The 227,886-nt window shown below is 60.6% G+C and carries 212 protein-coding genes and 3 tRNA genes (2 of these 215 running past the window's edge); 94 read left to right on the forward strand and 121 right to left on the reverse strand.

The annotated features are described in order from the left end of the window. The 5 genes from PSJ8397_RS02690 to PSJ8397_RS02710 form a co-directional block, all read right to left on the reverse strand. Positions 1-322: the 5' end (the start) of a hypothetical protein gene (locus PSJ8397_RS02690; protein ID WP_085863005.1), read on the reverse strand. It extends 419 nt beyond the left edge of the window; 322 of the gene's 741 nt are visible here — the first part of the coding sequence; its start codon is at positions 320-322; its stop codon lies beyond the left edge, outside the window. Further along, positions 319-1,323 (reverse strand): tRNA dihydrouridine(20/20a) synthase DusA, encoded by a 1,005-nt coding sequence (dusA, locus tag PSJ8397_RS02695; RefSeq protein ID WP_085863464.1) that lies wholly within the window; start codon positions 1,321-1,323, stop codon positions 319-321. Before dusA ends, PSJ8397_RS02690 begins: the two co-directional genes overlap by 4 nt. A 126-nt stretch (positions 1,324-1,449) precedes the next feature. Further along, complete coding sequence (locus PSJ8397_RS02700; protein WP_143515325.1) at positions 1,450-1,722, reverse strand: hypothetical protein; 273 nt, start codon at positions 1,720-1,722, stop codon at positions 1,450-1,452. Between the two features lie 656 nt (positions 1,723-2,378). Beyond that, positions 2,379-3,485, reverse strand: a complete 1,107-nt coding sequence (locus PSJ8397_RS02705; protein ID WP_085863007.1) for a Gfo/Idh/MocA family protein — start codon at positions 3,483-3,485, stop codon at positions 2,379-2,381. A 3-nt stretch (positions 3,486-3,488) separates the two neighbouring features. Continuing rightward, entirely contained in the window at positions 3,489-4,199 is a 711-nt protein-coding gene (locus tag PSJ8397_RS02710; RefSeq protein WP_085863008.1) for a GntR family transcriptional regulator, read from the reverse strand. Positions 4,200-4,301: 102 nt separating this feature from the next. Here PSJ8397_RS02710 and PSJ8397_RS02715 point away from each other — a divergent pair, with 102 nt between their 5' ends. The 7 genes from PSJ8397_RS02715 to PSJ8397_RS02745 all read left to right on the forward strand — a co-directional run bounded on the left by PSJ8397_RS02715 (position 4,302) and on the right by PSJ8397_RS02745 (position 11,717). Further along, positions 4,302-5,456, forward strand: coding sequence for an LLM class flavin-dependent oxidoreductase (locus PSJ8397_RS02715; protein ID WP_085863009.1), 1,155 nt, complete (start codon positions 4,302-4,304; stop codon positions 5,454-5,456). 23 nt (positions 5,457-5,479) lie between these two features. Beyond that, the gene (locus tag PSJ8397_RS02720) at positions 5,480-6,364 is read left to right on the forward strand and encodes an aldo/keto reductase (RefSeq protein ID WP_085863010.1); all 885 of its coding nucleotides are present in this window, start codon (positions 5,480-5,482) and stop codon (positions 6,362-6,364) included. 1 nt (position 6,365) lies between these two features. After that, a complete protein-coding gene (locus PSJ8397_RS02725) occupies positions 6,366-6,851 on the forward strand; it encodes a flavin reductase family protein (RefSeq protein WP_085863011.1) in 486 nt (161 codons plus the stop codon). A 44-nt stretch (positions 6,852-6,895) separates the two neighbouring features. Then, complete coding sequence (locus tag PSJ8397_RS02730) at positions 6,896-7,651, forward strand: TRAP transporter small permease (RefSeq protein WP_085863012.1); 756 nt, start codon at positions 6,896-6,898, stop codon at positions 7,649-7,651. Beyond that, entirely contained in the window at positions 7,651-9,198 is a 1,548-nt protein-coding gene (locus PSJ8397_RS02735; protein ID WP_085863013.1) for a TRAP transporter large permease, read from the forward strand. The genes PSJ8397_RS02730 and PSJ8397_RS02735 overlap by 1 nt, the downstream gene beginning before the upstream one ends. Positions 9,199-9,250: 52 nt before the next feature. After that, complete coding sequence (locus PSJ8397_RS02740; RefSeq protein ID WP_235000581.1) at positions 9,251-10,285, forward strand: TRAP transporter substrate-binding protein; 1,035 nt, start codon at positions 9,251-9,253, stop codon at positions 10,283-10,285. A gap of 127 nt (positions 10,286-10,412) precedes the next feature. Next, entirely contained in the window at positions 10,413-11,717 is a 1,305-nt protein-coding gene (locus tag PSJ8397_RS02745) for a cation:proton antiporter (RefSeq protein WP_159453080.1), read from the forward strand. Here the strand turns inward: PSJ8397_RS02745 and PSJ8397_RS02750 are convergent. Continuing rightward, positions 11,714-12,193, reverse strand: coding sequence for a tetratricopeptide repeat protein (locus tag PSJ8397_RS02750; RefSeq protein WP_085863016.1), 480 nt, complete (start codon positions 12,191-12,193; stop codon positions 11,714-11,716). The two genes, PSJ8397_RS02745 and PSJ8397_RS02750, sit on opposite strands and share 4 nt — an antisense overlap. A gap of 54 nt (positions 12,194-12,247) precedes the next feature. Here PSJ8397_RS02750 and PSJ8397_RS02755 point away from each other — a divergent pair, with 54 nt between their 5' ends. After that, positions 12,248-13,504: a cytochrome-c peroxidase gene (locus tag PSJ8397_RS02755; RefSeq protein ID WP_235000546.1), complete on the forward strand. Its 1,257-nt coding sequence runs from the start codon at positions 12,248-12,250 to the stop codon at positions 13,502-13,504. Here PSJ8397_RS02755 and PSJ8397_RS02760 read toward each other — a convergent pair. From PSJ8397_RS02760 to PSJ8397_RS02775, 4 genes are read right to left on the reverse strand one after another with little or no spacing between them, the layout of a single operon-like run. After that, positions 13,501-14,469, reverse strand: coding sequence for a hypothetical protein (locus PSJ8397_RS02760; protein WP_085863018.1), 969 nt, complete (start codon positions 14,467-14,469; stop codon positions 13,501-13,503). The genes PSJ8397_RS02755 and PSJ8397_RS02760 overlap by 4 nt on opposite strands. Next, positions 14,466-15,716 carry a hypothetical protein gene (locus PSJ8397_RS02765; RefSeq protein WP_235000547.1) on the reverse strand — a complete coding sequence of 417 codons (1,251 nt, stop codon included), beginning with the start codon at positions 15,714-15,716 and terminating at the stop codon, positions 14,466-14,468. Before PSJ8397_RS02765 ends, PSJ8397_RS02760 begins: the two co-directional genes overlap by 4 nt. Beyond that, the gene (locus PSJ8397_RS02770) at positions 15,656-16,522 is read right to left on the reverse strand and encodes a HesA/MoeB/ThiF family protein (protein ID WP_200811276.1); all 867 of its coding nucleotides are present in this window, start codon (positions 16,520-16,522) and stop codon (positions 15,656-15,658) included. The genes PSJ8397_RS02765 and PSJ8397_RS02770 overlap by 61 nt, the downstream gene beginning before the upstream one ends. Continuing rightward, the gene (locus tag PSJ8397_RS02775) at positions 16,515-17,471 is read right to left on the reverse strand and encodes a hypothetical protein (RefSeq protein ID WP_085863020.1); all 957 of its coding nucleotides are present in this window, start codon (positions 17,469-17,471) and stop codon (positions 16,515-16,517) included. The genes PSJ8397_RS02770 and PSJ8397_RS02775 overlap by 8 nt, the downstream gene beginning before the upstream one ends. A 168-nt stretch (positions 17,472-17,639) precedes the next feature. On the opposite strand from PSJ8397_RS02775, the gene PSJ8397_RS02780 reads away from it, so the two are divergent. From PSJ8397_RS02780 to PSJ8397_RS02790, 3 genes are all read left to right on the forward strand, one after another. Further along, positions 17,640-18,332, forward strand: coding sequence for an ImuA family protein (locus tag PSJ8397_RS02780; RefSeq protein ID WP_085863021.1), 693 nt, complete (start codon positions 17,640-17,642; stop codon positions 18,330-18,332). Between the two features lie 66 nt (positions 18,333-18,398). Beyond that, on the forward strand, positions 18,399-20,303 hold the full coding sequence (locus PSJ8397_RS02785) for a Y-family DNA polymerase (RefSeq protein ID WP_306372132.1): 1,905 nt from the start codon (positions 18,399-18,401) through the stop codon (positions 20,301-20,303). A 162-nt stretch (positions 20,304-20,465) separates the two neighbouring features. Then, positions 20,466-23,828 carry an error-prone DNA polymerase gene (locus PSJ8397_RS02790; RefSeq protein WP_085863022.1) on the forward strand — a complete coding sequence of 1,121 codons (3,363 nt, stop codon included), beginning with the start codon at positions 20,466-20,468 and terminating at the stop codon, positions 23,826-23,828. A 109-nt stretch (positions 23,829-23,937) separates the two neighbouring features. Here the strand turns inward: PSJ8397_RS02790 and PSJ8397_RS02795 are convergent, their stop codons facing one another. The 6 genes from PSJ8397_RS02795 to PSJ8397_RS02820 all read right to left on the reverse strand — a co-directional run bounded on the left by PSJ8397_RS02795 (position 23,938) and on the right by PSJ8397_RS02820 (position 30,912). Continuing rightward, complete coding sequence (locus tag PSJ8397_RS02795; protein WP_085863023.1) at positions 23,938-24,147, reverse strand: formate dehydrogenase subunit delta; 210 nt, start codon at positions 24,145-24,147, stop codon at positions 23,938-23,940. After that, a complete protein-coding gene (gene fdhD, locus PSJ8397_RS02800) occupies positions 24,137-24,943 on the reverse strand; it encodes a formate dehydrogenase accessory sulfurtransferase FdhD (RefSeq protein ID WP_085863024.1) in 807 nt (268 codons plus the stop codon). Before fdhD ends, PSJ8397_RS02795 begins: the two co-directional genes overlap by 11 nt. Next, positions 24,940-27,852 (reverse strand): formate dehydrogenase subunit alpha, encoded by a 2,913-nt coding sequence (fdhF, locus tag PSJ8397_RS02805; RefSeq protein WP_085863025.1) that lies wholly within the window; start codon positions 27,850-27,852, stop codon positions 24,940-24,942. Before fdhF ends, fdhD begins: the two co-directional genes overlap by 4 nt. A gap of 94 nt (positions 27,853-27,946) precedes the next feature. After that, positions 27,947-29,464 (reverse strand): formate dehydrogenase beta subunit, encoded by a 1,518-nt coding sequence (locus PSJ8397_RS02810; RefSeq protein ID WP_085863026.1) that lies wholly within the window; start codon positions 29,462-29,464, stop codon positions 27,947-27,949. After that, on the reverse strand, positions 29,461-29,928 hold the full coding sequence (locus PSJ8397_RS02815) for a formate dehydrogenase subunit gamma (RefSeq protein ID WP_085863027.1): 468 nt from the start codon (positions 29,926-29,928) through the stop codon (positions 29,461-29,463). The genes PSJ8397_RS02810 and PSJ8397_RS02815 overlap by 4 nt, the downstream gene beginning before the upstream one ends. A 93-nt stretch (positions 29,929-30,021) precedes the next feature. Then, positions 30,022-30,912 carry a LysR family transcriptional regulator gene (locus PSJ8397_RS02820; protein ID WP_085863028.1) on the reverse strand — a complete coding sequence of 297 codons (891 nt, stop codon included), beginning with the start codon at positions 30,910-30,912 and terminating at the stop codon, positions 30,022-30,024. Positions 30,913-31,010: 98 nt separating this feature from the next. On the opposite strand from PSJ8397_RS02820, the gene PSJ8397_RS02825 reads away from it, so the two are divergent. The 8 genes from PSJ8397_RS02825 to PSJ8397_RS02860 all read left to right on the forward strand — a co-directional run bounded on the left by PSJ8397_RS02825 (position 31,011) and on the right by PSJ8397_RS02860 (position 39,657). Next, positions 31,011-31,634 carry a paraquat-inducible protein A gene (locus PSJ8397_RS02825; protein ID WP_085863029.1) on the forward strand — a complete coding sequence of 208 codons (624 nt, stop codon included), beginning with the start codon at positions 31,011-31,013 and terminating at the stop codon, positions 31,632-31,634. Then, positions 31,595-32,311: a paraquat-inducible protein A gene (locus PSJ8397_RS02830; RefSeq protein WP_235000548.1), complete on the forward strand. Its 717-nt coding sequence runs from the start codon at positions 31,595-31,597 to the stop codon at positions 32,309-32,311. The genes PSJ8397_RS02825 and PSJ8397_RS02830 overlap by 40 nt, the downstream gene beginning before the upstream one ends. Continuing rightward, positions 32,308-34,671, forward strand: a complete 2,364-nt coding sequence (locus PSJ8397_RS02835; RefSeq protein ID WP_085863031.1) for an MlaD family protein — start codon at positions 32,308-32,310, stop codon at positions 34,669-34,671. Before PSJ8397_RS02830 ends, PSJ8397_RS02835 begins: the two co-directional genes overlap by 4 nt. Positions 34,672-34,673: 2 nt before the next feature. After that, a complete protein-coding gene (locus PSJ8397_RS02840; RefSeq protein WP_085863032.1) occupies positions 34,674-35,228 on the forward strand; it encodes a PqiC family protein in 555 nt (184 codons plus the stop codon). Between the two features lie 145 nt (positions 35,229-35,373). Beyond that, positions 35,374-36,399 carry a TRAP transporter substrate-binding protein gene (locus tag PSJ8397_RS02845; RefSeq protein WP_085863033.1) on the forward strand — a complete coding sequence of 342 codons (1,026 nt, stop codon included), beginning with the start codon at positions 35,374-35,376 and terminating at the stop codon, positions 36,397-36,399. Positions 36,400-36,408: 9 nt separating this feature from the next. Next, the gene (locus PSJ8397_RS02850; protein WP_085863034.1) at positions 36,409-36,909 is read left to right on the forward strand and encodes a TRAP transporter small permease subunit; all 501 of its coding nucleotides are present in this window, start codon (positions 36,409-36,411) and stop codon (positions 36,907-36,909) included. Beyond that, positions 36,899-38,284: a TRAP transporter large permease gene (locus PSJ8397_RS02855; RefSeq protein ID WP_085863035.1), complete on the forward strand. Its 1,386-nt coding sequence runs from the start codon at positions 36,899-36,901 to the stop codon at positions 38,282-38,284. Before PSJ8397_RS02850 ends, PSJ8397_RS02855 begins: the two co-directional genes overlap by 11 nt. A gap of 41 nt (positions 38,285-38,325) precedes the next feature. After that, positions 38,326-39,657 carry a CoA transferase gene (locus PSJ8397_RS02860; RefSeq protein WP_085863036.1) on the forward strand — a complete coding sequence of 444 codons (1,332 nt, stop codon included), beginning with the start codon at positions 38,326-38,328 and terminating at the stop codon, positions 39,655-39,657. 72 nt (positions 39,658-39,729) lie between these two features. On the opposite strand, the gene PSJ8397_RS02865 is transcribed toward PSJ8397_RS02860, so the two are convergent. Continuing rightward, a complete protein-coding gene (locus tag PSJ8397_RS02865; RefSeq protein ID WP_085863037.1) occupies positions 39,730-40,971 on the reverse strand; it encodes an OmpA family protein in 1,242 nt (413 codons plus the stop codon). 587 nt (positions 40,972-41,558) lie between these two features. On the opposite strand from PSJ8397_RS02865, the gene PSJ8397_RS02870 reads away from it, so the two are divergent. The 3 genes from PSJ8397_RS02870 to PSJ8397_RS02880 are packed head-to-tail and all read left to right on the forward strand — an operon-like array spanning position 41,559 to position 42,839. Continuing rightward, a complete protein-coding gene (locus PSJ8397_RS02870; RefSeq protein ID WP_085863038.1) occupies positions 41,559-41,882 on the forward strand; it encodes a TfoX/Sxy family DNA transformation protein in 324 nt (107 codons plus the stop codon). Positions 41,883-41,922: 40 nt separating this feature from the next. Further along, positions 41,923-42,318 (forward strand): DUF4112 domain-containing protein, encoded by a 396-nt coding sequence (locus PSJ8397_RS02875; RefSeq protein ID WP_085863039.1) that lies wholly within the window; start codon positions 41,923-41,925, stop codon positions 42,316-42,318. Between the two features lie 35 nt (positions 42,319-42,353). Continuing rightward, complete coding sequence (locus PSJ8397_RS02880; RefSeq protein WP_085863040.1) at positions 42,354-42,839, forward strand: transglycosylase SLT domain-containing protein; 486 nt, start codon at positions 42,354-42,356, stop codon at positions 42,837-42,839. Between the two features lie 53 nt (positions 42,840-42,892). On the opposite strand, the gene PSJ8397_RS02885 is transcribed toward PSJ8397_RS02880, so the two are convergent. From PSJ8397_RS02885 to PSJ8397_RS02925, 9 genes are all read right to left on the reverse strand, one after another. Then, a complete protein-coding gene (locus PSJ8397_RS02885; protein ID WP_085863041.1) occupies positions 42,893-43,717 on the reverse strand; it encodes a DMT family transporter in 825 nt (274 codons plus the stop codon). A 72-nt stretch (positions 43,718-43,789) separates the two neighbouring features. After that, positions 43,790-44,212, reverse strand: coding sequence for a nucleoside-diphosphate kinase (ndk, locus tag PSJ8397_RS02890; RefSeq protein ID WP_085863042.1), 423 nt, complete (start codon positions 44,210-44,212; stop codon positions 43,790-43,792). A 148-nt stretch (positions 44,213-44,360) separates the two neighbouring features. Continuing rightward, on the reverse strand, positions 44,361-45,869 hold the full coding sequence (locus PSJ8397_RS02895; protein ID WP_235000549.1) for a mannitol dehydrogenase family protein: 1,509 nt from the start codon (positions 45,867-45,869) through the stop codon (positions 44,361-44,363). After that, the gene (locus PSJ8397_RS02900) at positions 45,869-46,648 is read right to left on the reverse strand and encodes an L-iditol 2-dehydrogenase (RefSeq protein WP_085863044.1); all 780 of its coding nucleotides are present in this window, start codon (positions 46,646-46,648) and stop codon (positions 45,869-45,871) included. Before PSJ8397_RS02900 ends, PSJ8397_RS02895 begins: the two co-directional genes overlap by 1 nt. Next, positions 46,645-47,655 (reverse strand): ABC transporter ATP-binding protein, encoded by a 1,011-nt coding sequence (locus PSJ8397_RS02905; RefSeq protein WP_085863045.1) that lies wholly within the window; start codon positions 47,653-47,655, stop codon positions 46,645-46,647. Before PSJ8397_RS02905 ends, PSJ8397_RS02900 begins: the two co-directional genes overlap by 4 nt. Before the next feature lie 19 nt (positions 47,656-47,674). Then, positions 47,675-48,508: a carbohydrate ABC transporter permease gene (locus PSJ8397_RS02910; protein ID WP_085863046.1), complete on the reverse strand. Its 834-nt coding sequence runs from the start codon at positions 48,506-48,508 to the stop codon at positions 47,675-47,677. 271 nt (positions 48,509-48,779) lie between these two features. Beyond that, the gene (locus tag PSJ8397_RS02915) at positions 48,780-49,718 is read right to left on the reverse strand and encodes a carbohydrate ABC transporter permease (RefSeq protein ID WP_085863047.1); all 939 of its coding nucleotides are present in this window, start codon (positions 49,716-49,718) and stop codon (positions 48,780-48,782) included. A 146-nt stretch (positions 49,719-49,864) separates the two neighbouring features. Then, the gene (locus PSJ8397_RS02920; RefSeq protein WP_085863048.1) at positions 49,865-51,154 is read right to left on the reverse strand and encodes an ABC transporter substrate-binding protein; all 1,290 of its coding nucleotides are present in this window, start codon (positions 51,152-51,154) and stop codon (positions 49,865-49,867) included. Positions 51,155-51,267: 113 nt separating this feature from the next. Then, the gene (locus tag PSJ8397_RS02925) at positions 51,268-52,299 is read right to left on the reverse strand and encodes a LacI family DNA-binding transcriptional regulator (RefSeq protein WP_085863049.1); all 1,032 of its coding nucleotides are present in this window, start codon (positions 52,297-52,299) and stop codon (positions 51,268-51,270) included. A 259-nt stretch (positions 52,300-52,558) separates the two neighbouring features. Here PSJ8397_RS02925 and PSJ8397_RS02930 point away from each other — a divergent pair, with 259 nt between their 5' ends. After that, the gene (locus PSJ8397_RS02930) at positions 52,559-54,421 is read left to right on the forward strand and encodes an ABC-F family ATP-binding cassette domain-containing protein (RefSeq protein WP_085863050.1); all 1,863 of its coding nucleotides are present in this window, start codon (positions 52,559-52,561) and stop codon (positions 54,419-54,421) included. A gap of 88 nt (positions 54,422-54,509) precedes the next feature. After that, positions 54,510-55,136, forward strand: a complete 627-nt coding sequence (locus PSJ8397_RS02935; protein WP_085863051.1) for a MarC family protein — start codon at positions 54,510-54,512, stop codon at positions 55,134-55,136. Between the two features lie 12 nt (positions 55,137-55,148). Here PSJ8397_RS02935 and PSJ8397_RS02940 read toward each other — a convergent pair whose 3' ends face one another. After that, positions 55,149-55,607: a DNA polymerase III subunit chi gene (locus PSJ8397_RS02940; RefSeq protein ID WP_085863052.1), complete on the reverse strand. Its 459-nt coding sequence runs from the start codon at positions 55,605-55,607 to the stop codon at positions 55,149-55,151. A gap of 43 nt (positions 55,608-55,650) precedes the next feature. Continuing rightward, a complete protein-coding gene (locus PSJ8397_RS02945) occupies positions 55,651-57,129 on the reverse strand; it encodes a leucyl aminopeptidase (protein ID WP_085863053.1) in 1,479 nt (492 codons plus the stop codon). A gap of 160 nt (positions 57,130-57,289) precedes the next feature. Between PSJ8397_RS02945 and lptF the strand changes: the two genes are divergently transcribed. The 6 genes from lptF to rsmA are packed head-to-tail and all read left to right on the forward strand — an operon-like array spanning position 57,290 to position 64,742. After that, on the forward strand, positions 57,290-58,420 hold the full coding sequence (lptF, locus tag PSJ8397_RS02950; RefSeq protein WP_085863054.1) for an LPS export ABC transporter permease LptF: 1,131 nt from the start codon (positions 57,290-57,292) through the stop codon (positions 58,418-58,420). Then, positions 58,417-59,511: an LPS export ABC transporter permease LptG gene (gene lptG, locus PSJ8397_RS02955; protein ID WP_085863055.1), complete on the forward strand. Its 1,095-nt coding sequence runs from the start codon at positions 58,417-58,419 to the stop codon at positions 59,509-59,511. Before lptF ends, lptG begins: the two co-directional genes overlap by 4 nt. Next, positions 59,511-61,640 carry an LPS-assembly protein LptD gene (locus PSJ8397_RS02960; RefSeq protein ID WP_143515326.1) on the forward strand — a complete coding sequence of 710 codons (2,130 nt, stop codon included), beginning with the start codon at positions 59,511-59,513 and terminating at the stop codon, positions 61,638-61,640. The genes lptG and PSJ8397_RS02960 overlap by 1 nt, the downstream gene beginning before the upstream one ends. 14 nt (positions 61,641-61,654) lie before the next feature. Then, a complete protein-coding gene (locus PSJ8397_RS02965; protein WP_235000550.1) occupies positions 61,655-62,896 on the forward strand; it encodes a peptidylprolyl isomerase in 1,242 nt (413 codons plus the stop codon). Next, on the forward strand, positions 62,896-63,903 hold the full coding sequence (gene pdxA / locus PSJ8397_RS02970; RefSeq protein WP_085863056.1) for a 4-hydroxythreonine-4-phosphate dehydrogenase PdxA: 1,008 nt from the start codon (positions 62,896-62,898) through the stop codon (positions 63,901-63,903). Before PSJ8397_RS02965 ends, pdxA begins: the two co-directional genes overlap by 1 nt. Beyond that, positions 63,900-64,742, forward strand: a complete 843-nt coding sequence (gene rsmA, locus PSJ8397_RS02975; RefSeq protein WP_085863057.1) for a 16S rRNA (adenine(1518)-N(6)/adenine(1519)-N(6))-dimethyltransferase RsmA — start codon at positions 63,900-63,902, stop codon at positions 64,740-64,742. The genes pdxA and rsmA overlap by 4 nt, the downstream gene beginning before the upstream one ends. A 253-nt stretch (positions 64,743-64,995) precedes the next feature. On the opposite strand, the gene PSJ8397_RS02980 is transcribed toward rsmA, so the two are convergent. From PSJ8397_RS02980 to PSJ8397_RS03010, 7 genes are all read right to left on the reverse strand, one after another. Next, the gene (locus PSJ8397_RS02980; RefSeq protein WP_085863058.1) at positions 64,996-65,508 is read right to left on the reverse strand and encodes a DUF4167 domain-containing protein; all 513 of its coding nucleotides are present in this window, start codon (positions 65,506-65,508) and stop codon (positions 64,996-64,998) included. A gap of 185 nt (positions 65,509-65,693) precedes the next feature. Beyond that, positions 65,694-66,470 carry a peptide chain release factor N(5)-glutamine methyltransferase gene (prmC, locus tag PSJ8397_RS02985; RefSeq protein ID WP_085863059.1) on the reverse strand — a complete coding sequence of 259 codons (777 nt, stop codon included), beginning with the start codon at positions 66,468-66,470 and terminating at the stop codon, positions 65,694-65,696. Continuing rightward, positions 66,467-67,522: a peptide chain release factor 1 gene (gene prfA / locus PSJ8397_RS02990; protein ID WP_085863060.1), complete on the reverse strand. Its 1,056-nt coding sequence runs from the start codon at positions 67,520-67,522 to the stop codon at positions 66,467-66,469. Before prfA ends, prmC begins: the two co-directional genes overlap by 4 nt. After that, on the reverse strand, positions 67,519-67,995 hold the full coding sequence (locus tag PSJ8397_RS02995; protein WP_235000551.1) for a DUF1499 domain-containing protein: 477 nt from the start codon (positions 67,993-67,995) through the stop codon (positions 67,519-67,521). Before PSJ8397_RS02995 ends, prfA begins: the two co-directional genes overlap by 4 nt. A 94-nt stretch (positions 67,996-68,089) precedes the next feature. Then, complete coding sequence (gene speB / locus PSJ8397_RS03000; RefSeq protein WP_085863061.1) at positions 68,090-69,037, reverse strand: agmatinase; 948 nt, start codon at positions 69,035-69,037, stop codon at positions 68,090-68,092. Further along, on the reverse strand, positions 69,034-69,996 hold the full coding sequence (gene speB / locus PSJ8397_RS03005) for an agmatinase (RefSeq protein ID WP_085863062.1): 963 nt from the start codon (positions 69,994-69,996) through the stop codon (positions 69,034-69,036). The genes speB (PSJ8397_RS03000) and speB (PSJ8397_RS03005) overlap by 4 nt, the downstream gene beginning before the upstream one ends. Next, entirely contained in the window at positions 69,996-71,165 is a 1,170-nt protein-coding gene (locus tag PSJ8397_RS03010) for a M20 aminoacylase family protein (protein WP_085863063.1), read from the reverse strand. Before PSJ8397_RS03010 ends, speB (PSJ8397_RS03005) begins: the two co-directional genes overlap by 1 nt. A 63-nt stretch (positions 71,166-71,228) precedes the next feature. Between PSJ8397_RS03010 and mazG the strand changes: the two genes are divergently transcribed. After that, the gene (mazG, locus tag PSJ8397_RS03015; RefSeq protein ID WP_085863064.1) at positions 71,229-72,056 is read left to right on the forward strand and encodes a nucleoside triphosphate pyrophosphohydrolase; all 828 of its coding nucleotides are present in this window, start codon (positions 71,229-71,231) and stop codon (positions 72,054-72,056) included. A gap of 21 nt (positions 72,057-72,077) precedes the next feature. On the opposite strand, the gene PSJ8397_RS03020 is transcribed toward mazG, so the two are convergent. From PSJ8397_RS03020 to PSJ8397_RS03035, 4 genes are all read right to left on the reverse strand, one after another. Further along, the gene (locus PSJ8397_RS03020) at positions 72,078-72,473 is read right to left on the reverse strand and encodes a hypothetical protein (RefSeq protein ID WP_085863065.1); all 396 of its coding nucleotides are present in this window, start codon (positions 72,471-72,473) and stop codon (positions 72,078-72,080) included. 124 nt (positions 72,474-72,597) lie between these two features. Then, the gene (locus tag PSJ8397_RS03025; RefSeq protein WP_085863066.1) at positions 72,598-74,403 is read right to left on the reverse strand and encodes an ABC-F family ATP-binding cassette domain-containing protein; all 1,806 of its coding nucleotides are present in this window, start codon (positions 74,401-74,403) and stop codon (positions 72,598-72,600) included. A gap of 132 nt (positions 74,404-74,535) precedes the next feature. Further along, a complete protein-coding gene (locus tag PSJ8397_RS03030) occupies positions 74,536-75,345 on the reverse strand; it encodes a GNAT family N-acetyltransferase (RefSeq protein WP_085863067.1) in 810 nt (269 codons plus the stop codon). A 9-nt stretch (positions 75,346-75,354) separates the two neighbouring features. Then, positions 75,355-75,882: an outer membrane protein assembly factor BamE gene (locus tag PSJ8397_RS03035; protein ID WP_085863068.1), complete on the reverse strand. Its 528-nt coding sequence runs from the start codon at positions 75,880-75,882 to the stop codon at positions 75,355-75,357. 130 nt (positions 75,883-76,012) lie between these two features. Here PSJ8397_RS03035 and PSJ8397_RS03040 point away from each other — a divergent pair, with 130 nt between their 5' ends. The 8 genes from PSJ8397_RS03040 (at position 76,013) to PSJ8397_RS03075 (ending at position 81,676) form a co-directional block, all read left to right on the forward strand. Beyond that, a complete protein-coding gene (locus PSJ8397_RS03040) occupies positions 76,013-76,567 on the forward strand; it encodes a YceD family protein (RefSeq protein WP_085863069.1) in 555 nt (184 codons plus the stop codon). A gap of 223 nt (positions 76,568-76,790) precedes the next feature. After that, a complete protein-coding gene (rpmF, locus tag PSJ8397_RS03045) occupies positions 76,791-76,997 on the forward strand; it encodes a 50S ribosomal protein L32 (protein WP_085863070.1) in 207 nt (68 codons plus the stop codon). Between the two features lie 30 nt (positions 76,998-77,027). Further along, on the forward strand, positions 77,028-78,128 hold the full coding sequence (gene plsX, locus PSJ8397_RS03050) for a phosphate acyltransferase PlsX (protein WP_085863071.1): 1,101 nt from the start codon (positions 77,028-77,030) through the stop codon (positions 78,126-78,128). Between the two features lie 6 nt (positions 78,129-78,134). After that, positions 78,135-79,106, forward strand: a complete 972-nt coding sequence (locus PSJ8397_RS03055) for a beta-ketoacyl-ACP synthase III (RefSeq protein WP_085863072.1) — start codon at positions 78,135-78,137, stop codon at positions 79,104-79,106. An 84-nt stretch (positions 79,107-79,190) separates the two neighbouring features. Beyond that, a complete protein-coding gene (gene ihfA, locus PSJ8397_RS03060) occupies positions 79,191-79,493 on the forward strand; it encodes an integration host factor subunit alpha (RefSeq protein ID WP_085863073.1) in 303 nt (100 codons plus the stop codon). Between the two features lie 31 nt (positions 79,494-79,524). Next, positions 79,525-80,373 carry a MerR family transcriptional regulator gene (locus PSJ8397_RS03065; protein WP_085863074.1) on the forward strand — a complete coding sequence of 283 codons (849 nt, stop codon included), beginning with the start codon at positions 79,525-79,527 and terminating at the stop codon, positions 80,371-80,373. 67 nt (positions 80,374-80,440) lie between these two features. Beyond that, positions 80,441-80,517: transfer RNA gene (locus PSJ8397_RS03070), tRNA-Pro, on the forward strand. A gap of 76 nt (positions 80,518-80,593) precedes the next feature. Continuing rightward, complete coding sequence (locus tag PSJ8397_RS03075) at positions 80,594-81,676, forward strand: 2'-deoxycytidine 5'-triphosphate deaminase (RefSeq protein WP_085863075.1); 1,083 nt, start codon at positions 80,594-80,596, stop codon at positions 81,674-81,676. Here the strand turns inward: PSJ8397_RS03075 and PSJ8397_RS03080 are convergent. From PSJ8397_RS03080 to argS, 6 genes are all read right to left on the reverse strand, one after another. Next, entirely contained in the window at positions 81,673-83,181 is a 1,509-nt protein-coding gene (locus PSJ8397_RS03080; protein WP_085863076.1) for a GGDEF domain-containing protein, read from the reverse strand. The two genes, PSJ8397_RS03075 and PSJ8397_RS03080, sit on opposite strands and share 4 nt — an antisense overlap. Before the next feature lie 360 nt (positions 83,182-83,541). Next, positions 83,542-84,216, reverse strand: a complete 675-nt coding sequence (gene scpB / locus PSJ8397_RS03085) for an SMC-Scp complex subunit ScpB (protein WP_085863077.1) — start codon at positions 84,214-84,216, stop codon at positions 83,542-83,544. Next, on the reverse strand, positions 84,206-84,994 hold the full coding sequence (locus tag PSJ8397_RS03090) for a segregation and condensation protein A (protein ID WP_085863078.1): 789 nt from the start codon (positions 84,992-84,994) through the stop codon (positions 84,206-84,208). The genes scpB and PSJ8397_RS03090 overlap by 11 nt, the downstream gene beginning before the upstream one ends. A 37-nt stretch (positions 84,995-85,031) precedes the next feature. Next, a complete protein-coding gene (locus tag PSJ8397_RS03095) occupies positions 85,032-86,021 on the reverse strand; it encodes a glycoside hydrolase family 3 N-terminal domain-containing protein (RefSeq protein WP_085863079.1) in 990 nt (329 codons plus the stop codon). Further along, entirely contained in the window at positions 86,021-87,037 is a 1,017-nt protein-coding gene (locus tag PSJ8397_RS03100) for an SPOR domain-containing protein (RefSeq protein WP_085863080.1), read from the reverse strand. The genes PSJ8397_RS03095 and PSJ8397_RS03100 overlap by 1 nt, the downstream gene beginning before the upstream one ends. A 70-nt stretch (positions 87,038-87,107) precedes the next feature. Beyond that, complete coding sequence (gene argS, locus PSJ8397_RS03105; RefSeq protein ID WP_085863081.1) at positions 87,108-88,841, reverse strand: arginine--tRNA ligase; 1,734 nt, start codon at positions 88,839-88,841, stop codon at positions 87,108-87,110. A 64-nt stretch (positions 88,842-88,905) separates the two neighbouring features. Here argS and PSJ8397_RS03110 point away from each other — a divergent pair, with 64 nt between their 5' ends. Then, positions 88,906-90,009 carry a hypothetical protein gene (locus PSJ8397_RS03110; protein WP_085863082.1) on the forward strand — a complete coding sequence of 368 codons (1,104 nt, stop codon included), beginning with the start codon at positions 88,906-88,908 and terminating at the stop codon, positions 90,007-90,009. 14 nt (positions 90,010-90,023) lie between these two features. On the opposite strand, the gene PSJ8397_RS03115 is transcribed toward PSJ8397_RS03110, so the two are convergent. Next, on the reverse strand, positions 90,024-91,172 hold the full coding sequence (locus PSJ8397_RS03115; RefSeq protein ID WP_085863083.1) for a deoxyguanosinetriphosphate triphosphohydrolase: 1,149 nt from the start codon (positions 91,170-91,172) through the stop codon (positions 90,024-90,026). A gap of 136 nt (positions 91,173-91,308) precedes the next feature. On the opposite strand from PSJ8397_RS03115, the gene PSJ8397_RS03120 reads away from it, so the two are divergent. Together PSJ8397_RS03120 and xth are read left to right on the forward strand one after the other, a co-directional pair. Further along, complete coding sequence (locus tag PSJ8397_RS03120; RefSeq protein WP_085863084.1) at positions 91,309-91,635, forward strand: HesB/IscA family protein; 327 nt, start codon at positions 91,309-91,311, stop codon at positions 91,633-91,635. A 104-nt stretch (positions 91,636-91,739) separates the two neighbouring features. After that, positions 91,740-92,540, forward strand: a complete 801-nt coding sequence (xth, locus tag PSJ8397_RS03125) for an exodeoxyribonuclease III (RefSeq protein WP_085863085.1) — start codon at positions 91,740-91,742, stop codon at positions 92,538-92,540. Positions 92,541-92,591: 51 nt separating this feature from the next. Here xth and PSJ8397_RS03130 read toward each other — a convergent pair whose 3' ends face one another. Together PSJ8397_RS03130 and dksA are read right to left on the reverse strand one after the other, a co-directional pair. Continuing rightward, complete coding sequence (locus PSJ8397_RS03130) at positions 92,592-93,773, reverse strand: FAD-dependent monooxygenase (RefSeq protein WP_235000552.1); 1,182 nt, start codon at positions 93,771-93,773, stop codon at positions 92,592-92,594. 89 nt (positions 93,774-93,862) lie between these two features. Then, on the reverse strand, positions 93,863-94,285 hold the full coding sequence (gene dksA, locus PSJ8397_RS03135) for an RNA polymerase-binding protein DksA (RefSeq protein ID WP_085863086.1): 423 nt from the start codon (positions 94,283-94,285) through the stop codon (positions 93,863-93,865). Between the two features lie 191 nt (positions 94,286-94,476). Here dksA and PSJ8397_RS03140 point away from each other — a divergent pair, with 191 nt between their 5' ends. The 7 genes from PSJ8397_RS03140 (at position 94,477) to PSJ8397_RS03165 (ending at position 99,825) form a co-directional block, all read left to right on the forward strand. Beyond that, complete coding sequence (locus PSJ8397_RS03140) at positions 94,477-95,316, forward strand: AAA family ATPase (RefSeq protein WP_085863087.1); 840 nt, start codon at positions 94,477-94,479, stop codon at positions 95,314-95,316. A gap of 23 nt (positions 95,317-95,339) precedes the next feature. Next, positions 95,340-95,513: a DUF4260 family protein gene (locus PSJ8397_RS17330; protein WP_268794660.1), complete on the forward strand. Its 174-nt coding sequence runs from the start codon at positions 95,340-95,342 to the stop codon at positions 95,511-95,513. A 26-nt stretch (positions 95,514-95,539) separates the two neighbouring features. Next, positions 95,540-95,686: a DUF4260 family protein gene (locus tag PSJ8397_RS17420; RefSeq protein ID WP_085863089.1), complete on the forward strand. Its 147-nt coding sequence runs from the start codon at positions 95,540-95,542 to the stop codon at positions 95,684-95,686. A 433-nt stretch (positions 95,687-96,119) separates the two neighbouring features. Beyond that, positions 96,120-97,502, forward strand: a complete 1,383-nt coding sequence (locus PSJ8397_RS03155) for a DUF2927 domain-containing protein (RefSeq protein ID WP_085863090.1) — start codon at positions 96,120-96,122, stop codon at positions 97,500-97,502. A 3-nt stretch (positions 97,503-97,505) separates the two neighbouring features. Continuing rightward, a complete protein-coding gene (locus PSJ8397_RS17095; protein WP_200811277.1) occupies positions 97,506-97,676 on the forward strand; it encodes a hypothetical protein in 171 nt (56 codons plus the stop codon). A gap of 11 nt (positions 97,677-97,687) precedes the next feature. Beyond that, on the forward strand, positions 97,688-98,872 hold the full coding sequence (locus PSJ8397_RS03160) for a vWA domain-containing protein (protein WP_085863091.1): 1,185 nt from the start codon (positions 97,688-97,690) through the stop codon (positions 98,870-98,872). 266 nt (positions 98,873-99,138) lie between these two features. Continuing rightward, positions 99,139-99,825, forward strand: coding sequence for a M48 family metallopeptidase (locus tag PSJ8397_RS03165; RefSeq protein WP_085863092.1), 687 nt, complete (start codon positions 99,139-99,141; stop codon positions 99,823-99,825). A gap of 128 nt (positions 99,826-99,953) precedes the next feature. On the opposite strand, the gene PSJ8397_RS03170 is transcribed toward PSJ8397_RS03165, so the two are convergent. The 3 genes from PSJ8397_RS03170 to PSJ8397_RS03180 are packed head-to-tail and all read right to left on the reverse strand — an operon-like array spanning position 99,954 to position 102,371. Beyond that, the gene (locus PSJ8397_RS03170; protein ID WP_085863093.1) at positions 99,954-100,493 is read right to left on the reverse strand and encodes an RSP_2648 family PIN domain-containing protein; all 540 of its coding nucleotides are present in this window, start codon (positions 100,491-100,493) and stop codon (positions 99,954-99,956) included. Between the two features lie 9 nt (positions 100,494-100,502). Continuing rightward, positions 100,503-101,699 (reverse strand): RSP_2647 family RNA methyltransferase, encoded by a 1,197-nt coding sequence (locus tag PSJ8397_RS03175; RefSeq protein WP_085863094.1) that lies wholly within the window; start codon positions 101,697-101,699, stop codon positions 100,503-100,505. A gap of 42 nt (positions 101,700-101,741) precedes the next feature. Then, positions 101,742-102,371, reverse strand: a complete 630-nt coding sequence (locus PSJ8397_RS03180; protein ID WP_235000553.1) for a DUF6778 family protein — start codon at positions 102,369-102,371, stop codon at positions 101,742-101,744. 245 nt (positions 102,372-102,616) lie between these two features. Here PSJ8397_RS03180 and edd point away from each other — a divergent pair, with 245 nt between their 5' ends. Together edd and eda are read left to right on the forward strand one after the other, a co-directional pair. Then, positions 102,617-104,419: a phosphogluconate dehydratase gene (gene edd / locus PSJ8397_RS03185; RefSeq protein ID WP_085863095.1), complete on the forward strand. Its 1,803-nt coding sequence runs from the start codon at positions 102,617-102,619 to the stop codon at positions 104,417-104,419. A 70-nt stretch (positions 104,420-104,489) separates the two neighbouring features. Then, complete coding sequence (eda, locus tag PSJ8397_RS03190) at positions 104,490-105,131, forward strand: bifunctional 4-hydroxy-2-oxoglutarate aldolase/2-dehydro-3-deoxy-phosphogluconate aldolase (RefSeq protein WP_085863096.1); 642 nt, start codon at positions 104,490-104,492, stop codon at positions 105,129-105,131. Positions 105,132-105,233: 102 nt separating this feature from the next. Here eda and PSJ8397_RS03195 read toward each other — a convergent pair whose 3' ends face one another. Further along, positions 105,234-105,500 (reverse strand): hypothetical protein, encoded by a 267-nt coding sequence (locus tag PSJ8397_RS03195; protein WP_085863097.1) that lies wholly within the window; start codon positions 105,498-105,500, stop codon positions 105,234-105,236. 3 nt (positions 105,501-105,503) lie between these two features. Further along, positions 105,504-108,257 carry a [protein-PII] uridylyltransferase family protein gene (locus tag PSJ8397_RS03200; protein WP_085863098.1) on the reverse strand — a complete coding sequence of 918 codons (2,754 nt, stop codon included), beginning with the start codon at positions 108,255-108,257 and terminating at the stop codon, positions 105,504-105,506. Positions 108,258-108,479: 222 nt separating this feature from the next. On the opposite strand from PSJ8397_RS03200, the gene PSJ8397_RS03205 reads away from it, so the two are divergent. From PSJ8397_RS03205 to PSJ8397_RS03215, 3 genes are all read left to right on the forward strand, one after another. Beyond that, positions 108,480-108,941 carry a DUF2852 domain-containing protein gene (locus tag PSJ8397_RS03205; RefSeq protein WP_085863099.1) on the forward strand — a complete coding sequence of 154 codons (462 nt, stop codon included), beginning with the start codon at positions 108,480-108,482 and terminating at the stop codon, positions 108,939-108,941. Positions 108,942-109,009: 68 nt separating this feature from the next. Next, positions 109,010-109,468, forward strand: a complete 459-nt coding sequence (locus tag PSJ8397_RS03210; protein WP_085863100.1) for an RDD family protein — start codon at positions 109,010-109,012, stop codon at positions 109,466-109,468. A 91-nt stretch (positions 109,469-109,559) separates the two neighbouring features. After that, a complete protein-coding gene (locus PSJ8397_RS03215; RefSeq protein ID WP_085863101.1) occupies positions 109,560-110,393 on the forward strand; it encodes an arginyltransferase in 834 nt (277 codons plus the stop codon). A gap of 27 nt (positions 110,394-110,420) precedes the next feature. Here PSJ8397_RS03215 and PSJ8397_RS03220 read toward each other — a convergent pair whose 3' ends face one another. The 6 genes from PSJ8397_RS03220 to PSJ8397_RS03245 all read right to left on the reverse strand — a co-directional run bounded on the left by PSJ8397_RS03220 (position 110,421) and on the right by PSJ8397_RS03245 (position 119,935). Next, on the reverse strand, positions 110,421-111,590 hold the full coding sequence (locus tag PSJ8397_RS03220) for an HlyD family efflux transporter periplasmic adaptor subunit (RefSeq protein WP_085863102.1): 1,170 nt from the start codon (positions 111,588-111,590) through the stop codon (positions 110,421-110,423). Next, positions 111,590-113,797 carry an ATP-binding cassette domain-containing protein gene (locus tag PSJ8397_RS03225; protein ID WP_085863103.1) on the reverse strand — a complete coding sequence of 736 codons (2,208 nt, stop codon included), beginning with the start codon at positions 113,795-113,797 and terminating at the stop codon, positions 111,590-111,592. Before PSJ8397_RS03225 ends, PSJ8397_RS03220 begins: the two co-directional genes overlap by 1 nt. Positions 113,798-113,820: 23 nt before the next feature. Beyond that, positions 113,821-115,137 carry a TolC family protein gene (locus PSJ8397_RS03230; protein ID WP_159453082.1) on the reverse strand — a complete coding sequence of 439 codons (1,317 nt, stop codon included), beginning with the start codon at positions 115,135-115,137 and terminating at the stop codon, positions 113,821-113,823. A gap of 167 nt (positions 115,138-115,304) precedes the next feature. Beyond that, entirely contained in the window at positions 115,305-118,451 is a 3,147-nt protein-coding gene (locus tag PSJ8397_RS03235; RefSeq protein ID WP_085863105.1) for an Ig-like domain-containing protein, read from the reverse strand. 140 nt (positions 118,452-118,591) lie between these two features. Further along, positions 118,592-119,416, reverse strand: coding sequence for a YihY/virulence factor BrkB family protein (locus PSJ8397_RS03240; protein WP_085863106.1), 825 nt, complete (start codon positions 119,414-119,416; stop codon positions 118,592-118,594). Between the two features lie 15 nt (positions 119,417-119,431). Further along, complete coding sequence (locus PSJ8397_RS03245; protein WP_235000554.1) at positions 119,432-119,935, reverse strand: hypothetical protein; 504 nt, start codon at positions 119,933-119,935, stop codon at positions 119,432-119,434. A 155-nt stretch (positions 119,936-120,090) separates the two neighbouring features. Between PSJ8397_RS03245 and moaA the strand changes: the two genes are divergently transcribed. Beyond that, complete coding sequence (moaA, locus tag PSJ8397_RS03250; protein WP_085863473.1) at positions 120,091-121,095, forward strand: GTP 3',8-cyclase MoaA; 1,005 nt, start codon at positions 120,091-120,093, stop codon at positions 121,093-121,095. 53 nt (positions 121,096-121,148) lie between these two features. On the opposite strand, the gene PSJ8397_RS03255 is transcribed toward moaA, so the two are convergent. The 3 genes from PSJ8397_RS03255 to argE all read right to left on the reverse strand — a co-directional run bounded on the left by PSJ8397_RS03255 (position 121,149) and on the right by argE (position 124,321). After that, complete coding sequence (locus PSJ8397_RS03255) at positions 121,149-121,832, reverse strand: YrbL family protein (RefSeq protein ID WP_085863107.1); 684 nt, start codon at positions 121,830-121,832, stop codon at positions 121,149-121,151. A gap of 2 nt (positions 121,833-121,834) precedes the next feature. Then, positions 121,835-122,998: a M20 aminoacylase family protein gene (locus PSJ8397_RS03260; protein ID WP_085863108.1), complete on the reverse strand. Its 1,164-nt coding sequence runs from the start codon at positions 122,996-122,998 to the stop codon at positions 121,835-121,837. Between the two features lie 156 nt (positions 122,999-123,154). Continuing rightward, the gene (argE, locus tag PSJ8397_RS03265) at positions 123,155-124,321 is read right to left on the reverse strand and encodes an acetylornithine deacetylase (RefSeq protein WP_085863109.1); all 1,167 of its coding nucleotides are present in this window, start codon (positions 124,319-124,321) and stop codon (positions 123,155-123,157) included. 219 nt (positions 124,322-124,540) lie between these two features. Between argE and PSJ8397_RS03270 the strand changes: the two genes are divergently transcribed. From PSJ8397_RS03270 to PSJ8397_RS03305, 8 genes are all read left to right on the forward strand, one after another. Continuing rightward, positions 124,541-125,545 (forward strand): ABC transporter ATP-binding protein, encoded by a 1,005-nt coding sequence (locus tag PSJ8397_RS03270; RefSeq protein ID WP_085863110.1) that lies wholly within the window; start codon positions 124,541-124,543, stop codon positions 125,543-125,545. Next, positions 125,538-126,575: an ABC transporter ATP-binding protein gene (locus tag PSJ8397_RS03275; RefSeq protein WP_085863111.1), complete on the forward strand. Its 1,038-nt coding sequence runs from the start codon at positions 125,538-125,540 to the stop codon at positions 126,573-126,575. The genes PSJ8397_RS03270 and PSJ8397_RS03275 overlap by 8 nt, the downstream gene beginning before the upstream one ends. A 50-nt stretch (positions 126,576-126,625) precedes the next feature. Further along, positions 126,626-128,347: a peptide ABC transporter substrate-binding protein gene (locus PSJ8397_RS03280; RefSeq protein ID WP_085863112.1), complete on the forward strand. Its 1,722-nt coding sequence runs from the start codon at positions 126,626-126,628 to the stop codon at positions 128,345-128,347. Positions 128,348-128,425: 78 nt separating this feature from the next. Next, positions 128,426-128,827, forward strand: coding sequence for a hypothetical protein (locus tag PSJ8397_RS03285; protein WP_085863113.1), 402 nt, complete (start codon positions 128,426-128,428; stop codon positions 128,825-128,827). Next, positions 128,827-129,198 (forward strand): hypothetical protein, encoded by a 372-nt coding sequence (locus tag PSJ8397_RS03290; protein ID WP_085863114.1) that lies wholly within the window; start codon positions 128,827-128,829, stop codon positions 129,196-129,198. Before PSJ8397_RS03285 ends, PSJ8397_RS03290 begins: the two co-directional genes overlap by 1 nt. 55 nt (positions 129,199-129,253) lie before the next feature. Further along, positions 129,254-130,276 (forward strand): ABC transporter permease, encoded by a 1,023-nt coding sequence (locus tag PSJ8397_RS03295; RefSeq protein ID WP_085863115.1) that lies wholly within the window; start codon positions 129,254-129,256, stop codon positions 130,274-130,276. Beyond that, on the forward strand, positions 130,269-131,231 hold the full coding sequence (locus PSJ8397_RS03300; RefSeq protein WP_085863116.1) for an ABC transporter permease: 963 nt from the start codon (positions 130,269-130,271) through the stop codon (positions 131,229-131,231). The genes PSJ8397_RS03295 and PSJ8397_RS03300 overlap by 8 nt, the downstream gene beginning before the upstream one ends. Before the next feature lie 36 nt (positions 131,232-131,267). Beyond that, entirely contained in the window at positions 131,268-132,644 is a 1,377-nt protein-coding gene (locus PSJ8397_RS03305; protein ID WP_235000555.1) for an MATE family efflux transporter, read from the forward strand. Here the strand turns inward: PSJ8397_RS03305 and PSJ8397_RS03310 are convergent. Continuing rightward, a complete protein-coding gene (locus PSJ8397_RS03310) occupies positions 132,641-133,921 on the reverse strand; it encodes a DUF3422 family protein (RefSeq protein ID WP_085863117.1) in 1,281 nt (426 codons plus the stop codon). The genes PSJ8397_RS03305 and PSJ8397_RS03310 overlap by 4 nt on opposite strands. 320 nt (positions 133,922-134,241) lie before the next feature. Between PSJ8397_RS03310 and PSJ8397_RS03315 the strand changes: the two genes are divergently transcribed. Next, positions 134,242-134,781 (forward strand): pseudouridine synthase, encoded by a 540-nt coding sequence (locus PSJ8397_RS03315; RefSeq protein WP_085863118.1) that lies wholly within the window; start codon positions 134,242-134,244, stop codon positions 134,779-134,781. A gap of 1 nt (position 134,782) precedes the next feature. On the opposite strand, the gene PSJ8397_RS03320 is transcribed toward PSJ8397_RS03315, so the two are convergent. The 4 genes from PSJ8397_RS03320 to PSJ8397_RS03335 all read right to left on the reverse strand — a co-directional run bounded on the left by PSJ8397_RS03320 (position 134,783) and on the right by PSJ8397_RS03335 (position 139,092). Further along, positions 134,783-135,301, reverse strand: a complete 519-nt coding sequence (locus tag PSJ8397_RS03320) for an aggregation factor core protein MAFp3, isoform C (RefSeq protein WP_235000556.1) — start codon at positions 135,299-135,301, stop codon at positions 134,783-134,785. Between the two features lie 117 nt (positions 135,302-135,418). Next, entirely contained in the window at positions 135,419-136,936 is a 1,518-nt protein-coding gene (locus PSJ8397_RS03325; protein WP_085863119.1) for an NAD(P)(+) transhydrogenase (Re/Si-specific) subunit beta, read from the reverse strand. A 13-nt stretch (positions 136,937-136,949) separates the two neighbouring features. Further along, the gene (locus PSJ8397_RS03330; protein ID WP_085863120.1) at positions 136,950-138,527 is read right to left on the reverse strand and encodes a Re/Si-specific NAD(P)(+) transhydrogenase subunit alpha; all 1,578 of its coding nucleotides are present in this window, start codon (positions 138,525-138,527) and stop codon (positions 136,950-136,952) included. A 115-nt stretch (positions 138,528-138,642) separates the two neighbouring features. Further along, a complete protein-coding gene (locus PSJ8397_RS03335; RefSeq protein WP_085863121.1) occupies positions 138,643-139,092 on the reverse strand; it encodes a methyltransferase family protein in 450 nt (149 codons plus the stop codon). Positions 139,093-139,409: 317 nt separating this feature from the next. On the opposite strand from PSJ8397_RS03335, the gene PSJ8397_RS03340 reads away from it, so the two are divergent. Both PSJ8397_RS03340 and PSJ8397_RS03345 read left to right on the forward strand, forming a co-directional pair. Beyond that, positions 139,410-145,487 (forward strand): Hint domain-containing protein, encoded by a 6,078-nt coding sequence (locus tag PSJ8397_RS03340; protein ID WP_085863122.1) that lies wholly within the window; start codon positions 139,410-139,412, stop codon positions 145,485-145,487. 68 nt (positions 145,488-145,555) lie between these two features. Next, positions 145,556-145,879 (forward strand): hypothetical protein, encoded by a 324-nt coding sequence (locus PSJ8397_RS03345; protein ID WP_143515329.1) that lies wholly within the window; start codon positions 145,556-145,558, stop codon positions 145,877-145,879. A 5-nt stretch (positions 145,880-145,884) separates the two neighbouring features. On the opposite strand, the gene PSJ8397_RS03350 is transcribed toward PSJ8397_RS03345, so the two are convergent. The 5 genes from PSJ8397_RS03350 to PSJ8397_RS03370 all read right to left on the reverse strand — a co-directional run bounded on the left by PSJ8397_RS03350 (position 145,885) and on the right by PSJ8397_RS03370 (position 151,180). Beyond that, on the reverse strand, positions 145,885-146,658 hold the full coding sequence (locus PSJ8397_RS03350) for a gamma-glutamyl-gamma-aminobutyrate hydrolase family protein (protein ID WP_085863124.1): 774 nt from the start codon (positions 146,656-146,658) through the stop codon (positions 145,885-145,887). An 88-nt stretch (positions 146,659-146,746) separates the two neighbouring features. Continuing rightward, the gene (locus PSJ8397_RS03355) at positions 146,747-147,175 is read right to left on the reverse strand and encodes a GlcG/HbpS family heme-binding protein (RefSeq protein WP_085863125.1); all 429 of its coding nucleotides are present in this window, start codon (positions 147,173-147,175) and stop codon (positions 146,747-146,749) included. 95 nt (positions 147,176-147,270) lie between these two features. Next, positions 147,271-149,403, reverse strand: coding sequence for a malate synthase G (locus tag PSJ8397_RS03360; RefSeq protein WP_085863126.1), 2,133 nt, complete (start codon positions 149,401-149,403; stop codon positions 147,271-147,273). A 111-nt stretch (positions 149,404-149,514) separates the two neighbouring features. Further along, positions 149,515-149,676, reverse strand: coding sequence for a DUF2256 domain-containing protein (locus tag PSJ8397_RS03365; RefSeq protein ID WP_085863127.1), 162 nt, complete (start codon positions 149,674-149,676; stop codon positions 149,515-149,517). Between the two features lies 1 nt (position 149,677). Beyond that, entirely contained in the window at positions 149,678-151,180 is a 1,503-nt protein-coding gene (locus PSJ8397_RS03370) for an FAD-binding domain-containing protein (protein WP_085863128.1), read from the reverse strand. Positions 151,181-151,261: 81 nt separating this feature from the next. On the opposite strand from PSJ8397_RS03370, the gene pepN reads away from it, so the two are divergent. Then, complete coding sequence (pepN, locus tag PSJ8397_RS03375; protein ID WP_085863129.1) at positions 151,262-153,820, forward strand: aminopeptidase N; 2,559 nt, start codon at positions 151,262-151,264, stop codon at positions 153,818-153,820. 6 nt (positions 153,821-153,826) lie between these two features. Continuing rightward, the gene (locus PSJ8397_RS03380; protein WP_085863130.1) at positions 153,827-154,255 is read left to right on the forward strand and encodes a hypothetical protein; all 429 of its coding nucleotides are present in this window, start codon (positions 153,827-153,829) and stop codon (positions 154,253-154,255) included. 12 nt (positions 154,256-154,267) lie between these two features. Here PSJ8397_RS03380 and PSJ8397_RS03385 read toward each other — a convergent pair whose 3' ends face one another. Continuing rightward, positions 154,268-155,056: a transglycosylase SLT domain-containing protein gene (locus tag PSJ8397_RS03385; RefSeq protein WP_085863131.1), complete on the reverse strand. Its 789-nt coding sequence runs from the start codon at positions 155,054-155,056 to the stop codon at positions 154,268-154,270. Between the two features lie 233 nt (positions 155,057-155,289). Here PSJ8397_RS03385 and gatB point away from each other — a divergent pair, with 233 nt between their 5' ends. Continuing rightward, positions 155,290-156,801, forward strand: coding sequence for an Asp-tRNA(Asn)/Glu-tRNA(Gln) amidotransferase subunit GatB (gene gatB / locus PSJ8397_RS03390; RefSeq protein ID WP_085863132.1), 1,512 nt, complete (start codon positions 155,290-155,292; stop codon positions 156,799-156,801). Between the two features lie 180 nt (positions 156,802-156,981). After that, a complete protein-coding gene (locus PSJ8397_RS17100; RefSeq protein WP_200811278.1) occupies positions 156,982-157,494 on the forward strand; it encodes a DUF4177 domain-containing protein in 513 nt (170 codons plus the stop codon). 11 nt (positions 157,495-157,505) lie between these two features. On the opposite strand, the gene PSJ8397_RS03400 is transcribed toward PSJ8397_RS17100, so the two are convergent. Continuing rightward, positions 157,506-157,760 (reverse strand): BolA family protein, encoded by a 255-nt coding sequence (locus PSJ8397_RS03400; protein ID WP_085863133.1) that lies wholly within the window; start codon positions 157,758-157,760, stop codon positions 157,506-157,508. Between the two features lie 74 nt (positions 157,761-157,834). Here PSJ8397_RS03400 and PSJ8397_RS03405 point away from each other — a divergent pair, with 74 nt between their 5' ends. Continuing rightward, positions 157,835-158,470, forward strand: coding sequence for a J domain-containing protein (locus PSJ8397_RS03405; protein WP_085863134.1), 636 nt, complete (start codon positions 157,835-157,837; stop codon positions 158,468-158,470). Here the strand turns inward: PSJ8397_RS03405 and PSJ8397_RS03410 are convergent, their stop codons facing one another. The 5 genes from PSJ8397_RS03410 to PSJ8397_RS03430 form a co-directional block, all read right to left on the reverse strand. Beyond that, positions 158,471-159,004: a hypothetical protein gene (locus PSJ8397_RS03410; protein WP_143515330.1), complete on the reverse strand. Its 534-nt coding sequence runs from the start codon at positions 159,002-159,004 to the stop codon at positions 158,471-158,473. It lies immediately after the preceding gene. A 196-nt stretch (positions 159,005-159,200) separates the two neighbouring features. Then, positions 159,201-159,668 carry a peptide-methionine (R)-S-oxide reductase MsrB gene (gene msrB, locus PSJ8397_RS03415; protein WP_085863136.1) on the reverse strand — a complete coding sequence of 156 codons (468 nt, stop codon included), beginning with the start codon at positions 159,666-159,668 and terminating at the stop codon, positions 159,201-159,203. Between the two features lie 140 nt (positions 159,669-159,808). Continuing rightward, positions 159,809-160,369, reverse strand: coding sequence for a fasciclin domain-containing protein (locus tag PSJ8397_RS03420; RefSeq protein ID WP_085863137.1), 561 nt, complete (start codon positions 160,367-160,369; stop codon positions 159,809-159,811). Between the two features lie 105 nt (positions 160,370-160,474). Then, complete coding sequence (locus PSJ8397_RS03425; protein WP_159453083.1) at positions 160,475-161,173, reverse strand: anti-sigma factor; 699 nt, start codon at positions 161,171-161,173, stop codon at positions 160,475-160,477. Further along, complete coding sequence (locus tag PSJ8397_RS03430; protein ID WP_085863139.1) at positions 161,170-161,712, reverse strand: sigma-70 family RNA polymerase sigma factor; 543 nt, start codon at positions 161,710-161,712, stop codon at positions 161,170-161,172. The genes PSJ8397_RS03425 and PSJ8397_RS03430 overlap by 4 nt, the downstream gene beginning before the upstream one ends. 156 nt (positions 161,713-161,868) lie before the next feature. On the opposite strand from PSJ8397_RS03430, the gene cobS reads away from it, so the two are divergent. The 4 genes from cobS to PSJ8397_RS03450 all read left to right on the forward strand — a co-directional run bounded on the left by cobS (position 161,869) and on the right by PSJ8397_RS03450 (position 167,050). Next, entirely contained in the window at positions 161,869-162,855 is a 987-nt protein-coding gene (gene cobS / locus PSJ8397_RS03435; protein ID WP_085863140.1) for a cobaltochelatase subunit CobS, read from the forward strand. A gap of 6 nt (positions 162,856-162,861) precedes the next feature. Continuing rightward, on the forward strand, positions 162,862-164,736 hold the full coding sequence (cobT, locus tag PSJ8397_RS03440; RefSeq protein ID WP_085863141.1) for a cobaltochelatase subunit CobT: 1,875 nt from the start codon (positions 162,862-162,864) through the stop codon (positions 164,734-164,736). Between the two features lie 108 nt (positions 164,737-164,844). After that, positions 164,845-166,632, forward strand: a complete 1,788-nt coding sequence (locus PSJ8397_RS03445; protein ID WP_085863142.1) for an aminopeptidase P family protein — start codon at positions 164,845-164,847, stop codon at positions 166,630-166,632. A gap of 76 nt (positions 166,633-166,708) precedes the next feature. Further along, entirely contained in the window at positions 166,709-167,050 is a 342-nt protein-coding gene (locus tag PSJ8397_RS03450; protein ID WP_085863143.1) for a DUF427 domain-containing protein, read from the forward strand. On the opposite strand, the gene PSJ8397_RS03455 is transcribed toward PSJ8397_RS03450, so the two are convergent. Then, positions 167,047-168,735 (reverse strand): chloride channel protein, encoded by a 1,689-nt coding sequence (locus PSJ8397_RS03455; RefSeq protein WP_085863476.1) that lies wholly within the window; start codon positions 168,733-168,735, stop codon positions 167,047-167,049. The genes PSJ8397_RS03450 and PSJ8397_RS03455 overlap by 4 nt on opposite strands. 49 nt (positions 168,736-168,784) lie before the next feature. Between PSJ8397_RS03455 and PSJ8397_RS03460 the strand changes: the two genes are divergently transcribed. Further along, on the forward strand, positions 168,785-170,161 hold the full coding sequence (locus PSJ8397_RS03460) for an FAD-binding oxidoreductase (RefSeq protein WP_085863144.1): 1,377 nt from the start codon (positions 168,785-168,787) through the stop codon (positions 170,159-170,161). Between the two features lie 78 nt (positions 170,162-170,239). Here the strand turns inward: PSJ8397_RS03460 and recN are convergent, their stop codons facing one another. The 15 genes from recN to ftsW all read right to left on the reverse strand — a co-directional run bounded on the left by recN (position 170,240) and on the right by ftsW (position 184,903). Beyond that, on the reverse strand, positions 170,240-171,889 hold the full coding sequence (recN, locus tag PSJ8397_RS03465; RefSeq protein WP_085863145.1) for a DNA repair protein RecN: 1,650 nt from the start codon (positions 171,887-171,889) through the stop codon (positions 170,240-170,242). 33 nt (positions 171,890-171,922) lie between these two features. Next, complete coding sequence (locus tag PSJ8397_RS03470; protein WP_085863477.1) at positions 171,923-172,774, reverse strand: outer membrane protein assembly factor BamD; 852 nt, start codon at positions 172,772-172,774, stop codon at positions 171,923-171,925. Positions 172,775-172,876: 102 nt separating this feature from the next. Next, on the reverse strand, positions 172,877-173,794 hold the full coding sequence (gene lpxC / locus PSJ8397_RS03475; protein WP_085863478.1) for a UDP-3-O-acyl-N-acetylglucosamine deacetylase: 918 nt from the start codon (positions 173,792-173,794) through the stop codon (positions 172,877-172,879). A 209-nt stretch (positions 173,795-174,003) separates the two neighbouring features. Then, entirely contained in the window at positions 174,004-175,605 is a 1,602-nt protein-coding gene (gene ftsZ / locus PSJ8397_RS03480) for a cell division protein FtsZ (RefSeq protein WP_085863146.1), read from the reverse strand. A gap of 201 nt (positions 175,606-175,806) precedes the next feature. Beyond that, positions 175,807-177,141 (reverse strand): cell division protein FtsA, encoded by a 1,335-nt coding sequence (gene ftsA, locus PSJ8397_RS03485; protein ID WP_085863147.1) that lies wholly within the window; start codon positions 177,139-177,141, stop codon positions 175,807-175,809. A 23-nt stretch (positions 177,142-177,164) separates the two neighbouring features. Then, on the reverse strand, positions 177,165-178,046 hold the full coding sequence (locus PSJ8397_RS03490) for a cell division protein FtsQ/DivIB (protein ID WP_085863148.1): 882 nt from the start codon (positions 178,044-178,046) through the stop codon (positions 177,165-177,167). After that, complete coding sequence (locus PSJ8397_RS03495) at positions 178,034-178,948, reverse strand: D-alanine--D-alanine ligase (RefSeq protein WP_085863149.1); 915 nt, start codon at positions 178,946-178,948, stop codon at positions 178,034-178,036. The genes PSJ8397_RS03490 and PSJ8397_RS03495 overlap by 13 nt, the downstream gene beginning before the upstream one ends. A gap of 89 nt (positions 178,949-179,037) precedes the next feature. Then, positions 179,038-179,985 carry a UDP-N-acetylmuramate dehydrogenase gene (murB, locus tag PSJ8397_RS03500; protein WP_085863150.1) on the reverse strand — a complete coding sequence of 316 codons (948 nt, stop codon included), beginning with the start codon at positions 179,983-179,985 and terminating at the stop codon, positions 179,038-179,040. 37 nt (positions 179,986-180,022) lie between these two features. Next, on the reverse strand, positions 180,023-180,271 hold the full coding sequence (locus PSJ8397_RS03505) for a hypothetical protein (protein ID WP_085863151.1): 249 nt from the start codon (positions 180,269-180,271) through the stop codon (positions 180,023-180,025). Then, the gene (locus PSJ8397_RS03510) at positions 180,268-180,546 is read right to left on the reverse strand and encodes a DUF2484 family protein (protein WP_085863152.1); all 279 of its coding nucleotides are present in this window, start codon (positions 180,544-180,546) and stop codon (positions 180,268-180,270) included. Before PSJ8397_RS03510 ends, PSJ8397_RS03505 begins: the two co-directional genes overlap by 4 nt. Further along, entirely contained in the window at positions 180,543-180,797 is a 255-nt protein-coding gene (locus PSJ8397_RS03515; protein WP_085863153.1) for a DUF2484 family protein, read from the reverse strand. The genes PSJ8397_RS03510 and PSJ8397_RS03515 overlap by 4 nt, the downstream gene beginning before the upstream one ends. A 145-nt stretch (positions 180,798-180,942) precedes the next feature. Continuing rightward, positions 180,943-181,170 carry a hypothetical protein gene (locus PSJ8397_RS03520; protein WP_085863154.1) on the reverse strand — a complete coding sequence of 76 codons (228 nt, stop codon included), beginning with the start codon at positions 181,168-181,170 and terminating at the stop codon, positions 180,943-180,945. Between the two features lie 38 nt (positions 181,171-181,208). After that, positions 181,209-182,624: a UDP-N-acetylmuramate--L-alanine ligase gene (gene murC, locus PSJ8397_RS03525; protein WP_085863155.1), complete on the reverse strand. Its 1,416-nt coding sequence runs from the start codon at positions 182,622-182,624 to the stop codon at positions 181,209-181,211. Positions 182,625-182,639: 15 nt separating this feature from the next. Continuing rightward, positions 182,640-183,734: an undecaprenyldiphospho-muramoylpentapeptide beta-N-acetylglucosaminyltransferase gene (murG, locus tag PSJ8397_RS03530; RefSeq protein ID WP_085863156.1), complete on the reverse strand. Its 1,095-nt coding sequence runs from the start codon at positions 183,732-183,734 to the stop codon at positions 182,640-182,642. After that, positions 183,734-184,903 (reverse strand): putative lipid II flippase FtsW, encoded by a 1,170-nt coding sequence (ftsW, locus tag PSJ8397_RS03535; RefSeq protein ID WP_085863157.1) that lies wholly within the window; start codon positions 184,901-184,903, stop codon positions 183,734-183,736. The genes murG and ftsW overlap by 1 nt, the downstream gene beginning before the upstream one ends. A 180-nt stretch (positions 184,904-185,083) precedes the next feature. Between ftsW and PSJ8397_RS03540 the strand changes: the two genes are divergently transcribed. Beyond that, positions 185,084-186,271 (forward strand): BaiN/RdsA family NAD(P)/FAD-dependent oxidoreductase, encoded by a 1,188-nt coding sequence (locus PSJ8397_RS03540; protein WP_085863158.1) that lies wholly within the window; start codon positions 185,084-185,086, stop codon positions 186,269-186,271. Between the two features lie 56 nt (positions 186,272-186,327). Here PSJ8397_RS03540 and murD read toward each other — a convergent pair whose 3' ends face one another. The 10 genes from murD to PSJ8397_RS03590 all read right to left on the reverse strand — a co-directional run bounded on the left by murD (position 186,328) and on the right by PSJ8397_RS03590 (position 197,703). Then, the gene (murD, locus tag PSJ8397_RS03545; protein ID WP_085863159.1) at positions 186,328-187,719 is read right to left on the reverse strand and encodes a UDP-N-acetylmuramoyl-L-alanine--D-glutamate ligase; all 1,392 of its coding nucleotides are present in this window, start codon (positions 187,717-187,719) and stop codon (positions 186,328-186,330) included. A gap of 9 nt (positions 187,720-187,728) precedes the next feature. Continuing rightward, on the reverse strand, positions 187,729-188,811 hold the full coding sequence (gene mraY, locus PSJ8397_RS03550; RefSeq protein WP_085863160.1) for a phospho-N-acetylmuramoyl-pentapeptide-transferase: 1,083 nt from the start codon (positions 188,809-188,811) through the stop codon (positions 187,729-187,731). Between the two features lie 57 nt (positions 188,812-188,868). After that, the gene (locus PSJ8397_RS03555) at positions 188,869-190,299 is read right to left on the reverse strand and encodes a UDP-N-acetylmuramoyl-tripeptide--D-alanyl-D-alanine ligase (RefSeq protein ID WP_085863161.1); all 1,431 of its coding nucleotides are present in this window, start codon (positions 190,297-190,299) and stop codon (positions 188,869-188,871) included. Continuing rightward, on the reverse strand, positions 190,296-191,789 hold the full coding sequence (locus PSJ8397_RS03560) for a UDP-N-acetylmuramoyl-L-alanyl-D-glutamate--2,6-diaminopimelate ligase (RefSeq protein WP_085863479.1): 1,494 nt from the start codon (positions 191,787-191,789) through the stop codon (positions 190,296-190,298). Before PSJ8397_RS03560 ends, PSJ8397_RS03555 begins: the two co-directional genes overlap by 4 nt. A 39-nt stretch (positions 191,790-191,828) precedes the next feature. Beyond that, positions 191,829-193,622, reverse strand: a complete 1,794-nt coding sequence (locus PSJ8397_RS03565; RefSeq protein WP_085863162.1) for a peptidoglycan D,D-transpeptidase FtsI family protein — start codon at positions 193,620-193,622, stop codon at positions 191,829-191,831. Beyond that, entirely contained in the window at positions 193,619-193,972 is a 354-nt protein-coding gene (gene ftsL, locus PSJ8397_RS03570; protein WP_085863163.1) for a cell division protein FtsL, read from the reverse strand. The genes PSJ8397_RS03565 and ftsL overlap by 4 nt, the downstream gene beginning before the upstream one ends. Continuing rightward, positions 193,972-194,952: a 16S rRNA (cytosine(1402)-N(4))-methyltransferase RsmH gene (rsmH, locus tag PSJ8397_RS03575; protein WP_085863164.1), complete on the reverse strand. Its 981-nt coding sequence runs from the start codon at positions 194,950-194,952 to the stop codon at positions 193,972-193,974. Before rsmH ends, ftsL begins: the two co-directional genes overlap by 1 nt. Before the next feature lie 3 nt (positions 194,953-194,955). Continuing rightward, complete coding sequence (locus tag PSJ8397_RS03580; RefSeq protein ID WP_268794657.1) at positions 194,956-195,471, reverse strand: division/cell wall cluster transcriptional repressor MraZ; 516 nt, start codon at positions 195,469-195,471, stop codon at positions 194,956-194,958. A gap of 640 nt (positions 195,472-196,111) precedes the next feature. Then, a complete protein-coding gene (locus PSJ8397_RS03585) occupies positions 196,112-196,606 on the reverse strand; it encodes a GNAT family N-acetyltransferase (protein WP_306372133.1) in 495 nt (164 codons plus the stop codon). Then, a complete protein-coding gene (locus PSJ8397_RS03590; protein ID WP_085863166.1) occupies positions 196,603-197,703 on the reverse strand; it encodes an Mrp/NBP35 family ATP-binding protein in 1,101 nt (366 codons plus the stop codon). The genes PSJ8397_RS03585 and PSJ8397_RS03590 overlap by 4 nt, the downstream gene beginning before the upstream one ends. Before the next feature lie 301 nt (positions 197,704-198,004). On the opposite strand from PSJ8397_RS03590, the gene PSJ8397_RS03595 reads away from it, so the two are divergent. The 3 genes from PSJ8397_RS03595 to PSJ8397_RS03605 all read left to right on the forward strand — a co-directional run bounded on the left by PSJ8397_RS03595 (position 198,005) and on the right by PSJ8397_RS03605 (position 200,464). Then, entirely contained in the window at positions 198,005-198,217 is a 213-nt protein-coding gene (locus PSJ8397_RS03595) for a DUF1127 domain-containing protein (protein WP_085863167.1), read from the forward strand. 265 nt (positions 198,218-198,482) lie between these two features. Next, positions 198,483-199,715: an MFS transporter gene (locus PSJ8397_RS03600; RefSeq protein WP_085863168.1), complete on the forward strand. Its 1,233-nt coding sequence runs from the start codon at positions 198,483-198,485 to the stop codon at positions 199,713-199,715. 140 nt (positions 199,716-199,855) lie between these two features. Next, a complete protein-coding gene (locus PSJ8397_RS03605) occupies positions 199,856-200,464 on the forward strand; it encodes a LysE family translocator (protein WP_085863481.1) in 609 nt (202 codons plus the stop codon). Between the two features lie 68 nt (positions 200,465-200,532). On the opposite strand, the gene PSJ8397_RS03610 is transcribed toward PSJ8397_RS03605, so the two are convergent. Continuing rightward, positions 200,533-202,914, reverse strand: coding sequence for an ATP-dependent helicase (locus PSJ8397_RS03610; RefSeq protein ID WP_085863169.1), 2,382 nt, complete (start codon positions 202,912-202,914; stop codon positions 200,533-200,535). Positions 202,915-203,053: 139 nt separating this feature from the next. Further along, entirely contained in the window at positions 203,054-203,803 is a 750-nt protein-coding gene (locus tag PSJ8397_RS03615; RefSeq protein WP_085863170.1) for an SDR family oxidoreductase, read from the reverse strand. A gap of 197 nt (positions 203,804-204,000) precedes the next feature. Here PSJ8397_RS03615 and PSJ8397_RS03620 point away from each other — a divergent pair, with 197 nt between their 5' ends. The 5 genes from PSJ8397_RS03620 to PSJ8397_RS03640 all read left to right on the forward strand — a co-directional run bounded on the left by PSJ8397_RS03620 (position 204,001) and on the right by PSJ8397_RS03640 (position 209,603). Continuing rightward, a complete protein-coding gene (locus PSJ8397_RS03620; protein ID WP_085863171.1) occupies positions 204,001-207,444 on the forward strand; it encodes a pyruvate carboxylase in 3,444 nt (1,147 codons plus the stop codon). A 124-nt stretch (positions 207,445-207,568) separates the two neighbouring features. Then, entirely contained in the window at positions 207,569-207,949 is a 381-nt protein-coding gene (locus PSJ8397_RS03625; protein WP_085863172.1) for a VOC family protein, read from the forward strand. 195 nt (positions 207,950-208,144) lie between these two features. Then, entirely contained in the window at positions 208,145-208,963 is an 819-nt protein-coding gene (locus PSJ8397_RS03630; RefSeq protein ID WP_085863173.1) for a DUF481 domain-containing protein, read from the forward strand. Positions 208,964-209,036: 73 nt separating this feature from the next. After that, on the forward strand, positions 209,037-209,417 hold the full coding sequence (locus PSJ8397_RS03635; protein WP_085863482.1) for an MAPEG family protein: 381 nt from the start codon (positions 209,037-209,039) through the stop codon (positions 209,415-209,417). A gap of 111 nt (positions 209,418-209,528) precedes the next feature. Further along, a tRNA-Gly gene (locus PSJ8397_RS03640) sits at positions 209,529-209,603 on the forward strand. Positions 209,604-209,688: 85 nt separating this feature from the next. On the opposite strand, the gene PSJ8397_RS03645 is transcribed toward PSJ8397_RS03640, so the two are convergent. Continuing rightward, positions 209,689-210,276 carry a GNAT family N-acetyltransferase gene (locus PSJ8397_RS03645; RefSeq protein ID WP_085863174.1) on the reverse strand — a complete coding sequence of 196 codons (588 nt, stop codon included), beginning with the start codon at positions 210,274-210,276 and terminating at the stop codon, positions 209,689-209,691. A gap of 118 nt (positions 210,277-210,394) precedes the next feature. Here PSJ8397_RS03645 and PSJ8397_RS03650 point away from each other — a divergent pair, with 118 nt between their 5' ends. From PSJ8397_RS03650 to hisH, 3 genes are all read left to right on the forward strand, one after another. Further along, positions 210,395-211,090, forward strand: coding sequence for a hypothetical protein (locus tag PSJ8397_RS03650; RefSeq protein ID WP_085863175.1), 696 nt, complete (start codon positions 210,395-210,397; stop codon positions 211,088-211,090). Between the two features lie 116 nt (positions 211,091-211,206). After that, positions 211,207-211,794, forward strand: a complete 588-nt coding sequence (gene hisB, locus PSJ8397_RS03655; protein ID WP_085863176.1) for an imidazoleglycerol-phosphate dehydratase HisB — start codon at positions 211,207-211,209, stop codon at positions 211,792-211,794. Next, a complete protein-coding gene (hisH, locus tag PSJ8397_RS03660; protein WP_085863177.1) occupies positions 211,791-212,429 on the forward strand; it encodes an imidazole glycerol phosphate synthase subunit HisH in 639 nt (212 codons plus the stop codon). The genes hisB and hisH overlap by 4 nt, the downstream gene beginning before the upstream one ends. Positions 212,430-212,492: 63 nt before the next feature. Here the strand turns inward: hisH and PSJ8397_RS03665 are convergent, their stop codons facing one another. Continuing rightward, the gene (locus PSJ8397_RS03665; protein WP_085863178.1) at positions 212,493-212,879 is read right to left on the reverse strand and encodes a DUF2147 domain-containing protein; all 387 of its coding nucleotides are present in this window, start codon (positions 212,877-212,879) and stop codon (positions 212,493-212,495) included. A 134-nt stretch (positions 212,880-213,013) separates the two neighbouring features. On the opposite strand from PSJ8397_RS03665, the gene hisA reads away from it, so the two are divergent. Then, positions 213,014-213,733, forward strand: a complete 720-nt coding sequence (gene hisA, locus PSJ8397_RS03670; RefSeq protein ID WP_085863179.1) for a 1-(5-phosphoribosyl)-5-[(5-phosphoribosylamino)methylideneamino]imidazole-4-carboxamide isomerase — start codon at positions 213,014-213,016, stop codon at positions 213,731-213,733. 26 nt (positions 213,734-213,759) lie between these two features. On the opposite strand, the gene PSJ8397_RS03675 is transcribed toward hisA, so the two are convergent. Then, entirely contained in the window at positions 213,760-214,062 is a 303-nt protein-coding gene (locus tag PSJ8397_RS03675; protein ID WP_085863180.1) for a hypothetical protein, read from the reverse strand. A gap of 232 nt (positions 214,063-214,294) precedes the next feature. Between PSJ8397_RS03675 and hisF the strand changes: the two genes are divergently transcribed. From hisF to PSJ8397_RS03690, 3 genes are read left to right on the forward strand one after another with little or no spacing between them, the layout of a single operon-like run. Further along, on the forward strand, positions 214,295-215,053 hold the full coding sequence (hisF, locus tag PSJ8397_RS03680; RefSeq protein WP_085863181.1) for an imidazole glycerol phosphate synthase subunit HisF: 759 nt from the start codon (positions 214,295-214,297) through the stop codon (positions 215,051-215,053). A 1-nt stretch (position 215,054) separates the two neighbouring features. Next, on the forward strand, positions 215,055-215,357 hold the full coding sequence (locus PSJ8397_RS03685; RefSeq protein WP_085863182.1) for a phosphoribosyl-ATP diphosphatase: 303 nt from the start codon (positions 215,055-215,057) through the stop codon (positions 215,355-215,357). Beyond that, complete coding sequence (locus PSJ8397_RS03690; protein WP_085863183.1) at positions 215,354-215,647, forward strand: Dabb family protein; 294 nt, start codon at positions 215,354-215,356, stop codon at positions 215,645-215,647. The genes PSJ8397_RS03685 and PSJ8397_RS03690 overlap by 4 nt, the downstream gene beginning before the upstream one ends. 349 nt (positions 215,648-215,996) lie before the next feature. Here PSJ8397_RS03690 and PSJ8397_RS03695 read toward each other — a convergent pair whose 3' ends face one another. The 5 genes from PSJ8397_RS03695 to rlmB form a co-directional block, all read right to left on the reverse strand. Continuing rightward, positions 215,997-216,461 (reverse strand): CoA-binding protein, encoded by a 465-nt coding sequence (locus PSJ8397_RS03695; protein WP_085863184.1) that lies wholly within the window; start codon positions 216,459-216,461, stop codon positions 215,997-215,999. A 183-nt stretch (positions 216,462-216,644) separates the two neighbouring features. Then, positions 216,645-217,112: a YHS domain-containing (seleno)protein gene (locus tag PSJ8397_RS03700; protein ID WP_085863185.1), complete on the reverse strand. Its 468-nt coding sequence runs from the start codon at positions 217,110-217,112 to the stop codon at positions 216,645-216,647. Between the two features lie 71 nt (positions 217,113-217,183). Beyond that, positions 217,184-217,639, reverse strand: a complete 456-nt coding sequence (locus PSJ8397_RS03705) for a YHS domain-containing (seleno)protein (RefSeq protein ID WP_085863186.1) — start codon at positions 217,637-217,639, stop codon at positions 217,184-217,186. 117 nt (positions 217,640-217,756) lie between these two features. Then, complete coding sequence (locus tag PSJ8397_RS03710; RefSeq protein WP_085863187.1) at positions 217,757-218,080, reverse strand: hypothetical protein; 324 nt, start codon at positions 218,078-218,080, stop codon at positions 217,757-217,759. 16 nt (positions 218,081-218,096) lie between these two features. Next, complete coding sequence (rlmB, locus tag PSJ8397_RS03715; RefSeq protein ID WP_085863188.1) at positions 218,097-218,870, reverse strand: 23S rRNA (guanosine(2251)-2'-O)-methyltransferase RlmB; 774 nt, start codon at positions 218,868-218,870, stop codon at positions 218,097-218,099. 112 nt (positions 218,871-218,982) lie between these two features. Here rlmB and PSJ8397_RS16985 point away from each other — a divergent pair. After that, positions 218,983-219,066, forward strand: a tRNA-Tyr gene (locus PSJ8397_RS16985). 369 nt (positions 219,067-219,435) lie between these two features. On the opposite strand, the gene PSJ8397_RS03720 is transcribed toward PSJ8397_RS16985, so the two are convergent. The 3 genes from PSJ8397_RS03720 to PSJ8397_RS03730 form a co-directional block, all read right to left on the reverse strand. After that, on the reverse strand, positions 219,436-220,230 hold the full coding sequence (locus PSJ8397_RS03720) for an ATP-binding cassette domain-containing protein (RefSeq protein WP_235000558.1): 795 nt from the start codon (positions 220,228-220,230) through the stop codon (positions 219,436-219,438). Next, positions 220,227-221,312 (reverse strand): ABC transporter permease, encoded by a 1,086-nt coding sequence (locus tag PSJ8397_RS03725; protein ID WP_085863189.1) that lies wholly within the window; start codon positions 221,310-221,312, stop codon positions 220,227-220,229. The genes PSJ8397_RS03720 and PSJ8397_RS03725 overlap by 4 nt, the downstream gene beginning before the upstream one ends. A 120-nt stretch (positions 221,313-221,432) precedes the next feature. Then, positions 221,433-222,452, reverse strand: a complete 1,020-nt coding sequence (locus PSJ8397_RS03730; RefSeq protein WP_085863190.1) for a sugar ABC transporter substrate-binding protein — start codon at positions 222,450-222,452, stop codon at positions 221,433-221,435. 172 nt (positions 222,453-222,624) lie between these two features. Here PSJ8397_RS03730 and PSJ8397_RS03735 point away from each other — a divergent pair, with 172 nt between their 5' ends. Then, positions 222,625-223,821 (forward strand): ROK family transcriptional regulator, encoded by a 1,197-nt coding sequence (locus PSJ8397_RS03735; protein WP_085863484.1) that lies wholly within the window; start codon positions 222,625-222,627, stop codon positions 223,819-223,821. Between the two features lie 62 nt (positions 223,822-223,883). On the opposite strand, the gene PSJ8397_RS03740 is transcribed toward PSJ8397_RS03735, so the two are convergent. The 3 genes from PSJ8397_RS03740 to PSJ8397_RS03750 all read right to left on the reverse strand — a co-directional run. After that, on the reverse strand, positions 223,884-225,095 hold the full coding sequence (locus PSJ8397_RS03740; RefSeq protein WP_159453084.1) for a DUF1501 domain-containing protein: 1,212 nt from the start codon (positions 225,093-225,095) through the stop codon (positions 223,884-223,886). A gap of 18 nt (positions 225,096-225,113) precedes the next feature. Beyond that, complete coding sequence (locus tag PSJ8397_RS03745; RefSeq protein ID WP_159453085.1) at positions 225,114-227,219, reverse strand: DUF1800 domain-containing protein; 2,106 nt, start codon at positions 227,217-227,219, stop codon at positions 225,114-225,116. Between the two features lie 107 nt (positions 227,220-227,326). Continuing rightward, positions 227,327-227,886 carry the 3' end of a sensor histidine kinase gene (locus PSJ8397_RS03750; RefSeq protein ID WP_159453086.1) on the reverse strand. Its footprint extends 832 nt past the window's final position, so the window shows 560 of its 1,392 coding nt (coding positions 833-1,392); its start codon lies beyond the right edge, outside the window; it ends in the stop codon at positions 227,327-227,329.

Raw genomic sequence — 227,886 nt, forward strand, 5'->3', positions numbered from 1 at the left:
GCCACCGGTGCGCGGCGTCACTGTCGCCCGGCCCCTGACGCGGATAGCCCGCATAGGTGACCGAAAGCTGCGCGGGGTGCCAGACTGCCGGAACCGGCACATCGTCCAACCAAGGGCCTGCCAATGGCACACCATCGATTGACCCATCCTCGCCCGTCGGCAAGGCGTCAACGCCGACAAACCAAGTGCCATCATGGCGCAGCCACTTGGCCCGCAAATCGGCATCTTGCGCCACATCTCGCCCAATCCGGTGCGCCGTTTCAGCCCAGTGGAGTACGCCATCCTCATGCGGATAAACCCGAAACCCGGCAGGTCCGATCATGCGGCGGCCTGCTCCATCGCCGCCAGGGCGTCCTCCACCACCGACCACCCCGCACCCGGCTTATGCGCCTGTTCCGACAACAGCCTGCGCCACTGGCGCGCGCCCGGACGGCCCGCAAAAAGCCCCAACATATGTTTGGTCACATGGGCAAGCTTTCCCCCGCCACGGCTGTCATCGGCCAAATGCGCCTCGATATAGGGGCGCATGGCCAGAACCACGTCGACCGGATCGGGGCCAGCCCCCCCGCCGTAGATCACGTCGTCCGCGCGCTGCAAAATATCCGTGGGGTTGTGATAAGCGGCCCGCCCGATCATCACACCGTCCATGCCAGCGTCGAGCAATTCACGGGCCTGATCCAACGACGCAACACCCCCATTGATCGAGATATGCAGGTTCGGGAACAGCTGTTTCATCTCAAAGACCAGATCATAATCCAATGGCGGGATATCGCGGTTTTCCTTGGGGCTCAGCCCCTGCAACCACGCCTTGCGCGCGTGAATCGTGACGCGATTGACGCCTGCGGCCACAATTTGGCTGAGGAACTCCGGCAACACTTCGGAAGGATCCTGATCATCCACTCCGATGCGACATTTCACCGTGACTTCAGCGGGTTGCGCGGCGATCATTGCGCGGCAACACAAGGCGACCAAGGCCGCATCTTCCATCAGCACAGCCCCAAACGACCCAGATTGCACACGGTCTGACGGGCAGCCGCAATTCAGATTAATCTCAGGATAGCCTTCCTCGGCCCCCATCGCTGCAGCCTCGGCCAACTCAATCGGATCAGACCCGCCCAGCTGCAACGCCACGGGCTGTTCGGCGGGATCAAACCGCAACAAATGCCGCGCCTGCCCCCGCACCAAGGCGGGCGCTGTCACCATCTCAGTATACAACAACGTGTGTTTGGACAGCAGACGGTGCAGATACCGGCAATGACGATCCGTCCAATCCATCATTGGGGCAACAGACAGGCGGGCGGCTTTGTGCAAAACGAGGGACATGGCGGGCATATACTGCGCAACTTGGGCCGTGTCATCACCCTCTCCCGCCCTGTTTGACCCAAACCGCGGGCGGAACACGAACACCCGATCTGTCCCGTCTACGAACGTCGGCCTTTGGGCGCAGGTTTAACCGTCAAAGGTCCAGCCGAAATAGTCGATTTCTTGGGCCCGCAAATCCGCCACATGCGCTTGCGTCGGCGCATCAAAATACGCGCGGTAGTCCACTTTCTTCCCGCGGTGTTCGTTCTTGGTGAAGGGAAGCTCGGGCATGACAGCCCCGATCCGGTCACAAAGGGCCTGAAAATCCTGCGCCAGATGTTCATACCGAATGTGGACATCCGCGACGGACCGGCCGTCCACAAAATAGTTCGGTTGGCCCCATTTTCCGTTGTCTTGCATCGCCCATTCCCGAAACATCGGAATAAACGTCTCAGGCCCGAGGGTCTTTGCGGCAGGGTTTCTGAAGTGAAAGTAAGAGACAAAGATCTCCCACGGATTTCGAATATTGCAGACTTTCAAATAGTCGTCCCAAGTCTCTTTAGAGACCTTCTCTTTGATCTGCCGAGCAGGCTGGTGATTGTACCATTCCGCTTCGTGTGCGCCGGGTCCGCGCGCTCCAACCACCCCAAATTCAGAGACGCGAGCGGGCGTATTTTATGTAATCGGCGAACCGGCCGGAACGCAAAATTTCTGCAATGCCAGTTCAGTCGACGTACCCGCAGTTTTCTCCGTTTTGATGAAAATAAACTTGTGTGCATGAGATATCAGCATTCGGGTCTCAATATGGATTTCTGTCGTAGTCTAAATCTTCGGGGGCCATCCATCCAGCAGCCTGGTGTTCTGCAGACGCTCTGGACGGGACATCACCCCCATATGAACCTGATCGATACAGTCACAAGGACATGAAAGCCAACCCTCAATCAAACCCCGACAGGTGGGCACTCACGAAAGCTCAAGATTTTTATCAGGCCTTCGGGGAAGGTATTTTTGACCCAAAGAAGCCGGGCGTTCGTCTCAGATCTCGACTGTTGCATTTGTTGGGGCCCCGCGCATTCTCAAAGAGTAACCACTTGACCTGTTGCCGCGCTTTGCTGTGCAGCCAGTCCCATCTGCACCGCTTTGGCCCCGTCCGACAGCGTGACCTCCACCCCACCTTGGCCGCGCACCACGGCGTTGAACCGTTGGTGTTGATAAAAGGTGGATCCATTGTGATCGCCCGCATCCAGCAACGTCGGATCGACTGGGATGTCCATCTCAATGGGGCCTTTGGGCGCGCGTGGGCTCAGGATCAGTTTGGGGACCGGCGCGGGGCCCAGCTTGGCGGGCCAGAACCGGCCCGGCCCCGGCACCAGACATTCGATCTTGCCCTTGGGGCCCACCGCGCTGATCTCTTCTTGATACTGGCTGCCTTCCGCGAACATGCACAGCTCCAACATGGCCCGCCTATTGCCGTCAAATTCGACGATGACATAGCCATTGTCCCAAATATCCGGCACCCGCCCGTCGTAGCGTTCCTCCACGTGGTTAAAATTCTGCCCTGCGCTGGCCATAATGCGTTGGGGCTCCGCCTTCAGGATGACCCGCATCAAATCAAAGAAGTGACAGCATTTTTCCACCAAAGTGCCGCCCGTGTTCTCGTTAAAGCGGTTCCAGTCGCCAATCTTGGGCAGAAACGGAAAGCGGTGTTCGCGGATCGTCAGCATGGAAATGCCGCCCGTGGCCTGTTCGGCCTGCTCAATCAGGGCGGCGACGGGGGGCATGTAGCGGTATTCCATCGCCACCCAGACCGGATGGGCGTAGCCCTTGAACAGCGTGTCCAACTCCGCCTTGTCCGCAGGCGCGGTATACAATGGTTTTTCGCACAAGATCGGCAGGGGCCGCGTCTGCACGATCTGGCGCAGCTGCTGGACGTGGATGTTGTTGGGGCTGACAATCACCACCGCGTCCAGATCCTTGAACGCCAACAGATCCTCCAACGTGTCGGCCACCATCGCCGGGGCCGACACCCCGCCCTCACCGGCCAGCACGGCGGCACTTTCGGCCAGATCGCGCACCGGATCGTAGACCACGCTGACGCGGCCCTGAGGCAGCAGATTGATATTCTGGATGTGCTCTCGCCCCATCATACCACAGCCAATAAGGCCGTAATTCACCATATCCATGGGTTAGCTCTTTCCTAGTCTTGAGACATAGTTGATTTGGCTCGGATCGAACCAAGTTCTTGAAAATTCTACAATATCGCCTGCCTGTGACCGGCCCGTCCTCTCGATATATCCCGCCAGTTCGCCCGCGCGCAGCCCAAATCGCCCATCGACCCACAGGGGCACCGCTGCAACATTCACGCGGTCCTCGGCCGAGGTGATCGTCAGGCCAAGGCTCTCGGAATAATAGAGGTAAAGCGAATCCGACACCGCCCCCTCATCCACCGCATCCGTCACCGCCCCGTCCAGCCAGATTTCTTCCATCGCGGCGGGTACATCATCCATGAACCGCAAGCGCCGAAACCGGAACCCGTTGGGGCTGGAAAACCGCGCATCATGCGGCGCGGCCATGTGATCAATCGACAGCACTTCGGCTGTGGGCAACCCGCCGCCCTGCACCCGCTCAATGCGCAAAAACGAATAAACCGACGACACATCGGCCCGCGCACGGATGTAATTGCCCGACCCCTGAACGCGCTCCAACAGATCCTTGTCCACCAGAATTTCAAGGGCATGGCGCAATGTGCCGACGGAAATTCCAAGGGCCTCTGCCATCTCCCGCTCGGGCGGCAACCGCGCCCCGTCCGCCAACCGCCCCGCCGCAATATCCCGGATCAGCCCTTCGGCAATCTGCACATATTTGGGCAGTGCCGAGGCGCGTGCGCTGTTGGTCATCCCGCCCTCCTCCCCAAAGTGCGAAAAAATTGATACAGGATTGATGCACCAGTTTTTGGATGCTACGCAAGAGGCAATACACCGATCAGGGAGGGGAGAATCATGACCATCGTTCCAGTCACATCACACGACCTTGATGCGTCTGAGGTCAGCTGGTTTTCGGCCCTGTGCTCGGATGACTACCAGTTCCTTGGCGTGCCGGACGGCGCGCTGCGCTCGTCGTGGGAACATTGCCGCGACATCGTGCTTGAGGCTGAAAAACAGGGCTTTCGCAACGTCTTGGCCCCTTCATCCTATCAGGTCGGGCAAGACACGTTGTCCTTTGTGGCGGGCATGGCGCCCCTGACCGAACGCATCAACATGCTGGCCGCGATCCGCTGCGGTGAAATGCAGCCCATCATGCTGGCCCGCACGGTCGCCACACTCGATCACATGATGAAGGGGCGTCTGACGCTGAACGTCATTTCCTCCGATTTTCCGGGCGAAGTCGCAGACAGCGCCTTCCGCTACCAACGCTCCCGCGAGGTCGTTGAGATCCTCAAACAAGCGTGGAGCCGCGACGAAATCAATTACGACGGGGACGTCTACCAGTTCTCCGGCGTGCCCACGGACCCCGCCCGCCCCTACCAAACCGGCGGCCCGCTGCTGTACTTCGGCGGCTACTCCCCCGCAGCACTTGAGCTGTGCGGCCAACACTGCGACGTCTACCTCATGTGGCCCGAGCCTGAAGAAAACCTCGCAGGGCGCATGCGCGACGTGAACGCCGTGGCCGAAAAATACGACCGCACGCTGGATTACGGCCTGCGCGTGCACATGATCGTCCGCGACACGGAGGCCGAGGCCCGCGAATACGCCGATTACATCGTCTCCAAGCTCGACGATGAGTATGGCAAACTGATCCGTGACCGCGCCCACGATTCCATCTCTTTGGGCGTCGCCCATCAGGCCAAAGCACGCGAATTGGCCGACAAATTCGGCTACGTCGAACCCAACCTGTGGACAGGGGTTGGCCGTGCGCGCTCCGGCTGCGGTGCGGCACTTGTGGGCTCTGCCGATCAGGTCCTCAGCAAGATTGAAACCTACCGCAAAATGGGCATCCGCGCCTTCATCTTCTCCGGCTATCCGCACATCGACGAGGCACAGCACTTCGGCAAACTGGTCATGCCAGAGCTAAAGACCTGTTCATTGCCCCACGCCTATGGTCGAGTACCAGACAGCACCCCGAATACACCGCTGGGCAACGGCCCTCGCGTCTAACTTCCGCTCATAAAGGCCCCAATATGGACCGCGTTCACCTTACATCCGATCTTTCCCTCAGCCGTATCGTCTATGGCATGTGGCGTCTGGCCGAGGCCGACGACACCTCCCCCGCCCACGTCCAAGCCAAGATCGAGGCCTGCCTGGAACAAGGCATCACCACCATGGACCAGGCCGACATTTACGGCGGTTACATGGCCGAAGAGGTGATGGGCGCCGCCCTCACCCAATCCATCAAAGACCAAATCGAAGTCGTCACCAAATGCGACATCATGGTACCCGCCGGCCGCTATTCGGACGCCTCGGGCAAGTATTACGACACAAGTCGTGACCATATCGTTAAATCCGTAGATCATTCTTTGCGCCTCATGGGCCTCGACAAGATCGACGTGCTGCTGATCCACCGCCCCGACCCGCTGATGGACCACCATGAAACCGGTGCGGCCCTGGATGAAGTCGTGGCCTCCGGCAAGGTGCGCACCGTCGGCGTGTCCAACTTCAAACTGCACGATTGGACGTTGCTGCAATCGGCCATGAAGAACCATCTGGTCACCAATCAGATCGAAATGTCGCTGGGCCACGTCGCCCCCTTCACCAACGGCGATCTGGCCTATCTGCAGGAACGTGGCATCCCGCCCATGGCGTGGTCCCCCCTTGGGGGTGGCGCGCTGATGACTGAAAACAGCGCGGCCTCCGCAGCGTTGGATGAGGTCGCGGCAAACTTCGGCGTTGACCGCGCCGCCGTCGCCGTGGCGTTCCTGCTGGCGCATCCCGCGAATATCATGCCCGTCATGGGCACGAATAACCTCAACCGGATCAAGGGTTTCTCGGATTCTCTTAAAGTGAAACTCGACCGCCCCACATGGTTCAAACTCTACGAGGCCGCCCTCGGCCATGAGGTGCCATAACGTGAACGCGTTTGACCCCATAGACGACCCGCGCCGCTTCCGCGACGCACTCGGCGCCTACGCCACGGGCGTTACCATCGTGACGGTCCCCACAGACGACGGCCCCGTTGGCATCACCGCCAACAGCTTTGCCTCCGTTTCGCTGGACCCGCCGCTTGTGCTCTGGTCGCCTGCGAAATCATCCAAGCGTTTCAATTACTTCTCAGGCGCGCCTCATTTTGCGATCCACATTCTGGATGCCCACCAGCAGGAAATCTGCAACGGGTTCACGAAGAACAAACATGCCTTCGACGGTCTTGATTGGGTGACAGGCGCACATGACGTGCCCCACATCCGCGGCTGTCTGGCGCGGTTTGAATGCAGCCTCGCGGCGGAACACGACGCCGGCGATCACACCATTATCGTCGGTCGCGTCACCGGCGCATCCGTGCGCGACGGTCTGCCATTGATGTTTCAAGGGGGGCGTTTCGTATCGCTCAAAGGATGAAGAACAGGGCGTAAGTGCCTGATAGATAAGGGAGGGCAAGGCCGTTGGGAGGACGACTTGCAACCATCACCGTCAGCATCGCCTATGTGGCGCTTTTGTTGATCGGTGCATTCGAAGACCGGCGGGAGGCTTTGGCCGACCTGATCGGCATGAACGACATGACGTTCATCGCGGCCCTCGCCGGTCTTCTTTGGCTCACCTGTCTGGTCTTGCCGAAATCCGGCGCCAAGGCCCACTCCGACATCAACGACGTGCTGCACCCCATCGGCAAATGGGTCTCCGTCACCGCGCTGATCCTCATGGTCTGTTTCATCCTGCTGCAGGTCGTCATGCGCTATGTCTTCAACGACGCCCCCAACTGGACAGAGGAAGGCGCGCGCTTTGGCATGCTATGGCTCGTGGGCCTGATGGCCCCCATCGCCTACCGTCACGGCGGGTTTGTCGCGATTGATATGCTCGAACGCGCGCTGAGCGAACGGCTCGCCGCGATCCTCTCCCTCCTCTTGTTCGCCATGTCTTTCGCCGTGCTATTGGTTATGTGGGACAAAGGGTTGAACAACCATGTCGACAGCCTGTCGGGGCGCGGGTGTTCGTCGACCTTGCGTTGGCCGCTGGGGTTTGAGATCGGCAAATGCGGTAACAAATTCAGCAATTATTACCAGTATCTGGCCCTCTGGGTCGGAGTGAACCTGCTTGTTCTTGTGTGCGTGGAATTGATCCTGCGGCAGGTGTTGAAATTGACAGGCCGCAATGCGGGTCTGCCTGCCTTGGGTGATGAAGATGTGGGGGGTGCGTCCTGATGTTGATTTGGTTCCTGCCCCTCTTCCTCGCGATCCTGATGATCGGCACACCGGTCGTCTTCGCGCTGCTGTTTGCGCCCGGCTTCATGACCTGGGTCACCGGCAACGAACGTGACCTCGCGATCCTCTACCGCAACGTCTACACCGGCATCGACAGCTTCCCGCTGATGGCGCTGCCGTTCTTCATGCTCGCCGGTGAAATCATGAACCGCGGCGGGATCACCACGCGTCTGGTCGAATTTTCGCAGGCCTTCATGGGGCATCTGCGCGGGGGCCTCGCACAGGTCAACATCCTCAGCTCGATCCTGTTCGCGGGCCTCTCAGGCTCCGCCGTGGCCGACACATCCGCCCTCGGGTCCACCCTGATCCCCGCGATGGAGAAAAACGGCTACACCCGCAAATTCGCCGCCGCCATCACCGCCGCCTCCTCCGTCATCGGCCCGATCATCCCGCCCTCGGGCATCATGATCATCTACGCCTATGTCATGGGCGAAAGCGTGGCGGCCCTGTTTCTGGCGGGCATCGTGCCGGGTGTGCTGGTGGGCGTGGGTTTGATGGTCATGGTCCGCCTCATGGCCGACCGCTACGACCTGCCGAAAGCCGAACGCATCGTCACCAAAAACCAATCCATCAGCACCGTCGAATCCGTCCTCAGCTTCATCCTGCTGCGCATCAACCTCATGGGTGTGTTCTGGGCCGTGTTCCGGCTCGGCTCCTCCGTCGCGGGTGTTGCGCGGCCTGAGGGCACGATGCTCTGGGGCACACTGGCCATCTTGCTTGTGCTGGCCCATTTTTTCCTGATCTGGATGCGCGGTCAGGTCTCCTCGGATTTCCGCATCGTGTGCAAAAAGGCTGTGGCCCCGCTGCAAACCCCCATCATCATTCTGGGCGGCATCCTCATCGGCGTCATGACCCCGACAGAGGCGTCCACCATCGCCGTGGCCTATGCCCTGCTGATCTCGGTCTTTGTGCTCAAATCCCTGACCTGGGCGGATTTCTTTGACGTGCTGCAACGCTCGGCGCTGGCCTCTGCGGCTGTGCTGCTGCTGGTGGGCGCCGCCGTGGCCTTCAAAACCATCGTCGCCACGTCTGGTGCCGCCACCACCATGGCCGACATCATCCTTGGCCTGTCGGAAAACCCGCTGATCCTGCTGTTCCTGATCAACATCCTGCTGTTCATCGTCGGCATGTTTCTGGACGCAGGCCCCGCGATCATCATCCTCGGCCCCATCCTTGGCCCCATCTTCACCGACCTTGGTGTGCATCCCGTGCATTTCGCCATCATCATGTCCGTGAACCTGACCGTGGGGCTGGCAACGCCCCCCATGGGCCTTGTCCTCTTCGTGGCCTCCACCGTGGCGCGCGAAAAGGTTGAAACCATCGCCCGTGCCATCCTGCCGTTTCTGGCTGTGGAAATCCTCGTGATCTTCCTGATCACCTATTTCCCCCAGATCTCCATGACGGTCCCCTATCTCGCGGATTTCTTGGGATGTCCGCCTGACACTGGCTACATGGCTTGCATTAGCCCTGCGCCACCCGCAAACTGACTTCATATAAAGGGAGGAAACCAAAATGATGAAGTATCTCGCAACCGCCGGCATGATCGCCGCCTACACGATGACAAGCACGCCGGTCTTTGCCGACGGCCACGTCATGACACTGCGCGCCACCGCAAACTCCAACGAGAACGACGAAGACTATGACGGTCTGGTCGTCTTCAAAAACTACGTCGAAGCGGCGTCCAACGGCGCGATCGAGGTGGAATTGTTCATCGGCACGCAGCTGTGCTCCACCGGTGCGGAATGCCTTGAGGGCGTCTCTGAAGGCTCCATCGACATCTACATCTCCACCTCGGGTGGTGCTGCTGGCATCTTCCCATACGTTCAGGTTCTCGACCTGCCGTATCTGATGGCCGATGACCGCGTGGCCGAATCCGTGCTGCAGGGCGATTTCGTCCGCACCATGCGCGACATGGCGCTGGAAACCTCCGACGACACCATCCGTTTGATGACCATCGGCAACACCGGCGGCTGGCGCAACTTTGCGAACACGCAGCGTACGGTTCAGACCCCTGCCGACATGGAAGGCCTGAAAATCCGTACGGTTGTGGCCGACCTCCCGCAGGAACTGGTCCGCGCCCTTGGCGCCTCCCCCACGCCGATCCCATGGCCTGAGCTGTTCACATCCTTCCAGACCGGCGTCGTGGATGGATCCAAGAACGGCATCACCGACATCATGGGCATGAAATTCCCAGATGCGGGCCTGCAGTACGTCACACTCGACGGCCACGCCTACATGGGTGCCCTGTGGTGGATGAACAACGAAACCTTCCTCGGGATGGACGAAGCCAACCGCCGCGTGATCGTGGATGGGTTCTACGCCCTGCAGCAGGCAACCTTCGCCAGCCCCAAGCGTAAATCCATCCAGGCCTACGAAGACTTCGTCGCTGGGGGTGGTGAACTTTACGTCCCAACCCCCGAAGAAAAAGCCATGTTCGCCGAAGCCGCCGCGCCCGTCCAAGACTGGTTCCGCGCCAACGTGGACGGCGGCGACCAGATCCTTGATGCGCTGATCGAAGCCGTGGATGAGGTCGAGGCCGACATGGAGGCAGCTTACGCCGCTGACCTGAACTAAGCCTCACTGGCGTATCAACCCTCGGGGCCGTCCTGTCATGCAGGGCGGCCCTTCTCTTTGTGGCGCACGCCGATGGAACCTCGGGCGGTATCGCGGTGTTAATCCCGCTAAAGGGGACACATCGCAAATGTTCGAAACCATTGATGCGCGCGACATCGTCTACACAGTTGTGGGCCTCGCGCTCTTTGGTCTGACGCTGCAACCTGCCCTGGCGCGGTATCGCATCTTCAATCTGCCCCTGATTTACGTCCTCTTCGGCATCGGCCTGGCCGCCACCGGCTTTGCGGGGGTGGACCCCACGCAGGGCGGTTGGCGATCCATGGTGGTCGAACATGCGGCAGAACTGATCGTCATCATCTCGCTGGCGGGCGCGGGCCTTGCGATTGACACACGCGGGTCGTGGTCGAACTGGAAACCCACGTGGATGCTGCTGCTGGTCGCCATGCCCCTGACCATCGCCAGCGTCGCGGCCTTTGGATACGGCCTGCTGGGCCTGTCGATTCCCGGCGCGCTATTGCTGGCCGCAGCGCTTGCGCCCACCGATCCCGTCCTCGCCCGGTCCGTCCAAGTCTCCCCCCCCGGTCAAGACGAACGCCCGATGGAGGTCGCCCTGACGGCTGAGGCGGGCCTGAACGACGGCCTCGCATTTCCGTTTGTGTACCTCGCAATTTACGCGGCCTCCCTCGGGGTGGGGTCCATGTTCAGCGGTGAGGCTTGGATCTGGGACTGGTTGACCTTCGATTTTGCCTACCGCGTCGGCGCGGGCATCATTGTCGGCTACGTGGTGGGCCTTGGCATTTCAAAGGTGGTGTTCAGCCCCATCGGGGACGGGCAACAGGGCGCGTGGAATGCCATTTTGGTGATTCTCTCGGCCACATTGCTCAGCTACGGGATCACCGAAGCGGTCGACGGATACGGCTTTCTGGCGGTGTTTGTCGCCACCCGTGCAGGCCGGTCCAACACCCGCGGCACCGAACACGAAGGATATGAAAAATTCGTCCACCACGGCGCCGAACAGCTTGAGGCGATCCTGCTTGCCGTTTTGCTGCTCTGGCTGGGCGTGTTCATCGGCGCAGGCGCGCTGTCCGGCCTCACATGGGCCGAGGTCGCCTTTGCCCTCGCCCTCATCTTCGTCATCCGGCCCTTGGGCGGCTTGTTGTCCCTCATCACCCTCAACTGTGGTGAGATGAGCCGCCGCTCCGTCGCGTTTTTTGGCATTCGCGGCATGGGGTCGGTGTTTTACATCGCCTACGCCCAGAACCACGCCGATTTTGCCGACATCGACGCCGTCTGGCGCATCGCCGCCGTGACGATCCTGCTGTCGATCATCATTCACGGCTATGCAGCCAATTTCTTTTTGGGCAAAGACAGTGACATTGGCGATCTGCACCCCCACAAAGCCAGCGAGGGTCAGGACAGCGCACAGGGCTAACGAAACGGATACATCCAAGGACGATAATCGTCGATAAGCACCTGCGCGCGCGCTCTCTCCTCCGCCGTCATGCGCGGCGTCAACTCCTCCAGACTGTCGGGCGCATCCACGTCCCCGCCAATGGCCGACAGCGCGTACCACAAATAGGCGCGCACCAGATCCGGCTCCGGCAGGCCACGGCCCAATTCATAATACCACCCCAACCCCGATTGCGCGCCGGGGTGCCCCTTTAGGGACGAGCGCAGATACCATTCAAACGCCCGTTCATCGTCCTGCTCCACGCCCAGACCCAACGCATACATCACGCCAATCAGCTCTTCGGCATCGGCATTGCCTGACCGCGCCAGAACCTCGAACATCTCACGGGCTGCGACAAATTCGCCCGCCTCCATCAAATCGCGCGCCTCTTCCAGATCGGCGGCGAAAACAGGACTTGTCAGCGTCAGCCCAACTGCCAAAGTGAGGCCATGAGCCATACGCCAGCCATACGCTTGCCATACGCAAACCATACTGCGATTTTCCTCTGTTTCATGGGGGTCAGCGCGGCGGTGGCCGACCCGATCACCCTCGATGATTTCGTGGATGCCGACCCTGCGCAAGCGCGAATCGGCCAGCTGCTGTTCTATGACAAAATCTTGTCCGGCAACCGTAACATTTCCTGTGGCACCTGCCACCATCACGACCACGCAGGCGGCGACGGTCTGTCGCTCGGCATTGGCGAAGGCGGCATTGGTCTCGGCCCCGATCGCCAGATCGGAGACATCCGCAAACGCGTGCCCCGAAATGCGCCAGCCCTTTGGAATCTGGGGCATATTTCCGTTGACGTGATGTTCCACGATGGCCGGTTGGAGGTCTCGGATCAGTTCGGAAACGGTTTCGATTCCCCCGCGGAAGAATGGCTGCCTGAGGGGCTTGATAACATCGTCGCGGCCCAGGCCCTGTTCCCGCTGACCGCCCAGTTTGAGATGGCCGGAAACCCCGGCGAGAACGACATCGCAGGCGCCACCCATGACCGCATTGATGCCGCCTGGCCCATCCTCGCCGCCCGTGTCCGCGCCAATGAAACTTACGCGAATATGTTCGTAGAAGCCTTTGAAAACGTTGACGAACCCTTGGAAATTTCCATCGTCGAAATTGGCAATGCGCTGGGGGCTTTCATCACCACCGAATGGCAAAGCTATGACAGCCCCTATGATGCTTGGTTGACTGGAACGCCTCTGCCTGACGACGCCGAACGGGGCCGTGCGTTGTTTTTTGGCGAAGCCCGCTGCGCCTCTTGCCACTCTGGCCCCTTGTTTACCGACCAAGACTTTCACGCATTGGGCCTGCCCGCCTTTGGTCCGGGCCGCACACGCACCTTTGACAAGATGCCGCGAGACGTGGGCCGGATGGGTGAAACCGACCTGTTATCAGACGCTTACCGCTTCCGCACCCCGTCACTGCGCAACGTGGCACTGACCGCCCCGTATGGCCATAACGGCGCCTACCCAACCCTGCGCCACATGATCCGACATCATTCCGATCCGGTCACCGCGCGCGCCGCCTGGACGCCAGAACTGGCGGCCTTGCCCCATGCGCCACGTTTCGGCGGGGTTGATTTCGCCATCCAGCAGGACCGGTTCGAAATGGCCCGTCAATCGGCGGTCCTCGACATCAATCCCGTGATGCTGACCGAGGCGGAAATCACTGATATCGAAGCATTTTTACACGCCCTCACCGGTGCCACTGCCCACACCCGCCCCATGGGTCGCCCTGATGCGGTGCCCAGCGGGCTGCCGGTCGATTAACGCACAACCTCTGCCAAGGGACGCCGTGCCCGTGGGGGGGCGTCGCCCGTGGGGACACCAAACCGGATTGCTTGGATAAACCGGCGATCGGAGCCGATCCCAAACGCCTCACACAGCCGCGCGTTTGTTGTCATGTTGTCTGACAAAGCCGCCATGGGCCAGCCCGCAAACCCCAGCGATGCAGCCTCCAGGCACAGCCGCAGATAGGCGCGGCCACTGACCACTGGATTTTCTGAAATATCACGGTGAAACAATGCGATGACGGGCGCTGTTAACGTCATCTCGGCCTCAGCCGTCAGCCCCTTCGTCAGCCCAAAACGGTTCAACATTGGCCACAAATGTCGCAAGACCAGCGGTGCCATCCGCGCGTCAAATTTGCTCATCCGCATGACCGCACGGTCCATCCCGTCACGGCCCGCGCGCGGGTGCCGATCCGACAGGCGCATCCAGCCCACCAATTCATCCCGAAAGGCCGCATCTTGCATGATCTGCAGGCTGGCCCAATCGTTTTGTCCCGCAATCCACGCACGGTCTTTCCGGGGCAAGATGAGACGCGTGTCGGCGCGGGTCCATCCGAACAGGTTCGCCGTCTCCTGCTTGAATGAACCACGCCATGTAAACCGTTGTTCAAGCTGGGTGTTTAACCCATCCACCGGCGCCTCTCGGCAGGTCAGATGGGCCACTGCGACAAGGCCCTCGCCGGGGGATGTCTCGGCGTTTGTGTACGCCACATCTGCTCCGATCCCAAAGACCGACAGCGCCAGCACCATCCCCTCCAACACTGCGCCGCAAGACAGCGCCGCATCGAAGCCCGAAGGGTCGCCAATGGCCAGGCCGACGTTCGTATCGCAAAACAGAGACAGCACATCCCCCTCACGCGTCCAGCGGGCGGGCTGGGTGTTATGAACGGTGGGCGCAAGGCCCGCGCGGCCAACACACATATGGAAAATATCGTCTGTGATCATGGGCTTGCCGACATCATTCGGGCCATGCGCTGCACAGCGGCCAGTTCCAGTTCCAGCCGCGGAGACGAGGCCAGCGCAGGCATTGACAGCGCCACCAAGGTCAGCGGTGCATCGTCTGCCAGCAACACGTGGCTTGCATCGAACAGATCAAACAGATGGGTGATGTGATCCCCCTCCGCCCCGTCGCTGAAGGGCGGATCGGCGCGGCGCAACACAGGACGGACCTTGAAAATATGACGCAACACAGCCTCATCAAAATCTTGCAGCTGCGCCACGTCGATCAAGGCTGCCCCTTCAACCAAAGGATGCGCCTGCAGTCCGCGCAAAAACCCCAGCGCATCGCCGGACCGGTCATCGGCCAGATGGCGCAACAGGGTCTGGGATCTTTCCTCCGCCCGCAGGGTTTGCGCCTCGATGAACAGCACAGCGACCAACACGGCGGCCAGGATCACTGCCAGCGTCAGAATGGTTGCGTCCTTGTCCATCTGGGCCAGGGTCGCCACCACAAGGCCCGACGCGCCCGCGCCAAACACCACCGCCAGAAACGACACCAAAGGCGCGCTGTGCTGCGCCTGCGTGCGCCCCAAAGACACCGCCAACCAGCACAAAAACAACACCCCCAAGGGTGAGATTTGCGCCGGAAGCCCCAGAAATATCATCAAAAAATCGGCGGCGGCCAGCGGAATGAGTAGCACGAGCGACAGCGCCAACCGTTCAACCGTTTGGTTTTCCGCCACGCTGAGGCTGCTGCGGTCGCGGGTCAGGACAAGCCAGCCCGCAATGGCAAATCCGCTCAGTTGAAACACCAAAAGACCGGCAAGGCGCGCAGGATCAATCGTATCGCGCCACCACAGGGACAGGATCACGAACACCACAGTGCCCGCTGCGACCCAGAGTTTCGCCCAAGCCGGCGCATGGCGGCGCAGCAACCCTTCTGCCAAAAGCAGCACGCACAACGGCACAAGAGAGGCGGCTAACACTATGAAAAATCTGAAAAATTGCACATCCGTCAAGACGAACAGCGCCCGTCCTGCAAAAAGCACCATGATCACGCGCAACCCGAACAAAAACCGCCGGTTCAGCGGCTCCTGCGCGCCACGCGATGCGATCACATAGGACAGGATCATAACACCGGCGAGGGCCGCGACAGACAGAAACAGATTGCCAATATCACCGGGCGACATGTTCACGTCATCAAACCCTTGAGGAACCGGCGCACCAGGGGCGCCATCAAGGCCGCCAGCCATGCCGGTTTGGGGCGTTCGACGCGGGCCGCATAGGGGTTGAAGAAATAGCCGCGATTGTCAGTGCCATGGGGGCGGCCAAGGGCTGCGTTGATCGCCTCGTAGCACATCAACTGGCCCGTGCTGATGACCATCGGCGCAAAGGACATGCGTGACCGTTTGCCCGCAACGACGTCGCCTACAATCTCAAGATCAATGTATTTTCGGGATGAGGAATGGATCACAACCCATTCAGATTCCTTGAGAAACGCAGCTGACCGCTGATCATTCGTGATCGCATCCCACGCGGTGTCCTGCGTCGGGTATCCCAACCGTGCCTCATGGGGCTGCGCCTTTGGGCCTGTCACATAAACCGATGGCAAGGGGGAGGCATAGGCGTCAATCACCGCCTTCCCCAACGCCCGCGCGCGGCGGTAGAGCAGCAGCGACGCCCCCAGATCATCGGTGCCATTCACCACGACCACAGACCGGCCCACCAGATCGTCCACATGGGTGGTCCAATCGCCGCGATGCACCTCCACCTCAATCTCAGGGTTGATGGTGCGCAGGATCCTAGCCGTGGCCGCCGCCTTGTGTTGGCCGACGGTGTGATCGAAACAAAAGACCTGCCGGTTCAGGTTGCTCACCTCAAACTCATCCAGATCCGCGATGATCAGCTTGCCCACTCCCGCCCGCGCCAGCCCAAGGATCGCCGCCCCGCCCATGCCGCCGGTGCCGCAGACAAACACGCACGCCTTGCGCAATGTGTCCTGCTCCTGGGGCGTGACAAACCCGATGTTGCGGGTGGTGAATTCGGCATAATCAAACATCACCCGTGTCCTTTGCGGTGCGCAGAATGGAAAAGGGCCGCGTGGTGTCTGACCAATAGAGAACCGGCAGGATCAACCGCCGTAGCGCCACAAACCCTGCCGCCATCAGCACGCCGAAAATGGCAGTGCGCGGCACCTCTCGTGTCAGGTAGCGGCGGATCGCGGGCAGATCCATGCGCCCCAGCTGGATCACGTCATCGCCGCGATCGTAATCCAGCGCCTCACGGCAAAAGTCGTTGTAGAGGGCGTCGCGGTGTTTGGGGGCGGCCTCCCACGTCTTTTTCAGGTCATCGGACCCGCCGGTGTAGGCGTTGGTGATGACAAAACGGTCCTCATCAAAGTCGGCGTCCTCGCCCACGCCAAACACATGGCGGTGCTGATCCATGATGCGCCGCGCCAGCATCACATGGGTCAGCGTGCGCCGGTCAGGTTCCGGCTGGGGCCAGACATCGGAAAACATCTGCGACACCATGCCGACAACGGCGGGCACCTGCGTGACGTTGGACATCCAGATGGGGCGAAACTGGTTGCGGGTGAAAAACAAAAAACACGTCAGACCATAAAGGACCCAAGACAATCCGGCAGAGCGCGCGTCCGGGTCCACCATGACCAACCCAAGATGCAGCACATCCACAGGCATGGGCTGCGTCTCAACGGTCATCACCGCCAGTGCATTGAAGGCCACAGGGGTGCCATCGCGGGTTGTCACCAGTGTGACAATCGTTTCGGACATGCGGCTGCGATCATCGGCAAACACACCGTAGGTCAGGCTGCCCGCATCCAGTGTCGTGGCCGCAACAGCCCGCAGATCAGCACCCAGACGCGCCAGCTGCGCATCCGTCATCCACAAACCGGGCCGTTCCAGAATGCGCACCACATGCCCCCGCCCGTGGCGCAACGTCACATCCATATGGGGGCTACGCAGGGAAGTAAGGATGGATCTGATCATTCGTGCCTCAGTTGTTAACCTTATCCTATGTGGGCCAATACAGGCGAACAAGCGGGGAAACCCTGACCTTTGTTGGGCACGCCCCCTGCCCTAAACGCTTGACCGTGCAGGGTGCACGCACTAGAACAAAAGAAGAACAAATATCAGCCCCCAAACCAAGAGGACCCGATGCGCAGCGCCTTGCCCCCGCCCAAATCCGCCACCGACCTGTTGATGGAACGGGCGGACACCGCTGGCCGCAAGGGCGAGGCCGACAGCCAACCCACCTTGCGCGAAATCTTTGCCACCAAGGCCACCGATGCCGCAGCCCTGGGGTTCATGCTGGCCCAAATCGATATCTCCCGCGGGCCGGTGCTGTGGATCTCGGACAGGGTGTCGCGAAAAGAGGCGGGCGTGATCTGCATGGCGGGCCTGCCCCACGGCATCGACATTCTGCGTGTCGATGTGTCCAAACCCGTCGATGTGCTCTGGGCAATGGAACAGGGTCTGGGCTGCCCCACCCTCGGCGCTGTCGTGGCTGAGGTTTGGGGCGATCCGCCTGCGCTGGATTTCACCGCCTCCAAACGGCTCGCCCTGCGGGCTGAGGCGCATGCGGTGCCCGCCTGGCTCATCCGCCGCGCAGCCCACCCCAACCTCAGTGCAGCGCGCGCCCGCTGGCACGTGTCGTCGATGGCGTCCCTGCCCAACCCGGACGATCTGCACGCGCTGGGGCAACCGCTGTGGCACGCCAACCTGTTCCGCTCGCGCTGGGGCACACCGGGCGATTGGGTGGCACGGTCTGAGAACGGCCGCCTGCGTCTCGATCACCGGGTGGAAGGCCAACAAACCCACCTCTCAGACCAGGCGGCCCACCATGCGTGATGCACCACGCCCCCCCTTCATCTGGCCAAAAAAACTCAAAATCCCACACCTCAGGCACGCGCTGCGATGAGGGGGGAGGACAAGCTGCCCGTCCTGCCCTTTCCCCCCCAGCCCGCGACGCGCGACACACAGCCCAAACAGGCGGCCCCCACCGGTCCCGCCGCTGATCCCCAAACGAAGGATCCCCGTCCCCAGCAGACCGCCGATCTGCTGACCCATGCCATCGCGGCCCTGCAGCACGCCATGGCCCCACCTGCGGTGGATCTGTCTGTAACGGATCTGCCCGCCCCCGATGCCGTCCCAGAAGAGGCATTTACCCCCGTGGGGGAGCCGCGCTGGCGCATGGGGTCCGCCAAAATTCCATCAAACACACATTCCCCATCGGGGTCCGCATCGACAGATGCGGGGTCCGATGCGCCCGCACCAAACCCCAAAGACCCGCTGGCCCGCCGCATCACGGCCCTGCACTTCCCGCGCTTTTCCATGAACCGCTGGCAATGGCACATGGACCGCATGGGCCACGCCCCCCCGCCCGAGGTGCCGGTTGCGCTGGCGGTCGAGGGCCCCCACGGCCCCGTCATCCACGCCACCAACCGCGCCGCCGATCAGATGGGCATCCAGATCGGCGCGCGGGTTGTGGACATGCGCGCGCTGGTGCCCGATCTGCGGGTGGAATTTGCCGACACGGGCGGCGATCGGGCGGCCTTGCACCGTCTGATGCTTTGGGTGCGGCGCTGGTGCCCGTGGTCGGCCACGGACGGGCCTGCAGGGCTGGTCATGGACACCACCGGATCGGACCATCTGTGGGGCGGCGAGGCCGCGATGCTGCGTGAAATCGAAGGCAAGCTGTCGACCTTGGGTCTGGAAACCGACCTGGCCTGCGCCCCAACCCATGGGGCGGCCTGGGCGTTGTCGCGGTTTGGCGGCGTGCGAGAGGTCTGCACCCCGGATGAGCTGTGCGCGAAGACGGCCCCCCTGCCCGTGCGCGCCCTGCGCCTGCACGGGGATGCAGCACTCTTGCTGAAACGTCTTGGCCTCAAAACCATCGGTGCGCTGGCCGATGTGCCGCGCTTGTCGCTGGCGCGCCGGTTCCAGAAAGCCGAACTGACGCACAATCCCCTGTTGCGGCTGGATCAGCTGATGGGGCGGCTGGCCGAACCTCTGCAAAGCCCCGATGACCCGCCGGAATTCAGCGTCCAATCCAGCCTGGCGGAACCTGTGATGGATCCTGAACCGCACCTGCCTGACATGGCGCAGGAACTGTGCGCCGGTCTGCACGCCGCAGGGCTTGGCGCACGGCGGGTGACGTTGACGGTCTACCGCACCGATGGGGAGGTGGACCGCATCGGCGTCGCCACATCCCAAGCCAGCCGCGACGCGGCGCATATCCTGCGGCTTTTTGAGGGCAAGCTGGAGCGTTTGAACCCCGGATTTGGTTTCGATCTGATCACGCTTGAGGCCAGTGTGGTGGAACACGTCGAGGTCATCCAGACCCGCATCGAAGGCGGCAGCGACGAGGGCACGGAGCTGGCCCGCCTGATCGACCGGCTGTCCGCCAAATTTGGGGCTGACAGCATCCGGCGCCCCGCCCCCCGCGACAGCCACATCCCCGAACGCCGCGAGGGCTGGCAGGTGGCCATGGCGCAGGGCACGGACACTCTGCCCACCCACGCCCAGCCCCGCCCCCTGCGCCTGTTGCAGCCCCCCGAAGACATCCGCGTGCTTTACGCCGTCCCCGAAGGCCCGCCCGCGCAATTCATGTGGCGCAGGCAAACCCACAAGGTTGTGCGGTTCGAAGGGCCCGAACGCATCGCGCCGGAATGGTGGGCCGACCGCCCCGGCACGCGGCTGCGCGATTATTACCGGATCGAGGATCAGCATGGACAACGGTACTGGCTGTTCCGTGAAGGTGTGGTGGGGGACGGGCGTGGCGGCGCGCCGCGCTGGTGCATGCAGGGGCTGTTTGCGTGATTTGGTGTGATGTCGGGGCTGTTGCACATGCGCCTTTGGCGCGGGTCCTGCGGACGGCGGGGGGGCGCCGCTGCGCGGCGCCGGTCAAGAGAAAAGGTATTTTTGACCCAAAGAAGCGAGGCCTGCGCGCCGTAAGGGCCGGGAAGTTTAGGGGGCCTGAGGATGCCTGAAAATGATCATGCCCATCCCCGCAGAACCTTGCCTGAAGATGGAGCCTTTACCCCCAATCCGCGTGCTTCTTACGTGGAACTTGGCGTTTTTAGCTGTTTTTCCTTTCTGCGCGGGGCGTCCGATGCGGTAGATCTGGCGGCGGAGGCGTGGGCGCTAGGTTATGACGTCTTGGCGGTGGCGGATTTGAACACCCTGGCCGGTGTCGTGCGGATCTGGGCGGAGGCGCGCAAAGCCCAGCTGCGCCCACTGATTGGCGCGCGGGTCGCATTGATCAGCGGCGAGGTATTTTTGGCCTACCCCAAAGACCGCACCGCCTATGGCCGCCTGTCACGCCTGATTTCAAAAGGTCGGATGCAGGACGTGGACGGACAGTGGCAAGTCAAAGGCGTCTGTGATCTGACGTTGAATGATCTGGCGGCCCACGCTGAAGGCCTGATCCTGATTGCCGTACCGGATGAAGATGTAATGGCCTATGGGCGACGCTTGGGGCGGCTGTGCAAACGTCTGCCACAGCTGCGCTATCTGGCGGCGTCCTACCTTTACCGCGGCGATGATGCGTTGCGCATCAACCGTCTGGACGCCATGGCGCGCCATCATGGGCTGCGTCTTCTGGCGACCAATGATGTCCTGTATCATGCGCCCGACCGGCGCCCCCTGCAGGACGTGATGACCTGCATCCGCGAACACTGCAGCCTAACCGACGCCGGCAGCCGCTTGGAACCCAACGCCGAACGCCACCTCAAATCCCCCGCAGAGATGGAACGCCTGTTCCGCCAGTGGCCCCATGCCATCAAGGCCACCCGGGCTGTGGCCGATGCCATCACCTTCGATCTGGGGGAGCTCGCCTACGAATACCCCCGCGAAGTCATCCCCGCCGACATGTCCCCCCAGGCCTATCTGGAAAAGCTGACCTGGGAGGGCGCCGCCTGGCGCTATCCAGAAGGGGTGAGCAAGGCCACAAAGGCGGTGCTGGCCAAGGAACTGGCCATGATCCAAAAGCTTGATATTGCGCGTTATTTTCTGACCATCCACGACATCATCCACTTTGCCCGCCATGAGGCCCAGCCCGAAATTCTGTGCCAGGGGCGCGGGTCTGCCGCCAATTCCGCCGTGTGCTATGTGCTGGGCATTACGGCGGTGGATCCTGCCCAACACCAGCTGTTGTTTGAACGTTTCATCAGTGAGGAACGCAAGGAACCGCCCGACATTGACGTCGATTTCGAACACGAACGACGTGAGGAGGTCATCCAGCACATCTACACCAAATATGGCCGTGACCGTGCGGGGCTGTGCGCAACTGTGATCCACTACCGCCCGCGCTCTGCCATTCGTGAGGTGGGCAAGGTCATGGGGCTGTCTGAGGATGTGACCGGTGCGCTGGCCAAAACCATCTGGGGGTCCTGGGGCAAGGATGTGGACGGCGAACATGCGCGTGAGGCGGGGCTGGATATGTCCGACCCGCTGCTGCGACGCACCATTGTGCTCGCGGGTCAACTGATCGGGATGCCGCGCCACCTCAGCCAGCATGTGGGGGGATTCATCCTGACCGAACGGCCGCTGACGGAAACGGTGCCGATTGGAAATGGCGCCATGGCAGACCGGACGTTCATCGAATGGGACAAAGACGACATCGACGCGCTTGGCATCCTCAAGGTCGACATTCTGGCATTGGGCATGCTGACCTGCATCCGCAAATGTTTTGACATGATATCAAAGCAATACGGGCGCGACCTGACCCTGGCCACCACCCCGGCTGAGGATCCTCGCGTCTACGATATGCTGTGCAAAGGCGACAGCATCGGCGTTTTTCAAGTGGAAAGCCGCGCCCAGATCAACATGCTGCCCCGCATGCGCCCGCGCCGGTTCTATGATCTGGTGATTGAGGTCGCCATCGTGCGCCCCGGCCCCATCCAAGGCGACATGGTCCACCCCTATCTGCGACGGCGAAACGGCGAGGAACAGGTGATCTATCCCGCCCCCGGTGCCCCGCATGACCCGTCCGAGCTGAAAAACATCCTGGGGCGCACCTTGGGCGTGCCGATCTTTCAGGAACAAGCTATGAAGATCGCGATTGAGGCGGCCGAGTTCTCCCCCGCAGAGGCGAATGAGCTGCGCAAGGCCATGGCCACCTTCCGCTCCCGCGGCACGATTGAGCTGTTGCAGGACAAAATGGTGGGCCGGATGGTCAAACGCGGCTACGAGGAAGACTTCGCGCGGCGCTGTTTTGACCAGATCAAGGGTTTCGGTGAATACGGCTTTCCCGAAAGCCACGCGGCCAGCTTTGCGCTGCTGGTCTATGTGTCCAGCTGGCTGAAATGCCACTACCCGGATGCCTTTTGCGCGGCCCTGCTGAACTCCCAACCCATGGGGTTCTACGCGCCCGCCCAACTTGTCCGCGATGCGCGCGAACACGGGGTCGAGGTCCGCCCGCCGGATGTGAATTATTCCCACTGGGACAGCACGCTGGAACCGTTGACAGGGTATCACCGTCCCCCCCCTTCATCTGACCAGAAAAACTCAAACCCCACAGCCCGCGACAAACGCTACGCCATCCGGTTGGGCCTCCGCCAGATCACGGGCTTTCGCGAAGACGCTGCCGCGCGTCTGATCGCCGCCCGCGATATGCCCTACCGTGATCTGAAAGACCTGCAGACACGCGCAGGGCTCAGTGCCGCCCACGTGCGCCGTCTGGCTGAGGCGGACGCGCTGCGGTCGTTGTTTCTGGATCGCCGTCAGGCCCTGTGGGACGCCAAAGCCCTGCGCGACGCGCCCGATTTGCCGCTGTTCCAAGACACCCGCGACGAAGGAACAGAGGCGCCCGTGGCCCTGCCCGAAATGCCGGTCAGTGAACAGGTGGTGGCCGATTACCAGACCCTGCGGTTGAGCCTGAAAAAACACCCCATGGCGTTCTTGCGCGGGTCGTTGCGGCAACAAGGTTACAGCGATTGCGCCCAGCTAAAAGACATGCGCGGCTGGCAAAAGGTGTCTCTGGCGGGGCTGGTGCTGATCCGCCAGCGGCCCGGATCGGCCAAGGGCGTGTGTTTCATCACGATTGAGGATGAATGCGGCGTGGCCAATCTGGTGATCTGGCCCAAGGTGATGGAGGCCTATCGCAAGATTATCATGCAATCGCGGCTCATTGTCATTCACGGCTATGTGCAGCGCGACGTGGATGTCATCCATGTGGTGGCGGAGAGGTTGGAGGACCGCTCCGACGCGTTGTTGCGTCTATCCCCTGATGCGATGCCCACGGCCATGGCCCACGCGGATGAGGTGAACCGCCCGCTGCCTGCGCCATCCTCACGTCATCCCCGCGATGTGCGGATCATTCCCAAGAGCCGCGACTTTCATTGATGTGACTGGGAGAGAGCGCTGCCCTTTTGAGGGTTGAATGGGGGCGCTGCCCCCGGCCCAAAGGGCCTCCCCCGGCATATTTTTGAAACAGCGAAGACGCGCGCGCGGGTCAGGCCGTGGCGCGGATGGCCCCGTCTTTGGCCAAAGGGCTGAGACCATCGCCGCCTGCATTCAGATGTTCGGCCAATTGGCTGAGCATGCGGGGCTCCCAGAATTCGGTCAGATGCGCGGCCACACGGCCTGCCTTGTCATCATCGGGCTGGGTTTCGAAAAAGGTGGCGATCTGGTTGGCCATGCGGGTCATTTTTTCAGGCGACATCAGGGGCGTCCTTGGCTGGGGTCGTTAGGGTCTCTATCCGGCTTGGATGGGTGAAAAGTTCAAACGTGTGGTCGCGGGCCAGGGCCGCGAGGGTGATATTGGCTGCCTCGGCAGTCTTGACAGCAAGCGTTGTGGGCGCGGACACGGCCAGGATCACAGGGATGTCGGCCATGGCGCATTTCTGGACCATCTCCACCGACACCCGTGAGGTCAGGACAGCAGCACCCGCATCCGCCACCCCCACAGCACCGATCATCTTGTCGAGAGCGTTGTGCCGCCCCACATCTTCGCGCACGGTCCCAAGGCCCACGCCGGGCTGGTAGAACCCTGCCCCATGAACGGCCCGGGTCCGGTCATGCAAATGCTGACCTGCACGCAAAGCGGTCATGGCCTCGGCCACCTGGGCCGCTGTCAGGACAACATCACGCGTCACGCGTGGCAGATCCCTCTCCGCCTGCTCAAGGCTGTCGATCCCGCACAGCCCGCACCCCACAGGCCCGGCCATCGCCCGTCTGCGCGCGGCCAGGGCTTCGGCGCGATCATCCGGCAGCCACATTTGCACTTCGATCCCTTTGGGGTGGGTGACAACCTCAAGACTGTCCACTTCGCCCAGCCCTTCGGTGCGGGTGAAGCCGCGCCCAAAGTCTTCGAGATCACAGGGGGTGGCCATCATCACCGCCTGCGTCGTGCCGTTGTAGACCAGCGCCACGGGCACCTCTTCGGGCAAGGCGCGGCTGGCCTCGCGCGCGCGCCCGTTGCTCACCACATGAGCCGGGGTTGCGCGCGCGCCGTTCATTCGGCCGCCGGGAGGATACGGCGCGATTGCTCGGCCTGCTCGGCGTAGTCTTCCTGCCACTCGGACGGGCCGTTGGACAGCGCCACCTGCACCGCCGTCACCTTATATTCGGGGCAGTTTGTGGCCCAGTCGGAGAAGTCGGTGGTGATGACGTTGGCCTGCGTGTCGGGATGGTGGAAGGTTGTGTAGACCACACCGGGCGACACACGATCGGTGATCGTCGCACGCAGCGATGTTTCACCCGCGCGGGACGCCAGGCGCACATATTGGCCATCACTGATCCCGCGCACTTCGGCGTCGTGGGGGTGAATCTCCAGCAGGTCTTCTTCATGCCAGACAGTATTCTCCGTCCGCCGCGTCTGCGCGCCCACGTTGTACTGGGACAGGATGCGCCCCGTGGTCAGCAGCAGAGGGAAACGCGGGCCGGTTTTCTCATCCGTCGCAACGTATTCCGTGATGATGAACTGGCCTTTGCCACGGGCAAACCCGTCAATGTGCATGATGGGCGAGCCATCGGGCTTGTCGTCGTTGCAGGGCCACTGGACGGACCCGCGGACCTCCAACATCTCGTAGTTCACATTGGCGAAGCCTGGCGTAGTGGCCGCGATCTCGTCCATGATTTGGCTGGGGTGCGTGTAGGTCCAACCGCTGTCCATGGCATTGGCGAGCATCATGGTGATTTCCCAATCCGCATAGCCGTTCTTGGGCGCCATGACCTTGCGCACGCGGTTGATGCGGCGTTCGGCGTTGGTGAACGTGCCGTCCTTCTCAAGGAAGGTGGAGCCCGGCAGGAACACATGGGCGTAGTTGGCAGTTTCATTCAAGAACAGGTCATGGACGATGACGCACTCCATCGCCTCAAGACCCGCCTTGACGTGTTTGGTGTCGGGGTCAGATTGCAGGATGTCCTCGCCCTGAATGTAGATGCCTTTGAAGGTCCCATCGACGGCGGCATCAAGCATGTTGGGGATGCGCAGGCCCGGTTCCGGATCAACCTTGGTGCCCCAGATCGCCTCAAACACCTCACGCGTGGCATCGTCGGAGACATGGCGGTAGCCGGGCAGCTCATGGGGGAAGGACCCCATATCGCAGGCCCCTTGCACGTTGTTTTGCCCACGCAGCGGGTTCACGCCCACGCCGTTGCGGCCCAGATTGCCGGTCATCATCGCAAGGTTCGCGATGGCCATCACAGTGGTGGACCCTTGGGAATGTTCGGTGACGCCAAGACCGTAGTAGATCGACCCATTTCCGCCCGTAGCAAACAGCCGTGCAGCCGCCCGCAACTCGCCAGCGTCCACCCCGGTGAGCATCGCGGTCGCCTCCGGGGAATGCCGTGGATCGGAGATGAATTCGGCATAATGCGCAAACTCGTCCCAATCGCAACGCTCACGAATAAACGCCTCATCCATCAGGCCTTCTGTCACGATCACATGGGCGATTGAGGACAAAACAGCCACGTTGGTGCCCGGCAACAGCGGCAGATGGTGCTGCGCCTCGATATGCGCCGAGCGCACGATATCCGTGCGGCGCGGATCAATGACGATCAGCTTCGCGCCCTGACGCAGACGTTTTTTCAGACGGGATGCGAACACCGGATGACCATCGGTGGGGTTCGCGCCAATGATGATGACAACATCGGTTTCCTCAACGGAATCAAAGTTTTGCGTCCCAGCTGAGGTTCCGAACGTCGTCTTCAGCCCGTAACCCGTAGGCGAATGACAGACCCGCGCGCAGGTGTCGGTATTGTTGTTGCCAAAGGTGGAGCGGATCATCTTTTGCACCAGATAGGTTTCTTCGTTGGTGCAGCGGCTCGATGTGATGCCGCCGATGGATTTCACGCCATGTTTGGCCTGCAAATCGCGCAGCTTTTTGGCGGTGTAGCTGATCGCCTCCTCCCAGCTGACTTCCTGCCACGGGTCCGTCACCTTCTCGCGGATCATCGGGTTCAGGATGCGGTCGGAATGGTTGGCATAGCCCCATGCAAAGCGGCCCTTGACGCAGGAGTGGCCGCGGTTCGCCTCGCCGTGCTTATAGGGCACCATGCGCACCAATTCGTCGCCATTCAGCTCCGCCTTGAACGAACAGCCCACCCCGCAATAGGCGCAGGTGGTCACGACAGACCGTTCCGGCGTGCCCATCTCAATCACGGATTTTTCCTGCAAGGTTGCTGTCGGGCAGGCCTGCACGCAGGCGCCGCAAGACACGCAATCGGACGACAGAAAATCATCACCTACCGCACCGGCAGACACGCGGCTGTTGAACCCGCTGCCCTCGATGGTCAGCGCAAAGGTCCCCTGCACTTCCTCGCACGCCCGAACGCAGCGCGAACACACGATGCACTTAGCCGGATCGTAGGTGAAATATGGGTTGCTGTCGTCTTTGGGGATGAACTGCGCATTGGGCGCACCCGCGTCGCTACGGGCCTCAAAGTGGTTGGCCAAACCGCCCGCCTTGGGCGCCTCATACCGCACATCGCGCAGGCCAACCATGCCGGCCATATCCTGCAACTCACAATCGCCATTGGCCGCACAGGTCAGACAATCCAACGGGTGATCAGAGATATACAGCTCCATCACACCCTTGCGGATTTTCTTCACCTTGGCGCTTTGCGTCGTCACAACCATGCCGTCCGCCACAGGTGTGGTGCAGGACGCGGGCGTGCCGCGGCGGCCCTCAATCTCCACCACACACAAGCGGCACGACCCAAAGGCCTCCAGATTGTCGGATGCACACAGCTTGGGCACTTGAATGCCCGCCTCAGCGGACGCCCGCATCACGCTCGTCCCTTCGGGCACGGTCACATCAAAACCATCAATCGTCAGCGTCACCATCACATCGGATTTTGACGCAGGCGTCCCCATATCAATGTCACCATTGGGCCGCCGTGTTGGCAGAATAAAATCTTTCATTGAAACGCTCCATTCTTCGCTGTTTCAAAAATATGCTGGGGTCTGGGGTGAAACCCCAGCGGATCGGAGGGGCGCAGCCCATTCGATACGAACATCATTCCGCGGCCTCCTTGATCGCCGCAAAGTCTTCTGGAAACGCCTGCAACGCCGACAAGACCGGATAGGGTGTAAATCCGCCCAGCGCACATAGGCTGCCGTCCTTCATGGTTTCACACAGATCCTCCAACAGCGGGATGGCAGAGGCATCCCCCTCCCCGATCCGGTCGATCGTTTCAACCCCGCGCACAGCGCCAATCCGACATGGCGTGCACTTGCCGCAGCTTTCGACCGCGCAGAATTCCATCGCAAAGCGTGCCATAGCCCGCATGTCGGCGCTTTCGTCAAAAACCACCAGACCGGCATGACCAATCAGCCCGCCTTGCCCGTCAAACTCTTCATACCCGAACGGCGTGTCGAACTTTCCACGCGGCATGTAGGCGCCCAAGGGACCACCCACCTGCACAGCCTTCACCGGCCGCCCAGAGAGCGTGCCACCCGCGATCTCATCCACAAGCTGGCCCAGCGGCATGCCGAATGCCGTCTCGAACAAGCCACCGTATTTGACGTTGCCCGCAATCTGTATGGGGATCGTGCCTTTCGACCGACCAAGGCCGAAATCCGCATAATACTGCGCGCCCTTTTCAAGGATGACAGGCACCGTAGCCAATGAGATCACGTTGTTCACAACCGTGGGTTTGCCCAGAAACCCTTCCAACGCAGGCAGCGGCGGCTTGGCGCGCACCACGCCGCGCTTGCCTTCAAGCGAATTCAAAAGCGACGTTTCTTCGCCACAAACATAGGCGCCCGCACCCACGCGAATTTCCATGTCGAACGCGCGACCAGACCCCAGAACATCCGCGCCCAACACACCAGCGGCCCGCGCGATGCGCACCGCCTCTTCCATCACCGCAATCGCATCAGGGTATTCGGACCGCAGGTAGACATAGCCACGCGTGGCCTCGACCGCCAAACCGGCAATCGCCATGCCCTCGATCAGGGTGAAGGGATCGCCCTCCATGATCATGCGGTCCGCAAAGGTGCCGCTGTCACCTTCATCGGCGTTGCAGACGATATATTTCTGGTCCGCTTGCGCGCCAAGAACCGTGTTCCACTTGATGCCCGTCGGGAACCCAGCGCCACCACGGCCACGCAGGCCGGACGTGGTGACCTCTTCCACCACCTCGGCCGGTGTCATCGCAATCGCACGGCGCAAACCGGCCAGACCACCATGGGCCTCAAAATCCTGCAACGACAGCGGGTCGATCACGCCGCAGCGCTGAAACGTCAGGCGCGTCTGGGCCTTCATCCAGTCCAGCTCGTCCACCAACCCCAGAGAGGCCAGCTTCCCATCAAGCAATGCGCCCGCGTCGGCCGCGTCCACCGCGCCGTAGCCCAGGCGCCCCTGATCCGTTTCAATCTCCACCAGCGGCTCAAGCCATATCATGCCGCGCGTGCCGTTGCGGATGATCTCAACATCAAGGCCACGGGTCGCAGCCTCGGTGCGGATCGTGGCCGCCACGTCATCCGAGCCCAACGCCTTTGCAGCACTGTCCATTGGAACATAAATCTTCATGCCCCCGCCTCCGCCAGCAGTTTGTCCAGTTTGTCCGCATCCACACGACCCACGACGGTGTCATCCACCATCGCGGCAGGCGCGCAGGCGCACAGGCCGAGGCAATAGACAGGCTCTAACGTCACGGCCCCATTGGCCGTGGTGCCGTGCCAGCCCACGCCAAGCTTTTCAAACGCGCGTTCGGAAATCGCAGCCCCACCCACGGCCTGACAGGCCTCAGCGCGGCAAATCTTGACGATATGTTTGCCCGCGGGCGCGTCGCGAAAATCGTGATAAAACGTAATGACACCATGCACTTCGGCACGGGTGATGTTCAGATCATCGGCAATGATCTGCACCACATCGCCCGGAATGAACCCAAACTCGGCCTGCACCGAATGCAGGATCGGCAAAAGCGGCCCCTCTTGCCCTTTGTGACGCGCAAGAATGGTGCGCATCGTCTCGTGTGTCTGGGTGTCGGCCATCGGCGCGCGCTCCTTGATATATCTCCGACCTCATTCGCCCGTTTTACACGTCATTTCAATATCGATTTTTCGTCTATTGATAGGCAACTCCTATCAAGCGATCCCGATCTCAGACAGGCCCCGCGCCCGTGCCAAAAGGGCCGCTAAGACAGGCGTGAACGGCTCTCGGTGGGGGGCGACAAGCCCCACGGTATGGCTCGCATCCGGTTTGATCAGCGGCACGGACCCCAATTCAGACCCCGCCAGAAAAATCTCAGCCGCGCGAACAGGCAGGATCGTGGCCCAGTTGGACCGCAACACATGGGACACCAGCACAACCACGGAGGTTGATTCAATCTGCGGGTCTACATCAACCCCCGCTTCGGCCAGGTGCTGGTTGATGATCCTCCGGTTCTGCATATCCGGCGTCAGCAAGCACAGCGGCACATCGCCCAGATCGCCCCAGCGCACCGGCCCCGACAGCAACGGATGATCCGCCCGCGCCACCAACACATAGCGTTCATCGTAAATGGGCACCGTCGTCACGCGGCCCAGCGGCTCATTGTCCAGATAGGTCAGACCAGCGTCAATCTCGAGGTTTTCCAGCATGTCCAAAATCTCAGCGGAGGTTTTGGACTGGACCGAGAATCGCACATTGGGGTGCTTTTCGGTGAACCCTGCGGTCAGATCAGACACCACAGTCAGCGCCGTGGGGATCACCGCCAACCGGATATCGCCCGACAGGCCTTCGCGGGCGGCGCGCATTTCCTGACGCAGCGACCGTGTATCGCCCACGATGCGGCGCGCCCAATCCAGCGCGCGCTGGCCTTCTGGTGTGAGCCCGCGATAGCGCGACCCGCGCCAGACGAGCATGACACCCAACTGATCCTCAAGCTGTTTGATCGCCGCCGACAAGGTGGGCTGCGTCACCCCTTGAGCGGCAGCCGCGCGGCCAAAGTGTTCTTCGCGCGCCAACGCAATGAACATTTCAAGTTTGTCGATCATATCTGCGCCCCTACATAGACAGCGTCTATCAAACCCTGCTGCGGCTGCCGTCGCAACCCGCACCTGTTCCCCCCTCACGCAATGCGCTATCAACCCTTATGACTGATGTCTCAACAGACCACCTGATCGGCTGTCCGCAATGCGATGCGGTCTATTCGGTGACGCAAACGCAGGCTGGCCAGCAGGCCAATTGCACCCGCTGTGGCCACCGCCTGATTGCGCCGCGCAGCAAGGCGGGGATGCAGATCATCATGCTCAATATCACCATCGCGGTGCTGGTTGTGGCCGCCGCGGTCTTTCCGTTTCTGACGATTTCCGCCGCCGGTCTCTCCAATTCGGTGTCGATCCTGCAGGCCGCCCTTGCGTTCTCAGACGGCATCCTGGTGTTGCTGGCCCTGGCCACCGCTGCCCTGATCATCTTTATTCCGCTGCTGCGTGTGCTGCTGTCTCTCTATGTGCTGATCCCCGTGGTCTTTGATCGCCCGCCTGCACGGGGCGCCGCCCGCGCCTTCCGCCTGTCAGAGGCCTTGCGCCCGTGGTCCATGGCGGAAATCTTTGCCATCGGCTGTGCGGTGGCGCTGGTGAAAGTCACCGATCTGGCCGATGTGCAATTCGGCCCCGCGTTCTGGATGTTCACCGTTCTCGTCTTTCTCGTTGTCCTTCAGGACACATTCCTATGTAGATGGTCCGTATGGAACTCTCTGGACAAATCGAAGGCATAAAATCCGCCCGCCAGATGGGTCTGGTGACCTGTCAGCGGTGCAGCCGCGTCTGGCCGGCCGAGGCACAGGCCTGCGGGCGCTGTGGCCACAGCCTGCAATCGCGTGATCTGACCAGCCTGCAACGGGTCTGGGCGCTGTGGATCGTGGGGTTCATGTGCTACATCCCTGCCAACCTGTTTCCCATGCTCAGCACCCGCACCCTTCTGACGGTGCAGGAAGACACGATCATCGGCGGCGCGGTTGAGCTGTTTCACTACGGCTCGCCGGGCATTGCCGCCATCATCCTGTTTGCCAGCGTCGTCATTCCGGTGGCCAAGTTCATGGCCATCGCCTTTCTGGCCTTGTCCGTCCAACGCCCCAGCCGCGTGTCGCCCCATCAGCGCACCGTGCTGTATGAGGTCGTAGAATACATCGGGCGCTGGTCCATGATCGATATCTTTGTGGTCGCAATCATGTCATCGCTGGTGCAGCTCAACACCTTGGCCGCCGTGAACCCCGGTATCGCCAGCCTGTTCTTCGCCCTGTCCGTGATTTTCACCATGCTGTCCGCCCAGGCCTTTGACAGCCGTCTGATCTGGGATGTACAGGCCGCGGAGACATCTGACGATGCAGAGCCTCACGCCCAAACGATCCCCGAAACGATCCCCGAAACGATCATTGAGACCCCCGCACGATGAATGACACCCCGCCCCCTCTGCAGGTCACCGAGGCCCGCCGCTCGTGGTATCAACGGGTTTCCGTGATCTGGATCATTCCCCTGATTGCGATTGTGATTTCGCTGGGGGTCGCATGGCAAACCTACGCCAACCGCGGCCCGCTGATCACGATCACCTTCGAAGACGGCGCAGGCATTGCCAAACGCGAAACCGAACTGCGTTACCGCGATGTGACCGTTGGCGTGGTCGAAGATGTCAAATTCACGCCCGACCTGAGCGCGGTGGAGGCCATGGTGCGTGTTGACACAACCGTGGCGCCGTACCTGGACAGCTCCGCCAGCTTCTGGATCGTGCAGCCGGAACTGACTGCCCAAGGGGTCACCGGCCTCGATACGGTCCTGTCAGGCGTCTACATCGAAGGGACGTGGGACAATGAACCGGGCTTGCCGGTGTACCGCTTTTCCGGTCTGCCCACAGCACCGCTGTTCCGGTCTGACGAAGGCGGCCTTGAGATCGTGTTGCGCACGCCACCCGGCGGCTCCATGACCGACAACAGCCCGATCACCTTTCGCGGCATCGAAGTGGGCCGCATCGGTCAGGCGCGTATCTCCGCCGATGGCAATTTCGCCCTGGCCGAGGCCCTGATCTACGAACCCCACGACCGCCTCATCTCATCCGCCACACGGTTCTGGGACATCAGCGGCTTCAGCTTTTCGGTGGGTCCCAGCGGGGCCGAGATTGATTTCTCCTCCGTGGCGACCCTTTTGGGCGGTGGCGTCACCTTTGACACCTTCGTCTCTGGCGGCGATCCGATCAACGACGGTCAAGTGTTTGAGGTCCACCCCGGCGAAAACGAAGCCCGCAACAGCCTGTTTACCGAAGCAGAGGTCGAAACCTTGCAGGTGCGGGTGATCTTTGAACAAAACGTCTCTGGTTTGACCGTTGACGCCCCCGTGGAAATCAACGGGCTGAACATCGGTAAGGTCCAGTCGGTGTTGGGCACCATCAACCGCGAAGAATTTGGCGACGACCGTGTGCGCCTTAACGTGCTTTTGGCCATTCAACCCGCGCGCCTCGGCCTGCCCGATGAAGTCACGCCCGAGGCCGCGAAAAACTTTCTGGAACGTCGCATTCAGAACGGATTGCGCGCGCAGCTGGCCAATGCCTCTTTGCTGACGGGCGGGCTGAAAATCGTTCTGGTGCAGGTGGATGACGCGGATCCCGCCGAAATGGAGATGTCCATCGGTGGTCTGCCTATCCTGCCCACCATCGAAAGCGATGTATCGGATGCCGCGGCCTCCATCGAAGGGGTGCTGAACCGCGTCAATGAGTTGCCGATCGAAGAACTGCTGACCAGTGCCATCGATTTTCTTAACAGCGCCGAGGCCCTTGTCGGCAACGAAGACTTGCAACAAACACCCGCCGACATCCGCGCGCTGGTGGGCAACATCAATGGTGTCGTCGGCTCGGATGAGGCGCAGACGCTGCTCGTCACACTGAATTCCGCCGTCACACAATTCGAACAGCTGCTGGTGGATGTGGAAACCGCAGAACTGGCCGCGCGACTGGCGGACGCATTGGACGCCACCAGCACCGCCGCCACCACGCTCACCACCCAGACAAACGGGCTGCCGGACCTGATTGATCAGATCACGGCCCTTGCCACCAAGGCCGAGGCCCTCCCGCTTGAGGCGTTGACCGCCGAGATTACGGATGTCGCGACAGCCACCGCCACCCTGCTTGAGGGGGACGGCGCGCAGGAACTGCCCGGCATCCTTGGCGGCGCCTTGGGTGAGGTTGAGGCAGCGCTGCGCGATCTGCGCGCCGGCGGCACCGTCGAGAACCTCAATGCAGCCCTCGTATCCACGCAAGAGGCCGCCGCGACCGTCACGGCCTCCGCCGAAGGGCTGCCCGCACTTGTCGAACAGCTTGAGGCCGTGGCAACCAAGGCGCGGAACCTCCCGCTTGAGGACCTGACCCTGGAACTGACCGAATTGGCCGAGGCGACAACCGCGCTGGTGGACAGCGACGCTGCCCGCGCCCTGCCCGCCGACCTCTCCGCCGCTTTGGCTGAGGTCAACGCCACACTGCAGGAGCTGCGCCAAGGCGGGGCCGTCGCCAACCTGAACGCAACCCTGGGGTCCGCGCGCGATGCCGCCGGTGCCGTGGAACAGGCCACCGCCGATCTGCCTGCTCTGGCGGCGCGGATGCGCGCTGTCCTTGATCAGGCCGGTCGGACCATCGCGGGCTACGATCAGGGCCAGACCCTCAGCCGCGATGTCGAGTCAACGTTGCGCGACATCCAAAATGCCGCCAACGCCTTGGAATCGCTGGCCCGTACGATAGAACGAAACCCAAGCGCACTCATTCGGGGACGATAATCATGCTGCGATCTGCTCTCTTGTCTTTGGCCGTGCTGGCGGGCTGTGGTGGCACACCTGACCTCTATTCGGTGCCCACGGCGGCTGTCACGGACCGCATCAACATCGCCTACGCCACGGTTGAGGTGCGCGATGTCTCCCTGCCCAGCTACGCTGCCGATGATGTCATCGCTGTTGAGGCCCCAAACGGTGTGCTGCTGACCGATGCCGATATCCGCTGGGCGGACAGCCCCGAACGTGCCGTGGGTCTGGAACTGACCCGCCACCTGTCACAGCTATCCCGCGCCCGTGTCGCGTCTGAACCCTGGCCCTTCGAAGGCTTTGCCGAAGCCATCCTTGAGGTCCGGTTCGAAAGCTTTCTGGCCCGCGCCAACGGTACATTTACGGCCCAAGGCCAGTATTTCGTCAGCACCGAACGTGAGGTCCGCGACCGATCAGGCCTGTTTGATCTGGCCGTACCCTACGATCCGGCCGGTGGCCCCGCAGCCATCGCCGCGGCCCGTGGCCAGTTGGTGCTGGATCTGGCCGAACTGATCGCCAAAGACGGTCTGCGATAAACCTGCGCGGGTCGCCCGGCGACAGCGGGCGGGTCGCGCAGCGTCGTGACTGATCCGATCCGTCAGATGTCGTTTTTGCCCTTTTGGATCGCGCCGCCAGCAGCTACCAACATGTCAACGTGTTACTGCAAAGGCCACCGTTTTCATGTTCAAACCAATTCTTGCTGGTGCCCTCAGCACCCTCGCCCTCACCTCTGCCGCCCACGCGCAGGAGTTCACCTTCTCGATCCACCACTTCCTCAGCCCGCAATCGCTGACCCATACGGATATGATCGAACCCTGGGCGGCCGCCATCGAAGAGGCCTCGGACGGGCGCATTGCCTTTGAAATCTTCCCCGCCATGTCGCTTGGCGGCGCCCCGCCAGAACTGTACAGCCAGGTCCGCGATGGGGTGGCTGATGTGATCTGGACAGTGCCGGGCTACACCCCCGGCACCTTCCCGCGCACCGAAGTCTTTGAACTGCCCTCCGTCCATCAGGGCGATGCGCGGGCCACAAACCTGGCCATCCAGGATGTGATGGACACGCTGGCCCCCGATTTTGAGGACATCCACCCGCTGCTGGTTCACGTCCACACAGGCAACGCCGTGCACCTGAATGGCGCCGATATCACCAGCGTTGATGATTTCGCGGGCCTCAAACTCCGCTCCCCCTCGCGCACCGGCGCTTGGATGGTTGAGGCGTTGGGCGCAGAGCCCGTGGGCATGCCCGTGCCCGCTCTCCCGCAGGCCCTGTCCCGTGGCACAGTTGATGCAGGCCTCGTGCCTTTTGAAATCGCCATCCCCCTGGGATTGGCCGACCTGACAACGGCTTCGGTGGAACTGCACGATGGCGCGCGTTTCGGCACGGCCACCTTCCTCTTTGCGATGAACCAAAACAGCTACGACAGCCTGCCTGCCGATCTGCAAAAGATCGTCGATGACGCCTCAGATGAAGCCTTTGCCATCGCCATGGGTGAGGCTTGGAATGCCATCGAACCTGTGGGCATCCAGCGTGCGATTGATGCAGGCAACAGCGTGACCCAACTGTCCACAGAGGCCACGGCCGCCTTCGCCGCCCCCTTTGCCGAAGTCGAAGCGCGCTGGACCGCCGAGGCGACAGAAGCCGGTATCGATGCCGAGGCCCTTTTGGCCGAAGCCCGCGCCGCCATTGCCGCCAACGCGGGCGAATAGCACAGCGCAATGACGGTCAGGGCCGCCCTCACCACAGCCATCACCGGCTGGGCCTTGATGGGCGGCGTGCTGCTGGCCCTGATCGTGGCGGCCACCGCACTGAACGCTGCCGGTTTTACCGCCAACGCCGTGGCGCGCAGTTGGGACGGTACGGTGTCTGGCGTGCCGGGCTATGAGGACGCGGTGACCATGTTTGTGGGCGTGGCAGGGCTGGCCATGTTTCCTTACGCCCAGCTGAACCATGCCCATGCGGCCATTGATGTGGTCATGCAATATGCCCCGCCTTGGGCCAGCCGCGCGGTGGCTGTGCTGTCCGCGCTGCTGATCGCGGCCATAGCGCTTGCCATGGCCTACATGCTGACCCTCGGGACGTTCGAAGTCCGCGCAGACCGCGTTGAAACAACCGTTCTGGGGTGGCCTGTCTGGGTGTTCATTCCGTTTGCCGTGGTGTCTTGCGTGCTTTGGGCGCTGGCCGCGCTGGTGTCCTTGGGGCGCAGCGATGGAACGTGAGCTGATCGGCGTCTGGGGTCTGGCCGCCCTGTTTGTGCTGATCATGCTGCGCATCCCCGTGGCGTTGGCGATGCTGCTGACGGGCGTTGTGGGCACCTTTGCCCTTAGCCTTGCGTCGCCCTTCATCAAATTCGGCCCCTACCTGCTGCAATTCAAAACCGCCCTGTGGAATTCGGTGGCCAATTATGACCTGTCTGTCATTCCACTGTTTATTCTGATGGGATTTTTGGCCGCTGAAACCGGCCTCAGCCGGGATCTGTTCCAAGGCATCAGCGCGCTGACACGGCGCATTCGTGGCGGGGTCGCCATGGCCACGATCCTGGCCTGTGGTGGCTTCGGCGCCGTAAGTGGCAGCTCTATCGCCACGGCCTCCACTATGTCACGCGTCGCCCTGCCCGAGTTGCGGCGGCTGAACTACAACGAAGGCCTCAGCACCGGCGTGCTGGCCGCAGGCGGCACCTTGGGCATCCTGATCCCGCCCTCCGTCGCTCTGGTGATCTATGCCATCGTGGTTGAGGCGCCCATCATCGACATGTTTCAGGCCGCCGTGATCCCCGGCATCCTTGCCGTGGCCCTGTTCCTGATTGTCATCCGCATCCGCGTGTCCCGCGCCCCGGCGCTGGCCCCCGCAGCCCCCCCAATGACCCGCGCAGAGGTCCGCACGGCCACCCGCCGTCTGATCCCTGTGGGCCTGATCTTTGGCAGCATCATCGCGGGTCTCGGCCTTGGCCTGTTCACCCCCACCCCTGCCGCCGCCATCGGTGTCTTTCTGATCGCGGTCTATGGCGTTGTTCTGCGCCTGATCGGGGCCGATGGCGCGCTGACGTGGCCACGCCTGAAACGCGCTGTGCTTGCCACGGCAAACACGGCCTCGATGATCTACTTCATCCTGTTTTCCGCTGACATCCTCAAAGGGTTCTTTGCGCGCACGGGCCTGCCCGCGGCCCTGTCCGATTGGGCCGCAGCCTCGACCCTCGATCCGTTCCTGATCTTGATGGCGATGCTGGTGATCCTGATCATCCTGGGCTGTTTTCTGGAAAGCCTGTCGATGATCCTTGTGGTCGTGCCGTTCTTCTGGCCAGTTCTTGTGGCCCTGAACGGCGGCGAATTTGTCCCCGCCGACAGCGCGGCCTTCGGGATGAGCACCGATGATCTTCGGATCTGGTTCGGCATATTGGCCCTTGTGGTGGTGGAACTTGGGCTGATCACACCGCCCGTGGGCCTCAATGTCTTTGTCATCAAATCCTTCTCACCGCACACCCCGCTGGGCGTGATCTTCAAAGGCGTCGCACCCTTCTTCGCGATTGAGCTGGCGCGCGTGGCCCTTATCCTCGCCCTGCCCATCCTGTGCCTCGCCCTTCCGCGCCTGCTCTAGCCATCCTTTACGCCACGTCGCAGCACCGCTAGCCTGCCCCGATGACCTTTGCAGAGCAGATCAACGCCGCCCTTTTCGCAGACCCCGCGTTGCCCGAAACACCGCCCGTCGCTGTAACGGGCACGGGCGAATTGCCCTCCTGCTTTGCCACGTCCGATTTTGCAGTGGCCACGGTCAGCGCAGCGGCTGGCGAACTTGCTGCCCTCAGGGGCGATGACGCAGCATCCGTCAACCGCCGCCACGCGCTGATGTGGTTTGATATGACGCTCCGCCCGCAAGGCTGGACGCTTCCCAACCTGTGGGATCCGATCGCGGGCGATTATGCCACCGCAGACGGCTGGATCCGCCTGCACACCAACGCCCCCCACCACTGCGCCGCCGCGCTGTCCGTGCTGGGCTGCGACCTTGACCGTGCAGCGGTGGCGAAAATCGTCGCAAACTGGACGGCAGAGGACCTTGAAACCGCAGTGGTGGCGGCCAAAGGCTGTGCTGCGGCCATGCGTCCCGCCGAAGACTGGGCGCACCATCCCCAAGGCAAGGCCGTCGCAGCAGAGCCCTTGATGGATTGGACCGTCACTGCCACCGACGCAGCCCCGGTCGCGCTTCATGGCGTCAAGATCCTCGATCTGACCCGTGTGCTGGCGGGCCCCGTTGCGACGCGCCTTCTGGCGGGGTTCGGCGCGGATGTGCTGCGGATTGATCCGCCCAGCTGGGACGAACCAGGCGTCGTGCCTGAGGTAACATTGGGCAAACGCTGTGCTGGTCTTGACCTGACACAGCCTGACGACCGCGCCACATTTGAGGCGCTGGTACGTGGCGCTGACGTCATGGTCCACGGCTACCGCCGCGACGCGCTGGCAGGCATGGGCTACAACCGCGACGCCCTGCGCCGCCTCAACCCACATTTGATAGACGTGAGCCTGAATGCCTACGGCAACACCGGCCCTTGGGCCAACCGGCGCGGGTTCGACAGCCTGGTGCAGATGAGCAGCGGGATCGCCCACACCGGCATGATCACCGCCGGCGCGAACACCCCCCGCCCCCTGCCCGTGCAGGCCTTGGATCACGGCACGGGGTATCTGATCGCGGCGTGCGTGCTGCGGGCCCTGAGGTTGCGGGGCGCCACTGGCACCTGCACCTCTGCGCGGCTGTCCTTGGCGCGGGTGGCGCATCTGCTGGCCTCAGGCGGCACGCGACCTTACGCAGGTGAGGCGCTGGAAGAGACCGCACAGGACCTTTCGCCCACGATCGAAACCACCGTTTGGGGCACGGCGCAACGCATTCACTTTCCCATCGTGACAGGTGTCACGCAGGCCCATTGGCCGCATCCCGCAGGCCCGCTGCGCCGACATCGCGCCACTTGGGCCCCCTGACACCGGCCCTCCCCCCAAAACGCAAAACGCCCGGGCCAAAGGCCCAGGCGTTCCGCAAGTCGTTGTGCCAGATCAAATGTCTTCGAGGATCACATCGAAATCAACGCGGCTGTTGCTTTTGCCTGCGACGGGGCGCGGCTCGGACGGGGCGCCGATGATCAGCTGATCCGCCGGGAAGCCCTCATTGACCAGACGGGTCATCAGCACGACAGCCCGCAGACGGCCGACCGATGTGTCTTCAGCCGCGCGTGGGTCGTCGTTGAACAGACCCACGATGCGCAAACGCGCCTCGGGGCAGTTGGATGCGATGGACGCCAGACGGGTGGCCAAGGCCAGATCGCCATTGCCGATTGTCAACGCGCGCGGTGCATATTCAATCGACGTGCCCTGCACAGCGGCCTGCAGTTGCGACACGCAGGCGGCCACACGGAAATTGGTGCCCGGCGTGGTGAAGGACGGCGTGGTAAAGCTGGCCTGCTGCACGGTCTCGATCACCGAGAATTCCACGCGGCGATCATAATAGGACCGCGGCTGCGGCCCGCTGACCAACGACGGCGTCCCGTCCCCACGACCCACAGCGGTGAACAGCGCCGGATCAATGCCCGCGCTGGCGATGCGGGCGACAACAACCTCGGCCCGTTCCAGGCTCAGACGTTGGTTGACCGCGGGATTGCCCGACGGATCGGAGTGGCCCTCGACCTGGATGGTCACGCCAGGGCACTGCTGGGCCAAAACCCCCAGCAAACGGGCCTGTTCGATGCCGCCTGCCTCTGCCGTGATCCCACCGGAGGGGAAATAGACGCGCATTTGCGAAGAGAGCGATTTCAAATCATCAATGCACTGCCTGTCGCGGGCCAGATTGGCCTGTGCTGAATTGAAGAAATCCGCGCCCAGTGGCTGGGCCTGAGGCTGGGCTTGGGGTGCCGCAGCGGGGGCCGCAACCTCTGGCACCGCCTGCGTTTCCTGCCCTGTGTTCACCGCAAAGCCAATGTTGCGCGACACAGACACCTCTTCGGTTCCCTCCAGCCCTGCATTGCTTTGATCCAAAAGCGCGGCCAGCTGTTGGGCCACGTTTTCCGGCGCAGTTACAGGTTGGGCCAAGGGCTGCGCGGCAGGTTGGACCGCCGGTGTCGTTTCAACAGCGGCCAAAGCGGCAGCAGCCGAGTTTTCAGTCGGTGCGACAGGCGCCACTTGCGCGGCTGTGTCCTGATCCCCGTCAAATGAAATGTTGATCCGGTCCAGAAAACCGGACCCGACGGCAAGAATCGCCACGGTCGGTGCGACCCATGGCAAATGCTTCATAAAAGTGCTCATTTTTCCCCCAAAGTTCTGTCTCGGGCCGCTTACGCGGCTTTTCGGCCACGGTGCAGCTTATGCGGCCTATATCTGGACTTTGGCATGATATCTTGTGTTCAGGCTAGTCTGAACATCAAGATTTTCGAAGTTATCCACAGATTTGTCCCATATTTACACACATGGTCCTGCACGGCGGATCGGCAGATTGTTGCAAAACCGCAGCGACTTTGGCCCCGCCATATTTGCGCCACATTTGCGCCCGCTTTTGACCACACAGCGCTGTTTGCCTGTCCATAAGGCCCAAAAAACAGGGCCAAGGCAGTGTACTGGCAGCAACAAAGGAGCGGTGAAATGCCGACCCAACCGACCCCATCCACGCCCGCAAAACCAGCCCCCCCCAAAGGTGGCACCAAGCGCGCGCCAACCACGCCCAAACCGGTGGTCTTCAAAGATTTCGCCAGCATTTAGGCGCCACCCCCGTTAACGCCCCCGCCGCCTTCCCCTCCCCCTCAAGGCGGCGGGACCTACCGCTGGGGGACGCGGCGTCGCGCACCCTGCTCGCCCGTCCTCTGGCGCTTTTTTCGAGATCTTAGTACCCTTGGGGCATGAGTGAGATTTCGACCATCCGCAACCTCGGCCCTGCCATGCAGGAGGCGTTCAATGCCGTGGGCATCATGACCGCCGAACACCTGGCTGAAATGGGCGCGGACGCCGCCTATGCCCGCCTTCTGGAAAATGGCCACCGTCCCCATTTCATAGGCTATTATGTGATCCACATGGGGTTGCAGGGACGTCCGTGGAATGACTGCAAGGGGGAGGAAAAGAAGGCCCTGCGCCGCAGTTTTGATGCCCTGAAAGCCCGCCACTTCAACACCGAAAAATCCGAACTTGATGCGTTCATGGATGAAATCGGGCTGGTTCAGAAATGACATCGCACGGAACCCGCTGGCGCGCCGCAGGTTGGGCCATATGACCGAAAACGACATCGACATTGAACAACTGGAACGGTTGGCCACCCGCATGGACGCGCTGTTTCGCGTGCCGGGCACCACCATCGATGTGGGGCTTGATGCGGTCCTTGGTCTGGTGCCGGTGGTGGGCGATGCGCTGGCGCTGGCCCCGTCGATCTATATCTACCAACAAGGCCACCGCGCCGGCGTGCCCAGCACCACCAAGGGGCGGATGTTGGCCAATATCGGCATCGACTGGCTGATCGGGTCCATCCCTCTGGTCGGTGACATCTTCGACATCGGCTATAAAAGCAAACTGCGCAATGTGGCCTTGATCCGTCAGCATCTTGAAGCGACAGGCAGGCTTCCGCCCAACGCGGCCCCCGCCCTTCCGAAAGACCCAAGCCCCCGTTAGACGTATCGGCGCCCCCCTGTCGTCTCGGATCGCCCATGCGCCTCGCCCAGCCCCTTATCCTGCCCCTCATCCTGACACTCGCCGCCTGTGCCACAGCGCCTCAGGCCCCGCCCGCGCCTGCGCCGGTCGCCCTTTATCCCGGCGAGACACCGCAAATGCGCGCGCTGATCGTGAAATACGCCGCCATCCACGACATCCCCGAAGACCTGCTGCATGCGGTCATCCAACGCGAAAGCGACTACCGCGCGGACGCGCGCAACGGCCCCTATTGGGGGGTGATGCAGATCCTGCCCGAAACCGCGCGCGGCATGGGTTTTACAGGTCAGCCTGCGGACCTTTTGGATGCCGAAACCAGCCTGATCTACGCGGGCCGCTATTTGCGGGGCGCGTGGCTGCTGTCAGATGGCGACATCCAGACGGCTGTCATGTGGTACGCCCGCGGCTATTATTATGAGGCCCGCGACCGCTGCATGTTGATTGAGACCGGCCTGCGCACCCGCGAAGTCCGCCGCGACTGCTAGCGAGCAGTGCGACTGCTAGCGGGCACTGCAACTGCCAGCATGGTGTTCGGTGCCTAGCGTTTCAGCACCGCAACCGCGATCCCGCCCAGCACCACGGCCCCCGCGATGACAATCTGCACTGTGATAACCTCCCCCAGAACCAAGGCACCTGCGACCAAGGCGATGACCGGCACGCTTAACTGTGCGACGGCGCCGGTGGTGGCCGCGATCTGTGGCAGCACACGGTACCACAGCGCATAGCCCAGCCCACTGGTCACCGCGCCGCAGACCACCGCAACCCCCACGCCCCACAGGGACCATCCGGCCCCCAAGACCATCAACAGGGCCGCGACGGGGGCCAATAAAACAAAGCTCCACGCCATATCGCCAAGGGGGTCCCGCGATCCGCGTCCGCGCAGGGAAAACACGCCCCAGCCTATGCCCGACAGCACCATGAACGCGCAGCCGACAGGGTCCAGCGCCAGCGCCTCGGACGGCCACAACACCCACGCCAGCCCTGCCATTGCCAGCGCCATGCCAACCAGCTGACGCGGCGTCGGGGCCACCCCAGACAAGGCCGATCCCGCAAACATCGTCACCTGCACGACCCCAAACAAAATGAGAGCTCCCACCCCCGACGGCAATGTCAGATACGCCACCGAGAACGGCACCAGATAGACCAACAGCGCCCCCGCTGACGTCATCCGCGCGCGGTCCAGCACCGGCCAGACAGCCCCGCGCAGGCTGACCAAAAGCGCCAGCATCGCCGCACCGCTGGCCAACCGCAGCCCCGAAAACAACACCGGATCCATGCCAAAGACGTCAATGCCCGCACGGCTCAGCACCGAATTGGCCGCGAAATTGACCATCACCAACGTAATCAGCAAAAACAGGGTCATCGGGGTGGCCTTTCAAAACAAAGGCCCCGCCGGATCTCTCCGACGGGGCCCTGACTTCAAACGCTAATGCGCTTAGCCGACCAGCTCAAGACCGGAGAAGAAGAACGCGATTTCTTCCGCAGCCGTCTCAGGCGCGTCGGACCCGTGAACGGAGTTTTCGCCGATGGACAGAGCGAATTCTTTGCGGATCGTGCCGTCAGCGGCGTCGGCTGGGTTCGTGGCCCCCATCACTTCACGGTTCTTTGCGATGGCGTCTTCGCCTTCCAGAACCTGCACGACGATCGGCTCGGAGATCATGAACTCACACAGCTCATCAAAGAACGGGCGCTCAGAGTGCACACCGTAGAACTGCTGCGCCTGTGCCAGCGTCAGCTGGATGCGCTTGGAGGCGACGATGCGCAGACCGGCCTCTTCGAACTTGGCCACGATCTGGCCAGTCAGGTTGCGCTTGGTGGCGTCGGGTTTGATGATGGAGAACGTACGCTGAATAGCCATGATAAGACCTCATTGGTTGAATTTGGCGCCTGCTAACATGGGGTGCCGCCGTTGAAAAGCGGCGTTTTGGGACAAGACGGGGCCGCGGCCACCATTGTGGGGCCAGCCCCCCTTTTCTGTCGTCACCACAACAGGCGCAATTGGCTTATTAATGCAACGCTTGGCCATGTCCTTGCGCGAATGTCTCCAACGTCTGAAGGACGCCAACCTCATTGAGAGAGGCAACGGCCTGTGCAAACGCCCGCGCGAACCGGTCGTCATCCGCAATCGAACCATAAAACTGGCGCTGTTCCAGCCACAGCTGCGGGTCGGATTGGGCCTGAATGGCGGTCGCATGCAGATCGTCCCACACCGGATCATTGGCCGCAATGTCGCTGCCATCCTCGCGCGTACCGGCGCACATTTTCGCCCACAGCGCCTGACTGAGGGCCAGCCCCTCCAGATCTGCGCCCGCAGCAATGGCGTCGCGAATAACGGGGATCACAGCGCCGGTGTGGCGCGAAGACCCGTCAAACGCCACACGGCGCACCGTGTCATGGATCGCGCGGTTGCGGAACCGATCCGCGACCAGATCAATATAGGTCTCAGCCGGCACGCCTGGCACAACATCCACATGGGGCGCAATTTCGGTCAGCGACACGACGCGCAAGAACTGGGCGATGGCGGGCGTCGCCATGGCCTCTGCGATGGTGTCCAGCCCCAAAAGATCTGCGGGCGCCGCGATGATCTGATGTCCGCCATTCAACAGACGCAGTTTCATCGCCTCATAGGCATGCACCTGATCCGTCAGCGTCACATCGACCTGTTCCCAAGGGGGACGGCCCGCGCAAAAACGATCCTCCATCACCCATTGGCGAAAGTTCTCATGGGTGACGGGGGCGCGGTCATTCACGCCCAGATCCGTTACCAAAGCGCGTTCTTTTGGCCCCGTGGCGGGCACGATGCAATCGACCATGGAATTGGGGAACATCACTTCCTGTGCGACCCAATCGCCCAGATCAGGGTCGGCCAGTGTGGCCAGACCGATCACAACATCCGCCAAAATCGCGCCATTGCCCGGCAGGTTGTCGCAGCTTTGACACGTGAACGGCACATCCCCCGCCGCGCGGCGCGCCTTGAGGGCGGCGACCATGGCCCCGAACACAGTGCGCGGGCTGTTCAGGTTCGCGGCGTCATGCTGCATGTCCGCGTGGGACGGGTCGAATTTCTTCGTGGCGGGATCAAGAAAATACCCCCCTTCGGTCACGGTCAGGGACACGATCCGAATGGCCGGATCGGTCATTTGCCCGATCAATGGCCCGTGGCCGTCCTCAATCGGCAGATAGTCAATCATTGATCCCACGACCTCAGCCGAGGTGCCGGACGGATCAAGTTCAATCAACGTCGTCAGGCAGTCCTGCGCCAGCAGGCGGTCGCGCTGATCTGCGTCCTCAACGCGGACACTCGCACCGATGATCGCCCAATCATGGGCCAGCCCCTGTTCCATCAGACGGTGCAGATACCACGCCTGATGGGCGCGGTGAAAATTGCCCAAACCCACATGAACAATACCGGGCGTCAGCGCGGCACGGTCATAGGTGGGGCGTTTGATCTGCGCGGGCAGTTGGTCAAGCGTTGCATTGCCCAAAGGGGTTGGCAGCGTTTTCGGTTTTGTCATCAGCTCATCCATTGGCCACCATCCACGTTGTAGGTTTGCGCGACGATATAATCGGCCTCATCGCTGGCCAGGAAAACGGCCATGCCCGTCAAATCTTCGGCCAGCCCCATCCTCCCAAATGGGACGGCCGCGCCCACTTCGGCCTTTTTCTGGCCGGGGGACTTGTTCTCATATTTGGCAAAGAAGGCATCAACGCCGTCCCAATGTTCGCCATCAACCACCCCGGGCGAAATGGCATTCACGTTGATGCCGTGTTCGATCAGGTTCAGCCCCGCCGATTGCGTCAGACTGATGACGGCCGCCTTGGTGGCGCAATAAACCGCCACCAAAGGCTCGCCCCGGCGTCCGGCCTGGCTGGCCATGTTGATGATCTTGCCGCGTGTGCCGTTTGCAATCATGTGCCCCGCGGCAGCCTGCATCGTGAACAAGGTGCCTTTGACGTTGATGTCAAAAGTCCGGGCATAGTCTGCCTCGGCGATTTCAGTGATCGGGGCGGCGGTGAACACGGCAGCGTTGTTGATCACAATGTCGATGGGGCCAAAGCCACCAAGCGTCGCAGCCTCGATCGCGGCCTCGATGCTTTGGATGTCCGCCACATCCATTTTGACGGCCAGACAGGCATCTGTGTCGATGTCAGCTGCGGTTTGCGCCGCACGGTCCACATCAAGGTCGGCAATGACCACCCGCGCGCCTTCCGCCACATAGCGGGCAGCAAAGGCGCGCCCGATGCCGCGGGCGGCACCGGTGATCAGGGCTGTCTTGCCGGCCAAACGTGTCATGACATCCGCAGCCCCTCTGCATCAAAGCGGTGCATTTCGGCCTCACGCGGCCGCAGATGGATGGCGTCCCCATGGCGCAACGCCACATTGCCAACGGCCCGAACCGTCATCGTCTCCGCCAGACCGGTTTCATGGATGTGGAAGAACGTGTCAGAGCCCAGATGCTCGGCCACGCCGACGGTCCCGCTCCAGATGCCCTCACCCGGCCCTTCGACCACATCGATGTGCTCGGGACGGATGCCGACGGTCGTGGCCCCCCGCTGATCGGCCTCTGGACCTTCGATAAAGTTCATCTTGGGGGAGCCGATGAAGCCCGCCACAAACAGGTTGCGCGGCGTGTGATACAGATCCAGCGGAGAGCCGACCTGTTCGATCACACCCGCCTGCAGCACGACAATTTTGTCGGCCATGGTCATCGCCTCAACCTGATCGTGGGTCACGTAGATCATGGTCGTTTTCATCCGCGCATGCATCTCTGTGATCTCGATCCGCATGCCCACCCGCAGGGCGGCGTCGAGGTTGGACAGCGGCTCATCGAACAGAAACGCCGACGGGTCGCGGACAATCGCACGGCCAATGGCCACACGCTGACGTTGCCCCCCTGACAGTTGTCCGGGCTTGCGGTCCAGATAATCCGTCAGGTTCAGGCTTTCGGCGGCGGCCATGATCCGCTTTTCCTGCTCCGCCTCGCTCATCCCTGCCATCCGCATGGGGAAGGCGATGTTCTTGCGCACGGTCATGTGGGGGTACAGCGCGTAGGTTTGAAAGACCATCGACAGGCCCCGTTTTGACGGCGACACCTCGGTCATGTCTGCGCCGTCGATCAGGACGCGGCCCGATGTGGTGTCCTCCAGCCCTGCGATCAATCGCAGAAGGGTGGATTTACCGCAGCCCGACGGGCCGACAAAGACCGCAAATTCGCCGTCTTCGATGGTGAGGTCCAGAGGGGGGATCACTTGCGTTTCCCCAAAGCTCTTGGTGACTTGTTCGAGAACAATGCTTCCCATTCTTCTATTCCTTTGAGGTCTATTTGACGGCGCCGAAGGTCAAGCCTTGGACGAGTTGTTTCTGGCAGAACCAACCGAGAACCACGATGGGCCCCACGGCGGCGGTTGAGACGGCCGATAATCGGCCAAAGAAAAGCCCTTCCGGTGCGCGGTTGCCTTCGATCAACTTCGATAAGGTCGCAGCATCGGTGGTTGTCAGTCGCACGGTCCAGTAGGCTTCGTTCCAGCAAAAGATGAAACACAGCAGCGCGGTTGAGACGATCCCGCCCCAGGCCAGCGGAATAAGGATCTCACGGACCTCACCCCAGGTGTTCACACCGTCCATCTGCCCCGCTTCGATGATCTCTTTGGGGATCTCTTTGAAGTAGGTGAACAGCATCCAGATCACGATGGGCAGGTTGATCAGCATCAAAACCACGATGATCAGGAACTTGGTGTCAAACAGCCCAAGGCTCTTGGTCAAAAACGTCATCGGATAGAGCACCGCAGCGGCGGGCAACATCTTGGTGGACAGCATCCACATCAAAATATCCTTGGTGCCGCGCGCGGGGTTGAACGCCATGGCGTAGGCGCAGGGGATCCCCACGGCGAGGGCGAAGATCGTGGCGAAAACAGCCGTGATGATGGAGTTCTGGGCAAAGCGCCAGTAGTCATAATTCTCCGTCATATTGAGGTAGTTTTCCAACGTCGGGGTGAAGAAAAACAGATGTTCCGGCTTCACCGCGTCCGCGTCCGTCTTAAAGCTGGTCAGAACCATCCAGAAGATTGGGAAGAAGAACAGCAGCCCGACGATCCAGGCGAAGGTCGCCCGTGAAATTCGGCCCCGGCGGGTAGATTGTGCAACGATAGCCATTAGGAGTGTCCCCCATGATTCAGACAGCACCAGCGCGTGTCGAAAAGCGTTTCTGACGAGGAGTTCGAGGCGCCGCGTTCTGGTTGATCGCAAGGCGCGAAGGACGACGGCAGAGACGCTTTTCGCCGCGCCCCGTAGGGGTTTCGCAAGTCTTCGCAGATCCCGCGTCTTTGCCGTTTGAAAGGGGGCCACCCTGTCTGCACGTCAAATCCTTGGCTCTGCGAAGATTTGACTGAAACTGGTGTTGTCTGGATCATGGGGGACACTCCTCCTACTCCATCAATGTCTTGCCGACCATCCGCAAAAGGAAGATGGCGACGATGTTGGCGAGGATGACGGCGAAGATACCTGTGGCCGAAGCCGCGCCAATGTTGTTGTTTGCGAATTCACCGATCAGATAGGGCAAGTTCTTGTTGCCATTGCCGCGGCTGACGATCTCGATTTCAGCATAAAGCGACAGATGAAAGATCGCCTGGATCATCACCACAATCGCAATCGGTCGGCCCAGATGCGGCAACGTCAGAAAGCGGAACATGGACCAGGTGCTTGCGCCATCCAGAATGGCCGCTTCTTTCTGCTGCTGGTCCTCGGACTGCAGCGACGTCATGAAAATCAGCACCGCGAAGGGCGTCCACTGCCATGTCACCATAATGATAACCGCAATGGCAGACGTCTGGGTGGCACGGAACGAAATCGGCTCAATCTGGGGCCAAAGGTTGAAAAAGCCCCCCACCACGGGCGCTGTGCGCAGCCCGTCAATCACGTCGTTGATGCTTTCCACCGCGATGCCCTGAAGGCCCAGCACCGGATCAAGGATCATGTTGATCCACAGCACCGCATTCACAGCGGGCATCACAAAGAAGGGCGAGATCAACAGCACACGGACGATCCCGCGGCCCGGAAAGGCCTTGTTGATCAGCACGGCAATCAGAATACCAAAGATCACCGTCAAAAACAGGATCGAACAGACAATCACCAGGCTGTTCTGGATGGCCAGAAGGAAGTCTTTGTTATTGAGAACAAAGTTGTAATTCCCGAAACCGCGCCAGTTGCTCAGGGACGGTGATGTCCATTCCGGACGGCTCAGAGAGTTCAGCACATAGCGGATGAACGAGAAATACAGCGTCATGCTGAGCGGGACGAGCATCCAGATCAAAAGCAAGATCACTGCCGGGGTCTGAAGCAAACGTGGAAGGCGTCGATTTGACATAGCTTTATCCCTCATGGCGAAACGGTTTTGCCGTTATGCCCTGTGTCGCGTGACGTGAATATTGTAAAATTTCGGACCCGTTTAAGCGCAGGGGGGGCGCAGGATGGACACGCCCGGTGATGTCACCGGGCGTGTCCGAGAGGGGCTTAGTAGCCAGCCTCGGTCATGATTGCTTCAGCAGCAGCCTGTGCGTCGGCCAGTGCGTCTTCAACAGACTTGGCACCGGACAGGGCAGCAGCCATTTCCTGTGCAACTGCGGAACCCACTTCTGGGAACTCAGGGATAGCAGCGAACTGAACGCCAACGTATGGCTTCAGATCTGTTGCTTCTGGTGCAGCGGATTCGATGGCGGCCAGCTCGGCGTCAGCGAATGCAGCAGCTTCCTGGAACTCAGGGATCGCGTAGGTGGATGTACGTGTGCCTGTTGGAACGGAGCCCCAACCGAACTCAGGGTGGTTGCCCACAGCCTGGATGTACTCTTTGGATGTTGCCCACTCGATGAAGTCAGCAGCAGCTTCGGCATTTGGGGAACCGGCAGGAATTGCCATGGCCCATGCCCACAGCCAGTTCGCGCCCACTGGGTTACCAGCGTTTGGCGACTGTGCGTAAGCAACACCGTCTACTTCCAGGAAGGACGCAGCGATTGTCGCGTCGATCCACATGCCGCACTTGCCTTCGTTGTACAGCGCCAGGATCTCGTTGAAGGAGTTGCCTTCGGATCCGGGAGGGCCATATGTGCCCAGCAGGTCAACGTAGAAGTTGATCGCAGCATTCCACTCGTCGCTGTCCAGCGTCGGCTTCAGGTCTGCGTCAAACCATGCGCCACCAAAGGAGTTCACAACAGTTGTGATGAACGCCATGTTGTCGCCCCAGCCTGGCTTGCCGCGCAGGCAAACACCATAGACGCCGTTGTCGGGGTCATGGATGGCTTCAGCGGCAGCGCGGATGTTGTCCCAGCTGTCGTTGTCAGCAATGGTGACACCAGCGGCGTCTGTCAGGTCCTTGCGGTACATGACCATCGAAGATTCGCCGTAGAACGGTGCAGCATAAAGCGTGCCGTCAGCGGACAGACCGTTGCGGATCGCTGGCAGCATGTCGTCGACGTCATAGTCAGCACCGAATTCCAGTGCTTCGATCCAGCCTGCCTGACCCCAGATTGGGGCTTCCTGCATGCCGATGTTGATGATGTCGTACTGACCGCCACCGGTGGCTGTGTCGGACGTGACCTGCTCACGCAGAACGCCTTCTTCCAGTGCAACCCAGTTCAGGGCAACGCCGGTTTCTTCGGTGTAGGCTTCGGCCACGGTCTGCATGTTGATCATGTGACCGTTGTTCACGATAGCAATGGTGAGTTCTGTGTGACCGTCGGCCTGTGCGCCAAGGGTCGAGGCGAGCGTCAGCGCTGTTGCGCCAACAAGTGCTTTCTTAAGCGACATCCTGTTCCTCCCTAGATTGGATGATGTCTAACGGTAGTGGCAGTTTGTACGCGGCGTCAACAAAAAGTTTTCACGCGTAAAGTTTTTATTAAAAACTATATAGAATCAGATTCTTAGGCAGATCCGCGCATCACCAAACGCCCCTCAAACAGGGCATTTTCTGGCGGCAGGTTGTCATCAGGCGCATCCGCCATCGCAAGAATCGCGGCCACGCTGCGCGCACCAATCGATGTGTAGTCCTGCGAAATCGTCGTCAGGCTCGGGCAGGTGTATTTCGCAAAGGGATGATCATCATGCCCCGCAATCCGCAACGGGCTATCCGCGCCCAGACCCACCTTAATGTCCGCTTCAAACGCCGCAGACAACAAACCAATGGCCAATCGATCATTGGAACACAGGATCGTATTGGTCTGCCGCGTCTTGGACGCCAGCATCTTCGCCCCCTCACGAGACCCGATCTCCTCGAAATCCCATCCCTCCCCCGGAACGCGGACAAACGCAGGCTCAAACCCCAGCCGCTCCATCGACGTCTGATAGGCATGTCTGCGGCGCAGCGCGTTCGGGTTGATCGGTGTTTCCATTTCGAAAAACACCGGCGGCTCCCCGGTTCGGCACAGGTAATCCACAATCAAGCCGATACTTTGGGTGTTGTCTGACCCGAAGAACGCCGCCTCCACCCCCTCAAGGTTTGCGTCAAACAGAACCGTCGGGATTTCCTCCGCAAAGGCCGCGACCGCATCCGCATTGGACGCGCGCCCCAAGGGCGCCAGCAAAACGCCCGCCGGTTTGATCGACCGCAAACTGTCCAGATTGGAAATCTCCTGCTCCGGCCCGCCATGCGAACTCAGCAACAGCGGATTGTAGCCCGCCTCAAGGATCAGCCCCTCAATCGTGCGCGCAATGGCCGCAAAAAACGGGTCTGTCAGGTTTGGCACAACCAGACCGATATTGCGCGTGCGCCGCCGGTTTTGGTTGATGGCATAGATGTTGGGCCGGTAATCGTGCTGCTCCAGCGCCGCCTCGATCTTGCTGCGCGTAGAGGGCCGAACACTCTCAGCGTCATTGAAATACTTCGACAAGGTCGGACGAGAGATGCCACTGACCGCCGCAAAGTCGACCATGTTTTTGATTTTTGAGGTCGTCATAGTCCATCTTTCCACGCGTCGGCGTAACGAAAATAAGCAAAGCCGCCACCGCTTACTTTACGCGCGAAAAGAATTTGAGCAAGAATGTAAATGATGAACCTGCGTGCGCCCAACGCGCGCCCAAAGGATACCAACGCCCCGCAGTGCTGATTTTCATAGGGACGACCCCGCTCTACCACGCATCGACCCCGCCCTACCCCGCATCGACCCCGCCCCACCACACATTGACCCCGCCCCCGCCCCGTGGCACTGCCCCCTCATGTTACGCATCTCAGACATCACCTATTCCGTCGAAGGCCGCACGCTGCTGGAAAACACCTCGGTCGTCATCCCGACAGGTCACAAAGTGGGCCTCGTGGGCCGCAACGGCACCGGCAAAACCACGCTCTTTCGCATCATCCGCGGTGAAATGGTGCTCGATACCGGCGACATTTCCCTGCCCAAGGGTTGGAAAATCGGTGGCGTCAGCCAAGAGGTGCCGGGCAACGAAGTCTCCCTGATCGACACGGTTCTGGCCGCCGACACCGAACGCGTGGCCCTTCTGGCCGAGGCAGAAACCGCCACCGATCCGGGCCGCATCGCCGACATCCAGACCCGCCTTGCCGATATCGACGCTTGGTCGGCTGAGGCCCGCGCCTCCGCCATCCTCAAGGGGCTCGGATTTACCGCCGACGAACAGCTACAGCCCTGCTCTGCGTTCTCAGGCGGCTGGCGGATGCGCGTGGCATTGGCCGCGGTCCTGTTTTCTGAGCCTGACCTGCTGCTGCTGGACGAGCCGACAAACTACCTCGACCTCGAAGGCGCCCTCTGGCTTGAGGCGTATCTCGTCAAATATCCACACACCGTGCTGATCGTCAGCCACGACCGCGAACTGCTCAACCGCTCGGTGGGCGGCATTCTGCATCTCGAAGACAAAACGTTGACCTATTACACCGGCAACTACGATTTCTTCGTCAAACAGCGGGCCGAAAAACGCGCTCTGCTGACCGCCGCCGCCAAAAAGCAAGAGGCCAAACGCGCCCACCTTGAGGCCTTCGTCACCCGCTTTAAGGCCAAGGCCTCAAAGGCCAAACAGGCACAATCGCGTGTGAAAATGCTCGAGAAAATGGAAACCATTCGCGCGCCAGAAGACGCCGCGCGGACCGTCTTCACCTTTCCCAAACCCGAAGAACTCAGCCCGCCGATCATCGCCACCGAAGGCGTCGCGGTGGGCTATGATGACACGATTGTTCTCGATAAACTCGATCTGCGCATTGATCAGGACGACCGCATCGCCCTGCTGGGGCGCAACGGCGAAGGCAAATCAACACTCTCCAAGCTGCTGTCGGGCCGTCTGGACAAAAAGGGCGGAAAATTCGCCGCGTCGTCCAAACTGCGCATCGGGTTTTTCGCCCAGCATCAGGTGGATGAGCTGCGCGTGGACGAAACCCCACTTGACCATCTCTTCCGCGAACGCGCCCATGAGGGCGGCCCTAAACTGCGCGCGCGACTGGCGGGCTTCGGCCTCGGCGTCGATCAGGCCGAAACCCCTGTGGGCCGTCTCTCCGGCGGCCAAAAAGCGCGCCTGTCTCTGCTACTGGCCACCCTCGACGCGCCGCACCTTTTGATCCTCGATGAACCGACAAACCACCTCGACATCGAATCCCGTGAGGCCCTGGTCGAGGCATTGACCCGCTATTCCGGCGCCGTGATCCTCGTCTCCCACGACATGCACCTCCTGAGCCTCGTGGCCGACAGGCTCTGGCTTGTGAAAGACGGCCGCGTCAAACCCTACGATGACGACTTGCAGGCCTACCGCCGCATGCTCCTGACGCCCGACACCCGCAAACAGGACAAAACCAAGGCCGCAAAACCCAAACCCGAAAAACCCAAAATCACCCGCGACCAACGCCTCGCGCTGAAGGCCGAGGTCCGCAAATGCGAAGACCGCGTCAATAAAATCAACGACATGGCCGACAAGCTTAGCAAAAAGCTGGCCGACCCCGCGCTCTATGAAGACAACCGCGTGGGAGAGCTCGAAACCTGGAACCGCAAATACGCCGAAGTCCGCGAGGCGATGGAAAAAGCCGAAAGCCTCTGGATGGCCGCCCTCGAAAAACTCGAAAAAGCGGACTCGCCCTGACAGCCAGCCGAGGAGGGCGCAGTCCTGCCCCCCGTTTCGCTGTTTCAAAAATATGCACATCCACGTCTGACCTCAAGAAGCCCCCTCCATGGATCCAAACTTCCTCATCACCGCCTTCGTCGCCCTGTTTGTGGTCATCGACCCCATCGGCCTTGCGCCCTTGTTCGTGGCGCTGACCGCAGGCATGTCACCGGAAAAACGTCGCCGGATCGCAGTCCGCGCGACAGCCGTGGCCGTGGGCGTGTTGCTGGTGTTTTCGATCTTCGGCGAAGGCATCCTCAACTTCATTGGCATCTCCATGCCCGCGTTCCGTATTGCGGGCGGCATCCTGCTGTTCCTGACCGCCCTCGATATGCTCTTCGAACGCCGCCAAAAACGGCGCGAGGATCAGGCCACGGATGACGATGACGAGCCCGACGATGACCCGTCCGTCTTCCCCCTCGCCATCCCCCTGATTGCAGGGCCCGGTGCCATTGCGACGGTCATTCTGCTGATCGGCCAAACCGAAGATGCCGCAGGCTATGCTTCGGTCATGGCTGTCCTCGCGGCCGTTCTGGCCCTGGTGTTCTTGATGTTTCTGATCGCCAGCCAGTTGGAACGTCTGCTGGGCAAAACAGGCATCACCGTGGTCACACGACTGCTGGGCATGCTTTTGGCAGCCCTGTCGGTGCAATTCGTCCTGGATGGTTTGCGCGGTTTCGGGATCGGCGGCTAAAATTATATAATTTTAGCGTTCCGCCTTCATCTCCCAGCGTCCACTTTCCTGGCTCCAGTATTGGGCCTTGCAGCCCGCATCGGTCAGCGCCTTCCACTGCACCCGCGCGCGCGCCACAGCATCCCCGTCGTGCCCGTCAAAAATCACACAGGCCCGTTCAGACGCCCGAACTTCATCCGGCGTCACATCGGCCCCATCCACAGACATCACACAGGTCGGCGCATTGGCCGCCCCCTGCCCCGTCGTCAATAAAATCGGCTGATCCGCGTCGTGATCACCGCCCGCCAGACCGTGGGGCAAAAACCCCTCCGGCGGGCCTGCCCACAACGCCTGATCCAACCGCGCCATTGCGGCCGGATCCGTCCCACGCACCTCAATCACCCAGCCCGCCTGGCGCGATTTGTCCAGCAACATGGCCAAGGTCTGCGCGACGCTGGCTTGGGTCAGGTGATAAAAGTAAACCGCCCCCATCTGCTAGCCTTTCGCGCAGACGGCCGGCAAGACTGGATAAGCGTCACGTTTCATAATCATCCGCAATCAATCGGTTCAGCGCCATAACACCCCAGCCCGTGGCCCCCGCAGGCGCCAGCGCTGTCTCCGCCTTGACGGACGCGACACCGGCAATATCCAGATGGATCCACGGCGTGCCCTCTTTGATGAACCGTTGCAGGAACTGCGCCGCCGTGATGGATCCCGCATCGCGCCCGCCCACGTTCTTCATATCCGCAATCCGCGACTTCAGCTTGGCATCATAAGCCGCGCCCATGGGCATGCGCCACGCGCCTTCATGTTCGGACGCCGCCGCCTTCAGGAACCGGTTGCACAGCGCGTCATCATTGGAAAACACGCCTGCGTTCTCATGGCCCAAGCCAATGATGATGGCCCCCGTCAGGGTCGCCAGGTTGATCACGCCCGTGGGCTTGAACCGCTCTTGCGCGTACCACAGCACATCGGCCAGCACCAAACGTCCCTCGGCGTCGGTGTTGATCACCTCAATCGTGTCCCCTTTCATGGAGGTCACCACATCGCCGGGCCGCGTGGCGCGGTCGCTGGGCATGTTTTCCACCAACCCCACAAGCCCCACGACGTTGGCGCGGGCCTTGCGCAACGCCAGCGTTTTCATCACGCCAGACACCACGCCCGCGCCACCCATATCCATGGTCATATCTTCCATGCCGCCCGCAGGTTTCAGCGAAATGCCGCCCGTGTCAAAGACAACGCCCTTGCCGACCAAGGCAAACGGGGCCTCATCGCCGCCGCCATTCCACTGCATCACCACCACCTTGGACGGGGACGCAGACCCAAGGCCCACACACAACAGCGACCCCATGCCAAGCTCTTCCAGCTTGTCTTCCTCCAGCACCTCAACCGTCAGGCCAATCGCCTCCATCTCCTTGAGACGATTGGCGAATTCCGTGGTGGTCAGGTGGTTGGCGGGCTCATTGGTCAGATCGCGGGTGAAGACCACGCCTTCCGCCACGGCCATCATCACATCGGCCGCCGCGCGCACCTCATCGGGCTGATTGGCCATCACGTCAATCGCCCCCACAGGGTCTGCATCTGCCGTCTTGTGCGCGGTAAACGTATAGCCGCGCAACGCACAGCCATAGGCCACGTCTGCCATCCGCCCGATGCTGCCGCCCAGGATCAACACATCATCGGTGCCGCGCGACTTGGCAATGGCGGCACCGGCTTTGCGGGCCACCTCAACCGATGGGCGGCGACCCATCTTGATCAGAATGACCTTGGAGGCCGCAATGCCCACCGGATAGGCCATGGTCAGGGCCTCACCCTCTTTGGCCTTCTCGAACGCCTCGCTTTCGACAACCCGCACAAGGGACTTTTTCGTCAGCGTGCTGACCTTGCGCGTCCCCTGATCCAGCTTGCCGTCCGGCGTGGCGAACACCACGATGGCACCGGTCCGGTCGGCCAGCACAGCAAGGTCGGTTTCGTGGATCGTGACAGTCGGCAAAGGGCTGGACAATTCGGTCATAAGACACCTGTGTTTTCATGTGAATTTCATCTGCTTGAGCAATAGCTAGCCTGCCTCCCGCCCCTTGACCAGACAGCACTTGGGTTGGGACGGCAAATGGGATAACATTGACGTCAATGAGCGCCCGACTTTACGGGCCACAACGCGAGGGGTAGGATCAGTGGCACGTTTTGACCGCTATATGCTGTCGCAATTGCTGATCCTGTTTGGCTTTTTCTCTCTGATCCTTGTGCTGATCTATTGGATCAACCGCGCTGTGCGCTTGTTTGACCAACTGATCGCGGACGGCCAATCGGCATGGGTGTTTTTGGAACTGACGTCGCTGTCGCTGCCCTCCATCATCCGCATCGTTCTGCCGCTCTCGGCCTTTGTGGCGGCCGTTTACGTCACCAACCGCATGAGCCAGGAATCAGAGCTGACGGTCGTGCAGGCCACCGGCTATTCGCCCGCGCGCCTCGCCCGCCCGGTGATCTACTTCGGCGCCATCGTTGCCCTTTTGCTGTCCGCGCTGGTGCATGTCCTTGTGCCCCTGTCCACGACCCAACTCAGCGAACGACAAGAGGAGATCTCCCAAAACCTCACGGCGCGATTGCTGACGCCGGGGCAGTTCCTGACGCCCTCAGACGGGGTGACCTTCTACATCCGCGACATCAGCTCGAACGGCGAGATGCTGGATATCTTCATCTCCGAGGCCACAGATCCCGCCCGCCGTGTCACCTACACCGCGTCGCGCGCTTATCTGATCCGCACCGACAACGGCCCACAGCTGGTGATGGTGGACGGGTTGAGCCAAACCTATGACGTGGCCACCAACCGTCTCGCCACCACAGGGTTTGAGGATTTCGCCTATGACGTCAGCACCCTGATGTCCGAAGACAACGCCCGAGCCCGGTCAGCCAGCGGCCTGTGGACGTGGGAGCTGTTGAACCCCACCCCCGCCATTCTGGAAGAAACCGGCGCAGAGGCCGACGCCTTGCGTCTGCGCGGCCATGACCGTTTTGCGCAGACCGCCTTGGGGTTTGTCGCAGGCCTTGTGGGCTTTTCGGCCCTGGTCGCCGGTGGGTTCAGCCGCTTTGGCCTCTGGCGGTCGATCATGTTTGCCGTCGGCCTTGTGGTGGTGCTGAAAATCCTTGAAAGCACAGGCGCCAGCATTGCGCGGGGCAATCCGCAAACCTTGTGGCCGTTCGTGTATCTGGCCGGCGTCGGCGGCATCGCCATCTCGGGACTGTTGCTGCACATCGCCGCCCGCCCCTATTTCTTCAAACGCAAACCGCGCGGGATCACCCCATGATCCTGCACCGTTACTTCGCCCGCCGGTTCGCCATCACCTTTGCCGCAACCTTCGGCGGGTTCTTTCTGCTGATGTTGCTGATTGATCTGGTCGAACAGCTGCGGCGCTTTGGCGGCGATGCCTCCTTCGCAGAGGTCTTGCAGCTCAGCCTGCTGAACCTGCCCGACGGGCTGTATGGCATTATGCCCCTGATCATGGTGCTGGCAACGATTGCCATGTTTCTGGGCCTCGCGCGGTCCTCTGAAATGGTCGTGACGCGGGCGGCGGGGCGCTCTGCGCTCAAGGCGCTGATCGCGCCCATCATCGTGACCTTGTTGATCGGGGCTGTGGCCGTGGCCGTGTTCAACCCACTGGTCGCCGCCACATCCAAAGAATTCGAAGCGCGCGAAGCGGCGCTGAAATCCGGCGGCCCGTCGGTGCTGTCCATTTCGTCTGGCGGGCTGTGGCTGCGTCAGGGCAGCGACACCAGCCAAACGGTCATTCGCGCCGCGCGCACAAATCTGGACGGCACCGAACTGCAGGACGTCACCTTCCTGACATTCACCCCCACCGGCGGCCCCACCCGCCGGATCGAGGCCGCAACCGCCACCCTGACCCCCGGCGCATGGACACTGATCGACGCCAAAGTCTGGCCGCTGGACCGCGCCCGCGTGGCCGAACAATGGGCCACCACCCACGCCGAATTGCGCATCCCCTCAACCCTGACAGCGGATGAGATCCGCGACAGCTTCGGCGCGCCCTCCTCTATCCCGATCTGGGAACTGCCCGCCTTTATCGATCGGCTGGAGGTCGCGGGGTTTTCCGCCACCCGCCACGCCGTCTGGATGCACATGGAACTGGCGCTGCCCCTGTTTTTGCTGGCGATGGTGCTGATCGGGTCGGCCTTTACCATGCGCCACCAACGGGGCGGACGCACGGGCGTCATGGTCCTTACAGCCGTGCTCATTTGTTTTGCCCTGTTCTTTTTGCGCAACTTCGCGCAAATCTTAGGAGAGAACGGGCAAATCCCCCCCATTCTGGCGGCCTGGGCCCCGCCCATCGCCGCCATCGGGGCAGCCTTGGGCCTGCTGTTGCACACGGAGGACGGCTGATGCATCTGCGTCTGCTGCTGGCACTTTTGCTGGGCCTTTTCGCCCTGAAGGCCCCCACCGGGGTGGCCGCCCAGTCCGCCGCTACGCTTGTGGCCGACAGTGTGTTCATTCCCGCAGGGGGCCAGACCCTCGTGGCCGATGGCAATGTTGAGGTGTTCTTTGACGGCACGCGGCTCAGCGCGCGGCGGATCACCTTTGATCAAACCGCCGACCGGCTGACCATCGACGGGCCCATTTTTATCGTCACACCCGATGGAACGATCCTGAACGCCGATCAGGCGTCGCTTGATCCACGGCTGGAAAACGGCATCCTGCAAGGCGCGCGGCTGGTGCTGAACCAACAGCTGCAACTGGCGGCCAACCAGATCGACCGTGTGGGCGGGCGGTACACGCAACTTTACCAAGTGGCCGCCACGTCGTGCCACATCTGCGCCACCGGTGAAACGCCGCTGTGGGAAATCCGCGCCCGCCGCGTCGTCCATGACCAAGAGGAACGTCAGCTTTATTTTGATGACGCCACCTTTCGTGTGGCAGGTGTGCCGATTTTCTACATTCCGCAAATGCGCCTGCCCGATCCCACGTTGACCCGCGCCACGGGCCTTTTGATCCCGCGCCTGCGCACCACGGATAACCTTGGGACGGGGATCAAACTGCCGTATTTCATCCGGCTGGGCGACCACCGTGACCTGACGCTGACGCCCTATCTGTCGACCTCGACCACCACGCTTGAAGCCGCCTACAGACAGGCGTTTTTGCGCGGTAATCTGGCGATCGAAGGGGCCGTCACACGCGATGACCTGACCGACAACACCCGCGCCTATCTGTTTGCGGACGGCATTTTTGATCTGGGCCGCGATGTGATCCTGCGGTTTGACGTCGAATATACCTCAGACGATGATTACCTGCTGGAATACGACTATTCCGACAAGGACCGACTCGACAGTGAAATCTCTGTCGAACGGGTCCGCGACCGCGACATGTTCCGCGGCTCCCTCACCTATTTTTCGTCCCTGCGCGACGGGGAACCCTCCGAGACGTTGCCGCCCCTGCTGGCCGACGCCCAATGGGAACGGCGCGTGACACCCCGTTGGGGCGGCACCTTTACCTTCACCTCGGACTTTCAAGCGCACTACCGCGAAACAACGGCGCAGGCGACCGCCACCGATCTGGGCGGGCGTGATGTGGCGCGGCTGGGCTTTGGCACCGCCTACCGGCGCGATCTGGTCACAGACTTCGGCCTCGTCGCGGATGCGAGCCTCGGCTTCGACATCGATTTTTACAACGTGGCCGACGACACCGTGACCGGCGATACCCTGCGCAGCACCGGCTTTGCCCAAACCACGCTGCGCTATCCGTTGGTGCGGCGCACAAGCGGCGCGGTGCATGTTCTTGAACCGACGGTGCAGCTGGCCTGGTCTGCCGTCAATGGCGATGCTGTTGTCAATGAAGACAGCACCGCCACCGAATTTGATCAGGCCAACCTGTTTGCGCTGTCGCGCTTTGCAGGGGAGGATGCGGTTGAAACAGGGCTGCGCGGGGCTGCGGGCCTGACATGGACACGCAGAGGCAACGGCGGATGGGACAGCACCATGACCATGGGCCGCGTGTTCCGCGACACCGGGGCGGCCAATTTCTCGCGCAGTTCCGGGCTGGCGCAAGCCACATCTGATTGGCTCGTGGCAGGCCAGTTGCGCGTTCCGATGGGGCTGGCCCTGGACGCGCGCCTGATCCTTGATGACGCATTCGAAGTCACCAAATCCGAAGTGCGCGGCAGCTGGTCAGGTGGCAAACTGGACCTTGAGGCCAGCTATATCTTCCTGCCCGCCGACACCTTCGAAAGCCGATCCGACAAAGTGTCCGAATGGACCATCGACGCCGATTACCGGTTCGATTCCACATGGTCTGCGGGCCTCAACGCACGCTACGATGTCATCTCAAACAGCCCCAGCCGCACAGGGCTTGAGGTCGGCTGGCAAAACGAATGCGTGACGGTGGATTTTTCGGTGTCGCGCCGCTTTACAACTTCGACTACACTTTCGCCAAGCACGGACTTCGGTTTGTCCATCGGGCTGAACGGCTTTAGCGCCGGACGCAGCGCGGACGTACCGGCACACCAGTGCACGCAATAAGGAATACCTCTTCGATGACCGCACATTTTCGCCCCCTCCTGCGCGCCCTGACAGTGGCAACAGCCGTGGCCACAGCCGCCCTCGCGCCCAGCCTTGCCCCGACGATGGCAACCGCCCAATTCGGCCCCGCGATCACCGTCAATGGTGACGTGATCAGCCAATACGAACTGTCCCAGCGCGAAGCCATGCTGCAGGTCTTCCGCACGCCGGGCAATCTGGCAGATGTGGCCCGCGAACAGCTGATCGAAGACCGCCTGAAACTGTCTGAATTGCGCCGCGCAGGCCTCAGCATCACCGACGAAGGTCTGCGCACCGCCATGGCGGAATTTGCAGGCCGCGCCAATCTTGAGTTGGACCAATTTATCACGCTGCTCGGCCAGCAAGGCGTGTCCGAGGAAACCTTCCGCGACTTCGTGCTGATCAACGTCAGCTGGCGCGACTACATCCGCAGCCGCTACGGCGACCGGGCCCAAGTCTCCGAGGCCGAGATCGATCAGGCGTTGGGGCAAGCCGACGCCTCCTCGGGCATCGAAGTGCTGTTGTCGGAAATCATCATCCCAGCCCCCCCGCCGCAGGCCGCCCAGGCCCGCGCCACCGCAGACCGCATCAGCCGCCTGACCTCCACAGCCGCGTTTGAGGCCGAGGCCCGCCGCGTCTCGGCCCTGCCCTCGCGCACCCGCGGTGGGCGTCTTGACTGGCTGCCTATCACCAATTATCCGCCCGCATTGCGCGGCCTTTTGCTCGATCTTGCCCCCGGTGAGGTCACGGCCCCCATCCCGATCACCAACGGCGTGGCCCTGTTCCAGATGCGCGGCGTCCGCGAAGTGCCCCGCGCGGCACAAGAACCCGCCGCCATTGAATACGCCGCCTTCTACATTCCCGGCGGTCTCAGCGATCGCGGCCTGCGCGAAGCGGCCCGCGTCGACGCCAATGTGGACACGTGCGATGACCTGTATGGCATCGCCCGCAATCTGCCCCCCGAACAGCTGGAACGGGATGTGTTGCCGCCCTCTGACATCCCGCAAGACGTGGCGATTGAACTGGCCAAGCTGGACCCGGGCGAGACCTCTTATGTGCTGACCCGCGCCAACGGTGAAACGCTGGTGTTTTTGATGATGTGTGGCCGCACGCCCGCCTTGGGCGAAGGACAAGACCGCGACGCGATCCGCAATCAGCTGCGCTCGCAGCGGTTGGGCACCTTCGCGGATGCCCTGCTTGCCGATCTGCGCGCCGCGTCGACGATCACCTTCAACTGATGCAACCCATCGCAATTTCCTGCGGGGAACCGGCGGGCATCGGGCCCGAAATCGCCGTGGCGGCCTGGACGGCCTGCCGGGGTGAGGTTCCGATGGTCTGGCTGGGCGATCCCAGCCACCTGCCCGCAGGGACCGAATGGCAGGCCGTAGCAACGCCCGCTGAAGCGGCCACCGCCACGGCCTTCCCCGTCCTTCCCCGCGATTTCGGGGCACCACGGGTGCCGGGCCACCCCACCCCCGCCCACGCCCAAGGCGTCATCGATGCGATCGCAGACGGCGTGTCGCTGGTGCAGACGGGACAATGTTCCGCCCTGTGCACCGCCCCCATCCACAAAGAGGCCTTGATCGACGGCGCAGACTTCGCCTACCCCGGCCACACCGAATTTCTGGCAGCCCTCGCAGGGCGCGACAGCGTGGTGATGATGCTGGCCTGCGACATGCTGCGTGTGGTCCCTGCGACCATCCATATCCCATTGACTGAGGTGCCCAGCCAGCTTTCAGCGGCCAGTCTGACCGATACCATCCTGATCACCCATGCGGCTCTGATCCGCGACTTCGGCATCCCCAAACCCCGTTTGGCGGTGGCCGGCCTGAACCCGCATGCAGGCGAGGGTGGCAAAATGGGGATGGAGGAGATTGACCTGATCGCCCCAACCCTCGACGCCCTGCGCGCCGAAGGTCTGGACATCACCGGCCCCCTGTCCGCCGATACGATGTTCCACCCCGCCGCCCGCGCGACCTATGATGCGGCGATCTGCATGTATCACGATCAGGCCCTGATCCCGATCAAAACGCTGGATTTTTCGTCCGGCGTCAACGTGACCCTTGGCCTGCCCTTCGTTCGCACGTCGCCCGACCACGGCACCGCATTTGATATCGCGGGCACCGGCACTGCCGACGCGACCTCCATGATTGCTGCCCTGCGCATGGCCGCCCAGATGGCATCGGCGCGCCAGACGGAAAGCGGCCCTCCGGGGGGAGTTTTGTTGGGTCAGATGAAGACATGAGCATCGACACCCTCCCGCCCCTCAGACAGGTTATCGACACCCATGGGCTGGCCGCGAAGAAATCCCTTGGGCAGAACTTTCTGCTGGATCTGAACCTGACAGCCAAAATCGCGCGGCTGTCGGGCGACAACACAGGCCATGATGTGCTGGAGATCGGCCCCGGCCCGGGCGGGCTGACACGCGGCCTGTTGGCCGAAGGCGCGCGGTGCGTGCTTGCCATTGAAAAAGACGAGCGCTGCCTGCCTGCCTTGGCTGAGATCGCCGCGGCCTATCCCGAAAGGCTTGAGGTGATGTGCGGGGACGCCCTTGACGTCAATCCCCTCGACCATTTGACACCGCCGATCCGTGTGGCGGCCAACCTGCCCTATAATGTGGGGACGGAACTTCTTGTACGTTGGCTTACCCCGCCTGCCTGGCCGCCCTTTTGGGAAACATTAACCTTAATGTTTCAACGGGAGGTCGCCCAAAGGATCACGGCCGAACCTGGGTCCAAAGCCTACGGACGTCTTGCCATCCTCGCCCAATGGCGGGCCGACGCGCGCATCGTACTAAACCTTCCGCCTGAGGCTTTCTCGCCGCCGCCCAAAGTCTCGAGTGCTGTCGTCCACCTCACCGCCCTGCCCGCGCCGCGCTATCCTGCGGACGCAAAGATGTTGCAGCACGTCACCGCCACCGCCTTCAACCAACGTCGCAAAATGCTGCGCGCTTCTCTCAAAGGCCTCTCCCCCGCAATCGAAGACCATCTGGGGGCCGCCGATATCAAACCGACAGACCGCGCCGAACAGATCGATCTGGAACGTTTTTGCGCGCTGGCCCGCTCCCTCAAATCTGAAAATTAAGCACGCAGATCTCGGATCATTCTGCACCTGGCTGGCCACACTGGGACGGCTCTGAGACGGATGTGGGGCGGCTTTGCTTCTTTGGGTCAAAAATACCTCCGCCGGAGGCATCCAACAGCCCAACACACGCCCCCCCAAGACGGGACGCGTCGCCTCGTCACACCAAAAAATAATGACGCGCGGCAGCGCACATTTTGGTTGGTCCAACGAAAAAGCCCCCGACCTATGTGGGGGCTTTTCGCAATCTGCTGACTTACTCGGCGGCCTCTGGCGCATCGGGCGCCTCGCTGGCCTCCGCGTTGGCGTCAGCCGGTGGTTGCTCCGCCTTTGGTTTCGGCTTACGGCTGCGCCGCTTTTTGGGCTGCTCTTCGGGAGTTTCGACCAAGCCGGCCTCCCCCTCATTCTCACCGCCCGCAGACGCCTCTTCCTGCGCCTTGAGGCGTTCCGCACGTTCGCGGTCACGCTCCGCCTGACGTTCGCGGTTTTGCTTTTCCTGCTCTTCGCGCTTGGCGTCGATCTCTTTTTGCGCCTCGGCCAGCATCCGCAAATAGTGCTCTGCGTGCTGGGCGAAGTTTTCAGCATTCACACGGTCGCCAGCCAGGACCGCATCGCGGTGCAGCTGGTTGTATTTCTCGATGATCTGCTGCGGCGTGCCGCGCACCTTTCCTTCGGGGCCAGAGCTGTCAAACACACGGTTGACGATATTCCCACCAGAGGGGCGGTTGTTGCGGTTCTTGTTCCGCGAACGGGACCGAGAAGATTTCATAAGAGGGTTCCAGTTAACTTTTCTGTCGCGGCCCGGCCTCACCTCATGTGAAACCCAAATCCATGTGCCTGCGATGTTCTGGCTATGTCAGTCTGAGGCGATGCCTGCCAACCGACATGGATGAATATGCCTCCAAAACCGTTAATCGCAAGCGGTTTTTACACTTTGGGTGTAAATTTCATCCCCTAAAGCGGCTTTTGGCCCATCACAACGCGGTGTCGCCCGTCCAGATCAGGGCGAATCTCCACGGACACCAGCCCTGCCGCCGACATCATCGCAGCCACGGCCTCCCCTTGGGTGGGGCCAATCTCAACCATCAGCCAGCCACCAGCGACCAGCCGCGACGGCGCGCCTGCGCAAATGATGCGGTAACACGACAGCCCGTCGTCCTCATCGGTCAGCGCCATGCGCGGCTCATGGGAGACCTCAGGCGCCAGATCCGGCATCTCATCCAACGCAATATAGGGCGGGTTGGACACGATCAGGTCATACTGCCCGCCCACATCGTCATACCAATCGGACAGCGGCAAGATCAGCCGATCCACCACGCCAATCGCCGCCGCATTGGCACCGGCAACAAGGATCCCGCGTTCGGATATATCCGTGCCGACGCCGCGTGCCTCTGATCGCTCTGCCAACAAAGATATGATAATCGCGCCAGATCCCGTTCCCAAATCCAGCACTTTGCGAAAGGGAACTTCCAACGCGGCCTCAACCAGAGTTTCCGTTTCGGGGCGGGGGTCCAACACATCTGAGGTCACCGTGAACCGATGCTTCCAAAAATCGCGGTATCCCAGTACATGCGACATCGGCACACGTGCCGCACGCCGGGTCACTGCGGCCTCAAACCTGTCATCCTCGCCCACATTGCGCCACAGCAGGCGCGCCTCCCGCACCGGGTCCGCGAGACCACCAGCTTGCAGCGTGTCCACAGCCCAGGCCAGACGTTGGGCCTCGCTCACCCCTCCATCTCCGCCAAGGCCGCCGCCTGGGCGTCTTGGATCAGGGCATCCATCACCTCATCCAGATCTCCGGCAATAACTTGATCCAATTTGTATAAGGTCAGGTTAATGCGATGATCCGTCATCCGGCCTTGGGGGAAATTATACGTCCGGATGCGTTCCGACCGGTCGCCCGATCCCACCTGCGACGCGCGATCGGCGGATCGTTCGTCATGCAGCTTTTGACGTTCCATATCGAACAGACGCGTTTTCAACACCTGCATCGCGATCTCACGGTTGCGGTGCTGGGATTTCTCTGAACTTGTCACAACAATCCCCGACGGAATATGCGTGATCCGCACCGCGGAATCGGTGGTGTTCACGTGCTGTCCACCTGACCCGGACGCCCGCATGGTATCGATGCGGATGTCATTGGCGTTGATCTGGATATCGACGTCTTCGGCCTCTGGCAGCACCGCGACCGTCGCCGCCGACGTGTGAATCCGCCCGCCGCTTTCGGTTTCGGGCACGCGCTGAACACGGTGCACGCCTGATTCGTATTTCATCCGCGCAAACACATCCGTGCCAGCGACCCGCGCGGTGACCTCTTTGATCCCGCCCAGTTCTGATTCCGACATCTCAAGGATTTCAAATTTCCAACCGCGCGCCTCAGAATAGCGTTGATACATCCGCAACAAATCGCCCGCGAATAGCGCGGCCTCATCGCCCCCTGTGCCGGGGCGGATTTCCACCAGGGCGGGCTTGCTGTCAGCGGCATCGCGCGGGATCAACGCCAGTTTGACCGCCTGTTCCGCCTCGGGCAGACGGGCGCGCAGATCGGGCAATTCCATCTCCGCCAGCTCTTTCATCTCGGGATCAGCCAGCATCGCCTCCGCGCCCTCAATCTCCGCTGTCAGCGCCTGATAGCTGCGCACAACCTCGACCACGGGGCGCAGTTCCGCATATTCGCGGCTGACGGCGACAAATTCTTCGCCACCCAGTCCCTCGCCCATCCGCGCTTCAAGAAACTCAAAGCGTTCGGTGATCTGCTGCATGCGTTCTGTTGGTATCATGGCGTCGGTGTAGCGGCTCCACCCATGGCGTCAAGCTGCGCCATCCAGCCGTCAATCCGTTTGCGGTTCACCCCAAGATCCGATTGGCCGAACCGCAGACGTCCATAGACCTGCAACATGCAATCGTCGCTGTCGGGCACCGTCATCAGCCGCACGGTGGTGAAATCGGGAAATCCGCAGATCTTCGTGCGGGTCATGTAAGTAGTCTTATTGTCCTCAACCGTTCCTGCCACAACACTGGTGCGCGCCGTGGCGCAAATGATCTGGTCCAGCTGGGCCATCATCTGCACCCCATCACCCTGCACCACACGTTGGATCAGATGCCCGCCCGCGCTGGGATAGGCCCCCGGCGCCATCAATGGCACCTCAACCTCATGCCAGTGTGATGGTTTGGTGGGGGCAACACGGACATAGATGAGGGCGACCAAAATGGCCCCCAACAGCCCAATCAACGCATAAGCAATATAGATCAATGTCTTACCTCTAATAAGGGATCAAACTGGCACCCCTGCCATACGCAAGCCATACGCGAACCATACGCAAACCATATCCAGTTTTTGCGAAAGTTCAGCGATAGGCAACACCGGGCAGAATACTCAACATCTCAAACATGATATTCGCCCCGACCAGCGCGGTGTTACCGGTCGTATCATAGGGGGGCGAAACCTCTACCAGATCGCAGCCGACCACATTTAACCCTTTGAGATTGCGGATCAATTCCATCGCCTGCATCGTCGTCAGCCCCCCAATTTCCGGCGTGCCCGTCCCCGGCGCAAAGCTGGGATCAAGGCTGTCGATGTCATAGGTGATATAGCACGGCTGATCGCCGATGCTCTCAACAATCTCTTTTCCAAGCGAAATCAGTGATTTATGCCACAACTCAGGGGCCAACCGCTGATTAAATCCCCAGCCTGCGGCCTCTGTGAAATCTTCCGCCGTGTACCCAGTGCCCCGCAAGCCAATTTGCCATACTTTTGAGGGGGTTATAAGGCCTTCTTCATAGGCCCGCCGGAACACCGTGCCATGGGTTTCCCGCTCCCCGAACATCTCATCGTTTACATCGGCATGGGCGTCCACATGCACCAGTGCAACGGGCCCGTGTTTCTTTGCCATGGCCCGCAGGATCGGCAAGGTCAAGGAATGGTCCCCCCCTAGCCCCATGGGGATCACCGGATGGGTTAAGATATCCTCGTAAGTCTTTTGAATAATTGACAAACTATCCGCCAATGAAAACGTGTTAATCGCGATATCGCCCAGATCCGCACATTGCAAACTGTCAAACGGTGCCGCCCCTGTCTGGATATTATAGGGCCGGATCATCGCGCTTTCCTGCCGCAGCTGTTTGGGTCCAAACCGCGTGCCTGACCGCCAACTTGTGCCGATGTCCATCGGGATGCCAATAAACCCAACATCAAGGCCCGCTGCGGTGTCCATGCTGGGCAGGCGCATAAACGTCTGCAGCCCGGAAAACCGCGCCAAATCATTGCCAGAGACAGGTTGATTGAAATCCATCATTTTCTTTTATTCCAAAGGCTTAAACAACACAATTCATACGCCACATGGGCCCCTGCGATGGCTGTGGCGCCTGTGGTATCATAGGGCGGCGACACTTCGACAACATCGCCGCCGACCATATTGATGCCCGCCAAATCGCGCAGCATGGCCGCCGCTTGCCAGCTGGCCAGCCCTCCCCAGACGGGCGTGCCGGTGCCTGGGGCAAAGGCCGGGTCCAAGGCGTCGATGTCAAAGGTCACATAGGTGGGGCCGCTGCCCACAATCTCACGCGTGCGGGATACGACCCAATCGGCGCCTTTTTCGTGGCACGTTCGTGCGTCAAGATATTGAATTCCCAAATAATCCCCACACTCGGTGCGGATACCGATCTGGACGGATCGTGCCGGATCCACCAACCCCAATTTCACCGCCTTATACATGAACGTGCCGTGATCGACGCGGTCCATATCATCGTCGGCCCACAGGTCAGAATGCGCATCAAACTGGATCACGCCAAGGGGGCCATACTTGGCGGCATAGGCACGCAAGATCGGCAGTGTGATAAAGTGATCACCCCCCAGTGTGACGGTGCCGGGGCCCTGTTCCAAAATACCCGCAATATGTCCCGTAATCGCCGCGGGCGTTGCCGGAACATTCGCATAATCAAACGCCAGATCGCCGTAATCCGCGATGGCGAACTCTTCCAGCGGATCAAAGCCCCAACCGTACGGCGGATCGTACGGTTGCAGGCTGCTTGCCTCACGGATGGCGCGGGGGCCGAAACGGGTGCCCGGCCGGTTCGTCACCGCCTGATCGAACGGCACGCCAGTGACCACCAGATCCACCCCGCGCAAATCCTTGGTGTATTTGCGCCGCAAAAACGACGTGGCCCCGCCGAACGTGTTTTCAAACGCGGCCCCCTTCAGATCGGCCCGCGTGAAGGCCAGATCAATCTGTCCTTTTGCATCCTCAAGTGCCATTAACCATCCCCCAACGGCAGCGCCCGTTCGGCCACGCGCGCAAAGAACGACGCCCCGTAAGGCGCTGTATTGTCATCGAAATCATAGTTCGGCTGATGCAGGCCCGCCGTATCGCCATTGCCGACGAACAAATAACATCCGGGCCGTTCATTCAGAAAATAGGCGAAATCCTCTGCCCCCATTTCGGGTGCGACGTCGGGGGTGACAGTGCCCTGTGCCGCCACCTCTCGGGCGACCTCGACGGCGAAAGACGTCTCTTGGGGGGTGTTGATGGTGGGCGGAAACCCCTCCTCATAGCGCAACGTGGCCTCCACGTTGAACGCGCGCGCGTGGCCCTCGACAATCTCTGCCATGCGGCGTTTGACCATGGCTTGAACGTCTTTGTCGAAGGTCCGCACCGTGCCGCCCAGGTAGGCATCCTCGGGGATGATATTGTCCGCCGTGCCCGCATGAAACATCGTCACCGACACCACCAATTCGTCCAGCGCACGGTGGTTGCGGCTGACGATGGTGCCCATGGCCTGCGCGATGGACAGGGCCGGCGGGATCGGGTCGCGGGTCTCTTGCGGATAGGCTCCGTGGCCGCCCTCGCCTTTGATGTCGACGTGAAAGGTATCAACGGCGGCCATGATCGGCCCGGGCGTGGTGTAAAACTCACCCACGGGCGTGCCCGGCGCGTTGTGTAAGGCATAGACGTCACGAATGCCGAACCGATCCAATACGCCTTCCTCAACCATCAGTTCCGCCCCGCCGCCGGTTTCCTCTGCCGGTTGGAAAATCAGCACCACGCGACCTGCGAAATTGCGCGTCTCTGCCAGATACTTGGCCGCCCCCAGCAACATCGTCGTATGCCCGTCATGCCCGCAAGCGTGCATTTTTCCTGGGTTTTTCGAGGCCCAGTCGGCCCCCGTCGTCTCGGCAATGGGCAGCGCATCCATATCAGCGCGCAGACCGATGGTCGGCCCCTCGCCTTGCCCCTCAATCACGGCGATGACACCGGACACGGCCACGTTTTGATGGATCTCCGTGATCCCGAAGTCGCGCAGACGCTCCACCACATAGGCAGCTGTCTGGTGGCAGTCCTGCCCCAATTCAGGGTGCTGGTGCAAATGTCGCCGCCATTCGGTCATGTCATCGGCAAAACCCGCAATGCGGTTGATAATGGGCATGTCTGGACCTTCCTTCACTGCCGGATTACCGTCACTGTGACACCAACAGGGGCCTGCCACAATATGTCCGAGACCCAAATCCACGCCACCGAAGACGCCGAGCAGATGGACCGCCTTTTGGCCATCATGTCAGCCCTGCGGGACCCCCAAACAGGCTGCCCGTGGGACGTGGAACAAACGTTCAAAACCATCGCCCCCTACACGATTGAGGAAGCCTATGAGGTCGCCGATGCCATCGACCGCGGCGACATGGACGACCTGAAGGGGGAGCTGGGCGATCTGCTGTTCCAATCCGTCTTTCATGCGCAAATGGCGCAAGAAGCCGGCGCCTTCACCTTCGCAGACGTGGCGCGCACAATGTCCGACAAGATGGTCGCACGCCACCCCCATGTCTTTGGCGACGAAAGCAACGCCAAAACGCCCGATCAGCAATCTGCCGACTGGGAGGCGATCAAGGCCGAAGAGCGCGCAAGCCGCGATGAGGCCCGCACCCTCGACGGTGTCGCCATCGGCCTGCCCGCCTTGCTGCGCGCGTTGAAATTGCAAAAACGCGCCGCCCGCGTGGGCTTTGACTGGCCCGACGTGGGCCATGTGATCGACAAAATCGCCGAAGAAGCCGCCGAAGTGGTCGAGGCCCGTGATACCCTTTCCCACGACGCCGTCACTGACGAAATGGGCGATCTGCTGTTCGTCATGGCCAATCTCGCCCGACATCTCAATGTCGACCCAGAGGACGCCCTGCGCCGCGCAAACGCCAAATTCCAACGCCGGTTCGAAGGCGTCGAAGACGCGCTGGCCGCACGCGGAAAAACGCCCGCCGACAGTGATCTGGCAGAAATGGACGCCCTGTGGGATGCGGTCAAACGGGCGGAAAAATCATCCACCCGCTGACCGCGCTAAAGCGCGCGGCCGTCAGTCCAAAAAGCTGCACATATATCCATCGTGCGCCCAGCCGGAGACAGGCAAAGGTTTGAAATCCTGAACGGCCCCGTCCTTGGTGTGGGTGCGGTGCGCATCCACAACACGCACCCAATTGCCGCGCCGCTGTGTGGTGTCGACCTCAAGGATGGCAAGGCGGTTGAACGCCCGTTCTTGGGCAAAATCCGTGCCCGGCCCAGATCGCACTGTCAAAAACCCATCCGGCCCGTTCACGTTGCACACCATGACATAGGACAATCCGGCCGCGTTGTAAGGCCATGAGGTGTCACGCGACAAACCGGTCAGATCAACGCGCCCATAGGTGCGGGTTTCGGCCAAAACAGGAGCGGCCATTGTCATCGCCAAAAGGGCGAAAATCACAGATTTCATCAAAATATCCAATCAATTCAGCAGGTCTTCGGACACAATCTGCCCTCATCCCAACCTATCCGGCCAAGAGATCACGCGTCCACCTCTGATCGGCAAAGGTCAGGAAAAGCTGACCTGTCGCGGCCTAGCCTGCCTTGTCTTCCAATGTCAGCCATTCTTCCTCGGCGGCGGCCAATTTGTCTTGCCGCTCCACCAAAGCCTCCGTGGCTTTCTGGAACTTAACCGGCTCACGCGTGAACAGGTCCGGGTCCGCCATCAACATCTCAAGCTTGCCGATCTCCGCTTCAAGCCGCGCAATAATGTCGGGCAAGGCCTCAAGCCGGTGCTTTTCCGTAAAGCTCAAGCCCGATTTCTGCGCCTGAGATTTCGTCGCCTCCGTCTTGACCGTCTTAGGCTTTGCCTTTTCCTCGATCGGGGCATCCGCGGCGCGCTGGCTTTGATAATCCGACCAACCGCCCGCGTAGGTCACGGCACGGCCCTGCCCCTCCATCGCGATGGTCGTCGTGGCAACTCGGTCGATGAAATCACGGTCGTGGCTGACCAGCATGACGGTTCCGGGGTAGTCGCCCAACAGGTCCTGCAACAAGTCCAACGTCTCGATGTCCAGATCATTTGTTGGCTCATCCAGAATCAGCACGTTCGATTCCCGCGCCATCAGCCGCGCCAACAAAAGCCGCGCCTTTTCGCCCCCTGACAGCGACCGCACCGGCGCGCGGGCCTGCCGTTCGTCGAACAGAAATTCCTTCAGATATCCGACAACGTGTTTGGGTTGCCCGCGCACCATGATCTGATCGGCTTTGCCGCTGACGGCCATGCTGGGGTCCGTCGTCAGGTTGTCCCACAGCGTTGCGTCGGGGTTCAGCTGCGCGCGCGCCTGATCGAAGACCGCAATCTCAAGGTTGGTGCCCAATTTGACCGATCCTGCATCGGGCTCAACCTCCCCCAGCAACATCTTGATCAACGTGGTCTTGCCCACGCCATTTGGCCCGACAAAGGCCACACGGTCCCCGCGCTGCACCTCCAGATCAAAGCCGCGTACGATGGTTTTATCGCCAAAGGCCTTTTTCAACCCCACCGCCTCAATCACCCGTTTGCCGGTGGATTTACCTGCCTCAAACGCCATCGCAGCGGTGCCCTGACGTTTGATCTGGCCCGCCCGCTCTGCCCGCAAATCCTGCAAGGCCCGCACGCGGCCCATATTGCGTTTGCGACGTGCCGAAATCCCTTCGACGGCCCAACGAGCCTCCGCCTTGATTTTGCGGTTTAGCTTGTGGCGCTGCATGTCCTCGTCGGCCCAGGTCTTGTCGCGCCAGGCCTCAAAGGCGGCAAAACCCTCTTCCTGACGGCGCACCTCCCCGCGATCAATCCAAAAGGTCGCCCGTGTCAAAGCGTTCAAAAAGGCGCGGTCGTGGGAAATCAGGACAAAACCCGCTTTGGTCTGGCCCAATTCACGCTCCAGCCAGCGGATGGCTTCAATATCCAGATGGTTCGTCGGCTCATCCAGCAACATCAACCCCGGCGCTTCGGCCATCAGCTTGGCCAAAGCCGCCCTCCTGCGCTCCCCGCCTGAGGCCACGGTGACATCGCGCGCGGGATCGAATTTCAACCCTTCGGCCACGGCCTCAACCCGCCACGCCTCGGACACATCCAACCCGCTGGCGGCATAATCGCCCAATGTCGCACAGCCCTCCATGGTCGGGTCCTGCTCCATATAGCCAACGCTCAGGCCGGGGGCTGCCACGACAGCACCGTGGTCCGGCTCTACCAAACCTGCCATCACCTTAAGCAAGGTCGATTTGCCCGACCCGTTGCGCCCCACCAGCGCCACGCGGTCGCCGGGCTGAACCACAAGGGACAGATCATCAAAAACGGGCTCCCCGCCAAAGGTCAGGGAAATCTCGGTTGCTTGTAACAAAGGTGCGCGTGCCATGGGCGTCAGCTAGCCCCGTGATCTGATCACTTCAACCGCAAAAGGCGCACCCTCTCCTTCATCTGACCCAAAAACTCCCGCCGGAGGCCCAACAAAATTCCGGAATTTTGTTGCCCGCCCGCCGCAGGCGCATCAGGCATCAGTGGCCACCGACCGCAGTGCCGCGGCCCGTGCAGGCGGAATATCCGCAATGGAAACACCGGTGAAAACATGCAAGGTCCGCATCGCACGGTCCACGACCGCATGATCACTGACCCAGCCCCCCATGCTCAGATAGGTCCGCAACAAAGGTGGCACCATCGACAAAGCCGCCCGTCTGTCCTGCACAGTATCCGGCAGTGGGCCCGCTGCTTCGGCAAAACGCACGACCTCTGCCGCGCCCACCCCAACGTCACACCGCACATGACGGGCCGCCAGAAGGTTAAAACAGGGCCGATACGCCAGCGCATCCGTGCCCGCAAAAGACGAACAGCCAAACAAAAATGTCACCATATGGGCATCGACGATCCGCGCCAGCATCCCCCACGCCAACCGCATGACATCCGGATCAAACACGTTGGGCGCGATGCAAAACCGGCCAAGCTCAAGAAACGGGCCAAGGACGCCTTCCAACCCGGTCAAATCATATGACGCGCCTGTGTATCCCGCCTGCGCCGCTGCGGCATCTGCATGAACCTGCACGCGGCATGCGGCCACCAATCGGCCTTGGGCGTCCTCCACCAAAACGTGGTCGCACAGCGGATCAAAGGCATCGCGGTCCAGCCCACCGTGCTCCACGGGCAACCCTGCGGCCTCAAAGAAACACAAATGACGCAACCGCTGGGCCGCCTCGACATCCGCCACACCCGTGGCCAATCGCGCGACGTAGCCTCCGCGCGCCAAAGGTGCGACAGGCTGTGCCCCATTCAATTGCCCCGAAACTGCGGTCGCGCGCGCAGCCAAAGTGCAAGCCTACCCGTCGCCGAGGAAATCAGCGGGGTTAAACCGCCCGATCGACCCAAACAGCTGCCGCAAGAACGTGGTGTCGCGCACATTGTCCTGCGTCACGCGGCGCGACAGCGGCACCACATTGCCGTTCTCCAGCCCGAACCGCTCCACATTGCTGACAACACCGTCCGCGTCGAACCGGATCGCGACGACCTGACGGTCAATTTCCTTGGGCTCAAGCGGGCCATACAGACGGAACCGGCTTTCCACGTAGAAAAAATCACCACCATCAGTCACACCGGACGCCGTAGGGGGGCCAACCACATCGGCCACCGTGTCGCGCGTGTCGACGCCCACCAGCACCTCGGCCAACTGATCATCGCTGGGCGCGTAGCCGTGATTGCGGAACATCGTTGTGCAGCCCACGGCCATAAACAGCGCTGTGCCCACCAAGGTGGCGCGTGCGGCGCGCCCGATCCATGACACACGGGTCGAACCCTTTGCTGATCCGGCCCCGAATGCGACCTGTGTCGTGCTGTTGTCGTGGCTCATGCTCACTCACCCCTGTTGCGCCGCCTGTTGTGCCTGCATGCTGCACCGGACGTGGCGCTTTTGCATTGGCTTTTCGCGGCGTTTGACGCATTTACAGCCATCAGGCGACGTTATTCAAGGGTGCCCGCACATGACCGCAATTCCAAGCCATATCCTCCGTCTGGCTGACCTGCCCAACCGCAAACGCAGTGCGTTCACTATCGAACCCGATGCCGCAGGGCGTGCGGCCTTGGCCGAGACCCTCGATGTGCTGACGATCCGCAAACTGCGGCTGACGGGTGCTATGATCCCCATGGGCAAATCTGACTGGCGGCTTGAGGCCAGCTTGGGTGCCACGGTGCAACAGGCCTGCGTCATTACACTTGAACCCGTGACCACGCGGATCGATGAAGACATCATGCGGACCTATACGGCACATTTTGACGTCCCCGACGCGGCTGAAGTCGAAATGCCCGAGGACGACACCACCGAACCGCTGCCCGAAACCCTTGATCTGGTGGCCGTAATGGCCGAAGCCCTCGCACTGTCCCTGCCCCCCTTCCCCCGCAAAGACGGCGCCGAAATCGGGCAGGCTGTGTTCACCGAACCGGGCAAAGCGGCCATGACGGACGAAGACGCGCGCCCCTTTGCAGGTCTTGCAGCCCTGCGGGCGGGCCTTGAAAACAAAGACGACGGCGACGCATAGCGCCCGCCTTTTGCCCTCCCACAACGGGGCGCAAATCCCACTTGCCAAATAAAGGAATCGCAGTATGTTCGCGGCTTCTTTCAGATCACGTCTCGACAGGCTGGCGGATATGTCCTAAAGCCCCCCGAACGGATCACGCCACGGCCTTTGGCCACTGGTTTGAAACACGATATTCACACGGGCCCCCAACGAATATGGGCCGCCCCTAACCCGAGGTTGAGACATGGCTGTCCCACAGAATAAAATCTCCAAATCCCGTCGGAACAACCGCCGGTCCCACCACGCTCTGGACGGTGCAAACCCAAACGAATGCCCCTCCTGCGGTGAGCTGAAGCGCCCCCACCACATCTGCCCGTCCTGCGGTCACTATGCAGACCGTGAAGTGATTGCTCAGGCCGACGAGATCGATCTGGACGACGACGCAGCCTAAGCTTTAGGGTCAGTCAGACAGGGGAACCCAATGACTGATCATGCTGCCAGCACACTTGTATTATCGGTCGACGCCATGGGCGGCGACCAAGGGCCTGCACCTGTGGTTGCGGGCCTTGCGCTGTTTTTGGACCGCGCGGACAGCGATGTGCACATTTTGCTGCACGGTGACCAGGATCAGCTTACCCCCCTTTTGGCAAAACGGAAAATTGCATCCCGCGTGACTGTCGTGCATGCGAGTGATGTAGTCTCCATGACCGACAAACCCAGTCATGTGATGCGCCACGGCAAAGCCACATCCATGTGGTCCGCGGTTGAAGCGGTGCGCAGCAAAGACGCCGCCGTTTGCGTGTCGTGCGGCAATACGGGTGCCCTGATGGCCGTGTCCATGATCCGCCTGCGCAAAGCGGAAGGTGTGAACCGGCCCGCAATCGCCTGCCTTTGGCCGTCTCGCAATAAAACAGGCTTCAATGTGATGCTTGATGCGGGGGCAGACATCCGCGCCGACGAAGAAGACCTGTTGACCTATGCCTTGATGGGCACGTCCTACGCCCGCAATGGGCTGGGGCTTGCACGCCCACGGGTCGGACTGTTGAACGTCGGCACGGAAGAACATAAAGGCCGCGCCGAACTCAAGGTCGCGGGCGAAATGATCGCCAAGGCCGCCCCGCACGGCGATTTCGACTATATCGGATTCGTGGAAGGCGGCGATCTCCCCTCCGACCGGGTTGATGTGGTGGTCACCGACGGGTTCACAGGCAATGTGGCGCTCAAAACCGGCGAAGGCACGGCGAATTTCATCTCCGACAGCCTGCGTGCCGCGTTCAAAGCCACGCCGTTCAGCATGATCGCAGCCTTGCTGGCCGCAACCTCCCTGCGGCGGTTGCGCCGCAAAATCGACCCGCGCCGTGTCAACGGTGGCGTGTTTTTGGGCCTGAACGGAACGGTCATCAAATCACATGGCTCTGCCGATGCCACCGGCGTCGCGGCTGCCCTCGATCTGGCCGCCCAGCTTGGCCGGTCCTCCTTTGCCGATAAGCTGGCCGCACGGGTTGCATCCGCCGCCGTCCATGCGCAAGATGACGCAACGGAAGAGGCCGCCAAAACCAGCGGCGCGAGCAAGGACACCTAAACAGACATGACCATTCGCGCCACTGTCACCGGCGTCGGCCACCACCTGCCCGACCGCGTGGTCCCCAATTCCGAGTTTGAGTCCACGCTCGATACCTCAGACGAATGGATCCGCACACGGTCCGGTATCGAGCGCAGGCATTTTGCCGCCGATGATGAATACACCTCCGATCTCGGCACCAAAGCCGCGCAAAACGCGCTCTCCATGGCCGGGCTTGTGCCCGATGACATCGACGCGGTCATTGTCGCGACGTCGACCCCCGATCTGACATTTCCGTCCGCGGCTACGATGATCCAACAAAAACTAGGGATGACCCGCGGCTTTGCCTTTGATGTGCAGGCCGTTTGCGCCGGATTCGTTTTTGCGCTGGCCAATGCCAATGGCATGATCCTGTCAGGCCAAGCCCGCCGTGTTCTGGTGATCGGCGCCGAAACCTTCAGCCGCATCCTCGACATGACCGACCGCGCCACCTGCGTTTTGTTCGGCGACGGCGCAGGCGCGCTGGTGCTTGAGGCGTCGGAAGGCACAGGCACCGCCGCCGATCGCGGCATCCTTGGAACCGACCTCAATTCTGATGGGCGACACCGCGACATGCTCTATGTCGACGGCGGCATGGTCAGCCAACAAACCGGTTTCATCAAAATGCAAGGCAACGCACTTTTCCGCCAAGCCGTTGAAAAGCTTGCCTCAACTGCCAATACTGCCCTTGAAAAGGCGGGGCTGGGCCATGACGATGTTGATTGGATCGTGCCCCATCAGGCCAACATCCGCATCATTCAGGGCACGGCCAAAAAGCTGGGCGTGCCCATGGATAAGGTCGTCGTGACTGTGGCGGATCATGGCAACACCTCCGCCGCGTCGATCCCGTTGGCCCTGTCTGTCGGGGTGGCCCGCGGGCAGATCAAACAGGGCGACCTGCTGGTGACCGAGGCCATCGGTGGGGGCCTTGCATGGGGTTCTGTGGTTTTGCGGTGGTAGGTGTCAACAAAGGCTGACAAGTCGTTGTTATTGACTCTCTTTTTCGGGTCTGCCTAAGGTTGTTCAATTCACTAGGGGGCCAAAATGACCGACAAGACATTGACTCGCATGGACCTTGCCGACGCCGTTCATCAAGAAGTCGGGCTGTCGCGCAACGAAAGCGCGGACCTCGTTGAAAGCGTTTTGACCCATATGTCCGATGCTTTGACCAACGGCGAAAGCGTGAAGATCTCCTCTTTCGGGACATTTTCCATCCGCGACAAGGCCGCCCGCGTCGGCCGTAACCCCAAGACCGGCGAAGAAGTGCCCATCACGCCGCGCCGTGTCCTCAGCTTTCGGCCCAGTCATCTGATGAAAGACCGCGTGGCCGACGGCAACAAACGTTAACGCCTGCACGACTACGCTTGGGGGCCAGAGCATGTCCAAATCCCGCGACGCCTTTCGAACCATCTCAGAAGTCAGCGACGCGCTGGATACCCCCGCCCATGTGCTGCGCTTTTGGGAAAGCAAATTCAGTCAGGTCAAGCCTGTGAAACGCGCAGGCGGACGCCGCTATTACCGTCCCGCTGACGTGGATTTGTTGTCCGGAATCAAGAGGTTGCTGCACGAAGACGGCATGACCATCAAAGGCGCACAAAAGTTGTTGCGCGAACAGGGGGTCAAACACATAGCCTCCATGGGTGCCGACGCCTTGGCAGCCCCTGATCCCGCGCCCTCAGCCCCTGCTGCAATCCCCGTGGCAGACGTCGGGATCACAAATGTGGTCGCCATGCCGCATCCCGCAAAAGGCCCGGCGTTGTCCCTAAACCTGTCGGCCTCCAATGCCGAGGCGTCCCCCACCGCGCCCGAAAATCAAGATGTTGCTGAAGACACAAAACCGGATGAGCCCCCGATGAAAGACGCGTTGGATGATCGTACCCTCGATATGTTTGCTGACGATCCGACCGAAGACGCGGTGATTGAAGACGCGGCCGAAACGACACCCCCGACGGAAGCTGCGTCAGACGTGGAGGACGCGGTAGAAACCTCAGCGGATGAGGATGCACCTGCGCCTGAAATTGCGGCGTCCACAGAAGCGGCTGAGCCAGCGCCTACGCCCACGTTTACCTTTCCGGACGATCCGTCGGACAACGACAGCAAAGCGCCCGCCCGTCTGTTCCATCTTCTGCAGAAAACCGATCCTGAAGCGCTTGGCGCACATGCGGCCCAGATCGCCCCCCTTTTGGCGCGCATCGAGGATGTGCGCAGCCGGATTCAAACCCGTTAGGTTCTGACCAAAACATGCGTTTTACGCCTTGCCCCAGCGGATCAATCGGGTATGAAGCCCCAGAAGTCGGGCTATGGCGCAGCCTGGTAGCGCGTCCGTCTGGGGGACGGAAGGTCGCAGGTTCGAGTCCTGCTAGCCCGACCATTCAAAACCGCCCGTCCCGTTCCTGCGGTGACGGGCGTTTTTGCATGTGTAACTTGCCCACCATTTGGGGACTGCGATGAAAAACGGCGTTCTGTCAGACACCCAAATCACCGAACTGGTCAATGCTGGCGGCATCACCGCCCCTGCACCTTTACAGGATGGCCAAGTGCAACCCGCCTCGCTGGATTTGCGTTTGGGTGACCGCGCGTTTCGGGTTCGTGCATCCTTTCTTGCGGGCAAAGACATGCGCGTGGCGGACCGGCTGGCCCAGTTCACCATGCATGAAATCGACCTGACCGGCGGGGCTGTTCTGGAAAAAGGGTGCGTTTACGTCGTGCCTTTGATGGAAGCTTTGTCCCTGCCGGCCGGGATGGCAGGGGCGGCCAGCGCCAAATCCTCAACAGGTCGATTGGATCTGTTGACGCGGATCATCACGGACAATGGGACCGAATTTGACCGCGTGCCTGACGGCTATCGCGGACCGCTTTATGTTGAGATTTGTCCAAGATCCTTCTCGGTCCTGGTTCAGCCTGGTCTGATGTTGAATCAGATCATTTTTCGGCAAGGTCACACCTTACTGGACGATGCGGCGCTGCGCACATTGCATGGAACCAGCCCGATTGTGGATGGCGAGGCCGAAATTTCCGACGGGCTGGGCTTCTCCGTGGATCTGCGTCCAGCGTCGGGGGATTTGGTCGGCTACCGTGCCAAACCCCACACCGGTGTGATTGATCTGACCAAGATCGACCACTACGCGGTTGAAGAGTTCTGGGAAGAAATCCGGACCACTGAAGGGCGCATCATTTTGGACCCAGGCGCGTTCTACATTCTTGTCAGCCGCGAGGCGATCGCGATCCCGCCAGATTACGCGGCCGAAATGGCCCCCTATATCGCCATGGTCGGCGAATTTCGCGTCCACTACGCGGGCTTCTTCGACCCTGGGTTCGGATGGGACAGCGCAGGCGGCCAAGGATCGCGCGGCGTCTTGGAAGTTCGATGTCATGAAGCCCCCTTTGTGCTGGAACATGGCCAAAGCGTGGGGCGGCTTGTCTACGAATATATGTCGCAAACGCCGAAGGCGCTTTATGGCCGAGACATTAAATCCAACTACCAGGGACAGGGCCTTAAGCTGTCCAAGCATTTTAAAACAACCGGCTAGGCCGCCCTTCGGCCTGCGACCTTTTTCGGCATCTCAATGTCGTCGTCAGAGGCCTCTACGCTGTCAGCGGCAGCATCGGCGTCAAACGCCGCGACCGTGTCACCTGCGAAGATGAACATATCCTCTTGTTCGACTGACAAGACCGGTACGGTAGAAGCCTCATCCGCTTTTGCCGTATGAAGGTTGACGTCGGCCCGCACGATTGCATCGGTGGGCGCGTCATCCTTGTCGGTCATTGCGCTGATCCCCAAAGGGACCTCCATCGTCGCGGGCATCATTGCAAAGCCCTCACACAATGGGTTCTCGGGGTTCGCGAGGGCCGCCCGCAAGCGTGTCGCAACAATTTCCAAATGACGAACATCACCAACGGGCAAAACCAGCAGAAACTCGTTGCTGCCCCAACGCCCGAAGGCGTCACTGTCCCGCAGATGGATATCCAGGGTCTGCGCAACACGCGCAAGCACCCCTTCCCCTTCGCCCGCACCAAAGGTGGCGTCCAACCTGCGGAAATAGTCCAAATCCATCATGATGACGCCGAACTGCGCAGCGGTGGTGCGAAAATCAAGCCAAGCGGCCTCAACCCGTTCAGTCACACCAAAACGGTTCAGGGCACCGGTAGCCGCGTCAATGCGGCTCATCATGGCAAGTTCAAGTTCGGCGCGGCGTTTGGCGGTCGTTGCATTTTCATGATACGCGATTGTGCACATCAAAACTGCCGCCATGATCAAAGTCACACTTGCAATGACCGTTGCCATGACAACGCCATCCGCAACGGACCCCGACACCAACAAAACGATGCCGGCCGCCCAGGGCACAAAAACAATTGTCGTCAACATGATCCGCGTTTGGGCCCCTGCCCCCCCCTTGGCGAAGGCGATCCGAACGAAGGGCCTGTTCAAGTAAACTGACACCATTGCCACGGATACCGCGGCCAGCCCCAAAAAGGTGAATGAACCAACATCACCGCCAAAAAACACCACACCATAGCTGAGCTGGAGGATTGTGCTATGGACAATCACCACCCCTAAAACCATGAAAAGCGCCCCGAGGCGGGCGCTGGTCTGACGCAAAAGCATCGCCATGGCAAAGCCGCCGATCGCACCCGCCGCTTCGACACTGAAACGTCCCGAAAACCCGTCCACCGCTCCCAGAATGCCGATTGAGGTTGTGCCCGTCGATCCAGTGAGGACCGCATCCATCAGCCGTGCGGCACAAATCGCCACAATCGTTCCCAACACGGCAACCTGCCAAAACGGAGCAGCCCCATACCGCTGTGCCTTGAGAATGCACACCCCCAGTGCGATCAGACACACCGCGGTCAACGGATGGGTCGCCGCACCACCTTCTAGCGGCTGTAGGGCGATATTGATGCCAAGAAAACTCGCCCAGAGGCCAACCCCAGCACATCCAATCATCGCCGCAGCAGCGATGAAGCGCGCGCGAATTGCCAAACGGATATAGTTTAGCGGCTGACGGGGCGCATTGTTCAGGATGGAAAACGTCATGGGGCACAAACCTTTACGCAAGAGGATTGCGCGACTTATGCCCCGTGCCGTCCTAAAATTTCGCTAAGTCGAAATTCAGAACCTGTTAATGCGTTTTATGACACGGGAGGCCTGGCGCAAATTCTTCGAATTCTGGCGCCCTCTGCGTTCCAATTCGCGATCCTGCTCGGTGTCCTCACCGGTTTTTCCACGGCGCGCCATGGCCTTGATCCCGCTGTCGACACCCTTGTTCACAAGGCGCCGCATAATCATTCTCAAAATTCTGTCCATCTGACGTCTCCGCTCTGCGACAATCGTTATTTAAGCATTCGTTCCTGTTTCGCCACCCTAGTGGGAAACTTTGGCAAAACTAAGGGAGCTTCAGGCCTCGTCAAACATCTCGGCCTGGTCGTCGTCGTCGTCCTCATCGTCATCGGGTTCACCGGTGGCGGGCGCGGGCCTGCTTTCCAGCAAACCAGCGGAGCGCAATTCTTTCAACCCGGGCAGATCACGCGCGGATTCCAGACCGAAATGATCCAAAAACGTCTGCGTCACGACAAACGTGACAGGCCGCCCGGGGGTCATGCGGCGCCGGCCAAACCGAATCCATTCCAACTCAATCAACTGATCGATCGTGCCGCGGCTCACACTCACGCCGCGGATCTCTTCGATTTCGGCGCGGGTGACAGGCTGGTGATACGATACGATCGCCAGAGTCTCGACCGCTGCACGGCTCAATTTTCGGGTCTCAACCGTCTCTTTTTGCATCAAAAATCCAAGATCCGGGGCCGTGCGAAAAGCATAAGCGTCGCCCACCTTCATCAAGGCCACGCCACGCCCTTCATAGCGTTTGCGCAGATGGACCAAAGCCTCAGCAGGGTCGCATCCGTGGGGCATCCGGCCCGACAATTCCTTGACGGTCACGGGCTCCGCCGTGGCGAACAAAATCGCCTCCACCATGCGTTCCTGTTCCCCCATCGGCGGGGCCTCGAACAGGCTTTCTTCCTGCTCGGGGCTTGGGTCGCGCGGGATGGGATCCGTCACATCATCCGTCATCGGATTTCCTTCTGATCTGAATGGGCGCGAACGTGTCGCTTTGGCGGATTTCGACACGGCCTTCCTTGGCCAATTCTAACGATGCAGCAAAGGTCGACGCCGTGGCAGACCGCCGCTTCGCGGGGTCCATTTCCCAGCCGTCGGGCAGATAAGACAGGATGTCGGTCCACTCGCCCGCAAAACCGATCAAACCGCGCATCCGGCCCAAGGCCTCTTCCATGGTAAAGACGCTCTCGCGGTCCATCACGAAGGGGCGGAATTCGTCTTTGGTGCGGATGCGGGCATAGCCCTGCATCAGGTCCAGCAACGTGGCGGTATATGTCACCCGACGGGTCCGCGTCACGTCTTCGGTGATGCCTCGTGCGAAAAAATCACGCCCCAATTGATCACGTGCCATCAATTTCGCCGCCGCATCGCGCATGGCGGCCAACCGTTCCAATTGAAACGCCAGATGCGCGGCAAGTTCTTCCCCCGATGGCCCCTCTTCGGTGGGGTCAGGGGGCAGCAACAAACGGGATTTCAGAAAGGCGAGCCATGCGGCCATCACCAGATAATCCGCCGCCAGTTCCAGCCGCAAATCCCGCGCCTTTTCAATAAAGCTGAGGTATTGTTCAGCCAGGGCCAGCACCGAAATCTGCCGCAAATCCACCTTTTGCGTCCGGCTGAGCGACAGCAGAAGATCCAAAGGCCCCTCAAACCCATCCACGTCCACAATCAGCGCCTCGGCGGCAAGCCGATCGCTGACGTCGATCACTGGATCGGTATTGGTGTCTGACATCCCTGCCCTCTCAAGCGCGCGCACGCGCCCCGCCGCCCTAATTCATCAGGTCGTCAAGTTCCTCTGCGAGGGCCGCAATGTCAACGCTGGTGGGCGTTTTGCGCGCACAGAGTGCCGCCTGACCACGGGCCTGCGCCGCTGGTGTCATCGGGCCTGCGGCCTCGGCCACGGCGCGCAATTCGTCCGCTTTGCCGTTGCAATGCAGCACCACATCACAGCCCGCCGCAATCGACGCCCGCGCGCGGGCCGCCACGTCGCCTGTCAGCGCCTCCATAGAGATATCGTCAGTCATCAAGAGCCCGCCAAACCCGATATCGTTGCGGATCAGGTCCATCATGGCACGGGACGTGGTGGAGGGCGATTGGTCGTCGATGTCCTCAAACACGATATGCGCAGTCATGCCCAGCGGCATATCCGCCAGCGCACGGAACGGGGCAAAATCCTGATCCTCAAGATAGGCGCGGCTGGCGGTGACACGGGGCAAATCCTTGTGACTGTCGACCGACGCCAGCCCGTGACCGGGAATGTGTTTGACCACTGGCAAAACCCCGCCGTGCAGATGTGCATCCGCCACCGCGCGGGCGGCATCCATGACCGTCGCCACATCATCGCCATAACAGCGGTTGCGCAAAAACGGATGGGTCACGCGGCCGGCGATATCGGCGCAGGGCGCGCAGTTGCCGTCGATCCCCACGGCCCGCAGCTCCTCCGCGATCAGCCGGTACCGCACCCACATGGACCGCACAGGGTCCGCCGCACGCGCCATCTGATCCATGGGCGGCAACCATTCGCGCCAATGGGGACTGCGCAGCCGCTGCACGCGCCCGCCCTCTTGATCGACAAAAATCGGCGCATCATGGCCTGCAGCGGCCCGCAGATCGGCGCACAGGCGCCTCACCTGATCGGGCGCGTCCACATTGCGGGCAAACAGAATGAAGCCAAAGGGCCGAACATCACGAAAAAATGCGGCCTCCCAGTCGGTTATCTCCAATCCTGCGGGCGCAAGGATCGTCGCGTTCAGCGTCATCAGCGGACGACAACGGGAATGCAGGGCGCCCCTTCGGCGGACATCGCCGCACAGAACCGGCGCGCATCGCTGAGGTCTGCAAAATTCATCGCGCGCAGCCGGAAGAACGTGCGCCCGCCGGATGTGGCCTGCTGAATGACTTGATCTTTGCCGTTGAAGAAATCCGGATAGGTGCCTGTCAGACGCAGCCATTCCGACGCTGCAATTTCAGGGCTGTCGAAGGCACCCAGCTGCACCAGTTTGGTCCCTACGGGCAGCGCCTCTGACGTGACCGAGGCATCGATTGGGGTGCTGGCGGCGGTGGTTGTCTGCGCGGGGGCTGCAGAGGCCGCGACCGGCACAACGGCACTGGCAGGGCGCACTGTGGGGCGCAACGAGCGCCGCACGCCGGGCACGGCATCAGGGATCACGTTGGGATCGACGGTGACGCCGTTGACAGCCACTTCAATCGGCGCAGTCTCGCCGTCTTGCAAATCTGTCAGTCGATCCGCGCCTGCAGCGATCTGATCGGCCAAGGCCAGAACATCCTCCGCCGTCAGCGGCCCATCTGTAGCAACAGGTGTGGTTGCCGCCATAGGCTCAGGCGCGGCCTCGACCTCATCCGTCAGAGTGGCCTGCACGGCGGCGGCAATCTCGGGCGCGGGGGTCACGACAGGCTCGGCGGCCTCAGCCGTGGGGGTCACCTCAAGGTCTTCGGCCTCAAGCCCGACCCCACTTGGGGCCAGCACCAACCGGTCCTGAGGTTCTGCCGCCCCCCCATCAGCGGGCACGGAATTGACCGACAGCCCGATGTTGGATGCAATCTCACCGCCCGGATTCTCCGGTGCCACCCGCATGTCACCTTCCATGGCGCGCACCACGGGGATGCCCGTCACATCGCGCATCAACAGCTTATAGCCCCAAACGCCGACCCCGCCGATCAGCGCCACGGACACCGCCGCTGCTGCAATATTCACGTATTTGCCTGCCGGAATCGCGGAGCCTGACCCCTGCGGGCCTGCGGTAAAATCTGCCATAACTGCCTCATATCGGGGAACGTGTGCGCCCCCCTGCTGCCTTGCCTACGTCAAACCGGCGGCGTGCGCTTTAGCGCATCTCTTCAGCCGGTGTGACGCCAAGAATACCCAATCCGTGTGCAATTACAACGGAAACGGCACGGATCAGGGCGATTTTCGCCTGTGACGCGGCCACGTCATCCTGAATAAACCGCAAGGACAGATCGTCATTGCCGCGGTTCCACAGCCCGTGAAGCTCAGAGGCGAGGTCATAAAGGTAGAGGGCCACGCGGTGCGGCTCATTCGTGCGCGCGGCAATTTCCACCACGCGGGGCCACTCGGCGGCTTTGGCGGCCAGCGCCAATTCGGCCTCATGGGCGGCCAGCGTCAGGTCGGCGGCGGCCAGATCAGACGTGTTGATGCCCGCATCGGCAGCCTTGCGCAGCACGGAGTGCACGCGCGCATGGGCGTATTGCACGTAGAACACAGGGTTGTCCTTGGACTGTTCCACCGCCTTGTCGAAATCAAAATCAAACGGCGTGTCGTTCTTGCGCGTCAGCATGATGAACCGCGCGACATCCTTGCCCACCTCGTCCACCAGATCGCTGACGGTGATGAAGGTGCCCGCCCGTTTGGACATCTTGAACTCTTGGCCGTTTTTGAACAGCCGCACGATCTGCGCCAGCTTGATATCCAGCGGCACCGCATCATCCGACAACGCCGCCACAGCCGCCTTCATCCGTTTGACGTAGCCCGTGTGATCGGCGCCAAACACATCAACAAGGGCGTCGAAGCCCCTGGAAACCTTATCATAATGATACGCAATGTCGGGGGCGAAATAGGTCCAGGCCCCATCGCCTTTCTGCACGGCGCGGTCTTCGTCGTCGCCAAAATCGGTGGATTTGAACAACCACTGCTCTCGGGCTTCCCAGTTGTCGGGCATCTTGCCCTTAGGCGGCTTCAGCGCCCCCCAATAGATCAGATCCTTCGCCTTGAGGCTCTCGATCGCCTCTTCGATCCGGCCGGTGCCGTACAAAGATTTCTCCGAGAAAAACACATCCATTTCGATGCCCAAAGACGCCAGATCCGCCCGAATGAGATCCATCATCGCCTCAGTCGCAAACTCCCGCACGGGGGCGAGCCATACGTCTTCGCTGTTTCCCAAATATGCATCACCGACCTTCGCCTTCAGCGCTTCGCCCGCGTCAATCAGGTAATCGCCCGGATAGGTGCCATCCTCAAACGTCACCTCTTGGCCGTGAGCCTCCAAGTAGCGCAGGTAAACTGACCGCGCGAGGACATCGACCTGCCCGCCGCCGTCATTAATATAGTATTCCCGCGTGACGTCGAAACCCGCGTAATCCAGCAAGGACGCCAGCGCGTCGCCAAAAATGGCGCCCCGCGTGTGGCCCACATGCAACGGCCCCGTGGGGTTGGCCGAGACATATTCGACGTTGATCCGCTTGCCTTGCCCCATGGTAGAGCGGCCAAAATCAGCGTTCGTCAGCACCGCCCGCACCACGTCTGCCCAGACGCTCGGCGCCAGCCGCAGGTTCAAAAACCCCGGTCCCGCCACATCGGCGCTGACAATCCGGTCGTCGCCCGCCAGTTTGGCAGCAAGCGCTTCGGCAATATCGCGCGGTTTGGATTTCGCGGGTTTGGCCAACACCATCGCCGCATTCGTCGCCATGTCGCCGTGCGCTGCATCGCGCGGCGGCTCAACCGTGACGTTGTCGAACGACAGCCCCTCCGGCAACGCGCCCTCGCGCACCATCGCCTCAAGACACTCAACAACATGGGCGCGGATATCGGCAAACAGGTTCATGGCACTTCCTTTCGATCAAAGGTCCGTTTAGCACTGTCACACCAGACGTCAACGAGCCTCTCTTATGACCCGCACCCTGTTCTTTCTGACGGCCCTTTCGGCGATGCTTTTTGCACTGACCGCTGTCCTCATCCGGATTGAGCTTTTTGCACCCGGTGTCTCGCCCCTGTTTCAAGCCGCTGATGCGATACCGGACAGCGCGAAATTCAACCGTGTGACGCAGTTTCATGCGCTGATGGGCTATCTGACCACGCTTTTGCTTGGCACCACTTTGGCTGCAGCGGGCCGCGAAAAGGGGGGGCTGTTTGCTGTGCCTGTGATGGGTCTTGGGATGATGTTGAGTGCGCTGGCCTTCGTCGCGACGGTTCTCATCACCTGGCCCGTGCCGGACGGAGGCGGCGGTCTGGCGGGATGGTCTCTCTATCCCTCAGATGCGCAACGCCCCACGTCACTTTTTGAGGCTGTCACACTGATGGTCAACATTGATCCGTTCTTCACAGATGTGCCGATGGTGGCTTTGATCCAGACGCTGACCCTGCCAGCCTCGGGCCTTCTGACCCTGAGCTTCTACGTCCTGCTGTCGACCCAACCCAAGCTGCGTTGGGTCGCCGTGCCCGGGGTGGTCCTGACCCTTGTGATGGTCTTTGTGTCTACCACTTGGGTCCTTTATGCCGATCCGGTGAACACCAATGCCTTGCTTTTGTTGCCGCTGTTCCCGTTTCTGGCCGCCGCCTGCGTGCGTATGACAGACGACCCGCCCGCGTGGCTGGTGACGCTGACACTGGGCGTTTTGTGCGTGATCGTGCTTGGGGTGGGCTTGTTTGCCTGGGCGGACACATTGCCGGTTGAGGGCACACAGGTCGGCGTTGCGGCACTTTATCTTTATCCTCTCGGGCTGGGATGGTTTGCCCTGCCTGCGTTGATCCAGGTCCGCTGGGGCACGCGATTGCCTGCGCCTCTGATCTGGACGCTGCCTGCGGCCATCTTGACCTTGCTGCTTTTGTGGACAGCGCCGCTGTTCCGCACGGGCCTGAACGGGCAGCCGCGGGGCTACATCGACTATCCGGACGGGTTGGCAGCCGACAATATGGGCGCAACGCTGGCCACTGGTGTGTTCGTTGTGGGGTATCTGGCGATCATCACACTGGTCCGCCGATCGCGGACCTAGCCTGAGATACGCCCCTACCCCATAAGTCGTGCATGCGTGTCCAACGCAAAACGGTCGGTCATCCCCGAAATGTAATCTGACACAATCCGCGCCAGCCCGACCTCATCCGCGGCGGCCGCCACGTCGTCGCGCCAGGCCTGCGGCAAGTGTTCCGGTTGGGCCATGAACAACGGAAACAAATCCTCGACCACTTGGGTCACCTCTGCCCGCATCTTCACCACTGACGGCGCGCGGTACATCTGGGTGAACAAAAACCGCCGCACGACCTTTAGATCCGCCCATAAGGCGGGTGAAAACTGCACCATCATGCGTCCGGCCCCGCGCACATCCGAACACGTCTGCGCGTCTATTTCGCGTAGGTTCGCCCGGCTCACCGCGATGACATCCTCAACCAACACTCCGAAAAAGCGCCGCAACGCCTCATGTCTGCGGCGGTCCTCATCCAAGTTGGGATAGGTCGCATCCACTTCGGCAAAACAAGGGCCAACAATCGGCAGGCCCATCAGGTCCTGAGTTGTAAACAGGCCCGCCCGCAATCCATCGTGTATGTCATGATGGTTGTAGGCAATATCATCAGACAGCGCCGCCACTTGCGCCTCAGCCGAAGCATGGGTGTGCAATTCCAGATCGTGCCGCGCGTTATAATCCTCCAACGCATAAGGCACCGGTTCGCCACCGTCCGTCACCACAGGACCGTTGTGCTTGGCGATCCCCTCCAAGGTTTCCCACGTCAGGTTCAGCCCATCCCACTGGGCATAATGCCTTTCAAGAGAGGTCACGATGCGGATCGCCTGCGCATTGTGATCGAACCCGCCATAGGGTGCCATCAGCGCGGCCAGCGCGTCCTCTCCGGTATGGCCGAAGGGCGTGTGACCCAGATCATGGGCCAGCGCCACAGCCTCCGTCAGCTCACCATTCAATCCCAAAGCGCCCGCAATGGTTCGCGCCACCTGCGCCACCTCAATGGAATGGGTCAGCCGCGTGCGGAAATAGTCGCCTTCATGTTCCACAAACACTTGGGTCTTGTGTTTCAGCCGCCGAAACGCGCTGGAATGAATGATCCTGTCCCGATCCCGCTGAAATGGGGACCGAAATTCGCTCTCGTCCTCCGAATACAGGCGCCCACGGGCCGCCATCGGGTTGCACGCATAAGGTGCCGCCATCGCCTTTTGTCCCTTATTATCTGGCAACAAAACCGGCCATCCCTGTCCTTATGGCCCCGTCTTGTCGCCTCTGCCTCAGCCTCCTATATTGTGTCATGGCCCCAGCGGCCAGTCTGACCATGAAAAGGTGGCCAAAATGTTGACCCTGCCCCCCAAAGTGACCCCTCGCGCCTTCGAACGCCTGTCCGAGATCGGTGCCAATGCCTCGGGCAAGGCCCTTCGCATTGCTGTCGAAGGGGGCGGCTGTTCCGGCTTCCAGTACGAAATTGATCTGGATGAGGCCAAGGAGGATGATCTTGTCCTCGAAGGTTCCGGCGAACGGGTGGTCATCGACAGCATCTCGCTGCCGTTTCTGGCCGACGCGACCATCGATTTCACGGAAGAGCTGATCGGCGCGCGCTTCGTGATCGAAAACCCCAACGCCTCCAGCTCCTGCGGATGTGGCGTCAGCTTTTCGATGTAGTACATGTGCATTCGCTGAACACGCGCGGTCTGCACAGCATGTGTGCGGGTTGTGCCCCCCGCATTTGACGGGCAAAACAAGGCCGAACAGCCGAGGGCTCAGACATGAAAATTGCAACGTTCAACATCAACGGTATCAAGGCCCGCATCGGTGCGCTAACGGACTGGTTGGAGGCCTCAAAACCAGACGTTGCCATTTTGCAGGAAATCAAATCCGTCGACGAAGGGTTCCCCCGTCAACACTTTGAAGACATGGGATTTATTGTCGAAACCCATGGACAAAAGGGGTTCAACGGCGTGGCCATTCTGTCCAAACTGCCGCTTGAAGATGTCACACGTGGCCTGCCGGGCGGGACTGGCACCGGCCGCGACGGTGAAGACGATATTGAGGCGCGCTATATCGAAGCTACAGTGATGGGTGAAAAACCTATTAAAATCTGTGGCTTATATCTGCCCAATGGCAACCCTGCCCCAGGGCCAAAGTACGATTACAAACTGCGCTGGATGGATCGGCTGCGCCAACGGGCGGAGGCCCTATTGACCACAGAAGAGCCGTTTTTGATGGCGGGCGATTACAACATCATCCCCCAACCTGAGGACGCCAAACGCCCCGAGGCCTGGACCGACGATGCCCTGTTTCGTCCCGACAGTCGCGCGGCGTTTCGGCGGCTGCTGAACCTTGGCCTGACAGAAGCCTTCCGTGCCCGCCATCAAGGCGCAGGCCACTATTCATTCTGGGACTATCAAGCCGGTGCATGGGACCGTAATGACGGCATTCGGATTGACCATTTTTTGCTGTCTTCTCAATGCGCTGACCTCATGCGCGACTGCTGGATCGAGGCCGACGTCAGAGGCCGGGAAAAGCCATCCGACCACGTCCCCGTCTGGGTCGATCTCGACGCATAGCACCGGCCAATCTGGGACGGAGGGCGGGGCGCATTTGGGCGCATATGCGCCTCAAACAGCGTCGTTCTGCGTCACGTCATAGCCATAGAGCCAGTCCAGGCGGTTCAGAAACGCCTGGGGTGCAACAGCCCCCAACGTCTTCAACCCCAGATGCGCAACCCGCCGCTGGATGCCAGACAAATGGTAATTGCGCGCATTGGCGTTGGCCGCCGCAATCGCCCGTGTCACGCGCGGTTTCCGCAAAGCCTCATAACGCGCCAAGCCCGCCTGCACATCCGTGCTGACATCACAACACCGCGCCATTACAAAAGCGTCCTCAATCGCCAGATTCGCCCCCTGCGCCAGAAACGGCAACGTTGGATGCGCCGCGTCGCCCAGGATGGCCACGCTTTTGGTGTGCCACACATCTGCCACAGGATGCCGGAACAGCCCCCAGATCAAGGGCGCCTCAACCTTTGACAACACGTCCTGCAAGCCAGACGCGCAATCGGCGAAGGCTGCTTGCAAATGGGCAGGATCATCAGCGTGGTGCCACCCCTCTGCCGCCCAAGTCTTTCGTTCCTGCACGGCCACGATGTTCAGCAGACCCTCCATCAGCGGATACATCACGACATGGCGCCTTGGTGCCATCCAAACCTGCGCGCCCACCATCGGCTTGCGCAGTGGCACAACCGCGCGCCACGCCACCTGTCCTGTAAATGTGGGCTCGGCCGCACCATTCGTCAGCACGCGAGAAATGGAATGAATACCGTCCGCCCCCACGATCAGATCCGCCTTGATCGGCCCCTCAGACGTCGACGCACCACCGTCCGGCCCGAAACTGACCGCGCGGACACCCAGATAGATCTTTGCCCCAGCATCCTGTGCCGCCCGCGCCAAAAGGCCAATCAGGCTGGCGCGGTGAAAAAACCGATAGGGCGGCATCTGATCTTGCAGGTTGAACAGCGTCACTTTGCGCCCCGTCAGCGCATCCACCGGCATCACGTGGGCGGCCTTCAGGCTCGCCGCCTCCATTGCAGGGCCACAGCCCAGCGCGATCAGGGTCCGCGCGCCGTTGGGGGAAATTTGGATGCCCGCGCCAACCTCTTTGATCTCGGCGGCCTGTTCAAACACCTCGACCACAGCACCCGCCCTGGCAAAGGCAAGGGCCGCCGTCAGCCCGCCGATCCCTGCCCCGATAACAGCCACACGTTTGCCGCGCATCTGCCTGCCCGTGAACTCAAACTCTGTCATGTGGTGTTGCATCCTGCCCCTCAAACAAAAACGGCGACCCGCTTTGGATCGCCGCCCGTTGTCTCTTGTCCGTCCTCACCCCTACAGGATCAATCGTCGCGGTGGACTTTTTCACGGCGCTCATGGCGCTCCTGCGCCTCAAGGCTCATCGTGGCGATAGGGCGTGCATCCAGACGTTTGAGGGAAATCGGCTCCCCCGTGACATCACAATAGCCGTATTCACCCTCATCGATCCGGCGCAGGGCGGCGTCGATTTTGGCAACCAGTTTGCGTTCGCGGTCACGGGTGCGCAATTCCAACGCACGATCGGTTTCCTCTGACGCGCGATCTGCGATATCGGGGATGTTGCGGGTCGCGCCCTTCATAGCCTCAATCGTGTCGCGGCTGTCTTCAAGGATGTCAGAGCGCCAGGCGAGCAATTTGCGCCGGAAATATTCCAGCTGATTGTCATTCATAAACGGTTCGTCTTCGGCCGGTCTGTAGTCATCCGGCAGGAATGTCTCGGCTTTCATGGTCGCTCCCTCGACAATGGGTGGCTGGGCGTGTCGGCTGTCGCGACGGCGCCTCCCCAGTTCGCTGCGTGTGCATTACTATCATCATCCGCCCGTGTCACCCCCCCATTGAGGTCAATTTTTCATGGCTTGATGGTCATGTTTGAGGTGATACGGTCCGTCCGATACCGCAGACCAAAGGGGACGATCACATGCGCTTTACCGGAACAGACGATTATGTCGCAACAGACGACCTGACCGTTGCAGTGAACGCCGCCGTAACCCTTGAACGTCCGCTGCTGGTCAAGGGGGAGCCCGGCACCGGCAAAACCGAATTGGCCCGACAGGTCAGCGCCGCGCTGGGTCTGCCGATGTATGAATGGAACATCAAATCGACCACCAAGGCCCAGCAGGGCCTCTATGAATATGACGCCGTCAGCCGTCTGCGCGACAGCCAGCTGGGCGACGAAAAGGTGCATGACGTCGGCAATTACATCAAGAAAGGCAAGCTGTGGCAGGCGTTTGAGGCCGAGGGCCGCGTGGTGCTGTTGATCGACGAGATTGACAAGGCGGACATCGAATTTCCCAACGATCTTTTGCAAGAACTCGACCGGATGGAATTTCACGTCTATGAGACCGGCGAGACGATCAAGGCCCGCCAGCGCCCTATCGTGATCATCACGTCCAACAACGAAAAGGAACTGCCCGACGCCTTTCTACGGCGGTGCTTTTTCCACTACATCCGGTTTCCTGACATGGACACGATGCGCAAGATTGTTGAGGTTCACCACCCGCGAATCAAGGACAACCTTCTGGCCACCGCGCTGACCCAATTCTATGAGGTCCGTGAACAGCAAGGCCTGAAGAAAAAGCCATCCACCTCCGAGGTTCTGGATTGGCTAAAGCTGCTTTTGGCGGAAGATCTGGACGCAGAGGATCTCAAACGCGACGGCGCATCCGCCCTGCCAAAGTTGCATGGCGCATTGCTGAAGAACGAACAGGATGTGCATCTGTTTGAACGGCTGGCGTTCATGGCGCGCAGCGGTCGCTGATACAGATCCACGCCCAAGACATCCTGTGGCAACGGTCTGAGGGGGCGATCCTCTTGGCGATGGCTTTGGCCGCCCTCTTCACCTTTGGCACCCCCAGCCCATGGTGGGTGTTGGTCTTGCTGTTCTTTGCCCCTGATCTGAGCTTTATTGCCTATGGGATCGGCCTACGCGTAGGCGCATGGGCCTATAATATATAGTGCACGTCTAGGGGTTCGGCGTAGCTATGGCGGCCTTGGGCATGGCCATGCAATCCGAACGTGCGGTGTCATGCGGCCTTTTGTGGTTTGGATACTCAGGTTTTAATTGGATGTTGGGCTATGGCTTAAAACGTCCCAAAGGGTTCGAATCCACCCATTTGGGCGACCTTTAAGCCGCACCCAGGAGAACAATCGCAAATGTTGTGGTCCGCTGCCCTTGTTCCACAAGCCGGCTGAGTCTTTTGAATCACACCCCTTTTCCAAATGCGACGTTCCCTCAATTTGTGCGTGATTGCGCAGGGTTCGTATCGCTTAATCCTCCTTGTCCAAAGGAAGGGCCGCGGAATTGCCCAATTCTGCCCCCACTTGGGCCTCAGTCGACTGGCAGGTTTCCGACTGAGACATAAGGAGAGCAGAGTTGACCAAGGCAAAAATGCCGGTCGCCATGCACCACAAGGCCCGTGCAACACCAGCGCGGGTGGGACAGGTGTGGACCGAAGAACTGACCTTTCACAAGGCCAGCGCGGACTGCGTTGACCCGTCTGGTATGGACCCCTACGCGCCCTCAGGTCGCCGTCCTGCGCATTCATGCGGAGGACACGTCACATGAGCCGTACGTTCCGCCGCCTTCTTGCCCTGTCGATCATGTTCATGACCGCCTGTACGCCTGTGCCGCAGGCGAATATGGCCCCGACATTGCCCACACGGACGATGGGGTTGCAGGACGCCCTGCCCCCGATGAACCGCTTTGCGGGCAGCCATGTGGCAACGCCCACGCGGTCCAATCGCGAAATCGGCAAAGACTTTATGGATCTCGCGTTTCGGATGGAAAGCGGCCGCGTTGTCTCGCGTCTTACCCGGTTCGAGGCCCCCATTTCCGTCCGCGTCACAGGTGATATCCCCGCCAGCCTGACACCTGACCTGCGGGCCCTTTTGGCGCGTTTGCGCAGTGAGGCGGGCATCGACATTTTTATGACCGGTTCTGAAACCGCTTCGATCACGGTTGAGGCGATCCCGCGCAGCGTGTTGAACGCCGCGGTGCCCCGTGCGGCGTGTTTTGTGGTGCCGCGCGTGTCGTCATGGGACGAATTCAAGACCGCACGGCGCACGCCCACCGTCGACTGGACAACCCTGGAACGCCGCGACCGCGCCGCTGTCTTTGTGCCCTCTGACGTGGCCCCACAAGAAATCCGCGATTGCCTGCATGAAGAACTGGCGCAGGCCCTTGGCCCCCTGAATGACCTGTACCGTTTGTCAGATTCTGTGTTCAACGATGACAACATCCATGCGGTGCTGACCTCATTCGATATGCTGATTTTGCGGGCCTATTATGATCCAGCCTTGCAAAACGGCATGACCCGCGGCCAGGTCGCAGCCCGTCTTGGCCCGGTTCTGGCCCGCCACAACCCCGCAGGCGAAGGCCGCGCGGCCCGCCCGCAAAACGACACCACCCGTGACTGGATCGACAATATCGAAATCGCACTGACCGCCGGGTCTTCGGCAACACGGCGCCGCAATGCCGCCCTGCAAGCGGTCAGCATGGCCGGTGCGCTGAATTGGGCCGGACCGCGCGACGGCTTTGCCCACTATGCCTTTGGCCGTCTGAATGTTGGCCATGACAGCGACATCGCGCTGGCCTCGTTCAATCAGGCGCTCACCATTTACAATCGGTCCCCCGAAACACGTCTGCATGCGGCCCATGTGGCCGTGCAACTGGCGGCCTTTGCCCTGTCCTCGGGGGACGGCGCACGGGTGCTTGATCTGGTGAATGGCGCCATGCCCGTCGCCGCAGCCCACGAAAACGCGGCCCTCTTGGCGACGCTGATGATGTTCAAGGCCGAGGCCTTGGAAATGACCGGACAAACGGCCGCAGCCACAGCCGTACGGATGGACTCTTTGGGATGGGCGCGCTACGGCTTCGGCGCAGACAGAAACGTACGGGCTCGCCTGCGGGAAATCGCATCGCTCAACCCACTCAAAGGGACCTGACCCATGATCTACCCCCTCGGCGGCCTTGTGATCGGAGCACTGCTGGGGGCGTTCCGCGCCAAGCAGCGCGGGGGCAAAGCGGCTGATATGGCCCAGTGGGCCGCGGTCTTTGCGATGATTTTTGGCGTGATCGGCATGTTCATCGCCGTCATCATCACCCGACAGTACGTCTAGGGCGCGGGGCGGTGTTTCTGCCCTTTTTCGACCAACTGCGGCGCGGCGGTGTGCCGGTGTCATTGCGCGAGTACCTGTCATTTCTGGACGCAATGCAGGCCGGATTGGCCACCTATGACATAGATGCCTTCTACTTTCTGGCCCGCACCTGCATGGTCAAAGATGAACGCAACCTTGATAAATTCGACCGCGCCTTTGCCGCCACATTTGAAGGGCTGGAGGCGATCAGCCCTGAGGATGTGCTCAACGCTGTCGACATTCCGCAAGACTGGCTTGAGAAAATGGCCGAAAAGCATCTGACGCCCGAAGAAAAGGCGGAAATCGACGCCTTGGGCGGCTTCGATGCGCTGATGAAGACACTGAAGGAGCGGCTGAAAGATCAAAAAGGCCGCCATCAGGGGGGCAACAAATGGATCGGCACCGCCGGCACCTCCCCCTTTGGCGCCTATGGATATAACCCTGAAGGCGTGCGCATCGGTCAAGACGAAAGCCGGCATCAGCGCGCTGTCAAAGTCTGGGACAAACGCGAATTTCGAAACCTGGATGACACGGTTGAGATCGGAACCCGCAACATCAAAGTGGCCCTGAAACGTTTGCGCCGCTGGGCCCGCGATGGGGCCACCGATGAACTGGACCTAGACGGCACAATCCGCGCCACCGCTGAGAATGGCTATCTGGATGTGCAGACACGGCCCGAACGGCGCAACGCGGTCAAAGTTTTGTTGTTTCTCGATGTGGGCGGCTCCATGGATCCGCACATCAAGCTGGTGGAGGAGCTGTTTTCAGCCGCCAAATCCGAATTCAAACACCTTGAGCATTACTACTTTCACAATTGCCTTTATGAAGGGGTCTGGCGCGACAACCGCCGCCGATGGAACGCCCAAGTCCCAACGTGGGAGGTGCTGCGCACCTATGGTCCGGACTACAAATGTATTTTCGTGGGCGACGCCTCTATGTCGCCCTATGAGGTCGCATACCCGGGCGGCGCAAACGAACACTGGAACGCCGAAAGTGGGGACGTCTGGCTGCGCCGCGCCCGCGATCAATGGCCCTCACACCTTTGGATCAATCCTCTCGACGAAAGATACTGGCGCTACACGCAATCCGTGCAGATGATCCAATCCATCTTCGGAGAAGACCGCATGGTGCCCATGACCCTCAGCGGGATTGAGCGTGGGATGAAAGTGCTGACCTAATTCTACCGCCCGACGTTTCCGCCTCGCGATCAAGCAGGCCTTCGTCGGCCCCGCTGAAGGCGCAGCAACGCACGTTCAAATCCTCGATTGTCTGGCAAATCCCGATACACCACCCGCCATGGTGCTTCAGCATCCAAGATATCGCGTCTCCAAGCCAGCATGTTCCTTCCTTTCGTGCTCTTTAACGGGTTTTATTGCAATAGAGTTAAGGAACCCTTATGCCGCACCCGCTTGCCTGATTGGCCTCAAGCCCCCATATCTGACCCATGTTAAAGTTCGCCCCCATCCTGCTTGCCATCGGATATGGCATCATCATGTACCGGCTGTCGGCCTGGCGTCTTGCCCGCGAACTTGACGAGAAATCCACCGAATTGGCCGATCCAAAACTCAAAGCCCTGACCGACGACATGGCCCGCGTCGTCGATATCCCGCGCATCAAGGTCCACATTTATGAAATTGAACCCGTCAACGGCCTCGCCGCACCAGATGGGCGCATCTTCATCACCCGCGGGTTCTTTCAAAAATACCGTCAAGGCGAGGTCACGGCCGAAGAAATGGCCAGCGTGATCGCTCATGAATTGGGTCACGTCGCCTTGGGCCACTCCCGCCGCCGGATGATCGATTTTTCGGGTCAGAATGCGCTGCGCACGGCCCTTGCTATGGTGTTGTCGCGGTTCATTCCCGGTCTTGGACCCTTGATTGCCAATGCGGCCATGTCCTTGCTCATGGCCCGCCTGTCGCGCTCCGACGAATATGAGGCGGATGCCTACGCCTCCGCTTTGATGATTAAGGCTGGCTTGGGCACCGATCCACAAAAATCCCTGTTCAAAAAGCTCGAAACGCTCACGGGGGCACGGGGTGCAGCCCAACCCGCCTGGCTCCTCAGCCACCCCAAAACACCCGAACGGATTGCGGCCATCGAAAAGAACGAAGCGAAATGGTCCGTGAACTAGGTGCGCGCCCTGTTTCTTTGGGTCAAAAATACCTAAATCCAACGCCTACCCACATATCTCCGCCCAAATGATGCCACCCGCGCGCCCATCGGGCGCGCGCGGATCGGATTTGCAACGCAAATTCGAATTCAGCCAAACCTCTTACCAAGGCGAGGCAGCCGCGCTTTGCGCATCAACGCGCGCATCGTCCATGCCTCGCCCGACAGACGCCGCGCTTCCGCCAGAACGGAATGCGCCACCCCCTCAATAGGTTCAGGCGCCCATGCCGCGACCCCGATCAGAAACCCGTCAGGCTCCACACGGTCCAGTCCCTCTTCGGCCAATATATTCTTGGGAAAATCCTTGGTGTTCACGGTCATGATTGCGTCGCACGACGCCCCGATCGCCGCCGCCAACACGTGGATGTCGTTCTCATCCGGCAACCACAAGCGCGCCTCAGCCCCCAACGGCACCTCGACCAGAGCCTTTGGGAACCGTGCCGACAGGGCCGCAATCTCTCCGCGCGCAATGGTTTCACCTTCAGGGCCGATCTTACGGGCGGCGCGGGCCCATTCTTCCAAAACACGTGGGCTCCACCGTGGCTCAAAAAGGCCCTGCTCCGCCACGCCTAGAACAACCTCGCGCATCACGGTTGGGTATAGAACGCAGGCGTCAATCAGAACACGCATACCGCGCCCCTACACCCGAAACGCCAGCGCCTTGAGGTAGCCGCTTTCGGCCAGTTGCGGCATCAGCGGATGATCTGGCCCCGCAAACCCCGTGTAGACCAGCTGACCCCGCTTGCCGCCTTTGCCAATCCCGCGCGCACAGGCATCGCGGAACCGTTTCAAGTCAGCCGCGTGCGAACAGGAACACAGCACCAAATAGCCGCCCTCCTTGACCAGTGGCGTTGCCAGTCGCGCCACCCGCTCGTAGGCACGCATGCCCTTTTCAAGGGCCGCTTTTGAGGGCGCGAAGGCGGGCGGATCGCACACGACCACGTCAAACCGCTCTTTCGCCTTGCCCAACGCCTCCAGCGCATCAAAGGCGTCTGATGTGCGGGTCTCAAATCGGTCGGCCACGCCCGTGGCCACAGCCCCCCGCTGGGCAAGGTCCAACGCGGCCGCAGACCCGTCCACAGCCAGCGCAGCCTCAGCGCCAGCAGCCAAAGCGGCCAAAGAAAACCCGCCCACGTGGCTGAACACATCCAAAACGCGCCCGCCTTTCGACAGCTGGGCGGCAAACGCGTGGTTGGGGCGCTGATCAAAGAACAGCCCCGTTTTTTGCCCGCCCATGACATCGGCCATATAGGTGGCGCCGTTCATGGGCACCGCAATGGGGCCGTCGGGGGCTTGGCCTTGGGCCACCGTCAACTCTTCTTCCAACCCTTCAAGGCTGCGCGCCCGACCAGTGCCGTTCTTGATGATGGTTGTGCATCCCGTGACATCGGCCAAAGCCGCCGCCAAGGTGTCAAACTGACGTTCCGCCCAAGCCGCATTGGGTTGGACCACAGCCACATCGCCAAACCGGTCAATCACCACACCGGGCAGCCCGTCAGCCTCTGCGTGGATCAACCGGTAGAACGGCGCATCATACAGCCGGGCGCGATGATCCAAGGCCCGCTGAAACCGGGTGGCAAACCACGCGGCATCAACCTGCGCCTCCGGGTCTTTGTCCAGCAGACGCACGGCAATTTTTGACGTGGGATTGATGGTGCCAAGGCCCAGCGGTCTACGCTCTGCGTCTTCCAGCACGACCAGCCCACCGTGGCTCAGGCCTTTGGTGCGCCGGTCCATGACCAATTCATTGGCAAAGACCCACGGAAACCCGTGACGGATGACTTGCGGTTTTGCGTTGGGACGCAGGCGGACAATTGGCAAAGGGAGCTGTTTCATAACAGCCCCCTTACCGTGTTCATCTCACTTAGGAAAGCGACCTTAGGACGCCGGACCACCCACAGGCGCGCCGTTTGTCATCCCCGTCAGTTCAGCCGCGAATAGGCTGGCCAGGTGGGCTGTGATGCGCACCTTTTGGGTCTGACCTGCATTGTCTGCGGCCAAGGCAGCGTAACCACCCAGCGCAGCGAAATCACCGTCAATACGGCGCGTGGGTTCGATCACGTTGCCTGTCAGCGCATCCCGCACCGTCAGGTCAAACTTGATGGAATGCACGCCGCCCACGGAATACCGTGTGCGTTCGGTCAGCGAATGAAAGCGGACCAGGTCCACATCGACCGTAACAGGGCGCGCGCCGGTCATGGACCCACCGGCTTGGCGGATGGCTGTCTGGAAGATCGCAGAGATCTGTTCAGCACGGTTGCCCAATGGGTCACCCCGCCACACGATGTCGGCAATCGGGTAATAGGAATTCGCCTCAGACACAGTCATGTCTTCAGGCACAGCAAAACGGATCGAGTGCAACGCGTAATCGCGCAGCACCTGCGGGGCTTGTTCGGCGCCAAGACGCGGCGTTTCAAGCGGAGCATTCCGCGAAACAACATCAACGCCAGAACATGCGGACATAACAGCGCATACGGTACCAAGTGCAACAAGTTTCAGAATATTCATGTCTTCCCTCCGGGGCTTTTGCCCAGTTTTCAGTCCACTCTCGGAACATTCTGAATAGAGCGGCACATCGGGGCAGAAATGTGGTAAACAAAAGGTTAATGCGGGACGATTTGGGGGTAATTGGGCGTCCCCTGCGGCAATTTGAACGGCTGGAGACATTCCAGACATCGCCCATTGTTAGCGCAAACATGATCTGCTAGGAGGGCAGAGATCTGTGACCCACCATCAGTTAACAAGGTGCCCCCGTGACGTTAAATTCGACCGTTGACCGCGTAACAGACCGTATTCGCGCCCGTTCAGAAGAAGCCCGCAAGACCTATCTGGCCCGCATGGCCGCTGCGGCCGCCGAAGGCCCGCGCCGCGCCCACCTGACCTGTGGCAACCAAGCCCACGCCTATGCCGCGATGGGCGGTGACAAGGACACATTGGTGGCCGACCGTGCGCCCAACATTGGTATCATCACGGCCTACAACGATATGCTGTCGGCCCATCAACCCTTTGAAACCTACCCCGCCAAAATCCGCGAGGCCGCCCGCGCCGCAGGCGGCACGGCGCAAGTGGCCGGTGGGGTTCCGGCCATGTGCGACGGTGTCACCCAGGGCCAAACGGGGATGGAGCTGTCGCTGTTTTCACGCGATGTCATCGCATTGGCCGCAGGCGTCGGCCTGTCGCACAACGTCTTTGATGCCGCGTTGTATTTGGGCGTGTGCGACAAGATCGTGCCTGGCCTGATCATGGCCGCTGCGACCTTTGGCTATATCCCAGGGCTGTTTGTGCCCGCGGGGCCCATGACGTCTGGCCTGCCCAACGACGAAAAGGCCCGCGTTCGTCAGGAATTCGCCAAGGGCAACATCGACCGGTCCGAGCTGATGAAGGCCGAGATGGCGTCCTATCACGGGCCGGGGACCTGTACCTTTTACGGCACCGCCAACACCAATCAGATGTTGATGGAATTCATGGGGCTGCACCTGCCTGGCGCGTCCTTTGTGAACCCGCATACGGATCTGCGAGAGGCGCTGACCACGGCGGCCACCACTCGCGCGCTTGAGATCACGGCGCTGGGCAACGAGTATACGCCGGTGAGCGATATTCTCGACGAAAAGGCCTTTGTGAACGGTCTGGTCGGGCTGATGGCCACGGGCGGGTCCACCAATCTGGTGCTGCATTTGCCCGCCATGGCACGGGCGGCGGGTGTGATTTTGGACCTGGAGGATTTTTCCGATCTGTCGGATGCGACCCCGTTGATGGCCAAGGTCTATCCCAACGGTCTGGCGGATGTGAACCACTTCCACGCTGCGGGCGGGTTGCAGTTCATGATTGGCAACCTGCTGGAGGCGGGATTGCTGCATGAGGACGTCAAAACCGTCGCCGGTGGCGGGTTGAGCGACTATGCCAAGGACCCGAAATTCACGGACGGACGCATCAGCTACAGCGATGGCCCGAAAGAGACGTTGAACGACAAAATTTTGCGCCCCGCCGCGGATCCCTTTGCGCCGCAGGGCGGGTTGGTTCAGCTGAGTGGGAACATCGGACGGGGGGTGATCAAGGTCAGCGCCGTCGCCCCGGAACGTCACATCATCGAAGCACCCGTGCGCATTTTCCACGAACAGCACGATTGCAAAGCCGCGTTTCAGGCTGGAGAGCTGACGGAAGACACGATTGTGGTTGTCCGGTTCCAAGGCCCCAAATCCAACGGGATGCCGGAACTGCATTCGCTGACACCCACATTGGCGGTCTTGCAGGACCGCGGGTTGAAGGTGGCACTGGTCACGGATGGCCGTATGTCCGGCGCGTCGGGCAAAGTGCCTGCCGCGATCCACATGGCACCCGAGGCTGCGGATGGTGGGCCGATTGCGCTTTTGCGGGATGGCGATATCGTCCGGCTGGATGCAACAAAGGGCACGTTGGAATGCTTGACGGATCTGACAGGGCGCGAGCCTGCGGTGGCAGATTTGACAGGAAATGGCACCGGCGTGGGACGTGAGATTTTCGAGCAGTTCCGCCGCACGGTTGGCCCATCCACAGACGGGGCTGCGGTTATTTTGTAATCCGGTCTAAAATTCCGGAATTTTAGAAGACGGCCAAAATTTGAAATTTTGGCTGCGCGAAAGGAAAGATATGACACCTGAAAACGCATCCGAACTGGCCGCAAAGGTCTGTGCCCTTGCCCCTGTGGTTCCTGTGTTGGTCGTCGATGACGCCGCCGATGCGGCCCCATTGGCCACGGCCCTGATCGCGGGCGGATTGCCCGCGCTGGAGGTCACGCTCCGCACGCCTGCCGCACTCGAGGTCATTGCCGAGATGGCAAAGGTTGAGGGCGGTGTCGTTGGGGCGGGCACGCTGTTGACCCCTGAGGACGTTGAGGCCGCAAAGGCCGCTGGGGCCACGTTCGGCGTCTCACCGGGTGCGACAGACCGGTTGCTGGACGCCTGCGAGGCCAACGATTTGCCGCTCCTGCCGGGTGCTGCAACCGCGACAGAGGCCATGTGGCTTTTGGAGCGCGGCTACACAACGCAAAAGTTCTTTCCGGCCGAGGCCAATGGGGGGGCGCCTGCCTTGAAAGGCATCGGCGCCCCGATCCCGCAGGTCAAATTTTGCCCCACAGGCGGTGTGTCTCTGTCCAACGCGCGGGAGTATCTGTCGCTGAGCAATACTCTGTGCGTCGGCGGATCGTGGGTGGCCCCCAAGGACAAAGTGTCGGCCGGTGACTGGACGGGCATCACCGCTTTGGCTGCTGAGGCGGCGGCGCTGCCTCGGTAACGGGAAGTCATTTCGCCAGCGTCGGTTTTTAGGTATTTTTGACCCAAAGAAACAGGGCGTGGCGCGTATCCGACAAATGCGCCCTTCCCATTTTTGGGCGGGCTATTGCAGGACGCGGGCCGCGCGACCGCCGCGACGTTTCGGGGCTTGTGGCGTATCGAGGCCCTGCTGCAATGTTTGGGTCATCGGGTGATCGCCCGGCTGTGATGCGTGGCGCGTCAATAGGGCTTCGATCGCGGGCTGAGGGGTATCCGCGTAGCTGAGCGCCCAATCCAGAAAGATGGATCGGCATTCCGCCGATGTGATCCCCTCAATGCGGTATGCATCCGCGATGAGACCTTTGGGATCGAGGGGGTCGCCCTTTTTCATCTGTCATCCTTTCATAATGCGCTGTGTGACCGCCGCCGCAGCACGTGACACCGCAGCCAGTGCATCTGACAGCGCATCCAAAGACGGTTGGCCGGTTTCGCGCAAGATAAATCTGCGCGCGCCTTCGCCAAGGGTGCTGACATCCAGCGTGCCCCCCTGGAGCAATTGGGCCGAGGCCTGCATGGACCAACACAGCGCCGCTGCGGCCTGAAGATCCGCTTTGTCCGTCTGTGCTATGGAACTTTGGCTGATTTGGTCTGCGGTTCTTCGCACAGCTGCCCCAGACACCAACGCCAAGGTCTGACCGGTCAATTCGATATCCTGCAAACGCCCCTGCCCGATCTTTGCGTCATAAGGGCCGCTGGGGGTTTTTGCGGCCGCAATGCGGGCGCGCATGTCTTGCACATCCGTGCGGATCGTCGAGCCGCCTGATTTGGCCGCGAGAACGCGAGCGCGGACCTGTTCCACGTCTTGCGCAAGCCCCGTTGGGCCCGCCACCACACGCGCGCGGGTCAGGGCCAGATGTTCCCACGTCCACGCCTCCTCCATCTGATAGGGTTCGAAACGTGCAAAGGACGTGGCCACTGGCCCCTGCCCGCCAGAGGGCCTGAGCCGCATATCGACTTCGTATAACCTGCCTTCGGCCATGGGGGCAGACAGGGCTGTCACAAGGGCTTGTGTAAGGCGCGCGTAGTAGGTGCGGGTGGCTAAGGGGCGCGGGCCGTCGGAGGCGTCCTGATCCTGCCCGTCATAAATCACGATAAGGTCCAGATCGGAAGCTGCATGCAAACGCCCTGCCCCCAAAGACCCCATGCCAAGAACGACGGCGCCTCGACCGGGGGCCCGCCCATGTTTGTGGGCAAAATGATCCCCGACCACGGGCAAGAGCGCGCCCAAAACCGCGCCAGCGAGATCGGCATATTGGCAACCGGCCTGTTCCGCTGTGACCAGCCCCCGCAGGTGATGCACGCCAATCCGGAAATGCCATTCCTTCATCCAGCGGCGCGCGGCATCAAGGCGGGCCTCATAGTCTGGGGCGGCGTGCAGGTTTGATGTTAGATCCTCACGCAAGGCGGCCTCCCCCGGCCAATCGGCAAAGAAATCTCCACCGATGACGGCATCAAACACGGCGGCGTTGCGGCCCAGATATTCGGCCAGCGCGGGCGCGGTTGAGGCGATATCGACAATCAGCTGCGTGAGTTGCGGGTTTGCCTCAAACAGGGAAAACACCTGCACACCCGCAGGCAGGCGCGAGAGAAATCCATCAAGCGCCAGCAAAGCTTCTTGCGGTTTGGCGGCCTGTTGAAGGGCGGCCATCAGCCCTGGTTTGACGCGGTTGAAAATCTCGACTGCGCGGTCACTGCGCAACGCCGGATAGGCGGGCCAGCGGTCCGTGACGTCAGCCCCGAAATCAGGCGTCGCAGAAGCGCCTGACTGGGAGGGGGCAAAGAACCCTTCCGAGATCGCGTGGACCTCCTCCAAGGCGTCCCTCAACTCCGTTTTGAGGGCCTTGGACGAGGTGCCCATAAACGCGGCCAACCTGTCGAACCCCTCATCTGTGTTGGGCAGATCATGGGTTTGGGCGTCATTCAACATTTGCAAGCGATGTTCGACCTCTCGGTGGGTGCGGTAACGGGCGGTCAGCGCGTCCGAGACATCGGCCTCATCCCAGCCTGCTTTGGTCAGCGCAGCGAGGCCATCCAGCGTACCACGGCACCGCAGGGACGGATCGCGGCCACCGGCAATCAACTGACGGGTCTGGGTGAAAAATTCGATCTCCCTGATGCCGCCGCGACCCAGCTTCATATTGTGGCCATGCAAAGAGATCGGCCCGCCGAGGCCTTTGTGGTCGCGGATCCGTAGCCGCATATCATGGGCGTCCTGAATGGCGACGAAATCAAGATGTTTGCGCCAGACAAACGGGATGAGGGTCTTCAAGAACCTTTCCCCCGCTGCGATGTCACCGGCTGCCGCGCGGGCTTTGATGTAAGCCGCGCGTTCCCATGTGCGGCCGACGCTTTCGTAATACCTCTCCGCCGCTTCCATGGACAAACAGACCGGTGTAACGGACGGATCGGGGCGCAGGCGCAGATCGGTCCGGAACACGTAGCCGTCGCCGGTCATATCGCTGAGGATGCTGGCCATCTTGCGGGTGACACGCACAAACGACGCGCGAGCATCGTGGTAGGCGTCGGGGTCAAAGCGGGTTTCATCGAACAGGCAAATCAGGTCAATGTCGCTGGAATAATTCAATTCCCCTGCGCCGCCTTTGCCCATGGACAGGCTGACCATGCCGCCAGCGGTCGCCGCGTCACCCAGCGTCAGACCTGGCAGTTTGCCGCGCGCTATCTCAGCCTCAACCAGACGTTTGAGGGTTGCGTCCACAGCCGCGTCGGCCAGATCGGACAGCGTTTGCGTCACCCCTTCGAGGGAGAGGACACCGGCCAGATCACACACGCCCAAAAGCAAAGCGACGCGCCGTTTGGCAATCCGCAGCCCAATGTTCAGATCAGACAGCGGCAGATGGGCAATCTGGTCAATTTCCGCCTGCAGCGCCTGTTCGGGAATATCGATGGCATCCATGAGCCATGTGCCTTCCTTATGCATCAGCCCTGCCAGAAACGGGCTGCACCCCGCAGCACCTTTGATGGCGGCCTGCACCTCGGGCGCAAAATCCGCAAATGCGGCGGCTGCGTCTTGCCCCAGATCGGCATCATAGGCATCGGGGCTGCGGGTCATGCGGGCGGCAAAAGTCATTCCGCTTTGTGCGCCTGCGACCCTGTGGGGTCAATGCATGGGGCCGCAAAACCGCCCCCATAGCCAAAATGTAACGACTTTTAACATATGACTTTCAACCACTTAAGGGCAATCATGTAAAAACCCTTCACATTGCACTTGCCGCGGGCCAAAAGACATCCCATCTTCAGTGATGTGAAAGGCATTCACATACAACACGAACCCAACCGAACGGAGCATCACATGACCACCTCGTCCACCAATATCGACTATCAGGCCCCCTACGCCCGAACAGTGCGCGAGGGCAATTGGCTGCAGCGCAGCGAACGCTGGCTTGACGACAAAGGCAAAGGCGCCTGGATCGCGGCCATGGTGCTGGGGTTCATCTTCGTGTGGCCCGTTGGCCTCGCCCTTCTTGCATATATGATCTGGAGCAAACGCATGTTTTCCTCAAATTGCGCATCCAAGCGCACCCGTCATTCATCCATGCGCGCCGCGATGCGCCCCTCTGGCAACAGCGCCTTCGACGCCTACAAGGCCGACACGCTGCGCCGCCTTGAGGACGAACAGCACAACTTCGAAGAGTTCCTGAAGCGTCTGCGCGAGGCAAAAGACAAAGCCGAGTTCGACCAGTTCATGGACGACCGCGCCAATCGCACCGCAGAGGACGCGGACGCCGGCGACGAAAAGCCCAGCCAAGCCTGACACGAAGTGCCCCGCGGGTCGGAACCTGCGGGGCGCACATTTCGTTGAACACAAGAAGGGACATGAGAATGACATATTACGACAGCACCCCCGACCCGCAGACCCAGCCGGATTTCTACACATCTGTGCAATCCAAACGGCTCATCGCGTGGTTTATTGATCTTGCTGCGACGGCGGCCCTTGCAGCGGTGCTGACGATCCCGTTCCTGATCTTTGGGCTGGTCCTGATCGTGCCGTTGTTGTTCATCCCGCTGATTTGGGCCTGCACCGGATTTGTCTATCGGTGGATGACGATCTCATCTGGGTCGGCCACCTGGGGGATGCGCATGATGGCGATTGAGCTGCGCGACCGTGAGGGTCGGACGCTCGACAGTCAAACGGCCCTGCTTCATACCGCTGGCACCTATCTGAGCTTTGCGGTGGCTCCATTACAGCTGGTTTCCATCGCGTCGATGATTTTGACAGATCGCGGCCAGGGCCTGACCGATATGATACTGGGCACAACGATGTTGAACCGCGGTCTTTAGACCGACTTGAAAAACGCAGCCTGAAAATCGCGGGTTGTGAGACAGGGCAGGCTGTTGGTAGGGTTCGCCCAAGCCTAACAGAGGTTGACCAATGCGTCACAGCCTGCCCATTGCACCGCAGTTTTATGTCACTGCACCGCAGCCCTGCCCTTACCTTGAGGGCCGGATGGAACGAAAGCTGTTCACGGCACTGCAGGGTGAAACCGCCGAGAAGCTGAACAATTCCTTGTCAAAACAGGGCTTTCGTCGGTCACAAAACGTTCTTTACCGCCCGTCCTGTGCGGAATGTTCTGCCTGTTTAAGCGCGCGGATCAGGGTGGCGGATTTTGCCCCCAGCAAAAGTCAAAAACGGGTGATGAAGCGCAACCGCACCCTACAAAGGGGCGCCTCTTCCCCATGGGCGACCGAGGCACAATATGCTCTCTTTCGGGATTATCTGGACAGTCGGCACGCCGCGGGCGGCATGGCAGATATGGATTTGTTCGAATTTGCCGCGATGGTTGAGGAAACCCCAATCCGCACGCGTCTGATCGAATACCGAGAGGGCGATGAATACCCCAAGGGAGATCCTTACGAAGGTCTGCGGGCGGTCAGTTTGACGGATGTCCTCGATGATGGGGTGTCGATGGTCTACTCGTTCTTTACGCCCGAATTGATGCGCAATTCCTTGGGCACCTATTTGATCCTGGACCACATCGAAATCGCGCGGCATCTGGGCCTGCCTTACGTCTATCTGGGCTATTGGGTGCCGGGGTCCGACAAAATGGGCTATAAGGCCAAGTTCAAAGGGGTCGAGATTTTCCGTCACGGCCATTGGGAAGACCTGACCCATCCTGATGACTACTCTGCCGATATCAACCCTCTGTCCGTGGACCCCATCGCAGAGCAGGTGGCCCGCATTACCCTGCCCGACAGCGGCCCCTAAAATTCCGGAATTTTAGGACAGATCGCCTTAGGGTTCCCGCAGCGCTTCCTGCGACCGGTAGAGCGGCTTGGTCAGATACTGCAGTACTGTTTTCGATCCGGTGTGCAACTCCACATCCGCCTGCATGCCCGGCCGAATTTCGATGCGCTGCTGACGTTCTCCCAAATTGGTTGTGTCCACACGTAATGTCACGCGGTAATGGGGCGGCGCGTTAGGGTCACGTTCGTCCTCGAACGTATCGGCAGAAATCAGATGAACCTCCCCACTGAGCGATCCGTAAATCGTGTAGTCATAGGCGCTTAGCTTGATCGTCGCGGTTTGTCCCGGCACCACATTGGCAATGTTGGACGGGGCGACCTCGGCTTCCACGAACAACTCATCATCAAGCGGAATGATCTGGAAAATCTCTTCGCCCGGTCGGATCACACCGCCGATGGTGGTCACACCCAGATTGTTGACGATCCCGCGCATGGGGCTGGTGATGACTGTCCGTTCCAGCCGGTCTTCGGCCACGCGCAAATCCTGTTTCAGGGTCGCCATCATCGACAACACTTCGGAATATTCGGAGGCGCGTTGCAACTCGGCCTGTGTCACGATTTCGTTGTAGGCATTGGTGGCGTCTGAATTGGCCTTACGGGCGCGGGTGACCTCAATCAAGGCCGCGATCTCTCGGTTGTACAAATCCTCCATCACCGCCAATTCGCGCGAGGTTTCGGTGATAATCGCCTGTGCGCCTTCGGTCCGGCTGACGTAATCAGATTGCCTTGCGCCCAACAGCGCACGTTCAGAGGCGACCATCTCGGGACTGAACTGTTCAATCGCGTCCGGCACATCAAAATTGAACATCCCTTCGATTTCGGCCTCAAGTCGCAGGCGCCGGATTTCGGCGGCAATCACTTGTTCCCGCAAATCGGTCACGGAGGTTTCAAACTGGGTGCCCCGCAGGCGGGCCAGCACATCGCCCGGTTCGACCTGATCCCCCTCAGACACCAGAAGTTCGGCCAAAATACCGCCCTCAAGGTTCTGAATGATCTGCGGGCGCGAGGACGAGACCACCGACCCTTTGGCGCGCACAATCTCATCGATCGCGGCGAACTTTGCCCAGATCAGGAAAATCACAACGGTGGCGCCAATAAGCCAGATCAGCAGGCTGGGGCCTTTGACGCGGGCCTCGAATTCGTCTGCGATGGTGACCATTAGACTGCCTTTTTGTTCTTGTTTTGCAGGTGGGCCAGAACCTCTTGGCGGGGGCCATCGACCGCAAGTCGGCCGTTTTGCAAGATGATCGTGCGGGTTGTCAGCTCAAGAATGGGCACACGGTGGGTGGCGATGATGGCGGTGCGCCCGTTCAGCCAAGTCTCAAGGCGACTGACGAGAGTGTTTTCCAACGTCTGGTCAAGGGCGGCTGTGGGTTCATCGAGCAGGCAAACTTTGGGGTCCTGCAGCCACAGACGCGCCCAACCGATGGACTGACGTTGCCCGATGGAAAGGCCCTCGCCTCCGTCGGAGATTTCCAGATCCAGCCCCTTGGGGTGGTTGCGCACAAAGGGGCCCAGCCCTGCAAAATCCAGCGCAGCAAGCAAGCGATCATCGTCGCGTTCCAGCAAGGTCAGGTTCAGGTTTTCGCGCAAGGTGCCCGAAAACAGACGCACTTCCTGGCTCAGATACCCGATGGAGCGGCGCAGATCGCGCGGCATCACCTGCCCCATGTCGACCCCGTCGATCAGCACGCGGCCCTTGGTGGGACGATAGATGCCCGACAGCATTTTTAGCAATGTCGACTTGCCCGATCCATTGGACCCCAGAACGGCCAATCGTTGGCCCGCCTCGATCTTGAGGCCGGGGATATCCACGGTCTGACCGCTGTCTTCGTTGTAGCAAAAGGCGATGTCGCGCAGCTCAAACTCCCCGCGCATATCTTCGCGGCGCAAATAGGTGCGGTCACTTTGCTGGTCTTGTTCGGCGTTGGCGATTTCGTCCAAGGCCTCCAGCGCGGCCTTGACGTTGGACCAGCGCGCCAATGTTGCGGCCAGCTGCGTCAGCGGCCCCAAGGTACGCGACGTCAGGATGCCCACGGCGATGATTGTGCCGACAGTGAATTGCCCGGTGAAGACCATGAACGTGCCCGCCACCACGGCTGCCACATAGGTCGCCTGCTGCACGCCTTGTGCCCAGAAGGTCAGCGTGCTGGCCAGTTTGCGCTGCTCAGACGTGGCGATGGAGGACACCGCCGACAGCTCGGACCACAGACGTTTGAACCGGTCTTCGCCGCGCTGCGCCTTGATCGTGTCGGCCTCATAGATGACCTCATGCAAAAGACGATTGGACTTGGCCGATGCGCCTTGGGTCTGTTGTGTCAGCGCGATCATCTTCTTTTGCAAAAAGAAGCTCGGCAGAACCATAAGCAGACCGCCCACAAACAACACCCACACCACGTTGCCGCCGATTGATGCCACCAGCGCAAGAAACAACACAATGAACGGCAGATCGGTCAGCGTGCCGATGGTCGAGGCGGTGAAGAATTCCCGCACAGATCCGAATTCACGCACGGCTGAGAACAGCCCCGATGGCGATTGTCCTTCCTTGCCGCGGCGCATACCCAGCAAGCGGTCCATCAACAGCGCCTGAACCTTCAGTTCAATCTTGCGCCCTGCCCCGTCCATCAGCCGCGCGCGTGCAATGCGAAGGCCTGCCTCAAGCAACATGGCCAGACCTGCTCCGATCGCCAGCACCCACAAGGTGGCAGTGGATTGATGCGGGATCACGCGGTCATAGACCTGCAAGGAAAACAGCGCCACAGCCACGGCCAACAGGTTGGCGACAAACGAGCCCAACGCGACCTCAAGCATGTGACGGCGGAACTGCAGCATTTCGCCCCAGAACCAATGGGCAGATTTGCCTTTGCGGGCATGCTTTTTCGCCAGATCGGCCACGGCGATATCCGCGCGCAGCACAAGGCCGGAAAAGTAGGGCAGAAAATCGGACAGCGGCACCTCGGCGCGATTGTCGCGGCAGGTGGTATCAAAGACGATCACGCAGTCGTCTGTCTGATCGAGGATCAGCAGGATATGACCGCTCGTCATTTCAACGATTGCAGGCCATTGATCGGGCGTGGGTTTACGGATGGTCGTGACCTGGCTGACAAGCCCTGCGTCGTTCATAGCCTTGGCCATGGCCTGCGGGGTGATGTCATCACCTGCGTCGGCGGTCATCCCCTCCAACAGGTCAGAGCGCACGATGTCCACGCCCAACAGGCCCGCATAGGTCGCAGCCAGATCGGCGCGGGCCTTGGCCTTGTCGGAATAGCGGTCATCGGCGGCGGGTGTCAGAACCTCTGCTGCGTTGGCCGCAGGCGGCGTTTCGTTGGTCACGCGGGTGATTTTGCCACCGCGCGTGGCGTTCATATCAAATGCAAGGACAGGTCCGGTCAAATGTCTTCTCCGTCCACAAGGGTGCCGTAAAGGCGGGCCAACTTCAGCTCCATCCGTGCCAGATCATAGCGGATGCCGACGGCGTCGCGTTCGGCGTCCAGTTTGGTGCGGAACACGCCCACGACCTCGGGCACGGTGCGTTGACCGCCGCGCAGCTGCTGTTCGAACAAGGTGTAATTGTCGTTTGCCTGCGCAATGATCGTGTCGATGTTGGACTGCTGGCGCCGCAGCGATGCAATCTGCCCTTCAAGGGCTGCAACCTCACGGGCGCTGTCTTCGCGTTGTTCGGCCACAGCCAATTCGGCCGCCTGCCCCAGTGCCTCAATCGCCGCTATATCGGCACCCCGGCCAAAGCCAAACCCATTGGGGATCGCGATGCCAAGGCCAAAGCTGTCGGAATTCGTCACATCGCCAGAGGCGGTGACATTGGGGGTGTATCCGGCCTGCAGCGCGCGGGCTTCGGCCACGCCGCGTGTGCCTTGCGCCTCTACCTTCATCACGTCGAGGGGTTGGCCCACACCGGCAGGATTGGACAGGGTGGCGATACCCCGCACGCCGTCCAGCGAGGTGGATGACATCGCGGCCAACTCAGCCCGGGCGGCGGCGGCCTCTTCGCGGTCCTCCAGCACGTCAGAGCGCATCTGCGTTAGCCGTTGCTGCACCAACTGCAGATCAGCGCGGTCGTTGATGCCAGCGCGCACCCGTTCGGACATGACGTATTCAAACCGTTCCATCCGCGCCATGCCGCCTTCGTGCACGGCGGCGCGGGCCTCGGCGGCTTGGGCCGTCAAATACAGATCAAGCGCCTGATAAACGCGGTCATTCGTATCTTGGGCCAGCGCCACGGCGGCGACCTCAACATCGGCGCGGGCAAATTCGCGTTCGGCGCGGTTTGCGCCACCGTCGAACAAGGTTTGTTCCACAATCAGGCCGCCCACCACAGCGCCCAAGGAATTCAGGGAGACCGAAGGGCCGAGGGACGGCAGCCAGTTCATCTCACGCGCTTCAGAGCGCAGCATCGCGGCGCGCAATTCCGCCTCTGCCGCGCGGGAGTTGGCGGCCAAAACGGACGAAGCCACCTGAGCGTAGGGCCCAGATGGCAAGACAGATCTGCGATTAAGAAGGGCGTCGATCAACTCTGAGCGTTCGCCGTTCGACAGCTCCCCGTTCAAGGCGGGCGGCGTTGCCGCGGCGCTGTCGGTGCTGGCCGCCGTTGGATCATGCGCGATGCGCGCGTCCCCGCCAAAGACGTTGCCCGCCCGTGTCACGATGTCTTCGCCCATGCATCCGCCCAAAAGGGTGCAGCACATCATGGCTGTTATGGATGTCCGGAATTGTCCTGCCTGTCCCACTCTGTACCCCATATGCGCTTATTTTGGCGCTTATACTTTGCGTGGTGGGGGCCGGTTTGTCCGGCCCTCCGCCGTTCTGTATCGCCCGGAGGGTGCGCTGTTGCGCAGCCCCACCGGTGCAGGGTGCCTTAGTGCAAGACGGTGATGTCTTCCTCGATGTAGATCTGGGCATCGTCGCCCATCGTGTAGACGTCGTATGTCTTGCCGTTGATCGTTTCGCTGGTGCCGCTGTTTTGGGCCCCTGCGATGTTGACGGTGTCGTCACGACCCCCATGAATGATGAGGTTGTTGTCGTTGTCAGACAGCCCTTCAAGCGCGCTGAGGTCCAGCGTCAGATCCGCATCGGTGGCGTAGCTGAGGTCGATCGCGCCGATCTCGAACCCGTCCAGCCCGTCAAGGGAAACGACATCCGTACGGCTTTCTTCCATCACCACATAGGTCGCGCTAGCGTTGCCGGCGTCGTCGGTCTCATTGACGACAAGGTGGGTGCCGTTGGGCAGCTCTGGCGTGAACTGGTAGAGGGACGAACCGCCCAGATCCAGCCCCGTGCCTTCGCCGTGCTGAAGGTTGGCGACACCATCATCAGAGATGGAATGCACTTCGATGTCCTCATCCCCGCCGGTCACTTCGATGCGGCGAATGCCGTCATCGGTGATGGTGACACTTTCGATGCCGGGGGCATCAGGCGCCACTGTGTCGACGCGGAAGGTGTCGGTGATGCTGTCGGTGTTGCCATGGGCATCCGTCGCATTGATCGTGATGTTGGCGTCATATTCACCGCCCGGGATCTCGGCGCCTGTGTAGGTGACGGACCAATTGCCGCCCGCGTCCACTGTCGCCTCACGGGTGATCGTGCCTGCGGATGTCTGGAAGGACACCATTACAGTCGATCCGGCTTCGACCGTGCCTGTCAAGGTCACACCATCGGCGGCCTCTGCCCCGTTGACCACGTTGTTGCCCTCAACCGGATCGGAGGAGGTCAGACGGTTCACGTAGGTGTCAATCTCAACCGTGTCCGAGATGACCGAGACGTTGCCCGCAGCATCCGTTGCGGTGGCTGTCATCGTCGCGAAGGTCTCTGTTGAGGCGAAGGAGGCAGCGTTGAAATCCGCGCTCCAGGTGCCGTCAGCGCCAACGGTCGCGGTGACGGTTTCGCCGCCAAATTCCACGACCACGGTGCTGCCTGCTTCGACCTGACCTGTCAGCGTCACCCCGTCCGAGGCCTCAGCGGCATTGATCACGTCATCGCCCTCGACCGCATCCGCGGAGAAGTTGAACGGAACGACTTCGGTGTCGATCTGAACGGTGTCACTGACTTCTTTGTAGTTGCCAGCCGCATCGGTGATGGAGGCTGTGATGTCAGCCTCGTAGGTGCCTTCCGGGATCACGCCAGCAGGGAAGTTCACCGACCATGTGCCATCTGTGCCGGACTGCACGTTCAACGTCGCATCCCCCAGACCAACAGTCACGATCAGCCCAGGCGTCGCGGTGCCGCTGATGATCACGCCATCGGAATGTTCAACCGCATTGACCACATCGTCAATTTCGATGGGCTGGGTGGACAGCGCCAGATCACCGGCAACCGTATCGACAGTCACCGCCTCACTGATCGAGGACGTGTTGCCAGCGGCATCTGTGGCCGTCACGGTGATTGAGGTGTCGTATTCACCGCCAGGCAGCGTGCCGCCCGGATAGGTGACCGACCAGTTGCCAGCCGCGTCCACCGTGGCCGCCATGACGACGCCGTGCAGATTGACCGAAACAGAAGAACCTGCCTCAACCGTGCCGGACATGGTGATTGCTTCACCGCTTTCGTCGAAGTTGACTACACCATCAGACCCGCCGGCGGTGTTTGTTGTCATCTCAAGCTCATTGACGAAGGTGTCGACGGTCACACTGCCTGTCGCCGTGGCCGTATTGCCTGCAGCATCGGTGGCCACCACGGAGACAGGCACATCCTGCTCACCACTTGGCACGTCGCTTGCGCTGTAGCTTGCGGACCATGTGCCACCAGCGGTTGCCGTAACGGTTTGAACAACGCCGCCGAATGTCACCTCAACAGAGGCGCCCGCCTGCGCTGTACCGGTCAGGGTCACGCCGCCGGATTGTTCAACCCCGTTGACCACGTTGTCGGACCCGCCAACAGCCGTCGTATCAAGGGACACACTGGTGACCGTATCAACCACGATCGTCGCACTTGAGGAGGACGCGTTGCCAGCGGCGTCCGTGGTCGTGATGGTGACGGTTTCGCTGTATTCGCCGCCCGCCAAAACAGATGTGCTGACATCAAGGGACCACGTACCCCCATCCACAGTTGCTGCATACTCCACGCCGCCAATGGTGACGACAACGGCATCGCCGCCCGTCACCGTGCCGGTCAGCGTGACACCGCCATCGTATTCAGCCGCGTTGATGACGCCATCGGCACCACCCGTTGCATCCATTTCCGCGCCAATGACCGTATCCACGACCAATGTGCCCGTTGTGGTGCTGGTGCCCCCTTCGGTGGTGATTTCAACGACAACTTCTGTCGTGTACTCACCGGTATCTACATCTTCAGGGGCAAAGGTCACGGTCCATTCGCCGTCTTCGTTGACGGTGGTTGTCTCCGTGACATCGCCGACCGTGACCGTCACATCACCGCCCGGCGTGCCGGTGCCCGTGATGTCAACGCCGTCGGCGTGATCTTCTTCGTTCACTACGTCGTCGCCGGTTTCCGCCGTGCCGCCCGTAATATCAACGGAAGGGGCGTCATCACCGCCACCACCGCCACCAATAACAGCCGCACCCACACCGGCCGCCGCAGCGCCGCCCCAGCCAAACAACGGAGCAATACCGCCAAGCGCGCCAGCAAGCATGCCTACTTCATCGTCCGCCGCCGTAACATCCGCACGCAACACGTCGGAACTGCGCATGAAATACAGGTCGTCGTTCTCGGCGTATTTTCCGACACCGTCGTCGATGATGTAATTGGCGTAGTAATCAACACCCGCCCCTTGGGTCAGGTTTACTTCGGTCAAAAACCCGTCGGAGGAGATATAAAGCTCATTGTCGCCAGCGAAATACCCCTCGATGGTGATCACCTGACCATCGATCAACGTGATCTGCAGCGCGGACCCTTGCCGTGTGTAGGATACAATTTGACCCTGCGACAGGTTGAGGGAGATTTCAGCCCCCGACCCCACAACAAGTGATGACGCACCAGCGTCACCGGCCACAGACCCTCTGGAAATGTTGCCCGCACCATCACGGACAACGAAATTAATCGCTGACATGCTACTCACTCCGCCTCATGTTCACGGCTTCTTTGAGCCGCATTTTTAATTACGACTACCATATGTAGGTTGATTTTCAATTTCTAGGGGGAAAATCGCGCAACACGAATCACTGTGGCGAAATTACATTTCAGTATGTTTCACAGTGGCTTACGCCGATCCAGCGTCACGTTGAGGGCCGCCCCCACCATGATCAGGAAAGAACTGAGGTAAAACCAGAAGAGGAGAGCGACCACAGCCCCCAACGATCCATAGACCTCATTATAGTTGCCAAAATTGGACACATAGATCGAAAACAGAACAGACATTCCGATCCACAAGACAACGACAACAAAGGCACCAGGCGTCAGCCAGCTCAGCCGGTGACGTCGGCGGTTCGGGCCATATCGGTAAATGATGCCCAGCCCCGCCAACAAGACGAGAACAACAAGTCCCCAACGCGAAGCCTCAAGCAGAAGTTCGATATCGGTGTTAAACGGCACCAAAGCAATGACCACGGGCGCGATCACAACCATGATCAACGCAACAATCGCAACCCCGACCAAGGACGCCGACATCAGCAATGCAACAAGAACACCCCGTGCCAAACCGCGGTTGGGGGTTTCAAAAATCGCGTTAAGGCCCTGTATCAATGCGGCAACCCCTGCCCGTACGGACCACAGCGCAACCCCCACCGAGATGATCGTGGTCACGCCCAAGGTTTCCGGCCGGGCATTCAGAATGCTGTCGAGTTGCCCCTCAAACAGGGTGAAAACCTCCGGTGGCATCAAACCTTTGACCAGTTGTAACTGTTCATTGACGATGGCGGGGTCAGCCATCAAACCAAACACCGCAATTGTCGCCGCAAGCCCCGGAAAAATGGCAAAGAGCCCATAAAACGCGACCCCGGCCGAGATAAGGCCCGCGTTCTTTTCCCCAAGATCATCGACGACTTGCCGGATGACGTCGTAAGCCTCGCGCATCATCAGACTGAATATTTCTTAATTGGCATAAACGGTGACCTCAGGCAGGCCTGTCAATGGCGCCTCAATCAGGCGCATCGCCGCCAATGAAATTTGGCTGCCCGATCCAGCAGCCCCGCCCGACGGGCGCAATTCAACCGCCACAGAGTTGCCGTTGTATTCAATGCGCCCTTGCGTCACTGCCGTGACCAGTGGCGTTTTGAACCAGATGCCGGGATCGGTCGGGCTGCCCAATGTGGCAATGGTTGTGCCCAATGCACGTTCCCCCGACGACACCGGAGCCGCCACAGCCTCTGCCCGATCTTCAGCAGAGGTGGTATCGAAATCCTCAACCGTGCGGGCGTTGGGCGGGGGCGGAGGTGGAAAATCGGGCCGCGTCTGGTTCAGATCCAACGTCGGACGAATGGGCGGAGCAAACGCAGGCCCCCTTGATGGCGAAAGATCAGGCGCGGCTGGCGCTGTAACGGCCACAGGACCCGATGGCGCGCCCTGTCCGCCCAAGCCAGGCATTGACCCTGGCATTGATCCGGGCGCGCAAGCCGCCAGAAACCCAGCCGCGCAACATGCTATGTGTCGTCTCATGGTGCGAAACTAGGGCTGTCACAATGAGGTGTCGAGGGGGAATTCACGGCGCGAATGCGCTTGCGCGGCGCCCCGCGCGCGCCTACGTTCTGGCCATGACACACCCATTGACCGACCCCTTTGCACGCGCCATCACCTACCTTCGGGTTTCGGTGACGGATCGTTGTGATTTCCGTTGTGTCTATTGCATGTCCGAAAACATGACTTTCCTGCCCAAAAAGGATCTTCTGACGCTCGAAGAACTCGACAGATTGTGCTCGAACTTCATCCGCTTAGGCGTTGAAAAGCTTCGCATAACCGGGGGTGAACCATTGGTCCGACGCGGCATTATGACGTTTTTTGACGCCATGTCGCGCCATTTGGACAATGGCACCCTGAAAGAGCTGACGTTAACAACGAACGGATCACAGCTCGAAAAATATGCGGATGATCTGTATGCCGCCGGCGTCCGGCGCATCAATGTGTCCCTCGATACGCTGGACGACGACAAGTTTACTCAAATCACCCGTTGGGGCCGCCTGCCCCAAGTCCTGCGCGGCATTGACGCCGCCCAACGCGCGGGCCTTCGGGTCAAGATCAACACGGTCGCCTTGGCGGAGTTCAACGACGTCGAGTTGTTCACCCTGCAGTCCTGGTGCGCAGAACGCGATATGGATCTGACCTTCATCGAGGTGATGCCCATGGGCGATATCGGCAATGAGGACCGGATCACGCAATATTGGTCCCTCAAAGACCTGCGGCGCCAGTTGGAAGACCGCTTTACGGTCACCGATTTGGCCGAACGGACAGGCGGCCCCGCCCGCTATGTCCGCCTTGAAGAAACGGGTCAAAAAATCGGCCTGATCACCCCGTTAAGCCATAATTTCTGCGAAAGCTGCAACCGCGTTCGGATCACTTGCACAGGCGAAATCTATACTTGCCTTGGACAGGAAGGTCATTCCGATCTGCGCGCGCCCCTGCGATCAAGTGAGGCTGATACAGCCTTGGAGGCCGCAATCCGCGCGGCCATTGGTCTAAAGCCGAAAGGCCATGACTTTGATTACTCCCGCCAAACCGTGGACGGGCAAGTCAGCCGCCACATGAGCCACACGGGTGGCTGATTTCAAAATAAGTTCAAAGGATTAAAAGGCGGCCTTCACCTAAAGGATGAAAATCAGGTCGCGGTGAAGGCCCGCGTGTTCCGGTCCCACATCAGTCCTGCCCGCCGCCCCAATCTATCCATGCGCTTATGGAGGGCCGCCCTGTTGGCCCGGCGCGACAGGCTCCGGATCGGGATCGCGTGGGTGTCGCCAAACCCGTCGACCAAAACGGCTTCATAGGGGCCCGGCACCCCGTGAAACGTCCGATGCCCGAGAACCACATTTTTTGCTGTCAGATCACTCGCTCGGACATTGAATTGCATCATCCGGCGGGCAAAATCGGTCATGGCTGCGATCTGATCCGGACCAACCTGCCCCGCGTCGATCAATTCGCGCCACGTACCTGCCGCGCCGCCATCGGGACCGGCCACCTTCTGTGTGGCACACCCCAATCCGATATCGGTCAAGACAAAGCCGTACATATGGGTGATCGGCAAGCGGCTGGCGCCCGACAGGTCCTGTAGTGACACGTGCAGATACTCACGATACTCCTGACGCAACAGGAACCTGCGGTAGCCGGAAAACGATCGCGCAAAAACCGCGCGGATCCGTCCGCCCTGAACCTGCGCCGCATCAGGCACAAGAACTTTGATCAACCGGTCCGGATCGTGCGGGTCTTGATACACAGCCCTCTCGAACCCCCGTGCAATGGGCACCGCGTCCGAGAGAACAATGAGATCCGGGCGCTCGCCCTGCATCGTCACCCCATCGGCATCCGCTGTTCAACAATCTCGGCCCACCAGCTGCAGCCCGCTGGAATGGCCTCATCGTTGAAATTGTATTCAGGGTGATGCACCATCGCGGTGTCTCCGTTGCCCACCAAAATATAGGCGCCAGGGCGTTCCTCTAGCATAAAGGCGAAATCCTCTCCGCCCATAACCAAGGGCGCGTCCGCGCACTCCCCCGCAACCGAGGCCGCAACACGTGCCGCAAAATCTGTCTGCTCGTCCGAGTTGATCATCACCGGATAGCCGCGCACATAATTTACGCGCGCAACAGCGCCCAGTGCCGTCGCGGTGCCTTCGGCAATTTCTGTCAGGCGCTTTTCGGCCAAGTCGCGCACCTCGGGTGACAATGTGCGGACGGTGCCGCGCAGATGAACCCTCTGTGGGATCACGTTGTGCGCCTTGGAGGAGGTTTCAAACGACGTCACAGACACGACCACCTGTTCGACCGGATCAACATTGCGGCTGGCAATGGTCTGCAGCGCAATCACCACATGAGACGCGACAACCGTGCTGTCCACGGTCTCTTGCGGTTTGGCCGCGTGGCCACCAAGACCTTCGATCTCAATATCAAACTGATCGGCTGCCGCGAAAAACGCGCCCGGACGGATCGCGAAAGAGCCCACCGGTTTGCCGGGCCAGTTGTGCATCCCGTAGACCTCCTGAATGCCGAATTGGTCCATCATGCCATCGTCGCACATTTCCTTGCCGCCGCCGCCGCCTTCTTCTGCAGGTTGGAAAATAACGACCACCGTGCCGTCAAAATTTCGCGTCTCGGACAGATACTTGGCCGCCCCCAACAACATCGCCGTGTGACCGTCGTGGCCGCAGGCGTGCATGGCCCCATCGGTTTTGGACGCATAATCCAACCCCGTTTGTTCATGGATGGGCAAAGCATCCATATCCGCGCGCAAGCCAATAACCTTGCCGGACCCAGACGATTTACCTTTGATCACACCAACAACACCCGTCCGTCCGATCCCTGTCACCACCTCATCACAGCCAAACGCCGCCAGTTTCTCGGCCACCATCGCGCTGGTGCGGTGGGTTTCGAACAAAATCTCGGGGTTTTCATGCAGATCACGGCGCCATTCGGTGATCTCCGGCAGAAGTTCGGCAAATCGGTTCTTCACAGGCATTGCAAGTCTCCTTTTTAAACTACACTCAAGGTGGCGCGTCCGTGGATCAGGTACAACCCCCCGCGACCGCGCGCACCGGCTACGCTTCTTTGGGTCAAAAATACCTAATTCCGAAGCTGCGCAATTCAGCACCCCGCATCAGGTTGACTGCAAATCTCAGACGGCCAGACGATCCAGCAGACGTTCCATGAACACCTGCCCCGCCTTGAACTGCTCAACGGAGATGAACTCGTTGGGCTGATGGGCTTGTGCAATATCACCAGGGCCACAGATCACCGAAGAATAGCCCCGTTCTTGAAATTGCCCCGCTTCGGTGCCGTAGCTGACGACATTCACAGCGTTGTCGCCGGTCAGTTGGCGCACCAGTCGTTCAGCCGAACCGTCCGCCTCGGGCTTGAGGCCGGGGACAAAGAAAGCAGGCGACAGATCTATGCCGGTCTCGGGGCGGATCGACTGCATCTCAGCTTCGACCTGCCGAACTTTTTCGTGAAACCGCTCCGTCCAGTCTTCAATCGTCTCGCCAGGGACGATGCGGAATGTCAGCATGAAATCACAATCTTTGGCGGTGATGTTGTGGGCCGTGCCGCCCGACACCATCCCGACATGCAACGTCGTATAGGGCGGCACGAAACCGGCATCCATGTCCGCTGGCGCTTTGGCTGCGTTTTCGGCATTTACCTGATTGCACCATTCAATCAGCTTGGCCCCGAACATGATGGCGCTGACGCCTTCATGGATCAATGAGGAATGCACCTCAAACCCGCGCATGTGCACCCCAAAGCCCAAACCTCCTTTGTGGCCCGTCACGACCTTCATCATCGACGGCTCCCCGATGATCGCAGCCGACGCGCGCGGCAGGCCCGAGGCCACCATGGCGTCAATCATCGGGGGCGCCCCCACGCAGCCGACCTCTTCATCATAGCTCAATGCCAGTTGCAAAGGCCGCGCGACGCCGCGCTTGTGGGCCTGGACCGTGGCCCAGATGGCCAGCGCGTCAAACCCCTTCATGTCGCAGGTCCCGCGCCCATAAAGTCGCCCGTCTTTTTCAACAACCGTAAACGGATCCGTATCCCAGGCCTGCCCGTCAACGGGCACCACATCCGTATGGCCTGACAAAACGACACCGCCCGCGACGTCAGCCCCCGCATGGGCATACAACGCGGCCTTTTGGCCCGTGGCATCAGGCACGCGCGCGGACGAAATTCCATGGCTCGCCAAATAGTCTTCGACCCAGTCAATCAGCGGCAGGTTGCTGTCGCGACTGACCGTGGGAAAGCTGATCAGTTTCTCCATCAGTGCACGTGGGCTAAGATCGTCAGCCATCAGGGCCTCCAGTGTTCGTCCAAAGTGTGAGGGTGAAACGGGCACCCCCCCGCGTCAATAGCCCAAAGGGCGGGCAGTGAAAAATTTACCAGACAGTAAAATGCCATCAGGGGTTGCGGGATGGCGTATTGCTGTTAACGTCGGGTTCGCAAGGATGGCAAAAGACCGGTCCTGCAACAAAAACAAGTCGTTAGACCACTTATGACAGGGGGGTCGCCTATGCCCGATGGGGCGCAGCCTGTGCTTGAGGTACAGGATCTGAAAACTGTTTTCAAAGTCCGCGGGGGCGAAGTCCACGCGGTCAATAACGTCAGCTTTGACCTCAAAGCCGGTGAATTGCTGGGCGTCGTGGGGGAAAGTGGCTCCGGCAAATCGGTGACGATGATGTCCCTTTTGGGCCTGCTGCCCTCACCGCCTGCCGATGTGCGCGGGGGGACTGTGACGTTTGAGGGGCAGGACCTGCTGCAGATCAAACCAGATAAGCTGCGCGCGGTGCGGGGCGGACAGATCGGGTTCGTGTTTCAGGACCCAATGACCTCACTTAACCCGGTTTACAACGTCGGCATGCAAATCATGGAGCCTTTGCGCAAACACATGGGGTTGGGCAAACGCGATGCGGTGCGACGCGCCACAGAGCTGTTGGAGCTGGTGGGCATCCCCGATGCGGAACGCCGTCTGAAAGACTACCCGCATCAATTTTCCGGCGGCATGCGCCAACGTGTGATGATCGCCATAGCCTTGGCCTGTGACCCAAAGGTCCTGATTGCAGATGAACCAACCACGGCGTTGGACGTCACCATTCAGGCCCAGATTCTTGAACTGATGAAAGATCTGCAAGAGCGTCTGGGCATGGCCGTGATCTGGATCACCCATGATCTGGGTGTGGTCGCAGGGATCGCGGACCGTGTGCTGGTGATGTACGGGGGGCAGATCGTCGAACAGGCCCCGACGCGGGAATTGTTCAAGAACCCACAACACCCCTACACCCGCGCGCTTTTAAAAACGGTGCCGTCGGTGCGCGGCGCGCGCGAAGACAGGCTTGCCATCATCGAAGGCCAGCCGCCAATCCTTGGCGCCCAGCCCTCCGCCTGCCCCTTCCGTGACCGGTGCGATGTGGCGTTTGACCGGTGTGCCGCCGAAAACCCGCCCCGTTTTGACGTGGGCGCGGGCCATGATGCCGCCTGTTTCTATGATGCAAACACAGGGGCACCGCGCAATGTTTGATGCACCCAAGACAGACACAAAACTGGTCGAAGTCCGTGACCTCAAGATGCACTTTCCGATCTACACCGGCGTTTTTCGTCGCCATACGGGCGATGTGAAGGCTGTCGATGGGGTCAGCTTTGACATCTATGAAGGCGAAACACTGGGCCTTGTGGGCGAAAGTGGATGCGGCAAATCCACTTGCGGCCGTGCGGTCCTGCGTCTGTATGACATCACCGACGGGTCCGTCAAAATTGACGGGACCGAGATTGGCCGCACGCCCCAGGGCGCTTTGCGCGGCAAACGTCCGACAATGCAGATGGTTTTTCAGGATCCGCAGGCGTCACTGAACCCGCGTATGACGGTGCAGGCGATCATTCAGGAACCGCTGGACGAACACACCTCGCTGTCCAAGGAGGAAAAACGAGAAAAGGTGCTGGCCCTGATGGATCAGGTCGGGCTGAACCGTAAATTCGCGGGCCGCTATCCCCATGCGTTCTCTGGCGGGCAGCGTCAGCGGATCGGGATCGCCCGCGCGCTGGCCTTGAACCCCAAGTTTATTGTCTGTGACGAACCGATCGCAGCCCTTGATGTGTCCATTCAGGCGCAGGTCGTGAACCTGCTTGAGGATTTGCAGCAGGAATTCGGGCTGACCTATCTCTTTATCTCTCACGACCTCAGCATGGTGCGCCATATCGCGACCCGTGTGGCGGTGATGTATCTGGGCAAGATCGTTGAGCTTGCCCCACGTGAGGCGCTTTATGCCGCCCCGCTGCACCCCTACACCAAGGCGCTGTTGTCGGCAGTGCCCGAACCGGACCCTGACCTGCATGACACGATGGAGCGCACGATCCTGACCGGTGACGTGCCCTCCCCGTCCAATCCGCCCAAAGGGTGCAATTTCTGCACCCGGTGTCCGGCGGTCATGGACATCTGCAAACGACAAGAACCCGAATATCGAGAAGTGCTGCCAGGCCAATTTGTGGCCTGTCATCATTACAACGATATCACCGATGCGGACGCCATTCGTGCCGCATCCGAGGCCCAGTAACATCTGGATACCTGAGCAATAACAACACGATACCAACTAGGAGAGTGACAATGAAACTAAGAACAGCCCTTTTGGGAGCAACCGCCGCAGTGGCCTTTGCCCCCATGGCAATGGCCGACGGCCACGAAGGTGAGCGTGGCCGCGACGGCCAGGTCAACATCATCTACTGGCAGGCGCCATCCACGTTGAACCCTTATCTGTCAGGCGGCACCAAAGAGGTGGAATCCGCGTCGCTGGTGTTGGAATCCCTGGGCCGGTTTGACAACAACGGGGAGCTGATCCCATGGCTCGCCGCTGACATCCCCACCGTTGAGAACGGCGGCGTGGCCGAGGACCTGACCTCGATCACTTGGACCTTGAAAGAGGGCGTGATGTGGTCCGATGGCACGCCATTGACCGCCAATGATGCAGTGTTCACCTGGCAGTATTGCACCGCGGAAGGCGGCGGCTGTGCACAGGCGTCTTATTTTGACGGTGTTGAGAACGTCGAAGCTGTTGATGATCTGACCATCAAAATCACCTTCGATGCCCCGAAGCCGTTCCCCTACACGGCGCTTGTTGGATCTGAGAGCCCGATCATTCAGGCCGCCCAGTTCGCAGACTGCCTCGGCGCTGCGGCACCGACATGTGTGGACGCCAACTTTGGCCCCATCGGCACAGGCCCCTTCGTGGTTGACGATTTCAAAGCCAACGACGTGATCCAGTTCTCCGCCAACGAGAACTTCCGCGAAGCTGGCAAGCCTGCCTTTGCGACGGTTCTGTTCAAAGGCGGCGGCGATGCAGCGGCTGCGGCACGTTCCGTGCTGGAAACAGCCGAATTTGACTATGCCTGGAACCTTCAGATTGACCCAACGGTCCTGGCTGACATGGAATCCGCGGGCAACGGTATGGTTGTGACGGCCTTCGGTACATCTGTGGAACGTCTGCACCTCAATCAGACGAACCCCTCCGCTGATCTGGGCGATCTGCGTGCCACTGCCGAAGGCGGGCCACACCCCTTCCTGACGAACCCGGTGATCGGTCAAGCCATGTCCATGGCCATCGACCGCAGCCTGCTGGTTGAAATCGGCTATGGTGCGGGTGGTCAGCCCACCTGTAACGTCCTGCCAGCGCCTGCCATCTATGCCTCAACAGCAAATGACGCCTGCCTGACACAGGACATCGCTGGTGCGAACGCCCTGCTGGACGAAAACGGCATCGTCGATAGTGACGGCGACGGCATTCGTGAATACGAAGGCACGCCGCTGACAGTTCTGTACCAGACCTCCACCAACGCGGTCCGTCAGGACACGCAAGCGCTGGTGAAGCAGTGGTGGTCCGAAATCGGCATCAACGCTGAGCTGCGAAACATCGACGCGTCTGTCTTCTTTGGTGGTGATCCGGCCTCGCCCGATACCTTCCAGAAGTTCTTTGCCGACGTTGAAATGTACACCAACAACTTCGCTGGTGTGGACCCGGAAGCCTACATGGCAAACTGGGCCTGTAAGGAATGGCCATCGCCTGAATCGCAGTGGCAAGGGTCCAACATGCAGCGTTTCTGCGATCCGGCTTATGACGCCCTGATCGACGAGCTGGCGACAACCGCCGGCATCGAGGCCCGCGCCGAGATCGTCAAGCAGATGAACGACATGCTGATGCAGTCCTACACGATTATCCCGCTGATCCACCGTGGTGGCGTGTCTGCACATGCCAACTCCTTGGGTGGCGTTCAGATTTCTGACTGGGATTCTGAGCTGTGGAACATCAAAGACTGGTACCGCATCGGCGAATAAGCCGCGTGTGCCAACGGGGTGGGCCATACGGCCCGCCCCTCCCCCGCCTTTCCTCATGATCCACGGATTTTGGTCGTTATGCTGTTCAGAACTTGTCTGTTTGTGACTGCCCTTGCCCCCGCGCTGCCCATTGTGCTGGCCGCCGGGCCTGCAGCGGCCTTTGGCAATCTGGACTGTATTACCACCCAAAGCTGCGGCGCAGGCGGCTGCCTGCCTGTGACCACACCTTTTGCGGTCACCTTTGATTGGGCGGCTGATGCTGTGACCGTCGATGTAGACGGTCGGACACAGTCGTTGCCGTGGAGTGCCACCGGCGAAAGCGACGATGGATTGGCCTCTATTCTGGACTACGGCGATATCGACGAAGGTGCCGCGTTGCGGATTGCGGCCTCCGGTCTTGATATCACGGCACTCTATTCGTTCCGCGAAGTGGGCGTTGTGACGTGGGATGCCACCTGCAATCTGCGGACGGCCACGTGATGCGGTCGGCCTTGACCCTGCCTTTGATTGGCGCTGCAGCACTCTTGCCAAATGGTGCGGCGGCCCATGCAACCACCTATTTTTGCGACACCCGCCGCGATGTTTGTGCGGCCGAAGGGGCGTGTGAACGGATTGCATTCGATATGTCTTTTGTTGTGGATGACCTGACCAACAGTGCCGCCATGATCAAAGACGACCAGTTCACGGTCCTGACCCCCACCGGCCCTGCGACAAACCCGCTGACGTTCGATCTGTTCGGCCAGACGTTTCGCTTTCGCGAAGGCCTGTTCGGAAATCTGAGCGTCAGCATCGACATGATGATCAATGATCAACCCGCCGTGGCGGATTTCACCTGTCAGGCAGCGCGCTGATGCCGTTGCTTGTCCCGCCCCCTTTTCTGACCAAGGCCCGCCCCAGAGGTAGACCATGCTGACCTATACCATCCGCCGGTTGCTCACCGCGATCCCCACGTTGATCTTCATCTCGTTGATCATCTTCTTGCTTTTGGACATGGCGCCGGGCGATCCGACGGCCCAGCTGCCTCTGACGATCCCGCCAGAGGTGCGCGAACAGATCCGGCAATCCTTGGGGCTGGGGGAGCCTGTCCACATCCGCTACCTGCTGTGGCTCAAGCAAATGATGTGGTCGGAGCCGATGTTCTACCTCAGCCAGGCCACCGGTTGGTTTGACCCGCCGGAAACCGCCCGCCTGATTTCGTGGCAGACGCGCGCGCCGGTGATGGACACGATCTTTGAACGTCTGCCACAGACGATCATGGTTGTGGGACTGTCCTATGTGGTGGGCGTGCTGATCGCGCTGCCCATCGGCATCATCTCTGCCTACAAACAATATTCGGTTTTTGACCAGACCGGTACGTTTGTATCTATGATCGGCTTTTCGATCCCACCGTTCTTTTCCGGTGTTTTGATGATTATCATTTTTTCGGTCTCGATGGACCGCGACAGCTTTTGGTGGTTCCCGTCGATCTACGACACCACCTTGGTTGTGGACAGTTGGGAGACGTTCAAGACCCAAGTGCGCCAGATGGTCCTGCCGGTGATGGTGCTGGCCTTGCAGACGACAGCCCAGATCAGCCGCTTCATGCGGGCCTCGATGCTCGATAACCTCAATCAGGATTACGTGCGCACGGCGCGCGCCAAGGGGATGACGGAAAGCGTTGTTGTCCTGAAACACGTGCTGCGCAATTCCATGATCCCCGTTGTGACGGTCATCGCCCTTGGCATTCCGGCCATCTTTGGCGGTGCGATCATCACTGAACAGATCTTCAAGGTGAACGGGATCGGTCAGTTCCTGATCGTGTCGATCCAGGCCTCTGACGTCCCGTCGGTACAGACGTTGACGTTTATCTTCGCGGTGCTGATCGTTTTCTTTAACCTGATCGCTGACATTCTTTACGGCATTCTTGATCCGAGGATTCGCTATGACTGATCCTGTCGAACCCGCAGCCGCAGGCGCCGCAAATCCCGCGCCGCCCGCCCTCTCTGAAGACACCCGCGCCGACGCGCCCGCCCGCAACCAGTGGTGGGACGTGTGGGACCAGTTCAAGACCCACAAGGGCGCTGTCATGGGGGCCTCGTTCTTTATCTTCGTGGTCGCCGCTGTCTACATCGGGCCGTATATCTGGACGATCGATCCCACCTACATCGACATCCGCGCCCGCAACCAAGGCCCGACGTGGGCGCATCCCTTTGGCACGGATCAGCTGGGGCGCGATATGCTGGCCCGTATGATGGCTGGCGGTCAGACCTCCATCTCGGTTGGGCTGACCGCCATGGCGCTGGCGCTGTTTCTGGGCACGCTTGTGGGCGTGCTTGCGGGCTATTTCAAACGGATCGACGGGCTGCTGATGCGCCTGACCGATCTGTTTCTAGCGCTGCCCTTGTTGCCGTTGCTTTTGGTGATGGTGATGTTGTTCCGCCAACCGCTTTCGGCGTCGTTCGGGCCCGAGACAGGGATCTTTATTCTCATCGTGGTGGCCATCGGCATCACGTCATGGATGCCCACTGCGCGGATCGTGCGCGGCGATGTACTGGCCCTGAAAGAACGTGAATTTGTGCTGGCCGCGCGGTCCATCGGCACGCGGCCCGGTCGCATGATCCTGCGGCATGTGCTGCCCAACGTGATGTCGCCCATCATGGTCTCGGCCACCTTGGGCATTGCGACGGCCATCATCACCGAAAGTGCGTTGTCATTTCTGGGCCTTGGCTTCCCACCGGATTTCCCAACATGGGGCCGCCTGCTGTTTGATGCGACCGACTTTATGCAACAGCATCCCGAACGGGTAATGTGGCCCGGTCTTGCGATCTCCCTGACAGTGCTCAGCGTGAATTACATGGGTGACGGACTGCGCGACGCGCTCGACCCGCGTATTCGCGGCCTCTAACGGCGGAACCTTTGCCCGCCCGCATCGTTGGTGGGCATGTCTGCAAGCCGTGACCTCACCCAAGGCCCCGTCTGGCGCGGCCTTGCGGCGGTGTCAGCGCCCATGTCCTTGGGTATTTTGGGTGTGCTGAGCGTCGGGCTGGCAGATGCCTATTTCCTTGGCCAATTGGGCGAGGAACCACTGGCTGCCGTGGGCTACATCTATCCCGTCACCGCCGCGATCACATCCTTGTCGATTGGCCTGTCTGCAGGTGCCAACGCCGCCATTTCTCAGGCCATCGGCCGCAAGGACGGCGAAGACGCCGAACAGCGTCTTGCCCTGCATGCCATCGCGATTGGCGTCACCTTGGCCACACTCCTTGCTGCGGTCTTCTACGTAGCCTCCTCCCCTCTGTTTCGGTTGATCGGTGCAGGCGACGCGGTGATGGAGGAAATTGAGAAATACATCCCCTTCTGGACCCTCAGCTTTCCGGTTCTGGTGCTGATGATGCTGTCCCAAGCCACCTTTCGCGCCCACGGTGATGGGGCGACGGCGGCCATCGTCATGGTGGCCTCAGCCGTGATCAACATCGCCCTGACGCCAGTGTTTATCTACGGCACCTCTGTCGCGCCTGAATTGGGCACCGGCGGGGCTGCCCTTGCGACATTGATAGCGCGTATTCTGGGGGCCGCTGCGGCGCTTTATTGGGCCCTGCACACCGGTAAACTGAAATGGTGTTCCAACATCCTGAAAGGATTTATGGGATCGGTCAAAACGATCATCAAGGTGGGCGGACCGGCTGCCCTCTCGAACGCCATTAACCCGGCGGGCATGGCCGCCGTCACCGCCGCCGTCGCCACATTGGGTGAAACCGCCGTTGCGGCCTTTGGTGCGGCAACCCGTGTGCAATCCTTGGCAATGGTCCCGATGATGGCTCTGTCAGCAGGTATCGGCCCTGTTGTCGGGCAAAACTGGGGCGCCGACAAACACGAACGCGCCGCCCGAGGCCTGCACTGGGCCTTGTGGTTCTGTCTGGTCTATGGATTGGCGATTGCGGCGCTTCTGAGCATCTTTGCAACGCCCATTGCGACCCTTCTCACCGATGGCGGCAACGCTGCCGAACAAACCGCCCTCTACCTGCGGATCGTGGGCTGGTCGTTCTTTGGCTATGGTTTTGTGGTGGTGACAAATGCTGCGATGAACGCCCGCGACAAAGCTGTGTGGTCCATGTCCTTGTCGCTGGGCCGCATCTTCGCGGTTTATCTGCCGGGGGCATGGCTGGGGGTCACAGTGTTTGACTACACCGGTGTGCTGATCGCTGCGGTGGCGGCCAATATTTTGGCCGCCCTGGCGGCCCTCTGGATGGGAAGGCGCACCGGTTTGATCACACCGCACCCCCTCCCCCAAACCACAAAAGACGCGAAGGCCGCTTAATCAATCGCCTTGCGGATTTGACGCACCATGAGCCACACAAGAAAGATCACCAAAGGCGTCAACAGCGCCTTCATGGCCAACGAGCTGAGCCCCAAACCGTCCGCAAAGGGCAACGCCATATTGGCCGCCAAATTGACGGCGTAATAGCTGATGGCGACAATCGACAGCCCCTCGACCGTCTTCTGCAGCCGCAACTGCAAATCCGCGCGCCGGTCCATGCTCTCCAACAACGCTTTGTTCTCGGCAGACCGCTCAACATCAACCCGCGTCCGCAGCAGATCCGACGCACGGATCGCGCGGTTCGACATCGCATCGAGCCTCTCCTTGGTGCTGGCCACCGTACGCATCGCCGGATCAAACCGCCGCATCATGAACTCACCAAAGGTCTGTCGGCCTTCAAACCGAACCTCCCGCAACACAGAAATCCGCTGGTTTACGATCTTTTCATAAGCCCGCGTCGCCCCGAACCGAAAGGTGTTCTGGGCTGTCATGGCCTCCAGTTCACCAGAGACCCCCAACAGGGAATTCAATGTCGTCTCCGTGTCTTGCGGCGCCCCGCTCAACGCATCTGTCAGGCCAGACAACCGTTGATCCAGATCACCCATGGCCTTGCCCAACATCCGTGACCGGGAAAACCCAAGCATCGCCATCGCCTTGTAGGTCTCGATCTCACACAACCGCTGCACGATCCGACCTGTGCGCCGTTCTCCCGTCGACGGTCGTGCAAACACCGCAAACCGCATGTGACCCGCCGGATCAATGCGGAAATCCGCGGCAATCACGGCGTCATCATCCAAAACACGGCTCACGGCCACGCTTTCGGGCACAAACCAATCGCGCACTTTATCCGTGATCCCATCATCGCCCGCCTGTTCCTCAACACGGATCAAGGCAGACGTCACCCGGGTGCCGGGCGCGGACGCCAACCAATCCTCAGGAAACATCGCAAATGTCTTGGCATCAAACGGCACTTCGGCCGGTCCCTCACCAAAAATGGTGTAGGTCACAAACTCCGTATGGCTTTCCCACTTCAACACATGCTGGCCAATCTGACCAAAATAATGCGTCGCCCCGTCTTCGGGATGCGGCGCCGCATAATGGTCCAGCAAAGCCTTCAAGTGGGCGATATCCGCCGCGCGATCCCGCCCAGCTGCATTTTCTGCAGGCTTTACCGCCAGATAGGCGGCGCGACATGGCGCATCAAGTGTGGGAAACGGCCGCGCGTGCAGCTCATTGGCAAGCGCATATCGCAACGGGTGATCTTTGATCGGGCTCATAACATTGGCCCCTTCTTGACTGGTCAGGCCTTACAGGTAGCGAAATTGGCGCTACAGTAAAGAAAAATCATCGCAATCTCAGCATGTTAGCGGGGTACAACGGTATACACAGGGCGACATATCATCGTCCAAGGTCCATAGGGCCGTGTCAAACAAAGCACCGTCCTTGTCTTCTTTGGGTCAAAAATACCTCATAAATCAACACCTCCCAAGCGCGCCACAGCGCAGGTCACATCGCGCCGCGCAGCGGCGCCCCCGCCGTCCGCAGGACCGGATCGCAGATCCTTTTCAACGCCGTCCATCCGCGTTACCAGCGCTGCATGACCACAATCCTGTTCAATAAGCCCTTCGGCGTTCTCAGCCAATTCACCGATGCCAAATCTCCAACGGAACGGCCGACTTTGTCAGGCTTCGATCTGCCCAAAGGCGTTTATGCCGCGGGCCGCTTGGATCGTGACAGCGAAGGGCTGTTGGTGCTGACGGACAACGGCAAACTGCAAGCGCGGCTGTCCAGCCCCAAGTTCAAAACCCCAAAAACCTATCTCGTTCAGGTCGAAGGCGCACCGCAGGAGGACGACATTGCGCCCCTGCGCCAGGGGCTCACGCTCAAGGACGGGCCGACCCTGCCCGCAAAGGCCCGACTGATCGACCCGCCCGATCTATGGCACCGCGATCCGCCCGTCCGGTTTCGCAAATCCGTGCCAGACACTTGGATTGAGGTGACGATCACCGAAGGTCGAAACCGGCAGGTGCGTCGAATGTGTGCCGCCGCAGGCTTTCCCTGCCTGCGTCTTGTGCGCTGGTCCGTGGGCGCTTGGACGCTTGACGGGCTTGGCCAAGGCAAATGGCGCGCGGTCTAGACTAGGCGTCGCAGGGGGGCATATCGATCAGCGCCTGCCCCTCCTGATCGAACGTGGCCTCAAACACCGTGGACTGCGTCCGCGCCAAAGCACGGCCCCCTTGAATTTCTGCGCCCGATACCGTGATTTCGCGCCCGCCGCCTGTGTCATCCAGATCAAGCGTAAAGATCACCAGAGCAAAGGCAGGCAGGTCGGTCAGCTGAACGGTCAGCATCTGGTCTCCGTCGGTGATGGGGCTGATATCAACAATTAGCTCTTCACCTGTAACGACTTCAACCGGTTGAAAAACCTCAACGCCAGCCCCGTCCGCCGTCACGTCAAAAATCAACCCAGCCGATGTGGTGACCAGATCGAACGTCAATGCAAACGGGCCCGTTCTACAGGTCGCAGCATTCGAAATCGTAATGCGGTCTTTCGGCGCCCCGTCTCGAAATGACACAGCCACTTCGGCGACGGCCGCCGTCCCTTGCGCACAGCAGATCATTGCTGCGGCCATATAGAGGGCTTTTGAACGATACATCGCGATATCCTTTTATAGGGTGCATCACGATATGGGGCCAAACGCACGTCCGGCAAAGAAAAAGGGGCCCCACCGATATTGGCAGAGCCCCCACAACATCCGGAAAGTCCGGTTGGTTTAGTCGATTTTGGTCAACAGGCTGTCCAAAGAGGCCTTGGCATCGCCATAGAACATCCGCGTATTTTCTTTGAAGAAAAGCGGATTTTCGATGCCGGAATAGCCTGTGCCCTGCCCGCGTTTGGACACGAAAACCTGCTTGGCCTTCCAGCATTCCAGCACCGGCATGCCGGCGATGGGGCTGTTGGGGTCGTCTTGGGCCGCCGGGTTCACGATGTCGTTGGACCCGATCACGATGGCAACGTCTGTCTCCGGGAAGTCGTCGTTGATCTCGTCCATTTCCATCACGATGTCATAAGGCACCTTCGCCTCCGCCAACAGCACGTTCATATGGCCCGGCAAACGGCCCGCCACGGGATGGATCGCAAAGCGCACCGTCTTGCCCTTGGCCCGCAGACGACGGGTCAGCTCAGCCACGTTTTGTTGGGCCTGCGCCACGGCCATGCCATAGCCCGGGATGATGATGATGCTGTCGGCCTCGTCGAGGGACTGGGCCACACCGTCCACGTCAATGGCGATCTGTTCGCCCTCCACGGCCATCTGTTCGCCCGCAGGGCCGCCAAAGCCACCGAGGATCACGGACACAAACGACCGGTTCATCGCCTTACACATGATGTAGGACAAGATCGCACCAGAGGAGCCCACCAGCGCACCAACCACGATCAGCAGGTCATTGCCGAGCGAGAAACCAATCGCCGCCGCGGCCCAACCGGAATAGCTGTTCAGCATCGAGACCACGACAGGCATGTCCGCGCCCCCGATCCCCATGATCAGGTGATAGCCGATGAACAGCCCCAGCAGCGTCAGCAAGATCAATGTGAACGTGCCACCGTTGCTCAGATAAACGATTGCCAGCAGCACAGACAAGGCCGCAGCGCCTGCGTTCAGAAAGTGACCGCCGGGCAGCTTTTTGGCGCCTGTGTCAATCTCGAACGGCAGCTTGGACGATCCGCCCGCCAGCTTGGCATAGGCAATGACAGAGCCCGTGAACGTCACGGCGCCGATCCAGATGCCCAGTACCAGCTCAACCCGCAGAATGCCGATTTCGACACCGGATTTCTTGGCAATCAGCTGACCAAAGGACGACAGCCCGTCATAGGCCTCTTTCGGCAGGCCCACCGCGGTGATGCCATCAGCCCCCACGGTGCCCAGCACCAGACCTGCGTTTTCATAAATGCCGCCGATGTAGTTGATCATCAAATCGGCGTTGAAGCCCACAAAGACAGCCGCCAGCCCCACAAGGCTGTGCATGATTGCGACAAGCTCTGGCATCTGGGTCATTTCGACCTTGGTGGCCAGCTGATAGCCTACAGCCGCGCCACCTGCGATCAGGATCAGTGACAGCAGCCACAGCCCCGCACCGGGGCCAACAAGCGTGGCAAACACGGCCAGCGCCATGCCCGCAATGCCGTACCACACCGCACGTTTTGCGCTTTCCTGGCCGGACAGGCCGCCAAGGCTCAGGATGAAAAGAATGCCTGCAACCACATAGGCCGCGATGGTGAATGCGTTTTCCATAAGTCCCGCTCCTTTAGGATTTCTGGAACATGGCGAGCATTCGCCGTGTCACGAGGAAGCCGCCGAAAATATTGACGGAGGCCATGAAGATACCGAGAGCGGCCAAGATCGTGATCAGCCAGCTGGTCGATCCGATCTGGATCAACGCACCCAGAATGATGATGGAAGAAATCGCGTTCGTGACCGCCATCAAAGGCGTGTGCAGCGAATGGGCGACGTTCCAGATGACTTGGAAGCCGATGAAGACAGACAGCACAAAAACGATGAAGTGCTGCATGAACGATGCGGGCATACCGGGGATCAGGCCGATGCCCAGAACCACAGCCGCACCTACGGCCAGCAATGTCACTTGCGTTTTGGTCTGCGCCTTGAAGGCTGCGACTTCAGCCGCGCGTTTTTCCTCTGGCGTCAGTTCCTTCACCTCGGCTTTGGGTTGGGCCGCAATGGCCTGCACCTTGGGCGGAGGGGGCGGGAAAGTGACGTCTTGGGCGTAGGCGATGGTCGCCCCGCGGATCACGTCATCTTCCATATTGTGATCAATCACACCGTCTTTTTCCGGCGTCAGATCCGCCATCAGATGACGGATGTTGGTGGCGTAAAGCGTGGAGGCCTGCGTCGCCATACGGCTCGGGAAGTCCGTGTAGCCGATGATTGTGACACCGTTGTCGGTGACGATTTTCTCGTCCCGAACGGTCAGCTTGCAGTTGCCGCCCTTTTCAGCGGCCAAGTCCACGATAACAGAACCCGGCTTCATGGATTTCACCATGTCTTCGGTCCAAAGCTCAGGCGCTTCGCGATTGGGGATCAACGCCGTGGTGATAACGATGTCGATGTCGGGGGCAAGTTCACGGAATTTGGCCAGCTGGGCTGCGGCAAACTCGGGCGACGACACGGAGGCGTAGCCCCCAGAGGAGGCCCCGTCGGCCTGTTCCTCTTCAAAGTCCAGATAGACGAATTCCGCGCCCATGGATTCGACCTGTTCCGCCACCTCGGGCCGCACGTCAAAAGCGTAAGTGATGGCACCCAGCGACGTGGACGTCCCGATCGCGGCCAAACCTGCCACACCTGCGCCGACAACCAAAACCTTGGCAGGGGGCACCTTACCGGCGGCGGTGATTTGGCCAGTGAAGAAGCGGCCAAAGTTGTTGCCCGCCTCGATCACAGCGCGGTAGCCTGCGATGTTGGCCATGGAGGACAGCGCATCCATCTTCTGGGCGCGGCTGATGCGGGGGATCATTTCCATGGCAATGACGGTGGCGCCTTTCTTGGCGGCCGCTTGCATCTTGGCCTCGTCCGCGACGGGGCTGAAGAAGGAAATCAGTGTTTGCTCCGCGCGCAGGCGCTTCATTTCACCGTCATCGGGCACGCGGACCTTGGCGACCACATCGGCGGCCTTCCAAAGGGCTGCGGCTGTTTTCACCACCTCAACCCCTGCGTCTTTGTAATCCTTATCGGAGAACCCAGCCGCAACACCGGCCTTCGTTTCGATGACACATTCATGTCCGAGCTTTTGCAGTTCCTTGGCAGACGCCGGCGTCATCGCAACGCGGTTCTCCCCCTCAAACAGTTCTTTTGGCGTGCCGATTTTCATCGAAACTCCCCCATAGATTGTCGCAATTACCTGTTCGTTATCGTCCAGCACGGGGAGACACAAGGCGTCTGGACAGTATGCATTTGTATTCAACGCATGACGTGGCGAAATTATATTACAACCAACGTCGTGTTTTCTGCATGTATATGTCGGCCTCGCGCCCGAATGCTGCACGCAGGCAGGCCTCTTCAGGGCGAATAAAACGGGACGTCAAAACCCAGAACAGCCCCCCCACCAAGGGCAGTGCCAGCCATGTCTGCGTCCAGATGATGTAGGCCAACAGAACCAGAATATCGCCCAGATAGATCGGGTTCCGGCTGATCGAAAAGACCCCGCTTTGGACAAGGGTTTGCGCCGTAAGGTGCGGAATGAATGTAGTTTTATGGCGCCGCATCTCAAAAACCGCGGCCCCCATCAAGCCAAACCCAACCACGGCCAATACCCCCGCAAGGGTCTGTGACACGCCAGTGGGACCAGCCCCCTGCCCTGCCCCCGCACCACCGATCCAATAGGTGGCAACAAGACAGCCCAAGAGCCAAAACGGGGGAAGATCGAGCCATTTCATACCCCTTTATCCTTAACATCGTGCAGCAAGGCAATCGGCACTCAGGCGACATTCATCACGGTCTTGCGATGAGGCTGACCCGCGCGCGCTTGGATGGGCTGAGAGGCCGGTTCAGCGCCTGAAAAGCGGCACCAATGTGGCACGTCATGGTTAATTGTGTCCGACTTCGGCGGCTTGTGCCGCGAAATGACCTCCATTTGGGATGATTGTTGCTGATCTGTCCTCAATCTGGCCCGATTGGCCCGCTATCCCCAACCTCAAGATGGGTTCGAACAATATCGGACAGGGCCTTTGTGCCCAAGTATATGAGGTAAGAGATGCCAACAGGTTATTTGGTTACATTGGGCAACGGCACGCTGGACGATGGCGACGTCATCAGCGGTGGCGCAATTGATTTTACAACCGATGAAATCATCGGCAACGGCAGCTGGGTCTGGAGTGGGACAGCAGGCGGCCAGACGTTTACCAACACCGAAGAACCAGGTGAGTATATTCTGGGCACCGACGGCAATGTCTATTTTGTCCCTCAGTTCGGCCCCGTAGATACGCTGACCTCTGCGTCCGCCTTAAATCCTCCAAATTATCCGGTCATTCCAACGAACGGGACAGTCGACGGCACCAGCGGCGATGACGTTATCGACAGCTCGTATCTGGACGAATCCAACGAAGGCCCGACAGCGGGCAACGACATCATCGACGCAGGCGATGGCAACGACCGGATTGATGCAGGCGATGGCAATGACACCATCTTTGGCGGGTCTGGCAATGACACCGCTTTGGGTGAACGCGGCGACGATGCCATGTTCGGCGGCACAGGCAACGATGCGCTTTATGGGGGCGGTGGAGCGGATACGCTCGACGGTGGAAGCGGTGCCGATGATCTGTATGCAGGATCGGGTGACGACAGTGTGTCGGGCGGCAACGGGTTTGATGAAATCTTCGGCGGATCCGGTGCGGACACCATCGACGGGGGCGGCAGCTCTGACACGATTCGAGGTGGGTCCGGCGATGATGTGATCACCGATACGGGCGGCAACGCGAGCAACGATATCATCTTCGGGGAAGCCGGCAACGACAGTATCGATGCGGGCGCAGGCAGTGACACGGTCACAGGTGGCGCAGGGACAGACACCATCGACGGTGGAACCGGAGCCGACACAATCGAAGGGAATGCAGGCGACGACAGCATTCTTGGCGGCGACGGCAATGACGTTCTGATTGGCGACACCGATGACGTCGCGGTGACAGGCAGTGAGTCGCTGAACTGGTCCGCCGAAGGGCCCGCTGGGACCGACCTGAACGGCGCGTTCACCCAAGACACCGGCACCATGACGGTGTCCGTTGAAACGACCAACACCGGCAACGCCGACAACATGGCCGTCAGCGACACAACGCAATACACCGAAACAGGTGAGCCGTTTGACCCGAACTCTGCCCTGAACCTGACAGGCGGGGCAGGGCCAACATCCAGCACCAGCATCACGTTCAATCCCAACCTTGATACCGGGCTGTCTGACGAAGCGGCCAATGTTATTTTCCGCATCAACGACATCGATACAGCCGGATGGCAGGATGTGATCACGGTCCGCGCCTATGATGCTGACGGCAATGCTGTCATCGTCACGCTCACACCTGCGCAGATCACGGGCACGGCGTCGGACGATACCGTATCGAATGGTGTTATTACGGCGGGCAACACGTCTGAATCAGCGGCAGATGCCGCGGGCTCGGTCCTCGTGGAAATTCCCGGCCCCGTGCATGAGATCGAGATCATTTATGACAACGCCGGCACGGTCGGACAGGCCCTTTGGGTCACCGACATTCACTTCGACACCGTTGCACTTGACGATATCGACGCGGGCAACGACACCCTGGACGGCGGAGACGGCGATGACCTGATCCAAGGCAACGCAGGCGATGACAGCCTGATCGGTGGCACCGGCAACGACACCCTATTTGGGGGCGATGGCAACGACACGATCGGTGATTTCGGCACGGATGATGGCAACGACACCCTCTTTGGTGGCGCAGGCGCCGACGACCTGAACGGCGGCAATGGCGACGACATCGTTTATGGTGGTGACGGCAATGACACCCTGACAGGTGGCAGCGACAACGACACGTTGTACGGCGACGACGGCAGCGATCAGTTCAACGTCACCGATGACCATGAACAAACGATTGTCTTTGGCGGCGAAGACGCTGATGGCAGTGATATTGACGCGCTGTCGTTCTTCAACTTCGAGACCACCCAAGGCGTCTCTGTTACGGCGACGGGCGACGAAGCAGGCACATATGATTTCGACGGAACTGTCGGCACAGGCACCTTTGCTGAGATCGAAGAGCTTAACGGCACCTCTTTTGACGACACCTTTGATATGTCTGCGGATGGGTCCGGTGTTTCTCTTGATGCCAATGGCGGCGATGACAGCATCATTGGCGGCAGCGGCGATGATGTGATCGAAGCCGGTTCAGGTGCGGATACCATCAATGCGGGCGCAGGCAACGACACCATCACCCTCTCCTCGGGGGGAACATCGGGCGACGGAGACGCGGATCTGGTGATCCTCGAAGATGGGTTCGGTGACGACATCATCAGCGAATTTGATGCGCCGACCCCAGATGGCGATGGCACCTTTACCGGCACGGACATGTTTGACGTCACGGGCCTGACCAACGCGGCGGGTGATCCCGTCACGACGGATGATGTGACCGTGACCGATGACGGATCCGGCAATGCGGTTCTCACCTTCCCCAACGGCGAAAGCGTGACCCTGATCGGCATCAGCCCAACCGACGCTGATGACCCCTTTTACCTCAACGCCATTGGCATCCCGAGCAGGGATGGCACCGTTGAGGGCACGGCCGGCGACGACCTGATCGACGCAGGGTACACCGGTGATCCCGACGGTGATCTTGTGGACGCAGGCGATGCCATCCTGCCTGGTGACACCGGCGACGATGACCTGATCTTCGGGTTCGGCGGCAATGACAGCATTGAGGCCGGAAATGGCAATGATGAGGTCTACGGCGGCACCGGGGCCGACACCATTGACGGTGGCGACGGTCAGGATGACATTTTTGGCGGAGATGGCAGCGACAGCATCACAGGCGGCGGCGGCAACGACAGTATTGATGGCGGCCTAGGCGGCGACACCCTTCTGGGCGAAGGTGGCGATGACGTCATCGAAGGCGGCGACGGCGACGACACTATTGATGGCGGTGACAATGTAGACACCCTGTTCGGCGGGGCTGGCAATGACACGCTTGAGGCGGGCGAAGACCTGAACATCGGCGACGACGATGTATTGTTCGGCGGCATCGGCAACGACACGCTCACCTCGATCGAGACGGACGCCGGATCAAATGACAGCATGTTCGGCGGTACGGGCAATGACACCATCACCACGACCGGCGGCAGTCTGAACCTGCTGGACGGTGGCACTGGCAACGACACGCTGACCAGCGGCACGGGCGACGACACCCTATTGGGCGGCGATGACCGTGACGAAATTTATGCAGGCTCCAACGACACCGTGGACGGTGGCGAAGGTGGTGACGACTTTGACGTTCTCTATGTCTCCGATGTGGCCACCATCGACTATGACCCCAACAACTCCGAGAACGGCACGGTCACCTTCAACGACGGCACGACGCTGACCTTCACCAATATCGAAGACGTCATCATCGAAGACCAGGACGGCACCGTCGAAGGCACCGCTGGCGATGACGTCATCGATGGCGGCTATACCGGCGATCCCGATGGCGACATGGTCGACGCAGGCGATGCCATTCTGGCTGGCGACGTGGACGACGACGATCTGATCTTCGGCTTTGACGGCGAGGACGTGATCAACGCGGGCAATGGCGACGACGAAGCCTATGGCGGTGCGGACGCGGACAGCGTCTTTGGCGGCGCGGGCGACGACACGTTGTTTGGCGACGGTGGCAACGACCTTCTTGAAGGCGGCACCGGCGACGACACCGTGTTCGCAGGCACCGGCACCGACCAGATCAACGTGTCCGAAGACCAAGGAACCGACACGATCACGGGCGGCGAAAACGTAGCCGACAACGATGTTTTGAACCTCGTGGCCACCGGACCCGACGGTGTCACCGTCGATATGACGGGCAATGAAGCTGGCGATTTCAACTTCGACAGTGGCAACGGCAACGGGACGTTCACAGAGATCGAAACCGTCACCATGACGGGCAATGACGACACCTATGACGGGTCTGCAACGACATCAGGCATGGGTGTTGTGGCCGGTGCGGGCGATGACAGCCTTTTGGGTGGTTCGGGCGGCGACACGCTGCAAGGCGACGCAGGCGACGACACGATTGCGGGTGCGGGCGGCGATGACCAGATTTCTGCCGGTACAGGCAACGACACCATACAGGTCTCTGACACCGATGGCACCGATACGATCTTCGGCGGCGAAGATGCAGACGGGTCCGACATCGACATTCTCGATCTGGATGAGGCCGGGTCGGGCCAAGGCGTCACCGTCACCTTCGATGGTGATGAACAGGGCACCTATGCGTTTGATGGCAGCCCCGCAGGCGGCACCTTTGACGAGATCGAACAGATCGACGGCACGGGCGAAGATGACACCCTGAACGCAGGTGCCGACACATCCGGCGTGACGCTGATCGGCAACGATGGCGATGATGTCATCACCGGCGGGCAAGGCGACGACAGCCTGTCCGGCGGCGCGGATGCCGACACATTCGTGGTGCAGGACAACTTCGGCGACGACACGATCGTGGGCGGCCAGACCGGCAACAACTACGACACACTTGATCTGTCAGGGCTGAGCAATCCCGTTACCGTGACCTTCAGCGGCCCCGGTGCAGGCACCGTCATCGATACCGTGACAGGCGACACGATTGTCTTTTCCGAGATCGAACAGCTGATCCTGACGGAACAATCCGACGTCGTGGATGCCACCAATGATGACGGATACACCTATATCCAGACTTTGGGCGGCGACGACAGCTATGTCGGTTCGGACGGCGATGATGTGGTCGATGAAGAAATCGGCACGCCTGACGGGCAAGGCAACGACACTTTCTTTGGTGGCGCCGGCAACGATGAAATCTGGGCCGGGACCGAAGACGATACCGTCTTTGGCGGCACAGGGTCCGACACACTGAACGGCCAGGACGGCAATGACAGCGTCTTTGGCGGCCAGGGCGGCGATACGCTGACCGGTGAAGACGGCGATGACCTGCTGTCGGGCGGCACGGGCAATGACACCGTCACCGGCGGCAGCGGCGATGACACGATTGTCCTTGAGGATGATTTCGCCGACGACGGTGCCCCTGGCTCCGAAACCATCACAGGCGGCGAAACCGGCGAGACGAATGGCGACACCCTCGACGGGTCAGACCTGACGCAAGATGTCACCGTCACCATGACCGGTGATGAGGCAGGCACGGTGACCAACGGCACCGGAACCGCCACGTTCTCCGAGATCGAACAGATCGAAACAGGGTCCGGCGACGACACGTTCTTTGGTGGTGCGGGTGCGGACAGCATCTCGACCAACGAAGGCGATGACCAGATCACCATTTCCGATGGCGATACGGCCGATGCGGGCTCTGGCGATGACGTCATCACCCTTGCGGATACGGTCGGCGGGCCTGGTGACACCATCACCATCACGGGTGGCGCTGGCGATGAGACCACAGGCGACACGCTGGCCTTGGGCAATCTGGCCGACCTGCAAGACGTGCTGGACAACGCCACGGATGACGGCACCGGCAGCTTCTCCGGTTCAATCACGCTGGACGATGGCACGATCCTCAACTTCTCCGAGATTGAGAACATCATTTGTTTCACCCCCGGCACCCGCATCGCAACCCCCAAAGGCCTGCGCAATATCGAGGACCTGAAGGTGGGCGATATGATCGTCACCCGTGACCACGGGTTGCAGCCGATCCGCTGGATCGAAGCCCGCACCGTCCCCGGTGTTGACCGCTTCGCCCCCGTCCGCATCCGGCCAAATGTGCTGGCCGGACAAACGACAGACCTGTTGGTCTCCCCCCAGCACCGCGTGTTGTTCCAAGGATACCAAGCGGAACTTCTGTTTGGTGAAAGCGAAGTCCTCGTGTCCGCCAAACACCTCGTGGATGGCATGGATGTCACCCAAGACGACACCGGTGCCGTGACCTACATTCACATGATGTTTGACCAACATGAGATCATCTATGCGGAAGGCGCCGCCACAGAAAGCTTCCACCCTGGCGATATCGGTTTCTCCGCCGTGGGGGACGCCGCGCGGGAAGAGCTGTTCGCGCTCTTTCCTGAACTCCGCGCTGATCAGAACCACTATGGGTCCACCGCGCGCCGGTGCCTCAAACGCCATGAGGCGAAACTGATCCGCATATGATCGGCCTTGATCCCAAAGCCCCGTCGCGTCAGTCTGCATCCTATGGACTGACGCGACAGGGGATCCTTATGAAGATTTATGTGATGGGTGCGGCAACACTGGCGTTGGCCGCTTGTGGGGCGGCCCCTGCCCCGCAATCCACGGCGACGAATACCACCGCCCTTGCGGCGCCGTTTACTGTGCCGATGGATCCAGGTCAGATCAGGTGTTCGGATTTGTCCAACCCCGCCGCCGCAACCGCCGCCACAGATTGGGCACTGGGGCGCGCCCGGGCCGCCGTTTTATCTGGCACGTCGGCTGCAGCGCCGACTGATGTGGATATGCGCGCAGAATTGATGGCCGCTTGCGCAAATGCCGCGTCGTCAACCGTGCGGCAGGCCACCACAGGATAGACCCGTCAGGCCGATTTGCGCGCCATTTGACAACCCGCAGCCCAAAGCTGCGCCGCGCGCCCGAAAGCCTCAAACAAAGGACGCGAGACGGGATCAATGCCCGCTTGCCATTCGGGGTGCCATTGCACCGACAAGGTAAAGCCGGGCGCATCCTTGACATAAATCGCCTCGGGCGTGCCATCAGGCGCAACCCCGTCCACGACGATGCGGTCGCTTGCCTCAAGAATCCCCTGTCCATGGAGGGAATTCGTCAAAACCTGCGTCTTGCCCCACAACTGCTGAAAGGGCCCACCTTCCGTCAACGTCACGATGTGGCGCATCTCAAATTTTTCTTCCAAGGTCCCATCAGGTGGCATGCGGTGATTGTCACGTCCCGGCAAATCGCGAATTTCGGGATGCAAGCTGCAGCCCATCGCAACTGCGACCTCTTGAAAGCCGCGGCAGATCCCCAGGATCGGCTGTCCACGCTCAACGCAAGCGCGGATCAGCGGCAGTGCCACGCGATCGCGGCCCCGGTCAAACGCGCCGTGGGCCTCGGTTGCATCGTGCCCGTACTCTTCAGGGTGCACATTGGGCCGAGCACCGGTGAAGACAAATCCGTCGCAGATCTCAACCAGGTCTTCGGTCTGAACAAAATCCGGATCCGTGGGAACGATCAATGGCACCCCACCTGCCACATGTGCAACAGCCGCCGAATTCATCGTCCCTGCAACATGCACAGGATACTCTTCATTCAGAAGATAATGATTGCCAATAATACCGATAACAGGTTTGCGCATAGGTGCTCCTTTGGGGCTACATGTAGCAACCCTAAGCTGAACATCCTACCCCCAGCACCGCAGAGGGTTGGCCAAAATGTGCAAAGGATTAGATTTCTGCCACCAGATTGGCCTGTTCGATCCCAAAAGCAGCACAAATCGCGTCATTGTCAGAAGTATCCCCGGTCACGCCAACAGCGCCAATGACCACACCACGTTTGTCGCGGACCAAGACGCCGCCAGGAACCGGAATCACCTGGCCACCGTAGACGCCGTTGACCGCATTCATGAAATAGCCCTGCTGCTCGGCCCGTTGCATCTGCGCAGTGCCCGCCATACCCAGCATCACCGCGCCGTAAGCCTTGCCCTGCGCAATCGCGAACCGACCCGGCGCGGCTCCGTCTTCGCGCTCAAACGCTTTGACGTGCCCACCGGCGTCCAAAACCACAACACTCAGCGGCTTCAGTTCCAGCTCACGGCCCTTTTGCAGCGCCTTGCGGATCATGACCCGCGCTTTGTTCATAGAAATATCTGCCATTGTAAAAGGCTCCCGTTTCGTTTCTTTGGGTCAAAAATACCTCCGCCGGAGGCGCTAAAATTATATAATTTTGGCAGCCCCCAAACGCAGGCGGATCAGTGGTTCTGTTGGGCTTTCAGCTCCAACCGGCGCTGGTGCAAGACCGGTTCGGTGTAACCTGATGGCTGCTCACGTCCCTTGAACACCAGATCACAAGCCGCCTGAAAGGCGATCCCGTCAAATTCTGGCGCCATCGGACGATAGGCCGGATCGCCCGCGTTCTGTCCATCCACCACAGCCGCCATTTTGCGCATGGCCGCCATCACCTCATCTGCGCTGACAACCTCGTGGTGCAGCCAGTTGGCAAGCGCCTGAGAGCTGATCCGGCAGGTCGCGCGGTCCTCCATAAGACCCACATCGTTGACGTCCGGCACCTTGGAACAGCCCACACCCTGATCGACCCACCGCACGACATAGCCCAAAATGCCTTGGGCGTTGTTTTCGACTTCTCGCATGATCTCCGCGCGGTCCCAGCTCGTCTCTGTGGCCACGGGCACCGTCAGCAAATCCTGCAGGCTGGACCGTGCCCCACCTGCGGCCAGCTCTGCCTGAACGGCGAAGACATCGACCTGATGGTAGTGCATCGCATGCAATGTGGCGGCCGTCGGAGACGGAACCCACGCACAATTGGCGCCAGCCTTTGGATGTCCGATCTTTTGCTCGACCATATCGGCCATGGCGTCAGGGGCCGCCCACATGCCTTTGCCAATCTGGGCCTTACCGCTCAGCCCGCAGGCAAGTCCGATATCGACATTGCGGTTTTCATAGGCTGCGATCCATGTGGCCTGTTTGATCTCATCCTTGCGCAGGAACGCCCCCGCCTCCATCGAGGTGTGGATTTCATCGCCCGTCCGGTCCAAAAAGCCGGTGTTGATAAAAGCCACCCGCGATTTGGCGGCATGGATGCAGGATTTGAGGTTGGACGATGTCCGGCGCTCTTCATCCATAATCCCGATTTTGACCGTGTTCGCAGGCAGGCCTAGCGCCCGTTCAACGTGATCAAAAATGCTGTTGGTAAAGGCCACTTCTTCTGGACCATGCATCTTGGGCTTCACGATATAAACCGATCCATGCACCGAATTGCCGCTGGCACGGGACAGGTCGTGCTTGGCGATCAATGTGGTGATCATGGCATCCATCAGACCCTCAAACGCCTCATTCCCATCGCGGTCCAGAATGGCGGGGTTTGTCATCAGATGGCCCACGTTGCGGATCCACAAAAGCGCCCGTCCTTTGAGGGTCAACTCGCCGCCCGCAGCGGCTGTGTAGGTTTGATCGGGGTTCAGTTTGCGGGTGAAGGTCCGGTCCCCCTTGGTGACCTGTTCCTCCAGATCGCCCTTCATCAGACCCAGCCAGTTGGAATAGGCCGTCACTTTGTCTTCGGCATCCACGCAGGCCACCGAATCCTCGCAATCCATGATCGTGGACAACGCGCTTTCAAGGCGGACATCAGCGATGCCCGCAGTGTCCGTCGCGCCGATCTGGTGGGATGCGTCAATGATCACTTCGATGTGCAGGCCATTCTTTTGCAAAAGAATTTTGCGCACCTTGCCGTCTTCGGCGTGGCCCACAAACTGGCCAGGCTCAGCCAGTGCCGGGTCTAACATCCCGTCTTTGACGGACAACTCCGTGACCTCGGCCCAAGTGCCGTTTGCCAAAGGCACGGCCTGATCCAAATGCGCCTTCGCATAGGCCACCACGCGCGCCCCACGGTCTGCGTCATACCCCTTGGCCTGCGGCAAATCCCCCATGGCGTCCGTGCCGTAAAGCGCGTCATACAGGCTGCCCCACCGCGCATTGGCGGCGTTCAGCGCGAAACGTGCGTTGGTGATCGGCACCACCAATTGCGGGCCTGCAACCTGCGCAATTTCAGGGTCGACGTTTGCTGTATCGATTTTGAAATCCTCAACCTCGGGCTGCAAATATCCGATATCGCTCAGAAAATCGCGGTAGGCTGCAGGTTCACCCAAGCCGCCTCGCTTGATGTACCAATCGTCCACTTGCCCCTGCAGGTCTTCCCGTTTGTCCAGCAACGCACGGTTCTTGGGGCCGAAGTCATGGATCAACGCGGAAAAACCTGTCCAAAAGGCATCGGCCTCGACCCCCGTTCCTTGCAGGGCGCGCGTTTCGATGAAATCTGCAAGTTCGGCAGCCACTTGAAGCCCTGCGCGATCCACTCTGTCCGTCATAATCTTTCCCTCACTGATGCCCCAAATCGCGGGGCAATTTTCTTGGGTTTAAGACAGAAGTTTCCTATAGGCAACACGCCGGTAAAGTAATTTTACCAATTTAACGCAAAGCTATTTCAAAGCAGATTTGAAGGTGCGCTCTCGCTTGCAGCGTTCGGAACAATAGCGGACCTCATCCCAGACCTTTGCCCATTTCTTGCGCCATGTGAACGGGCGCCCGCAGGTCGCGCAATCCTTTTGTGGCAGGTCTGATTTCTTTTTGGTTTTGGCCATGTCACAGATCGAAGCTCAACTGGGTGGTGTCAGGTTTGGCGACCCCTTTGCGGGGTTTGCGTTTGCGCGGTGTCCGGTCGTTGACAAACCGCCCCTTGCCGTCCTTGCGCGACGCATGTTTGCGGATGATGTCTGCCGCTTCCCCGCGAAAATCCTCTCCAGTGCGGACAGCCCAGATGCGGGCGCGGGCTTCGCGGGCGGCCTCCATCACGTCGATGAGGGGCGGCGGATAGGCCAACGTCGGGGCGCCATCCCACAGCCAGGGTTCCTGCACATACGCGTCCGGCACAGTGGCGAGTTCCGGCAGCCAGCGGCGCGTGAAGACACCTGTCGGGTCCTGATCCTTGCCCTGTTTGACGGGGTTATAAATACGCACGGTGTTCATGCCTGTCGTGCCCGATTGCATCTGGGCCTGGCTCCAGTGAATGCCGGGTTCATAATCGGTGAACATGCGCGCCAGATGCGGCGCGCTGGCCCGCCAATCGAGCCACAGGTGATAAGACGCCACCGCCTGAACCATGGACCGCATCCGAAAGTTGAGCCAGCCAGTGGCGTTCAGCGACCGCATGCAGGCGTCAACAAACGGCAGCCCTGTTTCGCCTTTCTCCCACGCGGCCCGGCGCACTGGATGATCGCCGCGCATGTTTTCATAGGCCGAATGCAGACAATGGGTTTCAATGCGCGGCTGATCTTCAAGCTTTTGCATGAAATGATCCCGCCACGCCAAGCGAGACTGAAAGGATTTCAGCGACTTTTTCCACTGACTGTCGATATCTTCGCGCTGGCGCGCCGCTGTGGCCTGCGCAATTTCGCGGATCGACAGTGTGCCCGCCGCAATGTGGGGCGACAGACGCGAACAAGCTGTGGCGCCCTCAAGAGGGGAGGACATGGCCGCGCGGTAGGTGTGCCCGCGCTCCGTCAGGAACCCACCCAACAGCGACAGGCCCTGGTCTCGCCCGCCCTTTTGGCGGTCTTTGATCGGGTCGAAGGGCCCTTCGGGCAACGGGTCAGACGGCACCGCCGGGCCGGACAGGGCCTTTGGGGCATTCACCTGCTCTGCGAAAATCCGCCCATCGCGCTGTTTGGCCCAGCCATCGCGCGATCTAAGCCTGCGGGCGACGCCGGAATTCGGGGCCTCACGAAACCGCACCCCCTGCCCGCGCGCCCAATCTTGCACACGCCGGTCGCGGGCAAAGGTCCAGCCGTTGCCCGTTTCCTCATGCGCCAAAAGTGTTGTGACGCCGAAGGTGCGTCGCAGGTCCTCCAGCACCTGCACCGCGTCGCCGCGGCGCACCACCAAAGGCGCGCCAAGGTGGGCCAGATCCTTTGCCAGCCCGTCAAGACAGTCCCGAATAAAGGCCCATTGCCGGCCGGAGGTGTCAGGCAACGCCCAGTAGTCAGGCTCATATATATAAAGGGGGATCACGGGCCCCAAGGCGGCCGCCGCCGCCAGCGGCGCGTGATCCTGCACCCGCAGATCGCGTTTGAACCAGACAATAATCATCGGCTGACAAATAGGACCTTCACGCTTGTTCGCCAGCCCCCTGCGACGTAGGTTCGCGCCAAACCGCAGCAAAGGACCGACATGACAAACGCCGCCCCACAGACGATCTACCTCAAGGATTATCGCCCCTTCGGCTATCATATCGACGCGGTCCATCTGACGTTCAAACTGGCCCCCACGGCCACCCGCGTGATTGCCCGCATGCAAGTCCGGCCCAACGCAGATTATCCCGGTGCGTTTTTCCTGCATGGCCAGGAATTGACCTTGATCTGGGCCAAGATCGACGGCGTGCCCGTCACGCCCGATGTCACGGCTGAGGGCCTAACCTGCGACGCCCCCGACGCGCCCTTCGTGTGGGAGGCCGAGGTAGAGATTTCGCCCGACACCAACACCGCGCTTGAGGGGCTTTACACGTCAAACGGGATGTACTGCACCCAATGTGAGGCGGAAGGGTTTCGCAAGATCACCTATTACCCCGATCGCCCCGATGTGATGTCGGTGTTCACCGTGCGGATCGAAGGTGATTTTCCGGTGCTTTTGTCCAACGGCAACCCCGTGGGTCAAGACGAAGGCTGGGCTGAATGGCACGACCCTTGGCCCAAACCGGCCTATTTGTTCGCACTCGTGGCGGGTGATCTGGTCAACCATCCTGGCACCTTTACCACCAAGTCCGGCAAAGATGTGGAGCTGAACATCTGGGTCCGCCCCGGCCCCGATGAAGCCAAATGCGCCTTCGGGATGGAGGCCTTGAAACGGTCCATGACATGGGACGAGAACGTCTACGGACGCGAATATGATCTGGATATTTTCAACATCGTTGCCGTGGATGATTTCAACATGGGGGCGATGGAAAACAAGGGTCTGAATGTGTTCAATTCGTCTTGCGTCTTGGCGTCGCCCGAAACCTCAACAGACGCCAATTTTGAACGCATCGACGCGATCATTGCCCATGAATACTTCCACAACTGGACCGGCAACCGCATCACCTGCCGCGATTGGTTTCAGCTGTGCCTGAAAGAGGGACTGACCGTCTTTCGCGATCAGCAATACACCGGAGATCAAGGCAGCCATGCGGTGAAACGGATCGAAGACGCGAGCCTGATGCGGTCCGCGCAGTTCCAAGAAGATGCGGGGCCTTTGGCCCACCCCGTCCGGCCCGCCAGCTTTGTCGAGATCAACAATTTCTACACGATCACGGTCTATGAAAAAGGCGCCGAGCTGATCGGGATGCTGAAACGGCTGGTGGGCGATGCGGCCTACGCGCAAGCGCTCGATCTCTATTTTGAACGCCACGATGGCGATGCCGCCACAATCGAAGACTGGTTGGCGGTGTTTGAGGATGTGACAGGCCGCGATCTGGGCCAGTTCAAACGCTGGTACGAACAGGCGGGCACCCCGCGCGTCGCCGTCAGCGATGATTTCACGAACGGCACCTACAGCCTCACCCTGCGCCAGCACACCCGCCCGACACCGGGCCAGCCGGACAAAGCGCCGCTTGTCATTCCGTTTGCCGTAGGCCTCATCGCGCCCTCGGGCGCCGAAGTCGTGCCCACCCAGCTGTTGGAGTTGACGGAAGAGGAACAGACGTTCACCTTTGGCGGCCTGAGCGAAAAGCCCGTGCCGTCCCTGCTGCGCGATTTCTCGGCCCCTGTGATCCTTGAACGGGACACAACAAACGCCGAACGTGCCTTCTTGATGGCCAATGACACGGACCCCTACAACCGCTGGCAGGCCGGTGACGCGCTGGCCAGTGCCGTGTTGATGGACATGATCACCGAAGACGCAGCACCCGATGCCGCATACCTTGATGGGCTGGCGGCCATTTTGCGTGACGACAGCCTTGATCCTGCGTTTCGCGCCGTCATGCTCGATCTGCCGAGCGAGGATGAATTGGCCCGCGACATCGCAGAGACCGGTGGCGTGCCGGATCCGATGGCGATCTATCACGGGCTTGAGGCGTTGCGCGTGGCCCGTGCCCAGCATTTGCAAGACATCTCCCCGCGCATTTATGCGGACATGCAGGTCGCGGGCCCCTATTCGCCAGATGCAAAATCTGCAGGCAAACGGCGGCTGGCCAACAGCGCCCTGTCGATGATCACTCGGCTGGATGGGGGCGTTGCCGCCGCACGCCAGTTTGAGGCAGCAGACAATATGACCAACAAGATCAGCGCTTTGGCCCAGCTGATGAACATCGGCAAAGGGGAAGCCCAATCCGCAGCCTTCCGCGCCGACTGGAAGGCGGACCGTCTGGTGACAGACAAATGGTTTGGCCTGACCGTGGCCCGCGCCGCCCCCGAGGACGCGGTGGGCACCGCCGCGCGACTGACCGATGAACCTGACTTCGATATGGGCAACCCCAACCGCTTCCGCTCCGTTTTTGGGGCGCTGGCGAACCACCATGCAGGCTTTCATGACGCCTCGGGTGCGGGATATCGCCTGATGGGCGACTGGCTGGGCAAATTGGACGCCAAAAACCCGCAAGCCGCCGCCCGCATGTCCACCGCATTCGAGACATGGCGCCGCTATGATCCAGACCGGCAGGCCATCGTGCGTGAGGTTCTGGAGGCGCTCGCAGGTCAGGACGGGCTGTCGCGGGATACCTCTGAAATGGTGGGCCGCATGCTTGCAGATCCGGCCTGATCACGCATGGACACAGACCCCATCTATCGCTGGACCAAAAACGGCCGCCGCCCGCTGACCTATGCGTCGGTGGCGGCCGCGTGGACCTCGGCGCTGATGTTGTGGGTGGGCCTTGGGGCGAGCTGGATCATCATCGGGCTTATCATTGCGGCGTCCCTGCCCGCCGTGTGGGAGATCGTGACCAACAAAACCGTCTGTCTTGACGTCTACGAAAACCGCATCCGTTGGGTATCCACGCTTGGCGCGGATGCACGCGAGGGGATCGACAGCGTCCGGTTGGGGCGCAGGTTTGATGGCGGAATGCGGCTGACCTTGATTCATGGGGACACCCACACCCGTTTGCCGCCCGATATCTCCCCGCCCACGAAGGAGCTGGAGACCGCCCTGGCCGCCGCAAAAATCCCGACAGAACGGCACCCGTTTTCACCATTCTAGGCTGCGGTGACGTTACCCTTCGGTCCGTGTGGACAAACGGGCCTCAGGCGTGTCCGGCCGTGCGACGGGCCGCAAACTGATCGCCATATTCAAGTTCGGACGGCAATAGTCCTGCGCCCGCGTCCAGGCCGACATCTCAGCGATTTTGGACCGGTTTGTCATCGGCCCCCAATCGGCCGCAACACCACGCCAACGGCTATCACGGACGGCGATGGCATTGTCGCGGGGCACGGTGACATTCATGATGCGAATGGCACAGCTGAGGTTGTCTTCGGGATCCTTCAACGCCTCACCGGTGGTGGCGCGGCAGCCATAGCGGCGGGCGGTGTCGGGGTAGATCTGCGTCAACCCGAACCACAGGTTGCCGCCCCCCACAGCGCGCGGGCGATAGGTGCTTTCGTGTTTGACCAGGGCCGAGATCATGCCGACCCAAAAGGCGCGCCGCAGCGCGGGCGGGTTGTTGGGATAGGCCGGACACCAATTGGCGATATCGCGCGGCACGGTCTCCTCAAGTCGGGACCCGTGGGTGCGCAAGGCCGACAGCGACGCCCGCGTCCAGCTGGCGCTGTCACTGCGAAAATCCCAGCGCGCGTCAGGAATGAAATTTACACGTGCCACAGGACGCATCGTCGGGTTTTCACTGATCACGACAGGGTAGCGGACCATATAATCAGGACGCACGGGCGGCTTGATCGCGGCCAAGGCCGCACGGGCCGCGTCGGCGCGCAGCTGGGTCGCGTCTTCACGCGACAGGGGGCGGGTGTCCGTCTGCGGGCCCATGGCCAAGCTGGCCGTGCCCATCGCAATGGCAAGAATCCCCCCAGGAGTGCCGTTTTTGCAAACATGACGACAGTGATGGCCGCAGGTCTGACCGATTGCAAGAAAATCGCACAATTTCAGAACGCTTTGGGTGATTTCTCGCGCGAATCCGCAAGATATTGCGCCCGGTCTTGCGGCAGACGCAACGCCCCGTCTTGAAGCCCGCAGCACACACCGCTATTCAGCGCGGGTATTCCAAGCCGCGGAGCGCAGAGATGCTGGACCTCACCTATGAGACCCCTACCCCCAAAACCATCGCCGGTGCGACGGGCGATTGGGAACTTGTGATCGGCCTTGAAGTCCACGCGCAGGTGGCCACGGCAGCTAAGTTGTTCTCTGGTGCCTCCACCCAATTCGGGGCGGAACCCAACAGCAACGTGGCCTTCGTGGACAGCGGCATGCCCGGCATGTTGCCCGTGATCAACGAGGGCTGTGTGGCGCAGGCGGTGAAGACAGGTCTTGGCCTGAAGGCGGAGATTCATCTGCGCAGCGCGTTTGACCGCAAAAACTACTTCTACCCCGATTTGCCGCAGGGCTATCAGATTTCGCAGCTGTACCACCCCATCGTGGGCGAAGGCGAAGTGCTCGTTGAAATGGGCAACGGACAGGCACGCACCGTGCGCATCGAACGTATCCATCTGGAACAGGATGCCGGCAAATCCATTCACGACATGGATCCGGCCATGTCCTTCGTCGATCTGAACCGCACGGGCGTCGCCCTGATGGAGATCGTCAGCCGCCCCGACATTCGCGGCCCAGAGGAGGCCGCAGCCTATGTGGGTAAACTGCGCCAGATCATGCGTTACTTGGGCACCTGCGATGGCAACATGCAAAACGGCAACCTGCGCGCGGACGTGAATGTGTCTGTCTGTCGCCCGGGCGATTATGAAAAATATCAGGCGAGCCAAGATTTTGCCCATCTGGGCACGCGCTGCGAGATCAAGAACATGAACTCCATGCGCTTTATCCAGGCGGCCATTGATCACGAGGCCCGCCGCCAGATCGCCATTCTGGAAGACGGCGGTGAAATCGTTCAGGAAACCCGCCTTTATGATCCCGACAAGAACGAAACGCGGTCCATGCGATCCAAGGAAGAGGCGCATGATTACCGCTATTTCCCCGATCCCGACCTGTTGCCGCTTGAGATTGAACAGGCGTGGGTGGATGATATCGAAGCCTCCCTGCCTGAATTGCCCGACGCCAAAAAGGCACGGTTCATCACGGATTTCGGGTTGAGTGATTATGACGCCAGCGTGCTCACCGCAGATGTCACCAACGCGGCCTATTTCGAGGCTGTGGCCGAGGGCAACGACGGCAAGCTTGCCGCAAACTGGGTCATCAACGAGCTGTTCGGCCGTCTCAAGAAAGACGACCGCGACATCGCCGACAGCCCAATTTCGGCGACCCGTCTGGGACAGATCGTGGGTCTGATCAAATCCGACAAGATCAGCGGCAAGATTGCCAAAGATGTGTTCGAGATCGCTTACACGCAGGACCGCGACCCAGAAGAGATCGTAAAGACCGAGGGCATGGAACAGGTCACGGACACAGGCGCGATTGAGGCGGCTGTGGACGAGATTATCGCCGCCAACCCCGCACAGGTGGAAAAGGCGCAGGCCAACCCCAAACTGGCGGGCTGGTTTGTTGGACAGGTGATGAAGGCCACCGGCGGCAAGGCGAATCCTGCGGCGGTCAACAAGCTGGTCAGCGCAAAACTGGGGCTTTGAGGGCGAAGGGGGCGCTGCCCCCGGCCTGCGGCCTCCCCCGAGGTATTTTTGACCCAAAGAAGATGTGGGGGGTCGTGAAGCCTGCGCCCACTATGGGTGGTGTGGCGCTGATTTTCTTTGTTTTTCTTGGCGTTGCAGGACGAAGTTGATAGAACACGTCCGGTGAGAGCGAGGGACATTATGACAGGTTTCGAATACAAAGTGGTGCCGGCGCCCACGCGCGGATTGAAGGCCAAGGGGATCAAGGGGACGCAGGCGCGCTTTGCCAATGCCCTCGAGGTCTTGATGAACGAGTTGGGGGCCTACGGCTGGGATTACCAACGCACCGACACCCTGCCCGTCGAAGAACGTCAGGGCCTGACCGGTAAGACGACCACGTTTCAGACCATGCTTGTGTTTCGCCGCGCACTTTCCGACAGGGAGGCGCTGCGCGCAGAGGAGCCTGTCACGGCGCTGATCGAGGACCAGACCGAAGAGGCAGCGGGCGAGGAAATCGCGGCAGAGGGCAACACCGAAGACGATATCGCCGCACCATCTGACGTCGCGCCCGAGACCGAGACCGCGGATGAGGCAGTCCCATCTGCCCAAACACGGGTCAGCGAGACGTTGAAGGCTGAGTCCTTCACCTTTCCTTGGAACAAGCGCGACAAAGCCCCAAGAGACACGGTCGACCCCCAACGTCCCGCTGAATAATCCGCCGCGAATTACCCGATCTGAATGGACAGGGCGTGGATCCGGGCGATGATATCATCGCCCAATGCCGCGTGAATGGCGCGGTGGCGGGCCACGCGGGATTGGCCCTCAAAGGCCGTGGATGAGATTTCAAGACGCCAATGGCTCTCGCCAGACCCGTCATCGCCCGCGTGACCGGCGTGCAAATGGCTTTCATTGATGACCTCAAGCGATGACGGCTGAAATGCCGCATCAAGTTTGGCGTGAATTTCGTCCTTTAAGGCCATTTATTTTTCTCCTGCCCCTTCTATCCGTTGCGTGATGGTTTAGTATCTCACGTCCGAACAAGAAAGGTGATGTGATGCCTAAAGAAGATCCTTTTGGTTTTGATATGTCCGTGTCGTCTTCGAAGAAGAAGAATCCACGGGGCCGTCGTGGCATGTCTGGGGCGTCCGAAACGTCGACCCGGGTGTGCGAAAAGCCGGGCTGTGAGGAAGCAGGCAAGTATCGCGCGCCGAAAAACCCCGATGTGCTGGATGACTATTACTGGTTCTGCAAAGACCACGTGCGTGAATATAACCTGGGCTGGAACTTCTTTGAGAACACCACCGAGGCGGAGTTGAACGCGCAGGCCAGCAAGGATCGTGTTTGGGAACGTGAGACGAAGCCTTTCGGCCGCAAGTCGGACGAACAGCGCGCTTGGGCGCGGCTGGGGGTGGACGACCCGCATCAGGTGCTGGGCGCCAATGCGACGCAGAACCCAGGCAAATCCACCACGGGATCGACCCGTCGTCTGCCTGCCACCGAACGCCGTGCGATCGAAATTCTGGAGGCGAAAGATCACTGGACCAAGCCAGAGATCCGCAAGGCCTACAAAAAACTGATCAAAGTGTTGCACCCGGATATGAACGGCGGTGACCGGTCCCAAGAGGAACAACTGTCTGAAGTGGTCTGGGCCTGGGATCAGATCAAATCAAGCCGCAGTTTCAAGGACTGATCAGCTGAAATTTCCTCTTACCCGCAGGGTCAGGCCGTCGGGGTGATCTGGAATCGTCATGCGTTCGGGCGTGAAAATCGAATCCCGTTCCCTTTGGTACGTGCCCATCAACATGTGAATGCCCGCGATGTTGAACATCCACAGCATCAACAGCACCGGTGTGCCCGCAAGTGTCACCGACACGATAAAGGGGCCGAACATCGTCCCATAAAGTGGCAGGCCAAGGGTGCCACCGATCAATGCCCCCACAAATGTGATCCAGATACCGCCTGCCGCGGCGCGGGCTGCACCGATCCATCCAGGCTGGCCTAATTTGTCGCCCGACAGAAACAACGCGGCCCCGCCCCCGATGGCGGAAGAGGCCACGATCCACCATTGGTATGGCGTCAGTTGGTCGAACAAAGCCGCCTGATCAAGATGGAGCACCGCAAGGAATCCCAAAGCGCCGCTGCTGACAATCACCAGCAGGTAGGCCAACACGCGGGCCCGCGCGCCTTCGGTCAATTTCCACGTTCCACGCCTGATGCTTGGCATGCGTCCTCCAACGGTTGTGTGAGGCAATAGTGGTGCTTTGCGGCAGGTCTGTGGCGGGGGGGCGCTATCTTAGAAATGGAATGTTTCCGCAAAGGCGACAATGGTCCTGCGGCTTACGCCTAACGCTTTGGAATAAGGTTAAAATCTGAAACCAGCCGCGACACGGTCCAATCGGCCATCCCGCAGCTTTGCGCGTTTAGGTGGCGCGAAACACCAACGAGGCCCCATTCAGGCAATGACGCTGTCCGGTGGGTCTGGGACCATCATCGAAAATGTGGCCCAAATGGCTTCCGCAGCGGTCACAATGACATTCGGTCCGGGTCATGAAAAACCGTGTGTCAGTCTGCGTTCCGATCGCATCGGGTAGCACGTCAAAAAAGGACGGCCAGCCCGTTCCGCTGTCATATTTATGGTCCGACAGGTACAGCGCCTGATCACAGCCGCGACAATGATACACCCCAGACGCGTAAGTTTTGTCCAAAGGAGACGAAAACGGCCTCTCTGTGCCCTCTTCGCGCATCACACGGTACTGCAACGGCGTAAGCATGGCGCGCCATTCCGCGTCGGTACGGGTCACCTCAAACTGGCCTTCAGCCGATTGCGCCCCACGAGGCGCGAAGAAAGCGGTGACACCAGCCAGCAAGGCAAACGATCTGCGATTCATTGTGAGCTTTCCGGTTCTTCTTGGATTTAATCATAGTCTAGCGAAGGATATGCCTCGTTGAAAACGCTTTAGATCGTTCACAAAAGGACGGCCAGCCCCCCGAAGAAAGGGGCTGGCCGAACCACAAATCGCTTTGCGGTTTATTGCTGTGGCAGGACCACACGGTCGATGACATGGATGACACCGTTGGACTGATCAACATCCGCAATTGTGACGTTGGCAACGCGGCCGTTTTCGTCGGTCAAGGTGATGCCGTCACCGGCCATCTCGGCGGTCAGAACGCAGCCACCCAGGGTTTCGACAGCGGCGCTGCCTTCCCCATCTGCGATCATGCCAGCCAGTGCATCAGAAAACACCTCTGCGCCGACAACATGGCACGTCAGGATCTGTGTCAGCTGCCCCTTGGCGGACGGCTCAAGCAGAGCTGCCAGGCTCTCGTCAGCGATAAGGCCGAACGCCTCATCGGTTGGGGCAAACACGGTGAACGGGCCAGGGCCAGACAGCGTGTCAACCAGATCGGCGGCTTGTACGGCGGCAACAAGGGTCGTGTGAATTGGGGAATTCACTGCATTCTCGATAATGTTCTGTTCAGCCAGCATTTCAGCGCCGCCCACCATGGGGTTTTCAGCATGGGCGTCGGCAATGGCAAACGTGGCAGTGACAGTCAGGGTGGCGGCAGTTGCGAAGGTCTTAAGTGTCATCAAGGTCTCCTTTAAAGACATCCAGCCACGCTGTGTGGCTGGTATGTCAAAGGCACGGATGAGGACTTCCCCCAGTTTCAAGAAAACTTGAGAATGCTTTCAATATCACAGCGTTGTGATCTGCCCCACGGCCAACACAGCACCCGTTGGCGCGCCGGTGGGCGAGCCGCCCTGAGGTTCGTCAGAGATCGCCAGTGTGGCCCCTGCAAGGCTGTCTTGCAATTCGGCCGGTACCTCGATTTCATTCAAGGTCTGATCTGCGGCCAAAACGCCCAGCGAAACGGGCGCCGCATCCCCTGCGATCAACCACAATTCAAGAGACCTATCAGGGGCCGAGGCCCCGATCCGGCGATCCACGAACAAGCGGCCATCACTGGTGAAGGCCGCCGCCACGACAAGCGTGTCATCCTCTGCGACCATTTCCGCGATCATTGTCGGGGTGGGCTCTTGTCCGGTGTTGAAGACATCAAATTGCACGGTCACGTACAAAATCAGAGCGGCCGCCGCCGCGCCCACAAAGGCGGGGATCAGCCCGATTTGCCGGATATACCCCCACAGGGTTTCCTCAAACGCTTGCCGCCGGATTTTGCGAAACAGCCCGCGCGGCGGGGTCACAGGGTCCACGGCCTCAGCAATGGCGGCAAAATGGTTTTGCCAGGCGTTGACCTTCAGCGCGAAGGCGATATCTGTGCGCGCTCTTTTGCTGGCGTCGGCATGTGCATCACCTGTCAAAAGTCCCAGTGCATATTCACCGGCCAAGGCGTCGTCGCCTAGATCATCGGGTTGGATTGTATCGTCCGTCATTGGCTCAAACAGTCTTTCAATCGCATCAGGCTGCGGCGCAGCCATGTGCGCATGGTATTCAGGGGCACATCAAACCGCGCCGCCAAATCGGCGTAGGTGTCCCCATTCAGGTATGCGCCCTGAACGGCGGCGGATTTATCCGGGTCCAGCTCATCAAGACACGCAAAGATCCGCGTGCGTTCTGATGCGGCCTCGGCCAGATCAGCAGGCCCCAGCGCGGGATCGGCGACCTCGGGTGCGTCCTCCAAGGGGCGCGTGGGGCGGATCTGGCGCAGCTTGTCGATGGACCGATTGCGCGCAATGGTCGCAAGCCATGTGATCGGGCTGGCCTTGCCTGCTGTGTAGGTCGCAGCCCCGCCGCGCCAAAGCCTAAGGTATATATCCTGCAAAACGTCCTCCGCGGTGGTCCTGTCTTTAAGAACACGCAGACAAATCCCGAAAAGTTTCGCAGAGGTCGCAGAATAAAGCGCTTCAAACGCGTCACGTTCCCCAAGGCCGACCCTGAGGATCATGTGTTCAATATCGTCAGGCGTCGTCATTGCATTTTTCCCCTCCCAAGGTGCGCGTCACCATGGCAGAACCGGACACAAACGCAAGCAACAGCAACATCCCCCTTTCCCTTGCGGTGCCTTGCGATATGTTGCATTTCGACACGCAACGATGTTGCGCAATTCTCAAAAGTGAAGGCACTCCACATGGCCGACGGCACCCTTGATCCGATGATGAAACCCACCGAAGAAATCTCTGTCCGTGAGGTTTTTGGCATCGACACTGACATGAAGGTCAAAGCCTTCGCCGCAGGCAGCGACCGCGTGCCCGAGGTGGACCCCACCTATAAGTTCGACCCAGACACCACATTGGCGATTTTGGCGGGCTTCGGCTACAACCGCCGTGTCATGGTGCAAGGCTATCACGGCACGGGTAAATCCACGCACATCGAACAGGTCGCCGCCCGTCTGAACTGGCCTTGTGTGCGTGTGAACCTCGACAGTCACATCAGCCGGATCGATCTGATCGGCAAGGACGCGATCAAACTGCGCGACGGGGTGCAGGTGACCGAATTCCATGAAGGCATCTTGCCATGGGCGCTGCGCAACCCCGTTGCGATCGTCTTTGATGAATATGACGCAGGCCGCGCCGATGTGATGTTCGTGATCCAGCGTGTGCTGGAAACCGACGGCAAATTGACGTTGATGGACCAGAACGAAATCATCACGCCCAATCCCAACTTCCGCCTGTTCGCCACGGCCAATACCGTGGGCCTTGGCGATACGACAGGCCTCTATCACGGCACCCAGCAGATCAACCAGGCACAGATGGACCGCTGGTCGTTGGTCGCCACATTGAACTACCTCAGCCACGATGCCGAAACCAATATCGTCCTGTCTAAGGCGCCGACGTTCAACACCGAAGCCGGTCGCAAACAGATCAGCCAGATGGTCACCGTCGCGGACCTGACGCGCACGGCGTTTATGAACGGCGACCTCAGCACCGTGATGTCGCCCCGCTCTGTCATCGCATGGGCTGAAAATGCACGCATTTTCCAGGACGTGGGCTATGCCTTCCGTCTGTCGTTCCTCAACAAATGTGATGAGTTGGAACGCCAGACCGTGGCCGAATTCTATCAGCGATGCTTTGACGAAGAACTGCCCGAGAGTGCGGCCAGCACGTCGTTGGGCTAGCCCGAGATGAACAAACCCTCCGACAATCCAGCTGATCCGTTCAAAAAGGCATTGGCCGAGGCCACGAAGGTCTTGGCCGATGATCCTGACCTGGCCGTCAGCTTTACCGTGGACCCGCCCGGGGCCACGCGGGAAACGGTGCGTCTGCCGCAGGTCAGCCGCCGGATGACCCGTGAGGAGGTTTTGATCGCGCGCGGCACCGCCGACGCCTATGCGCTGCGTCACAAATTCCACGATTCCGGCGTGGCCGCGAAATACATGCCCCAGGGCCAAATGGCCCAAGACCTGTACAACGCGATGGAAAATGCGCGGGTTGAGGCCGTGGGCGCGCGCCACATGCCGGGCACCGCAGGCAATATCGATGCCAAGATCGGCAATGAGGCGATCCGCAAAGGTTATGACCAGATCCGCGAGGCGTCAGAGGCCCCACTGGCCACCGCGGCGGGCTACCTGATCCGCCATCTGGCGACTGGCCGCGACATGCCGCGCGGGGCTGAGAATGTCATGGACCTGTGGCGCGGGTTCATCGAGGACAATTGCGGCGGCACACTTGAAGCGCTGGAAGACAGCCTCGAAGATCAGGCCGCATTTGCCAAATTCGCGCGCCAGATCATTCAGGACATGGGCTATGGCGACCAGCTGGGCGACGATCCCGATGATCTGGGGGACGACGAGGAAGACGCCGGACAGGACGATGAGGCCCAGGACGAGCCCGAAAGCACCGGTCAGGACGACGGCGACGAAGAAGAGACCGAAGGCACGCCAGAGCAATCCCAAGAAGACCAGCAAGACGCCGCCGAAGCGCAGGTGTCCATGGAAGACAGCGCTGAATCGGAGATGGCCGAAGAGGCGGAGATGCCAGAGGGCGAAGCCCCGATGGAGCCCCCCGCCCCGCAGCCGATCTCGGACGCGGATCCAAACTATGTAGTCTATTCCACCGATCATGACGAAGAAATCGGGGCCGAGGATCTGGCCGAACCCGCAGAGTTGGAACGTCTGCGGGCCTATCTGGATCAACAGTTGGAACCGCTGAAGGGGGCAGTGTCGCGTTTGGCCAACAAATTGCAACGGCGGTTGCAGGCACAACAAAACCGCAGTTGGTCGTTCGATCAGGAAGAAGGCATTCTGGACGCGGGCCGTTTGGCGCGGGTTGTGGCCAATCCCACGACGCCCCTGTCGTTCAAGGTCGAACAGGACACCGAATTCCGCGACACATGCGTGACATTGTTGTTGGACAATTCCGGGTCCATGCGGGGACGTCCCATCTCCATTGCTGCCATTTGTGCAGACGTTCTGGCGCGCACCTTGGAGCGCTGCCAGGTCAAGGTCGAGATCCTCGGGTTCACCACAAAGGCGTGGAAAGGCGGGCTGAGCCGTGAAGGTTGGCTGGCCGAGGGCCGCCCGCAACAGCCCGGACGTCTGAACGACCTGCGTCATATCGTATATAAAGGGGCGGACGCGCCCTGGCGGCGGTCACGCGACAATCTGGGCCTGATGATGAAAGAGGGCCTGCTGAAGGAAAACATCGACGGGGAGGCCCTGGAATGGGCCCACCGCCGGATGCTGGGCCGCCCAGAGGCGCGTAAAGTGCTGATGGTGATTTCCGACGGCGCGCCGGTGGATGACAGCACGTTGTCTGTGAACCCTGCCAACTATCTGGAAAAGCATCTGCGGGATGTGATCGCGATGGTTGAAAAGCGCCGTGCCGTAGAACTCATTGCGATCGGGATTGGTCATGATGTCACGCGCTATTATGACCGTGCCGTCACGATTACGGATGTGGAACAGTTGGCGGGGGCAATGACTGAACAATTGGCCAGCCTGTTTGACAGTGATCCACGCAAACGGGCACGGGTGCTGGGACTGCGCAACGCAGGCTAATCTTGCGCGGGTGCTAAAATTCCCGAATTTTAGCAGGGGCAAATTTCGCGAAATTTGCCGGCCCCTTCGGGGAAGGTATTTTTGACCCAAAGAAACAAAGGACGCGCCATGTTTCAGACGTTTGATGTCACCTCCTCAGCCGACGCCGGGCCAGCCCGGTTGGACGCTTTGCGGTCCGTGATGGCCGAACGAGGGGTCGACGGGTTTGTCGTCCCGCGTGAGGATCGGTTCCAAGGCGAATATGTGGCCCCTGCCGATGAACGGCTGTCGTGGTTGACGGGGTTTACGGGAAGTGCGGGCTTTGCTGTTGTCGCTCAGGACAAGGCCGGGGTGTTTGTCGACGGACGCTACCGCGTGCAGGTCAAACAACAGGTGGCCGATGTCTTTGAGCCTGTTCACTGGCCGGAAACCACCCTGTCTGATTGGGTCAAATCCATTGGTGGGTTGGACGTTTTGGCCTTTGATCCGTGGTTGCATACCGTGGCGCAGATCGAGGGGTTTGAGGCCGCGTTTGTGGGTACTCAGGTAAGTTTGACGCCGACAGAAAACCTTGTTGATTTGTGTTGGGCGGACCGCCCACTGCCCCCTTTGGCGCCGATGATGATGTATCCGGACGATCTGGCGGGTGAAACCTCATCCTCAAAACGTGCCCGTTTGGCCGAAGACTTGCGCGGCGCAGGCCATCGCGCGGCCTTTATTGCGTTGCCCGACAGCATCGCATGGTTGTTGAATGTCCGTGGATCCGATATTGCGCGAAATCCGGTTCCCCATGCGATGGCGCTTTTGAAAGATGACGGAACGGTGATCCTGTTTTGCGACCCTCGTCAGATAGGCGATATTGAGCTGGAGGGGGTGACAGTGTCCTCCCCCGACACCATTCTTGACGCACTTGCCGCCACTGAAGGCCCCATTCGGCTAGACCGCGCACGCACGCCCTATGCGGTGGCACAGGCCCTGACCGAAAACGCGATTGCGTGGGGCCAAGACCCTTGTGTTCTGCCCAAGGCCCGCAAGACGGACGCGGAAATCGCGGGCGCGCGTGAGGCGCATCTGCGCGATGGGGCGGCGATGGTGCGCTTTCTGGCGTGGTTGGACCGTGAGGCCCCCAAAGGGGCATTAACGGAAATTGATGTGGTGACCGCACTCGAAGGCTTTCGGCGGGACACAAATGTGCTGCGCGATATTTCGTTTGAGACGATCTGCGGTGCGGGCCCCAATGGTGCGATCGTCCATTACCGTGTGTCCGAAGACAGCAACCGCCGCGTCACACCGGGGGAGCTTTTGTTGGTGGACAGCGGGGGGCAATATCTGGACGGCACGACCGACATCACCCGCACCATCGCCATTGGCCCCGCAGGTGACACAGAGCGCACGTGTTATACCCGCGTGTTGCAAGGCATGATCGCCATCAGCCGCGTGCGGTTTCCCAAAGGCGTGCGCGGGTCTGATCTGGACGCTTTGGCCCGCTATCCACTGTGGTTGGCCGGACAGGATTATGACCACGGCACGGGTCATGGCGTTGGGGCCTATCTGTGCGTCCATGAGGGGCCGCAAGGCCTGTCACGTCGCGCAACCACAGCATTGGAGCCGGGCATGATCCTGTCGAATGAGCCGGGATATTACCGCGAAGGGGCTTTTGGCATTCGCATCGAGAACCTGATTGTCGTGCAAGACGCCCCCGCTGTGCCGGGTGGTGATGCGCGCGCCATGCTTGATTTCGAAACGCTGACCTATGTACCGTTCGATAGACACCTGATTGATGTGACCCTGTTGTCGGGCGACGAACGGGCATGGATTGACCAATATCATTCTGATACACTGCAAAAAATTGGGCTACGCGTGGATGGGGATGCCCTTGATTGGCTCAAATCGGCCTGCGCCCCATTGTCATCTTAACGTGACACACGTCTGACAAGCATAGGTTCAACCAATTCGCGTCTTGGGCGGACAAACCATATGAAGGGGGATCACTTTGAGTGATTATATCAAAATCAGGCCAGCAGCTGGCACATGGGTTGTTCGGGCCGCGGGCGCTGTGCTGGGCGAGACAAGCAACGCGTTGGAATTGACCGAAGGCGATTATCCTGAGGTGATCTATTTCCCGCGCGACGATATCTCCATGGCGTTCTTTGACACCTCCGACACTGTGTCGACCTGCCCGCACAAAGGTCAGGCGACGCATTATCACCTTGTCGCCAAAAGCGGCACGTTCAAGGATGCCGCGTGGTCCTATGAAGATCCCAAAGACGATGTGGCCGCGATCAAGGGCTATATGGCGTTCTACACCAGCAAAGTCGCGGTTGAGCAGCTTTAGGAGTGTTCTTCGGCCGCCGTCGCGGCCAAAGCGCGGTTGAACGCCCGCAAGGCATCCACCTGAAACAACGCGCCGCGCAGTTCGGGCGGGCCGTCACCGGTGGCTGGGGCGACGACGGGGATGAAATTTGATCCCGTGGCCTCTATGATGGGCATCGCCTGATCGAGGGTCTTGTCCTCAAACACATAAGTCCCTTCGAGGATCAGCGCGGCACAGGTCTCCGGATCGGCCGCGCGGGGGTGATCCATACCGCGCATGACCGAGGACACCTGAAACGTGCCCAGCAGATAGGCCTGCGGGCCCGCGGCCAGATGCACGCCACGCCGTTCCAGCTGTGTCAGAAAGAAGCTGCGATCCACCAGTCGGGACGCCAGCGCCGACGACAAGGACACCGACACCATCACCGCGATCCCCGTTTGCCAGTCGCCGGTCAACTCAAACACAATCAGCGTGGTCGATATGGGGGCGCCCAAAACGGCGGCAGAGACGGCGCCCATTCCGGCCAGGGCATAAAGCGTCCCTTCCCCCGACACGTCAGGAAAGATCGCGGTGGCGACGATGCCAAAGGCCAATCCCGTAAGGGCCCCCACCATCAACGACGGGGAAAACACGCCGCCGCCCATGCGGCCTGCCATCGTGATGCCCACGGCGAAGATTTTGATAATCACAAAGACCACAGCCTCATGAAACAACAGCCGCCCCGTTAACGCGTCCGAGGTCGTCTCATAGCCGACGCCGATGATATGCGGATAAAAGATGGCGATGGCCCCCAGCATCGTACCCGCCACAAGGGGACGGTACATGCGAGGCAACCCGATGCGCGCCTGCATGGACGACGCCATATTGTCCATCCAGAAAATCGTACGCATCAAGATCACAGCGATTAGACCACACAGCAGCCCAAGGATCAAAAACGCGGGCAATTCCACGTAGAAGGCCAGTATGTTCTGGTTCGGGATCATGAATTCCGTCACATCGCCGTAGACCAGCCGGTTGATCACAGTGCCAGCGACAGATGCGATGACAATGGGCGCGAAGGCATGGACGGCAAAGTGCCTTAGGACCACCTCAAGCGCGAAAAGAGCGCCCGCAATGGGCGCGTTGAAACTGGCCGAAACGGCGGCGGCCACAGCACAGCCAAGCAAATCACGGCCCGTAATGCCATCGGCGCGGATCAGGCGGCTTACGTAAGTGGACAAGATCGCCGCCAGATGCACCACCGGCCCTTCGCGGCCCGTTGATCCGCCCGTCGATAGGGTAATGAACGAGGCAGCCCCCGAGGCCAGACCTTTGCGGCGTTCCACACGGCCCTCGTAAAGTGCTGCCCCCTCAATGACATCCGCCACAGACCGCACACGCCCGTCATCGGTAAACCGATCCAGAATAAGACCCACGGCCAGACCACCCGCCATCGGGATGAGCAGGATCCACCACCAATCAAGCGATGCAATCGTGGTGTGCAAATCCGCGACATCATCCGTGCCATACAGACGGGTTTGCACCGTCTCGATCCCGAACCGAAAGACAATGGCAATCAGGCTCGCGCCGATGCCGACCAAAAGGGCGATAAACCAAAACTGCACCTGAGACGGGCCGCGGGTGCGAATGACGCCCCACGCCTCACGGCATGCGCACAGCGCGTCGTCCACGCCCTGCCCGATCACCGACTTTTGCGGCTTGCCCATGTCAGCCCCATTTGTTTTGGTCTGCGCAGGCGGCATTAGGACCAATATCATGACCATCACAACCGCGCTCGATGCGCTTGAACAAGTGTTAGGCGATCGGCTGTCGCGGTCCAAGCCCGATTTGACAGCCCATGGCCAATCTGAAAGCCACTTTCCCGTGACCCCGCCCGATGCCGTCGCCTATCCGCGCACAACAAAAGAGGTGTCGCAGATCTTGTCTGTCTGCGCGCAACACAGCTGCCCCGTCATCGGCTACGGCGCGGGCACATCGCTTGAGGGGCACACAGCCGCCATTTCCGGTGGGGTCAGCGTGGATTTTCGCGACATGGCAGCGGTGATTGAAGTGCGCGCCGAAGACATGACCGTGCGTGTGCAGCCCGGCATCACGCGGGAGGCCCTGAATGAGGAGTTGCGCGCGACGGGGCTGTTTTTCCCTGTCGATCCAGGCGCCAATGCCACGATCGGCGGCATGGCCGCCACCCGCGCCAGTGGCACCACCGCCGTGCGTTACGGCACCATGCGCGACAACGTCATGGCGCTTGAGGTCGTGATGGCGGACGGGCGCATTATTCGCACGGGCTCTGCCGCGCGAAAGACCAGCGCAGGATATGATCTAACGGCGCTGATGGTCGGATCTGAGGGGACGTTGGGCTTGATCACCGAATTAACGTTGAAACTGCAAGGCCAGCCAGAGGCGATCGGGGCCGCCACCTGTGCGTTTGGCGACATCGAAGCCGCGATTGCGGCCGTCACCGCGACCATCGCCATGGGCATCCCCATGGCGCGTATCGAATTTCTCGATGCGGCCAGCGTGGCCGCGGTGAATGCCCATTCCAAAGCCAGCTTTCCGGAAATGCCCCATCTGATGGTCGAATTTCACGGCTCCGACAGTGCCGTGGCCGAACAGGCAGAACGTTTCGGCGAGATCGTCGCGGACTTTGGTGGCTCAGATTTTGATTGGGCAACGCGGGCGGAAGACCGAAGCCGTCTTTGGCAGATGCGTCACACGGCCTATTGGGCAATTCTGGGATGGAAACAAGGCGCCAAAGCAATTGTCACAGATGTGTGCGTGCCCATCAGCACGTTGGCGCAAGCGGTGTCCGAAACGCAAGCCGATATCGCGGCCTCCCCCATACCGGCGCCGATTTTGGGTCATGTGGGCGATGGCAATTTTCATGCGATCTTGTTGATTGATCCGGACAGTGCGACCGAACGCGCCGCGGCCAAAGATCTGGCCGCGCGTATGGCCGAACGGGCCTTGGCCCTTGGCGGCACCGTCACGGGGGAACACGGCGTTGGAATGGGCAAGTTAGACTATATGACAGCCGAACACGGTGCGGGCTGGGATGTCATGGCGGGCATCAAACGGGCCTTGGACCCTCAGAACATCATGAACCCCGGAAAGGTCGTTCGAACCAACGGTTAGGCTTGTCCAAATCCAACATTTTTCAGTCTGTTCTATGCCGCGAGCGCCGTGAAACCTTCAAAATGCAATCTTGCGCGATTAAGCAACAATCAGTGATTTTGCGGCGGCGCGGGCCTCTTCGGTAATCCGATCCCCGGAAATCATACGTGCGATTTCATCCACACGGGCCTCATCCGTAAGGCCAACCACAGTGGACAAAGTACTGTCTTTCGTCTGCCTCTTCTCCACCCGCCAGTGATGATCCCCAAGGGCGGCCACCTGTGGGCTATGCGTGACAACCAACACCTGGCCCTGTCCCGCAAGTTGCGACAAACGTCGTCCCACGGCATCTGCCGTGGCCCCTCCGACACCGCGGTCAATCTCATCGAAAATCAACGTCAGGCCAGATTCGGTGCCGGTCAAACACACCTTCAGCGCCAACAAGAACCGGCTCAATTCCCCGCCTGATGCGATCTTTCCGATCGGCCCCGCCGGGGCGCCGGGGTTTGTGGCGACAGTAAAGGCCACCTGATCGACACCCTCAGGGCCCGCGTCCCCGGCTGTCACGTCCGTGGCAAAAACCGCGCGGTCCATTTTCAGGGGGGCGAGCTCTTTTGACATCGCGCGGTCCAGTTTGGCGGCCGCTTTTTTGCGGGCTTCCGTCAGGGTTGCTGCGGCCTGTGCATAATCCACCTCAGCCTTGGCGACAGCCGCTTGAAGCTCAGCCAGATCGGACGCCCCTTGGTCAAGTGCGGTCAGGCGGGTCCGCAACTCTTCTGCGAAGGTGCCGAGGTCATCGGGCAGCACTTCGTGCTTGCGCGCGAGCCCGCGAATGGCGAACAGACGTTCTTCGATGTGCTCCAACTCAAGCGGGTTGAAGGCCAACGCATCCATCGCCGCCTCAACCCCTGATTGGGCCTCCGACAGCTCAGCCATGGCGCGGTCAAGGGCGGCCACGGCCTCCTCCAACGTGCCGTCGGCCTGACCCGCCGCATCGGACAGCCAGCGGGCCGCATCGCCCATCATCCCCTCGGCTCCTTGCAGGCCAAGCGCCTGATATGCCTTGGAAATATCATCACCGATCTTTTCCGCGGCCTGCATCCGTCGCCGCTGCTGGTCCAGGCTCGCGTCCTCACCGGCTTGAGGCGCCAAGGTGTCCAGTTCGGCCACCGCGTGACGCAAAAAGTCCTCTTCTTCTTTCAACGCGGCGATCCGCGCCTCGGCCTCTTTCAACGCTTTGCGGGCCTGCGACAGGGCGCGCCACGTCTTGCGCGTCCTGTCGATTTTCGCGCCAAGCCCCCCGAAATCATCCAGCAGCATCCGGTGCCCTCGCGGGTTCAGCAACCCGCGGTCATCATGCTGGCCGTGCAGTTCAACCAAGGTTTCCGACACCGCCCGCAGAATTTCACCGCTGACGCGCCGGTCGTTGATCCAAGCGGTCTTGCGCCCGTCGCGCGTGTTCACGCGGCGCAGGATCAGGCTGTCGTCAAAGACAAACCCCGCTTCGCGCAGCACATCCCATGCGGCGTGGTGTTCGGGCAGATCAAATTCCGCAATCACCTCCCCCTGATCCGCGCCTTGGCGCACCAGCTCGGCACGTCCGCGCCAGCCCAGAACGAACCCCAGGGAGTCCAAAAGGATGGACTTCCCCGCCCCCGTCTCACCGGTCAGCACGTTCAAACCCGGCTGGAACGCAAGCTCCAGCCGATCAATGATCAGCATGTCGCGGATATCAAGATGGCGCAGCATGACACATTGGGCAGGGCATGGCCCCGCCGCCCCTTACAGCCATTCGCCGCGCACCATCTGACGATAGATGGCAGCCAGCCAATTGTCGCCCAGCACTTGTGGTTCCAACCCTTGCCCTGTCAGCAAGGCAAAGCTGTCTTCATACCATTCCGTGGATTGGTAATTATAACCCAGGATCGCCCCAGCCGTTTGCGCCTCATTGACCAGGCCCAAGGACAGATAAGCCTCAACCAGACGATGCAGGGCTTCGGGGGTGTGCGATGTGGTCTGAAAATCCTCAACCACGACGCGGAACCGGTTCACCGACGCGGCGAAGTGATCACGTTTCAGATAAAAACGCCCGACCTCCATCTCCTTGGCGGCGAGGTGGTCAAACGCAAGGTCAAATTTCAAGACCGACGATTGCGCATATTCGCTGTCTGGGTAGCGTTCAATGACCACGCGCAAGGCCTGCAGGGCCTGAAACGTCAGGCCTTGATCGCGGCCGACTTCGTCAATCTGGTCGTAATAGGACAGCGCCAAAAGGTATTGCGCATAGGCCGCGTCGTCATCCACGGGATAGAAGTCGATGTAACGTTGCGCAGAGGCGCGGGAATTGGGGTAATCCTGATCGCGGTGATAGGCAAAGGCCTGCATGATCAGCGCACGTTTGGCCCATTCGGAATAGGGATACAGCCGTTCGATTTCGCCAAAGTAGAAGGCGGCATCGTCGGCATCGCCCCGGGCCAGCTCAAACTCACCGCGTTCAAAGATCTCTTGCGCCGTGTAGGCTTCAAGCGCGCCTTCGGCACGGCTGTCAAAGCCCCCGCATCCGGCCAACAGGCCAAGTGCAAAGGTGCCCGCAATCAGGCCAATACGATAAGAAGTGCTGCTGCGGCCTAACATCAAAGGCGCCCCCGCGTCATTGTTCATCCCGAAAATAGCTTTCGGTTGCGATTGGTCTAGCACAGAAAAATGAGAGGAAAAATGCCTTTTGCGCGATCTTGCTTACGCAACCGCAGGAAGGTCGGACATCCGCACGCCGACCCCCGGCAAACGGGCGGCCGTGGCAGCGTCCGCCTCCGCCCAGCCCCATGCATCCGGATCCTCAAATAGCGCGCGCAACAGCGCGTTTGTCACAGCATGACCCGCCTTGTGGCCTGTGTAGCGGCCCACGATCGGGGCTCCGGCTGTGTACAAATCCCCCAATGCATCCAACATCTTATGGCGCACCGCCTCATCCGAATGACGCAGACCACCTGGGCTGAGAACCGCCGATCCATCGACCACAACCGCGTTTTCAAGCGTCCCGCCCAAGGCAAGGCCCCTGGCGCGCATCGCGTCCACATCTGCCGACCGGCAGAACGTGCGGCTGTCGCACAATTCGCGCACGAATGCGCCGTTCGACATGTTCAGTGTCTTTTCTTGATGACCAATGGCGCGATCCGCGAAATCGATCTCAAAATCGATGTGCAACGTGTCGGCGGGTGTCAGTGTCGCGTGGGCGTCGCCCAGCTGAACCGAGACCGGTTTGCGCACTTCGATCACCCGCAAGGGGGACGACAAACGGCGGATGCCCGCCCGTAGAAAACCTAGCACAAATTCTGCCGCGGATCCGTCGAGGATCGGCACTTCCGGTCCGCTGACTTCGACCAATGCGTTGTGAATGCCACAGCCCGCAAGGGCCGCCATGATATGTTCGATGGTGGACACCGTTGTGCCCGCCGCGTTTTCGATCCGTGTGTTCAAAGGAGACACGATGACATGGTTCCACAACGCAGGCACATCAGCCTGAACGGTCACATCGGTGCGGCGAAAGATGATCCCGTGGTCCGCAGGCGCCGGACGCACAACAGCCGAGGCCAAGGCACCTGTGTGCAGGCCCTTTCCTTCGAACGCAACGGTGGTGTCCAGCGTGGTCTGCAACAACTTCATCCTTTTTGGTTGATAAAGACCTAAGGATTGGGGGCCGCACCCTCAACACACAGTTTGCAACGGACTGAAACAGAACTGTCATATTCCGGCGCAAAGCCGCCACGCCTTGCGCAGCATTACACCAAGTCTTGTATTAAAATGAAAAAAGGCCACCCAAAGGCGGCCTTTTACACTCAATCGTGACCTTACGTTAGACCAAATTAGTTCGCCTGACGACGCAGGAACGCAGGAATTTCGATGCGTTCCTGATCTTCGTCGGCCTCTGGCTGAGTCGTCGGATCTTCGCGCAGGGTTGCCACGGGGGGCTGCGGACGCTCTTTGGCGGCCTCGCCCTGCTGGCCGGTCATCCGGCTGATCAGGCTGTTGAGCCCGCCCATACGGGGCTTGGCTGCGTCTTCGCTCTCCACGGGTGCGGCAGCGGGCGCAGCGGCAGGGGCCGAACGGGCGGCGGCGGTGCGCAGACGGTCCAGCGTTTCCTGACTTGGCGTGCCAACGGCGGGACGCTGCGGGGCCACGAAACCATCAACCGGTGCATCAATCGCGGGCTCTGGGCGTGGTTGATAGGCCGCAGGTGGCAGATCAGCCTCAGCTGCCGCAGCCGCGGCGGGGGCGTCGAAGGCCGGTTCGGCCGCTGGGGCCTCGTCGAACAAGGACGGCTCTGGTGCGGGCTCTGGTGCGACTTCGGCGGCGGGTGCTGGTGCGGGCGCAGGCTCTGCTGCGGGGGCCGGGGCCTGGACAACAGCCGCCGGTGCCTCTTCCTTCACCTCAGCAGAGACCTGCTGCGTCAAGGGGGCGGCCATGGGGCGGCGCGGCACAGGAATGTCGTGGGTCTTGGCAACAGCGTCGATGCCGGTGGCCACAACGCTGACGCGCATCTTGCCTTCCATGTCCGTATCCAGCGTGGAACCGACGATGATGTTGGCATCGGGATCGACCTTTTCACGGATCTTGTTCGCCGCTTCGTCAAGTTCGAACAACGTCAGGTCGTAACCGCCGGTGATGTTGATCAGCACGCCGCGTGCGCCTTCGAGGCTGATTTCGTCCAGCAACGGGTTGGCGATGGCCTTCTCGGCGGCCTGAACGGCGCGGTCCTGACCGTCTGCTTCGCCTGTGCCCATCATGGCTTTGCCCATCTCATCCATGACAGCGCGCACGTCGGCGAAGTCGAGGTTGATAAGACCTGGACGCACCATCAGGTCCGTCACGCCTTTGACACCCTGATACAGCACGTCGTCGGCCAGGCTGAAGGCTTCGGTGAAGGTGGTGTTTTCATTGGCCAGACGGAACAGGTTCTGGTTGGGAATGATGATCAGCGTATCAACGACCTTTTGCAGCGCCTCAACGCCGTCTTCGGCCTGCTTCATGCGCTTGCCGCCTTCGAACTGGAACGGCTTGGTCACAACGCCCACGGTCAGAACGCCCAATTCGCGGGCGGCCTGTGCGATAATCGGGGCCGCACCGGTGCCGGTGCCGCCGCCCATACCGGCGGTGATGAAACACATGTGCGCGCCGGCCAGATGATCAACGATCTGTTCGATGCTTTCTTCGGCGGCTGCGGCACCCACGGTTGCGCGGGCCCCTGCCCCGAGGCCCTCGGTGACCTTCACGCCCATCTGGATTTTGGCATCAGACCGGGACTGCTGCAGCGCTTGGGCGTCGGTGTTCGCCACGACAAATTCGACCCCTTCCAGCTGCTGTTCGATCATGTTGTTGACCGCGTTGCCGCCTGCGCCGCCCACACCGAACACGGTGATGCGGGGCTTGAGTTCTTCCTGACCGGGCATGGAAAGGTTCAATGTCATGTGTCTGTCCGCCTGTTTTGTTTTGGCCCGTCCCACCGGGCGATCTGTCCTGAATCTTTCCAAAACCCTAACGGGCTTGGTCCGGATGGTCACGGAAAAAACGCAAAACAACCGCAAAATGTGGGGTTTTGCCCGTGAACTTTCGCCGTATTTGGGGATTTAGGCGAAATCTTGCGTATGGCGGGCCCCAAACCCACCGCCCTACCAGTTCTCGCGGAACCAGCGGACGGCGCGTTTGAGGGACCGCGCTGGATATTTTTCGGCGGGGATGTCGAAATCCCACCATTCATCTTTGGGGTGTGCTGCAAAAAGAGACAGGCCAACGGCGGCGGAAAACGCAGCCCCAGTTGCAGCCTGTGGCAGGCCCTGCACCCGCAGGGGGCGGCCGATGCGCACTTGCTGGCCAAGGATCTTGCTGGCCAGACCGTCGAGCCCTGGGATCTGGCTGCCCCCCCCCGTCAGGACGATCTGCTGGCTGGGCAGATGTTCAAACCCGGCGGCATCCAGACGCACGCGAACCTCTTCCAAAATTTCTTCGACGCGGGGGCGCATGATCCCGATCAGCTCAGCGCGGCTGACGGTGCGACGGTCGTGTTCCCAGTCACCAGTGTCGCTGCCGACCTCAATCATCTCGCGGTCATCCATGCCCGTGGCCAGAACGCCGCCGTAGAAGGTTTTGATCCGTTCAGCCATCGCAGGGGCCACTTGCAGACCCATGGAAATGTCGGACGTCACGTGATCGCCGCCCATGCGCACGGCGTCGGAATAGATCATGTGTTTGCGCATGAAGATCGAAATGCCGGTGGACCCACCGCCCATATCGATGCAGGCCGCACCCAGTTCCTGTTCGTCTTCCACCAACGACGAAATCCCCGCCGCATAGGCCGACGACGCGACGCCCGCCAATTCCAGATCACAGCGTTTGATACAATACAGAAGGTTTTCGATGACGCTGTCTTCGATGGTCATCATGTGCATATCGGTCGTCAGGGTCTGGCCGATCTGCCCGCGCGGGTCGCTCAGGCCGGAGCGGTGATCGAGGGCAAAATTGATCGGTTGCGCATGCAGCACCTCGCGGCCCACGCCAATGTCGGGCACATCACATTCCGCCAGCACGCGGCCAATGTCGCCCTCGCTGACGACAGTGCCTTGCACATCCACCTGCCCGTCCAGGCCGTAAGACCGAGGCCGCCCGCCGCTGAGACAGGCAATCACGTGATCGACGCGCACATTGGCCATCTTCTGGGCCGCCTGCACCGCCGTGCGGATCGCACGTTCGGTTTCGGCCATGGCGTCAATTTCTCCAAAGCGGACCCCGCGCGACCGTGTGGTCGCAGCCCCAATGACGCGAAACGACGATTGGCCCGCCATGGATCCCACACCATCGCCATCCCCAAAGTGTTCCGGCCCGTCAAAACGCAGCACCAGACACGCAATTTTGGAACTGCCCACATCCAAAATAGCAATCACGCCGCGTTGCATCGCAGCTTGCCGCATGGAGCGTTGGGCCCGTTGGGATTGGTAAAGGTCTCTCATAATCGTACTGCCTGCCTGAAATTTTATTGCTCTTGTGTGACGCCTGTCTGACGCAGGTTTGCCACGGCCTGTTGGTTCATGCGGATGGTGGGGCGTGCGGGGTGGCGCATGTCCACAACGGCCACGTCACGCTCCAACAGCTCTTGCGCCTGGGCCATGGCGACGACGCGCTCAAACGCCACAACCGGATCAACGCTGGGCAGCAAAATACGCTGCCCGCTATCAAGGATCACGTCCCACCGACGTTCGCCCATGCGCACCACGCCGCGCATCTTGTCGGCCATTGGCCCCGCGGCGCGGTAAATCGCCAGGCCTTCGGCCAAGGCATCGCGCGCCCCGTCACCGGTAATCAACGGCAAGTCCGCACGGTCCGACCGTGCCACAATAGATTGCACCAGAACGCCTTGCGCATCGAGAAGCTTCAGCCCGTCGGCAGACCGGAACACCGCCACCGGCTGGCGCTGGCTGACATTGACCTGCAAGATGCCGCCCGGGCGCACCCGCAAGGCCGCATCGGCCACCGCAGGCAGGGCCGCAACCGTCAGGCGCATCTCTTCAAGGTCCAGATCAAAGCTGGAGACGGGAAATTCAATCGGCAGAACCGTGCGAATATCGCCCGACAGCGTGTCATCCGCCCCGTCCACCGCCATCAGCTTGACCATGAATTCGTCGCGCTGCTGGATCTGGCTTTTCATATCGCTATAGGCATCCGCCACCATCTGGCGGTTGCTGTCACGCGCGGCCCATCCGGCGATCAACCCGCCGACGATCACAAGTGGCACGCCCACACGCACCATCCGCCGGAACCCCGGCGTCAACATCAGCCGTTGATAACGATAGCCCCAGCGGCTGGGGGCCGGATCATGGCGCGGTGTGGCAGATTTCCTGAGGTTCAGCGATCGCATGAGGCATCCTCCACCATCCATGTCATCAATTCGGGAAATGAAATCCCGCAATGGGCGGCCTGTTCCGGCGCCAGTGACGTGGGCGTCATGCCGGGCTGGGTGTTCGTTTCAAGCAAAATCAGACCCTCCAAACCGCGTGCCTCATCCCAGCGGAAATCGGTCCGGCTCATGCCGCGACAGCCAAGGGCGTTGTGGGCGCGCACGGCGAAATCCATGCAGGCCTCAAAGATATCTTGCGGAATCTCGGCGGGGATCACATGGCGCGATCCGCCGGTTTCGTACTTGGCCGAATAATCATACCAGCCGTCGGTGATGATATCCGTCACCGTCAAAGCACGGCCATCCATCACGGCGGTCGTCAACTCACGCCCTGGCGCATAGGTCTCAACCATCAATGTCTCAGGCAGATCGGGCGCCAAGGTCGGTGTGCCATTGGCGCGGTCGGTGACGATATATACCCCAACGCTGGACCCTTCGTTGAAGGGTTTGACCACGTAAGGCGGCTCCATCACATGGGCCTCTTCGATTTGGTCTCGAGTCGCCAGAACGCTGTCCACAAAGGGCAGATTGTAGGCGCGGTAAATGTCTTTGGTCTTTTGCTTGTCCATGGCCACGGCAGAGGCCATGACGCCCGAATGCGTATAAGGCAGCCGCATCCATTCCAGCAGTCCCTGCACCACGCCGTCTTCGCACCACCGCCCATGCAAGCCATTGAACACCACATCAGGGGCCACGGCGCGCAACCGCTCCGGCAAATCGACACCGGCGTCAATCTCTACCACGTCAAAGCCCGCCACGCGCAGCGCATCCGCGCACTCGCGCCCCGAACTGAGGGAAACCTCACGTTCAGCCGAAGGGCCGCCCAACAGGACAGCAACGGTTTTGGGTGTCCTGCTCGACACGCGTTTGCCTCTTTCGCGGCCCTTTTTGCCGGGCCGTCATTTGTTGTCCGCCGTGCCCCTGCCTGTGGGGCAGATCCGTTACCGGTGGATCACTCCGTCGTGGTGTTGTGCGGGGCCGGTTCGCCGACCCTCATAATTTCCCACTGTAGCGTTATGCCACTGGTGTCGTAAACCTTTTTTCGGACCTCTTCGCCCAAACCCTCAAGGTCGGCCGCTGTGGCGTCCCCTGCATTGGTCAGAAAATTGGAATGCAGGGTGTTCATAACAGCGCCGCCGCGCGTGGCCCCCCGCATGCCCGCGTCATCAATCACCTTCCACGCCTTCAGGTCCATGACGTCATCCGCCCGCCCCGTTGACGAAAACCCTGCGGGATTGCGAAACGTGCTGCCCGCCGTGCGATCTTTGGTGGGTTGCGTTTCGTCGCGCTTGGCCAGCTGCGCGGCCATTCGGTCTTCCAGGATCTGGGGCTCTTCGCGCGGCGCTTTCAGCACCGCTTGCGTGATGACAGCCCCCTCCGGCAAGGTCGATGACCGATACGCCAGATCAAGGTCCGCCGCCTTCAACGTCACCACCTCCCCCGAGCGCAGCACGGCCCGCACCTCAACCAGAACATCCGCCATGTAATCGCCATAGCAGCCCGCGTTCATACGAACAGCGCCACCGATGGATCCGGGAATGGTGCGCAAAAACGTCAGGTTCAGCCCTTCAGCGGCTGCCTTGCGCGCCACATGGGCATCCAGCGCTGCGGCCCCCGCACGCACAACATCACCGTCAAAAGCAATCCCGTTAAACCCACGCCCAAGGCGGATCACGACACCGCGCACCCCCCCATCACGGACAATCAGGTTGGACCCGACGCCCATGGCAAACACCGGCACATCCGCGGGCAATGCAGCCAAAAACGCTGCCAGATCGTCTTCATCCGCTGGCTGAAACAACACATCTGCGGGCCCGCCCACGCGCATCCATGTAAGCGAGGACAGGTCTCGGTTCTCGGTCAGGGTTCCACGAACGGGGGGCAAGCTGTCAAAAGTCATGCCCCCTCCTAACGCCCCGCCCCAGCGGTGCCAAGCGTTAGGCATTCAAACGCAAATAATTCAGCGGACCGGAAATGATGCCGTAAATCACCACCAACGACAGGATAATCCACGCCCATTTCACACGGGCGGCCCAGCCCGGTCGCACATATGACACCGCCGCCGCCAGCCCACTGGCCACAACATAGCCCACAACCAGATTGGCCGACGCCGCATCACCCAAAACCGCAGCAACCCCTACATAACCAAAAGCAGCGGCCAAAACAGCAATCAACAACGCATTCATTTCCGCGCCTCACCGTGTGTAGATCCCGCCACCCGTCGCAGCCAGCGGCCCAAATAAACCACCGGCCAACGCAGCACGCTCATCCCGCCAATGAGGAATGCAAACCCCACAATCACCCCGTTGGAATAGGTAATCCAAGCCAGCAAGGGCAGGCCCACAGCAATCAGAACATAGGCGCGCGTCCAGTGGTTGTCGCGGCTGGGCAGCAACGCCAACACGTTGGCAAGAATGATCCAGCCAAACCCACAGGCGATTGAAATCATCGCAACCGTCATTTTGGCACCTCACCATCATGGCCCCGAAATCGTGCCCAGAAATACCGCAGCGGATTGCGAAACATCGACGCAAACGCCAGCGTTGCAGGCACGACCCAAAGCCAGCCAAAATCAAACCCAAGCCAGACAATCAAAACAGGCGCCGCGATCAACAAGGCCACGCCCGGACCATATTGAAACCGCATCGGCAACAACGCCGTTGCCGTGGCCAACAAGACCCAGATGATGGCCAAAACCGCGGACGGTGTCATGGCACTGCCTCTCGTTTCTTTGGGTCAAAAATACCTAAATCCGACCACGCCACACGCACATCATGCGCATTCAGAACGCCACCGCCCCATCCTAAACATGGCGCGGCGCAGCCGCGCGGATCGGATGGGCGCAGCCCATTCGACATCACAACAAGCCCCCAAGAACGATCCGCCGAACAGGGCGCGCAACCATCAGCCCACTGCCCATGGCCCCCAAGGCCAAGGTGGCCTCGCCAGGGTTGTGCTGCATATGAATTAACATCATCCCAACGAATGCCACACAAAACGCCCAAACCAAACGGCGGAGCCACTTGATCAATGGCAAGACGGACACCACGATAATGGCGCCCAGAACCACCCATTCCCACGTCATAGGGTCCACGTCATCCGGCCCAAGTCATCGCACCCTCATCATGGACGCAAACGCTTGGGCAGGCTGTTGGCCCAGGTGGAAATCGAACCGGCGCCAAGGCAAACAACCATGTCTCCCTGCGTGGCCTGTTCTTTGACCAAACGTACCAGATCATCCTCATCCGTGATGGCCCGTGCGTGACGGTGGCCCGCTCGGATCAGGCCTGCCACCAGATCATCACGGGTGGCCCCCTCGATAACCTCTTCTCCGGCCCCAAAAACCTCGGCGATGGCCACCACATCTGCGTCGTTGAAACAGGCGCAAAAATCGTCGAAGTGGTGGTGCAAACGGGTGTAGCGGTGCGGCTGGTGCACCGCGATGATGCGACCGTCGCAGGCTTGCCGCGCCGCTTTCAACACCGCTGCAATTTCTGTCGGATGATGGCCATAATCATCAATGACCGTCACCCCGTTCACCTCGCCTACGCGGGTGAAACGTCGGTTGACGCCGCCAAAACTGGCCAGAGCGGCGCGGATTTCCTCGCGTTTCATGCCCAAATGGCGCGCGACAGCCACAGCTGACAACGCATTGGACACGTTGTGATCACCGGGCATCGGCAAGACACAGCCTTCGATCACTTGATCTTCGGATTGCAACGCCACATCAAAATGCGCCTGCCCCCCCTCATACCGCAGGTTCACCGCACGCACGTCGGCCTGCGCATTGAACCCATAGGTCACAACGCGGCGGTCGGTGATCTTGCCCACCAAAGTCTGCACGTCGCTGTCATCAGTGCAGCACACGGCCACGCCGTAAAACGGAATGTTCGACACAAAATCATAAAACCCACGGTGCAGGTTTTCTTCGGTGCCCCAATGTTCCATGTGCTCTGGGTCGATGTTTGTGACAATCGCAATGGTCGCAGGCAGACGGTTGAACGTGCCGTCGCTCTCATCGGCCTCAACCACCATCCACTCTCCGTCGCCCACGCGGGCGTTGGACCCGTAGGCGTGGATGATGCCGCCGTTCACCACCGTGGGGTTGAAATTGCCCCCATCAAGCAAAGCGGCCACCATGGTTGTGGTCGTCGTCTTGCCGTGGGTGCCTGCAACCGCGATGTTGGACTTCAGCCGCATCAGCTCGGCCAGCATCTCGGCACGGCGCACAATCGGCAGGCCACGCGCACGGGCCGCGTCCAGTTCTGGATTGCCCGCCTTGATCGCGCTTGAAATCACCACGACCTCGGCGTCGTCGATGTTTTCAGCCCGCTGACCGGTATAAATCAGCGCGCCGAGGTCCTTCAGCCGCTTGGTGATCGGCGTCTCTTTCAAATCCGAACCCTGCACCACATAGCCATGGCTCAGCAGAACCTCCGCGATCCCAGACATACCAATGCCACCGATGCCCACGAAATGAATGGGGCCAACATCAAGGGGGAGTTTGGTTGCTGCATTCATAATCGGGCTTCCGTCCATTTTTCTTTTCCTGTGTCAGGAGGGCGTTTCGGCCAATCCGAGTGTAAGATCAACCAGCGTTTGCGTGGCATCCGGTTTTCCGCAAGCCAGCGCCGATTGGGACATCTGCATAGCGCCTTGCGGATCCTTCAGCACGGTTGCGATTTGCTCCGCCAGACTGTCCACATGCAGCTGACGTTCCGGCACCATGATCGCGGCACCAGCCTCGACCAGTTGTTTTGCGTTTGCCGTCTGCTCATCCCGCACGGCCGCGGCCAGCGGAACAAGGATCGACGGTCGGCCAATGATGCTCAGGTCTGCAATCGTGGATGCGCCTGCGCGGGTAATGACCAGCTGCGCCTCAGACATGCGGGTCGGCACATCGTTGAAAAAAGTCTGCACATCGGCAGGGATGCCTTCGTCCGCGTAATATTGCGCCACACGTTCCAGATCTTCCGCACGGGCCTGATGGCTGACGCGAATGTTGCGGCGGATCTCGGATGGCAGGGCGTTGATCGCGGGCGGCACAACGTCGGACAGAATGCGCGCGCCCTGACTGCCGCCCATCACCAGGATCGACATCGGGTAATCCCCCGGCGCGATATAGCCCGCAGCCGCCCGTTCCAGTATGGCGCCGCGCACCGGATTGCCTACTGGAATGCCCTCAACACCGTCCGGCAAATCCGTGGGCCATGTGCCGCAGGCGACCTTCTGCACCCGTTTTGCAAACAGCTGGTTCACGCGGCCCAGAACGCCGTTTTGTTCGTGGATCATCCGCGGCTTGCGCAACACAAAGGCCGCGGCCATCGCGGGGATCGTAGGATAGCCGCCAAAGCCCACCACAACGCTGGGCTTGTCACGCATCATCCGGCTGATGGCGGCCAAAACGCCGCCTGCAATCTTGAACGGCACGCCCACCTTGGCCAGCGCCCCGCCCCGTGCAAATGTGGCTGATCCCACCTGCTCAATTTCAACCGCATGGGGAAATCCGCCGGTGTAACGCGCACCGCGTGCATCCGTGCTCAGCTTCACGCGCCAGCCGCGCATCAACATCGCCTCCGCCAAAGCCTGTGCCGGAAACATATGTCCGCCCGTGCCACCGGCCGCGATCACCAACAAAGGTTGCGTCATCAGACCCGCCCCCGACGTAGCAAAATATCACCGATCTGCCCTTGTGGCCGCGACCGTGTAAAGGCCAACAACATGCCCACCGCAATGCCCGACGCAATGACCGATGACCCACCGTAGCTCACGAACGGCAAGGTCATGCCCTTGGCGGGCAACAGCCGCACGGCAACGCCCATATTGATCATCGCCTGCACGCCAACGATGCAGGCCAGCCCTGTGCCCGCCAGACGAATGAACGGATCGCGTTCTTTCATCAGCCGCATCAGTGACCGGACAACGATCGTGGCATACAGGGCGATGATCGCCAGCACACAAATCAACCCGTATTCTTCGGCGGCCACAGCGATGATGAAATCCGTATGTGCATCCGGCAGGGACCATTTCACCTGTCCCTCGCCCACGCCCACGCCGAAAAAACCACCCTCGCGGATCGCATTGGTCGCATAGCCCAACTGCGTGGTGGGATCGACATCAGGGTTCAGGAACCCGTCAATCCGGCGCGCAAAGTGCTCCGAATTGGAATAGGCGACCGTGCCGCCAAAAATCACAATCGCACCAAGACCCACCAACAGGATAATCGGCGCACCTGCGACAAAATACATGACACCCCAGCCAAACAGGACCAGCGCGGATTGGCCAAAATCGGGCTGCATGGCTAGCATCAGCACGATCACAACCGTCAGCACAAGGGAATAGGTCTTTCCAGGCGGCCCACCAATCTCTTGGCTTGCGGCCATAAACCACGCGGCCACCACGATAAACCCAGGCTTGAGGAACTCAGACGGCTGCACAGAGGCAAAGCCCAAAGAATACCAGCGCACGGCCCCCTTGCCAAAATCAGTCCCCAAAAACGGCAACCCCGCCAAGGCAATGAAAGCGGCCAGAAACCCCAGCACCGCCAGTCGGCGCACCAAAATAGGCGACATCATCGATGTGATAAACAACACCGCAATGGCGACCGATCCGAAAAAGGCCTGACGTTGCACATAGTGAAAGGGCTCAAACCCGTTCTTGGCCGCCAAAGGGGGCGACGCGGCCAAACCCAAAAGCAATCCAATACCAAAAAGCGCCAGAATGCAGGACAAGGTCCACTTATCGACCGTCCGCCACCAACGTGGAAGAACCGGATCGCCCGACCCAACGGGGATCGTGCCATAGACCATCTCTGTCATGGTGCAACTGCCTTACTGCCTCTGATCGCCCGATTGTTCGGGTCTATCTTTACACCGTACCCAACAAAGCGCCGCGTTTCCAGAAAAAATGCGCACGGCCCCCTTCATCTTGGCCAATACAACTCACTGCGGCACCCTCACCTCTTGCGCAAAGGCCCGATCCAAGGCAACGAACAGCGCATGCATGTAAACACTCTTATCCTTGGCGCAGGCGCCGCGGGCCTTTTCGCAGCCGCCCATGCCGGCCCACGCACCTTGGTCATTGATCACGCCAAAGCCGCAGGCGAAAAAATCCGTATTTCAGGCGGCGGGCGCTGCAACTTTACCAATCTTGGGGCCTCAGCTGCCAATTTTATCAGCCAGAACCCCCATTTCGCGAAATCCGCCCTGGCGCGGTACACGCAATGGGACTTCATCGACCTTGTGGACCGTCACAACATCCCGTGGCACGAAAAAACGCTCGGGCAGCTCTTCTGCGACACCTCAGCCAAAGACATCATCGCCATGTTGCGCGCTGAGATGGAGGCCGCAGGCGCGCAACTGTGGCTGGAGACCACAATCGTCGAGGTCTCCCACACCGGATCGGACTTCACTGTCACGGTTGAGAGGGGCGGCAAACGCGCCACGGTTAAGGCGTCAGCCTTGGTCGTGGCGACGGGCGGCAAATCCATCCCGAAAATGGGTGCCACGGGGTTTGCCTATCAACTGGCAGATCAATTCGGATTGGATGTCACAGACACCCGCGCGGCCCTTGTGCCGTTCACGTTTTCGGACGAACGGTTCAAACCCCTTGCGGGAACAGCCACCCCGGCCCGTGTGACAACGCAGGATGGCACATCATTTGATGAGGCCTTGTTGTTCACCCATCGCGGTCTGTCCGGCCCGGCGGTGTTGCAGGCGTCCAGCTATTGGCAGGAGGGCGAAGACGTCACCGTCGCCATCTCTCCCGAACTTGACCTTGCTTCCCTGCTGAAAGATCAGCGCCGTACCCAGGGCCGCAAGGCCCTGACCACAGCGCTTGCCACGCATCTGCCACAACGGCTGGTGGATCATTTGGCCGATGAGGTTGATCTGTCCGGAAACGTCGGCGACATCTCGGACACGCGCATCGACGCGCTCACGTCGCATCTGTTGAACTGGCCCCTGCGCCCGTCAGGCACCGAGGGCTACCGTACGGCGGAAGTTACCTTGGGGGGGGTGGACACCAAGGGTCTGTCGTCCAAAACGATGGAGGCAAAGGCCGTCCCGAACCTTTATTTCATCGGGGAAGCTGTGGACGTCACCGGTTGGCTTGGGGGGTACAATTTTCAATGGGCCTGGTCATCGGCCTATGCTGCTGGCACCGCCATCGCGGGGCGGTTGGGGTAGCGCTTGGGGCAACCCGGCCCTCCGGGGGGAGTTTTTTCGGGTCAGATGAAGAAGGGCTAAAGGCCGCTGACCTGCGCGATAAAATCATCCCCACGTTTTTCAAAGCTGTCGTATTGATCAAATGAAGCGGCGGCGGGGGCCAGAAGGACGGTATCCCCGCTTTGCGCGTCTTCGGCCGCGCGGGAGACGGCGGTGGCCATATCGGTGCAGACTTCGACGTCCAGCCCTTTGAGCTTCATGGCAAAGGCCGCGGCCTCGCGCCCGATGACATAGGCCTTGCGCACCGAAGGTGCAGGCAGCAGCGCGTCCAGCCCGCCCTCTTTTTCAAGCCCGCCGCAGATCCAGCGGATGTTGTCGAAGGCGGCCAAGGCCTTGGCGGCGCTGTCCACGTTGGTGGCTTTGCTGTCGTTGACGAAGCGCACGCCGTTCTTTTCAGCGATCAACTGACTGCGGTGGGGCAAACCCGCAAAGCTATGGAGCGCGGTTTCAATGACGCGCGGGCCGAGGCCGATGGCGCGACAGGCGGCATAGGCCGCACAGGCGTTCTGGTGATTGTGTGCCCCCGGAAGCCCGGCGATCTTGCGCAAATCGATCGAGGCCACTTGGCGGCCCTTGCGATATTCACTGAGGAACCCTTTGCGCGCAAAGACAGACCACGGCGCGCGATCCAGTTTTTGCCCCGATGAGACGCGGATCACGCGATCATCGCCCGGACCTTCGGTCAGTTGGTTCGCGAAATAGCGCCCTTCGACCTCATCCACCCCGACCACGGCCCGATCCGGTCCGCCCTCCGCAAAGAGGCGGCGTTTGGCGGCAACATATCCGCCGAAGCCTGCATGCCGATCCAGATGGTCGGGGCTGAGGTTGGTCAGCACCGTTACATCCGGTGTCAGCGCGCGGGCAAGCTCTGTTTGGTAGGAGCTGAGTTCGAGAACCACGACCTCGCCGTCGTGGGCAGGATCCAGATCCAGCACGCCACGCCCGATGTTGCCGGCCAGCTGTGCGGGGCGTCCGGCCTCTTCCAGGATGTGGTGGATCAGGGCCGAGGTGGTGGATTTGCCGTTGGACCCCGTGACCGCGATGACCTTTGGCATCGTATCGAAATTGTCCCAGTCTTGCGTCGCAAAGCTGCGAAAGAACAGGCCAATGTCATTGTCGACAGGCACACCAACTCTCAATGCAGCTTCAATCGCGGGGTGCGGTTCGGGATAAAGATGCGGGATACCGGGTGAGGTGATCAGCGCATCGACGCCCTCAAACGCGCCCTCTTTGGTCAGATCGCGCAGGTCAACGCCCGCGCCATTTGCCGTGTCCGCCGCCGTCGGGCTGTCATCCCAGACGATGACATGGGCCCCGCCGTCTTTCAGGGCGGCAACGGTCGCCAAACCAGACCGGCCAAGGCCCAGAACGCCGATGGTTTTGCCTGTCACACCCTGAACTGCAATCATCGCCCTGCCCTACCTGACCTTGAGGGTCGCCAGACCGATCACCGCCAGAATGAGAGAGATGATCCAGAAACGAATGACAATCTGCGGCTCGGCCCAGCCCTTTTTCTCATAGTGGTGGTGGATGGGTGCCATCAGGAACACGCGTTTGCCCGTGCGTTTGTAATAAAGGACCTGAATGATCACGGACAGCGCCTCAACCACGAACACACCGCCCACGATCGCCAGCACGATTTCGTGTTTTGTGGCCACGGCGATGGCCCCCAAGGCCCCCCCGAGGGCGAGAGATCCGGTATCCCCCATGAACACCGCAGCAGGTGGGGCATTGTACCACAAGAACCCCAAACCGCCGCCAATCAGACCGGCGGCGAAAATCGCCAATTCGCCGGTGCCCGGCACGTAGTGCAAGCCCAATTCGGTTGTGAAATCGACGCGGCCCACAAAATAGGCGATCACGCCAAAGGTGCCCGCGGCGATCATCACGGGCATAATTGCAAGACCGTCGAGGCCATCAGTCATGTTCACGGCGTTGGCCGCACCCACGATGACGATCATCGCGAAAGGCACAAACAGGATGCCAAGGTTCAACAACGTGTCCTTGAACACGGGCAGCGCCAGCTGGTTCGACAGCTCCTCAGGGTGGTACTGCGCGGCCCAAAAGGCAGCGGCGGCGGCAATGGCAAAGCCGATGCCAAGACGGACCTTGCCGCTGACCCCGGCGGTGTTCTGCTTGGACACTTTGGCATAGTCGTCGGCAAACCCGATCAGCGCGAAGGCCATGGTCACAAACAGCACCATCCAGATGAACGGGTTGTCCAGCCGCGCCCACAGCAGTGTCGAGGTCAGCAAAGCGCCGACAATCAACAAACCGCCCATCGTCGGCGTGCCCGCTTTGGCCAGATGGCTTTCGGGGCCGTCATCGCGGATGGGCTGGCCTTTGCCCTGTTTCGCCCGCAACACGCGGATCAAGGTGGGCCCAAAGACAAAGCCGAAAATCAACGCCGTCAGAAAGGCCCCGCCCGCGCGGAATGTGATGTAGCGAAACAGGTTAAAGAAATCACCGCCGTCGCTGAGTGCGGTTAGCCAATACAACATCTGCCTGCGCCCTTTGTTTTGATCGCTATATCATGCGGCACCTTGGGGGGCGCCTGATTACCCGTCGGGATGCCCCAGTTTGCGGATCGCGTCAACGACAAGGCTGACTTTCGACCCCTTTGATCCTTTGACCAGCACCACATCGCCCGCATCGACAAGCCGCGTCGCCTGCCCTGCAAGGTCCGATGCGATGTCCGCGTAGGCCCCGCGTTTTTCCTCAGGCAGCGCATCATAAAGCGCACGCATGCGCGGCCCTGCACAATGCACCAGATGGATGTCGGTCATGTGCGGATTGTCCGCGATAGCGGCATGCATGGCCATCTCATCCGCGCCCAACTCCAACATATCGCCCAAGATCGCCACGCGGCGCCCCTTGACGACATGGCCCACGTTATCCACGGGCGTATAGGACGCCAAAACCTCCAACGCCGCGGTCATGGACGTGGGATTGGCGTTGAACGCATCATCAATAAGCGCCACCGTTTCTTCGCGCGCGGGGTCCGTGGTGACATGTTCCAGCGTGCCGCGCCCCGCAGGAGGCTGCCACAACCCCAAATCCAACGCGCCCTGCACCAGATCCCCGCCCAAAGCCCGCGTGGCGGCCAGAATGGCCAGCCCGTTGGCTGCAAAATGACGGCCAGCGGTGTTGAGTTTGAACATCAGCGGACCGATGTCGCGCAAGTCAGCCTCAACAATTGTGGTTCCGTCGGCCAGTTGCACGTTGCCCAGCCTGTATTGCGCGGCCTCATCCGCGCCGACGCGAAAGGCGATTTTGGCAGCCTCCCAGGCTGCGGCCTCGACCACCTCAAGGCAATCGGCGGGGATGTCGGAATTGTAGATGGCTGTGCCCGCGTCTTCTAGCCCCTTGAAAATGGATGCTTTTTCACGGGCAATTCCGGTCAGATCCTCGAACGCCTCCAGGTGTGCGGCGGCCACGGTGGTGACCAGCGCCACATGGGGCCGTGCCAGCCGCGACAAGGGTTCAATTTCACCTGGGTTGGACATGCCAATTTCTATGATGGCAAATTCCGTGTCCTGTGGCATCCGCGCCAGCGTCAGGGGGACGCCCCAGTGGTTGTTATAGCTGGCCTCAGCTGCGTGGGTGCGGCCCTGATGGGACAGCACCACACGGGCCATTTCCTTGGCGGATGTTTTCCCGACGGACCCCGTGATCGCCAGCACCTTGGCCTGCGTGCGCGCCCGTGCGGCGGCGCCCAACGACTCCAATCCCGACAGCACATCGTCCACGATCAAAAGCGGCGCATCCTCGGCCACGCCCTCGGGGCGATGGGTCACAAGGGCGGCAGCGGCCCCCTTGTCCAGCGCCATTTGCACAAAATCATGCCCGTCGCGCGCGGCCTTCAGGGCCACAAACAAATCGCCCGTCTCAATCGTGCGCGTGTCAATGCTGACGCCGGTGGCGGCCCAATCGGTGGTGGCCTGCCCGCCCGTGGCGGCGGCAGCCTCTGCTGAAGTCCAAAGTGTCAAATGAGGTCTCCATCAAGGGCGGAAACGGCCACGCTGGCCTGCTCCACATCGTCAAAAGGCAAAACATCGTCGCCGATGGTCTGTCCGGTCTCATGTCCTTTGCCCGCGATCAACAACGCATCGCCAGGCCCAAGCGCGTCTACCCCGCGCAAGATCGACTCAGCGCGGTCGCCGACCTCCGTAGCCTCCGGCGCGCCTTCCATCACAGCGGCGCGAATGGTGGCCGGATCCTCGGAACGGGGGTTGTCATCGGTCACAAAAACCACATCCGCATGCTCGGCCGCTGCAGCCCCCATAAGGGGCCGTTTGCCCGCATCACGGTCCCCGCCCGCGCCCACAATGGCGACCAGTTTGCCCATCACATGGGGCCGCATCGCCTGCAGGGCGGTCGCCACCGCATCGGGCGTGTGCGCGTAATCCACAAAGACCGATCCGCCATTTTTGCGTGTCGCCGCATGCTGCATCCTGCCGCGCACGGTGGTCAGATACGGCAGGGTGTCGAACACCTCCTCCGCATCCGAACCTGAGGCGATGCACAGCCCTGCGGCCAGCAACACATTGTCCGCCTGAAACCCGCCAATCAGGTTCAGACGCGCGGAAAAACGGCCCCGTTGCCAATCGAACAGGATCTGCTGGCCAGTCGCGTCAAACCGTTGCGCGTGCAAATGCAGCCGCGCATCGGGGTGGCGGCCCACGGTGATGACTTCGATCCCGCGCTCCTCGCACAGGGCCACAACCTCAGCCCCTTTGGGGTCGTCGATGTTGATCACAGCCGCGCCGTCTTCGGGCAGCAACCGTGTAAACAGACCCATTTTTGCGTCAAAATACGCCTCAAACGTCTTGTGATAATCCAGATGATCCTGCGTGAAATTGCTAAACCCCGCCGCCGACAGCATCACCCCGTCCAACCGGCGCTGGTCGAGCCCGTGGGACGAGGCCTCCATCGCCACATGGCTAACCCCTTCGGCGCGGGCCGCGGCCAGCGCACGGTGCAGCGTGATCGGCTCCGGCGTGGTGTGTTTCAGCGGATGGGTCCAGACCCCTTCCACGCCCGTCGTACCAAGATTGACCGCCGCCTGTTCCATCTCAACCCAGATCTGGCGCGCGAAGGTCGATACGGACGTTTTGCCGTTGGTGCCTGTCACGGCGATCACCGTATCAGGGTGTGCGCCAAACCACAGGGACGCCGTCTGCGCCAAGGCCCCACGCGGGTCTTCGGTCAAAATCAACGCCGCATCCGACGCCGCCAGTTCCTCTGCGGCGATCTCGGCCCCTTGGGCGTCGGTCAGCACCGCAGCAGCGCCCATGCGCAAGGCATACTGAATAAACGCGCCCCCATGCACCTGCGCGCCGGGCAAGGCGAAAAACAAGTGGCCGTCCTTCACCTCTCGGCTGTCGACGCTCAGGCCGGTGATGTCAGGATTTCGGCCAGCTTGCGCGGTCAAACCGAGCGCCAAAAGCGACATCTGTTGCGTGGTATTGTCCGTCATGCCCGGCCCCCGGCTTTGGCGGGGTCGCATACCGCCCCGTTAGTTTGAGGTCAGTGTTACACCCGTTGGCGTGGCGGTTTCAACGTCTGGTCGCATGCCAAGGAGAGGCGCCACACGGCGTGTCATTTCGGCGGCCACGGGCACAGCTGTCCAACCGGCGGTGCGGCGCTGTTCGCCCAAAGCCTCGACCGATGGTTCATCCAGCGTCACGATCAGCACATAGCGCGGGTCATCTGCGGGAAACACGGACGCAAAGGTCGCAATCGTGCGGTCGTCATAATAGCCGCCCGTGGGGCGCGGTTTGTCTGCAGTGCCGGTCTTGCCGCCCACCTCGTAGCCCTCAACGTCACCGAAAGATGCGGTGCCTTCGGTGACAACGGCGCGCAACATATCCCGCGACACGGCGCTGACCTGCTCGGACACAATGCGCGGCCCATTTTGCGGCCCGTCTTGGCGCAGCAACGTAGGCTCCACCCGCGTGCCGCCATTCAGCAGGCTGGAATAGGCAGCCGCCAGATGCACCGGGGATGAGCTAAGCCCGTGCCCGTAAGAGATTGTCATCGTTGAAATTTCCGACCAATTTGGCGGCAACAACGGATCACCTGTGGGCGCCTCGACCATCTCAACTTGCGTTTCTTCCAACAGGCCCAGCTGGCCCAGGAAATCCCGCTGACGTTCGCCGCCAATCATCATCGCAATCCGTGCGGTCCCGATGTTGGAGGATTTGACGATCACATCGGTCGCAGACAGCTGCGCGCCGTAATCGTGGAAATCACGGATGCGAAAGCGGCCCCATTGCAACGGCCCTTGCGTGTCGATCATCGTACCCGCGTTGATCAACCCCAGCTCAATTGCTTGCGCCACAGTGAAAATCTTGAACACCGACCCCAGCTCATACACCCCCTGCACGGCGCGGTTGAACAAGGGGCTGTCCGATTGATCGGTGGCGTTGTCGGCGGCGGTCAGAACGCGGGGCCGGTCGTTGGGATCAAAATCAGGCAAGGACACCATGCTGATAATCTCACCGGTGTGCACATCCATCAGAACCGATGACGCGCCTTTGGCCTGCATCAGCATCATCCCGCCGTGCAACACCCGCTCAGAGGCCGCCTGAACGGTCAGATCCAGCGACAATTCCAGCGGCGCGCCCCCCCGGGACGGATCGCGCAACGCGTCGTCAAAGAATTTCTCTACCCCGGCCACGCCGATGACTTCGGCGGAATTCACACCCTCACGGCCATAGGTCGCACCGCCCAAGATATGCGCGGCCACGGACCCATTGGGATACAGCCGCATCTCACGCGGGCCGAACAGCAAACCGGGGTCGCCAATGTCGTGGACCGCTTGCATCTGTTCTGGCGAAATCTCACGCCGGACCCACAGGAACCGCCGCGATCCGGTGAAATCCTCAAGCAGTTCATCCTCTTCCAGCTCAGGGAAAATCGCCGCCAGTTCGCGTGCAGCCTTCGCCGGGTCAATCATGTCGGGGATCTGCGCATACAGGCTGTGCGTGTCCAGATTGGTCGCCAGAACGCGTCCGTTTCTGTCCACGATATCAGCACGTTGCCCGATAATCGGGGATCCTGAGGCCTGCGCCGTCGGCTCCTCCGGCACGGAGCCTGCCAACATGCCCATCCGCGCACCAATCACCAAAAACGCACAAAAGAACGCAACCCCCATGACCAACAAACGGCTTTCGGCCTGCAGACGGGACCGATCGCGGTCGTCCTCATGGCGCAAACGTTTGTTTTCGGCCTCAATCGCGTCAGGGTTTTGCCCCTGTTCGCGTGCCTTGAGAATACGGGCCAGTGGGCGAAGGGGGGTGCGGATCATTGGCTGACCTCTGGTGCATTGTCGGACGAAACCTCGACCGAATTGGTCAAATCAAAAACGATGCCGCCCGGATAGGCGATCTGGTCAATCCGGCCGAACCCATCGGGCATCAGCGGCAACAGGCCCAGACGGTCAAAATTCAACTCTGCCAGATCGCGCAGGCGGTCAGGACGGTTCAGATAGGCCCATTCCGCATTCAAAACGTTCAACCGCTGATGCGACACCCCAATCTGGCGGTGCAGATCACGGACCTCACGCAGGGACGCCTGCGTCTCATAATTCTCATGATAGGCCCAATAGGCCAGACACATCACCATCACACCGGACAAAATGTATAGAAGTGAACGCATTACCTTGTGTCCTTCAACTGCGGCATGCCAAGCTTTCTGCGGTCTGCCGTGCCTGCCGGCGCCTCCGTGCGCCGCGCCACGCGCAGCTTGGCGGACCGCGCGCGGGTGTTGGCGGCAAGTTCATCCGCGTCTGGGCCGATGGCCTTTTTGGTCACAATCTCAAACGCGGGTGTCTCGGTGTCCAACGCGGGCGCGTAGCGGTTGGCGTTGCCCGTGGCCCCGGCGCGCTGCTGGAAGAACCGTTTGACCATCCGGTCTTCCACCGAATGGAACGTCACGACCGCCAGATAACCACCGGGGGCCAGCACACGTTCGGCGGCCTCCAGCCCCTCAACCAGCTGGCCGTATTCGTCATTCACCGCAATCCGGATCGCCTGAAAACTGCGGGTTGCAGGGTGCGACTGGCCGGGTTTGGGCCGTGGCAGACACCCTTCGATCAGCTTTGCAAGCTGGAGGGTTGTCTCGATGGGGGCGCTTTCACGCTGCGCAACAATTTTACGGGCGATGCGCCTGCTGGCGCGCTCTTCCCCATACGTAAATAGAATGTCAGCAATATCGGCTTCGCCCGCGTGATTGATAATGTCAGCTGCACTTTGCCCCTCCTGTCCCATCCGCATATCCAGCGGCCCGTCTTTCATAAAGCTGAACCCCCGTTCAGCCTGATCGATCTGCATCGACGACACCCCAAGATCGAGGACAACGCCCTGCGCGCCCTCGCCCCCAACCGCGTCGAGGTTTGAAAATGTGTCTTGAATCAACATGATAGACGGATCATCGGCCACCCATGTTGCCGCCTTGATCACATCGGGGTCGCGGTCGATCCCGATGACCTGATCCGCCCCCGCCTTGATCAATTCGCGCGTATAGCCGCCCGCCCCGAACGTCCCATCAATCCATGTGCCCCCAATGGGCGAACAGGCCGCAACAAGCGGCCCGATCAGAACGGGAATATGGGGGGATGTGGCGGCAGCGGTCCCCATGGATCAGGCCTGATCCGGTGGGGTGGCTTGATCAAGGTAAAGAAGCGGATCGATGTCATCGTCATCGTCGTCCTCTTCGGCCTCGAACCTCTCATAGGTGCCTGCGTCCCACAGCTCAAAATAATCGCCCATGGCGGTCATTGTTGCCAGCCCCGTGAGGCCGATCTGTTCGCGCAACCGTTGGGGCAACACGATGCGACCGTCTTTGTCGATCTCCGTTTCCCATGATTTGCCAAGGATCTTGCGCGATGCCTTTTTGCGCTGCACCGACCCGCGCGGCAGCCGTTTGATGCCCTCTTCAATCTCGGTCATCGCTTCGATGGTGTAGACATGCAGGCAGCCGTCCAGATGGGCGCCGTGCAACACAACCAAACGGGGGGATGGGTTTTCAGGGCAGCGCGGGTCACCGTCGGCTAGCACAGCGCGAAAGTCAGCCGGGATCGACATGCGCCCCTTGCCGTCCACCTTCTGGTGAAATTCGCCTCTGAAACTCAGACCCACTGTCCCGCGGCTCCTCATCTGTCCCCCGATTAAAATCGCTCCGTTTAAACGGAAAACGGCGGATCAGACTGCTGCCACTGCCTGATCCGCCGACTTCTTCCCGTTGCCGGGAGTGTCCAGCTGCGCGCGCCACCTGGGGGGATGTCTGCTCGCTCGCGCGCCGGATCTCTTCGTTCAAGAAGTTGGGTGCCTGTATGAAACCTGACCTTGGGTTGGTCGGTGGGGTCGTTTGGTGCCCCGTGTTGTCTGCCCGTCTTCTTGCAATCATGTATGCACGGGAATTCGTGGTACGCCAAGGATTTTTTGGCACTTCATGGAACTACATGGTGTTTTAGGGGCCTGCTCAAAACAACATATAGACCAAAAAGGGGGCAATTCGGGACACATTCAGTGCCAATGGGGAAATGAGTCACTAGATATTGTGACCTCTCGACCATCAAAAAAAGTTCCAGATTTTCCCAGAAAATTTCAGATTGTAGTGCCGAGAGGCCGATTTCCGGCCCCAATATGGGGAGATATACGCCGAAATCTGGCCGATTTCCACCGACTCACGGGTGATTCACTGCAATTTGATTCGACCACACCATAAGTGTGCCATGGTTTCCCAAAGCGACCGGAAAATCCCATTCAGACCCTGATGGGCCCCAGCCCTTTGACGTTATGAGAGGTGTTTGTGCATGATATAGGCGTCAACCCGCCCCAAATCGGGGTGGCGGAACACCTGGGGCAGCGTGCCAATGGTCGCAAAGCCCAGCCTGCGCCACAGCGCGACCGCCCGCGTGTTGGACGCCAGCACCAGATTGAATTGCATGGCGTCAAAGCCCAGATCGCGGGCGGCCGTTAGGGAATGGGTGCACATGGCTGTCGCCACCCCCTGCCCTGCCGCCGCAGCCGCGGTGATATAGCCGCAATTGCAGATGTGGTCTGCATGGCCAGAAAAGTTGGCCTTTATATAGTAGGTGCCCAACAGGCCATTTGGCCCATCGGCCACAAAGCACGCCGCTGGCCCGTCAAACCACAGCGCGCGGGCGGCGTCTTCGGTGATATCTGTGGCCACCGCATAGGTGTCGCCTGCACGAAACACCGGTTCGATCATCGCCCAGATCGCAGGCCAATCGGACGGCGCGGCCGGGCGGATGGTGATCCTGCTCACCCCATGCCGCCGTCGATAAGGCGCTTGGCAAGTGTGGCATAGGCCTCGGCCATGGGGCTGTCGCCTGCCGCGATGGGCGTGCCGGCATCCCCCGCCAGCCGGGTGTCCAGATCAATGGGAAGTTGCCCCAAGAACGGAACACCGATCGCCTCAGCCTCAGCGGCGACGCCGCCGTGCCCGAAGATGTGTTCCTCATGCCCGCATTTGGGGCACACATAGGTCGACATATTTTCAATCAGCCCCAGAATTGGCGTTTTCAGGGTGCCGAACATGTCCAGCGCCTTGCGCGCATCCAACAAGGCCACGTCCTGCGGCGTGCTGACCACAATCGATCCCGTCAAATGGGTTTTCTGGCAAAGTGTCAGCTGCACATCACCAGTGCCGGGCGGCAGATCGACCAACAGCACGTCAAGCTCCCCCCATTCCACCTGCGTCAACATCTGCTGCAACGCGCCCATCAACATCGGCCCGCGCCAAACAACGGCCTTGGCCGGATCCACCATCAGACCAATGGACATCATCGTCACGCCGTGGGCCTGCAATGGAATAATCGTCTTTCCGTCAGGCGACCCGGGCCGCGTGTTCACACCCATCATGCGCGGCTGGCTCGGCCCGTAGATATCGGCATCCAGCAAACCAACGCGCCGTCCCTGCCGCGCCAAGGCCACGGCGAGGTTTGACGACACGGTGGATTTGCCAACGCCGCCCTTGCCGGACCCAATCGCAATGATCCTGTCCACTCCCGGCACGCCCTCTGGCCCCGCCTGCGGCGTGGGATGACGACCGATCGTCAGATTTGGCGGTGTTTTGTCGGCGGGCGCGGCAGGCTGCTTGGCCGCCCCGCCTTGGGGCGCGTGGGCCGTCAGCACCACGGACACGGACGCCACACCATCCATCTTTTGCACGATCATCTCAGCCGCTTGGCGAATAGGCTCCATCCGGCTGGCTGTGGCGGCATCGGGCGCTTCGATCACGAATCTGATCTGATCCCCATTCACCGACAAGGCGCGGATCATATCCCGCGAGACCAAATCCCCACCATCGGGCAGCCCAATGGTGCCCAAAGCCGCCAAAATTGTCTCTTTTGTCTGTGTCATATCCCTGTGCCCCGCCGCCGGTGATCTTCCGTCTTTTCGCCTATGGTGTTCATAAACCGCCCAGAAAGCAGACAACAGGCCTCATTGCATGCCAATCAAGTAATCTTCCCTAGGGTCAAGCCAACCCAAGGGACAAAACTCTGGGTTTTCAAGTCATTAACCATGCACTTTCTGCATAGCAGCATTGCCAGACCCGGTATTGTGCATCCGCAGCAAAGCCTTAAATCTTGTCTCGAAGGCGCAATACGGCGCCGCAACCCGAGACCCCAGAATTGGGTCGCAACATGAAAGAGCCCTAGTAATGGCATATGTAACTGACACACGTACCGGTGGTTTTTCCATCTTCGCCCGTATCGCCGAATGGCGCGACACTGCCGCCAAATCCCGTGCGCAGCGCGAAAAGTACCTTGAGACGAAAAAAGAATTGAACCGTTTGTCCCGTCGTGAGTTGGCAGACATCGGTATCACGGTCGGCGACATTGAGCGCATCGCGCTTGAGGCAGCCAAAGGCTGATCCGACCAGCAAGATCGGGGCGTCTCCTCCTCCCTTTGACGTCCCGTGATCGCGCCCCAGCCCTCTCCTCCTCCCTGGGTGACGGGCGCATTGATCAAGACGCGGCGGTGTCTCTCCTCCTCCCTGACACCGCCGCACTTGATCACAGAATACCAAGTCCCCGACCTCCCACGGGGCACAACGTTGAACGGCGAAACCCACCTCCTCCCTTGGGTTTCGCCGTTTTTCGTTTGTGGTGCCGCCTCGATCAGGTCAGGCTGATGCCATGGCCCTTTTGCGCACCAACCGATCCTACCGTCTGCTTTTTTCCGCTTCAGCCGTGTCCAATCTGGGCGATGGCATTTCGGCGCTGGCCTTTCCGTGGCTTGCGACGCTGATCACCCGTGATCCGGTTTTGGTGGCCCTTGTGGCGTTTGCCCAACGTCTGCCGTGGCTGTTGTTTTCGATCCCGGTGGGTGTGGTGACGGACCGATATGACCGTCGCACGCTGATTTGGCGCGCTGATGTGGTGCGCATGGTTTTGAACGTCGGCGTGGTGGGGCTGGTTCTCGGCCTGCCTGATCTGCCGCTGCGGGGCGACCCGATCTGGGCGATTGCGGTGTTGTCGTGTTTTGCCTTCGCATTGGGCACCGCTGAGGTCGTGCGCGACAATGCTGCTCAAACTGTTCTGCCCGCCCTTGTGGCCAAGGCGGATCTGGAACGGGCCAATGGCCAGATGTGGACGATTGAGGAAATCATGGGATCGTTCATCGGGCCCCCATTGGCCGGCGTGCTGATTGCGATGGCCGTGCCGGTGCCCTTCGGCGTCGATGCCCTGGCCTTTGGGCTTTCGGCTGTCTGTGTCTGGATGATCGCCTTGCCCACACGCGCCGCCCCACCTCGGCGTAAAATCACGCAAGAGCTGCGTGAGGGATGGGCCTGGATGCGCAATCACCCGACCATTTTGCGCATCGCAATCATGTTGGGCCTGATCAACGGGCTGGGTCTGATGGTGATGACGATCCTTGTGCTCTTCTCCCAGGATGTGCTGGGCCTGGATGCGGTTGGACATGGTTTTTTGTTAACATGCGGGGCTGTGGGCGCCGTCATCGGGGGGATGATCGGCCCCGCTTGGGTGGCGCGCTTTGGCGGGCAGGTCAGTATCCCGGCGGCCCTGGTTTTGATCACCGCATCTTACGTGGGGATGGCGCTGACATCACAGGCGTGGGTGACGGCGGTCAGCCTTGCGTTGGGCACGATGGGCGGCGTGCTGTGGAATGTCGTAACCGTCTCCTACCGTCAACGGCGCATCCCGGACGCCCTATTGGGCCGCGTGAATGCGATCTACCGTTTCTTTGGCTGGGGGGCGATGCCCATCGGGGCGCTGCTGGGCGGGTGGATCGCTGCAGCGGCGGAGCCTGATCTGGGCCGTGAGGCCGCCCTACGCCTGCCCATCATCCTCTGCGCCATCGGTCACGGCCTGCTGCTGATCTACGCCCGCGCGCGATTGCGCCTTTAGGCGCGTGTAATCGGTCGCGCCTAAAGCACGTGCAGTCTGCGCGCGCTTATATCGTCAATCTCTGTCATGGGTTGCGCGCTTATTTTGTACGTCGCGATGTTCACAATTTCATTGTCACCTCATTGCTGTATCTTTGCGGCATGTCCTACGAAATCTTCATCGCTTTATCCGCATTCGCCTTTGTCAGCTCCATCACGCCAGGACCGAACAACACGATGTTGATGGCCTCCGGCGCCAACTTTGGCGTGTGGCGGACGTTGCCGCATATGCTGGGGGTCGGGATCGGCTTTTCGGTTATGATTATTATGGTCGGCATGGGCCTGATGCAGGTGTTTGAGGCCTACCCCGTGACAGATCGCATCCTCAAAATCGTCTCAGTGGTCTATCTTTTGTGGCTGGCCTTTAAAATTGCGACCGCAGCCCCCAGATTGCCCGATGCCCCCGAAACCGGCGGCACACCCTTGTCTTTCTTTCAGGCGGGCGCGTTTCAATGGGTCAATCCAAAGGCTTGGACAATGGCCGTCTACGCCATCACGAACTATGCGACAGTTGACGGGGCCCGATCATTTGTCGCCGTGGGCATGGTGGCCCTGGCGTTTGGCATCGTAAACATCCCCTGCGTCGCGTCCTGGACCATTCTGGGCCAGCAAATGCGCCGGTTCCTTACGTCGCCCGGACGGCTGCGGACATTCAACTGGGTCATGGCCCTTTTGCTGGTTGCGACCCTCTACCCGATCTTATGGCCGTAACGGTCGCCCACAGATCTAAAATTCCGGAATTTTAGATCCCCACCAAATCTCGCGAATTGCGATCAGGCCTAGAACGGCACATCATCCGCTTGGGCGGACCCCACGACAAACTTGGCAACGACCTTCTTTTCGCCCGCTTTGTCGAACTCGATCACCAGCTTATCGCCTTCAATCTCCATGACCTCGCCATAGCCAAACTTCTGGTGAAACACGCGGTCGCCCACGGTGTGCGATGACGACGCCGTCATATCGATCACCATGTTGCGGCTTTCTTGCGGTTGCGCCACGGGGCGCTGTTGGCTGCGTGATTGCAACCGCCGCCATCCGGGCGAATTGTAGACATCCGCGCTCGCCGCCTTGTCATGCAGATGGGATCCCATGCCAACGGACGCCGGGTTCGCCGCCGCCGACATGCCACCGCCATAAAGACCACTCGCGGTCAGCACCTCTACATGGTCCTCGGGCAACTCATCAATGAACCGGCTCGCCATCTGGCTTTGCCATTGCCCATAAACCAACCGGTTCGCCGCAAAACTGATGCAACAATGCTGTTCGGCCCGCGTGATGCCCACATAGGCCAGCCGGCGCTCTTCTTCGAGGCCCTTAAGCCCGCTTTCATCCATGGACCGCTGCGACGGAAACAACCCATCCTCCCATCCTGGCAAGAATACGGCGGGAAATTCCAAACCCTTAGCCGCATGCAGGGTCATGATGGTGACCTTGTCATCCTGTTCATCCTGCGCGTTGTCCATGATCAGACTGACGTGTTCGAGGAACCCTTGAAGGTTCTCGAAGTTCTCCAACGCCTTGACCAGTTCCTTGAGGTTTTCCAACCGCCCCGGCGCCTCAGGCGTTTTGTCGTTCTGCCAAAAGGTGGTGTAGCCGCTTTCATCAAGGATCATCTCGGCCACTTCGACATGGGTGTCCGCCTCTGCCCGCAGTTGCGCAAACCACCGGTCCAGCCCCTGCACCAACTCGCGCAGCGCCGCGCCCCCTTTGCCCTTGATCAGCCCGCCTTCGACACACAGCCGCGCCCCCTCAACAAGGTTGACGCCATTGGTGCGTGCCGTCGTCTGGATGGTCTGCACCGCCTTGTCGCCAAGGCCCCGCTTGGGCGTGTTGACGATCCTTTCAAAGGCCAAATCGTCGTCCTGGCTCACCGCAAGGCGGAAATAGGCCATGGCATCGCGGATCTCCATCCGCTCATAAAACCGCGGACCGCCGATCACGCGATACGGCAGCCCGATCGTCAAAAACCGGTCTTCAAAGGCGCGCATCTGATGGGACGCCCGCACAAGAATTGCCATGTCGTTCAACGCCATGGGGTCAATGCCGCGCGTGCCCCGCTGCATCGCCTCGATCTCTTCGCCGATCCACCGGGCCTCGGTCTCGCCGTCCCAATGGCCGATCAGGCGAACCTGTTCCCCGTCGTCCCCATCCGTGAACAACGTCTTGCCCAAACGGCCCTTGTTGGCCGCAATAACGCCCGCCGCGGCCCCCAGAATGTGCCCGGTTGAACGATAATTCTGTTCCAGCCGGACCACAGTCGCGCCCGGAAAGTCCTTTTCAAACCGCAGGATGTTGCCCACTTCGGCCCCACGCCATCCATAAATCGACTGATCATCATCCCCCACGCAACAAATGTTCTTGTGCCCCTGCGCCAACAGCCGCAGCCACATATACTGGGCGACGTTCGTGTCCTGATATTCGTCAACAAGGATGTATTTGAACCGCTCTTGATACTCCTTCAGCACGCCATCATGGGTCTGGAAAATCGTCACCATGTGCAGCAACAAATCGCCAAAATCACAGGCGTTAAGATCTTTCAGCCGTTGTTGATAGGCCGCATAAAGCTCAATCCCCTTCCCATCAAACGCGCTGCTTTCAGCCACAGGCACCTGAGACGGCACCCAGGCCTTGTTCTTCCAGCCATCAATAATTCCGGACAGCATCCGCGCAGGCCACCGTTTGTCGTCAATCTCAGCCGCAGCAACCTGCTGTTTCAGCAACCGCAGTTGATCGTCCGTATCCAGAATTGTGAAATTCGTTTTCAGACCGACCAGTTCCGCATGCCGCCTGAGCAGTTTCACACAAATCGCATGAAACGTCCCCAACCATGGCATACCCTCAATATGGCCCGTCAATGCGCCCACCCGCGTCTTCATTTCGCGGGCCGCCTTGTTGGTAAAGGTGACGGCCAAAATCTCGTTCGGTTGCGCTGACCGCGTGGCCAGCAAATGGGCGATGCGCGCGGTCAGCGCCTTGGTCTTGCCCGTGCCCGCCCCCGCCAGCATCAAAACCGGCCCGTTCAAGGCCTCAACAGCCTCCCGTTGGGCGGGGTTCAGCCCTTCCAGATAGGGCTGCGCAAACCCGCCCATGGCCCGTTGTGATAACGGCACACGGGGTGCGGCGGCGGCCTCAAAGGCATCATCGTCTGAAAAACTGCTCATGGGACATATCTAGCGCGCCCCGCCCGCCATGAAAACCCCATGTTCACAGTTCGTTCGCCCCTTCTTTGGGTCAAAAATACCTCAGGGGGGGGACGCGGTACGCGTCGGGGGGACAGCGTCCCCCCTCTGCCATCGCCGCCTAGCGCAATGTCATGCCGCCATCGACCATATATTCGCTTCCCGTGACGAAACTCGCCTCGCTGGACAGAAGAAAACATGCAACGGCGGCCACTTCCTCAGATGTGCCAAAGCGGCCAAGGGGCACGCGGTTGCCCACACCCTCGCGCAACGTGTCCGCCTCTTCTCCCTCTTCGCCCAGCGCATCAAAGAAATTGGTCTCAATCGGACCCGGCGCGATGGAATTCACGCGAATGTTGCGGCCCGCCATATCGCGCGCCCAGGACCGCGCCATCGCCGCACAACTGGCCTTGGTTGCGGCATAAATTGCCCCGTTCGGCCCGCCCATATAGGGGGCGACAGAGGCTGTCAGCAGCACCGCCGCGCTGTCATTCAACAGCGGCTTCAACTGCGCCATTTGCAAGGCAGGGCCGCGCACATTGACGTTCATCATTCCGTCAAACCCCTCTTGGGTCAGATCTTCGGTGGCAAAATTCTCACCGTAGCCTGCGTTCAGGAACGCGCCATCAATGCCGCCCATCTGGTCCTTGATCTTCTGTGCAAGCTCTTTGGCGGCCTGCGGGTCTGATGCATCATTGCGCAGCACCAAAGATCCAGACGGCAAGGTGCGTCCCGCCTCATCCAGATGATCTTGCGTGGTTCCTGTGACAGCGACCTCCCCGCCTTCATCAACGATCCGCTTGGCCGTGGCAAAACCAATGCCCGACGTGCCGCCTGTGATCAAAATACGTTTGCCTTCAAAACGGGACATAAGATGCTCCTTGGTGTGTGTTGCGTTGCCGGACCAACACCACCAAAGCCCCTCCCGTTCCGTCCGCGCCCGCCAAAATTCCGGAATTTTGGCCCGCCCCCGCACATGGGGACAACAGGCCTACCCAGTACTAGCAGTTTACAGTTGCGACATTTTCGACATAAATGCCGCAACTGCACAATCAGGGGGGCCGCATCATGGCTGACTTCACCAAAATCCTCATCGCAAATCGTGGCGAAATCGCCATCCGCATCATGCGGGCCGCCAACGAGATGGGGAAAAAGACAGTCGCCGTGTTCGCAGAGGAAGACAAACTCGGCCTGCACCGTTTCAAAGCGGATGAGGCCTACCGCATCGGCGAAGGCCTCGGCCCCGTCGCCGCCTACCTCAGCATTGATGAAATGATCCGCGTCGCCAAGGACTGCGGCGCTGACGCCATTCACCCAGGGTACGGGCTGCTGTCTGAAAACCCGGATTTCGTCGACGCCTGCGCGGCAAACGGCATCAAATTCATTGGGCCCAAGGCCGAAACCATGCGCGCCTTGGGCGACAAGGCCAGCGCGCGCAAGGTCGCCATCGCAGCCGGCGTGCCCGTCATTCCCGCCACCGAAGTGCTGGGCGATGACATGGCCGCCATCAAGAAAGAGGCCGCAGAGATCGGCTATCCCCTGATGCTCAAGGCGTCGTGGGGCGGTGGTGGTCGCGGCATGCGCCCCATCATGTCCGAGGACGAGCTTGAGGAAAAAGTCCTCGAAGGCCGCCGTGAGGCCGAGGCCGCCTTTGGCAACGGCGAAGGCTATCTGGAAAAGATGATCATGCGCGCCCGCCACGTTGAGGTGCAGATCTTGGGCGACAGCGACGGCCGCATCTATCATCTGTGGGAACGCGATTGCTCAGTCCAGCGCCGCAACCAAAAGGTCATCGAACGCGCCCCTGCGCCCTACCTCAGCGGCACCCAGCGCGAACAGCTTTGCAACTTGGGCAAAAAGATCTGCGAACACGTGAATTACGAATGCGCAGGCACCGTCGAATTCCTGATGGATATGGACAGCGGCGAATTCTACTTCATCGAAGTGAACCCGCGCGTGCAGGTCGAACACACTGTGACGGAAGAAGTCACCGGCATTGACATCGTGCAGGCCCAGATCAAGATTGCTGAGGGCAAATCCCTGATGGAGGCCACGGGCTGCGCATCACAATATGACGTCAAACTCGACGGCCACGCCTTGCAAACCCGCGTGACCACCGAAGACCCCTCCAACAACTTCATCCCTGACTACGGCCGCATCCAGACCTACCGCAGCGCCACCGGCATGGGCATCCGTCTGGACGGCGGCACCGCCTATTCGGGTGCTGTCATCACCCGCTATTACGACAGCCTTCTCAGCAAGGTGACCGCTTGGGCCCCCACGCCTGAAGCCGCGATTGCGCGAATGGACCGCGCCTTGCGCGAATTCCGTATTCGCGGTGTCAGCACCAACATCGCCTTTGTGGAAAACCTGCTGAAACACCCGACGTTTCTGAACTATGAATACCACACCAAGTTCATCGATGAGACGCCGGAGCTGTTTGATTTCAAAAAGCGCCGCGACCGTGCCACGAAAATCCTGACCTATATTGCGGACATCACCGTCAACGGGCACCCCGAAACCCAAGGCCGCGCAAAACCGGGGGCCGAGGCCATCGCCCCGCGTGCCCCCGCCCCGCGCGTGGAAGACCCAAAACCCGGCACCCGTCAGATCCTCGATCAATTCGGGCCGGAGGCCGTGGCAGACTGGATGCGCGACCAGACACAACTTCTGATCACTGACACGACCATGCGCGATGGGCACCAATCCTTGTTGGCCACCCGCATGCGCTCCATCGATATGATCCGCGTGGCGCCGACCTATGCGGCCAATATGGACAAACTGTTCTCCGTGGAATGTTGGGGCGGTGCGACGTTCGATGTGGCCTACCGGTTCTTGCAGGAATGCCCCTGGCAGCGCCTGCGCGATATCCGCGCGAAGATGCCGAACATCATGACGCAAATGCTGCTGCGCGCGTCCAACGGCGTGGGCTATACAAACTATCCCGACAATGTGGTGCAGGAATTTGTCCGTCAGGCCGCTGTGTCCGGCGTTGACGTCTTCCGCGTGTTTGACAGCCTCAACTGGGTGGAAAACATGCGCGTCGCCATGGATGCCGTGATCAAGGCCGAAAAGGTCTGCGAAGGTACGATCTGTTACACGGGCGACATCAACGACCCGGACCGATCCAAGTACAACGTCAAATACTACGTCGGCATGGCAAAAGAGCTTGAGGCCGCAGGCGCCCACGTTCTGGGCCTCAAAGACATGGCCGGCCTGCTAAAACCCGCCGCGGCCACGCAATTGGTCAAAGCGTTGAAAGAAGAAGTCGGCCTGCCCATCCACTTCCACACCCACGACACCTCAGGGGCTGCAATCGCCACTGTGCTGGCGGCGTCCAACGCCGGTGTCGATGTAGTCGATGCGGCCATGGATGCGCTCAGCGGCAACACCTCCCAGCCGACGTTGGGGTCAATTGTTGAGGCCCTCAAACACACCGACCGCGATACGGGCCTTGATGTGGGCGCGATCCGCGAAATCTCCAACTACTGGGAAACGGTACGGGCGCACTACGCAGCGTTTGAAAGCGGCCTGCAGGCGCCTGCGTCCGAGGTGTATTTGCACGAGATGCCAGGCGGCCAGTTCACCAACCTCAAGGCGCAAGCGCGGTCCCTGGGTCTGGAAGAACGCTGGCACGAGGTCGCCCAGACCTATGCCGACGTGAACCAGATGTTTGGCGATATCGTAAAGGTCACGCCGTCCTCCAAGGTGGTGGGTGACATGGCGCTGATGATGGTCAGCCAGAACCTGACACGGGCGGACGTGGAAGACCCCAAGACCGACGTCAGCTTCCCTGATTCAGTGGTCGACATGATGCGCGGCAATCTGGGCCAGCCTCCCGGTGGCTTCCCCAAAGGCATCGTCAAGAAGGTGCTGAAAGGCGAAAAGCCCAACACCGACCGCCCCGGCGCGTCCCTGCCGCCGGTTGATCTGGATGAGGTCCGCGCAGACCTCACCGCAAAGCTGGACGGCGTGGACTTCGACGATGAAGATCTGAACGGCTACCTGATGTACCCCAAGGTGTATCTGGATTACGCCCAGCGCCACGACACCTACGGCCCCGTGCGCACCCTGCCCACACGGACATTCTTTTACGGCATGGAACCGGGCGAAGAGATCACCGCCGAAATTGATCCCGGCAAGACCCTCGAAATCCGGATGCAGGCCGTGGCCGAAACCAACGAAGAAGGCGAAGTCAAAGTCTTCTTTGAACTCAACGGCCAACCCCGCACAATCCGCGTGCCCAACCGCATGGTCACAGCCAACACGGTCCAGCGCCCCAAGGCCGAAGCGGGCAACGACAACCACATCGGCGCGCCGATGCCGGGGGTCGTGGCCTCTGTGGCGGCCACCGTGGGAGCAAAGGTCAAGGAAGGCGATTTGTTGCTGACCATCGAAGCCATGAAAATGGAAACGGGCATCCACGCCGAACGCGACGCGACCGTCAAGGCTGTGCATGTCACGGCCGGTGGCCAAATCGACGCAAAGGATCTGCTGATCGAACTGGACTAACCAAAATTCCGGAATTTTGGTCGCGCCCTCTAAATTTCTAGAAATTTAGATCGTCGCGGCCGTCCCCTCTTGAGGGCCTGCAGGTGTCACTGCGGGCCCTTTTCACACCCAATCAGGTCCGCCGATGCAACGTCTGTCCACGCTCTCGATTCTGGTCCCCTCCTACGAAGACGGCCTTGCGTTTTTCGTAGACACTTTGGGGTTTGATCTGATCGAAGACACGGACCAGGGCCACAAACGGTGGATCAAGGTCGCGCCAAAGGGGGCGGAAACGGCGTTCCTTTTGGCCCGCGCGGACACCCCGGATCAAGTGGCAGCAATCGGCAATCAAGGCGGCGGGCGCGTCTGGCTGATCCTGGAGACCGACGATTTCGCGCGCGATCATGCACGCTACACAGCCAATGGCGTCATCTTCGAAGAGGCCCCGCGCCATGAACCCTACGGCACAGTCGCCGTATTCCGCGATCCATTCGGCAACCGCTGGGACCTAATCGAATTTGCCTGACTTCTATTCGTTCCATCACGTCCTGTGACACTTTGAAATCCGGCTGGAATGCGCCCAAACACAGCCCCGCGATCGGCGATAAACCGCGGGGGTGAAAGGACACCCGTTTTCCCCCTTATAGACCCAAGGATTATCCCTAATTGCTGTGCGCAAGGGCTGCACACGCAGACCAAACACCAACAATAAGGATAACCCATGACACTGAAAACCTTCCTGCTTACAGGCACCGCAACCGCCCTTTTGGCCACCTCCGCCGTCGCCCAAACGGCCCTGACCGCGTCAGGTGCAGAAGACCGCATCGACACATTGAACGAAAGCATCACAGACGATTTTGAACGTGATTTCGAACCCTTCGGCAACGAGGGCCGCGCTTTGGGCTTCACGGGGTCCATGGCCCTGCAGGCCAATGCCACCTCCGGCAACACCGAAACACGCAACTTGGGCATCGGGGCCAACTTCGGCTATTACGACGGCACCAACGGTTATGAGCTGCAGCTGTCTTATCAGTTCAGCGAAGACGAAGGCGACGTGTCCGAAGACAGCCTGCTGTATGAGCTCGAATACACCCGCGATTTCAGCAGCGCCTACTACGGCTTTGCCAAATTGCAGGGCACCGTGGACAGCTTCCCAAGTGACACCTCTGACAACTTTCTGGGCGCAGGTATCGGCTACCGCATCTACAACACCCGCGACATTCAGTGGGACGTGCAGGCCGGTGTTGGCTACCGTGTGGCGGATCTGAACGGCGTGGACGATCTCGACGAAGGCGCACTGGCTCTGTCGTCAAGCTATTACAACCAGATCAATGAATCGCTGGCCCTGACCATGGACACCGACGTCATCGGCTCCGAAAGCGGGACACGTATTTTCAACGACCTTGGCGTGAACGTCTCCATGACGGAAACCCTGGCGCTGCGCACATCGCTGATCACGGAATTTGACACCGATCCCGCACCAGGTGTCGAGGATACAGACAACGCGCTGGGCGTCTCCTTGGTCTACAACTTCAACTAAGCGGTCGCGCTTGGACGGATAAAACATGCGGGGGCGGCTTGCGTTTTGCAGCCGCCCCCGTCACGGTTTGGGCATGATCACACCTGTCTTTGCCGCCCTCCTCACCCTTATCTATCTTGCGCTGTCTGCGCGGGTCATCACCTACCGTCGGGGCAACCAGCTGGGGCTGGGCGATCATGGCGATGCCAGCCTTTTGAAACGGATGCGGGCCCATGCCAATTTCGCGGAATATGTGCCTCTTGGCCTTGTGATGATGCTGATGGTCGAATTGATGGGTGCCCCGGTTTGGTTGCTTGCCATCATCGGCGCGCTGTTGCTGGTGGGCCGTGCCTTTCACGCCTACGGTTTTTCAGCCTCCCCGCCCATCATGCGCTTGCGCGTGAATGGCATGTTGATGACGTTCGGGTCTTTGCTGGTCTCCGTCGGGGCAATTTTTGTGCTGTCCATCTTGTAGGAACGACGGGCCAATTCAGGGCCGCCGACGTCATGAAAAAAATCTCCACTGCCGTGCTTTTTCCTCTTGCGGGGGGCGGCCAGACTTTATAGATCGGCGTCACGAAATGATGCGGGCGTAGCTCAGGGGTAGAGCATAACCTTGCCAAGGTTAGGGTCGGGCGTTCGAATCGCCTCGCCCGCTCCATTTCGATTGAAGGGTCACCCACCCGGATGAGAAAAACCGCCCACCGGCATTGGCCGACGGGCGGTTTTTTCGTTGTTGGGCCAGCTTAGATGATCGGCAGTTGCGGCGCGCTGTCCATGGGAAGAACGCCCGCCTTGCGCGGGTCGTCCGCAACCTCAATCTGCCGTGCATAGGCCTGAAACCCCGACCGCACATAAAACGGCAAGGCCTGCGGGCTGTCCAAGGTGCAGGTGTGCACGTGAAACCGCGAAATCGGCTGTGCCCACGCCAGATCAAGGGCCTGTTCCATCAACCATCGCCCCGCGCCGGTGCCCACCATGGCGGATGTCAGGCCGAAATAGCCCAGCTCGCATTCGCCAGAGACGCGGAAATCAAGCTCCAACATCCCCTCATCGCGGCCATCCTTTTGAACCGAATAAATATGGACGTCGTCGCGGTGCAGGATTGCGGCCAGCTCGGCGTCATTCATGCCAAGGCGCGAAAACCACATCCAGTCCTGCCCGCCGACCCGCATGAACAGATCGCGGTACCAGTCCAGATCGGGTGCCGCGTGGGGGACCAGCGTCGCGTCCACCCGCCCCATGGGGCGCGGTGCGGGCCGTTCAAACATCTGCAAATGGGTGACAACAGCCGCGATTTGGCCCTCTGGCACCTCCCAAAACTCAGACTTCATGGTGTGGCCTTTCTCAATTTTGCCTCAAACTTTCCCCGACACTGCCCCGCGCCCCGCTGAATTCTGCCACGCAAAAACGGTCTGTTGCCCATTAAGAAACAAACAGAAAGCACAGGACATGATCGCGACTGATGCAACACGACCAGAGGGATGCGCAAAGGTAAACCCCGCATCTGTTCAAGGATTGAGCGAGGCCGAAGCCCTTGCCAACCTCACCCAGTACCGCATGCGCCCGCACCGTGGGTTCGAGGCCCTGCGTCACAACACCCAGCTGTGCGCCAACGGCCAAATTGCGGCGGCTTTGGTCGAATGTGCCATCGCCGTGGGCCGTCTGGATGTCGTGGACATCGCCTTGCCCCTTGCCGATGACCGACATGGTTTGCTGGCCGCGATGGCCGCAATGGCCGCAGGCAATCCCGCCCGCGCGCTGGATCATCTGGGCCCCCTGCCCGATCCGGACGCAGGCCTTGACCGGGCGCGCTATCTGGGTGTGTGGCTGCGTGCCTCTCTGGCGGCTGGCACCTACCACGACGCCGTGAAAGTTGTACAAATCTGGGCGCGCGATGCCGCAGGCCCCCGCCAACCCTACCGTGTGATGGCACGCGCCCTGGCCGATATGGGCGATCCCCGTGCCGAACGATGGTTCGAACGGGCCTTCGCCGTCTCTGGCCAAAGCAACGCCGCCCGCCTTGATCTGGCCGAATACCTGATCAGCCAAGGCCGGACAGAGGCCGCCCGCTATCAGTTGACCGCCATGAAAGACGTCCAGGGCCGCACCGCCCGCCGTCAAGAACGGATGCTGCGCAGGATCTGACGCACGCGCTGTGTGGCGTTGCCGCATGGGTCGCGCAGTTTTCGCGCGGCCCCGCTTGGCGCGCCGCGCCTGCCCGTCTATACCGCGCCCAATCGACAGGCATTCAGGACACCCCCATGCGCAGCGCAACGATCACCCGCACAACCGCCGAAACCGACATCTCCGTCACGGTCAATCTGGACGGCACCGGCGCCTATGACAATCAAACCGGCGTGGGCTTTTTCGATCACATGCTGGATCAACTGGCCCGCCACAGCCTGATTGACATGACCGTGCGCGCCACGGGCGATCTGCACATCGACGATCACCACACGGTTGAGGACACAGGCATTGCGCTGGGTCAGGCCCTGGTTCAGGCCTTGGGCGACAAACGTGGAATCAACCGCTACGGCGATTGCCATCTGGCGATGGACGACGCCCAGGTGCGTGCGGCCCTTGATCTGTCGGGCCGGCCCTATCTGATTTGCAACCTCGATCTGCCCACCGCCAAGATCGGCACGTTTGACACCGAATTGGTGCGCGAATTCTTTCAGGCGCTCAGCACCCACGGCGGCATCACCCTGCACATCGACAAACTACACGGCTTCAACAGCCACCACATCGCCGAGGCCGCGTTCAAATCCGTGGCCCGCGCCCTGCGCGTGGCCGTTGAAACCGATCCGCGCAAAGCCGACGCGATCCCGTCAACAAAGGGCGCGCTGTGAGCACCGTTCTGATCGATTACGACAGCGGCAACCTGCACTCCGCGCAAAAGGCGTTTGAACGCATGGCGGCTGAGACAGGCGCAGGCGCCGTGCGGGTGACGTCCGATCCGGACGTTGTTCGTACGGCTGACCGGATCGTGCTGCCCGGCGACGGGGCCTTCCCCCACTGCCGCGCGCAACTGCATGGTGTCTCAGGCATGGCCGACGCCGTGCGCGAGGCGGTTGAGGTTCACGCAAAACCCTTCATGGGCATCTGCGTGGGCATGCAAATGCTGGCCACCCGTGGCTTTGAATACGAAGAAACTCCGGGCTTTGGCTGGATCGACGGCGAAATCCACAAAATAACGCCAGCCGATCCTGCCCTGCCTGTCCCGCACATGGGATGGAATGATCTGGTCATCGAACAGGATCACCCCGTGCTTGCGGGCCTCAAAACCGGCGATCATGCCTATTTCGTGCATTCGTGGCAAATGCGCATGGGCGCGCCAGACCAACGGCTGGCCCATTGCGATTATGCGGGCGATGTCACGGCCATTGTGGCCCGCGACACGATCATCGGCACGCAATTCCACCCTGAGAAAAGTCAGGATGCTGGCCTGCGCATGATTGCCAATTTCCTAAGCTGGACACCCTGACCGCATAGTAAAAGGGCCAAAGCCGATCCCGACTTTGGCCCCAATCCTGTCCGTCAGATACGGTTACTGACGTGTCCACGTCCCGCCATCGCGGCAAATGCCCAGCACACAGCCATTGACCGACAAGGTGTTGCCGCTCAACTGCAAACGGGAATTGTAGGTGCGGTCCCGGTCTGGCGAATAGACCTTGCCGCGGTATTCTCCGCCGCCCTGCGCCACAGTCTGGGAAATGATCTGTCGGCCCACATTGGGGGACGACATCTGGTTGCCGTTGGCGTCAAACGCCTGCACCAATGTCCCGCACAGCGCCGCCCCACACGGCGCCACCTGGATCAGGCCGCTGTTGCCGTTGTCGTCTTTGGCCGTGCGCCACATGCCCTCAAGCGGGTCCGCCGCAGCAGCCCCAGCCAAGCCCACGATTGCGGCCAATGTCAGTGTCAATGTCTTCATTTTGGTCTCCTCCCTGAGATTGCGCCCATCTTGGCCCTGCCCCGCGATTCCAATCAACAGTGACGTTAGGTCCACCGGTGCCGGTTGCACCCGCGTTCTGCCCGTGCATAAGGGGCCAAACGAAAGGAAATGCCATGATCCTCTATCCCGCGATTGACCTCAAAGACGGCCAAGCCGTGCGCCTTGTGCACGGGGATATGGATCAAACGACCGTCTTCAACGACGATCCCGCAGCCCAAGCGAAAGACTTCGTCGCGGCGGGCTGCGAATGGCTGCACCTTGTCGACCTGAACGGCGCCTTCGCCGGTGAACCTGTGAACGCCGCCCCGGTTGAGGCGATCCTCAAGGCCTGCGCCGTGCCTGCACAACTCGGCGGCGGCATCCGCGACATGGCGACCATCGAACGCTGGTTGGACAAAGGCCTCGCCCGTGTGATCCTTGGCACAGTCGCTGTGGAAAACCCCGATCTGGTGCGTGACGCGGCCCGCGCCTTCCCCGGCCAAGTGGCTGTGGGCCTTGATGCACGCAACGGCTTTGTCGCCACCAAAGGCTGGGCCGAGGAAACCGATGTGCAGGTCACAGACCTCGCCAAGTCGTTCGAAGACGCAGGGATTGCCGCAATCATCTACACCGACATCCTGCGCGACGGCGCTATGAAAGGCCCCAATATCGATGCAACCGCCGATCTGGCCCGCGCGGTCGACATTCCTGTTATCGCGTCGGGCGGTGTGTCGTCGTTGGGGGATTTGCAGGCGTTGAAATCCACCGGCGTGATCTCTGGCGCGATTTCAGGCCGCGCGCTTTACGATGGCGCGATTGACTTGGAACAGGCCCTATCGGCCCTGAAATCCTGATCCATCGCGTGTGATCCGCCCGAAAGCTAGTTGAAGGGTGTCATCGGGGTCAGTCCCACAAGGGACGATACATCAACCCCGAACGATCTGCGCGCCGTCCTGTTGGCATCGGCCAATTCAAAAAGACGGGAGCGTTCCGCGTCCAAAACGATCAACGCCTCCGCGTCGAAAACCGTCACCAGGCTATTGGTCCGGGATGTGGGGGAGGACGCTGCCGCTGACGCGAACGGCACATCCTCAACCGAGGTCAGCATGACAGTGTCGGCCTGCGCCTGTGTCAGCCCCAGAAAGGCAGCGGCCAGTGACGCGATGAAGATGTGACGGCGCATGTGGATATTCCTTTTGTTCTGCGTTCAACGTACCACAGCACATAAGGTTCCCCCCCATCACGACCCAGTGTTGTTTCACGCCCTCACACCAACGTGCAACCGACGTGCAAACTGACATATAAGGCGCGCCCGAACGCCGTGCCAACCGCCGACTGCCCGCACACAGGCACCCTGCTTTGCACACCCCACACCGCCCCTTCCCCTCACCCGACTTTACGCCTAAACCTGCCTCATGTTGAAAACCCGCATCATCCCGTGCCTTGATGTCGCCGACGGTCGTGTCGTCAAAGGCGTCAACTTCGTCGACATCGTTGACGCGGGCGACCCCGTGGAATCCGCCATCCGCTACAACGACATGGGCGCGGATGAGCTGTGCTTTCTCGACATCATGGCCACCGAAGAAAACCGCGGCACCATGTACGATCTGGCCACCCGCACGGCTGAGGCGTGTTTTATGCCGCTGACCATCGGCGGCGGCGTGCGCACCCACGAAGACGTGCGCAAATTGCTACTGGCGGGGGCCGACAAGGTGTCGTTCAATTCGGCCGCCGTGGCCAATCCGGATGTCCTGACCGAGGCCGCGTTGCGCTTTGGCTCCCAATGCATCGTCTGCGCCATCGACGCCAAGACAGTGGCACCCGGCCGGTGGGAAATCTTCACCCACGGGGGCCGCCGCCCCACCGGCATCGACGCCGTGGAATTTGCGCTGACAGCTCAGGCCAAGGGCGCTGGGGAAATCCTGCTGACGGCCATGGACAACGACGGCACAAAATCGGGCTTCAACCTGCCGCTCACCCGCGCAGTCACCGATGCCGTGGACATCCCCGTGATTGCCTCAGGCGGCGTCGGCACGCTCGATCATCTCGTCGATGGCGTGACCAAAGGCGGCGCCTCGGCCGTGCTCGCCGCATCGATCTTTCACTTCGGCACCTTCACCATCCCGCAAGCCAAGGCGCATATGCACGCCGCCGGCGTTCCCGTAAGGCTGTGACATGAGCATCCAAAACCTCGCCCAAACCATCGCCGCCCGCAAAGACGCCGATCCCGCCACCAGTTGGACAGCCAAACTGCTGTCCCAGCCCGACAAGGCCGCCGAAAAGTTCGGCGAAGAAGCGGTTGAGGCGATCATCGAGGCCACCAAAGGCAACCGCCGCAAACTCACGGCTGAGGCCGCCGACGCGCTCTACCATCTGCTCGTGATGTGCGCGGCCCATGACGTCACACTGGCCGATATCGAAGCCGAACTCGAAGGCCGCACCGCCCAATCCGGCCTTGCAGAGAAAGCCAGCCGATGATCCGCCACATCGCCTTTTTCTCCGCCATCGACCCCGCAGATCTGGATGAGATTGAGGCCGGCCTCTGGGTTCTCAAAGACAACCCCCACGCCCTGTCCTTTGCCGTGCACCGCAACCTCAAGCTCGACGAAATCCCAGGCCCCCACCCCGATTTCATCGTCATGGCCGACATCAAAGACGAAAACGCGCTCGCCGCCTACAAGGCCCATCCGCTTTATGCCGAAAGCATCCGCCGCGTCCGCCCCCTGCGCGACATCCGCGTCGCCGCCGACATCACGATCGACACATAATCCGCGTCCCACCGAAATCGGGCAGCGCGCTCTGGATCAATGCACCTCGCCGGTTTCGCTGTTTCAAAAACATGCAACCCCCTGACCGCGCGACCATCAACACCATCCGCCGGCATCGTTTCGCTGTTTCAGAAATATGCTGCGGGGGTCTGGGGGTGCAAAACCCCCAGGGTGGATCGCGGGTCTGGGGGTGCAAAACCCCCAGGGTGGATCGCGGGTCTGGGGGTGCAAAACCCCGAAGGCGGATCTGGGGTCCGGGGGTACAAAACCCCGAAGGCGGATAGCGGGTCCGGGGGTACAAAACCCCAAGGGCGGATCGGATGGGGCGCAGCCTCATCCGACCTCGCGCTCACAACTTCGACGACACGACACCAGTGTTGAACCCACCCATCCGCAACTCGCCAAACAACCGTTGATATTCGATCTTCGGGCAGCGGTTCTCGATCACGGTGACACCGCGCGCCTCGGCCTGTGCGGCGGCCTGCGCGTGCTCCACGCCGATCTGCATCCAGATCGTTTGCAGCTGCGGCCAGCGCGCCAACGCCTCCTCCACAATCGCAGGCACAGCCTCGGACCGGCGGAAAATATCGACCATATCCACATCAAACGGAATGTCAGACAAACGTGCGTAAACCGTTTCCCCAAACAACGTCTGCCCCGCCAGGCCAGGGTTCACAGGCACCACCCGGAACCCCTTCAGCGACAAATACCGCGCAACAAAATAACTCGGCCGGACGGGGTTCTTCGACACCCCCACAACCGCCACAACGGACGCACGGGTCAGAACAGATTTCAGCACTTGATCAGAATACATGTCCCCTCCTACCCCAAAATCAGCCCACAAAAAAGCGCCTGAGATGTCGGAACACCTCAGGCGCAAGTGTGGAACGAGGGACAATGAAACAAAGCGGTCAAGGTTCCAATCAACCGCCATCACATAAACCGATGTAGGCAGGCGAAGGCGCGGATAAAACCCGTCCTCGCACACCTGTGATCATCACTCCAGGACCCGCGGCCAGTTGGCATCCCCTTTGGAGATATTGCCAGGAATATCCCGCGCCCAACGTCGCTGAATGCGGCGCGAATAATTGAGGTAAAGCTTACCCTCCACGATCTCCCACGCCTCTGGCACGGTCGACGCGGTGTAGCCCTGCGCCACGGCCCAGGCACAATAGCCGCCGTATTGCGGCGCGTAAGCCTCTGGGTCGGCCAAAAATGTTGCGCGGTTCTCGGCACTGGCAAAATACCACGTGGTGCCGTTCCACTCCGCCGTATGCTCGGCTGTCCCGTAGACCGGCGCGCCTTGGATAAAATAGGCCACCGGATCGGCGCCTCTGATGGCCACGGCATCATCAGAATAGAACGCAGGCTCCTGCGCGCGCGCAGCTGTCGCGAAACTCAAAGCAATGGGGGCCGCAACCACCGCCGTCAAAATCCCTCGGCGGGACACTGTTGGTGTCGACATGACGTACTCCAAGAGGGGGAAACCACCATCGGGATAGGGCTTTGCCCACCCCGATGATCAAATCGTAAGGCTTACGCCAGCACGCCGGGCCAGTTGGCATCGGCCTTGGCAATGTTGCCGGGGATATCTTCAGACCAGACCTGACGGACATTCACAGAATAGTTCAGGTACAGTTTGTCATCCACGATCGACCACGCCTCAGGCACGCTGGTCGCGATTGATCCGCGTGACAAGGCAAAGGCGCAGTAGCCGCCGTATTGCGGGGCATAGGCCGCAGGATTGCCCATGAAGGTCTCCATGTTCTGGGCGCTGGCAAAATTCCAGGTCGCACCCTCCCATTCCAAGGCATGGTCCGCAGACCCGATCACCGGGGCCCCTTCGGTAAAGAACGCCACGGGATCTGCACCGCGAATGGCAACGCCACCATGGATGAAGACGGAAGGCTTGGCCGCCAGTGCAGGGCGTGCAAACAGGGCGGCGGCGGGGGCGGCTGCAGCGGCAGCCAACAAAGTACGACGGTTCAGCATTTTGATAGTCCTTTGGATTGCGTGTTTCGTTGCATCCTATTTGGACCAGCCTGAATTATAAAAATACCCGACCTCTCCGTCTCGTGACCGAATGTGGGGCGGATGTGTGCAGATGTTTCAATCGATAATATCTTCGATCACATCCCAGGCTTCTTCCACAAAATGCCGAAACAACCCTTTGCGTTTCTTATGTTTTTTCGCCTTCCGCGCTTTGGGATGCGGCTGTTTGGGGTGGGTCGGTTTGGGCGCACTCTGGGCCGCAGGGCGGGCGGGTGTCGCGGCACGCGCAGTCGCCCCCCCGGCCCCTTTTCGTAACATTTTCAGATCATGCAGCGGCGCGCCACAGCTTGAACAGGCCAGCTCATGCCGGTCCCGCCCCTGCAACACCAACGCCGCACGGGTGCCGCAGTAACAACAGGTGGCAATTTTCTCTGCGGGCATGGGCGGTCCTTATGCGTCAGGGTTTAACTGCATATAGGGCCACGGCCGCCGCATTTGAGACGTTAAGCGAGCCAAATTCGCCCGCAAAGTCGATTTTCACCAAAGAATCGCACGTTTCTTTAGTTTTGTCCCGCAATCCCGGCCCCTCAGCCCCCAAAACAAGGGCCACCGCACGGTCGCGTTTTCCCGCAACGGCGTCTTCGATGCTCTCATCCGCCTCACCGTCCAGCCCCAACACCAGATAACCCATGTTCTGCAATTCGGTGATCGCATCCGCCAGATTGCGCACGCGAATATAAGGCTGTCGTTCCATTGCCCCACTGGCCGTCTTGGCCAATGCGCCCGTTTCGGGGGCCGCATGGCGCGACATCGCCACCACGGCCTGCGCGCCAAACACCTCAGCGGAGCGCAAGATCGCACCCACATTGTGCGGATCGGTGACGCGGTCCAGCAGCACCACCCGCGGCGGGCGCGTCCCGTCCCCCATGCAGGCCTCAGCCAAGGGCCCCCAATCCAGCGGTTTGACCTCCAACGCCGCCCCCTGATGCACGGATTGTGGATCAATGGGGGCCGCAAACTTGCGCGGATCGCTCATCTCAGGCTCGGGCCCGTGGGCCACCGCATCACCCAAACGGTCCAACGCATTGCGCGTCACCACCAACCGCAGCTTTTGGCGCGCGGGGTTCATCAACGCATCGCGCACCGCATGCAGCCCAAAAAGCCACACGGTCTGCGCCGCCGCTGCCCGCTTGGCCTGCTCTTTTTCGACGACCCACTTGGGCTTTTTCATCGCGTTCTCCGATCCGTTTTGTCCCTCATGCGGGGGATTTGAAAAAACCGCAAGCCAATGCACAGAATTGAGGTTGACGCCCCATAGGCCCACAGCTATTCACGCCGCCAGTGGGCGACAGGCCGCAAGGTGTGGCAGGGGACTGTAACTCCCTCGCGGAGACGCACGCCTGGTTCGATTCCAGGGTCGCCCACCATCGACAAACATCAAGGGTCTCACGGCGACAGGGCCCACCTGAGGTTCCCTCGCGGAGACGCACGCCTGGTTCGATTCCAGGGTCGCCCACCATTTCCTGAGCAATTCAAATGATTACGCAAAACACGCCCAAAGTTTCGGGGGCGAAATCAGTGACTCCACCACCCAGTCATTCCAATCAGGCGCGTTTCGCATCACCCCCGTTCGAGGCTGCCAGAAACGGAACGGCACCTTATCCAATCCGACACCGTGCCGAATTGTGCGGTGAAACACCACGCGATCACCCCCAAGACCACTGCCCTAAGGCCACCGCGATGGCATCAACGACCGACGGACAGACCGACAATTGCCAAGCTGCCCCCAAACGGTCTTAGTTCGGTGCCTCTTTCGCGCCGGTCATGAACGCGACGGCATCGGACATCGTGTAGTCTTTTGGGTCAATCACACAGAGCCGTTTGCCAAGCCGGTGCACATGGATGCGGTCAGCGACTTCGAACACATGCGGCATATTGTGACTGATCAGGATGATCGGGATCCCCCGTGAACGGACATCCAGGATCAACTCCAACACACGGCGGGATTCTTTGACACCAAGGGCCGCTGTCGGTTCGTCCAAGATGATGACCTTTGATCCAAACGCAGCAGCACGGGCAACCGCCACGCCCTGACGTTGACCACCCGATAGCGTTTCAACCGCTTGATTTATGTTCTGGATCGTCATCAGGCCAAGCTCTGACAGCTTGTCACGGGCGATCTGTTCCATCTTCGGGCGATCCAGCTGGCGCAACCATTTGCCGCGAAAGCCAGGTTTGCGGATTTCGCGCCCCATAAACATGTTGTCCGCGATGGACAGTGCAGGCGACATGGCAAGGGTCTGGTAAACCGTCTCGATCCCCTCCTTGCGGGCATCAATGGGCGACGTGAAGTGCACCGGTTTGCCCTCAAGAAACACATCCCCCTCATCCGGGACAACCGCACCCGAGACAGCTTTGATCAGGGATGATTTGCCCGCCCCGTTGTCACCAATCACGGCGAGGATCTCTCCGGGGTAAAGATCGAAGTCACAGTGATCGAGGGCGGTCACCTTGCCATAACGTTTAACCAGTCCACGCCCTTTCAGGATGGGTTCAATCGACCCGTTCGCGATATTTTCCATCAAAGTCATGCTGAGACCTTTCTGATCCACTGATCTACTGCGACGGCCCCGATGATGAGTGCGCCGATAAGAAGGAATGTCCATTGTGCGTCAGCACCTGCAAGGCGAAGACCAAGGGTGAAAACGCCAACGATAAGGGCACCAAACAGCGGCCCCATGATCGACCCGCGCCCCCCGAACAGGGAAATGCCGCCGATCACCACCGCCGTGATGCTTTCAATGTTAAGCAGTTGACCAGAGGTCGGGCTGACAGACCCGATGCGACCGATAAGCGCCCAGCCCGCGATGGCACAGATGAACCCGGTGACAGCGTAGACCGAAATCAGGGTGCGTTTTACATTCACACCGGACAGCTGGGCCGCGTCAGGGTCATCCCCCACAGCGTAAATATGGCGACCCCAAGCGGTGTGTTTGAGGGCATAGGCAAGGAAAGCGAAAATCACCACCATGGCGATCACGCCAAAGGTGAATGTGGCCCCACCCCGCCCGTCCGCATCGGCACCGACTTTGAATGTCGTCCCAAGAAACTGAAGCAAGGGTGCGTTTTCCTCGATGTCCTGCGCACGGATCGTTTCGTTCGCGGAATAAAGGAAGTTTGCAGCCAGAACGATCTGCCACATGCCAAGTGTAACAATGAACGGCGGGAGCTTCATCACCGCCACAAGCCAGCCGTTAATCGATCCCACAACCGTGCCAAACGCCAGACCAAGGGCAACCGCAATTTCCACGGGAACCCCGTATCGGAACGTAAACTGTCCCATGATGACGCTGGACAGAACAGCAATGGCCCCCACGCTCAAATCAATCCCTGCCGTCAGGATCACAAGGCTTTGCGCGGCGGCGACGATCCCCACGATCTGCACCTGCTGCAAGATCAATGTCAGCGCGAAGGGAGACAGGAACCTCGATCCCAACAACAGCGCAAACAGGCAAATTGAAACCACAAGGACGAACAGCGGCACAAGCGCAGGGTTCACATGCAAGGCATGTTGCAACCGTGCGAGAAAACCTTTGCGTTCGCTGAACGACGCCACCTCGTCTGCTGCGGATGGCTTGATGGCGGCTTCATAATCGTCGGCGTTGCCAGACATTGGTGGGTCCCCTCGTGCAAAATTGGAAATCAAGCAGGATCATATCCCACTTTGGAAAAAGGGGCGGGAAAATGACCCGCCCCTTGTGGTGCATCTAAGATGAGATGCAGGAGGTTGGCTTTAGCCCCAGCAAAGCTCCGTGCCTTCGGCAACAGAGATGCTTTCAACACCATCGACGGGCTGATCGGTGACCAAGGCAACGCCGGTGTCAAAGAAGTCTTTGCCAGGGGTGTTCTCAGGCAATGTGCCATCTTCGGCGAAAGCGGCAATCGCTTCGATCCCAAGGGCCGCCATGCGCAGCGGATACTGCTGGGATGTGGCACCAATCACGCCGTCCGCAATGTTCTGAACCCCAGGGCAACCGCCGTCGACAGACACGATCAGAACATCGTTTTCACGCCCAATGGACCGTAGGGCTTCATAGGCGCCCGCAGCAGCCGGTTCGTTGATCGTGTAGACCACGTTGATCTCCGGATCGACGGCAAGAAGGTTTTCCATCGCGGTCCGCCCGCCCTCTTCGTTGCCGGCGGTCACGTCATTGCCAACAATGCGCGGATCGGTTTCATCGCCCCACTTATTTGGATCACCCAGATCGATGCCGAAGCCTTGCAGGAACCCTTGGTCACGCAAAACACCAACGGTTGGCTGGGACACAGCCAGATCGAGCATCGCAATTTTTGCATTGGCAGCGTCATCGCCCAGCGTTGCCGCTGCCCACTGACCGATCAGTTCACCAGCCAGGAAGTTGTCTGTCGCAAACGTGGCATCAGCCGCGTCGATCGGATTAAGCGGTGTGTCGAGGGCGATCACCAAAAGGCCGGCATCACGGGCCTGTGTCACAGCACCAACAATGGAGGATGTGTCGGACGCGGTCAGCAAGATACCGGACGCACCATCAAGGATACATGTTTCAATCGCGGCCACCTGCGTCTCATGGTCGCCATCGACCTGACCGGCAAAAGACCGAAGCGTGATGCCCGCCTCAGCGGCCGCAGCTTCTGCGCCTTCGCGCATTTTGACAAAGAAGGGGTTTGTGTCCGTTTTGGTGATCAAACACGCAGTCACAGCGTGGCCGTCGGCCATAGCGGAACCGGCGGATGTAATGGCAGCAAAAGCGGTGCCGATAAGCAACTTTTTCATGATGTCCTCCCAGACAATTGATTGGTCAGGGCCTTCCCCCGACAGTGATACGGCAGGCCTAAACCCGCCGATTTGCCGTAGAAAACGTGATTCTCAACTGACTGTCAATTAGTTAGTTAACTTTTTTTATTAATCTATTTACCTGTATTATATGGCTGTTATGGTGCAGTCCATGGAAGACGGACTCATCAGATCAATCAGTACAGGCCTCAGCCAGAAGGGTGTTCGCGATCACAACGAACGGCTTTTGTTGTCGCTGTTGCAGCGCAATGGTCCGATGCCAGGAAGCGATCTGGCCAAGCTGGCCGCACTCTCCCCGCCGACGGTCTCAAGCATCCTCAGACGCCTTGAAGGTGAAAGGATCCTTGAACGTGGCGAACCTGTGCGGGGCAAGGTCGGCAAGCCGTCGATCCCGATGCGTTTGGCGTCGAATGGCGTGTTCTCATTTGGCCTCAAGATCGGGCGAAGATCGACGGATCTGGTGCTGATTGATTTGAACGGCGGGTTGCGTGAAGAACGGCAGCTGACCTACCCCGTTCCAGTCCCCGACGACATTTTTGACTTCCTCGAAGACAGTGTCCGGAACATCACCGAGGCGATGGACCCCGATCATGCACAACGCATTTGCGGCATCGGGGTCGCAGCCCCCTTTGAGATGTGGAACTGGCCGGACCCAGCCATGGACATGTCAGCCGCATTCGCACCTTGGAAAGGGATCGATCTGCGGGCAGAAGCGCACGCCCGAACGCAGCTGCCTGTGCTCCTCCTGAACGACGCGACGGCCGCCTGTCAGGCCGAACACACCTACGGTCGCGGCAAGGAATTTCGGGATTACGCCTATTTCTTTATCGGCGCCTTCATCGGCGGTGGAATTGTTCTGAACAATTCGGTCTTCGAAGGACGCCAGGGCAATGCAGGCGCATTGGGCTCACTGCGAAGCATTGGCCCGCACGGTGAAAGCACGCAGTTGGTCGATATGGCATCGATCCATCAGTTGGAATTGCGCCTTCGAGAGGTTGATCTGGATACACAGCAACTGTGGTCTGATCCCGAAAGTTGGCATAATTTGTCACGCTATGTGGACCCATGGCTGGGCCAGACGGCCCAGGAATTGGCCAAAGCCTCACTGTCCACTTGCTCGGTCATCGATTTCGAAGCGATCCTGATTGATGGTGCCTTCCCTGACAGCGTCCGCGACGACCTTGTCAGCCGCGTTCGCCGCTATGTCGTGACCCAAGATACCCGTGGCTTGATCCAACCCCGCATTGAAGGCGGAAGCATCGGCCGCAAGGCCCGTGCGATTGGTGCCGCCACGCGACCGATCGGGGCGCAATTCATGATGCAGTCAAGCGTTGGGAACACGGCCTGAGCGAAGACGTGACCGCCACAGGCGCAATCCCGCCCCGCGCGCCCGGTCAACCGCGAAATCCCCTAGCCCAACAGCCGCAGCCCTGACGGCCCCGCCCGATAATCGACCCCGTCGATCCGCCAAAGATCACGCAGGATCGCCTGATAGACGTGGCGGTAGTCGGTCGTATGGGCCAGATCTCCATCCACCAGTCGTGTCAGATCAGGCCGCGCACCGGACAGCCCGCCGCGCACGGCTCCGCCGCTGACAAAAACGGGCGCCGCTGTGCCGTGATCCGTTCCGGCAGAGGCATTTTCCCGCGCGGTGCGGCCAAATTCCGAATAGGTCACAACCGTCACATTGCCCCACAAACCGGCATCGCGCATGGCGCCTGCGAAGGCCGCAATCGAGGTTCCCAAATCTTCCAGCAAAAAGGCGTGCTCATCGGGTTGGGCATCATGGGTGTCATAGCCCCCTTGAACGACCTTCAGCACCGGCACCTGCACGCCCGCATCCAAAAGCCGCGCCGCGGTGCGCAATTGCGCGCCCAGCTCTGTTTCAGGAAACCACCAGCGTTGCGGCCCCCGCGCAGACAGCTTGCGCAAGATCGCATCGCCTGTGACCTGCGCGCTGTCGTAACTTTTCAGGACATGATCCAGGGGCGAGGTTTGGGCCACGGGCCGCACGGCATGCCCGCCGGTCCCTGCCCCCACGTCGGGCAAATACTCCATCGTTTCGCGAAACAGATCCTCGTCGCGCATGGCCGAAAACCGGCCCGCGCCAGCAAGCGGCCCCATATCGCCGCCCAGCACCAGCCCAGCGGCATCGGTGTCTTCAAACGCAGCCGCCCCCACCGATCCGCGCGACACCCAACCGTCGCGCGCATGGCTGTCCGCCCCCATCCCCGCATTCCAAATCTCGATTGACCGGAAATGGGACCGATTTGGGTCAGGATAGCCCACCCCTTCGATGATCTGCGCCTCGCCCGCCTCCCACAGATCGGCCATGCCGCGCAGGCTGGGATGCAGCCCTGTATCACGGTCCAACATCAAGGCGTCGCGCGTGTTGATCCCGATGGTGGGCCGCAACCCGCGATAGGCGGGATCCGTGATCGGCACGACAGAATTCAGCCCGTCGTTGCCCCCCGCAAGTTCAACCAGAACAAGTGTGTTGCCGCCCGTGGGCGTGGCATTCGCGGCCTGCACAAAACCGGGCAAGGACAGCATCGGAAGGCTGGCCGCACCGACCCCCAAAGCGGACAGAAAGGCACGGCGGTTCATCTTCGAATGGCTCATCTTCATCTCCATCATGGGTTAGTTGACTTGATATTCCGGCAGCAGGATCAGCGTTCGGATCAGCGCCTCAGGCTCGCCCACGATCAGCTCATCCCGCAGGCCTTGGGCCGGGCGCGCAACCGCCAACAGCGCCTGAGCAACCCGCGCGCTTTCCAGCCCCGCCCCCGGCAAGGCATTGATCCAGTCGCGACCCGTCGCATAAGTGACCGGCGGGGCAATCGGCCTGCGGGCCGCTGCCTCCACGCCTTCAATCATGGCGTCCACGTCGGCCTCTCCCTGCCTGTAGCCCGCCAAGCCCAAGACCCGCGCATGGCTCAGCGCCGACACATAGACGCCCCCCGTGCGCCCATAGGCCTCGGCCCCCAATTCGGCAAAAACCTCTGCGCCCTGTAGGACCGCTGACAGATCCGCCGGCGCGTCGCCCTCATCGCTTTGCCTGTAGACGCGCTGGTCTGCGGTCGACGCGATAAGTGCGGGAAAATGCCCCGCAATGGCGGCAGCAAGCGCTCGATCGGCCGCTGTGTCGCCGTCCCAATAGTCGACAATCCCGTCCCAGGGCTCCAAGGCAATAAAATGCGGGTCTTCGGGGTCTCGGGGCAGGCTGACGAAACAGGTGGGTGCGCAATCGCCTGTATGGATGTAGGCCGCCGCCCAGTCTTCTGCGGCGTCATAGTCGAACCACAACGGCAAAGACCGCCAAGTCTGCCCGCCGAAACTGACATCATAAAGCACCAGCGATCCCGCCGCGCCCTCCTGCTGGGCGCGCGGCTCAAAATAGGTGGCAAAAACCTGACCGACGCGCAAATCCTCCGGGCCAAGATCGGTCTGCGACACGGGGGCCTGTGGTGGTGGCATGCGCATATCAGCCGCCTGCGTCTCCGCCGCGTCCCACATCAGATAGGTCAGCGTGGTGGCACGGCCTGCGGCGGTAGCATCGTTGATCCAGCCCACCCCCTCAGGCCAACCGCCGACGTTGGGCGGCATAAACAAGGCCTGCCCCAATTCGCCCGTCATCCAGCCCATGACACGGCCATCGGCCATCTCAAGACCCAGCGTGCGGACCGTGCCCACCATCAGATCCACCGGCGATTTCACCAGCCGCCCGCGATTGCTGGCATCCCAAAACGCATCGCTCATCAGCAGCGCCTCAACCAGCGGCGCAATCTGCCAATCCGCCGCACGCCACACCTCCGCCAGATCAGCCACCACCGCCGCGTCAGGCTGATCGGACACAAACAATCGCCACATCTTTTCAACCACATAAGGCCCGAACGCCGGATGCTCCAAAGTCAACGTCACAAGGTCATCCGCATCATACCGCCCCGTTTGCCCAAACAGGGTTTTCATCCCGCTGTCGTGTGCTGCCGCGTCAAACATAAAGACCGGCGCGCCCTCCTCTGAGACGGTATAGCCCGTCAGCGCGCGGGCGGCGGCGCGCACGTCGCCTTGCGTGTACCCGCGCCCCTCGCCCAACATGAACAGCTCCAGAAACTCGCGCGCCAGATCCTCATTCGGGGCGTCAGCTGTGTTGGTTGTGTTGCTAAGGTAGTCCAACATCGCAGGGTCCAGCAGCATGCCCTGCGCCATCGCCGCGAAATCACCCGCCGCATGGGCCCGCAAATAGGCGTTCTGACGGGCCATCCACTGGGGGTTCTCGTGGACCTCAAACGAATTGGCGAAATGATCGGCCCAAAAAAGCGTCAGCTTCTCGGTCAAGGGAGACGGCGTCGCGACCATCTCGGCCAGCCACCACGCCTGCAATGTCTCAAGCTCAACATAACGGTTGGCGTAAAACAAATCCGTCGCCGTGTCGCCCAGCGCATAAATCGCGTCATAGGGATAGGCCCAATCATCGGCCCATGCCGGCAGCGGTGTGGCGGCAGTGGTGCGCAAATCGCCCATGATCCGCGCGACACCTTCGGCGTAACTGAGACCTGTAAACGCTGTGATCTCGTGGGGTGCCGCCCCAAAGCCGGTGCGCGCCAGCAGATGGCGGGCCTCGGCGGCCGTCATGGCCTGTGGCCCCGCGAGGGCGGGCAACGGCATGAGGGCCGAGACGGTCAGCAGGCTTGCAAGAACCGCGGATTGAAACACTGGGGCTTTGAACACAGGGGCTTTGAACATGGGGATCCTCGGATAGGTCGATGATGCCCCTGACCCTAAACCATCCTTCATGGGGGGACGCGTTACAACTCACCCCTCCAAATCATACAAACCTGTAATCTTGGCCCCTAGCCTTGAAAAACAACGATAAATTCGGCCCCCGCCCCCTGTTCGGCTAGGCGAACCTCCGCCCCGTGCAGCTGCACAATGGCCTGCACCAAAGATAGACCCAGCCCGTTGCCCGGGGTCGACCGGCTCGCATCGGCGCGAAAGAACCTCTCAAAAATGCGGTCGCGGTGCACGGGCGAAATGCCGGGACCATCGTCGCCCACCACCAATGTCACGTGACCTGCGTCCCGCGTCAGACGCACCTGCACCCGCGCCGCATCGCGCGAATGCTCAAGCGCGTTTTCCAGCAGGTTCGACACGGCCTGTTCAATCAACTCTCGGTCGCCATCCAACGTGATGCCACCCGCGATCTGGGCGGTGAACGTCTTGTCCGCGTCTTCAAACGCAGGCGCATAGGCCTCACACAGCTGGTCGATGCTGGCCGACAGATCAAACGGCGCAAAGGCCACGCGGCGCTTGCCCGCCCGCACCTCCCCCAGCCGCAACAAAGCATCAAAGACGCGCATCAACTGGCCCTGTGCCGCCTCCGCCGCGTCCACATGGGCCGCGACGGCCTGCG

The sequence above is a fragment of the Pseudooctadecabacter jejudonensis genome, from assembly GCF_900172275.1.
Taxonomy (GTDB): Bacteria; Pseudomonadota; Alphaproteobacteria; order Rhodobacterales; family Rhodobacteraceae; genus Octadecabacter; species Octadecabacter jejudonensis.

Bases quoted from the DNA above. Each gene is read 5' to 3' on its own strand.
- cobT (WP_085863141.1), top strand. From the start codon at position 162,862: ATGAACAAACCCTCCGACAATCCAGCTGATCCGTTCAAAAAGGCATTG.
- eda (WP_085863096.1), top strand. From the start codon at position 104,490: ATGACACCTGAAAACGCATCCGAACTGGCCGCAAAGGTCTGTGCCCTT.
- PSJ8397_RS03020 (WP_085863065.1), bottom strand. From the start codon at position 72,473: ATGAAATCTGTGATTTTCGCCCTTTTGGCGATGACAATGGCCGCTCCT.
- PSJ8397_RS03510 (WP_085863152.1), bottom strand. From the start codon at position 180,546: ATGACGGTTGCGATGATTTCAATCGCCTGTGGGTTTGGCTGGATCATT.
- speB (WP_085863061.1), bottom strand. From the start codon at position 69,037: ATGATGGATTTCAATCAACCTGTCTCTGGCAATGATTTGGCGCGGTTT.
- PSJ8397_RS03540 (WP_085863158.1), top strand. From the start codon at position 185,084: ATGCATGTAAACACTCTTATCCTTGGCGCAGGCGCCGCGGGCCTTTTC.
- PSJ8397_RS02740 (WP_235000581.1), top strand. From the start codon at position 9,251: ATGATCGCCGCCTACACGATGACAAGCACGCCGGTCTTTGCCGACGGC.
- PSJ8397_RS03040 (WP_085863069.1), top strand. From the start codon at position 76,013: ATGACCGCAATTCCAAGCCATATCCTCCGTCTGGCTGACCTGCCCAAC.
- PSJ8397_RS03320 (WP_235000556.1), bottom strand. From the start codon at position 135,301: ATGTATCGTTCAAAAGCCCTCTATATGGCCGCAGCAATGATCTGCTGT.
- PSJ8397_RS03455 (WP_085863476.1), bottom strand. From the start codon at position 168,735: ATGGGCAAGCCGCAAAAGTCGGTGATCGGGCAGGGCGTGGACGACGCG.
- PSJ8397_RS02770 (WP_200811276.1), bottom strand. From the start codon at position 16,522: ATGTTTGATTATGCCGAATTCACCACCCGCAACATCGGGTTTGTCACG.
- ftsW (WP_085863157.1), bottom strand. From the start codon at position 184,903: ATGACAGAGATGGTCTATGGCACGATCCCCGTTGGGTCGGGCGATCCG.
- lptG (WP_085863055.1), top strand. From the start codon at position 58,417: ATGATCCTGCACCGTTACTTCGCCCGCCGGTTCGCCATCACCTTTGCC.
- PSJ8397_RS17420 (WP_085863089.1), top strand. From the start codon at position 95,540: ATGGCGGCCTTGGGCATGGCCATGCAATCCGAACGTGCGGTGTCATGC.
- PSJ8397_RS03355 (WP_085863125.1), bottom strand. From the start codon at position 147,175: ATGGCAGATATTTCTATGAACAAAGCGCGGGTCATGATCCGCAAGGCG.
- PSJ8397_RS03735 (WP_085863484.1), top strand. From the start codon at position 222,625: ATGGAAGACGGACTCATCAGATCAATCAGTACAGGCCTCAGCCAGAAG.
- PSJ8397_RS03280 (WP_085863112.1), top strand. From the start codon at position 126,626: ATGAAACTAAGAACAGCCCTTTTGGGAGCAACCGCCGCAGTGGCCTTT.
- PSJ8397_RS03220 (WP_085863102.1), bottom strand. From the start codon at position 111,590: ATGGTCACCATCGCAGACGAATTCGAGGCCCGCGTCAAAGGCCCCAGC.
- PSJ8397_RS03285 (WP_085863113.1), top strand. From the start codon at position 128,426: ATGCTGTTCAGAACTTGTCTGTTTGTGACTGCCCTTGCCCCCGCGCTG.
- PSJ8397_RS03095 (WP_085863079.1), bottom strand. From the start codon at position 86,021: ATGACGCTGAACGCGACGATCCTTGCGCCCGCAGGATTGGAGATAACC.
- PSJ8397_RS03350 (WP_085863124.1), bottom strand. From the start codon at position 146,658: ATGCGCAAACCTGTTATCGGTATTATTGGCAATCATTATCTTCTGAAT.
- PSJ8397_RS02760 (WP_085863018.1), bottom strand. From the start codon at position 14,469: ATGATCACAGACGATATTTTCCATATGTGTGTTGGCCGCGCGGGCCTT.
- PSJ8397_RS02910 (WP_085863046.1), bottom strand. From the start codon at position 48,508: ATGGCTATCGTTGCACAATCTACCCGCCGGGGCCGAATTTCACGGGCG.
- PSJ8397_RS03410 (WP_143515330.1), bottom strand. From the start codon at position 159,004: ATGCCAAGCATCAGGCGTGGAACGTGGAAATTGACCGAAGGCGCGCGG.
- PSJ8397_RS03615 (WP_085863170.1), bottom strand. From the start codon at position 203,803: ATGTCCCGTTTTGAAGGCAAACGTATTTTGATCACAGGCGGCACGTCG.
- PSJ8397_RS02935 (WP_085863051.1), top strand. From the start codon at position 54,510: ATGGATCCAAACTTCCTCATCACCGCCTTCGTCGCCCTGTTTGTGGTC.
- PSJ8397_RS03290 (WP_085863114.1), top strand. From the start codon at position 128,827: ATGCGGTCGGCCTTGACCCTGCCTTTGATTGGCGCTGCAGCACTCTTG.
- PSJ8397_RS02840 (WP_085863032.1), top strand. From the start codon at position 34,674: ATGCTGCGATCTGCTCTCTTGTCTTTGGCCGTGCTGGCGGGCTGTGGT.
- PSJ8397_RS03630 (WP_085863173.1), top strand. From the start codon at position 208,145: ATGACACTGAAAACCTTCCTGCTTACAGGCACCGCAACCGCCCTTTTG.
- PSJ8397_RS03055 (WP_085863072.1), top strand. From the start codon at position 78,135: ATGACCATTCGCGCCACTGTCACCGGCGTCGGCCACCACCTGCCCGAC.
- PSJ8397_RS03170 (WP_085863093.1), bottom strand. From the start codon at position 100,493: ATGCGTGTTCTGATTGACGCCTGCGTTCTATACCCAACCGTGATGCGC.
- PSJ8397_RS03090 (WP_085863078.1), bottom strand. From the start codon at position 84,994: ATGTCAGACACCAATACCGATCCAGTGATCGACGTCAGCGATCGGCTT.
- PSJ8397_RS03420 (WP_085863137.1), bottom strand. From the start codon at position 160,369: ATGACACTTAAGACCTTCGCAACTGCCGCCACCCTGACTGTCACTGCC.
- PSJ8397_RS02965 (WP_235000550.1), top strand. From the start codon at position 61,655: ATGACCGCACATTTTCGCCCCCTCCTGCGCGCCCTGACAGTGGCAACA.
- PSJ8397_RS03165 (WP_085863092.1), top strand. From the start codon at position 99,139: ATGTTAAAGTTCGCCCCCATCCTGCTTGCCATCGGATATGGCATCATC.
- PSJ8397_RS02735 (WP_085863013.1), top strand. From the start codon at position 7,651: ATGTTGATTTGGTTCCTGCCCCTCTTCCTCGCGATCCTGATGATCGGC.
- PSJ8397_RS03300 (WP_085863116.1), top strand. From the start codon at position 130,269: ATGACTGATCCTGTCGAACCCGCAGCCGCAGGCGCCGCAAATCCCGCG.
- PSJ8397_RS03365 (WP_085863127.1), bottom strand. From the start codon at position 149,676: ATGGCCAAAACCAAAAAGAAATCAGACCTGCCACAAAAGGATTGCGCG.
- PSJ8397_RS02715 (WP_085863009.1), top strand. From the start codon at position 4,302: ATGACCATCGTTCCAGTCACATCACACGACCTTGATGCGTCTGAGGTC.
- PSJ8397_RS03260 (WP_085863108.1), bottom strand. From the start codon at position 122,998: ATGCCTGTGAAGAACCGATTTGCCGAACTTCTGCCGGAGATCACCGAA.
- ihfA (WP_085863073.1), top strand. From the start codon at position 79,191: ATGACCGACAAGACATTGACTCGCATGGACCTTGCCGACGCCGTTCAT.
- PSJ8397_RS03065 (WP_085863074.1), top strand. From the start codon at position 79,525: ATGTCCAAATCCCGCGACGCCTTTCGAACCATCTCAGAAGTCAGCGAC.
- PSJ8397_RS03345 (WP_143515329.1), top strand. From the start codon at position 145,556: ATGAAGATTTATGTGATGGGTGCGGCAACACTGGCGTTGGCCGCTTGT.
- PSJ8397_RS02895 (WP_235000549.1), bottom strand. From the start codon at position 45,869: ATGACAAAACCGAAAACGCTGCCAACCCCTTTGGGCAATGCAACGCTT.
- PSJ8397_RS03520 (WP_085863154.1), bottom strand. From the start codon at position 181,170: ATGACGTGGGAATGGGTGGTTCTGGGCGCCATTATCGTGGTGTCCGTC.
- ftsL (WP_085863163.1), bottom strand. From the start codon at position 193,972: ATGCGTTCACTTCTATACATTTTGTCCGGTGTGATGGTGATGTGTCTG.
- PSJ8397_RS02855 (WP_085863035.1), top strand. From the start codon at position 36,899: ATGGAACGTGAGCTGATCGGCGTCTGGGGTCTGGCCGCCCTGTTTGTG.
- PSJ8397_RS02885 (WP_085863041.1), bottom strand. From the start codon at position 43,717: ATGACCCTGTTTTTGCTGATTACGTTGGTGATGGTCAATTTCGCGGCC.
- PSJ8397_RS03595 (WP_085863167.1), top strand. From the start codon at position 198,005: ATGGCATATGTAACTGACACACGTACCGGTGGTTTTTCCATCTTCGCC.
- PSJ8397_RS03370 (WP_085863128.1), bottom strand. From the start codon at position 151,180: ATGATTATTGTCTGGTTCAAACGCGATCTGCGGGTGCAGGATCACGCG.
- PSJ8397_RS02765 (WP_235000547.1), bottom strand. From the start codon at position 15,716: ATGGCTGGCGGCCTTGATGGCGCCCCTGGTGCGCCGGTTCCTCAAGGG.
- PSJ8397_RS03700 (WP_085863185.1), bottom strand. From the start codon at position 217,112: ATGTCGACACCAACAGTGTCCCGCCGAGGGATTTTGACGGCGGTGGTT.
- PSJ8397_RS03210 (WP_085863100.1), top strand. From the start codon at position 109,010: ATGACATATTACGACAGCACCCCCGACCCGCAGACCCAGCCGGATTTC.
- PSJ8397_RS02700 (WP_143515325.1), bottom strand. From the start codon at position 1,722: ATGCAAGACAACGGAAAATGGGGCCAACCGAACTATTTTGTGGACGGC.
- PSJ8397_RS03425 (WP_159453083.1), bottom strand. From the start codon at position 161,173: ATGACGGACGATACAATCCAACCCGATGATCTAGGCGACGACGCCTTG.
- PSJ8397_RS03025 (WP_085863066.1), bottom strand. From the start codon at position 74,403: ATGGCACGCGCACCTTTGTTACAAGCAACCGAGATTTCCCTGACCTTT.
- PSJ8397_RS03245 (WP_235000554.1), bottom strand. From the start codon at position 119,935: ATGCCAGGGTCAATGCCTGGCTTGGGCGGACAGGGCGCGCCATCGGGT.
- PSJ8397_RS02865 (WP_085863037.1), bottom strand. From the start codon at position 40,971: ATGAGCACTTTTATGAAGCATTTGCCATGGGTCGCACCGACCGTGGCG.
- PSJ8397_RS03515 (WP_085863153.1), bottom strand. From the start codon at position 180,797: ATGACACCGTCCGCGGTTTTGGCCATCATCTGGGTCTTGTTGGCCACG.
- PSJ8397_RS02980 (WP_085863058.1), bottom strand. From the start codon at position 65,508: ATGAAATCTTCTCGGTCCCGTTCGCGGAACAAGAACCGCAACAACCGC.
- PSJ8397_RS02900 (WP_085863044.1), bottom strand. From the start codon at position 46,648: ATGACACGTTTGGCCGGCAAGACAGCCCTGATCACCGGTGCCGCCCGC.
- PSJ8397_RS03305 (WP_235000555.1), top strand. From the start codon at position 131,268: ATGTCTGCAAGCCGTGACCTCACCCAAGGCCCCGTCTGGCGCGGCCTT.
- murC (WP_085863155.1), bottom strand. From the start codon at position 182,624: ATGGACGGAAGCCCGATTATGAATGCAGCAACCAAACTCCCCCTTGAT.
- recN (WP_085863145.1), bottom strand. From the start codon at position 171,889: ATGCTGCGCCATCTTGATATCCGCGACATGCTGATCATTGATCGGCTG.
- PSJ8397_RS02880 (WP_085863040.1), top strand. From the start codon at position 42,354: ATGCGCCTCGCCCAGCCCCTTATCCTGCCCCTCATCCTGACACTCGCC.
- PSJ8397_RS03120 (WP_085863084.1), top strand. From the start codon at position 91,309: ATGTTGACCCTGCCCCCCAAAGTGACCCCTCGCGCCTTCGAACGCCTG.
- PSJ8397_RS03230 (WP_159453082.1), bottom strand. From the start codon at position 115,137: ATGATGTGCTGCACCCTTTTGGGCGGATGCATGGGCGAAGACATCGTG.
- PSJ8397_RS02960 (WP_143515326.1), top strand. From the start codon at position 59,511: ATGCATCTGCGTCTGCTGCTGGCACTTTTGCTGGGCCTTTTCGCCCTG.
- PSJ8397_RS02775 (WP_085863020.1), bottom strand. From the start codon at position 17,471: ATGATCAGATCCATCCTTACTTCCCTGCGTAGCCCCCATATGGATGTG.
- PSJ8397_RS03340 (WP_085863122.1), top strand. From the start codon at position 139,410: ATGCCAACAGGTTATTTGGTTACATTGGGCAACGGCACGCTGGACGAT.
- PSJ8397_RS02750 (WP_085863016.1), bottom strand. From the start codon at position 12,193: ATGGCTCATGGCCTCACTTTGGCAGTTGGGCTGACGCTGACAAGTCCT.
- PSJ8397_RS03665 (WP_085863178.1), bottom strand. From the start codon at position 212,879: ATGAAGACATTGACACTGACATTGGCCGCAATCGTGGGCTTGGCTGGG.
- argS (WP_085863081.1), bottom strand. From the start codon at position 88,841: ATGAACCTGTTTGCCGATATCCGCGCCCATGTTGTTGAGTGTCTTGAG.
- PSJ8397_RS03335 (WP_085863121.1), bottom strand. From the start codon at position 139,092: ATGAAATGGCTCGATCTTCCCCCGTTTTGGCTCTTGGGCTGTCTTGTT.
- PSJ8397_RS03110 (WP_085863082.1), top strand. From the start codon at position 88,906: ATGACCCGCACCCTGTTCTTTCTGACGGCCCTTTCGGCGATGCTTTTT.
- PSJ8397_RS03275 (WP_085863111.1), top strand. From the start codon at position 125,538: ATGTTTGATGCACCCAAGACAGACACAAAACTGGTCGAAGTCCGTGAC.
- rlmB (WP_085863188.1), bottom strand. From the start codon at position 218,870: ATGAAAAAGCCCAAGTGGGTCGTCGAAAAAGAGCAGGCCAAGCGGGCA.
- PSJ8397_RS02790 (WP_085863022.1), top strand. From the start codon at position 20,466: ATGCCTGAAAATGATCATGCCCATCCCCGCAGAACCTTGCCTGAAGAT.
- PSJ8397_RS03625 (WP_085863172.1), top strand. From the start codon at position 207,569: ATGCAACGTCTGTCCACGCTCTCGATTCTGGTCCCCTCCTACGAAGAC.
- PSJ8397_RS03675 (WP_085863180.1), bottom strand. From the start codon at position 214,062: ATGCGCCGTCACATCTTCATCGCGTCACTGGCCGCTGCCTTTCTGGGG.
- ndk (WP_085863042.1), bottom strand. From the start codon at position 44,212: ATGGCTATTCAGCGTACGTTCTCCATCATCAAACCCGACGCCACCAAG.
- PSJ8397_RS02745 (WP_159453080.1), top strand. From the start codon at position 10,413: ATGTTCGAAACCATTGATGCGCGCGACATCGTCTACACAGTTGTGGGC.
- PSJ8397_RS02780 (WP_085863021.1), top strand. From the start codon at position 17,640: ATGCGCAGCGCCTTGCCCCCGCCCAAATCCGCCACCGACCTGTTGATG.
- PSJ8397_RS02925 (WP_085863049.1), bottom strand. From the start codon at position 52,299: ATGACGACCTCAAAAATCAAAAACATGGTCGACTTTGCGGCGGTCAGT.
- PSJ8397_RS03010 (WP_085863063.1), bottom strand. From the start codon at position 71,165: ATGCCCATTATCAACCGCATTGCGGGTTTTGCCGATGACATGACCGAA.
- PSJ8397_RS03270 (WP_085863110.1), top strand. From the start codon at position 124,541: ATGCCCGATGGGGCGCAGCCTGTGCTTGAGGTACAGGATCTGAAAACT.
- PSJ8397_RS03400 (WP_085863133.1), bottom strand. From the start codon at position 157,760: ATGGCCTTAAAGGACGAAATTCACGCCAAACTTGATGCGGCATTTCAG.
- hisF (WP_085863181.1), top strand. From the start codon at position 214,295: ATGTTGAAAACCCGCATCATCCCGTGCCTTGATGTCGCCGACGGTCGT.
- dusA (WP_085863464.1), bottom strand. From the start codon at position 1,323: ATGTCCCTCGTTTTGCACAAAGCCGCCCGCCTGTCTGTTGCCCCAATG.
- PSJ8397_RS17095 (WP_200811277.1), top strand. From the start codon at position 97,506: ATGATCTACCCCCTCGGCGGCCTTGTGATCGGAGCACTGCTGGGGGCG.
- pdxA (WP_085863056.1), top strand. From the start codon at position 62,896: ATGCAACCCATCGCAATTTCCTGCGGGGAACCGGCGGGCATCGGGCCC.
- PSJ8397_RS03225 (WP_085863103.1), bottom strand. From the start codon at position 113,797: ATGAACGCCACGCGCGGTGGCAAAATCACCCGCGTGACCAACGAAACG.
- fdhF (WP_085863025.1), bottom strand. From the start codon at position 27,852: ATGAAAGATTTTATTCTGCCAACACGGCGGCCCAATGGTGACATTGAT.
- rsmH (WP_085863164.1), bottom strand. From the start codon at position 194,952: ATGGGGACCGCTGCCGCCACATCCCCCCATATTCCCGTTCTGATCGGG.
- pepN (WP_085863129.1), top strand. From the start codon at position 151,262: ATGACAAACGCCGCCCCACAGACGATCTACCTCAAGGATTATCGCCCC.
- msrB (WP_085863136.1), bottom strand. From the start codon at position 159,668: ATGAATCGCAGATCGTTTGCCTTGCTGGCTGGTGTCACCGCTTTCTTC.
- PSJ8397_RS03330 (WP_085863120.1), bottom strand. From the start codon at position 138,527: ATGAAAATCGGCACGCCAAAAGAACTGTTTGAGGGGGAGAACCGCGTT.
- murD (WP_085863159.1), bottom strand. From the start codon at position 187,719: ATGATTGCAGTTCAGGGTGTGACAGGCAAAACCATCGGCGTTCTGGGC.
- PSJ8397_RS03115 (WP_085863083.1), bottom strand. From the start codon at position 91,172: ATGGCGGCACCTTATGCGTGCAACCCGATGGCGGCCCGTGGGCGCCTG.
- PSJ8397_RS02830 (WP_235000548.1), top strand. From the start codon at position 31,595: ATGGTCCGTATGGAACTCTCTGGACAAATCGAAGGCATAAAATCCGCC.
- PSJ8397_RS03215 (WP_085863101.1), top strand. From the start codon at position 109,560: ATGCGTCACAGCCTGCCCATTGCACCGCAGTTTTATGTCACTGCACCG.
- argE (WP_085863109.1), bottom strand. From the start codon at position 124,321: ATGGCTGACGATCTTAGCCCACGTGCACTGATGGAGAAACTGATCAGC.
- PSJ8397_RS02755 (WP_235000546.1), top strand. From the start codon at position 12,248: ATGGGGGTCAGCGCGGCGGTGGCCGACCCGATCACCCTCGATGATTTC.
- PSJ8397_RS03235 (WP_085863105.1), bottom strand. From the start codon at position 118,451: ATGTCAGCGATTAATTTCGTTGTCCGTGATGGTGCGGGCAACATTTCC.
- PSJ8397_RS02795 (WP_085863023.1), bottom strand. From the start codon at position 24,147: ATGTCGCCTGAAAAAATGACCCGCATGGCCAACCAGATCGCCACCTTT.
- PSJ8397_RS03205 (WP_085863099.1), top strand. From the start codon at position 108,480: ATGACCACCTCGTCCACCAATATCGACTATCAGGCCCCCTACGCCCGA.
- moaA (WP_085863473.1), top strand. From the start codon at position 120,091: ATGACACACCCATTGACCGACCCCTTTGCACGCGCCATCACCTACCTT.
- PSJ8397_RS03100 (WP_085863080.1), bottom strand. From the start codon at position 87,037: ATGGCAGATTTTACCGCAGGCCCGCAGGGGTCAGGCTCCGCGATTCCG.
- PSJ8397_RS03360 (WP_085863126.1), bottom strand. From the start codon at position 149,403: ATGACGGACAGAGTGGATCGCGCAGGGCTTCAAGTGGCTGCCGAACTT.
- PSJ8397_RS03035 (WP_085863068.1), bottom strand. From the start codon at position 75,882: ATGAGCCACGACAACAGCACGACACAGGTCGCATTCGGGGCCGGATCA.
- PSJ8397_RS03580 (WP_268794657.1), bottom strand. From the start codon at position 195,471: ATGAGGAGCCGCGGGACAGTGGGTCTGAGTTTCAGAGGCGAATTTCAC.
- mazG (WP_085863064.1), top strand. From the start codon at position 71,229: ATGTCCGAGACCCAAATCCACGCCACCGAAGACGCCGAGCAGATGGAC.
- plsX (WP_085863071.1), top strand. From the start codon at position 77,028: ATGACTGATCATGCTGCCAGCACACTTGTATTATCGGTCGACGCCATG.
- PSJ8397_RS03650 (WP_085863175.1), top strand. From the start codon at position 210,395: ATGATCGCGACTGATGCAACACGACCAGAGGGATGCGCAAAGGTAAAC.
- PSJ8397_RS03610 (WP_085863169.1), bottom strand. From the start codon at position 202,914: ATGAGCAGTTTTTCAGACGATGATGCCTTTGAGGCCGCCGCCGCACCC.
- PSJ8397_RS03620 (WP_085863171.1), top strand. From the start codon at position 204,001: ATGGCTGACTTCACCAAAATCCTCATCGCAAATCGTGGCGAAATCGCC.
- PSJ8397_RS02720 (WP_085863010.1), top strand. From the start codon at position 5,480: ATGGACCGCGTTCACCTTACATCCGATCTTTCCCTCAGCCGTATCGTC.
- PSJ8397_RS03740 (WP_159453084.1), bottom strand. From the start codon at position 225,095: ATGAGCCATTCGAAGATGAACCGCCGTGCCTTTCTGTCCGCTTTGGGG.
- PSJ8397_RS02870 (WP_085863038.1), top strand. From the start codon at position 41,559: ATGAGTGAGATTTCGACCATCCGCAACCTCGGCCCTGCCATGCAGGAG.
- PSJ8397_RS03695 (WP_085863184.1), bottom strand. From the start codon at position 216,461: ATGTATTCTGATCAAGTGCTGAAATCTGTTCTGACCCGTGCGTCCGTT.
- PSJ8397_RS03460 (WP_085863144.1), top strand. From the start codon at position 168,785: ATGACCATCACAACCGCGCTCGATGCGCTTGAACAAGTGTTAGGCGAT.
- PSJ8397_RS02860 (WP_085863036.1), top strand. From the start codon at position 38,326: ATGACCTTTGCAGAGCAGATCAACGCCGCCCTTTTCGCAGACCCCGCG.
- scpB (WP_085863077.1), bottom strand. From the start codon at position 84,216: ATGACGGATGATGTGACGGATCCCATCCCGCGCGACCCAAGCCCCGAG.
- PSJ8397_RS02905 (WP_085863045.1), bottom strand. From the start codon at position 47,655: ATGGGAAGCATTGTTCTCGAACAAGTCACCAAGAGCTTTGGGGAAACG.
- PSJ8397_RS02825 (WP_085863029.1), top strand. From the start codon at position 31,011: ATGACTGATGTCTCAACAGACCACCTGATCGGCTGTCCGCAATGCGAT.
- hisA (WP_085863179.1), top strand. From the start codon at position 213,014: ATGATCCTCTATCCCGCGATTGACCTCAAAGACGGCCAAGCCGTGCGC.
- prfA (WP_085863060.1), bottom strand. From the start codon at position 67,522: ATGATACCAACAGAACGCATGCAGCAGATCACCGAACGCTTTGAGTTT.
- hisB (WP_085863176.1), top strand. From the start codon at position 211,207: ATGCGCAGCGCAACGATCACCCGCACAACCGCCGAAACCGACATCTCC.
- PSJ8397_RS03295 (WP_085863115.1), top strand. From the start codon at position 129,254: ATGCTGACCTATACCATCCGCCGGTTGCTCACCGCGATCCCCACGTTG.
- PSJ8397_RS03325 (WP_085863119.1), bottom strand. From the start codon at position 136,936: ATGGAAAACGCATTCACCATCGCGGCCTATGTGGTTGCAGGCATTCTT.
- gatB (WP_085863132.1), top strand. From the start codon at position 155,290: ATGCTGGACCTCACCTATGAGACCCCTACCCCCAAAACCATCGCCGGT.
- PSJ8397_RS03565 (WP_085863162.1), bottom strand. From the start codon at position 193,622: ATGATCCGCACCCCCCTTCGCCCACTGGCCCGTATTCTCAAGGCACGC.
- PSJ8397_RS02940 (WP_085863052.1), bottom strand. From the start codon at position 55,607: ATGGGGGCGGTTTACTTTTATCACCTGACCCAAGCCAGCGTCGCGCAG.
- xth (WP_085863085.1), top strand. From the start codon at position 91,740: ATGAAAATTGCAACGTTCAACATCAACGGTATCAAGGCCCGCATCGGT.
- PSJ8397_RS03200 (WP_085863098.1), bottom strand. From the start codon at position 108,257: ATGACTTTTGCCGCCCGCATGACCCGCAGCCCCGATGCCTATGATGCC.
- PSJ8397_RS02785 (WP_306372132.1), top strand. From the start codon at position 18,399: ATGAGGGGGGAGGACAAGCTGCCCGTCCTGCCCTTTCCCCCCCAGCCC.
- PSJ8397_RS03725 (WP_085863189.1), bottom strand. From the start codon at position 221,312: ATGTCTGGCAACGCCGACGATTATGAAGCCGCCATCAAGCCATCCGCA.
- PSJ8397_RS03175 (WP_085863094.1), bottom strand. From the start codon at position 101,699: ATGAAACAGCTCCCTTTGCCAATTGTCCGCCTGCGTCCCAACGCAAAA.
- PSJ8397_RS03645 (WP_085863174.1), bottom strand. From the start codon at position 210,276: ATGAAGTCTGAGTTTTGGGAGGTGCCAGAGGGCCAAATCGCGGCTGTT.
- cobS (WP_085863140.1), top strand. From the start codon at position 161,869: ATGGCCGACGGCACCCTTGATCCGATGATGAAACCCACCGAAGAAATC.
- PSJ8397_RS03730 (WP_085863190.1), bottom strand. From the start codon at position 222,452: ATGAAAAAGTTGCTTATCGGCACCGCTTTTGCTGCCATTACATCCGCC.
- dksA (WP_085863086.1), bottom strand. From the start codon at position 94,285: ATGAAAGCCGAGACATTCCTGCCGGATGACTACAGACCGGCCGAAGAC.
- PSJ8397_RS03745 (WP_159453085.1), bottom strand. From the start codon at position 227,219: ATGTTCAAAGCCCCTGTGTTCAAAGCCCCAGTGTTTCAATCCGCGGTT.
- PSJ8397_RS03080 (WP_085863076.1), bottom strand. From the start codon at position 83,181: ATGACGTTTTCCATCCTGAACAATGCGCCCCGTCAGCCGCTAAACTAT.
- PSJ8397_RS03180 (WP_235000553.1), bottom strand. From the start codon at position 102,371: ATGAATATTCTGAAACTTGTTGCACTTGGTACCGTATGCGCTGTTATG.
- mraY (WP_085863160.1), bottom strand. From the start codon at position 188,811: ATGTTGTATTGGCTAACCGCACTCAGCGACGGCGGTGATTTCTTTAAC.
- PSJ8397_RS02705 (WP_085863007.1), bottom strand. From the start codon at position 3,485: ATGGATATGGTGAATTACGGCCTTATTGGCTGTGGTATGATGGGGCGA.
- PSJ8397_RS02915 (WP_085863047.1), bottom strand. From the start codon at position 49,718: ATGTCAAATCGACGCCTTCCACGTTTGCTTCAGACCCCGGCAGTGATC.
- PSJ8397_RS03445 (WP_085863142.1), top strand. From the start codon at position 164,845: ATGTTTCAGACGTTTGATGTCACCTCCTCAGCCGACGCCGGGCCAGCC.
- PSJ8397_RS03430 (WP_085863139.1), bottom strand. From the start codon at position 161,712: ATGACGACGCCTGACGATATTGAACACATGATCCTCAGGGTCGGCCTT.
- rsmA (WP_085863057.1), top strand. From the start codon at position 63,900: ATGAGCATCGACACCCTCCCGCCCCTCAGACAGGTTATCGACACCCAT.
- PSJ8397_RS03130 (WP_235000552.1), bottom strand. From the start codon at position 93,773: ATGACAGAGTTTGAGTTCACGGGCAGGCAGATGCGCGGCAAACGTGTG.
- PSJ8397_RS03310 (WP_085863117.1), bottom strand. From the start codon at position 133,921: ATGAGCCCGATCAAAGATCACCCGTTGCGATATGCGCTTGCCAATGAG.
- PSJ8397_RS02945 (WP_085863053.1), bottom strand. From the start codon at position 57,129: ATGACCGAATTGTCCAGCCCTTTGCCGACTGTCACGATCCACGAAACC.
- PSJ8397_RS02810 (WP_085863026.1), bottom strand. From the start codon at position 29,464: ATGAAGATTTATGTTCCAATGGACAGTGCTGCAAAGGCGTTGGGCTCG.
- PSJ8397_RS03075 (WP_085863075.1), top strand. From the start codon at position 80,594: ATGAAAAACGGCGTTCTGTCAGACACCCAAATCACCGAACTGGTCAAT.
- PSJ8397_RS03405 (WP_085863134.1), top strand. From the start codon at position 157,835: ATGCCTAAAGAAGATCCTTTTGGTTTTGATATGTCCGTGTCGTCTTCG.
- PSJ8397_RS03705 (WP_085863186.1), bottom strand. From the start codon at position 217,639: ATGCTGAACCGTCGTACTTTGTTGGCTGCCGCTGCAGCCGCCCCCGCC.
- PSJ8397_RS03600 (WP_085863168.1), top strand. From the start codon at position 198,483: ATGGCCCTTTTGCGCACCAACCGATCCTACCGTCTGCTTTTTTCCGCT.
- PSJ8397_RS17100 (WP_200811278.1), top strand. From the start codon at position 156,982: ATGACAGGTTTCGAATACAAAGTGGTGCCGGCGCCCACGCGCGGATTG.
- PSJ8397_RS03385 (WP_085863131.1), bottom strand. From the start codon at position 155,056: ATGGGCACGGCCAGCTTGGCCATGGGCCCGCAGACGGACACCCGCCCC.
- PSJ8397_RS02710 (WP_085863008.1), bottom strand. From the start codon at position 4,199: ATGACCAACAGCGCACGCGCCTCGGCACTGCCCAAATATGTGCAGATT.
- PSJ8397_RS03195 (WP_085863097.1), bottom strand. From the start codon at position 105,500: ATGAAAAAGGGCGACCCCCTCGATCCCAAAGGTCTCATCGCGGATGCA.
- PSJ8397_RS02835 (WP_085863031.1), top strand. From the start codon at position 32,308: ATGAATGACACCCCGCCCCCTCTGCAGGTCACCGAGGCCCGCCGCTCG.
- murB (WP_085863150.1), bottom strand. From the start codon at position 179,985: ATGACTTTTGACAGCTTGCCCCCCGTTCGTGGAACCCTGACCGAGAAC.
- PSJ8397_RS03140 (WP_085863087.1), top strand. From the start codon at position 94,477: ATGCGCTTTACCGGAACAGACGATTATGTCGCAACAGACGACCTGACC.
- PSJ8397_RS03690 (WP_085863183.1), top strand. From the start codon at position 215,354: ATGATCCGCCACATCGCCTTTTTCTCCGCCATCGACCCCGCAGATCTG.
- ftsA (WP_085863147.1), bottom strand. From the start codon at position 177,141: ATGAGAGACCTTTACCAATCCCAACGGGCCCAACGCTCCATGCGGCAA.
- PSJ8397_RS02845 (WP_085863033.1), top strand. From the start codon at position 35,374: ATGTTCAAACCAATTCTTGCTGGTGCCCTCAGCACCCTCGCCCTCACC.
- fdhD (WP_085863024.1), bottom strand. From the start codon at position 24,943: ATGAACGGCGCGCGCGCAACCCCGGCTCATGTGGTGAGCAACGGGCGC.
- PSJ8397_RS03380 (WP_085863130.1), top strand. From the start codon at position 153,827: ATGGACACAGACCCCATCTATCGCTGGACCAAAAACGGCCGCCGCCCG.
- PSJ8397_RS02850 (WP_085863034.1), top strand. From the start codon at position 36,409: ATGACGGTCAGGGCCGCCCTCACCACAGCCATCACCGGCTGGGCCTTG.
- ftsZ (WP_085863146.1), bottom strand. From the start codon at position 175,605: ATGACATTGAACCTTTCCATGCCCGGTCAGGAAGAACTCAAGCCCCGC.
- PSJ8397_RS03635 (WP_085863482.1), top strand. From the start codon at position 209,037: ATGATCACACCTGTCTTTGCCGCCCTCCTCACCCTTATCTATCTTGCG.
- PSJ8397_RS03685 (WP_085863182.1), top strand. From the start codon at position 215,055: ATGAGCATCCAAAACCTCGCCCAAACCATCGCCGCCCGCAAAGACGCC.
- PSJ8397_RS03590 (WP_085863166.1), bottom strand. From the start codon at position 197,703: ATGACACAGACAAAAGAGACAATTTTGGCGGCTTTGGGCACCATTGGG.
- PSJ8397_RS02815 (WP_085863027.1), bottom strand. From the start codon at position 29,928: ATGGCCGACACCCAGACACACGAGACGATGCGCACCATTCTTGCGCGT.
- PSJ8397_RS02920 (WP_085863048.1), bottom strand. From the start codon at position 51,154: ATGTCGCTTAAGAAAGCACTTGTTGGCGCAACAGCGCTGACGCTCGCC.
- PSJ8397_RS02930 (WP_085863050.1), top strand. From the start codon at position 52,559: ATGTTACGCATCTCAGACATCACCTATTCCGTCGAAGGCCGCACGCTG.
- PSJ8397_RS02875 (WP_085863039.1), top strand. From the start codon at position 41,923: ATGACCGAAAACGACATCGACATTGAACAACTGGAACGGTTGGCCACC.
- PSJ8397_RS03155 (WP_085863090.1), top strand. From the start codon at position 96,120: ATGAGCCGTACGTTCCGCCGCCTTCTTGCCCTGTCGATCATGTTCATG.
- PSJ8397_RS03720 (WP_235000558.1), bottom strand. From the start codon at position 220,230: ATGACTTTGATGGAAAATATCGCGAACGGGTCGATTGAACCCATCCTG.
- rpmF (WP_085863070.1), top strand. From the start codon at position 76,791: ATGGCTGTCCCACAGAATAAAATCTCCAAATCCCGTCGGAACAACCGC.
- PSJ8397_RS03470 (WP_085863477.1), bottom strand. From the start codon at position 172,774: ATGTTAGGCCGCAGCAGCACTTCTTATCGTATTGGCCTGATTGCGGGC.
- murG (WP_085863156.1), bottom strand. From the start codon at position 183,734: ATGACGCAACCTTTGTTGGTGATCGCGGCCGGTGGCACGGGCGGACAT.
- PSJ8397_RS03255 (WP_085863107.1), bottom strand. From the start codon at position 121,832: ATGCAGGGCGAGCGCCCGGATCTCATTGTTCTCTCGGACGCGGTGCCC.
- speB (WP_085863062.1), bottom strand. From the start codon at position 69,996: ATGGCACTTGAGGATGCAAAAGGACAGATTGATCTGGCCTTCACGCGG.
- PSJ8397_RS03560 (WP_085863479.1), bottom strand. From the start codon at position 191,789: ATGACGGACAATACCACGCAACAGATGTCGCTTTTGGCGCTCGGTTTG.
- PSJ8397_RS03505 (WP_085863151.1), bottom strand. From the start codon at position 180,271: ATGAATGCGTTGTTGATTGCTGTTTTGGCCGCTGCTTTTGGTTATGTA.
- PSJ8397_RS03605 (WP_085863481.1), top strand. From the start codon at position 199,856: ATGTCCTACGAAATCTTCATCGCTTTATCCGCATTCGCCTTTGTCAGC.
- PSJ8397_RS03240 (WP_085863106.1), bottom strand. From the start codon at position 119,416: ATGATGCGCGAGGCTTACGACGTCATCCGGCAAGTCGTCGATGATCTT.
- PSJ8397_RS03315 (WP_085863118.1), top strand. From the start codon at position 134,242: ATGACCACAATCCTGTTCAATAAGCCCTTCGGCGTTCTCAGCCAATTC.
- PSJ8397_RS03490 (WP_085863148.1), bottom strand. From the start codon at position 178,046: ATGCGATCGCTGAACCTCAGGAAATCTGCCACACCGCGCCATGATCCG.
- PSJ8397_RS03710 (WP_085863187.1), bottom strand. From the start codon at position 218,080: ATGCCCGCAGAGAAAATTGCCACCTGTTGTTACTGCGGCACCCGTGCG.
- PSJ8397_RS02820 (WP_085863028.1), bottom strand. From the start codon at position 30,912: ATGATCGACAAACTTGAAATGTTCATTGCGTTGGCGCGCGAAGAACAC.